This window comes from Bacteroides sp. 1001136B_160425_E2 (assembly GCF_015559655.1).
Taxonomy (GTDB): domain Bacteria; phylum Bacteroidota; class Bacteroidia; order Bacteroidales; family Bacteroidaceae; genus Bacteroides; species Bacteroides luhongzhouii.
In genome coordinates this window covers 1-230,686 of the sequence record NZ_JADMQH010000003.1, presented here as the reverse complement: position 1 = coordinate 230,686, position 230,686 = coordinate 1, and the positions used below count along the sequence as shown (strand labels likewise).

Below are 230,686 nucleotides of genomic sequence, written 5' to 3'. Positions count from 1 at the left end.
GAATACCGTCAACCACATTGAAAGAAGTCATCACACTACCCACACCAGCGTCAATAGCCGCTTTATAAGGAGGGAAATAATTGTTGAACATACTTAGGTGACTCATGTCTACTGTATTATAGTCACGACCGGCTTCGGGTGCGCCATATAGGGCAAAGTGTTTCACACAAGCCATGATGGTGTTCTTATCCGTCAAATCATTACCTTGATAGCCTTTTACCATGGCAACTGAAATCTCCGAACCTAAATAAGGATCTTCGCCTCCACCTTCAGCCATACGTCCCCAACGGGGATCACGACAGATATCAACCATAGGGCTGAAAGTCCAGCAAATGCCATCAGCACTGGATTCTTTTGCCGCTATACGGGCGGATTCTTTGATAGCCTCCATATTCCAACTACAAGAGAGTGCCAAAGGAATAGGAAAAACAGTCTCATATCCGTGAATGACATCCATACCAAACAACAAAGGAATTTTCAAACGGCTCTGCTCTACGGCAATCTTTTGGACTTCCCGAATATTCTCCACTCCTTTTACATTGAAAAGACCACCGACCTGACCTTTCCTTATCTTACCGGCCACATCACTACTCTTAGCTTGTCCGGTAACAATCTCACCCGACACAGGAAGGTTGAGTTGACCGATCTTCTCCTGCAGAGTCATCCTCCCCATCAGGTTGTCAATAAACTGATCCATTTTACCCTTATCGGCTTGCGGGGCAGCCATAACAGTGACAGCAAACGCCGTAATCACTGCAGTTAGCAAAAATCTACCTATTCTCATATTCTGTTTTTATATTTATATTATTCTTTCTTCTGTTTTTATTCGGCTGTTGTAGAAGTGAAGCCTAGCTTTTTCAGTCCGTCCTGAATTTCCGGACAACTCATGAATAACCGCCAAAGTAGTCCTGTACGGTAGTTCTCTATCATTGGCGCAATCGTACACTGGTCGATGGCAAGATAATGCGGAACAGTCCACTTCTCGTTCAGTGAGAACGCATCGTGAAATCCATATTTCCCCCAAATCCATGCTCCTTGTTTATAGAAACCTTTCAAGGCGGCCATCGACTCTTCCGGTGTATAAGGAAAAGAGGATAAAGCGGCAGTAGGAGTAATCACACCGAGATCATTGTCGGGCATGTGGGCTGAATAGCCATTTATGGAGTAACTTGCTGTAAGTCCCCAGCAATCAGATCCATATCCTTTGTAACCTTTCGGATTAGTGACACAATATTGATAATCACTCATCGCATGATTGCGTACCACATTCCAGTAGTTGGCATATTGATCGGTCAAGTTACGCGGATCAAGGCCGATGTAAGAGTAGTGTGCCCAGAATAAGGGACCGCCTTTCTCTTCGGCTCCATTATGCTTCAGTTCGAGCGGATAACCGTAAGGTTTGGAAGCACTTTTGATGCCACCGCTACGCGCCCACCCTTCATGGTAACAGGCTGCCGGAACGGAATGTGTAGGAGATGAGGCTGCAAGGATATAGGTAATCAGACATTCATTATAGCCTTCGAGCGGGAAGTTCATTTCCCAGCCATAGTTAGGAGACCAATGCCAGTATAATACATTCTGGTCACCGTTCCGGTACCAGTCAAATTCCATCCCGTGCCACAGTTCGTCTATTTTAGCTGCCAGTGCTTTTTCTTTCTCGTTACCATCTTTCACGTATTGTCGCGCACACAACAGGCTTTGCATAAGGAAACTACTTTCTACCAGGTCGCCGCCGTCATCTTTTGTTCCGAACGGTTTCACTTTGCCCGTAGGGCCATGAAGCCAATGCGGCCATACTCCATGAAAACGATCGGCTTTTGCCAGATAGTCTACAATCTTTGTCAACCGGTCTACACCTTCTTCCCGGCTGATAAAATTTCGTTCGATAGCCACCAACAAGCCGGCAACTCCAAATCCGCTACCTCCAATCGTAATTACATCCTGGTCCTGCTGTGGATAGACATTATCAAGATGTATACGTTCACAGGCCAGTCCGGAAGTCTTTTCCGCACCTTCCCACATATAGTTGAAGTGGGTCTTTTGAATATAATCGAGCAGTTCATCGTCGTTCGCAAATGCCTCGGGGCGATCAGGCTCCGCATTGGTCATTGTCTTGTTCTTTTGTGTACATGCGCATACCACTACGAGTAGAGTAATAAATATGCCGGTTCTTGTCCATTCCATCATCTTATAAAGTATTTCTTCTGATTAATAATTATTGTTTCACGACTTTCGACAACGCCGACCGTCCCGATTCATTCAAAGCTTCAATGGCAAAGTAGTAAGTCGTACCAAGGTCAAGTCCCCGGAAGTCATAATGATCCGCACCGTTCACTGTGATACAGTTATATAACTTTTCGGGAGCAATGCCATAATAAATATTATAGCCGTAGGCATCGGATGAAGGATTCCACGAAATCATTGCATTGCGCTTATCCTGTTTGTCACGCACTATCTTGAAATTTCGTACGGGCAGAGGTTTCTCTCCATCAGCATTACCAAACACCCGGAATTCCGAAAGACAAAAATTGCCGGATGGAACATGAATGTTTTCCAGTTTCAGATAACGGGCATCCAGCGTCTCACTCAATTCGATGTAGTCATGAGGTACATCTTTATCGTTATCACTTTTATCTACCGCCAGTGTCCAATCTGTCCCGTTATCACTGGAGTAGATGCGATATTGATAGTATAAATCGTTTGCACGATTATGCTGCACACTTTTATGGTCATAATAGTTGAGTTGGATCGCCTTTATGTGTTTCATGCCACCAAGGTCAATTTCTATCCACTCACCCGGTTCTCCGGTTTTAGCCGCCCAATACGTACGCATATTTTCATCGGTAAGATTGGAAGCGGAATAGATACTGTCGGTGCTGGATACTTTTACCGGTTTCTCATAAGAAAGAAGCATCCAGCCGGTAAACCGGTCAGTCGGATTTTTAATATCGTAGTCGGCATTCCAGCAAGGATAATCACCGAATGCTGTGGTAGAATACATCACCCCATCCGGATCGAATGCCGTAGGATATAATCCGATGCGTCTTTCAAACTTATATTTGAGGGATAACATGCAAGTACCCACATGCCAGTAGTTTCCTTTCAAATCTTGAAAAGTACCACTGTGTCCTACTCCCTGCACAAATCCGCCGGGCTTATAGCTCATCGGATTATGCTGCTGGTAAGTGAACGGCCCCAATGGCGAATCGCTGACATATACCCCGTCGGCATATACCTTGAACTCCGTTCCCGGAGCACCGTACTGAAAATAATATTTTCCGTTATGCTTCGTCATATAAGCCCCTTCGGTAAACGGACGCAACGTCACTTCATCATCATTGTTCATCCCAAACCGTTCCCAGCCATGTTCTTCCGGACGAAGCATCATTATATCATAAATCTTGCTGACAGGATGAAAATCATCACGACTGACTTGTACGCCTTTAAGAGGGTATTCATTACTCGAACCATAATAAAGATAGAGTTTACCGTCATCATCCAAAAATAAACAAGGGTCCCATGAAGGTAACGTATTACGTTCGATAGCACGCTTGAAACGCCCGGATTTGGGAGACGTGCTATACCACACGGGCAATCCTTCATAAGTAGAACCGGTATAGAACAGCGTATCTCCGCTTACAAATGCTGCCGGAGCACACATATCGTCATCCGTAGGACGACGCTGGAAAGAGGCCGGAGCAAATTCCCAGTCACTTAGATTCTTCGAATAATGGAAGCCTCCCTGGTTCGTGGAAAACAGGAAATACTCATCTTTATAGGTTAATCCCATCGGATCGGCAGAAGATCTGAACGATCCGCCAGACTGAACATTGTTATTATAAGGTTCATAGTTATAACTAATATTCATAGGATTACAATAGGTACGAGTGACAGGATGCGCTGGGTCATACCACCTTGTAGTTTGAGCAGGCTGACGCTGCACAGACCTATGCTTCTCCGGTTGCATAACGATTTTCACTTGCCGGTCGTCAACAGCACGTTTTACATCAGCAAAAGATTTTCCCGGATAATAAACATAAAGATGTACATCGTTATCAGTAGCCTTCAACGTATAACGGCCTTCCACGTCTGTGTTACAATGAACCGGACTCGAGAAAAACATAACGGTAGCCCCTTCAAGCGGGTTACCCTGTTCATCTACAACCGTTCCGGTTATTTCGTATTGATTTACTACCGGGATATAGTAGTCACTAACCTGCCCTTTCACTACTTTTATAGAATCGTCGGTTGGTAGGGCGTTCCCTGCCAAAGCAGAGAACGCTATCCCAGAACTTAGTAATATCTTTTTTACTATTCCTGTCATTTCCAAATTTTATTTAGACATAATTACTCGTCAATCGGTTCGTTCGTCAGACTTGGGATATTGGATACCTGATCGAAAGGAAGCGGATAATAGGTTTTATCTTCAGTCCATCCTTTGGAACCAAGTACAGAAGCAGCCTTACCGGTACGAATCAAGTCATTGTAACGTTCTCCCCACTCACAAACAAGTTCCATACGGCGTTCATCAAGGATTTGATCTACTGTCGCATTATCGATATCGGACATCTTGGCACGGTCACGTACCAGATTTAGCGATGTATCACCATCTTTACCTAAACGAACTTTGGCTTCTGCATTCATCAACAATACATCTGCGTAACGGAATATGCGGACATTATTATTTGAACCATATTTAGTACGGCCAGGTGTCAGCTGATCTGTCGGAGTATAAGCTTTCCCATTCCAACAATCTGTTTGAGTCGGGTCTTGTAATTTACGAATCACGTCACCGCTTGGTGTAGTCGTACCAGCCAACAGGAACGAAGTCGTAGCGCGGATAGTTTCACCACGAGCTGCCGCCCAATCACGGAAGTCTTTATATATACCAATGAATCCCCAGCCGGAAATATTCCCGTCATTTGCCGGTCCCTGGAATATAAACCAGTTATCGGCATCTACCATATCACCTGAACCAATACCAAAGTCAGTACACTGACATTCGAACAACGATTCATCACAAACCTTACCCGGAATCTTGAATAAATTATAGTAATCATCATAAAGCTTAAATTTCTTACTACCGATAATATCATCTGTCAGTGTTTCAACTTCCCCATAATTTCCCATATTCAGATGCATCTTTGCTGCAAGCATTTCTGCCGAGAAAGCAGTGACAGCACCATAATGAGCCATCTCGTTCGGACGTAATCTCGGAGTATGTTCCATCGTATATTGTAAATCTTCAAGAGCATATTTATAGACAGCATTGATCGTTGAACGGGTCATGTCGGTTTGAGTATTACTACGTAAAATAGTCACTGGACCAAAAGCCTGTACAAGCCGGTAATAAGCATAAGCACGAAGGAACTTCACCTCACCACAATAAGAGCGGTAATTGGTCATATCATCGTCCGACGTGATATTTTCGGCATAGGAATCCAGCGATTCAAGAGCAGCATTGGCCACTTTTATGATACCATAGTACTGATTCCACATCTCGTTGAGTCCCCAGAAAGAATTGTCATAAATATACGTTCCCATATCAACAAGGGTTACCTGGTCATCTATACGTCCGGACCAAACATCATCATCACGCACGACAGACAAGGGATATATCACCCAATGCATACCGCCTGTTCTAATTTTGGCATATACTCCGGAAACCGCTTGGTACATATTATCGATTTGAGTAAAGTCCACATTTTCCTCCGGAACCTTATTTTCGGGCTCTTTATCAAGATAATCACATGATGTATTGCATAACATTAATGCTGGCAACGCATATATTAAGATATTCTTTAGTATTTTCATTTTCTTGTTCTTTTGTTAGATTAAAATTAATTTTCCCATTCCGGCTTAGAAATCAATTTGAATTCCAAAGCTATAAGTAGATGTCAAAGGATAAACTTCTGTATCCCAGCCTTCTGCATCGCTCAATTCCGGAGTAAACGAGTGTGCTTTAAACGTTGTAAACGGACGATCTGCCGTCAGTGAGAAGCGGATACCCGGCAATGTATAGTTCACTAACTTGACATTACGCAAACTGTATCCGAGAGTTATGTTCTGAATACGGAAGAAATTAGCACTTTCTACAAAATAAGAGTTCACTTTCTGATCAGATACATTCCAGCCATTTATCAATGCTGCAGCAGACGGATGTGAATTAGTAGAACCCGGTCCGGTCCAACGATCCTCATACTGTGCTTTATCGAAATTGTAATCAGCCTGTGCAGAACGTAAAGCACGTTTACGGTTGTATATCTGTCCGCCTGTTTGTCCATACGTAGTCAACTCAAAATCCAGATTCTTCCAGTTCAAACCAAGATTAATACCATACGTAAAGTTGGGTATGTAAGCACCAAGCACCTGACGGTCATCACCATCAATCACGTTGTCCCCATTTACATCCTCATATTTGAAGTCACCCGGTACAAGATTGTTAGCTACCGCAACCGGGTCTTCTGCACATTCTTCCGGAGTCTGATAAACTCCTACTACCTTAAATCCGTAGTATGAATTCATTTCTTTACCCACCATATTGATAGTCTTTCCTCCTTTGATAGAGTTAGGCCCACCAAGATCCTTCACCTTATTCCTCAAATATGAAAGGTTTACTCCCAAATTATATTTGAAGTCTCTTCCGATATTATCATTCCAGTTTAGTGACAAATCAAAACCCTGATTCAGGATTTTACCATAATTTCCTGCAAGTACATCATTACTGAATGGCAAACGAGGAGATATAACAGCTCTTTTTGTCAAACGATAGAAATAATCCAAATCCACATTCAAGCGATTCTTAAACGTAGAGAAATTTAAACCTACATTAGCTTCATCTACCAATTCCCACTTCAGCCAACTATAAAAAGTTGTATTCTGATAGCCCGGGAAAGTTGAATTACCAAATACACCGGATGCAGAATTACCAGTGGTTATTGAAGCAAAACCATCACTTGGAGCTACGTGGTCATTACCCAAACGCCCCCAGCTGGCACGTAATTTCAGATAATCGAAGAACTTTTGATCTTTCATGAAATCTTCTTCACTGATAACCCACGCAGCACCAATAGAGGGGAAATATCCCCAATGCTCCTGATATTTGGAAGAACCATCCGCACGCATAGTGAATGTCAACAAATATTTTCCTGCATAGTCATAACTTAAACGGGTGAAATAAGACTGACCACGATAACAGTAGCCATCATCTCCAAGAGTCACACCTTCGGCATTTCCCTGGCTCAAATAAAGCCATTCATCCTTTCCTTCAGGCACATTATTAGCTTTTCCCCACATATACCGATATTGCTGTTGTCGCATAGAATAGCCCAACATGGCCCCAAAACTATGTTTTCCCCATTGATCATTATAGGTCAATATGTTATCCCAAATATAATTGTAATAGTTTGTATCTTTCTTTGTCAACTCCGAAGTAGTCTGTTGCTGCCAACTACTTACATAATAAGGGGCAATATATTCACGACCACGGATGGCTGAATAATCATAGCCATAGCTCGTTTTGAAATTTAATTTCTCTGGTAGTATCTGGAACTGAGCATAAAAGTTAGTCAAGACCTGATAGTTCTCATTTTGCGAGTTATAGTAGTTGGCTGTTGCTATAGGATTGTAGAAGTTAGCAGTGAAACCGACCGCATCAGGCGAAGCATATTTATCAGGGAACGTCTTGTCATTTGTTGTATCATAAACCGGATAAATGCCAGGAGAATTAAATGCCTGTTGCCAAGCCGTATTTTTGGGCAATACCTGAGTAGAATTACTAAATACACCATTAAAACCTACTTTCAACCAATTGGTTGCTTCATAATCAAGTGCCGCCCGGAAATTAAGACGCTTATAATTATTCTCCACATCCATTATACCGTCCTGATATAAATAACTCATACCTACAGAATAAGTACTTTTTTCTGTTCCGCCACTAATCCCCAAACTGTGGTTAGTGATAAGTGCACTCTGAAGTAACTCCTTGTACCAGTCTGTATCTGAATCAAATTTCCAGTTATGAAAATCAGGATCGGAATAATCACCACCAAATTTATCAATAGAAGCCTTCATTTTAGATACATATGCAGCATAATTACCTTCGAGAAGCATAGTAGCATATTCCTTAGAGTTCGCCATTTCCAACACATTCGTTGCTTTCTGAACACCTACATACCCATTATAGGTAATTTTAGCTTTTTGATTACGCTGTCCTTTTTTGGTAGTGATAATAACAACACCATTGGCAGCACGCACACCGTAGATAGCAGCAGCCGAAGCATCCTTCAACACGGACATATCCTGAATGTCATTACTGTTAAGGAAATTGATATCATCATAGAACATACCGTCTACAACATAAAGAGGCGAGCTGTTGGAAAATGATCCTTTACCACGAATGGCTACCTTCGGCCCTTCTCCCGGAGTACCGCTATTGATAACATTCACTCCGGCCACTTTTCCTTGCATGGCAGCCATCGGTGAAGTTGCAGGAGTAGAAAGTAACGCCTCTCCCTTGACCACAGTAATAGGAGAAGTCAAGTCTTTGGCTTTAGCTGAACCATAACCGATCACGACCACTTCTTCCAATTTCTGAACATCATCTTTTAATTGGACATTGATTACATTTTTCCCTTTTACAGCAATTTCTTGAGGTATCATTCCTATATAAGAGAAGGTAATAATCGCATCTTCGGGAACGTTTTCCAAAGTATAGTTACCATTAAGGTCGGAGATAGTACCAATGTAGGTACCTTTTACATGAGCAGACGCACCTATGATCGGTTCACTAAAGGAATCCACAATAGTACCTCTGATTGTTTTGTTTTGAGCAAATAGTGTCTGTAAACACAACACTACAACTACAAGAAAAGTAATCTTTCTCTTCATTTTTTTACGTATTAATTGATAATAAGGTTACTAAAAAATCGATGCGACAAAGGAATGGACTTTTTAAAATTCTTGCAAAATAATACATACTACGCTACTACTTTTATGCTGTACAACACTACGTTTTTAGTACGTTTATCGCTTCCAGACACTTATTTCAGCATGTTTTTTCGCTGAATTGGGATTTATTAATAATTTGGTATTATATTTGAAAATATTTTTATTATAAACACAGAGAGAAACAATCCAATGAAGTACACCGGTTTCATATATCTATTTATAATTCTCACAGAAGGATACTTATTTCCGGCAATAAGTCACGCATCTACCTTTATGCCCATTGTCACCAACTATACTGCCAAAGACTACCAAGCAGGATTGCAAAACTGGGCTTTAGCCCAAGGAGAAAATGGAGAAATGTATATTGGAAATAATACAGGGTTATTATGTTTTGACGGTTATACATGGAGTACATATCAAATGCCCGGCAATCAACTAGTCCGATCCATACTCATTGACGGTGATCGTATTTATGTGGGAACATACGAGGACTTCGGTTATTTCAGCCGTAACTCCCTTGGTATACTTGAATACACTTCTTTATGGAACCAGCTCGAAAATATCAAGACACACAACGATGAAATATGGAATATACTCAAAGTAGGGGAATGTATTTATTTCCAATCATTCAGTTCATGGTTTAAATATGACGGCAATAAAGTTACTGCACACTATGATTCCAAACACCTGCCACTGTATTTTCACAAAGCACATGAACGAATCTACGTACAGATGGTTAACGGTGATTTTTATCTCCTCGAAAATGATGAATATAAACTACTGATTGAACGTAAAGCATTGAAAGATGATTCCGTAGTTGCACTCATTCCTACGTCAGGAGGCAAAATGATTCTATGCACCGAGTGGAACGGACTCTTCGACTACGACGGGACAACCCTCTCCCCCCGTCCTACAGCCATCGACCAAGAATTAAAAAGCCAGCAGATGAATCGTGCCACAATGATCCCGTCAGATTCGACAATTGTACTTGGAACAATCCGTAACGGTATCTATGCCATTGATAAAGAAGGTAAAGAGAAGTGGCATTATGATATGGAAAATCGTTTATATAACAATTCCGTATTACGACTTTTCTGCGATCGGGATAATAATGTATGGGCTGCACTTGATATCGGTGTAGCATTAATTCATACCGGCTCGCCTTATTCCATTTTAATACCCGACCGCGACTCACAGTCATTCGGAATGGTATACGGAGTCAATGTCTTTAACAATAACTTATATATTGCTACTAACCAGTCTGCCTGGCTATATTCTTTCATAAACAAAACTGTTGTTCCTATTCAAGGCACAGAAGGACAAAACTGGCATATCAGCACATTTGATTCACAAATCTTGTTGGGAAACAACTTCGGTACCAAAATCATAACAGGAACTGCAGCGAGTAACATTCCGGAAACAGAAACCAGTAGCACGTGTCTGCGTAAATGCATCATTAACGGACAAGAAGTGCTCCTTGAATCTTCCTATTATAACCTCCGAGTCTATCGCAAGCATAATGGCAAATGGAGTTTCTCTAATTCGATTGACGGTTTCTGGAATCCAGTACGTCAGTTCGAAGTGGATTATAGCGGTAATATCTGGGCGGCACATATGAGCCTCGGCATCTACAAAATAGAACTCTCAAGAGATTTAAAAAAGGTGGAGAAGTATACTTATATCAAATCATTGTCAGACGAAGAGAATAATGCAAGCCTGATGCATGTTATGAAGATACGTGGAAGAGTGGTATTATCGGACAGCAAAAGAACGTATACTTATGATGATATTAACCAGCGTATCATACCTTTCGTACAACTTAACTCTATTCTCAAAAACGGGATTAATATGGCTATACCCGTAGATGATAACCTCTATTGGCTCACCGACTATCGAGGATACACCCTGATAAGATATGATAATGACAACTTCAGGATGGAACGCTTCATACCTTCCTCTTTTTTCGGACTTGAATGCAATGAAAACAATAATAATGTATATGTAAACAATAACATTACTTATTTCTGTCTCAACAATGGTATAGGGCGTTTGGATATGAATCTGAAAAAAGACACTTTGCTGCAAAGGAATTCTTTACTCATTAGAAAAGCTACTTCTTTGTCGCAGAATTATCAATTGCATCTAATGCCTGTATCTGCCGAAAAGAAAGACAACAAGAAAATATGGGGGGATATAACTTTCCATTTGTCTTATCCTAATTTTAACTACGAACCTCTCCGTTTTTGTTATCACCTCACGGGAAGTAGCTTGGATCTGATGTCAGAATCAGCCGATCCGGTAGTCACATTTGGTAGCTTAGGGTATGGAGATTATCATTTTACGGCTTCAGTGAAAAATGTCGATGGTCAGGTACTTAGTTCCGTAGAATATTATTTCAATAAACCACGCCCATTTTATCTGTCCATATATGCTTGGATAATATATGTGCTTCTTGCGAGTGTAATAGTATATTTATACTCTCGCTGGCATGCTGCCAAAATGCTAAGAAAACGTAATAGGGAGTTTGAGAAAGAGAAAATGAAACAGGACTTCAAGATGTTGGAGCAGGAACATATCATTGCGCAACAACGCGAACAATTACTTGAAGCTGAATTGCAGGTCAAAAGTAAGGAGTTAGCCAGCCTGGCTCTTGATGCCGTAGTCCAACGTAAAGCGGTTGAAAGCTTGAAAGAGGTTATGTCCGAACAAGAACATAAGGGAATTATCAATCAACATGATATAGACACCATACTGAAGCAGATTAATGGAAACCTGAATGAGAAAGAATTCTGGGATATTTACCACAAGAACTTTGATATGATCCATAAGAATTTCTTCCGTAACCTGCGTAAACAATATCCCAGCCTCACTGCCAGTGACTTGAGATTTTGTGCACTGTTACGGCTAAATCTATCGACTAAAGACATTGCACAATTCACCAATCTTACTATTCGCGGGGTAGAAACAGCACGTTACCGAATAAGAAAGAAGCTTGCCATTCCCGGGAATATTAATCTTGTTGATTTTCTGATTGACTTTACATAGGACATTTACTGAATATTCCTTTTAATTTCACGCCCCTATTTTGTTGGGATTTTCTAAAGAAACTTTATCTTTGTGATATCAACAATTAAAAGAATATGGTTCGTTTTAATCTCGTTATCACCATACTACTAACGATAAGTATGGCTGTCAAAGCCGAACTGACCAGCCGGATGTTCGATGTCAGACAGGTAGGCTATGCGGAAGGTCTTAGTAGCCAACGTGTTTTTTCGATTGTCGAGGACGGAGACGGTGCCATGTGGATTGCTACAAAAACCGGGATAGACAGATACAACGGTCATACAGTAAAGAACTATGATCTACCGGGAAATTTCTATTATGGCGATCTTGCCGGACGCAGGCTTTACTTATTGTACGACGCACGGCAAGGACTGTTTGCCTACGACCACACCGGACGAATCTACCGATACTCCACCATTCACGATCATTTTGAGCAAGTCCTACATCTGGGGCTATTGATTCAGGAAGAAGTCATCTTGAACAAACTTTGTTTGGATGATGACGGAATCTGGTGGATGGGATCGGATAAAGGACTATACAAGCAGGAAGCGGACAACCGTATAGTTGCCGTGCTCAAAGGACAATATGTCAACGACATCGCATTTGCCGGCGAATCGCTCTATGTGGGTACTTCTAACGGAGTCTGGCAACTTTCACACGCCCAGCCGGATAGAAAACACCAATTGCTGGAAGGGTGGAATGTACAGACATTGTTCTGCGACAAAACGAAAAAAGAACTCTGGATAGGCACATTTGGCAGCGGTTTGTCTGTGATGAACCTCAACACTTCCAAAATGCTTGCGCTGGAGGGACAAGGGAGTACGTTCCTTCATCCGATACGGGCAATTACAGACTACGATGTACACACCATACTCATAGGCGTAGACGGTGGCGGTGTGTATGCGATAGACAAAGACACCAAGAAAGCCCGTTTATTGATGAATACCAAAGATGACACAGATACTTACCTGCGAGGAAACGGCGTATATGCCGTAACCAGAGATGATCAGGGCAACATCTGGATAGGCAGTTATACGGGAGGCGTATCCGTAGCTATCCTACTGAAACATCCCATTTCGATATTAGCGCACGAAAAAGGAAACACCCATTCTCTTGTCAGCAACAACGTCAATGATATCGAAGAAAACTCGGATGGCAACCAATGGTTCGCTACTGATGATGGAATCAGCATCCGAAACACCCTGTCAGGCACTTGGAAACACGTGCTGAAAGAAATCGTAACCATTTCTCTTTGCACATCCGGAAATGGGAACGTATGGGTAGGAACGTACGGAGACGGGGTGTATCTGTTGAATAACGACGGACGCGTGTTGCGCCATCTCACCAAGCAACAAGGGCAACTTACTACCAATTATATCTTCTCCGTCAGGAAAGACATGGAGGGAGACTTATGGATAGGCGGTCTGGACGGATGCCTGATCATGTTTGAAAAAGAAAAAGGCAGCAGACGGTCGTTTGACGTGAATTGGGTACAGTCCATTGAACCCATCGACCGGAACCGGGTAGCAGTGGCTACCGTCAACGGTTTCTTTCTGGTGAACAAACACACAGGAAATATACAGCACTATGCCAATTCCCAGGAATTTCACAATCAGAATGTCAGTGCTTATATCATCTCTATGTTGTTCAACGACGACGGAACCGTGTGGCTGGGAACCGAAGGGGGAGGATTGAATCTGTATGACATGAAAAACCGGACGGTAAAGACTTTCACTGTTCAAGAGGGATTGCCGTCCAACGATATATATAGTTTGCAGCGAGATGACAAAAAACGCCTGTGGGTCAGCACCGGAAAAGGAATTGCCTTGATAGACAGCCTGCGCGTTTCGAACCTCAACTATGCAGGCAATATAGACAAGGAATATAACAAGTCTTCATTTGCCCGGTTGATGAACGGCGAATTTGTGTATGGCAGCACGGACGGTGCCGTCTTTATCATGCCACTCGATATTTCAACTGTAGACTACCGGACTCTCCTGCGTTTCACAGGACTAACAGTGGATTATCAAAACGCCAAGGAAGAAGAATCATTGAGACCCACCATTCACGATATGCTTGTCGACCATGCAGTACGGCTCGGCTATAAGTACAACTCGTTTACAGTTTCTTTTGAATCTATCAATTATCGTTTCCAGCGCGACATTGTCTATCAGCATATTTTAGAGGGGTATGACAATGACTGGAGCATACCGTCCGCCGAGGGGAAGGCATCCTACACTAAGGTATCACCGGGCACTTATCTTTTCAAAGTGCGCAGCCTACGGCGCAGCGACGGAAAGACCATCTCCGAGAGTGCCTTAAAAGTGGAAGTGAGCCAGCCATGGTGGAACTCGTGGTGGGCTTGGACTATTTACCTATTTATAATAGGCTTCGTTTTCTATTTCATTCTGCGATATAAGAGCAACCAACTCCAAAAGAAATACGACGAAGACAAAATACGTTTCTTCATCGACACGGCGCACGACATCCGCACGCCGGTGACGCTTATCATGGCGCCGCTGGAAGATTTGAGCCGGGAACAAGATCTCTCGGATAAAGCCCGTTATTACCTGAACCTGGCCCATGAAAGTACCCGGAAGCTCCATTCACTCATCACACAGTTGCTCGAATTTGAAAAAGTAGACGCCCACAAGCAATCCTCTTCATCGGTTCCGCTCTGTCTGAATGAAGTTTTACTGAAAGAAGTTTCCGTCTTCCGGTCTTTTTGCGAGAAGAAACAGTTGACACTGAATCTCACCCAACCCGATGAATCCGTTTTCGTTTCGGCAGACAAACATCTGATAGAGATGTTACTCGACAATCTTCTTTCCAATGCCTGCAAATACACAATGCCCCAGGGAGAAATCAGCCTGGATTTGAAGGCTACGAAACGCAAAGCCATCCTGTCGTTGAAAGATAACGGAATAGGTATACCGGAGAAAGCGAAAAAGCATATCTTCTCCGACATTTACAGAGCCGAGAATGCCCGGCAGTCACAGGAAGAAGGAACCGGATTCGGACTGTTGCAGGTGCAACGCATTGTAAAGACGCTGCATGGAAAAATCACTTTCTGTTCGGAAGAGGGAAAAGGAACTACTTTCACCGTAACATTGCCGCGAACTACCGCCGTAGCCGAATCGGTGTCGCACGAACCATCCCTCGAACACCTTGCCGGCACATCGGATAAGAATAGCCCCGAAACGGACAAGATGAAAGATCCGGATGACCGGAATACGTTGCTCATTGTAGAAGACCATGAAACTCTCCGCCACTACCTCCGCCAGACCTTTGAACACCTCTATCGGGTGATTGATGTCGCCAACGGACACGAAGCTCTCGCCTGCCTCGCCAATGAATATCCGGACATCATCCTCTCCGATGTCATGATGCCCGGCATACGGGGTGACGAGCTTTGCAAACTGATCAAGGAGAATCCTGCCACATCGGGTATTCCCGTTGTTCTACTGACGGCAAAGGCTAACCATGAAGCAATAGTGGAAGGATTGAAGAAAGGCGCCGATGATTACATTCCCAAGCCATTCAGTACCGAGATACTGAAATTGAAAGTGCAAGGATTGATTGATAACCGAAACAGACAACGGCAGTTTTTCATGCGGCAAGCTATCGCTCAAGTAGAGGCGGGTGGCAAACGTGACAACAACGAAAGCAATGAAAGCCACGAAAGCATCGACAACAAAAGCATTACGACAGCAAACGAAACAATGGCCGAGGGCGACCGTCGGTTCATCATGCAAGCCACACAGTTTGTTCTTGATCATTTGGATGAACCCGATTTCAACATCAACCTCTTATGTCATGAAATGGCAATGAGCCGGACACTATTCTACAGTCGTCTTAAATCACTGACAGGAAAAGGACCGCAAGAGTTTATCCGTATCATCCGGCTTCAGAAAGCTGCCGAGCTGCTGAAAGAAGGTAAAAGCGTAACCGATGTCGCCGCCGAAACCGGATTTGTCAACACGAAGTATTTCAGTTCATTGTTCAAGAAACAATTCGGGATGCAGCCGAGTAAATATAGTGGTAAATAGACAAGTATTAAAGGTATAGAAATGAGCTAAACGATCATTTGTTCTTATGTCTGAATTAAATTCCTAACTAAAAACCGCATGGTTTGGAATCAATTGCCACTAATGATTTTATTAGTTATTTTTAAGCAATCGTTTACCTATTGATAGTTATTTCATTGCCTAAGGAGTTTTCGTTTGACTATAGTCAAGCGATAGTTCAACATATGTCAAGCGTTCGTTCAACAACTGTCAAACGAAAACTCCTTAGGCAATTGAAAAAATAATATAAGCAAGAGAAAGAAATAAAAACTGCATATTGACGAGTTATTGTCAGCAATAGTATCTTGGGATCATTCCGTACAGCAACAATCTTCGAAAAAGAATGGGTAAGATAACGTCCGTTCGATAAAAATCAGCTGATTTGTCAGCAATCAAACCTAATATGTCAGCAATCTGACCATCGTTTCAGCCGGATATTAGCATCTTTGCACCAAGCTTTACAAGTATAAAGCACATATTACGTTTAACCTTTAAAATGCTAAAACGATGAAAAAAGTAGCACTATTCCTATTTTTATCCGTTTGCTTCGCGCAACAATCCTGTTCGTCGGATTCTGTTGGAACGGAACCGGAGGAAAATCCACAAGACATTCTTTTTAAAGACGATTTCAACTTTTTCGACGAAAAAGTATGGACGAAAGAAACTCATGAACCCGGTTGGACCAATCAAGAGCTACAGGCATACGATGCCGCTCATGTATCGGTTGGAAAGGACGGGGATAAATCGGTTCTGATTCTTACCGCTGAACGCAAAGGGAATAAAATCTACTCCGGCAGGATCAATTCAAAAGGGAAAAAGAGTTTCAAGTATCGCAAGATAGAAGCAAGTATCAAGCTTCCCAAGACTAACGGCGGACTGTGGCCTGCGTTCTGGATGATGGGAGATAACGACAAAGAATGGCCGGCATGCGGAGAAATCGACATTATGGAAATGGGAGAACAAAGCGGAATGGCTGCGGGCGATTCGGAAAAACAGGTGAACACCGCCATTCACTATGGCCCTAGCGCAGCGGCTCACGAACAGCAATACTACAAAGCCAATGTTGCCAACAGCCTGCAAGACGGCAATTATCACACCTACTCTCTGGATTGGGATGAAAACAGCCTGACAATATCCGTCGACAACGTCAAGTTTCATACGTTCGACATTAGCTCGAACACATACTTTCATGACAACTTCTACATTCTGTTCAACCTCGCCGTGGGAGGTGCGTTTACAGGGATTACCGACATTAATAAACTGACGGGACTGAGAGACGGCCAGAAAGTGAATATGTACATCGACTGGGTGAAAATATTATAGGAATCTTAAATATATATGCTATGAATATGAAAAAATGTAAGTATCTACTGTTTTGCGGAACACTCTCCCTTTGGATGGCGGGAAGTTTCCAGCAAGTGTATGCAGCAACGGAACCAAGTTCCCAGGCTGTTCAACAACAAAGCAACAAGGTAACCGGAAAAGTGAGCGATGCCACCGGTCCCATCATTGGGGCTTCCGTAGTGGAGAAAGGAACTGCCAACGGAACCATTACCGATCTGGATGGAAATTTCAGTTTGAATGTAAAAGCCGGAGCTACGCTCGTTGTCAGCTACGTGGGTTATAAATCCGAAGAGGTGAAAGCGGGAAGAGGCCCTTTGAACATCACCTTGAAAGAGGATGCCAAAGCATTGGATGAAGTGGTGGTTACCGCCCTTGGCATTAAAAGAGAGCGCAAAGCGTTGGGTTACGGCATTGATGAAGTGAAAGGCGAAGCTTTGACCAAAGCCAAAGAAACGAATCTCATCAACTCCATGGCAGGACGTGTGCCGGGCTTGGTAGTCAGCCAAACTGCCGGTGGTCCTTCCGGTTCTACACGTGTCATTCTGCGAGGCAGTACCGAAATGACCGGCAATAACCAGCCTCTTTATGTAGTGGACGGTGTACCTTTGGACAACACCAATTTCGGTAGTGCCGGTACAAACGGAGGCTTCGACTTGGGCGATGGTATTTCGAGCATCAATGCCGATGACGTAGAAAACATGTCGGTATTAAAAGGTCCTGCAGCGTCCGCGCTTTATGGCAGCCGTGCCAGCCATGGTGTTATCTTGATTACAACCAAGCGAGCCAACAAAGATAAAATCAGCGTGGAATATAACGGAACGCTGACTTTCGACACCCAACTCGCCAAATGGGACGAAGTGCAACAGATATACGGTATGGGAAGCAACGGTACTTATAGCTATGATGCCATATCCAACACGAACAAGAGTTGGGGCCCCAAAGCGGACGGTTCAAACATGCTGAAGTATTTCGACGGCGTGGAACGTCCTTTCCTGATTGTCCCCGACAATACGTCCAACTTCTTCCGTACAGGTATCACCGCTACCAACTCCGCCATCATAGGTGTGAACAGCGGAAAAACCGGCATTCGCTTCACCTATACGGACATGCGCAATAAAGATATTGTTCCCCAGACACACATGAGCCGTGACATTTTCAACCTGCGTGCCAATACGTCTGCGGGAAAGGTAGACTTGGATTTCAGCGTCAACTATACACGGGAGGACGTAAAGAACCGTCCGGCTCTGGGCGACAGCAAGTCCAATATCGGTAAAAACCTGATGACTCTCGCCAGCACCTACGATCAGGAATGGCTGCAAACCTATCAGACTGCCGACGGCGAATATTCCAACTGGAACGGTATGGATCCCTACAATGTGAATCCGTATTGGGATATCTATAAGAATTTCAATAAATCCAAGAAAGATTTGTTCCGCATGAATGGCAAGGCCGTATGGAACGTCGACCAACATCTGAAACTTCAAGCAACACTGGGTGCCGAACTCAACTGGTTCACATTCGATGATTACAAAGCGCCTACCACTCCCGGATTCGAAGCCGGAAGACTTCAAAACAGCGCTTTCCGCAACCGCATGTACAACTTTGAAGTGTTGGCTCTCTACAACAACCATTGGGGTGATTTCGATTTCAACGCTACGTTAGGCGGCAATATATATAAGGTAAACAACCAGACCACTGTTACCACCGCTCAAGACATGAAGATACGCGATGTCCCTTCATTGACGAGCTTCAACGAGATCAGTGTAGTGCCCGGCAGTTACCGCAAGCAGATTAATTCGGTCTACGGAGCAGTGAATGTGGGATGGAAACACATGCTTTACCTCGATGCTACGTTGCGTGGCGACCAATCATCTACTCTTCCTATTGGCAACAACATGTATATGTATCCTTCTTTCTCCGGTAGCTTTGTGTTCTCCGAACTGACAAAACTGGGTGACCTCCTGCCTTACGGAAAATTACGTATGTCATGGGCACAAGTGGGTAGCGATACCGACCCTTATCAATTGGGACTTGTCTATACAAAATCCAAATATGCTTATCCCGGATATACCATCGGATATATCGATAACGGAACCATCCCCAACAAAGACTTGAAACCAACCAAGACAAACTCCGTGGAAATGGGATTGGAATTGAAGTTCCTGAAGAACCGCATCGGGCTGGATTTCACCTACTATTCTCAAATCAGTAAAAACCAGATTATGGGAATGGCAAGTTCCTGGACAACCGGTTATAACTATCGCTTGATCAATGCCGGCAAGATAGAAAACAAAGGTATTGAGATTGCCCTCAGCACACGACCGATTCAAACACGCGATTTCTCTTGGGATATTAATCTGAACTTCTCCAAGAACAGCAACAAGGTAAAAGAACTGGATGGTGAATCGGATATGTTTGAACTGGAAAAGGCGACTTGGCTCGACGTTCAGATAGCCGCTAAGGTAGGTGAAAACTTTGGTTCTATTGTGGGTCCGGACTTCCAACGAAATGAAAAAGGAGATATTCTGATTGACCCGCAAACCGGCCTGCCGCAATATGACAAGAGCAACCACGTATTGGGTAATGCTTCCTGGGACTGGACAGGTGGATTGCTCACCAACTTTACTTACAAGAATCTCTCACTGGTGGCGGTATTCGACGTGAAAGTAGGCGCCGACCTCTATTCTATGTCTGCCCGTGCCGCCCACGAATCGGGTAAAAGTCCCGAGACACTAGCAGGACGCGACGCCTGGTATCGCTCGGAAGAAGAAAGATTAGCGGCCGGCATTGCAAAAGGATCCGATAACTGGAAGCCGACAGGTGGATTCGTTGCTCCGGGTGTCATCGACAACGGTGATGGAACTTATCGCCCCAACGACATCTACATCAATCCGGAAGACTACTGGATGAGCGTTTGCCGAAATGCACCTTCTATGTTTGTTTATGACAACTCATACGTGAAATGCCGTGAACTGACGTTGAGCTATAATGTACCCAAATCCTGGCTAAAGAATGTAGTAAGCGGACTGACTGTTTCGTTCGTTGCGCGTAATCCGTTCATCGTATGGAAGAATATCCCGAATATCGACCCGGATTCCAACTACAACAATACCACCGGTATGGGACTTGAATACGGTTCGTTGCCTTCACGCAGAAGCTATGGTTTTAACGTAAATGTGAAATTCTAAAAAGATATATCATGAGACAATCTAAATACATCACAATCCTCACGATGGCATGTGCCCTGTTTTTCGCTTCTTGCAGCGACGAATACATGGAAAACATGAATACCGACCCTTCCAAGGCCGCTACCATCGACCCGAATGCGCAGCTCACCACTGCCCAACTGCAAACGTACGGAGACCTTAGTATGATGGAAATCTACCGTAACTACCATTATGCGTTCACCCAACAACTGATGGGGTGCTGGAACACCACCAACTACGGCGGACGCCATACGTTGGACAATAATGAGATGAGCCGTATCTGGACATCGTTCTACACTCAATCCCTGAAGAATATCATTGATGCTCAATATCGCACAGCCGAAGATGCAGAGAAAGTGAACATCAACTCCGTGCTCCGCATCTATCGGGTTTACCTCATGTCTATCGTCACGGACACTTACGGAGACGCTCCTTTCAGTGAAGCCGGACTAGGATTCCTCGAAGGAAAATTCAATCCGAAGTATGATAAGCAGGAAGATATTTACAACACTTTCTTTCTGGAGCTGGAAGATGCTGTCAATAAAATCGATCCGACCAAAGATAAAGTGACAGGCGATCTCATCTATGCCGGCGACGTAACTAAATGGCAACAATTGGCAAACTCGCTTCGCCTTCGTTTTGCCATGCGAATCTCCAATGTCAATCCGACAAAGGCACAAACGGAATTTGAAAATGCTCTAACTGCCAATGGTGGTGTGATAACGGACGCCTCAAGCGATGCGCTCATCAAATACATGACAATAGCATTTAGTTTCGGACAAGAAGCTTACTCTGATTATCGCGGAAATTCATTGTCGCAGTTGTTGTTCGGTAACGACCCCGCTAATAATCCAAGTTACCTTTGTTCCACCTTCTTTAATCAGTTATACAATTCCGACGATCCCCGCACGTTCAAAATTTCCCGCTGCTATTACGACGGACTGATGAGTGCCACCAGTCCCGACAATCGTGTCGACATCACCCAAGAAATGATTGACAAAGGGATTGCTTTCAGTCCGCGCGACCCGGGTGCCTACTCGTGGGAACCATGGCCTACGGGTTACGATAGCGATATTTGTGCCGCGTTAGCCGTTAACAATCCTTCCGTTACAGCAACTATGGCTCGTGAAGTGGAACCTAAACTTGCCAATAATTTCCAAAGAAGCGACAATCCGGGCGTAGTGATGACTTCAGCAGAAGTGAAATTCCTGATGGCGGAAGCTACCGTGAAAAAATGGAACGTCGGCAGTGTTTCGGCAGAAGATCTTTACAAACAAGGAGTGCGTGCGGCAATGGATTTCCTGACAGACAACTATGATTGCACAGCTACTACCGATGCAGAGTTTGATGCATTCATCCAAGATAAAGGAGCGTTCGGACATACAGACAATCAGAAACTTGAAGCCATCAATACACAGGCATGGATTCTTCACTTCACCAATCCTGCCGAATGTTGGGCAAACGTACGTCGTTCCGGTTATCCGAAGTTGAAATCACCGGCGGAATACGGGTTCGGACAATACCTCACCGGTGGAACGGAAATTCCGGTACGTCTATGCTATCCTGTATTGGAATCTTCCTATAATAAGAAAAACTACAATGAAGCCATCGAGCGCATGGGAGGAACAGATAATTGGCACAGCCTTCTGTGGTGGGATACTGAAAACTAACTATTAAACAATCATCCATTATGAAAAAGATATATATTGCACTATTTGCCCTACTCGCTGTAGGCTCCATATTTACTGCATGCACTGACGAAGAACCGTTCGCTACGGTGACAGAGAATGATGATCCGCATATCCTTGACCCGGTATTTCCTGATAGAACGAACGGTCAATTGGCTACATTCGCCAACATCAGCCGGGATGCGAACTTATCCATCGCGCTGACCGTGACTCCGAAAGATTACACCACAGTAACCTGGTTCATTGATGGGCAGGAAGTAGAATCGGGTACCGACTCCGACAAGGAAATCAACCGCAGTCTGAAAGCCGGTACGTATAATTTGAAAATAGAAGTAGAAACCGTGAAAGGGAAGAAGACTTCCCGTGAAGGATTAGTGGTGGTCAAACCATTGGCTGATGACCCTCAATCTAAGGAAGTTGCCTTTGAGAGAATTGTATCTCCCGGCAAGACTGCCCGTTTATATGGCAATAATCTACAGAAGGTAACGGCCATCCTCCTGGGAGGAAATACGATTACCGATCCCACTTATGTTGAATCGGCAGATGAGAATTATCTGGAATACACCGTTCCGACAGGCGTAAGCGAAGGCGATTACCGCATCGTTCTGCAAGATGCCGACAGCAATGAATATGGGGCCGACATGGTGAAAGTAACCAATGCTTCCCTTATCATTTCGGGAGCTAACCGGGCTACTGCCAACGTGGACTGGACCATTTCCGGTATCAATCTTGAAAACATCGCTTCTCTAACTATCGGCGGACAGACAGTGTCTCAATTCAGCAACCAATCTTCTACGGAAGTTACGCTGACTTGTCCGGATTTGTCTGACGGAAGCTATACGATGACAGGTAAAACCCGTAGCGGAGAGGCTGTACAGTTCTTGAACGACAATGTTACAACTACCGAACAGACTGTTACCGTATCTACCGAAATAACGCTTTGGTCGGGACACCATTACGTTTCGTGGGATAAACCGGACGGTGACCCCAACAAGAGTTTCGGTCTGATTCCGAAGGATGTGTTTGCCGGTATCACAGCCGGATCAACACTGAAAGTAGTCTACTCCATAGAACCGACTGCCGAATATCATCAGATGCAACTTGCCACAGGTTGGTGGGGTGGCCTGGCAGATAAGATAGAATTTACGGAAAACGGTGAATACACACTGGTGCTGACACAGGATATACTGAATAAGATTCAAACTGAAGATGGATTCTTATGTACGGGACATGGCTATTATGTGGATTTGGTAACCGTGAAATAATTATCCTAAGTAAGTTTAAAAATCATTCATGCCATGAGTATCTGTCATTCTTCGGGTTAAAGCCCTCTGAATGGCAGATTACATAAACGATACTACTTAAAAAACAAATCATAATGAAACTAAGAAATATTATATTAATGACCGCATCTATCGCAATGACTGCCTGTTCCAAACAGGCAGTTCCCACTGCCATTCCTGAAGACGCAAAAATTGAACAACAAGTGGAAGAGCTTCTATCAAAGATGGATCTTGAGGCCAAGATAGGGCAAATGACCGAGCTTGCTATTGATGTATTAGGAGAGACGATAAATGGAGAATTCCAATTGGACGAGGCAAAACTCCACAAAGCGATTGCCGAATATAAGGTAGGTTCGTTTCTCAATGCTCCCGGCCCGGTAGCACAAAGCCCGGAAAAGTGGAACGAGATTATCAGTCGAATACAAGAACTGTCGATGACGGAGATTGGTATTCCATGTATCTACGGCCTGGATCAGAATCATGGTACTACCTATACATTGGGCGGCACGCTCTTTCCTCAGAACATCAATATGGGTGCTGCATTCAATCCCGAATTGACCTACGAAGCGGCACGTGTAACAGCTTATGAGACAAGAGCAAGCAATTGCCCCTGGACATACTCCCCCACTGTCGATATGGCGCGCGATCCCCGTTGGCCACGTGTGTGGGAAAACTATGGAGAAGACTGTTTAGTCAATGCCATTATGGGTAGCATTGCTGTCCGAGGCTTTCAGGGAGATGACCCTAACCATATTCCCGCCGACCGAATTGCTACATCCGTAAAACATTACATGGGATACAGCATGCCACGTACCGGTAAAGACCGCACGCCGGCTTATATATCGGTTTCCGAACTGCGTGAGAAATGTTTTGCACCGTTCAAGGCTTGTGTGGAAGCAGGTGCACTGACTATAATGGTCAACAGTGGTTCCATCAACGGAAAGCCTGTACATGCCGACCGCGAACTCCTCACACAATGGCTGAAAGAGGACTTGGGATGGGACGGAATGTTGATCACCGACTGGGCGGACATCAACAATCTTTATACCCGCGAACATGTGGCGGCGGACAAAAAAGAAGCCATCGAAATGGCAATCAATGCAGGTATAGACATGGCTATGGAACCATATGATCTCAATTATTGTACATTACTAAAAGAGTTAGTACAAGAGAAGAAAGTGCCCATGAGCCGCATCGACGATGCCGTCCGCCGGGTGCTTAGACTTAAATTGCGTCTGGGTCTGTTCGATCATCCGAATACCTTGCTGAAGGATTATCCTCTCTTCGGCAGCAAGGAGCATGCGCTTATCGCACTTCATGCAGCCGAAGAATCGGAAATATTGCTAAAAAATAAAGATAATATTCTTCCGCTTCCTCAAGGAAAAAAGATATTGGTAACCGGTCCGAACGCCAACTCCATGCGTTGCTTGAACGGCGGTTGGAGCTATTCGTGGCAAGGACATCTGACCGATAGATTTGCCGACAAATATAACACCATTTACGAAGCAATCTGCAACAAATTCGGAGCCGATCATGTCCGTTTGGAACAAGGCGTAACCTACAAACCCGAAGGGGCTTACATGGAAGAAAATGAACCGGAGATTGAGAAAGCTGTGACCGCCGCCCGCAACGTGGATATTATTATCGCCTGCATCGGTGAAAATTCATATTGCGAAACACCCGGTAATCTTTCAGAACTTGCCATCTCCGCCAACCAAAGCAAACTGGTAAAGGCACTTTCCGCTACGGGAAAACCGATCATCCTGATACTCAATGAGGGTCGTCCCCGCATTATCAACGACTTGGAGCCATTGGCTGATGCTATTATTGACATTCTATTACCCGGAAACTATGGTGGCGACGCATTGGCGAACATTCTGGCAGGAGACGTAAACCCTAGTGCCAAGATGCCTTACACATATCCGCGACACGAGGCAGCACTGACCACCTACGATTATCGGGTGAGCGAAGAGATGGACAAAATGGAAGGAGCTTACGACTATAATGCGGTAGTTTCCGTTCAATGGCCTTTCGGATACGGATTGAGCTACACCACTTTCGAATACAGCAACTTCCAAACAGACAAATCTTCATTTACCACGGGAGATGAATTGCGCTTTTCCGTAGACGTAACCAATACCGGTAAATATGCCGGAAAAGAAGTCGTCATGCTGTTCAGTAGTGATCTTGTGGCTTCGCTTACTCCCGAAAACCGTAGGTTACGGGCTTTCAAAAAGGTGGAACTGCAACCAGGCGAAACCCGAACTGTCACTCTATCCATCAAAGGCAGCGACTTGGCTTTTGTCAATTCCGATGGGCAATGGATACTGGAACAAGGGGATTTCCGTATGCAATGCGGAAATCAAACGCTGAATATTATATGCAAGTAAACAGAATACACCCATTAATGGATCAACCCGAAAAGCCGATTGTTTTTTGGGTTGTTTCTGTACAATATTGAATATACTTTTTAGGCACGGAAACCGTGTAATCCGTGCCTAAATTTATTATATAAACTAATTAGATGACATACCCATTATAAAGGATATTCCTCAAAAGCATACAAAATGGTAGATAAATAACGTTCACCTGTATCGGGTAATAATGCAACAATCATTTTCCCTGCATTTTCCGGTCGTTTCGCCAGTTCCGTAGCAGCATATACAGCTGCGCCTGAAGATATACCTACCAATAAACCTTCCTGTTTGGCTAATTCACGACTCGTACGAATGGCATCGTCATTCTGCACCTGAATAATTTCATCTACGACAGAAGCCTTGTATGTCTTAGGAATAAACCCTGCACCAATTCCCTGAATCTTATGCGACCCGGGCTTTCCTCCCGAGAGTACCGGAGAATCAGAGGGTTCTACCGCCACAATCTTTATACTCGGATCACGCATCTTCAGAGCCTCACCTACACCGCTAACTGTCCCACCAGTACCTACTCCGGCTACAAAGATATCGACTTTCCCCTCGGTATCTCTCCATATTTCCAGACCAGTAGTTCGTAAATGCATGGCGGGGTTAGCAGGATTCTCAAATTGTTGCAAGATGACAGCTCCTGGAGTGACAGCCTTCAGTTCTTCAGCCTTGGCAATAGCTCCTTTCATACCATCGGCACCAGGGGTCAACACTAATTCCGCACCCAAAGCTTTCAGAAGATTACGCCGTTCGATACTCATGGTATCAGGCATCGTCAGAATCAGTTTATAGCCTTTAGCTGCCGAAACAAAAGCCAATCCCACGCCGGTATTTCCACTGGTCGGTTCAATAATAGTTGCTCCGGGATGCAAAATTCCTTTCGTTTCTGCATCCTCAATCATAGCCAATGCTATGCGGTCCTTCACGCTTCCTGCCGGATTGAAAGATTCAATCTTTACAATCAGACGAGCTTTCAGGTCGTTACTTGTATTATAATTACTAAGTTCCAATAACGGAGTGTTACCTACCAAATCCGTCAATTTTCTTGCTATCTTTTCCATATATATCTGTTTTAAATTTCCCTTGTTTTAATATATGACAAAGATAGTGCGGATTCTGTTCAGGGTAAATACCACATATGTGGTAAATTCATACCACATATATCTGACTTCCTGCCAGATATTATATTAAGAAATCAGCTCTCATAGGGCTGAATGTATCAATCAATACACCTGCTTCCAGACAAACACATCCATGAGGCTGGTCAGGTTCCACATAATAACCATCACCTGTAGAGAGAATTTCTTTCCGATCGCCAATGGTCAACTCAAACTTACCGCTTGCGACATAAGTAGCTTGGCTATGATAATGTTGATGCATAGAACCGACGGCACCTTTCTCAAATTCCACTTTCACCATCATCAGTTGCCCGTCATACCCCATTATCTGGCGGCGGATTCCCGGAGCCGGTTTATCCCAATCCAATTCTTTCTCAAACTGAAAAGCATCACTGCGTGTTTTCATCTTCCAATCTATTATTATTTATAACTATATTATTTGAATTTCTTCACATAATCTGCAATCAGATAACATGCCGGGCCGAGTACTTGACCATGATCGAATCCTTGCATTTCATACAAAGTCACTTTCTTGTTACCTATACTTTTCAAGACAGCTTCCAGCAGCGCATTTTCTTCATACCTTGCCGCCATTTCCAGATGCTTGTCCCCCGTAATCAGCACAAGAGGAGCCGTTTCCTTACGAGCCTTATTTACCGGAGCATACTCATCAACCACCGGAATGCCGTCAGGCAAACCGCGTTCCTTACGAATAGTGAAATGTGTCACCGTCTGGCCACTAACCGGAAGATAAGCAGCCACACTATCGGCATCTGCCCCGTATGCTGCCATATACTTTTTATCCATTGCCAGAATCAACGAAAGATAACCTCCCGCAGAATGACCGGAAACAAAAATATGATCTTTACGACCACCATACTTTTCAATATTCTTGAAAACCCATGCCACAGCTTCAGCCGCATCTTCGATATAAGCCGGATTCTTTGCTTTCGGACTCAAACGGTAATTCACCGTCACTACTGCAAACCCTTGTTCTCTCAATTCTTTGGGGACAAATTTATTTCCACCTTCCATACCACCACCGTGAAACCAAACGATAGTTGAGAAGTCCTTCTTGTTTTCAGGATAATAAATATCCAGTTTACAACGTTCCAGACGATAGGTGTCCGTTTCGGAACCGGAGATATAAGATATATCTTTGTCGGTACGATAAACATTTTGTGCTTGAGCAATGCAAGTACAAAGCAAAAAGAGAAGAAGGCAAATCTTTTTCATGATCTTATTTATTTCAGTATTTCGTATTCTTTTCCAATATGCGTCATCCAACCTTTAGTGTCTAGGCCGACTCATAATCATCTCAGATAAAACATCGGCTGGCCACCATCTTAATATAGGGATATCCATATTTCTAATAAAATGCAATATTACGAAATTCTAATAAGAATAGAAAATGAAAATATTTATTACGTTGTTGATCTCCTCATAACAACTTTATCGTGTATTAGATTTCTGTTTAAAATAGCATTACAAATACGGACAATTGTCAGTCAACACTTTACAGACAATTACTATTAGAATATTCCTAGTAAATGCGATATTAAGATTTAATAAAAAATAGCGGGCTATATAATAATATTCAGGATAATATCAGACTTTCTTTATGATAGCCTCATAAGGAATAAGTCTGATATTATCCTGAATATATTTTCTAAAAACAATGTCCATCTACAGCCGAACATTCAGAACCGAACGTCCTTCCACTGGTATCTCTTTCGACACATACCCCTCTTTGGAGAAAATCAAGACATCATCAGATGCAACTTGTTTCAGCAGATATTCTCCTTTCTTGTTAGTCACGGTCAATTCCGTCTTATTTCCCATCGAATAGATACGGACTCCTTCTACCGGAGTAGCTTGTACATCTCTAACTACCCCACGCACTGTTATCTTTTTACCTGTTCCAATCTTAACCTGATTCTGTTTCATACTTGACACAGACACTGCAGCAACAGAAATATCTCCTACCCCTATTACTTGCTTCTGCAAAATACAATCTGAAGCATTTCCAACTTGAATCTCAAATTCCCCGGACTCAAGGAAAGGATTTCCCTCCTTATCGATCAAACATAATTCAGATACAGGAACTTTTAGTATTACTTCTTTTTGTTCCCCTGGTTTCAGTTCCGGTTTGGCAAATGCTTTCAACTGTTTCACTGGAGTCACAACAGAACTTACCAAATCACGAACATACAGTTGCACCACTTCTTTACCCGTTCTTTGTCCTGTATTACGAACCTGTACTTTTACCTTTATTGTATCTCCGGAAGCATATATATTCTTGTCACATTCCATTTCATCAAAAGAGAAAGTCGTATAACTCAACCCATGCCCAAAAACCCACAATGGTTCAGGAGATGAGAAGACATAGTCACGACCGGATTGTTCATAACTGCCGGGACGTTTATAAAATCCCTTATCAGAAGGCAAATGATTATAATACACCGGTAAATGCCCTGCACTTTGGGGGAAAGAATAAGTGAGGTGTCCCGATGGATTCACCTTTCCGAAAAGAACATCAGCAATAGCATATCCTTCCTGTTCGCCGCCATACCACTGCGCTACAATAGCAGGAATATGTTCTTTCTCCCAAGAAATAGCAAAAGGCTTGCCACTCACCAAGACCAATATCACCGGTTTGCCAGTAGCATAAACCGCCTGAATCAAATCACTTTGTGCGCCAGTCAGACTTAAATCGCTTAAATCAAATCCTTCTCCACAATTCGTACGCGTATAGTCACGAGCCAATGAAGCACTGGAACTCCCGCAGAAAATCACAGCAACATCACTTTTCAGTGCCGCCTCCACCGCTTCCTCGATACCTGTTGCATCACGAGACATCATACTACAACCAACAGCATGATTTATTTTAATTTTCTCTCCCACCAACGCCTTAATTCCTTGTAATGGAGTAATTCCATCTTTATTATCCCGACTCCATGTATAATCACCAAACTGTACCTGATCTGCATTGGGACCTAAAACTGCAATAGAAGTCAATTTATTCATATCCAGAGGTAACAGATTATTTTCATTCTTCAACAGTACGATAGATTCTTCCGCTATCTGGCGAGAAAGTTCTACACTTCGGATAGAATGCATTCCACCGGAAACGGCATGCTTATTCCCGTATGGATCTTCAAAAAGTCCATATTCAAATTTCGCAGTCAGTACCCGGCGAACAGCTGTATTTATATAAGACTCATCCAGTTTTCCTTCTTTTACTAACCGGAATAATTCGGGATAACACTCACTGGAAGCCTCTACATCCAGCCCTGCAGTTAGTGCTTGTATTGCAGCCTCCGCTTTATTAGCTGCCGTATGATGAAAAGTCTCCAGCATTTCTATAGCACCCCAATCCGAGTAAACATATCCTTTAAATCCCCAGCGGTCTCTTAATATATCAGTTAACAGATACCGGGAAGCCGAATTCGGTATCCGGTTCCAGGAGTTATAAGTAGACATGACTGCATAAACAGGTAAATGCCGTAACACCATCTCAAAAGGTTTCAGATAAACAGCATGCAAATCATATAAACCACAATCCACAGAAGCCAGGTTTAACCCTCCCAACGGATTCCCGTGTGGGCCATAATGTTTCAGCATGGGAGAAATTCCACTATCAAGATATCCTTTCACTTCTGACTGCGCAAAGATGCCACAGAGATACGGATCCTCTCCATAAGATTCTTCTACTCTCCCCCAACGCAAATCACGTACAACATCAATACACGGAGCTAATACCTGCCTCATTCCTTGCGCATGCAAATCATCGGCAGTCATACAAGCCCTCCGATAAGCAAGTTCTGGGTTAAACGTACTACCGAGAGCTATATTTTGTGGAAAAATGGTAGAACCTTCATGCGCAGAGCCATGCAAAGATTCGGCTACAGTAAAGGCCGGAATACCGAGCCTGGTACGGGTAAGCATATATTCCTGTATTTCCCGCATACTACTCCGACAATTCTCACCCGTCAACGGAAAACCTTCCACAAATCCATATCCTGTTTCTCCAACAACAGCGGTTAGTTTCTCTTTGTCCAGCGTTTGTTCATTGAAAATGTCCCACGAATGTAAATGACGTATCTGTGCGATTTTCTCTTCCAGCGTCATACGCATCATCAAATCATCCACTCGTTGTGAAACAGACAACCCGGCTTGTTGATAAGGAAACAGTTGCGCATTTACAACTGTTGCTAATAAAGTCAGGAAAACTCCTGACAAGAATCTCTTTTTATTCAATGAGATTGCTATGATTCTCTTTCTCATCGTGTATTTATCCATCATTCCTATTATTGTCTAAATTCTACAGATATTCCGTACATTTTATCAATGTACCTGCAACTGAACTATTGTATTGGCTTTAAGGTTATATAACAGGGACGAAATAGTTCAGTTGCAGAAATCTCTTCTCCCTGAATTCTGATATCAAATTCACCAGCAGGTAATGTCACTATACCTACCGTTTCCGTTATGCAATTACCATTACTGACTTTCTTTACCAGCTTTTTGCCCGCTAAGGTAATCGAATAAACTCCGGCAGCTCCGCTGCTTGCCTTGCGAATTTCCTTTCCGGCATCACCTTCCACTAATTCATCCGCATATTGGGGTGCGGGAGCTACATAGGTAATACTCACTTCAAAAATCGTTGGCTTATCCAAACGAACTGGCCAAACAACCGCATCCTCCCGTCTCTTCATATTCTGCACGCATGTAGACTCCACTTCCTCACCACCATAGCGGGCACCACCCTCCAAACGAGCATCAAATGTACGTAACTTATCCACTTGCTGTGTATACGAAATACGACGACGAGTATCTGCTTTCAACTCTCCTTCACATTCGAGAACGACCACTGCATCAACCGTATCAGGACAAAGGACCGGTACATCAATCATTATATCTTTTCCCATTCGTGCCACTTTCAATTTTCGTTGCGGATTACTCTGCAAATAAGCACTCTTTACCTCCGTCAACAAACCACCTACACAAAGCTTCCCATCACGAGGCCAATCGAAGACATGCAAAAACAACTTATTCTCCTTACAGGTAGATTCTCCCCAAGACTGTACCGCTAACGGAGTAGCCTTCGTTCCACGGATAGAAGCCTCTCCATTCACTTTCCACCAAGCTGCTATCTGTTTCAGAATATCCAGATCCGGAGCACTGAACTTTCCGGTTCCCATCGGACCAATATTCATCAGAATATTTCCTCCGCGTGCTACCGCCTTCGCCATCAAACGAACAAAGAAAGAAGCCGGTTTGTACTCCTGATCGTTTTCATTGTAGGCGTAAGAATTGTTCGTAGTCGGAATGCCTTCCCAGTAACTATCTCCATAATGACTGAACTCGTAAGGACAATCCGCAGTGTTGTAATAGTCATACCTGTCGAATCCGGAAATGGCACGACCATTAATAATGATATCAGGAGATGCCTCACGCGTCGCTTCTACTATACGAATACACTCTTCTTGTGGTAATTTATGAGGTGTATCAAACCACATAATATCAGGATCATACATTGCAATCAATTCACGAATTTGCGGAATAGCCTTCTCATCTACATATTTCCGGGCAACAGGCAGGTAATCTTTTCTCGTCTCCCACCAGTTGCGCCCACCCAGCAACTTGTCACCTCCGGGATTGTCATAATCCCAGTCATTACCTACACCCTCTTTCTCACCCCAATCGAATGCATGTGAATAATAGAAACCAAACTTAATTCCTGCCTTACGACAAGCATCCCGCAAGTCTTTCATCGGATCACGTCCGAAAGGCGTTGCCTTCACAATATTATAATCACTCACTTTCGAATCGTACATCGCAAAACCGTCATGATGCTTCGACGTAATGATAAAATATCCCATTCCTGTTTCTTTGGCAATACGCACCCATTCTTCGGCGTCAAATTCTTGGGGATTGAACGTACCCGCCACCTTTTCTTTATAAACCTCTACCGGGATGCGAGCCATCCGCTGAATATGCTCACCATACCCGCCATACTTCTTTCCATTCCACGAACAACCCAAAGATGAATAGACTCCCCAATGAATAAACATACCGAAACGAGCCTGTTCGAACCATTGCATACGGCTATCCAGTTCTTTCTTATCAGGAATCAGACTGCTCAACGCAGAAGCACGGCGTTTTTCCATCGTAGGTGAAAAACGTTGCGTCGCACATTTACCACATTCTTTCCCTGATGGTAAAGTAATGTCAATAGCAACATCGCCAATCTCTACTTTTACCTGTTTCAGACGGACATTCATAGTCGGATCTGTTACCGAAACGGAATATTCTTCCCCAATACGTTCAATAAGCAAAACACAAGGTACAGACGTTTTCACAGGTAAACCACTCCATTGAACAGTTTCACCGGCTCTATAAAACACCGCTTCCAACACTTTCTCGTCAGCCGACTGCACCGCCTGTACCAATGTATCATTCCGAAGAATATCAAATGGATTCTCCTGTGGAGGAAGCCCCTCACCTGCATATACGACATAACCATACACACCATTCTCAACATTTCGTCCATGATCAATCCAAACTCGCAGCAAATCTGCCTGTACAGGAAGATTCTTCTTCCCTTTATTCACTAAATTCCTCTTTACCCATTCATTGGGCCTGGACTCACAAAGGAAAAAGGCTTTGGGACTAAGTTCAGACAACGGGGCATAAGCAAATCCTCCTTCCTGTAATACCCAAAGCGGCTTTCCCTTTTCTATCAACGAATGGATGCCGGAAGAAGGTTGCCATCTCTTTTTCCCATCATAGAGCGTTACTTTCCCCTGATGAGCCGTCTGTTCGATAGAAGTACGTATATTCCCTTCCTGTTCCGGTTGCAAATTAGTAACACCCGCACCAAGAGCAATCAGATAGTCACCTAACATAAAATAAGACTTATAAGCCTTTACACCGAAGGCCACCGGATTCTCCATTTTCACTTCCTTTTCTTTAGAAGTAGCATCCATCTTCTCGAAAAGATAACCCGCTACCGCATTCCCACCTCCATCAGTAGCTGCACCTGCAAAGTTATACTTGCTGCAAAATCCTCTCCAATTGGTGATCGGTTTCAACCGCCGTTCTCCCTCACGGGCAGTTACTCCGGGCATAGCAGTCAGATCCATCGCTCCGATAATCTTCCGGTACTCATCACCTTTACGTTGAAAAAGAGTAAGTCCATCGTTGGTATAAATATTAAACTCATCCGCAAAACTACAGGCACTCTCCAAACCATCACACCGACTGGATGCCATATTAACCATCATATAATAACCGGGAGTACGTTTTACCAAATCGTCATTATTATAGAACCAGCGTGTACCGTTATAACGACCTGCCGGATACCCTTCCATGCGGATATTATTTTGTTCCGCTTCTTTAATAAGTTGCTTCAGTTCCCGGAGTTCACCATCCGTAAATGAAGCAGGCCATCGTTCAACAGACGCTTTCAACATTTCATAATAAGGAATATGAGCCGGTTTTCCTTCATAATACACCATAGAATAACGGTCCAGACAGGGAGGAATATACCCTTTATAATAATAGAAAGTACTGCCTCGATAGAAATTAAGCAATGCTTCCACATTCTCTCGTGTCAGATTTTGCCCCCAAGGGGTATCCCGGAGTGTCCATAGCAGCTCCTGTGCACTGGATGCCCCATGAATCGGATATCCCCAAACCAGACATTGCAAGCCATGTCCCCATCCGGCTCCGTCGGCAGTAAAACCTTCGTTCCAAAATGCCTCATTATAAGTAGTCTGTGACACATTACTTAAACTCCGCTTTGCCACTTCAGCTATAACATCGATCATTGGGATAGAATCCATTAAAACAGCAGTTTCCAGTAGCGGACGATAAGCTAATGCATTTCCACCGACCCACCATACATGATGACGAAAACGTTCTACTCTCACAATATCCCGATCCATTTCATTATTACGCAATGGTTGTGTCCACGATTGCATAGCCAATGCTTTCAGCATCCGGCAAGCCGATTTACGCAGTGATTTTGTATCATCCGGCAGCTCCATCTGCCCGACCAAAGAGAAATAAATACCACAAGCTGCTTTTGGAATGGCAAAACAAGAAGCATGAAAACGGTCATTCGGTTGACGACGAACTTCAACATCTCCATATCTCAAAATAGACTTCCAGAAACGTTCGGGAATATCATTCACATTCGTTTGCCGGTAATGATTAGCTATCACCCACAATCGCCTTAAAGCATCTGCCAAATAAACACCTATATCCTGTTGATCCTGAAAAGAAACGGATGACAGCCAGTTGTTGTCATGGATCTTTTTTTCATAAGCAGCCAAATCTACAAACTGCCCTTCTTCACTAAGCTGTTTCAGATAGATATCCCATTTCCCAATATCATGGTTTATATCATAGGTATTTATATTCTGTGCGTAATAATCGCGCAAATTACGTATAGCTTTTACTTTATCAGAGGACTGTGCACATACAGTCAGACAAATAAGCAATACCAAAAATACCAGACAATTTCTTTTTTTATCTTTCATATTGTATTAATTTAATTTCCAAACACTATTGTCTCTCCCGGTTTCATCACCTTCTCCGTAATCTCACTGGTAAAAGGATTATCAAGTCTCATCCGACCGCCTTTTTCCGAAGTAACAGCAATAGAAGCCACTTCTCCATCGACGTACGAAGCCGAAACCAGAAAAGCTCCCATCGCCCGCAGGTTCCGGAAAGAAACATCTTTCCAGGAAGTAGGCAGAGCAGGAAATACTTTGATGACTCCCGTATGACTTTGAAGTAACATCTCCTGTATCGCTGCAGCACAAGCAAAATTTCCCTCCAGCGTAAACGGACGATAGGTATATTGTGAATAGCCACTACGGGTCTGATCTCCATTCACATGGAAACTATTGGGCGAACAAAAAGCGTTCATAAAAATATGCAAATTTCTCAAAGCTCCATTGCCATCTGCTACACGGGCTTTCATATTCGCCAACCAAGCATATGTATAACCTGTCCAGTAATCCGGACCAAGATCTTCCACATTTTTGATAGAACGTAAAATAAGATTAGTCGCTTTAATTCCCTGGCTGACATCAATAAGCCCAAAGGGATGGAACGACAACAGATGTGAGAAATGACGGTGAGATTCATCCATCGGTTTTCCGGGAGCTATCAGCAATCCGCTCTCATCTACAGCTTCATCCGGCCATTCATCCAACTGCCGGGCATAATGAGCCGCTTCATCCATCAACCCCAAAGCTTCCGCCATTTCTTTGGCAACCGTGTAAGTAATCCGGATATTAGCCAAGTCATAATTAGTAGTATTCATAAACCAGGCATCTATCCGGTTATCATTGATTTCGGGAGAGGAAGATAACGGTAACTTACGCTTACCTTGTTTGTCGTATATCGAAACATTTTCAAAGAAACGTGCCACCTCTTTCACCCAAGGATAAGCCCGTTCTTTCAGGAACTGCGAGTCCATGCCATACTTCCATTGCTGGTAAAAATGATAAGATAGCCATCCGGCCGTAGTAGGTGAATGAGAATACGGATTCCACCCACCGATAGGTTGACCTGTCAGAGTGGCAATGCATGGCACATTCAGTCCTTCTACCTGAAAAAACTGACGGGTAAACTGTTCCGAATTTTCTTTAATTTTCCACAGCCAATCTGTAAATACGGCAGACTCTTCCAAGTGATTAGCTGTATATCCCGCCCAATAACTTAATTGTGTGTTCAGGTCACTGTGAAAATCTCCTCTCCATGGTGGAGTCTGTCCATTATCCGCTGTCCATATTGCTTGCAGACAGATAGGAGGTGCCTTCCTACGGGAAGCTGCACCAAACTTATACATTTCCAGGTACCATTGTCTCTCCAACAGTGTATCCGGCAGGCTGACAGATGATTGTTTCCAATATTGTTCCCACCAGTTTTGATGAGAAGCCAATGCTTCATCAAAACTAATATCCAAATGATCCACCGTACCAATATCTTCCGAATACCATGTACCTTTAGAGGTCACATAATATCCGCCTTCCAACACTCCGGTATGTGGTCGCTCCCATTGCACACCAATTTCATAAGAAACATCTCCCCATGCTTGTTGCCGATAAAGTAATCTTCCGGGAGCGGGAGAAATGATAGTACCCGATTGATACCCCAATGCCGACAAGTCATTTACACCGGGCTGATGATCAGACTCTGTAATATGTCCCTGATAAAGTGGAGCTAATAATTCAGGAGAAAGAGTATCCGGCAGATTTTCAAAACGGAAACGTCCCCCGTTTCCCTCCGCAGGAATAAAAAAACGAGCTTGCACATCATTCTCCCAAAGAATAGTACATACCGCAGTTGCTACATCCAGCGCCACTTTCTTTACTTTACCCAATTTATGAATATCAAATTCCAAAGCTCCGGCAGGAATTTTAGTAGGAGCAGGATCATTAGCTGTCCGGTCATCAATCAATGCGTATACAGGTCGCATATCTTTTTTACGAACCTGGTCACAAATAAACCGATAGGTATGGTCAGGCGATTTAAATGCCTCCACCGGACGTAAATCCCAAAGATCAGCACGGTCGATAGCCAACCGGAGTTTACCATCTTTCTGCCAGAGTAATCCTCCTGTCAGACCATTACCTAAAGGAATAGCCTCATCCCAACGTTGAGGCAGCTCTGTCAGATTCAGACCATGGCAAGATTGAGGCAGTTTGCTCTCCTCTTCACTGCTTGTGCAAGAAGTAAACAATCCCATCCATAGAGTCACTGTAAACAGTATATACTTTACATCCACCATCATTCTTCAATCAAACTATTTAAAAAGTATTAAGTAGATTTCTACCGTTACGAACCATTTGTGACGCATTTTGCCCATTCAACTTTTCGGGCATGAAACCGGCCACTGTCTGATTCAGTTTTTTCAGTTTAGCCGCCTCGCCACTCTCTGCAAACTCCTTACGGAGTATTCTGATTTTTTCAGCATCCTGAATACCTTCCACCAAACGTTCCATCCGGATACTACTGCTCCCGGGATATACCAGATAACAGTCTCCGGCTGCCCAAGAACGGAAACGGGAATCATGAAGCGGATCTTTCGTCCAACTGTTGTATGCCCATCTCAAATAACCATCATATCCTCCGGCAACAGCATGCCACATCAGCCAACTGGCTTCAGCCGGTTCGGAGAAAGTAAAAGTGTTGGGATAGGCTTCAATACAGCAAGTATATACAGTAGAGAGCTTTCCACTCCTCCTCCGCTCTTCCCTTACCGAGTCCGGTAACGTATGTCCGTATGCCAGACAAAGATCATACATTTTCGGTTCTATCTCCGGATAATAGTCTCCGGCACCGGAAACTTTATATCCGGCATCAGCACGAAATATCAAATCGAACGCTTTCTGCATCATACTTTTTTCCCGCTCATCCATAGCAATAGTCGTTTTCTCGAACCACCCCTTCTGGCGTAGATGCCCTGCAAAATCCTTTAAAAAACTAAACCAATAGTCTTCATAAGCAGCCTCACCGGGCTTGGCTTCTACAAAGCGAATACGATTGGTAGCCTGATCGTAATAATCAAACTTCAAGGCCCACGGAACCAATGTATAGCAATTAATCTGACGATCAATACCCAAACTCATCATAAACTCTACCCAACGGTCGAATACGGTATAGTCATACACCCAGCTCCCGTCTATTTTCTTCATACGGAATACCATACTGTCAAAAGGATCTTCTGTCTGTCCCGCCCATGGATGATGCATCACCGAAGCTGTGATAACTTTCTGCCCGGCATTTGCCAACTGCTGCATCAAGGGTTTCATAATATCGAAATGCTGCCGGCTCCACAAAGGAACATTATAATAGCGTGCCACAGCATACGGGTTCTGCCATAAGTCAAGATGAAAAACCCATTGAGCAGGGTCAGGCAATATTCTTTTTTGTACATTGATTCTCATCGGAAGGCACATATCGGCAAAGTTCTCTCCGGAGACAGTCAATGCTCCCTTATAAACTCCACTGGGAATATCTTGCGGCACCCATATATTTACCCATAGAGGTTGCGTACACTGCGCCTCAATATCCAGTGATTTACGGACTTCAAGCACATCCGCAACGAGAGAAGAATCCCAGTCAGCCTTATTGGGACGGTCACTGCAGCCGCTTTTGCGATCCTTATTCAATTCGTCCGTCCAAACATAACCGACAAAACTAGCAGTAGTTGCTGAAGCAGGAATTACATTTTTCCCGCATTTCAAGTCGCTAACAGTTATACGGACATTCTTTAAAGATTGCTTTGTCCACAATACGGCTTGTGCATTGACACGTTCACCTTTCCATGCATTGGTTTCCCATTGCTTGTTTCCTTGCCATACCGGAACTTCATTACGGGGATAACGCACATCGGTACTTCCCCACTGCAAAATCAAATCCTGTGTCTGCCGTTGTTGCGCCCCTATAGAAGAGACAACTAACATCAGTAGTGACAGACTCGCTAAGAAATTCTTATTCATAGTGTTTTATCTCTTGGTATTATATATCATCAATTTTACTCAAGGAACAACCAGTTCAGTCCAAACAATTCTTTCCGGGGAGCAACCGCAGGACGGACATGGATGGTATAAATTCCGGCATGTGGAAATTTAATCTTGCCCAAATGACGGGTATAGAATTCCTCAAACCCTTTAGGCCCTGCTAAAGTCTTTGCTTCAATCACTCCCGCACCTTCCACTTCAACCCGATAAGGCTGACCTGCCGAAAGCGAATCACAAGAATAACAGATAGTCAACTCTCTTTCACTTTTTTCGGGAATATACACTTTCCAAGAGGCACGACTATTCATAGAGTTCCATTTACGAATACTAGTCGGAGAAATATAGCCGACACCAGTGACATCCGTCCCTATAGCACGTTCCACTCCTCCTGTCAAAACGGCTTTCGCCTGTCCCATCTGAATACCTCCGAAATTAATTTCACCACAGAAGCCATTTTCAACCTGCACCCCTCCTTCAACTTCCAATTCAACAACCGAATCATAGCCAACCGGCTCACGTACAGGTCCCTGCACATGGAGTAATAATCCTTTCTGAACAAATGTGATTTTTTGATCTCCCAAAGAAGGAATACGTGCTTTCAGCACTTTGTTTTTCAGTCCATTGACCCGGATTATTCCATCCGAAGGCCACTCAAAAACATGTAAATAGACTTTCGTTTTGTCTCCTTCAGCACGTTGGGTTATAAGCCCCCAATCTTGTGAATCTTCTGCAAAAGGAGAAGGATAGGTACCATGAAACCCGACTTTATTCTTATGTATCATTTCTCCAATTTCACGTATTCGGGTTTTAATTTCCGGGGGAATAGAACCGTCGGCACGGGGACCAATATTCAACATAACATTTCCTCCTTTATATATCCCTTTCACAATCTCACGGACAAAGTAAGTAGTAGAACGCCAGTTCTGATCATCACGGTTATATCCCCAAGTGTGGTTAAAGGTAGCTGCTGTTTCCCAAGTATGCCCCAACGGTCGATCAGGGAACTGATTATCTCCCATCGTTTGGAAGTCTACTCCATCATCACCCACTTCATGAATTCCCAAACGAGTATTCACCAGCACTGTAGGGTCTAATTGGCGAATCATGGCAAGCATATCACGCATCTGTTTTTCCGTCATCTGTCCCTCGGCAACAGGATCCGCACGCCAACAGTCAAACCAGAATAGTTTTACGCCATAATCTTTGACTAACTCGGCTACTTGCGGCATTGCTTTCTCACGCCAGTATTTATCATAAGCTTCGTCAGTAGGTAGTTGCCGATAAGGTGCATCAACCTCTCCACGTCCGGCTGCAATCCTGTCAAAATCAGGTTTCTGTTCATCTGCATAATCCCAGTCATTATTACGTCCGTTCATATCTCCCCAATCCAGCCATTGAGAATAATAAGCACACAAAATAATGCCATGTTTTTCACACTTTTCCTTCAGGCACTTCAATACATCAAAATGAGTACCAGATAAGTTTCCATAAGTATAATCACTTACTTTGGAGTTCCAAAAAGCGACTCCATCATGATGTTTTGTCACAAAAGTTAGATACTTGAATCCTCCCTCTTTGGTAGCAATCACCCAGTCTTCTATCTCTTTTTCGGAGATAGGCATACGTTTCGCCATCTTGTCCCAGTCAGCCTTCTGCACTTTATTATGACAGCGGATCCATTCGGCATATTCCGAGTTCCTCACCTTCTCGCCATAAAAGCGACCGGATGCCGGAGTACACAATGACCAATGGATCATTATACCGAGCCGCGCTTCTTCAAACCACCTGACTCTCTCTTTTTGTGTACGGGGCAGAACTTCTTTTTCGGAAGTTTGCTTGCTGCAACTCAAAAGTAACAGACTTGCAACAAGTATAAACCAGATTCTATTCATAACTACTTTCTTTTATATTAGATTTCGTTACAAAAGTAGGTTATGAAAGAGTTTTCATGTGACCGAAAGCGTACAATACAGGGTAACTCTGCGTACAAAACAACGCATTTCTTCTCACCTTTTTCTTAAATGAACGCTAAACTATCCGGAAGACTTGACAAACGCTTTTTTCTGTTGTATATTTGTAGACATAACGTATAATTTAAAGCTTAACATGGAAGACATAAATCTATATAAAAATCTATACCCTACTTTTGAAAAGTATAATATTACAACAATTCGCTTAACTGATTCTTGTAAAAGCTAGAACATAAATAATTCTCTGAAGGCCTAAGGCTGCAAACTTTTATGGGGTTTGCAGCTTTTTTTGTTGCATAAAATTAAGTAGAAACTACTAAAACGGTAGATGAGAGTTTATAATAAACTCCAGACCCGTTTATAATAAACGATGAAGTTTTTTATTATAAACTAAAAAAGAGTCTGTGCATAAATGGTAAACTATTTTCAACAGACAAGAAAGACAAGAAAACAAATGAATGATTTCAGCTGGAATAAACAGTAAATATTGGATACAAATATATCATTCATAAATTTGGAATGTTAATAACACACCTTGTTATCTGCTTCAACAATCACTCTTCGTCTTTTTCGCCTTGCTCTTCGTCTTCTTTCGCCTTATTCCTATATCCTAAAGGACTTACTCCGTAAGCTTCCTTGAAACAACGGCCAAAATAACGTGGTGAGCTGAATCCGGTCTTATCGGAGATTTCCGAGATACTTAACGTCAGGTCACTTCTCAACAAAAAAGCGGCCCGTTTCAGGCGAACGGTAGAAAGGAACTCATTAGGTGTCTGTCCTGTGATACCTTTTATTTTCTGAAAAAAGTAGGTGCGGGACATACATAACTCACGAATCAGCTCACTCAAACTAAATTCAGAGTTATCCATGTTCCGTTCGATAATTTCCATCGTACGTTCCAGTAAATCTTCGTCCATAGGATTAGTAGCCAGTATCCGCGCAGGCGCTTGTGGTTGCTTGCTGAATTTCTCCTGTAAGATACGCCGGCTGTTTACCAGGTTATTACAACGGGAGATAAGCAGACTGGTATGGAAAGGTTTCGTTATATAATCATCCGCACCGGTACGCAGCCCCTCCAATGTATGCTCAATCGCAGTGCGGGCCGTAAGAAGTACCACAGGAATATGACAGGTGGCAAAATCTGATTTTATCTCCTTGCACAATTCGGTTCCCGTCATTCGGGGCATCACTACATCGCTAAGAATAATATCCGGCTGTTCCTCCCTGCCTTTCTGCAACCCTTCTTCTCCGTCAGCGGCAGTCAATACTTCGTAATAGGGTGAGAATAACCCTGCCAGCATTTCACGCAACGAATCATTATCTTCCACAATCAGCATTTTAGCTCCTCTGATACGTTCTTTTACCGGTTCTTCTTCCTGTTCCTCCTGCCCTGTGATAAGAAACGCATCTGTTTTTGCTGCCACCACTTCATTTTTTGTCATTTCGTCCAGCTGTTCATCAGTGAAATGCTCTTTACCCAATTTTAATGTAAGAGTAAATACAGTTTCCTCATCGGGAATACTGTTTGCAGTCAAGGTTCCATGATGAAGTTCCGCCAACCCTTTGCTCAAAGCCAGACCGATGCCAGTACCTTCAGATACAGTAGAGCTTTTCTCTACCTGATAAAAACGGGTGAAAATCTTCTCCAGTTCCTCCGACTCAATCCCCTTCCCACTGTTCCGCACTTCAACTACTGCTTCATCAACCTTTCTGTAGACATGAATCACAATTGCACCGGATTGAGGCGTATATTTAAAAGCATTAGAAAGTAAATTATTAATAATTTTCTGTATCTGCCGCGCATCGTACCATACTTCCAAATCTTCCTCTTCCTTCACGAAACGGAAATCAATCTGCCGGGTAGCCGCATATTCCGCATAAAGCAAATAATTTTCATATAAGAAATCAATCAAATTGTGCCTGCGGACTTTTATCTTCATGTGCCCTTGCTCTTGTTTGCGAAAATCGAGCAACTCTGAAATCAACTCCCGAAGCTGAATACCATTCTTATAGACATTCAGTAATTTATTATAAATGGAAGGAGCAAATGCCTGCATCTGCAACAATGTCTCCATCTGCCCTATAATGATTGTAAGCGGTGTACGGAATTCATGAGAAATATTCGTAAAGAAACGAAGTTTGGATTGGTTCATCTCCTCCACATCACGGATATGCTGCTGTTCATATTTCAATGATTCGCGAAGATGGAAACGCGTCTGATAAGTCCTGACTACATAATATAAAAGTCCGCCGGCAATTGCTATATAAATAAGATACGCCCATGTCGTTTTATAGAAAGGAGGCAACACACAAATATCCAGCCGGTAATCTGCCTGAAACGCTTTATTCTTACCAATTGATTTAATCAACAATGTATACTCTCCGGCAGGTAAATTAGTATAGGTAATTGTGTTCTGTCCTCGTGTGCTAGTCCAGTCCTTCGAAAAGCCATCTAACCGATAAACGATTTCATCTTTATTGGCCGGAAGATAATTGGATGCCGCAAACTCGAAACTGAATATCGAGTGATTACTTTTCAATACGATAGAAGAAGCATCGTAAAGAGAGACCGAAAGAATCCCCGAATTATCGCCTACATGAACTTCATTTCCATTCACCAACAACCGATCGGGAATAATCCGATAATGCTTGTAGACAATGTTCAGCTGTTTTTCATAGAAAGAAACCATACCATTCATTCCTCCCAGGAAAATTTCTCCATCCCTAGTCTGGCACAAAGAACCTTCATTCAAAGTAGTAAAAGGAAAGCCATTGGCATGATTATAGTTACTGAACATCCGGCTAACCGGATCAAAAATGCAAAACCCCTGATTGGTAGTCAATAAAAGACGTCCGTTTTGAGATTCACAAACAGAGTACACACAGTCACTCCCCAATCCATCCTGCCTGGATGTAAAGCGTTCAAAATCATTTGTTTCAGGACGATACAGATTCAGTCCTCCTCCCATCGTACTTAGCCAGATTCGCTGGTTCCTATCCTCTGCAATGCAGGTAACCATATTATCACTAATACTGTTTTTCTTATTCAGATCAAAAGAATAAAGTATAGACTCTTTAGTGTCCATATTGTAACAATACACACCTTTACCCTCCACCGCTATCCAGAGACTTCCTTTCGAATCAATCTTAAGATAATGCGCCAGCACATCAGTCAGCAAGGTAAAGGAAGCTGTTTCAGGATGGAAAAGATACACTCCGTCATAAGAGGCAATGACTAGTTTATCCTGATAACCTACGATACTCAATACCACATCCGATGCATGGTCCTCCTTATTCACATTATAGTGTAAGAAACGCCCGGTTCGCAAGTCCAATTTATTGAATCCTCCCTGATGGGTACCAACCCAGACAGAATTGCGTTGACGATCATAATACAGACACTTAACTTTGTTTTGTGAAAGACTGTTTATCCCTTCTATATGCCTGTACCACTTAAATTCTTTTGTCCGGCGATCATACAGATTCAATCCTCCTCCTTCCGTAGCAATCCAGAGTTGTCCTTCTTCTCCTTCAATAATAGTCCCTACAATGGGAGAGCTAAGCCCCTCGCATTCATTCTTAGACAATTTATAATGGGTATATATCTTATAATCGGGATTAAAATAGTTGACTCCTCCGAAATATGTACCTATCCAAAAGGTTCCCTGATGATCTTTGAGAATACTGAATATGGAAGAATCACTTAAGCTGCCGGGAGCATCCGTAGTAGTAAAATGAGTAAAGACTCCGGTTTTCTTATCCAGTTTATCCAGTCCTCGTTCAGTGCCTATCCAAAAATTCCCCTGTTCATCTTCACAAACATTGCGGACGGAATTGTCGGCAATACTGTTTATACTTCCCGCCTCCCTTTGATAATGGGTCATCTGCCCATTCTTGGAAATACGATATAAACCATTATCCCACATGCAAACCCATACATCTCCATTAGAATCCTGATAAAGATTATAGATATAAGTACCCGCAAAAAGATGTCGTTCCTCTTTACCCTCCGGATCCATGACATAGAGGCCATCGTTGTAAGAGCCAATCCAGAATCGTCCGGACTTATCCTTCAACAGACAATTAGGCAACACCTGTCCCGGAAAGTTACAATAGGATGTTTGTACTCCGGTCGTTTCCTCTCTTTCATATATCCTGCCATAGGTACCCATAAACAATTTGCCATCACAATAAGTAATAGCGGTCATCCACTCTTTCTGTTTATCGGAAATGTGAGTGAATGTTTCAGTCTTCATATCGAATTTACTGATTCCTTCTGTGGTAAGTACGTATATCAGCCCCTTTCCATTGCCGCAAATTCTTCTGACAGTACGTCCCAACAGAGTGGTCGGATTCCCTTTTTCCTCCTTATAGGTTTTAATGCGATTACCGTTATAAACATTCAGACCATCCCGGGTTCCAATCCAGATTTGTCCCCATTCGTCATTATAAAGTGCATATACGGTAAATTGCGAAAGTCCGTTATCGGTAGTCAAATAATTGAAAGACATATCCTGTGCATAAGCCGAAGGAAAAACGGCAAAGCTCAAAAGAAAAAATAGCCGGATTATTATCGTCTTGTTCCTCATATGGTGTATTCGTATCATTTAGTATTAGTTATAAAACACTATATCGTCCCGGTTCTGTATGCAAAATTAGTCTTCTTTCTGTATAATTCTCCGATTAAATTAGATATTTTAGGGCAAAATTGCAGATTTGTACGGAAAATGCCACTCGTTTGTACGGTAAGTAGAGACGGACGGACGATTAGTGACGAGATTTGCGTATCATTTTAATCGTAAATTTAATAATCATGAAAATGCATGTACCAGAAAGCAAACGAATCATGTCGTTATTGATCATGCTGCTAACTACATCTTTTATCTTCGCCCAAGTTACCGTCACAGGTAATGTTCGAGATGAAAGAGGGGATGAAGTCATTGGAGCCACCGTATTACTGGTCGGTAGCCAGCACGGAGTGATCACAGATGTTGACGGGAATTTCAAATTGAATATTCCCGATGCAAAAACAGCCGTTTTACAAATTTCGTATGTAGGCTATGAGACACAAAAAATTGCCCTTAAAGGCAAAACAAAAGTCAGTGTAACCTTGGCAGAAGTAGCCAATGCACTAAACGAAGTCATGGTAGTGGCATACGGTACGCAGAAGAAAGAGACACTAACAGGTGCTATCTCCTCCGTTAAAACCGACGGACTGCTCCGTTCTCCCAATGCAAGTATTGCAAGTTCACTAGCCGGACAGGTAACCGGATTATCTTCTGTCTCTACCAGCGGACAACCCGGAAAAGAAGATCCTTCTATTTATATCCGTGGAGTAGGATCGTTGACAGAAGGCGCTTCTTCTCCTCTTATATTAGTAGACGGGGTAGAACGTTCATTCTTCCAGATGGACCCGAATGAAATAGAAAGTGTTACAGTATTGAAGGACGCATCGGCGACAGCTGTATTCGGAGTACGTGGTGCCAATGGTGTTATCCTGGTAACCACCCGTCGTGGTCAGGAAGGTAAGGCAACAATCTCTATCACTTCTTCTGTCGGCGTCCAGCAACCTACCCGTATATTAAAGATGGCAGACAGTTACACCTACGCCACCTTATTTAATGAAATGAATGATAATGACGGGAAGAGCAAACATACCTTCGACGACTATGCGCTGGAACGCTTCCGTTTGGGTGACGACCCCATCATGTATCCCAATATAAACTGGAGAAAATATATCATGAAAAACTCGTCCATACAGACACAGCACAACCTGAACATAAGTGGAGGAACTGACCGCGTGCGTTACTTCATTTCCATGGGCTTTTTATGGCAGGACGGACTTTTCCGGCAATTTAAAGAATTGGATTACAATAATAATTATAGCTATACCCGATATAACTACCGGGGTAACCTCGACCTTGACATCACCAAGTCTACGTTACTGAAAGTCGGCTTAGGAGGTATCGTCGGTATCACTCACGAACCGAATGACCAGGATTATCCTTACGGATTATTCTCTCTTATCAATATGGCACAGCCATTCAACAGTCCGGGTGTTATAGATGGTAAACTTGTACTGACCGACCCGGGAAAATATGACGGCGTCCTGATGGACAACAATGCACTGGGACGTTACTACGGACAAGGATATGACCAGGCAACCAGCAATACCATGAATATGGACTTGCAATTAACCCAAAAGCTTGATTTCATCACGAAAGGATTATCCGTAGAAGCGAAAGGAGCCTATAACACTTATTATGTGTTTAAACAGAAACGTTATGGTTCGGTAGAAACCTATACTCCGTATTACCAATCGGCTTTGGAAAGTCCTGGACTTGATATGAATGATCCATCTTACAACAAAACGATTGTCTATCGTGTATCCGGTCAAAACAAACGCTTGAGTTACAGTGAAGATAATAACACAAGAGGACGTGACTGGTACTTTGAAGCAAGTCTGCGTTATAACCGTAAATTCGGCGAACACAATGTTGGCGGGCTCTTATTATATAACCAAAGCAAAAAATACTACCCCAAAACTTTCACGGAAGTACCGACTGCTTATGTAGGATTAGTGGGACGTCTGACTTATGATTATAAGTCCCGTTATGTGGGTGAATTCAATTTCGGATACAATGGTTCCGAGAACTTTGCACCGGAGAAACGTTTTGGTTTCTTCCCTTCCGGTTCTATCGGTTATGTGATTTCTGAAGAAGCATTCATGAAAAAACAGAAAGTAGTGGATTATTTGAAACTACGTGCTTCGATCGGCCTGGTAGGTAATGACAATATCAGTGACAACCGTTTCCTCTATCTATCCAATTCTTGGCTGGTAGACCAGTTACCCGGTGAAAAAGATTACTGGAACGCTTACAAGAATGGGTATAATTTCGGCTTTAATAATGGCAACATGATAAAAGGAGCGATTGAAAGCCGCATCGGTAATCCAAACGTAAGCTGGGAAACAGCCTTGAAGCAAAACTACGGTATTGATGTCAACTTCCTCAACAATCGTTTGAAGGTCAGTGCCGATATTTTCTTCGAAGACCGGAAAGATATCCTCATTAAAAGACAGACTATTCCTATCACCACCAATCTGACAAGTGACAACTTGCCGGTAGTCAATATGGGACGTGTCAAAAACCATGGATATGAAATAGACCTGAAATGGGAAGATCTCATTAAAGGCAAACTTCACTACTATATCAACGCCAATGTTTCCTATAATAGGAACAAGATTATCTTCCAGGATGAAGTGGAACCCAATGAACCCTACCAATGGAGAACCGGACAACCCGTCGGGACAATCTTCGGATACGTAGCAGACGGATTCTATAATGACAACGATTTCAAGGATGGCAAACTAAAAGAAGGACTCCCGAAACCAACCATGGATGTATCTCCGGGTGATGTGAAGTATACCGATTTGAACGGCGACGGTCTGATTACTGATGACGACCAACGTGCCATTGGTAATCCTACACGTCCTGCCTACACCTGGGGTTTGAACTATGGAGCGGACTATAAAGGCTTTTTCTTCTCCATGAACTGGACAGCCGCTACCGAGCGTTCACTGGTTCTTGACTATTTCTTCCGCAAACCATTCGGAAACAATGCCAACAATGCCCTGATGCAGTTCCATGCTGATAACCGCTGGACACCGGCAACAGCTGAAACAGCAACCGTGCCGCGTTTTGCCACCAAGTCAATGGACTACAACAGTTACACCTCTTCTTTATGGGTAAAAAACGGGAACTTCCTGAAATTGAAAACACTCACAATCGGATACAACTTCAAAGAACGGAAAGCACTCAAGAAACTGGGAATATCTCAATTAGGTATCAAATTTAGCGGATATAATTTGTTGACTTTCGACAGTTTCAAAATTATGGATCCGGAATGTACACCGGGGCTGACTGACTCTTATCCGATTATTAAAATCTATAATATAGGAATAAACTTAACTTTCTAAGCCATCTAAAATCATGAAAAGAAGAAACCTATTACATACAGGCATTGCAGCCGTACTACTATTGTCGACAGGTGCATGCGAGGACTTCAAATTCGGGAATGCTTTTCTTGACAAGCCGTTCACCACAGACATTACGATCGATACGGTATACGCACATAAAGTTTATGCCGAACAGGCACTAGCCGAAGTATACCGTTCGCTACCCGACTACCTACCCTCCGGTGGAAGATTGTGCTGGGGTATACTGGAAGGCATGACTGACTTGGGAGATGCGATCAAACCCAATGGAATACGCTCTTACTATACGGGAAATGTCAGTTCATCAACCGGCGATATGCCCTACATTCTTTATGAAGGAACTTCCGACCCTTCTTTTGGTATGTCTCCCATGACGGGAATCCGAAAAGCCTATATCTTCCTGGAAAATGTAGACCGGGTACCGGATATGACAGAACGTGAAAAGAGTATTCGAAAAGCGGAAGCAAAGATGATTATAGCTTTCCATTATTCCCAGATGTTACGCTACTTCGGAGGAATGCCCTGGATTGACCACTCCTATCTTCCCGAAGACGACATGACAACCACCCGTATGACTGTGGAGGAAACCGTGCAAAAGATAATAGGATTATTGGATGAAGCAGCAAGAATACTTCCATGGAAAGTAAATGCAGCCGACGAAGGCAGAATGACAGCCGCCGGAGCGTTAGCTTTGAAATCACGTGTCCTGTTATTCGCTGCCAGTCCTCTATTCAACAATGAAAAGCCATTTATGGCTGGAGAAGCTGCCGACAAGCATTATGTATGGTATGGAAACTACGCGGAATCCCGCTGGCAGGACGCATTGGATGCCGGACTGGAAATGCTTCGGGCAAATCAGGAGAACAACAATTTCTACCAACTGGTAAACACCGGAAAACCGAGAGAAGACTTTGTCTCTGCCTACTTTGACCGTTATAACGGCGAAGTGCTTATCTCCTCGCACCGTTGGACCAATTACACCATAGGCACCAATTCTTTCGGAGAATTGCTTTATGGTATGGGAGGAGCCAGTGCCAACTATGCCGATATGTTTGAAATGGCAGACGGAACCCCGTTTGACTGGAACAACCCAACACACAAAGCACATCCTTTCTTTGACGCACAGGGAAATCCCGTACGTGATATTCGTATGTACGAAACCCTCTATGTAAACGGCGATCAATTCCGGGGACGTGAGCTCCGCATAGCCAAAGGAGAAAGTGAAGGATGCGATGATATTTCACCTGTACTGTTCCGTCTAACCTATAACGGATATGGTATGCGCAAGTTCCAACGCGACAGAGCCGATGAAGTGAATGGAAAATTCTATTCCTGCCCATTGATCCGCCTGCCTGAAATCTATCTGAATATTGCCGAAGCAATGAATGAACTGGGAAAAGCAACCACGAAAGATGAATTTGGAAACGATGCTTATGATTATATTAACATGGTTCGTAACCGGGTCAATATGCCGGACCTGACCACAGCAAAAGCTACTCCCGGAGCAGAACTACGTGAAGCTATCCTGCACGAGCGCGCCATCGAATTCGGCTATGAAGAGGTACGCTATTTCGACCTGACCCGCTGGAAACGCGATGATTTGTTTAAAACTCCTATCGAGCGTCTTTTTATCACTAAAGACAGTCAAGGAGTTTTTGCCTACACCAAAGACAGAAAAGTGTACAACGAAAGGGGATGGATTAAAAACTGGAGCGACCGTTATTTCCTGATCCCTATACCTTTGAGTGAAATCAACAAGAAATACGGACTGGTACAGAATCCCGGATGGTAATAAACAATAAAAAGACAAATTTAAATCGAAAACGTATGAAACGTAAATATATAGTAATCAGTATGGCTTTACTATCTGCTGTGACTACCTGGGCACAGCAGATAACAGGGACAGTGACAGATGCCTTAGGCTCACCTGTTGCAGGTGCTAAGGTACATCTGGTCAACACTCCGAGCGTCTCTGCCATCACTGACCGGAATGGAGTATTTGTATTGAATGGAGAAGAAGGTGACTGGATGGTAGTTTCCTATGCCGATGCCATTGGCAAACGAATCAGGGCTACCGGAAAATCTATTCAGATAAAACTGGATCCGCAGGACAGAATGGTCAATATGGGAATGGCAAGCCGCACCGCAGACCGGCAAACACAAGCCGTATCCGTTGTCACTGCAGAAGAACTCGAAAAAAACGCAACTCCCAATTCTTTTAACGCTCTCTATGGATTGGTTCCCGGACTGGAAGTAATGCAACGTACCGGATGGACCCAGAACCCCACGACTTTGCTACGCGGCAGTAATAATCCCTTGATTGTGGTAGACGGTTTTCCACGTCCTATCGAATGTCTCAACACGGTAGAAATAGAATCGGTGACCGTACTCAAAGATGGACCGGCTACTGCTCTTTGGGGAGCCCGCGGAGCCAATGGGGTGATTCTCGTAACTACAAAACGAGGACAATATAACACCAAAATGCAGGTGAACGTCAACTATAAATACGGGATGGACTTCCCCATCAACCAACCGGAATTTGCCAATGGCTATGAATATGCAGCAGCCTTGAACGAAGCCTTGTACTATGACGGACTGGAAATGCAATATACCCGCAACGAACTGGACGCTTTCAAAAACGGCAGCAACCGGGATTTGTATGCAAACTCTGACTGGCTTGGCGAAGGATTGAGAAAACATACCGTCAACAACCAGCTCGACATCAATTTCCGCGGAGGAGGAAAAAACTTACGTTACTACACGATGTTAAGTTATAAGAATGATTACGGAATATTGAACGACAAATACGCCAAATACTCCGATCGTTATTCTGCACAGATGAGAAAATACGAACTTGATTTACGGATGAATATTGATATTGATGTCACTCCCTCTACCCTGGCACAACTAACCATGTTAGGTTCACTACGGGAACGGAAACGTCCGTCTACTTATGAAAGTGACATTTTCTACGGTCTGTTCAATACTCCCTCCGGTGCTTTCCCTGTGAAAACCTCTAACGGAATGTGGGGTAGCAACTCTGTGTTAAAAGACAATCCGATTGCCCGTATTGCAGACATCGGTTATTTCAAAGAAAACCCCAGAATGTTGCAGGCGGACATGAGAATCCGGCAGGATTTGTCATCGCTGACTCCGGGACTTAGTGCTGAAGTAGCTGTTGCCTACGATAATAATGCAGTATTTAAAGAACAAGGTAGCAAGAACTTCCAGTATGCAGTCAACACACCGATAGTCAATGTTGTCACCGGAGAAAAAGAAGCCATGTCTGAAGTTTATGGAGACAACAGTGCATTGACCGTCAGTTGTTGGGGAATGACCGAGCAATATATCAACACTAGTCTGGAAGCCCAGATAAAATACGATCGCATGTTCGGAAAACACGGAGTGAACGCCACCGCTCTATATCGTCAGGAGTCGGAAAGAGGACTGGGAGCCAATAATGCCTATAAACGTATGTATATCACGGGGATGGCAGGATACAATTACAACAATACTTATTTGCTGGATGTGGTATTCAATCAATACGGGACCAGCGTTTTGCCCGAAGGTGATAAGTTCCGCAGTTATCCGGCAGTATCGGCTGCCTGGGTGCTATCCAACGAATCATTCATGAAAAAAATGACTGCTGTAAATCTTTTGAAGATTCGTGCTTCTTACGGACGTGCCGGATGGGACCAGATTCCCTACGGACTTACTCAACAATACTATATCTGGGGTGGACAATACTACTTTGGCGATGCCAATAACGTGGCCAGCGGTAACAAAGAAGATAAACTGGCTATGAACAATCTGACTCTCGAAGTTTCCAACAAATACAATGTAGGAATAGATATGCGTCTCTTTAACAAATTAAGTGTCACATTAGACGCCTTCCTCGACAAAAGAAGCAATATGCTGATTGGAGCAGACAATCTGATTTCTTCTGCCATCGGTATCAGCGTACCCCAGCAAAATGCCGGCAAAGAAGAAAAGAAAGGACTGGAAATAAGTATGGAATGGAAAGATAATAGCCACAAAGACTTTCATTATTATGTAGGAGCCAATCTGACGTATATCAAAACCAAAGTCGTAGAAAACGGAGAAGGTTATAAGCCTTGGAGTTATCTGTCCGGCAAAGGATCAGCTATCGGACAAATATTTGGTCTGGAAGCAATCGGTTATTTCCGCGATGAGGCAGATATCGCAAATAGTCCGAAGCAACAATTCTCGGAAGTACGCCCGGGGGATGTGAAATACAAAGACATGAACAACGATGGTATTATCGACGATAATGACAAGCATGCCATCGGATATTCAAGCAGTATTCCCGAGATCTATTGCGGCATTCGCCTTGGATTTGAGTATAAAGGCTTCGGAGTAGACGCTTTGTTCCAAGGAGCGACACGTTTCAGCAAAATGCTGAATACAAGTAGTGTGTACTGGCCATTACGCAATAACACCAACATATCCAAATGGTATCTGCACGATAAAATCCGCTGGACGGAAGAAACAAAAGATATAGCCAATGTACCCCGTTTGTCAACACTGAACAATGCCAATAATTTCCAAAACAGTACGCAATGGCTGGTAAATGGTGAATACCTGAAGTTACGTAACCTGAATGTATATTACGACCTGCCGAAGAACTGGATATCGAAAATCAAGCTGGAACAATGCCGTATCTTCGCCAGTGCGAACAATGTTTTTTCGCTCGATCATGTTAAATACATGAACTGCGAAGATTTCAGCGTCAACTACCCGGATATGTTCTCTGTCTATTTCGGAGCCAGTATTAAATTCTAATATCGAAAGCATTATGAAACTAACTAAATATATCACAACAGCCTGCATAGCAGCTCTCTTCACCGGATGCGATTATCTGGATTTCGATGAAACCACCGGAATGACAAAAGAAGAAATGTACTCCTATTTCAGCAATGTAACAAGCTTATCGACTTTTGTTTACTCTCAATTACCACAAGACTTCGGTGCAATAGGAGATGCGCTAAGGGATGCCGCAACAGACAACGCTGTATATACTTGGAATCAAAGCAGCGTATATAATGTATATAATGGAACCTGGAGCCCGCTCAAAACAGTAGATGATGTATGGGGAAACTACTATACTGCTATCCGTGAAGCCAATTCATTCCTGGAAAACTATTCGCTCGAGGTACTGGAACGTTTCAAATGGAATGTGGATTACGAAATTGATGTGGAAAAAGCTAAAATGCGCGTACATGAAGTACGTGCCCTCCGTGCTTTCTTTTATTTGGAGCTAGCCAAACGTTATGGTGATATCCCCCTGTTGACACGCACTTATCAGATAGATGAGATTAATTCCGTAGAAAAGACTCCGTTTGACAAAGTGATTGATTTTATTGTCGATGAATGTGACAAGGCAGCACCGGAATTACCAGTCAGTTACAAAGATTTCTATAATGAGACCGGACGTGCTACACGAGGAATGGCTATGTCTGTCAAGGCACGCGCTTTACTGTATGCTGCCAGCAAACTTCACAATCCTTCTCACGCCACTGACAAATGGAAGAAAGCTGCCAAAGCATCTTATGACATTATTAAAACGGGATGGTACACTTTACCCAACATTGATGTTGATCCTTTGTATGACGTGAACGGAGGAAACGTAGTTCTCAACTCGTCCCAACTGATTTTTGAACGCCGTAACAATGACGACAACGCTTTCGAATCAAGAAACCTTCCAATCGGTTTCGAGAACGGAAACAGTGGCAATACTCCAACACAAAACCTGGTCGATGCTTACGAAATGGCGGACGGCACTCCGTTCAGCTGGGAGAATACCAAACATGCATCCAAACCATACTCCGGACGTGATCCGCGTTTCTACAAAGCTATCCTTTACAATGAAGCTTCCTTCATGGGTACCAAAATAGAAACATTCGAAGGTGGCAGAAATGCATCACCCATTACGGGAGCCACACTGACCGGATATTATCTACGCAAATATATGAATGAAACAGTCTCCCTGTCTCCAACCAATCCGATCAAAAAGCCTCATCACTTCATCCTGTTCAGATATGCAGAAACATTGCTGAACTATGCAGAAGCCATGAACGAACTTGGCGGACCGGACTATGCCTCCGATGCCGATGAACTGCCAATGTCAGCACGCACAGCTCTGAATATGGTTCGTAGCGCAGCCAATATGCCTAATATTACGGACAATGGAGATGACTTCACCACTCGTCTGCGCAACGAACGCCGCATAGAACTTGCTTTCGAGGATCATCGTTTTTGGGACATCCGCCGCTGGATGATCGGAGATGTAGTGAAAGATATCTATGGAGTAAAAGTCACTAAAAAAGGATCAAAATACAGTTATACTCCGGTGAAGATACAGACACGCGTCTGGGACGAAAAGATGAATCTTTATCCTATCGCTCAATCGGAGATTTATAAAAATGGCAACTTAACACAAAACGACGGCTGGGAGTAATGACTACTCCCGCTGTCTCCCCCTTATATTTTAATATTTAAAAGGAACAGCTATGAAACAAGTAATAAGCATTTTATTGTTATGGATTGGAGTATTATCCTGCCAGTCGGAAGACATCAATATCTATACACTACATGCCAAAGACGAATCAAAGGCAATAGACGGCTGGAAATTGATCTGGTCGGAAGAGTTTAATCAGGAAGGTCCCCAATTTGATGCAGACAAATGGATTTTTGAGCCGAAAGGTAATTCTCCATGGAACAAATATTTAACGGGAAGCACAGAACAGGCTTATGTACAAAACGGAAGACTCATTCTACGCGCAGAGAAAAAAGACGGTCAGTACATGACCGGAGGTATAAGCACACGTGGAAAAGCGGGATTCAAGTATGGAAAGCTGGAGATATGCGCCAAGTTCAACAGTTTACAGGGAGGTTGGCCGGCTATTTGGTTACTACCGGTACAACGGCAGTATCCAAATCCTCCGGGAGCAAATGAGTATGGAGGAGAAATCGATATTATGGAACAAGTCAGCCTTGAGAAAGTAGCTTGGCATACAGTACATAGTCACTATACGTTGGATTTAGGTCTGGACAAAAACCCACCACGTGCAGGAGGCGGGACTTATAAGGAAAATGAATTCAACCTATACACCCTCGAATGGACTCCGGAAGAACTGACATTCCTGATTAACGGTGAGGAAACATTCAGTTATCCGAATATGCATCTGGAAAATGAAGCGGAAATGAAGCAATGGCCGTTCGACGTTCCCTACTATCTGATTCTAAACTATGCCCTTGGCGGTGAAGGCACATGGCCGGGGGAAATTGATGACTCCGGATTACCGGGACAAATGGAAATCGAATATATCCGTTATTACCAACAGGAAGAAGAAAACAAACCGGATGACGGAGATGATGAGGAAGAAGAGGAACCGTCTGAAAATTTGGTTGAAAACGGAGACTTTGAACAGGATTTTGCAGCGGACAAGAAACCGGGTATATGGGCAGCCTGGCAAACACAAGGCAGCAACACGTTGAATTATCTGAATATGTGGTTTGCAAAAACCGGAGATGCTTTGGTAGTAGACGGTAGTACAGGAGCAAACGGCAGTAGTAGTTCCCTTAAATATGCTGCCAGTGTAGCAAACAGTTGGGACGTAGACTTGTCTTATCCTATGCAAGGAGTGGAAGCCGGTAAATATAAGTTTAGTTTCTACGTAAAAACGAATCAGGATGATACACCTTTCGTTACCAGCATCACCCTATGCGAAAATGATGAAGATATAGCCAAAGAAGCGAAATACCAGAAAGCAATCGTTCTTCAAAATGGCAAACAAGAGATAAAGACCGGAGTCAACGATATTTGGGGGACACAAATCAACCGGGCAGGAAAAGAATGGAAACAATACTCCATGATTGTGAATATCCCGGACAACAAACTGGTGAAATTCGTATTCAAGCCTTGTGCGGGAAATAATAACAGTTTGAGTGGTTACGACTGCAAGAAAGCGGACAATGTAGTTTACTGGTTCGACAAAGTAACCCTCGAGCCGACCGATGAAGCCGGACCGGGAGAAGGCGAAGAGCCTGCCACCGAATTGGTAAAAAACGGAAGTTTTGAGAAAGACTTCGCTGCAGATAAACAACCGGGAATATATGCAGCCTGGCAGACACAAGGTAATAATACCCTGAACTTTCTGGATATGTGGTTTGCAAAACCGGACGTCACCAATCCGTCACTTTCCATAGATACCAGCACAGGAGCTAATGGTAGCAATCGTTCTTTGAAATATACCGCCGAGAAAGTTGATAATACCTGGGGAGTAGACTTGTCATACCCACTACAAGGAGTAAAACCCGGTAAATACGAATTGAGCTTCTATGCTAAAACCAATCAGACGGAATCTCCGTTCATCACCAGTATCACTCTTTGCGAAAACAATGAAGATATTGCCAAAGAAGCTAAGTTCCAGAAGGCAATTGTATTGCAAAATGGAGCGCAAACTATCGAGTCCGGCGAAAATGATATTTGGGGAACAGTTATCAATCAGGCAGGTAAAGAATGGAAAAAGTATGCTGTAACTGTAGATATTCCTACCAATGTACTAGTCAAGTTTGTATTCAAACTATGTGCAGGTGCCAATAACCAACTGACCGGTTACAATGCTACGGCAACAGACAATGTTATTTATTGGTTCGATGATGTTTCTCTGAAACTGGTTACGGAATAAATAATCACATATCACATCTGTCTTGAACAAAAAAGGAACAGTTCCACCAATAGTGGTCTGTTCCTTTTCATACATTATAGTATGAAAGTATTGTACTTAAATCAAAGAAAGTATCTTCGGTAAACTACCCAAATAATAAAAAGCATCTTCTTCACGCTCCAGATTCAAATGAAGATAATTCTCAAAGTTCCGGGCAAATTCATTAACTAACGTCGTTTTTCCTACTTGACGCGCACCACGCAACACTAAGGGTTTACGCCCTGTACGTCCGGCTCACTCTTGCAACTGCTTATAAATATCTCTTTTAAACACAAAAATCACTGTTAATCAGCTACAAATATACCGTTTTATTCTAAGAACATAGGCAAGATAAAGAGAATACAAACGAAAAACATAGGCAAAGAAGCTTCCAACTGTACCAGCTTGAGTAACAAAAGAATTTAATGAGACGAACGTGATTATTACAAGCACTCCGGCTAAAATAATAAAGTGGGAAATCAATTGAGACCGCAGGTGCATTAAGTCAGACATATAGCTTCAACACACTAGGCATATATATCCGGCATTTCGGATATATATGCCCGATAAACGGGAAATACAAGGCTAAGAAATAGCGATTATACTTCCCATGAATTATTTATATAATTACTACTTAGAGATAATCATAATCTTTTCATTAACACCTTTATCAGGTACTCGTACACTGCAGACACCAGTTTCTTTATCCCAACTCCACGCCACAGTTTCCGTATCATTCTCTAAATTTTCTTCCAATCGTTCCGGTTTTACCTTCTTTATCTTCTTTCCTTTGACAGTTACCTCTTTCGGGGCTTTCGCAGAATAAATACGGAACAATAGATTTCTCGGACCGGGGACAGTGTATCCTTTTCCTTCACGGGCAGAGACTGTCAGTTCATATCCATTTGCCAGAGTGCTGCAAACAATCGGTGTTTTGACAAATTCATCACGCTGGTACCCTAAGTTTTCTCCTTCATCTTCGTAAAGAGTAAAGACTGCCTGTGCGCCTTCCTGTGCGGGGAAGATTTCAAAAGTAAGTGGATATACCGGTTTCTCATGGGTGTAGTTCATCACCGGCATGGTGGGGATGATAGAACCTTGCTTCACAAACATAGGAACAGAGGACAAGGGAGCATCAACCGTAGTCCACTGCTCTCCGGTGTAGACTGTCTGCTTGTTGTTGTAGTCTATCCATGTACCTTCGGGAAGATACACGTTCTTTGTGCGGGCACCTTTCTTCACCACAGGGGCTACCAACAATTCACGACCGAACATGAATTGAGCATCCGTAGAGAAAGTTTCCATATCCATTGGATATTCGAGAAACAGAGGCCGCATGATAGGCAATCCTGTATCATACGCTTCGCGGGCGTAAGTGTAGATATACGGCAACAAACGATATTTCAGTTCGATAGCTGCTTTCGCGTTCTTTTCCGCTTCCGGTCCGAAAAGCCATGGTTCCACCGGATTATCTCCCTCATGATGGATACGGCTCAAAGGATTGAAGGCACCAAATTGAATCCAACGGGTATAGAGTTCCGCCATAGCCGGATAATCCTCAATATCCCCACAGTAACCGGTAATATCACAGGAAGAAAATGGGATTAATCCCAATCCGGCGGAAAGCATTACAGGAATTTGATTGGCTAATTGTCCCCAACCTTGCAGTACGTCGTCTCCGTTTCCGCTATCACCCGTCCAGCCGAACGTATAACGTTGCAATCCGGCATAAGCAGCACGAGTCATTTGAAAAACACGACGGTCCGGGTTCCTCTTTTCAAATTGCTCCTTTACCACTTTGTCCCAAGTCAGGCCATAGACGTTATGGATTTCATCGTGCATACCGAGATGGTGCTTCATCACCAGGCGTTCCGTCTGCTCTTCGTTACTCCAGGCAGGTTCGCCCATATCTGTCCAGAAGCCGGAGATACCATCATCAATCGGTTTCTGCTGATAAGCCCCCCACCAGTCGGCTACGGCAGGCAGGGTGAAGTCCACCACTCCGCAGTTCCCACCCCACGGCCAGGGCATATCGTAGCTTTTGCCGTTCGTATTGTCCTTTACAAAATAGCCTAAGCGGTCTGCTTCTTCCCATTGTTTTTTATTGGCTTGTGCAATTACCGGGTCTTGAGATACGACTACCTTAAAACCCATCTCCTTCAAATCCGAAAGCATCTTTTTGGGGTTTTCATAGTTTCCTTTGCGCCATTCGAAATCCTGCAAGTATTCTGTCCAGCCGATATCCTGATAGATAATATCACAAGGGATTCCCCGTTTCCGGTAGCCTTCGGCAATTTCACGGCTTAACTTTTCACTTGTCAACAGACCGCGGCATTGGGCAAAACCCAACGCCCATTTCGGCGGCATGATAGGTTTTCCGGTCAGTCCGACATATTGGCTGATGATTTCTTTATAGTCTTTACCGAAGATAAAGTAATATACCATTTCCCCGTTCGGCGCTTCAAAACTGTAATAATCACGGCTTTCCGTTCCGAATTTGAATTCTGTCTTATAGGTGTTATCAAGAAAAATACCATACCGATAATTGCTCATAAAGAAAGGAATACTCTTGTAAAGAGGATCTTCTACCACACTATAACAAGGTTTGTCACTATTCCACATCTTATAAGACTCGCCACGACGATCCATCTTTCCCGCTTTCTCACCAAGTCCGAAGAAGTGCTCGTCACGACGAAGCACTTTATATTCCACCTTCTTCGTTCCTTCACTGACATGACCTTTATCGGCATAATCGCTAAACAAGAGTTTCTGATATTTATCGAATATCTGAAGACTCATCGGAGATTTATTCACCCGGATACGCAACTTCGGAGTAAATATTTCATAACAGGCCGCTTGTTCATCCACATGAATAGTTCCTACCTCTTCCAGTTCTTCATTAATCACTGCAAACGAAGCATTTCTTCGCTGCAATTGCCCGTCGGGTGAGAACCAGATTTTCACGACGGAAGAGCTACAAAGTTGCAATTGCAACGCGGCACTGTCCGTCAGGTGAAAAGTCACCTGACGTCCCTGCTGTGTAAAAGAGGAGCATGTACGTGTCGTATTTTCCGCCCACATCCATGTTGGAAACATCAGGCACAACATCCATACCCATAATCTATATCTAATCATCATACCTATCATTTTAAGTCATTCTGCTACAGCCGCGTTATTGGACTATACTCATTTTATTCAGCTGCAATTTCTTTTATTCAGCCACAATCATTGTCCAATATTTCAAGGAAGGCAATGTAAAAGAGACAATTCCGTTCTCCTGTGTAAAGGCCAATTCCTGCAAGGCTCCTCCGTGTGCATCCGGCGACGCTACCCATAACTTATTCACCTTTGCCGACAGATTCATTTGCAAAGCCGCTTTCGTAATCAAAGCCGGTTCCGGCATCGTACCGTCCACATCTCTCCAGCTAAGACTGTTCGCTTGCGAGAAATTAAGAAGATGTATGACTTGCTTGCCACCTACCTGCTTGGCATAAGTAGTAACTGATCCCTGTTGAGGAGGCCAACTATTCAATCTCATTTCGCCATTGGTACAATCTATGGAAACACGATTCTCCGTACCACCGTCACGAAGCAGATTCTGATAAGAAGTCAGAAAATCATAATAACGAACCATCGCTGTTTTCAATTCTTCGCTCATTGTCAGATTCTCATTCGGGAAGTACTCTTTGCACAACATGTGATCGCCTCCCAGTTCAAGGTGCGAACCACCCAAAGCAAACATGACAGCATCTGTCAATAAGATACCCGGCGTATTAAATTCTCCCCGGTTATCCGCTTTATTATAATTCATATAAGCTGCAAAAACCGTATTCAACTGATAATTGCCATATACTCCATTTTCATAAAGAATGGCTTTCAGATTGGTAAAATCAGCCTCATCCGCCCACACCTCATTATAGAAGAAATCAACTTTACCAGTCTCCCCAATCTGACGGGCACCGTAACGGCTGACCGCATTCATCACCAAACTTTTGTCCGGATGAGCCTGCTTCGTCGCTTCAATAAAAGAAGCATATCCTTCACGCAGATTGACCGGAATACCCTTGTAATTGTACAACGTGCTGCGTCGTCCCAACTGGTCTATCTGATAGCCGTCGAAGGCAAAGTTCGCATATACATCATCATTCCTTTCGTTCAAATATTTCTGCCATTCCTTATTAGAAGGATCTACCAGATAAATATTACTTTTCCATCCGCCCGGCAGATCGTGACTGTCTTTAGTAGTGTGAGAAGCATCCTTAAACAAATACCATTCCTCCTTCACCCCGTCCGTAGCTGCATCCTTCAACGCCCCGAAACAAAGATTGTAAAACATAGACTTCATGCCGAAACGATGCTGCGCTTCAATGTAATTCTTCACAGAACTTGTATAAACCTCCCGGTTAGCGATGTCCATATATACTTCGTCCAACTGCGTGCGTGTACCGCCCAACGGCCAGTGATGTTTATTATGCCAGTCCTGAAACTGTACCCAATTGATGTGATGACGATTCAGATACGCCATCTCTTCCTGTGTCTTCCCGGCCGTCTTCTCCCGACTGAAATCAGCGACAAAACCATAACGGGGGAAACGTGCCGGATCACTGGATACATCTACCGCAATCGTACCGACAATTACATCCGTACCATTCTCCTGGCGGTACAGTTCCGCCATATATCCTTTGAAATCAGTAGTAGGCGGTTGCCATGTCCAACTGGTACCATTTACCGACTCTTCTCCGACAATCTCCCCTAAAAGACGATAGCGAACTTTAGTTCCGGCAGGCAACGCATCTTCTGCTGTAAACACCACTTTCTCCCCCGGTTTATAGAAAGCCTTATCTGTAGACAGGTCCACACTTAAATCCGATGTTACCGGAGTCACTTCGGTGACACCGCCCGAAGCTCCTCCATTTTCTTGGTTCGCCCCATGATCGTCACTGCAAGCCATACACAGGAAAGCAGCCACCAAATATATTATTTTCTTCATCTTGAATTCTTGTTTTATTGTTTCACAATCGAAATCGTCTCTTTCAACTGGTCAATCGTAATCCGATAAGAACCGGCTTCCTGAATATTCCACTTATTATCCAAACTACCCAAATCTGCATCCGGATACATACTGCTCAACTCCGCATCCGACTTGGTAACGAACAATGCCGTCTCTACTTCACCCGTCGGAGCCTTATTGCTCTTATCCGCCATAAACCAGTCTCCATTCCAGTCTGACTGTTTATCGCAGGATATCTTCATCTCACCTGCCTTCAGCGTGCCGCTCCAGGTAAATATATAAGGATTGTCGGCACTCTTAGTCATCGGAGTAGCATTGTCCAGACTCCATCCGTTCGGAGTTGCCTCACCCACCAGATACAATCCTTCATAAGGAGTGAACAGACGCATCAACATCTTTTCTTTTCCCTTTCCTGTGTAGAACCATACTTTATAAGGCTTGCCACATTCGGCTTCCTTCATCTGCCATTTATTATCCTTACCTCCAAGCACTACTGATGTCGAAGTGTACGGAGCATTAGCCATGGTAGGATGGAAGAAAGCATCCGCCTGACCGAAATCCGTCACAGAAGCGAACTTAAAATCTCCGTCTGCTTTCCAGGGAATCACGGCTCCATAATGGAACAGATCCATCTGGACAGCATCTTTAGACAATGCCTCAAATCCCCAACCACCATTACCGGTAAACGAACCGACAATGAAAAATTCTTCAAATCTCCAGCCAATATCTTCTGTTTCGGTAAGTGTCAACGTTAGGTCTAACAGGTTTGCTTTTACGATATAAGTTGCCTCTTTATCAATTGTAAACGGTTCGTCCGGTTGGTCACCCGATGTACGATAAACTAGTTTGAGTTCTTCTCCGGCAGTAGCGTCACGGTTGTACGACGGCAGGAATTCTCCTAAAGTCGTTATAAACTTGAACGATCCGACGTTCAGTTTTCCTGTCCATGTAAACTGTCCATTATCCGTACGCTCCATTGCTACTGCGTCATCGGCATTCCATCCGTTCGGGGCAGCATCATCAATCAGGTAAAGCGTGGTAGTAACCGGCTGGTAAGTAGTCACTGTAAAGGCAGTTGTCGCGCTCTGCTTCTGATCTTCCATTCCGGCAACAACAGCTGTGATACGTGCTTCCAACTCCGCTTTCACGGCATAACCGATACCGAACTGCGTATGCAGAAATTGATTGAGTTCCTCCACTTTCTTAGTCCACTGGTACGTTCCCGTACCCAAGTCTACCGAATAAGCATTCGCGAAGTCTGTCCCTGCCTTAGCCAGTTCCAGCGTATAAGAGATGCGGTTACCGCTTCCATAATTCGTTCCGGTAGTCCATGAAAGCGCCAGCGCCTCCTGACTATGGTTCTTTTCGTTCAACACCAGCTCCTGTTGATTCACCGAAAGGGTGAGAGTATCATGTCCTTTATCTGTCTCCATATAATCCTCGGTACAGGCAACCATCGTTCCACCGATGAAAAGAGAGCATAACAACTGATATATATATTTCTTCATCATATTATTTGTCTAAATGAATGATTATAAAACGGATTAATAACCGGGATTTTGAGTCATCAGGTGATTGGAGTCCATCTCCGTCTGCGGAATAGGCAACAGGAGACGTTCTTTAGTCACATTATTCTTACCGATGGATTTCAGGAATGTCAATGCATAATTTCCATTATCAATCCGGATCATATCGAACCAGCGGTGTCCCTCAAAAGCAAGTTCCATCCGGCGTTCGTGAATAATCTTTTCTCTCATTTCGGTCTGCGTCAAAGTAGTCGGCAGCTCTGTCAGTCCGGCACGTTTACGAACGATATTCAGCGGTTCGGCAGCCTGATCCGGATGTCCCTGCTCATTCAAGGCTTCCGCTTTCTTCAGCAAGACATCCGCATAACGGTATACTACAAAATTGTTGGGGTTGGTATTATACTCCGGAGAGACGGTTTTCGACACAAGGAACTTACGTACGTTATAACCCGTATTCGACCAGGAACGTCTGTATTCCATGCCGTCAAAAGCAGGACAGCCCTGATACAACACAGTGATGTCTTTCCGCAAATCACCGTCTTCGTATTGCTTGAAGAACTCTTCCGTAGGCAGGTTCCATCCATAAGCACCGGCTACCATACCCGAATTACGAGGCCCCATGAAGGTAGACAGCCAGGATGACTGGTTATCACCGCCCCAGAAGTCATATTCCGTACTACCGGAGTATTGCACTTCGAAGAGAGATTCTGCACCATTATTGATCGTAGCATTAAAGTTATCGGCATAATTGCATTGAGTCAGATCATATCCCATTGCAGCAATGTTATTGCACAAGGTCACTACTTCATTATAATAGTCACGATGATTAGGAGCCAGTGTCAGGTAAATATCTGCCAGCATAGCCATTGCAGCCTCTTTACAGGCACGTCCCCTGTTGGCATCTCCATAACTGCTTTTCGGAGGAAGCATAGTCACCGCATTCTTACAGTCGGAAAGGATTTGAGCATATACCTCATCTACCGTATTACGGGCAATATCCGTAGATTCTCCCGGTTCAAACGGGGTTAAACGCAAAGGTACTCCACCATACAGGCGAACCAGTATATAATAATAATGTGCACGCAGGAAATAAGCCTCACCCATGCAACGAGTCTTTATCTCATCGGAGATAGATGCCGAAGGCAGATTGGAAAGCACAATGTTGCAACGTCCGATCCCTACCCACGGAGAACGCCATACATACAAGGCAAAGCCGTTATCGCTCTGAGCAATGAAATTGGAAGCCTGAACAGTCTCCAAACCGTCAGTACCTCCTCCGGCCCCTACTTCACTGTTGCCTGCAATGATGTCGAGGCTCCAGATACGCTGGTTATACATATTAGATGACTGAAGCGTCTTGTAGCAGGCAGTAGTCAGTGCCACAGCAATCTCGTTCGTCACTTCCGATTCGGGATCGACGCCATATTTAGGATATTTATCTAAGAAATCATTACATGATGTCAATGCCAATATGGCAAACATAAATACCAAAGTGGTTATCTTTTTCATATTCTTCCTCCTGATTTAAAAGTTAAAGTTCAAGCCCATGCTGAACGTACGTGAGATCGGGTAGCGGCTGCTATCGATACCATTGACGTCAACTTCCGGGTCGAAGCCGGAATATCCGGTGATAGTTGCCACATTCTCGCAAGAGAAAGAGATGCGGGCATTTTCCAGTTGAATCTTTTGCATCCACTTCTTGGGCAGTGTATACGAAAGCGTGATGTTCTTCAGACGGAGATAGGAACCGTTTTCCACAAACCTGTCGGATACACGGCAGTTTTGGTTCGGGTCTCCCCAAATGGCACGGGGCATAGAGTTACTGGTTCCTTCACCCGTCCAGCGGTTCAATACGGCTGTGGTCTGGTTGTAAGCGGCTGCCATTCCTTCGTTGTCAACATTGTTGGCGTTATAAATCTTGTTTCCCGATACGCCTTGCAGGAAAACGGAGAGTTCCCATCCTTTATAAGAGAAATTATTGCTTAAAGAGAAGAACCAGTTCGGATTCGGGTTGCCGATAACGGTACGGTCTTCATCGTTGATGACTCCATCGTTATTCAAATCCCGGAAACGAATGTCGCCCGGAGCGGCTCCCGGTTGGGTGGCGTGGCGGTTTACTTCGTCCCAGTTTTGGAAAAGTCCGTCGGTCATGTATCCGTAGAATACATTGATGGGATAACCGGCTCTAAGCATAGTCACGTATGAGTTACCTATCTGATTGATAAACATCGGGGTTTCGCTGTTCAGGTCCAGAATTTCATTCTTGTTATAGGTAGCCGTTAAAGCGGATTCCCAGGAGAAAAGACCTTTCAGGTTGATGGTGCGCAGAGTCATTTCCACTCCTTTGTTGCGCATCTTTCCGGCATTGGTAAAGGTTTCAGTAGTATCTTCAAAACCGGAGGTGATAGGGATGGAAGCTTTCACCAACATGTCAGTTGTCTTCTTGATATAGGCATCCAGCGAAAGGTTGACACGTGAGTTGAACAGGCTCATATCCACACCGAAGTTGGTTTGGCGTACTTCTTCCCAATGAATATTCGGATTGGAAAGGGTGGTAGATACCAAAGCGGTGGAATTGTTGTTGCCGAAAGGATAGACTCCCGTATTGTAGGAAGCAACAAAGCCGTAGTTACCGATTTCCTGATTACCGGTCACACCGTATCCGATACGCAGTTTGAGGTCATTCACCGGCGAGTTGTCTTTCGGGAACCATTCTTCCTGCGAAATACGCCATGCCAGAGAAACGGAAGGGAATGTTCCCCAACGGTTGTTCTTACCGAAGCGGGAGGAACCGTCACGGCGCACAGTGGCTGTAAGCAGGTATTTATCCTCGTAAGAATAGTTGAGACGTGCCATCAGAGAAAGCAGTGCCCAGTCGCTCTGGCTGCCGCCGATACTGTACATCTTCTCGCCGTTGTCCATCTCATGGATATTATCAAACATAAAGATATTCTTTTGAGCATTCAGGTAATCGTAGTTGTTCCATTGGGCGGAAGAACCAGCCATTACACCTACGCGATGTTTCCGGGCAAAAGTATGGTCGAATACAAAATAATTATCCCACAAATAGGTAAAGGCTTTATTGTCGCTCTTATAACGGGAAGATTCTTCTACCGGATTCGGTTTCCAGTCGTAAGCCGGAGTAAAGTTGTCGACAAACCAGAATTTGGCATCATAACCAAAGGTACTTTTCAACTTCAACCATTTGGTAAAGGCAATCTCTCCGGTGATGTTTGCCAGGAAGTTATATCCTTTTGTCTCGTTAGTCATCATGTACAGTGTGCCGATCGGGTTGCGGACACTTCCATACCATTGCGCTTCCTGTCCGGGACCGCTCCAGCTACCGTCTTCATTCTTCACCGGCTGGGTGGGAAGTGCTTTCATGGCATCTCCGATGCTATAGCTTCCTCCTTCTTTCACGTCAGTGCTGAACGTCAGGTTGGTAGTGAACTTCAACCATTTATTAACCTGGGCATCGCTATTTGCCTGAAAGTTGAAGCGGCGGTAATTAACGCTTTCTACGATACCGGACTGATCGAGGAAACCACCGGATACATAGTAATGTGCCTTTTCCGTACCACCGGAATAGCTAACCGAGTAGCTTTGCTTCACTCCCGTACGTAGCATCTCATCGAGCCAGTTCGTTCCTGTTCCCAATAAAGAAGGATCTGCCCAGTAAGGATTCGTATTATCGTTATTGTTAGACAGCATATCATTGCTCAAGGCGGCATATTGCGCGGCATTCAGCATATCGGGCACTTTAGTGGCATTCTGGATAGCCCAGTTTGCGTTTACCGTTACTTTTCCGGCACCTTCGGCACCACGTTTACTGGTAATCATCACCACACCGTTTGCACCACGCGAACCGTAGATAGCTGTTGCCGAAGCATCCTTCAATACGTCTACCCGTTCCACATCAGCCATATTCAAGGAAGACAATCCCAAGTCGGTAGGAATTCCGTCAATGACAATCAGCGGGTTACTGTTATTGATCGTCCCCAAGCCGCGGATCTTAATGGTGACATTATCACCCGGTTTACCGGCATCGATAATCTGCACGCCGGATACTTTTCCCTGCATTGCCTGACCGATATTGGCTACCGGAGAGTCTTTGATGTCCTTCACTCCGACAGAAGATACGGCACCGGTCAAATCGCTCTTTTTCATTGTTCCGTAACCCACCACTACTACTTCGTCCAATACTTCCGTATCTTCCTGCAAGGTTACTTTCAATGAGTTTTTCCCGTTCACGGGAACTGTCTGCGTCTTATAGCCGACAAAAGAAATAGTCAGCGTACTGTTGGCAGAAACGCTTAATGAGAAGTTACCGTCTATATCGGTAATCGTACCGTTCGTTGTACGTCCTTCTACCACACTGGCACCGATCACCGGCTCGCCCGTGGCATCTACTACATGTCCTTTTATGGAAATCTGTTGTGCGAATGCACTAAGAGATAGGAACAAGCCACACATTATCAGTAAGAGGCGGCGTTCAAAGCCTTTCGACTTCATACTCTGTTTCATGTACATTAATTTAAAGTTAATATTAGAGTTACTTTTGTTTTCGTTCTCTGTGTCATTCTTGAAATGACCGTGAAACAAAAGTATCCACATTTCATACTGCTTCTTAAAGCAGATAGCAAAAATATAGTGATTTACACAGCATCGCACAGCATAAACCACTAAATATAAGAACGTTATAAAATAGAAGTCAGACTAAAAAAGTAGTGGTTTTCTTATTCTTCCACCTTCCCGATTTGCATTACTTTAGTCTCAAATTCATCTCTTTCTCCCAAAGATTTGTTACGGACACGGGTCCGGTAATTATAAATGGTAGTCACGGAATAACGGAGGAATTGCGCTATCTTGGTACTGTCCGTAATCCCCAGCCGGATAAGGGCAAAGATGCGAAGTTCGGTGTTCAACAGTTCTCCCGGTTTGGGTTGCATGGGTTCTGTGAGCAGCGCATTAAATTCCTCCACAAAATTGGGGAAGAGTTGCAGGAAAGTCATGTCGAAGTTCGCATAAAACTCTTTCAGTTCTTCATCAATGAATTGAGAAGATTTAATGGCTTTATATAGTTCTTCCACTCTTCCGGCAGCAGCAATTTTATTTAGGGAACGACGGTATAAATCCATCTTGTCGAGATAAGTGGAGCATTGGTCCATATATCGGCCGATATATTCCTCCTTGATATAGTTGGCTTCCGAAAGCGTATGGTTCATCTCTTTCAGCTGCGAGTTGGAGTCGTGAAGTTCTTCGTTCAATTCTTGCAGCAGCGTATTGGTATCGACCACTTCGCGACGTGCGGCAGCAACCTTTTTCATCTGCTTGTAAACGAAGAAAATGGCAACCAACAAAAATACGGAAAGCAAACTGATACAAATCAATGATACTTTCATCTCCTGCTGTTGCCGTTTGGCTTTCAATTGATAAGCCTGGTCAATGATAGGAAAGACTTGCGAGATTTCTAACGTACGAAGGCGTGCATTACAAAGAGTAGCATCTTCTAAAGAGCATTTCAGGTAATTGTAGGCACGGTCAATATCCCCTTCATCGTAGACAAGGGAAGCGAGTTTGCGCAAAGATACATATTCCTTTACCGCCGATTTCAGGTCGGCAATAGCCGAAAGAGCCAGGTAATGCTTTTGCCCTTGTTTGTCGCCTTTCAACCGGTAACCCTCGGAAATGGTATAAGTAAGCATTGCTTTTGAATGGTCATCCAAAGAAGGTTTGTTGTAATATTCCATCAGCATACGGATGGCTTCATCGTATTGAGCATGTACGATACACTTATCCGCCATCACCAATACGTATCCCAAAGAGTCGGAAGCGTTGACCTGCAGAAGAGAGTCACGATACAGGTCCGTCATTCGATAATACTCCTTCTTGGCTTTCTCCGTAACGGCATAATCTCCCATCAATCCATAAATAGTGCGATACAAATGATAATAATAACCATAGAGATAATCGGGCAGCGTTTTCTTATCAATCTGCCCCAATAGTTCCAACGCTTCTTTATACATTCCGGTAGTTCCCATCACTTCCGCCATATTCATGGCAGCATCATCCAGGTAATCCAGTTTATCCATGCGATGCGCCAGTTCCTCTTTCCGTTGAGCATAGACAAAAGACGAATCCAGATTATAAGCCCTGTATTCATCGAAAAGACGTCCGCAAAAACTATATCGTTGTTCATCGGAAGTAGCCTCCAACAACAATTTCTTCAGGTCAGCGATACGCGCCTCCTTTTCCGCTCCATAGGTCTGACGGTTTTTAATGATACCATCAATCTCACGAAGTAACGCATCGGTACTCTTATTTTCTTTTGCATAAAGCAAACCAGAAAGGACGATTGTCACAAAAATCAGAATCACTTTTTTCATAGTGCCGTATGTATTATAGTTGCAAAGATAAAAGTCTTTCAGAAACTTCCGGCTTTCAGGAGAAAATTATTATAGTCGGAATGAACAATCTTTATTAAAAAGAAGAAGCAAAACAGATTTATTATAAACATAATTCGGCTAATGACATGAAAAAGCAAGAAGGTTTATATTCATCACTCTGGTACGTCAACACTCCAACTTTCTTTCCCTTTCTTCGTTCTTTCTGCGGGAATATGCTATTTTTGTATTATCTCATAAATATGAGAACTAAAGAAAGGAACAATTATGGAAGAAGTCATATAGAAACTCTGCTTGATATAATTATTCTGAATACACAAATTTTCATTTCTCATAGTGTCTTTCCAGTCAACCTATAACAAGAATAAAAAACAACTAGTCAACCATTATCAGGGAAGTACATATTCTTTTTGTCCCATATATTGTGGGAAAGTATTCCCTACTAACTGGGAAAAGATTCCCTCATTTTGTGGGAACAAATTCCCATAATATGAGAGAATACTTTCCCACAATATATGGGACGATCGGAACTAGTTTATCTTCAACTAGAAAAAGGAAGAAGACAATATCTTGACTATGAGAAATACCTTGAAATACTATGAGAACAAGGTGAATTTTAAGCTAAAATAGAGGGTATGTTATGAGAAATACCATGTTAGAAAGTATTTCTCATAAGCTACTTATTTGATTCTTTGTTGTTTATCAGTCATCAATGAGAATATGAGAAATAAAAATGAAAAATCGTTTGCAGAGCTTGCTGAATTTTTAATTGATGTACTCATGACTGCACCGTTCTTAGTTACATGGAAATTTAGGGGCGCTATGCCCCTAAATTTCCATGTAGGAGTTGGCATTTTCCTCATTTCCAGATCTTTGTAAACCAATTCAATTTTATTCTTTTGATTCTCATACACCACTTTTTTAACCGGCATTTATAACAGTTGAACTGTCCTAATTCAAGTTCTATCTCTAAATCCCGTACCCGTTCGTTTTGTTCCATCCACATTCCCCGTAATGCATCCCGCTGTGATTTGGCTTCCCTATATATCTCAAGCTCTTTGTCGCGTGCCCCTAAGAGGAAAGCATATATCAAGCACGTCTCGGATTTACCGACACAGAACTGTTCCAATGCTTTCACATATTCCGGATCAATGCCTTTCTCCCTGGTTTTCAGGAATCCACGGAGACTCTCATCGCTTACGACCGTTTTGTAATCCTTGAAATATGACATGATTACCTGCATATCCACCCAAAGTTGGATATATTCTTTTTTAAGATTGTATTTCTTAGCCGCTTCTTCTACGCTAATCCATTCTGACATAATGTTCGTTTTTTTATGTGTGATACAATGAAAGAGGGATACTCTTTTTATTATATTAGTGCAGCGGGCATCTACGCTTTCTGCAGTCCGGTGGGCGGGGATTGGTTAGGTTATATTGGGGTATTATGAATAAACCAACCGGATACAAGAAAGGCGCAGATGCTGTTGCACCATTATCCGCTCATAAGGCTTAGCAACACCCTTCGGAAGATAATGATAACAACAGACACCCACGCCAATCGTTTATATATAACACATTCCTGACGGATATGTTGATATACAGCCGTTCGCGTGGAGTATCTGCTGAATCATCTCTCTCCTTTAAAACTGCTAATTTTTATGAGCGAGAGATAATACGCTTTTACTCCAATAAGAGATAAAACCACTTTCCACCAGTTCCATCACGCTGATGGGCGGAAAGCGTGTGACAAAGATAAATGATTTATTTGGAATATATTGGAAATAAGGTAATAAATAATCAAAGGTACGTACCTTACAATAGAAACAGACAAAAGAAAAACAAGTCTGTTAATAAGCCCTCAACCCATAATCAAACCTCATCTTCTTGCTATCTTTCACTTCAATTCTCAACAAATTACTTCCTTTCCGCAAGTAACGGCTGTAATCGCTGATATTGTATTGATTATATTGCCTGGTCTGCTTTGCCTCCTGCGCAAAGACTTCCACTCCATTCAGCCAAACTTTGGCTTCTCCGGCAACATTCAGCCATAGAGACAAATGATTGAAATCATTCTCCACCTTAAAAGTAGCTTCTGATACTACCGTAGAACGAGGAGGACAGTCGAAAGGCAAAGAAGTCATTTTCAGCTCCTGACCGTTCATACCGACAAGGCGGGTGTTCTTGCTTCCGTTCTGACTGTCGGCAATCAAAGTAACTGCTTTCACAGGGGTGATTTCATACAAGCGGTTGTGCATCAGGTGTAACAAGCCTTCCGGTATTTTAGTTACTTTCCGGTCGTAAGTAATCAAGCCGTTCACTTCTCCTTCCACATCAGTGGTTTGTGTATAAACAGCCGCACTCAATCCCTGGGCAATCAGCGTTTCCAAATCATATACCAGACGGCCGTAGCTATCAATCAGAGCCATTGCTCCGTCTATATTCTTATATCCCCAATTCCTCATATTCGGATTCCAGATATGCTCTTTGATTGCCCATCCATAGCCGCCGAATTCTCCCAGTACGGAAATTCGGTTGCCGTTGTTCTCCGGCAGAATCATGGAAGTGACAGGATAATTATGTACGTCGTACATATCGCCTACACCTCTGTCCGTCCAACCGGTCACTCCGTTTATCAGACGTGTATCATCGTACTTTATCACTTTATTTACGATTTCCACCGTGTTGTGCTGTCCCCATCCTTCATTGAAAATCACCCAGGTAGTAATGCAGGGATAGAAACGGAGACGGTCGATCATCTCGAACATTTCTTTTTGCCATTGGCGGGTGTGTTCTTCGGGAGCATTCCAATCAGTAGTAGCCAACGGATTGACGTGTTCCTCTTTCTTCCTTGACGTAGCAAAACCGGAAACCATGTCTTGCCACATCATCAATCCCAGAGAATCAGCGTAATAATAATATTGCTCCGGTTCTACTTTGATATGTTTACGGATCATATTGAATCCCATCTTCTTCAATTGCACCATGTCCCACAGCATCGCTTCCTCGGAAGGAGGAGTCAACAGTCCGTCGGGCCACCAGCCTTGATCAAGCGGGCCGTATTGGAAGATGGGTTGGTTATTCAGGCAAATACGGTTATATCCGCACTCATCTTTACGGACATCCACTTTTCTCAAAGCAAAGTAACTCTTTACCCGGTCTAAAACACGTCCTCCATTGGATAAGATAATATTCAGATGATACAGTTTCGGAGATTCGGGAGACCATAGAACAGCATTCGGAACGTCTATCTCCATCGCATCACGCAACTTCTGTTCCACCGTCTTGATTACTTTGCCATCATTCAACACTTCTATTTTCACTTCTTCATTGCCTTTGGCTCCGGCTATATCGAAAGCCAGCTTCACGGATTTTCTTTCAATGTCAGTGGAAGGAAGTACCTGACGGATATAGGTTTTATTCACCGCTTCCAGCCACACAGTTTGCCAAATGCCCGATACAGGCGTGTACCAGATACCTTCCTGGTTAAGTTGCTGTTTCCCTCGGGAAATAGATTCCGTGTCCGTCGGGTCGGTGACAGCTACTTCAATGCTTTGAGGACCACTCTTCTTCAAGAAGTTAGTGATATCGAACGAGAACGGATTGTTGCCTCCTTTATGTGTACCGACCAACCGGTTATTCACCCATACTTGACATTCATAATCCACTGCTCCGAAATGCAGGACAGTGGACTTATTTTTCCAGGAAGGATCTAAGGTGAACTCACGTTGATACCATAGTTTATCCGTAGGAAGAAATGTTTTCTGCACTCCGGACAGAGATGATTCAATCGCAAACGGGACCAGGATTTCCCCTTCAAAGGAAACATTCTTCCGGGGCGTGTTCTGATCCGTTACGGCATATTTCCACAATCCGTTCAGATTGATCCATTCTGCCCGTTGCAACTGTGGTCTGGGATAACTTTGCCACACATTTTCCGGCGTCACCTGTTCAGCCCATACTGTTTTGATTTTATCTCCTTTAGGCTCCCATGCATGGGTAAACACCTGCGACATGGCTCCTAAAGCCAGAGTTAGTAAGATTCTCTTATCCATAAGCATTAGCGGGTTTTATATTCTTTAAAATCTTTCCGTCGATTCTTATTGTAGGTATTCCACATTTTCTGGAAATACAGGACATCACTCTTGTCCGCCCATTCGAAATAGGCCGTTTCCAATTCTTTTGCCATTTCAGGATATTTACCGATCAGGTTGTGCTGTTCGGTACGGTCTTCCTTGATGTTGTACAATTCCCATTCATCTCCTTTGAAGTTGGCGGAAACCAGCTTCCAGTCACCTTTACGCACCATTCGGTTGCCTTCATGCTCCGCATAGATGTATCTTTCGGGCATCTTCTTTCCTTTCACAATCGGAAGGATGGACTGACCTGCCGTAGGCAGAATCGCCCTTCCCTGATATTCTTTCGGATAAGTGGCTCCTGCCAGTTCCAAACAGGTAGACATGATATCGGAGAATTGTGCAGGCTGATGATTCAGTCCGCCTTTGTTCTTCACATGATTACCCCAGGAAATGATACACGGAGTGGAAATACCTCCTTCGTGCGCATAATGTTTATACAGCGTGAACGGCGTGCAGCAAACATTTGCCCAGCCTGTACCATAGTGATGATAGGTTCCGGGCAAACCCATTTGGTCGAGTTCTTCTCCGGTATGGGTATGGTATTCGACTCCGGTCTGTTTGTCGAAACCAAATTCGTGCCATTCGGCACAAGCTCCGTTATCGGACATAAACATGATAAACGTATTGTCCAACTCACCGTTCTTCTTCAATTCATCCACTACCCGGCCGATGTTCGCGTCCATCACATCTACCATAGCGGCAAAAATAGACATACGGCGTGCCAGATCGGTCTGCTGATCTTTCGTCAACGAGTCCCATGCCGGTAACGGATGCGTTTCATCTTCAAACAGACTTTCGGGAACCACGCCGCGCGGACTAAGTGCCGGTTTGCCTTGCATAAGTTTCAGGTCAACGATCCGTTTCCAGCGGGCGTCACGAATCTTGTCCCATCCTTGCATATAGAGAGACATATATTTATCGGTTACTTCTTTCGGCGCGTGCAAAGGAAAATGGGGAGCGTTATAAGCCAGATACAGGAACAAGGGTTTCTTTTCCTGATGTGCCTGGTCGATAAAATCAATCGCATAATCCGTTATCACATTGGTAGCGTAGAAAGTTCCTTCCTCATACTGTCTGGGGGTACGGTCTTTCGGCAAACGGGTATATACCGCCGGATTCCAGAAAGAGTTGAATCCGCCCAACAAACCGTAATACTCTTGAAACCCACGAAGAATAGGATTCGACTTATTCCCCAGATGCCACTTTCCCGACATGGCCGTGAAGTATCCGGCATCTTTCAAGACTTCCGCAATCGTGACGTTGTCCGAATTGGAACGGAAACCGGAATATCCTTTCGGCCAGGCAGGATGACTGCCATCCATGTGTCCTAATCCCGTCTGATGGGGATAAAGTCCCGTCAACAGGTTGGCACGCGACGGGCAACTGCGTGCACTGTTATACATCTGCGTCATACGGACACCATTCTTTGCCAGTTTATCCAGTACTGGCGTATGAATCTCACCACCGAAACAGCCGAGATCGGAGAAGCCCAAATCGTCAGCCAGTATGATAATAATATTCGGCTTGTCCTGCGCATACGTCATCGGGACCAGAGCCAGACTGCCTGCTATCAATAAAGAAGTTTTCATTTGGTATTATAATTAAAGTTGGGTTTGAATTTACCATTCTCATAGATCATCGGAATTAATCCGGGACGGCACGTCACTTTATATTCCGCTGCCTGTGCCCCACGCGGATTGAAGAACATGGTAGCCCACCAGTTTCCATCCTTATCCTGGAAAAGGTTGTTGTGTCCTCCTCCCGTGATGGCATTGTAGCGTTCGCTATATGGACCATACACATTATCGGCTGTCGAGATGATACAGTCATAACTATAACGTGTCTTCGGCGAGGTTACTCCCTTTTTCTCGATATAGGTATCTCCCTCTGACGTACGGTGCGACCATATAGCTTGTACGAGGTGATACTTGTTATCATGTTTAAAGATAAATGCTCCCTCAATATACGGTTCCGGATCGTATTTCTTCTCTTTCAATGTTTTCAGTTCCTCGGCAAATCCGCTCATGTCCGGTTTCATACGGGCGATATAATGATTATGACCGACAAAGTAGACAGTACCGTCCGTATCCTCAAACAAACTTCCGTCGATGTTCGGGAAGATAGCTTTGTCTTTGTTACCTTCGATATTCTCGTACGGTCCTTCCGGTTTTCCGGTCTTACTGCGCAAAATAAAAGAACCTCTCCCGCCTGCCGACTCATTCATGCAGGCTACGATAAACCAGTTCTTCGCACTTTTGATATAATGCATTTCCGGAGCCCACACTGCATGAAAACGGTTGTCCATCGGATCACCGTTGATGGATTTTTTCTGATATTTCTCTCCTGCTTTATATACTTTCGGCTTCTTTTGCCAGGTTCCGTCTTTTTCCATCGACCATATTTGTCCTCTGGATTCCCAAGACTTCATATCTTTGGAACGCCACAGATACAAACCGTCGTTCCAGTCCCAGCAATGCCTCTGTCCCGGAAAGTAACGGTCGGGAGTAGAGGTCGTCCCTGTGATATAATAATAACCGTCGGGGCCCAGCGTAGCCCAGGTATCCCTCATCCAATAATCAAATGCCGGCTTTACAGATTTCGGAACACGTAGTTCCGGAGCGTTTGTATCTGCCGTTCCATATAACTGCGCTGATGCTGTACAGATAGAAATAAATCCTGTAAGCAAGGTCAATCCTAATCGCAAAATCAATTTCATATATTCTTGTTTTATGTTTACGGATACAAAAGTAAGCCGTTGCGGGGCAGACTTCATGGAATCATGTTTTTAATATCCGTAGGTATGTACAATCTTCTTATTTTTTAGTGTTCTGACCGGAGATAATTAAATGGATTCTGTTTAAAATGATAGCGTCTTTGCGGGAGAGGCAACGGATCCTGCAAACGCAATTCCCATGCCAGTAACCGGGTCAGAAGTTCCGTTTGAATTTCGCTGTATTTCTTCTCGCCAAACAGATTATGAACTTCCGAAGGATCTTTCTTTAAGTTATAAAGTTCTCCGTTGCCATAATGATTCATGACCAGTTTCCAGTCATCCTTTCTTATCATGCGTGAAGTGCCGCTTTGCGTCCAGGTATTCAGTTCGTCGAAGTGGGCTATTTTGCCGGGAGTCAATGCTCCTTCCTGTTCAAAAGTAAGGGAAGCATCCAGTCCGACATCAGCTCCTCCGAAGCCTTGTTGTACGACCATACTGGAGAATTCTTCTTTAGGATAAGCCTTTCCGGTCAGCATCGGCCACAAGCTACGGCCCTGGACTCCTGCCGGTATTTCGGCACCGATGGCAGAGCAGAAGGTGGGGAAAAGGTCGGCTATCGATACGTGACCATCCATAGGGGCAGACTGGTTCTTGATGTGATATCCTGCCCATACCATCGGAATACGTGCGAGGCTTTCGGAAAGTCCGGCTCCTTTACGGATCAATCCGTATTCTCCCCAATAGTCACCGTGGTCGGAAAGTACGACAAAGATGGTGTTTTCATATTGTCCGCTGGCTTTCAATGATTCGATCAATCTCTTGATCTGATCGTCTATCAACCGGATCATTCCGATATAGTTGGCACGGATTCGAGGCAGGTCCTGTTCCAGGTTCGGGCAGGATGCGTCTTCCAGTTGAGCCAGAATACGGTATTTCTCTCCTTTCTTTGCCAAGTCCTTGCGGGAGGTCTTTAAGACGGGAAGCTTGTCGGGGGAGAACATGGAGTAATAAGGTTCACATACCTGATAAGGATTGTGAGGTTCCGGAAAAGAGACCCATACGAAGAAAGGATTTTCTTTCTGCTGCTCAATCCATGCCAGTGCTTCGTTCACGATTTTGGTGGGATGCTGCTCCTCCAGGGAAATGGGAGATGGTTCCAGCCATTGCCCCCTGGCTTGCTGATTCAGGAAACGGGCAGTCTCCTTCTCGGCAGGAGTCGTCTTTTTGTGTTTTCCCCAGTGCCCGTATTCAGACCAGAAATCAAGGTCGGCAGGTTTCAGGTAAGCGTGATTCTTACCGACCAATGCTGTCTTATATCCGTTTTCTTTCAATACGCCCACTAAGTCCTGTTTATAGGAAATGTCGGGAATATTGTGATTCGTGCGTACGTGAGTGGCGGAAGGGAAACGCCCTGTGAACATCGAACAACGTGCCGGAGAGCTGGCCGGCATCACAGTGTATGCCTTATTGAACCATACATTCTCCTGCGCCAACCGATCGACAAAGGGAGTCACTTCCAGCGGAAAACCTTCCCTGCCACACAAATCGGCACGTTGCTGGTCGGTCATAATAACCACAATATTCGGTTTGCCGGTTTGTGCCTGGGCTGACATAACCAAACCTTGTATGGCAAGTCCTGTGATACAAAAGATTGTATTTCTCATATTTGCTTATTTAAATATCTCATTTAAAACGATATACAACCATGGAAGCGGCCTCCAGTTCAAGCGGCTGGTTCAAGTCCAATCCGACTTCAGTCTCTACCGGTTGGACTTCATTCGGAGCAAACGGTGTGTTTTCTTTTCCCGGAACTAATACCAAGCTTGTCTTATGAGCTTTGACGGGGCGTTTGAAACCGGAAACTTCCGGTTGTAGAGTGACTTTTTTATCCTGCAGGTTTATCAGTTTCAGGATATATTGTTTGCCAGCCGTATCATATCCCATGGTAACAAAAATGTTCTGCAAACCTTCCATATCCTTGATCGCTGCATCCAAGCATACGTCAAACGTGTTATCCCTGAACATCTTCGCCAGATAGAAGAAGGAAGTCTTTACGCTACTGTCCACTCCATTAATCAACATCGGCAGGAAGATACGGTGTTCCAGAAAGTCCCAATGCCTCATCACCGGACGTTCAGCAAACAAAGGATTCAGATCGCCGTTGCGTTCTATTGACATACGGATGGCTCCGGTAGCCAGCAGGTTATAAGGATATTTTCCACTAATACCCAACTCGCCGATAAATAGATCGGCAACACCCCGTTTGTAGTTATCAAAACGATAATGCTGTTCGCAAGCCCATTCGATTGAGTTATAATAATGTTCGTCGAACACTTTTACATTCTTCGGGTTGATAAAATTGGGAATATCTTTCCGTTTGTCGTCATTCTCCCTTCCGACTACGCGGATGACACTATTGGCTATATAAACCAAGTCAGGATATTTGGCGGACAATGCCTGATAAATTTTTTCATAACGTTCCCAATACACAGGTCCGAAATCTTCATTTCCAATCTCGATATATTTTAGTGGGAAAGGAGCAGGATGACCGTTCTTTGCACGTTCGGCTCCCCATTTCGTAGTTGTATCACCAATGGCATACTCGATGGCATCCAACGCATCCTGGATATAAGCGTCCAAATCGACATCAATGTGTCTGAAATTCCACTGTGGACTTTGCTTCACCCAACCGCTGCAAATCATACCCGTAGGCATGACATACATCGCATCGGCTCCCACATATTCACACAATTCATAAAACTCATGATAACCAATTCCATCGGTACGGTAATAAGGCGCCCATTTGCTCCACTGTCCCGGACGATTTTCAATCGGTCCGAGCGTCTTTTTCCAGTGATACATCGTTTCTTCATTGACTCCGTGCACGATGCATCCACCCGGAAAACGAATAAAGCTTGGAGAAAACTCTTTCAGATTCTGAACAATGTCTTTACGGAATACGGATTTTCCGTCGTTCCAGGTATCGGACGGGAACAGGGAAACGACATCTATCTGAAATTGTCCTTTCGACATCGGTTGTATAGCAAGCATTCCACGCTGGACGTTCTTTTCCGGCTTCAATTCACCGGTATATTTTGTCCACTCCCGATTCCCTACATTTACTTCGACAACGTTGCTTACTTTACGCCCCAGTTCATCGACCAGAAAGATCCGTAACGGAGCGGAATAGTTCCTGTTTTTCAGGAACAGGGAAAGGCGGTAGGACACGTCGGTGTTCAGATTCATCCCATAATATCCACGGTTGAGAATCAGGGCATCCGGGTGGTTAGCAATGTCTTCCGTGACATTAACCAGCATCGAATACTTATTTTCTTCGCTCATTGGATTTTCATCCGTGCGACTGATAAATACAGGAGTATATGATAACGGATAAGACATCCATCCAATCAACGGATCGGCCTGAAACACTTTTTTCTCTTTAACACGGGGAGCCGGAACATTTTCATAAAGGCCGTTCTTCACAGATAATCCGGCAGGCGGTGTAGCTTCTTCAAACGAACGGTTACGTATCAGTTCGGCGTGCAGAGCACCCTCACCCATCATCCCTATTTCCTCATAATGGAAACCGTACTTTACGGGAGCCACTTTGTGGGTTTTCGATTTATTGATATACAACGTTCCATCAGAGGAAAACGGAGAGGAACTATTTCCATATACCAGAGGTAATGTGAAAAACAGACCGATACCAAACGTAAGGGATTTTAATGTCGGATGATTCATAGCATTTGTTTTTAGAGTTTCACATTGCAAATGTGGTCTTTTCTATCCAAGAAAAACAGAAAAATAATGCTTAATACCTGCAATCATGTATAAAAATCAGTTACCGGACAACAAACTGAACATAAGTGCTGTCCGTTTGAACAATTCTACGACTGTTCAATACAAAAAAAGACGTATCTTTAGGTCGTGAAAATCAATCAGAAAAGCCATGAGAACCACCTTACTTAAATTCATCCTCTTATTTAGTCTCGTGCTCTTAAATACAAGCTTGTCGACGGGACAGATTCAATATAATAACATACGCTTCAAACAGCTAAGTATAGCTGAAGGACTCCCGCATAATACGATCAATGCAATCACCCAAGACAATCACGGGTTCATCTGGTTCGGTACACGCAACGGATTGTGCCGGTTCGACGGTTATAATATCAACCTGTTCGCACATAATGAGACCGACAGCACTTCACTCTGCCACGACTTCATCACCCGCCTGTATAACGATTCGCTCCGCAATGTTCTATGGATCTCTACCGATCAGGGAATCTGCAGCTATGACTACGAGACAGAAGATTTCACCCGTTACCGGATTAAAGGAAACACTAAAGATGATGTTTGTTTCCTGAACACCAGCGATGGAATGCTTCTGGCAGCTTGTAGCAACGGACTCTACCGTTACAATGAGCAAGACAGTCTGTTCGTTCCTTTTCTGCTCGATGAAGAAAAACCTCATGTGAGATACTTTGCGGAAGACGGAGACAAAACCTTATGGATAGACACCAACAAAGGACTGATGCGATACAGTCTGGAGAAGAAACAGTTCGTTTCCCTCCCGACTCTCATCCAGCCTTTTACACAGCAATGTAACAATGCTGTCCTGATCTCGTCCAACCAGCTTTTATTTAATACTAACAACGACTTTTTCGTCTATCACATACAAAGCAACACCCTGTGTAACCTCTCGAAAGACCTTGAGGTGAAAGACTTCCGGTGTGCGGCAACCGACCATACAGGGAATATATGGATAGGCACGGAGTATGGCATCTTTGTCTTCAACAAACTCTATCAGCTGATTGCACATTACGAGCAATCGGAACGGGATTTAAGTGCACTGAACGATTCTCCCATTTACAGCCTTTATCAGGACAAGGCTCATAATATGTGGGTGGGAACCTATTTCGGAGGAGTCAACTATTATATATTCGGTTCCGACCAGTTTCAGATATATCCATACGGAGCCAGTTTTAATCATTTGAGCGGAAAGGCTGTCCGCCAGATTATCAATGCTCCGGACAATGGTCTGTACATCGCCACCGAGGATGGCGGACTGAACTACCTGAACAATAAGAAAGAAATCACCCGTGCCGAACGACTTCACAAGCAAATGCAAATCTACGCCAAGAACATACATTCTTTATGGCTCGACAAAGATAACAGCCTGTGGCTCGGACTGTTCCTGAAAGGAGCTCTTCACTATATACCGCATCTAAACCGCACGGTGGACTATAATCTACTGTCGGATGAGGTTTCTTCCGGCTTCTGTATCATCGAAGACAAAAACGATCATATCTGGTACGGAGGCCCTTCAGGCTTATTCCTGATCGACAAGAAAAAAGCGAACTCCCGCCCGGAAAAGATTTCACCTCTCCGTATTTTCAACCTGGTACAATTCAACGACAGCATCCTCTGGGCAGGAACACGGAAGGGCAGCATGTTCCAGATAAACACCCGTACACTGAAAGTAACTTCACTCCCTATCCTGCCGCATACCGATTTCTATGTAACCTATATTTACCCGGATTCACATCAACGGATATGGATAGGGACAGACAACAACGGGCTTTATGTATCGGACCGCAACGGCAACATCATCGCTTCTTACAACAAAGAACAACTGGGTTCCAGCGCCATCAAGGGTATCATAGAAGATGAAATGGCCAACATCTGGGTAGGTACCGGAAACGGACTCTGCTGCATCAATCCCCAAACGGAAAGTATAGACCGATATACCACGGCAGACGGATTGCCCATCAACCAGTTTAACTACTCCTCCGCCTGCAAGAAGCCTGACGGAGAACTGTATTTCGGAACCATCAACGGTATGATCTCTTTCTATCCGGAACAGGTACGCTCCGTCAACCCCCGTTTCAACATTGCACTGACTGCCATTTGGAGCAACAGCGAATATATGTCGCCCAACAATGAGAAAGCGTCCCTCCCTTCCTCCATCTCCGAACTGACAGAGATTACCCTGACGCACGAACAAGCCCAATCCCTGCGTCTCGAATACTCCGGACTGAATTATCAATATACCGACAACACTCAATATGCGATGAAAATGGAAGGTATCGACAAGGACTGGCAGTTCGTAGGCAACCAGCATCAGGTACGCTTCTCCAATCTGCCTTCAGGAAGATATATCTTAAAGATCAAAGCCAGCAAAGATGGTATCCACTGGGACGAAACGGGCCAAAAGGACCTTGCTATCAGAGTCCTTCCTCCCTGGTGGCTCTCGCCGGGAGCATATTTAGTTTATGCATTACTCTTCCTATTAATCATATACGCCGCATACAGATATACCAAAACGCGTATCATCCTGCTCATGCGACTGAAAACGGAGCATGAACAGCGCGTCAACATAGAGAATATGAATCAACAGAAGATCAATTTCTTCACTTACATCTCCCATGACCTGAAAACACCGCTGACTCTGATTCTATCGCCTCTGCAACGATTGATCCAGCAGCCACAAATCAGCAACAACGATAAAGAGAAACTGGAAGTCATCTACCGAAACGCCAACCGGATGAATTATCTGATTAACGAACTATTGACATTCAGTAAAATAGAAATGAAACAGATGCGTATCAGCGTCCGTAAAGGGGACATCATGCACTTTCTGGAAGAACTGTCGCACATCTTCGACATCGTAGCCGGAGAACGGGAAATTGACTTTATCGTCAATCTGGAAGACACCGAAGAGGAAGTCTGGTTCTCACCTTCCAAGCTGGAACGGATTCTTTATAACTTGCTCTCAAACGCATTTAAATATACCCAGCCCGGCGGATACGTCAAGTTGAGTGCCAAACTAATAAAAGAAGAGAAAGAAACATTTGTGCAAATCTCCGTCAAAGACAATGGCAGGGGGATTCCTAAAGAAGCTCAAGAACAAATATTTGAAAGTTATTACCAGGTTGAGAAGCGCGACCATCGCGAGGGATTCGGACTGGGATTATCGCTTACGCGTTCGCTCATACACATGCACAAAGGGGAAATCCGGGTAGAAAGCGAAATCAACAAAGGTTCGGACTTTATCGTTACCCTGAATGTATCCGAGGATGCCTATGGTCCTGATGAACGCTCGTCCGAGAACATCACGACCGAAGAAATACAAAAATATAACCAGCGAATCAAAGAAACCATCGAACTCATTCCTGAAAAGCTGACCAACAAAGAAAAAGATCCTGCCCGGGAATCTATTATGATTGTGGAGGACAACAAAGAAATGAATGATTATCTTGCCAGCATATTCAGTGAGAAATATGATATTATACGGGCGTATAACGGTGCGGAAGCCTGCAAGAAGATAGCCAAACAGCTGCCTAACCTCATTATATCGGATTTAATGATGCCGGTGATGGACGGATTGGAATTTACGGAACGTGTCAAACAGGACGTAACGACCAGCCATATCCCCGTTATCCTCCTGACTGCAAAAACAGATGAAAACGACCATACGGAAGGTTATCTGCGTGGAGCCGATGCGTATATCACCAAGCCTTTCAACGCCAAAAATCTGGAACTGCTGGTACAGAATATCCAAAAGAGCCGGAAACAGAGTATTGAACACTTCAAACAGGCGGAAGAACTGAACATCAAGCAAATAACCAATAACCCACGGGATGAAGTGTTCATGAAGGAACTAGTGGAACTGATTATGGCTAACCTCACCAAGGAAGACTTCGGAGTAACTGAAATCACAGCCCATCTCCGTATCAGCCGTAGCCTGTTGCACATGAAACTGAAATCACTCACCGGATGCTCCATCACTCAATTCATTCGGACCATCAAAATGAAAGAGGCTAAAACTCATTTACTAAATGGTATGAATGTCTCCGAAGCATCATTTGCCGTCGGTATATCAGATCCGAACTACTTTACAAAGTGTTTCAAGAAAGAATTTAATATCACTCCGACAGAGTTTCTCAAACAGTTGAAATAGAAGTTACTATGATAGAAAAGATATCGCCGGTAATTAACCTGCAACATTCGCTGATGCAGCTAATTACCGGCGACCAATAGACACCTATAATTGACTAATACCTATTCTACCACTCCTGGAAGCGTAAATCAGCTTCCGGATTTTGACGACGAACCAGTTCCTCGTCAACCTGATAAGTGACGCCACCTTTCGTGTACTTATAAGAAAGTGTAAACTTAGGCTGTTTCCCTACAAATTCCAATGATTCGGCTGCAGGATCTAATATGGCGGACGCATCTGTGATAGCGACACTTCCTCCAGCCTCAATATTGACACTTCCATCCGGATTGACTGTCAGATTCACTGATTCATTGTTTTCCAATGTGTTTCCAAAACCCGGTCTGCGTACTTTGTTTCTACCTAACGAAACAAAGTCACGGGTCATATTCTGACTCAAATCCTTGTTACTGTATTCAGTAACCTGCTGGGTGGACAAATTGGTAACTTTTCCTTTCACAAAGTAGGTACCATGATATTGGCTGACAAATTTGACAACTACAATACTGTAATCCCTCAAATTGCCATTCACATCAGTACTTACTTCATCCTGATTATGATCGACCAACCGGAAAGGAATTGCATAGTGCTTGTCTAAAGCAGCATTGTCGTTATAGAAAGCATCGGAGAAAGTCACTTTCACATCTGCTATTGCCAGATTCGGATTGCTAATTGTCATCTTGTTCGGATTAGCCAACTGATAATAGTTTTCCGGCATCAGTGTCAACCCCGTACCATCCAGTAAAGATGGATCGATCTCGAACGTAGCCCAATCATCGGTATGCACCTCTCTTTTACCGCCAATAGCCACTCCCACCTTTATCGACATATCTGTGTCGGCTACCAATGTCCGCAAAGGTTTTTGCGAAGCAAAGTACACAAAACTCTTATCGTAGTCCTTTTCATAATCGTCATAACAAGCAGTCATCAGAATGCTTATCAGCCCTATCCATAATATATTTAGTCTTTTCATTGTAAATAAGTATTTATATCAACAGCACATTATTCCCAACCCTGATTATTAATTAGGTTCTTATTCTTTTCCGACTCTGCATACGGTAACGGCATGAAATAGTTTTTCACTTCATATTTCCGTTGTTCCACTTTCTGTACTTTGAAGCTGAATGTACCATCTTCATTGCGGGTAACGGCAACACCCTCCACCTCTTCGTTCAACGGTAATATCCAGCGACGCATATCAAAATAACGATGATTCTCGAAAGTAAATTCCAAACGACGTTCGTTCTGAATCAGCTTTCTGAACGAGTCTTTACTTTGAGCCATTTCATCCAGATAAAGATCAAAGTTGATACCTCCGGCTTGCGAACGGATTGTTTTCAATATTTCGTATGCAGAATACAGGCATCCTTCGACTTTCACCGTCGGGTTGCCCCAAGCCTCATTGGCAGCTTCGGCAAAGTTAAGAAGAACTTCCGATTTCCGTAACAAAGGATTATAATGAACCGAGCTTAACGTCTGAATCGGATTCAGCATAGCCGATTTCTTGGAAACGAATTTAGCCAGATAATAACCCGTACGTGTAGCATTCTCACTAAACGAAGGAGAATCTTTTCCACCCTCGGACATATCCAGTGGCTGGCCGGAATCGCCAAATGTAGCACTATGATAGTAAACATTCAGTGCAAAGCGATTATCCAGTACGGCATAAAGCTGCGTCAGATCGAAATCAGGATCAGACAGATCGACACCGGAACGGACATCGGTTGCCGGATAACCATTCTTCGCATAAAAAGCCTTTACCAGATTATGAGAAGGAGTAGCACGGGCACTTCCGTAGTAGAACGGCGGGAAATGGAAACCTTCCAACAGGTTATTATTAAAATATCTGCGGAAAGCATAATCGGAACTTTCCGTCTGAACATCGGCAATGGAGGAAGCCGTAACAGGAATATAAGTTCCGAAACCTTCCATGCCCAGAATCTTATTGATCTCTTTGGCTACCGCTTCCCATTTTGCCTGGTAAACCGTAGGGTTCAGTATTTCGAATTGTCCCATGCCGGTGATCTTCGTCACGTCGTCATCCTGCATGGCAGGGCTTGCGCTATATAAAAGCACACGACTTTTCAGAACAGCTGCCGCCGCTTTCGTGGCACGGCCGATTTGTGTATTACCAAACTCCAGGTCATCTCCCTGATACACGTTCGGCAATAACTCGATGGCATTATTCAAATCGTTGACGATAAAATCGACTGTTGCCTGATAAGTGGGACGGAGAAATTCACCATTCTGCGCGGCCTCATCCTGCGAAATAAAATGATCTGCCAACGGAATACCCAATGCTTTTCCATTTTTCGCTTTTCCGCCGTACATCTTCAATAGCTCAAAATGCCACCATGCACGCAGGAAATACGATTCACCTTCCAGACGCAGTTTGATTTGCTTGTCCACTTCCGGGTCGGTGCGGTTGTACTGCACTTGGTCGGTCAGCCCGTTTTCGAGGAAGGAGTTTACATAGTTCAGCATGTTGTACGCATTGCTCCAGTTTCCTATCGGGTTGTTAAACGCTGTCATCCCACCCATATTTAATTTATAGACAGAAGAGCTGCGTAGATTAGTCACTGCATTATCAGTAGCACAATCCAGAAAGTTATCTTCAAAACAATCCGGACGGTTGGCTATGCCATTATAAGCTTTATATAGTACGCCTTGAGCAAGTTCCGGAACTCTCCAGGTATCAGAGTCTCCGATCTGCCATGTCACCTTTGTATCCAATGTGTCGTCACAAGCACAAAAGAGAAACAGCCCTGCTAAAACGCAACTTCCTAATATATGTTTCATATTGCCATCTATTAATTGTTCAAAATTAAAATACAAAAGAGACTCCGCCTGTAAAAGTACGTGTCACCGGGTAGTTTGTAACACCGGCATTCAGCAATTCAGGATCCAAATCTTTCACGGAAGAAAGTACAAACAAGTTTGCACCACGAGCGAAAACCTTAATCTTCTTCACTACCGAACTTGGGGAGAACTGATTGAACGTGTAGCTCAATTCAACATTCTTCATACGGAAGAAGCTTGTATTCTCCAACCAGAAAGAAGAATTGCGGAAATTGTTCTCACCGGCAGTTGTTGTCAGGCGCGGATAACTTCCGGTCGGATTGTTTACCGGATGATAACGGTCTAATGCCAGTTTGGAGTATTTACCTTCTCCATTGTTCCAGTAATAAGCATTCGTTGCCCAGGTGTGAACGCCCAGTTCGGAATATCCCTGAAGATACAATCCCCAGCCTTTGTAGCTTACATTGAAGTCGATGCCCAATGTGGTACGCGGGAATGAGTTTCCGAGTTCCTTTACGTCACGACCGTCAATGATCTTATCGCCGTTCAGGTCTTTGTAGGCGATGTCGCCTTCCTGATAATCGGCAAACGTCTGGGCTGCATGTCCGTTGATGGCTACATCTTTGCCAAATAATCCTTCGGCAACCAGTCCCATCATAGCATCGGTAGAACGCCCCACTGTATAGCGGTATTCTTCACCATGTTTCACCTGGTTCCATTTCAATACTTTATTCTTTGACCATACGAAATTGGCTCCTACCGAATAAGACCAATCGTTGATACGGTCGCTCCAAGTGAACATTCCTTCTATACCGTGATTCAAGACGGAGCCCATGTTATCTTGGTAAGTAAAGTTGCCTGTATAATCCCCGTAAGAGGCATCGACAGAACCGATGATGTCCGTATGTTTCTCACGGAAATAGTTCATTTCGGTATATAAGCGGTTGTTCAGGAACAGGCCTTCCACACCGATGTTCCATTCTGCTGCCTTTTCCCATTTCAGGTTCGGATTGCCCGCACGGACAAAAGTGGAATAGTAAGCCGTAGCACCGTTGTTCGTTGTTCCGAACCGGAAGCTGCCGTCTTGCGACCAAGCACGTTCATACAATAAATGTTCCGTGCTTCTGTCATATCCCAGGATACCGGCACTGGTTTTCAGTTTCAGGAAGTTCACGTATTCATTGTCTTTCAGGAAATCTTCATTGCTAAGAATCCAGGCAAGGCCACCTGCTGCCGAGAAGAAGTATTTGTTTCCCGGTTTGAAACGGTTGCTTCCCATCAATGCCATATCGGCTTCCACAGCATAGCGATGGTCATACATATAGTTCAGACGCAACGCGTAGTTTGCATTGATGATGTCCTGGGTCACTCCCTGATTCGTTGTTTTCGAGTACATGTAAGTCAGCCGTGCCGATACATCATGCTTTTGGTTGAATGTATTCTCATAAGCGGCAAAGGCATTCCAACCCAATGTCTGTTGTAAGGTAGTCGACTTCCGGCTCTGTGAAGTGGCTACATCTGTCTTCTTCATCTGGGTGTACATGATTTGTTCCTCACCGGCAAAATCACGGTATGTCTTGATGGCATACGTCGGATAAACTTTGCTCAAAGAGAGTTGCAGGTAATCATAGTTGTCGAAAGAAAGGAAAGCACCGGCTTTCAACCCTTTTGTCAGCATATCAAGATCGAAATTCAAACCGATATTAGTCTGGCTGCGTGTATAACGCTCATCTGTATATCCTCCGTACATAGTTTCCGCATAGGCATTCATTGGGCGCAGCAGACTTGCGCCGAACAAGGGAATTCCGTCAGAGCTGGCCAGTCCGGTTTCTTCTGCTGACATAGTCAGCGGGTATTCATTCGGACGATGCGTAGACAGGGTCGTAAATACCTGACCACAATCCAATTGCCCCCATTTACGCATTTCCATACGTCCGGCAACGTCTGCGGATATAGTCAGGAAATCCGTTACATTGAAATCGAGGTTTCCGCGAAGAGTCAGGCGATGCAATTGCGGAGTATAGGTAACGTCTTCAAATCCACTACCTCCTACATATCCGGCAATCAAGGCATAACGCACTCTGTCGGTACCTCCCGTCATATCGAATGATACTTTCCGATAATTGGCATTTTTGTTCAACAACTGATCGTACAGATCGACGTTCGGATACAATAGGTCATTGGCTCCTTTAGAGTTTTTATATCCTTCCAGTTGTTTCTGATTATAGTAAGGAGTCAGTCCGTCGTTTGCACGCGCTTCATTATACAGATTAGCATACTGATAAGAATTCAGGAAATCAGGAGTACGCGTCATCTGTACCACACCCACTTCGGCTGTTGCGTTATAAATGCGGCGGTTGGCCTTTCCTCTGCGGGTAGTCACCCAAAGTACCCCATTCGCAGCACGTGCTCCGTAAAGAATCTTGGCAGTGGCATCTTTCAGCAACTCGATGCGTTCGATTTCTTCGGGAATCAAATCCGCTGCCGGACGTTCCACACCATCGATGATAACGATGGCTGTATTCTCCGACATGCCATGCTGGCCACGGATATACAAATCAGGAGTATTGTTTCCCAATCCGCTGACCGTGGAGCGGACTTGCAAACCTAACATTTTACCTTGTAACATATTAGTCAGCGTCAAATCAGGGAAGGTTCCGAACTGTCCGTTCTCCAGTACGCTCGTTGCACCTACTTCATTCCCTTTATACGTCTTGCCACCATCGGCTCTGTTCACCAGTGATTCTTCGGTCAGGAACAGAGGCTCTTTCTTCAGGACAATCTTTTCAGGAACGATATTGCTGCCTGTCAGCTTATACACTTTATCTTCATATCCCAAAGCCTCCACCATGACGGTTGCGTCACTCTCGACCTTCGTTTGAAAACGTCCCTTTGCATCTGTATACAGAACGACTGCACCTTCTCCACAAATGATAGAAACATTCTTCAACGGGCTACCTTTCTCGTCGGTAACAATAGAAACTACTTCCACCAAAGGCTTCTTCGCCGACTTTCTCTTTGATTTATTTTGTGCGAAAGTCAGGCTAGAGCCAACGATAAGGACAAATATGAGCCCTATCAGTCTTATATATCTAATCTTGTTTCTCATATACTTTTCTTTATTTTAGGTATCACCATCCAGGGTTCTGTTGAAGATTATCCAAAGCCGCCACTTCATCCATCGGCAACGGATACCAATAATTACGCTTGTTAAACGTCCGCACGGCTGTCCTCACCGGAACATACTCGTAAGTAAAGTCGGTCAGCTTATAAGTGCAGGCTGTTTCCACTTTCAACTGGTCGGCCGTATAAGGATGATTGATCGGGGTTGCTTTGACACCCATGATCGGATATTCACCCTTAAACAGGTCTTCAGCGATCATCCAACGGCGGATATCATACCAGCGGTGTCCTTCGAACATCAATTCCACACCACGTTCCCGGCGATAAGCTTCTCTAAAGTCAACTCCATCCGGCAGTTCACCGATTCCGGCTCTTACACGGATTTTATTCAAAGCCTGACGGGCCGACATCGTACAGCCCGTAACGACTGCATCCGGATCACCTGTCGCTTCGTATGAAGCCTCTGCCATATCCAGATAAACTTGTGAAACGCGAATGTACACAGCCACCAGACGATACAACTGAAAACCGGCTTCGCCAAACAAAGGCACACTTGCTTCCGGCCAAATGAACTTCTTACACATATATCCAGTTTGTTGAGAACCTCTCGTAAACTGATTGGTAGAAATGAAGTTCTCGGAGTAACCGCCCGAATAAGTAGTCAGATAATAGGGAACACCCTGTAAATTCTTTCCCCATTGCTCACCGGGAACGAGGATATTATTAGTGAAACGAGGGTCTCTATCCGAGTAAGGATTGGTAGTCTTTACCGCATCATAACCGGAACGCGGATCAGTGATCGGATAGTATTTACCGTCGGCTCCCTTGCGTTCGTACATATCTACCGCATTTTGTGTCGGAGCATTATAAGGAGTACCTTCAGCACCGGTTTTATTATCGTATGGTTGTGTCAGCCATTGCGCTCTGACGAAAGCAGACCAGTTACCATGATGCCAACGCAGGAACCATAAATATTCCGGCTGTGCATACTGATTGGAATTAGGCATTAGCTGAATACTACGATATTCATCATGATTCATCAGTCGGTAATATTCGTGGCTTTCGATAGCGTTGATAGCCTTTTGCGCACTACGTGCAGCCTCGGCAGCCATATCTTTTCCATATCCTTTGTTCTCGATAGAATTCAAGTCGTTCTGCATCAAAGGGCTGGCAGCATAAAGCTGTGTCATCGCTTTTAATGCCATGGCGCCTACTCTGTCAGGCCGTCCATGTTCCTCGTCAGGCCAGCTTATAGGTAAATATTCAATGGCTTTATCCAAGTCTGTCTGCATCCAAGCATTGGACTCCTGATAAGTTTTACGTGGAAAGTCAAAGTCGTCCGATGCTCCCCAAAGCTGGTCAAAGATGGGCATTCCGCCATATCGTTTGATAATCTCAAAATAGAAATAGGCACGTAGGAAATGAGCCTGTCCCAACAGTTTTCTCCTTTGGTCGTCTGTGATTGATTTCACTTGATCGACACCGCTAATTACACGGTTCACAATGCGAAGTCCGGTATAGGCACGAGAAATAGCACTTTTAAAATTCGCTCCATCACTTTTACTTCCTATTTCGAAACGTGTACTGGCATTCTCCAGCCAGTTACCTGCATTGACAAACTTCGACGGATCATTATCACGGACGGACGCATATTCATCCGACAAATTGCCTACCGTTACATACGTATTCGAATAAGAGTTGATACCATGTGTGAAGATTAATATATCACCATTCTGAAAGATGCGGTCCATGAACCCCAGCAGACTGTTATAGTCTTTATAAACATCATCTTCGGAAAGTCCGTCATCAGGGGATCGGTCCAGGTAGTCCTCGCAACTTCCGAAAAACAACCCCAACAGAATAATCCATATCCAATTCAACTTATGTCTTCTCATATCAGTAAATTTAAAGTGTCTCATAATCCTAATCTAAAACCAATGTTATAACGTCTCACCATCGGATAAACATTTTGTCCCGAATGTTCGGGGTCACGACGGGAATCACCTTTCGAAAACGTCAGCAGATTGCTGCCGTTGACATATACTTGCAGTTTGGTCAAACGCATGGGCTGCAACCAACGCTTTGGAATCTCATAATTCACTTCCAGATTCTTTAGACGCAGATAAGCATGGTTGGTGTATGTGTATGTACTGGCCACCGAATTATAACTTCTCTGAACATGGATACTGGGGCGAACCGGACCGTTCTGAATCGGAGCATCGGCCGTCCATGTATTCAACGTGTTCGGTTGAGCTTTGATATTACCTTCCGGAAAATCCCATAAGTAAGATGGTATTGCTTCTTTATAAACATCCATAGCACTGTACCACAACATATTGAATCCGATTCCTTTGTAAGAACCTCCCAATGTAAATCCGAGAGTAGTGGTCGGATAGTTCAGATTTTTCATCGGAACCATATCCTTAGCATCAATCATACCGTCACCATTATAATCGATATAATACAAGTCTCCCGGAATCAGTGTGTTGTGTGCACCATTAGCAATGGTAGACTGTGCCGAGTTATAAATATCGTCCAACGACTGGAAGTTTCCTGTTGCCAAGTATTTTGTTACGTATCCGATTGATTTTCCGGCTTGTTTCAGATACTCGCTCTGATTCTTCGGATCGTCAATAAAGACAATACGATTCTCGCTGGTCGCAAAATTAAACTTCGCATAATAATTGAATTTCCCAATGCGGTCATTCCAGGTGACATCCAGTTCGAGACCGTGATTTTTAGTCTTACCCAGGTTCACCTGCGGGAAAGCAATACCACTATCGGCCCATGACGGGATCGTGTTACGCGTCATCAGAATGTTATTACGCTTTTCATCGAACAAGTCCACAGTAAAGTTCAGTTTACCCCACAAACCTATTTCGATACCGATATTCTGCTTGACAGATTCTTCCCAGGTAGCATCGGGGTCGGCCAGTTTTCCTTCTTTGTATAAAGGTCCCCAGTTGCTGGTCTGATATTTACCAAACTGTGCATTGTCGGAGAGTTGTTCAAACTTCTGGATATAATTGAAACGTGTAGCACCTTTATCATTACCAACTACCCCATACGAATAACGTACTTTCAAATTAGTCAGTACTCCTTTGGTCAGTTTCTTTACCCAAGGCTCTTCACTGATACGCCAACCGATAGAAGCGGACGGGAAGAAACCAAAACGACGTCCCGGAGCAAACTTCTCCGAACCGGTATAAGCACCGTTAAACTCGGCAAGATAGCGCTCTTTGAAGTTGTAAGTGACACGGCCTACCCAATCTTCTTCGTAAGCCGGGAAGTTCATCACATTCTGATTGGTCGATTCGTTCATCTTACGGTTAAACACAAACAAAGCACTTACATCGTGATCGCCAAACTGACGGCTGTAATTCAAAGCTAATTCATAATAAAGTTTACGTCCGTAAGCCTTGAAGCCGTCATAAACACCACCGACTGGTAAATCTCCGGGAGCATTTTCATCCGGATAACGTTTCTCGGTATAATTATAAGTAATTGTTCCATCAGCATTGTAAATAGGATTGGCGTAATCATACACACGATTCATACGAATATGTGTACGCTGGGCAACCAAATCATCTTTACCCAAAATCTTACCCGGCATCAACTGGGTGGTCCATGATGAAGAAGTAGTATAAGACAACGATGCTTTCAATGATAGCCCCTTTGTAATAAAGTCCAGCTTCTGATTCAGGATTACATCATAAAAGCCCTGATGCTGTTTAATATTACGACTACCTCCTTCGTTCATCAAACAAGCTATATTCTGATCGGAACTTAACCCGTCTCCCCATATTCCATTGCTATATTTAATCGGAAATTCATTACTTGGAGCCGTGAAAAACGTTTTAAAAAAGCGCTCGTCCGGAGAATCTACATTCTCATAATAAGACGGTTGGTTCTGATAACCCATCTTACCGGCTACATTGAACGACAATTTAGTAGTACTTGTGATATTGAAGTCGAAATTACTACGCCAGTTATAACGACGGTAGGAGAAGGAAGGATCGAAATCCTCTTGTTTGGTAGTATTAAAAATATCTCCGTCATGCAAATAACCCAAAGATACGAAATAGCTCATTTTCTTCGTACCACCGCGTACATTAAGATTATAAGCCTGTTCATAACCTACATTCTTTACCAGTTCTTTCCACCAGTCCACTTCAGGAAAGACATCGTTATACGGGCCGTAATTTCCGGTAGCATACGCATTTTCCCATGCGGCAATGGTAGATTCGGGAACCAATGCTCCCCAGTTACCATCATTAGCCTGCGCTCTATTATACTGTTTCATAGAGGTCACATAGTCAGACCATTCAGGAGCGGCAGACGGTTGTTTAAAACCAAAGTTAGCAGTGAATGAGATTTCCGGTTTCTGTTCAAGTCCGCGTTTGGTTGTCAGCAGAATCACACCATTCGCACCTTTCACACCGTAAACCGCAGTTGCCGAAGCATCTTTCAGTACAGAAATAGATTCGATTTCGTTCACATCGACATCATTAAAGTCACGTTCGATACCATCCACCAATACTAACGGATCCGCTTCTCCCCAAGTGGACTTACCACGGATCAATAAAGAAGCTTTATCGGCTCCCGGCTTTGAGGTGGAATTGATGGCAACCACACCCGGCATCTGACCTTGCAAAGCTTCGGAAACGGAGTTCACGCTACCTATCTTTAATAAATCATCTCCTTTTGCAGTAGCAATGGAACCGACACTGGATACTTTTTTCTGCACACCGTATCCAACCACTACTACTTCCTCCAGTGTCTCCGCATCTTCTCCCAAAGAGATTACTCCTAGAGTCGTTTTATTCTTTAAATCCAGTTCCAGAGTTTTATAACCCACATAAGAAATGACAAGTATGTCTCCTTTCGATGCTTTCACGGAAAAATTACCGTCAAAATCAGTAATCGTACCGCTACCTGTACCCTTCACGCGAACACTGACACCAATCATCGGTTCACCGGATACTGCATCCTTCACTTGTCCCTTCCAATAGTCTTGTTGTGCCTGCACGTCCAGCGCACAAAACAAAAAGCAACAAAGACACAAGAAAGAAAAATAAAGTCTGTCTCTTTTCATAAACATTATTTTTAACTGTTAACAAATTCTTTATCTCAAGACACAAATTAAGCGGGAAAATCTTCAAATGAAAAGGAAGATTATCCTCAAAACCCGTACAAATGTGCAAAATAGATTTCTCTACTACATTTCTGAACAAATCATTTCCACATTGGCTTTATGACGTGCTCTTTATCTACGGTGATGTTGTATATGCCATCGTTTCCTTTCTTCAGGATGAGCGGAACAATACGTGTTTTACGAGGGGACACGGTAGAATCCGAACGATGAACGTGGTAAACATAGTAATATTTTCCATCCAGTCCTTTAAATACATCTCCATGTCCTGATCCGTTTTCTCCTACGAGGCTGCGATGAATAATCGGACTGTTCGGATGCTTTTTCCACGGACCGAAAGGGGAAGAAGCAGTGGCATAGCCTACCGAGTAGTCGATATTCATAAAATGATTGGCAGAATAGAAAAGGTAATATACCCCGTCCCACTTCATAACAGTCGGTCCTTCCATCACCGGTGCGGACTTGTAGTTCGGAGTCTTTTCCCAAGGCTCCGTACAGTCCATACATTGTTTCAATGTTTCCGGTTTGATACTTCCCTTCTTTATGTCAAACTCGGCTACCCAAAGGTAATTGCCTTTATTAAAGCGAACATGATATAGGTAGTATTTCCCATCATCGTCCTTGAACAGGAATGAGTCTATATTTTTAGCGGAAGCGTCTATCGGCTTGACTTCCTTTTGACGAAAAGGTCCGAATACCGATTTTGAGGAAGCAATTACTGTTTGCTCATTAGCGGTATAAGTGAAATAATAAGTTCTTTTATCCTTAAAGTATTGAGGTGCCCAGAAGCCTTTTTCACCATACGTTCGATCTCCTTTCCGCAGAATCAGTTGTAGAGAAGTGCCATCAGGCACCGTCCAATGCTCCAGATCGGTCGATTCGAGGATAGCAAAGCCCTGCGGTTCCTGATTGCGTGTGCCGGTGAGGTAATACTTTCCGTTTTCCACAAAGATAGTGGGATCGGCATACATAATTTCTTTCCAATCATCAGCATACAATTGAAAGGCAGACATAAATGTCACTCCCAGAACAAGTGTTACTCGTGATAAGATTTTATTGAATGTATTCATCAGTCTGTATCTTAATTGTTATACCATTTTTATCAATTCAGTTCCCATGCCAGACGAGGTTGTTCACCGTTAAGATTCCATATAGAGATATCCCAGTCGAGAGTACGAATAGCTTCCATCAGGTTATCAATGGTAGTCAATCCGTTATAACGATCTACCGCAGTGATTGTACCTACGTTTACACTGGCCTGGTCAGGCAGTGCGGGATTACCAGAGAAAACACATTCCATAGCAGGATTAGCGTAACAGGAATAAGCCACATTCTCGCTGTACCGTCCACATACCTTACCCGATTTGGGTGCAGCTTGAGAGAATAAATAGGTGTTCCATGCTACGCAGTGATGAACGGTAATGCCGGACCCTGCTGTATTATTGGCGTTACCCATGATACCTCCCACCTGATTTTGTGCAGATACATCGCAGTCGCTCCAACAGTAGGATATAACAGAGGTAGTAGAAGCACCGGAGATAGGTTGTACCCATCCGGCAATACCACCGCCCGGATTAGGCGTAACCATAGGAACTGCCTTCATCACTCCGTGAGAATAACAATGAGAAATGGTGCTTCCAAGCAACCGGCTGGCAATACCGCCGACACACGATTGAGTAGTAATATCACCTATGTGATAACACTGTTCGATAGATGCTCCCTCACGCACTTCACCGCAAATACCACCTGCCGACCACAATGCAGTAATCTTCGTTTCCGAACCACATTGATAAATCTTGCTGTCTGCTCCGTGAAGTCGTCCGCAGATACCGCCTGCCTGGCCATCATCCCATGCAGCATTGCCCGAAGTCAGATTGATGGTCCCCGACACTCGAACATTCTCCACTATACCCGCACCGGAAACGTTACCCGCCTGTCCGGCTACAATACCCGTAAGCTTCTTATCAGCAGTAACTTGCGCGTTCGTAAACGTCACATTCGCAAACCGTCCCGTCAACATACCAAAGAAACCCTGATAACCGGATGAAGAAGATGTTATTTTCAAGTTGTTGATGACGTGTCCGCAACCGTCGAAATCCACAGGTTTAGCAGCAGTGGCTTCCACAGGAGTCCAGTCCATACCTTGCAGATCGATATCTGCCCCCAGACGCACATAGGTAATCTGTCCATCCTTGAGGTATTCACCGAGCTTGGCCAAATCCTTGGCCGCAGTGATGATATACGGATTACCGATACCGCCCTGCTTTTGTTGCAGATAGAAGGTCATAGTACTCTTCTCTTCGTTGACGGCAAGATTATCGGACTTCAGTTTCAGACCGAGCACATATTTCTTGGTGTTGTCCAGTGTAGTAAGATCGTGGAAACGCAAACCGACAGTGTGCAACACATCGTCGCCCTTGAAATCGAGACTATTGACATCAAGGTCGTAGTTAGCCGCAGGCAATAGTGTGTATTCCTCACCAAATGAGTGAGCATCGACTACTGCAAATTCCGCTTTCGCTTCCTTTTCGCAATGGCTCTTTTCTACCATAATGGTATATTCATATTCCGGCTCATCCAGATACAACTCATACTTACCAGTTTGATAAAGTGACAAGGTTATATCCGAATAGGTAACTTCAGCCTTTTCCGGTTGTGTCAGATCCATGACTTCTCCACATGAAATCAACGAAAACGCCATTAACGACAGGGCAATAGGAATATATCTTTTCATAATTCAATTCTTTTAATGATTAAAAAACAGGAACAACCACACCAACATTGTCAGCCGACAACCACACTTTATCATCATCTATACGAACCACTTCCATCTCCATTTCTTCTTTGAGGAAGGAAACTCCTTGGAATGAGAATTCAGTCTTTATCTTTTGACCGATAACCGCAGGTTTCCCGGCAAACTTCACATGAATATATTTGCTTTGATCCGAATTTTGCAAGCGATAAGTCAACCGTTTAGGATTAATTGCAGCCTGGATTTGTTCCTGCTCTGTAAAAGAGCAAACTCCGTCCAAACTATAAAACCCAACTTCGACATATCCTGTTACATTCTTTTTATCAACTCCGTTTTCGGCATATTCCGTCTTCGCACAAGAGACGAAAGCCAACAAACATACCAACATTACATATATTACTTTCATAAGCGAATAAATTTAAGATAATTACTTTCTAATAGTTGTCGACAACACTTCTACCGATCCATCCTTATAAGTCACTTCGGCGGTAAGTATTTGTCCGTTCAGGTTCTTATTCACTATATTGATTTCCTGTCCATCCAGCTTTACTTTATAAGATGAGACATCAGCCGGCAAATTTAATATTTGTACTAACATATATTCATCCACTTGTTGATATTTCAACAAAGGAAACTTTCCTGCCACAGCCTTGGTCTTAACATCGTCCTCCCATAACACAGCATCATCTGATTTCAGCAATGCTACATGATAGGTCGTTCCGGGAACAAGATTTTCAACCAATGTATAGTCATTCTCCGAATCAAGTGACCGACGTACCACTTCTGTTCCATTTTCATCTGTTACTGATAATATGCCTGTTTTATCGGCTCCATTACCCCAACTAATGAACAATTCCCGTTGCCCTCCGACAAGACTGGAAACTACCAATCCATCCCGGGCAGCTATGAAATCAGGATATAACAATGGATTGGGATTGTAAGATCCGTCTGTATCAAGTCCTAAATAACGGGAAAAATAAATTCCTCCAAGTTCCCACATTTCAGTATTCGCATCGTAAACAGCTCTCGCCCCACCGGGAACCACGCTGAAACGTCCGGTAATGGCATACGTATCGTATTTCTTGAACACCTCATAAAAAGTCTTATACCAGTTCTTCGGATACCAGGCATAACTCTCAAAAAGGCTCTTGAACTCGGTAGCACTAACCGGTGTACCGGCGTTAGCTTTTTCGGCTATCAGATTAAGATATTCGTAAATTTTCATCCCAGCCGTATAACCATGCTTGGTGCCCCATTCTCCCAGCGCATCGGCTACATGAGGATTTAAAGCACGCACCATAGAGAATTCCGTACAAATCAGTTTCTTTGTTACACCATATTTATTGCGGATAATGCGAAAATCGTCTTCCGCCTGATTTATATTCAATGCGTGAACGTGTAAGTCGAGTCCTACAACATTAGGATTGTTATTAACCACAGAGACTACCGCAGGTACCGTTTCGCTCTTCGGCAATTCGGACACACGGTTCAATGCTCCGGCATAAATATCAAATGTCCAGCCATTAGCCTGTTTCCAAGTAGTCAACCGATTGGCAAACTCATTCAGAAATGCCCGATAATCCTCACCATCCGCATGACAAAGATCGGTATCCAATGCATTCTCCCATTCCGGTTCGTTACCCATGACCAGGATGTCAATGTGTTGTGCCATTTGATAAGTTTGTAGCAACACTTCCGTTGCACGGAATATGTACTCCATTTCCTGAGTCCCCACTTTAGGAACCGTGTCGGTATATAACTCAAAAGGTATTTTCAGACTCAACATGAATTTCACACGATCGCCTAACGCTTTCTTGGCCTGAATAAACTTCAGTGTAGGGATATGTGTTCTGATGGCATTTTCTTTCACGCCTACAATCTTCCCGTTTTCATTTTGAAGAAACAGATTGGGGATATTGACAAACCCTCTCACCCAAGTTACTTTCGATTTCTTCAGCATCTCTATTTCCGTAATCGGGTAGTCGATATTTTCATTATAGTTCGCTCCCAATTCTTGTGCTTTTGTCCCTATCGAACATAAGAACAGCAATACAAACATCCAAAAAGCCTTCACTTTCATATACATATTTTCTTTCATAATATATCACTTTAAAAAGATAGTACTCTCTATTTTACACAAAACTGATAGATACAAAACTGATGACAAACCTCTTCCGGATTCAAGATCGTAGAGGAAAATGCCGGCTGATTGGAAAAATCTGCCAAAGGAGACCCTGAATGACAAGCAATCAATAATATAAAGAGGAAGAAAAAAACAGCATTTCCCATATCATCAATCTTCAAGGTTAATTATAGTTCGACATCGAACATAGCAAAGATAGGAAAATAAGTTCCTATAGAATAGAACGATTGTTCTATCACCGGGATTTATGTTCAGAATGGACATTTGACCTTACTTTAATGGTTCTTCTTCTACTTCACTGCGGTAGTATCCTTTTACTTCAGCAAAGAAATTCAGCTTCAGGGAGTCCAGAAGTTCGGGATGCTGTGCCGCCACATTCTGACGTTGAGTCCGGTCAGCTTTCACATTGAATAAACCGTATTCACCCAGATTACCTAATTCATTTCCGGTCAGGTTTCGTTCGGAACCTTTATAAGGAGGCATCATAATCCAGTCGCCCGAACGATAAGCCATACGTCCCTGTGCTTCCAGCACTACATCTTTGCGGGCAGTCTGTTCTTTTCCGAAGAAAGCATTCAGGTAGTTCCGACTATCCAGATCTTCCGGCAAATCAGCATGTACCATCGAACCTAGAGAAGCAAGAATATCTACCTGGCAAACCAGTGCATCGGATACGACCGGTTGAATTTTTCCTTTCCAATAAACAAACAGAGGAATATGCGTACCACCGTCGAACAAACTATATTTACCTCCGCGCAGCCCTCCTGCAGGAAAATGATCGCCTGCCAGTTCGAGAGCACCGTCTTTATATCCATCATTCAGAACCGGTCCGTTATCACTGGAGAAGATAATCAGTGTTTTTTCCAACAGTCCTTCTTTCTTCAAGTGGGCAAGCAGTTCGCCGACACACCAGTCTGCCTCAACGATGGCGTCACCACGAGGCCCCATCGTTGTTTTGCCCACAAAGCGCTGGTGGGGAGCACGAGGTACGTGAGGTTCGTGTAAACCATAATACAAGAAGAAAGGAGCATCTTTGTGTTCAGTTACAAAGTGCTTCACCTTATCTACAAAATAGTCGGCCATATCTTCGTCTTTCCAACGGGCTTTCTGCCCGCCTTTCATATATCCGATACGGGGAATTCCGTTTACTATAGAGTTATTGTGTCCGTGTGCCCACTGCATTTTCAGCATCTCCGGATGAGAGATGGCAGTCGGTTCGCCCTCAAAATTATGCTCATAGCTCACTTCGATAGGGTCGGCCGGATCAAGCCCTACTACATCACCGTTTTCCACATAAACCGTCGGGACACGGTCGTTGGTCGCTGCAATCAGGCAAGAGTAATCGAAACCGATCTCTTTGGCACCCGGTTTGACGGTTTCGTTCCAGTTGACATTGCCGTCTCCCATCCCCAAATGCCACTTTCCGATAGCTCCGGTCACATAACCGCATTGCTGCATCATCTTCGGCAAGGTAAACTGATTTTCATTAATGATAAGAGGAGCATCTCCCGGCAGGATTTTTGCATCCTTATTTTTCCACGGATACATTCCGGTCATCAAAGCATAACGGCTGGGAGTGGAAGTTGCCGAAGTGGCATATCCGTTCGTGAAACAAACTCCGCCATGAGCCAGACTGTCAATATTCGGAGTATGAATCGTAGTAGAGCCATAAGCGCTGACATCGCCAAATCCCAGATCATCGGCAAGAATCACAATCACATTCGGCTTTTCTTCTACGTGCTGTGAGGTACAACCTACTAAAGACAACGTAGGAACAAGATAGATTATCTTTTTCATAATATTATGTAGTTAATAACGATGCAAATTTAGCCACCACTTATTTATTTATGTAGAACAAATGTTTAATAATGGGGAGAAATGTCCATCCTGCAACTATTCCAGAGAAACAAGGTATGAAAATGCATGGGCATTTTCCTGCTTTTCTTTACCAAACTGCAATTGATGCCCTCCTCCGATGATTAAATATTCTTTTTTTAAGAATCATCGTTTTTTTAAGGAAGGCTATATAGTTTGGAATAGAGGTTGTGCTTAACAATAAAAACTGTAATAGTATACAGGGACAGCCAAATAAGATATTACCGGATTCTGATAAGATTAGGTAATGTTTTATTTTTATAATGAGGAAAATAGTTACCTTTGTATATATCTTATCTTTACACCCAATTTTTTCGTTTATGAAAATAGTAAAGGCTACCTGCATTGTTATATTCATTACCGGACTATTAGCCGGAGTGTTCTTCTCATCCTCTATTTCCGCCCAAGATATTTCGGGAACCTGGCACGGAAAACTTTCCATTCCCACCGGTTCATTGACTATTGTATTCCACATCAGTCAAACGGAACAAGGCGCTTATGTGACCACATTGGACAGTCCCGACCAGGGAGCCAACCGCATCAAGACACAGACCACTTCTTTCAATGATTCCACTTTAATTATCCAGATACCTGTGATTCATGCTTCGTACAAAGGAAAGCTGAACAGTGATAATACAATCAACGGAACATTTACGCAAGGGATGCCCCTTCCGTTGAATTTGAAAAAGGGAGAAGCTAGCCGCCCCAAGCGTCCACAGGAGCCTCAACCGCCTTTCCCTTACAGAAGTGAAGAAGTCACCGTGAGGAATGAACGGGATGGAATTAACCTTGCCGGAACATTGACTCTTCCCGAAAAAGGAACTAAATTTCCGGCAGTAGTAATGGTGACGGGAAGCGGTGCGCAGAACCGGGATGAGGAAATCATGGGACACAAACCTTTCTTTGTCATCGCCGATTATCTGACCCGAAACGGAATTGCCGTACTTAGATGTGATGACAGGGGTACTGCCGCTTCACAAGGTACTCACGCAACAGCTACCAATGAAGATTTTGCCACAGATACGGAAGCAATGGTGAATTATCTACGCAGCAGAAAAGAAATAAATGCAAAGAAAATTGGAATTATCGGACATAGCGCAGGCGGAATCATTGCATTCATCGTTGCCCAAAAGGACCCATCCATTGCATTTGTCGTTTCATTGGCAGGGGCGGGCGTGAGAGGCGACAGTCTGATGCTGAAGCAAGTAGAGTTAATCTCTAAATCCCAGGGAATGCCGGATGCTGTCTGGCAAGGGATGAAGCCTTCAATACGGAACAGATATGCCATACTGCAACAAACAGACAAAACTCCCGAAGAGTTGCAGAAAGAACTGTATGCAGACGTTACAAAAACAATGTCTCCCGAACAATTGAAAGACCTAAATACCATCCAGCAACTATCCGCACAAATCAATTCGATGACTTCTCCGTGGTATCTTCATTTTATGAGATATGACCCGGCCCAGGATTTGAAGAAACTAAAATGTCCGGTTCTGGCTCTGAACGGAGAAAAGGATATTCAAGTGGATGCCGCCATGAACCTGACTGCCATCCAGGAAAGAGTCACCGGAAATGGAAACAAAAATGTAACAGTCAAAGCCTATCCGAACTTAAATCATCTGTTTCAGACTTGCGAAAAAGGAACATTGGCTGAATACGGGCAGTTGGAAGAAACAATAAATCCGGAAGTCCTGCAAGATATCATTGAATGGATAAGGAAACAATAAATCTATTTATCATATACTTAGCAAATACACATTTCTCAATATTACATTCTTTTCTTGCTAATTCTTGCAAATTCTTCAAATATTTGCAAGAATTAGCAAGAAAGTAAATGACTACAATTTACATATACTACATAAATCTCCCGTCATCAGTTTACACCGACATTGTCTAAATTGATTTAAATCAAAATCCATCTCATCGAACTCACCCTGAAAGATTTTGTTTTACCTTTGCAGCCGAAATGAATAAGCGGCAAATAATAGTAAGGTAAAAAGGTAACAGGTATTAAGGTTAAGTTTGGTATGAAGAAGAGTCTTATTGCATTGGCGTTCGGCACACTGGGATTAGGTATTGCCGAATTTGTAATGATGGGAATTTTGCCCGATGTAGCAAAAGATTTAGGTATTAGTATTCCTACCGCAGGGCATTTCATTTCTGCTTATGCATTAGGCGTCTGTGTTGGCGCACCTGTATTGACATTGGCTCGCAAATATCCACTAAAACATATTCTGTTAGTATTAGTTACCTTAATTATGATAGGTAATATCTGTGCGGCTATGGCTCCCAATTATTGGGTATTGCTCGCTGCCCGCTTCATCTCCGGTTTGCCTCATGGTGCATACTTCGGAGTAGGCTCTATTGTTGCCGAGAAACTAGCCGACAAGGGTAAAGGTTCGGAAGCCGTCTCCATCATGATTGCAGGAATGACCATTGCCAACCTGTTTGGTGTACCTTTGGGAACTTCCTTAAGTACCATGCTTTCCTGGCGTGCCACTTTCCTGTTGGTCGGTATCTGGGGAATTGTTATCATGTATTATATCTGGCGATGGGTTCCTCATGTAGAAGGTTTGCAAGATACCGGCTTTAAAGGGCAATTCCGCTTTCTTAAAACTCCGGCTCCATGGCTGATTTTGGGCGCTACGGCACTAGGCAATGGCGGTGTATTCTGCTGGTATAGCTACATCAATCCGATGCTTACCAATGTGTCCGGCTTCTCCGCAGAAAACATTACGCCTTTAATGATCCTTGCCGGCTTCGGTATGGTAGTGGGAAACCTGATTAGCGGACGTCTCTCCGACCGCTATACCCCCGGAAAAGTAGGAACTGCCGCTCAAGCACTTATCTGCATGATGCTATTGCTTATTTTCTTCCTTTCTCCATATAAATGGGCAGCCGCCCTATTGATGTGCCTTTGTACGGCAGGACTATTCGCTGTATCCAGTCCAGAGCAGATATTAATTATCCGCGTATCAAAGGGAGGAGAAATGCTGGGAGCAGCCTGTGTGCAGGTTGCGTTCAATCTCGGAAATGCTATCGGTGCTTACGTAGGCGGACTGGCTGTTAGTGGTGGATACCGCTATCCGGCTCTGGCAGGTGTACCATTTGCTCTGATCGGATTTACTTTATTCCTGATTTTTTATAAGAAATACCAGGCAAAATACTAAAACTTTGCCAAAATGCCTATCTTTGCAGTCAGATTATCGATAACTAAATAAAAACGAAATAGATAAATGGCATTGCAATGTGGTATTGTCGGACTACCGAACGTGGGTAAGTCGACACTTTTCAACTGTTTGTCGAACGCAAAAGCACAGGCGGCAAACTTCCCTTTCTGTACAATTGAACCCAATGTAGGTGTAATCACTGTTCCCGACGAACGTCTGAATGCACTCGCTGAATTGGTACATCCCCAACGAATTGTTCCTACAACTGTAGAAATAGTAGATATCGCCGGACTGGTGAAAGGCGCAAGCAAAGGAGAAGGACTGGGAAACAAGTTCCTTGCCAATATCCGTGAGACAGACGCGATTATCCACGTACTCCGTTGCTTCGACGATGACAACGTGACACACGTAGACGGAAGCGTAAATCCCGTCCGCGACAAAGAAATCATCGACTACGAGCTTCAACTAAAAGACCTGGAAACGATCGAAAGCCGTATCCAGAAAGTACAAAAACAAGCACAGACGGGTGGAGACAAAGCTGCAAAGTTGGCTTACGATGTACTCGTTCAATATAAAGATGCACTGGAACAGGGAAAATCTGCACGTACAGTGACTTTTGAAACAAAAGACGAACAAAAGATTGCTCACGAACTGTTCTTATTGACCAGCAAACCGGTAATGTATGTCTGCAATGTTGATGAAGCAAGCGCAGTAAACGGAAATAAATACGTAGATATGGTACGCGAAGCCGTAAAAGACGAGGATGCTCAAATTCTGATTGTCGCGGCTAAAACAGAAGCGGACATCGCCGAACTGGAAACGTATGAAGACCGTCAGATGTTCCTTGCCGAAGTAGGGCTGGAAGAGTCGGGCGTAGCACGTCTTATCAAATCTGCTTACAGACTCCTGAATCTTGAAACTTACTTCACAGCCGGCGTACAGGAAGTACGTGCCTGGACTTACGAAAAAGGATGGAAAGCTCCTCAATGTGCCGGAGTAATCCACACCGATTTTGAAAAAGGCTTTATCCGTGCCGAAGTTATCAAATACGAAGATTATATCCAATACGGCTCGGAAGCAGCTGTGAAAGAAGCCGGAAAACTGGGCGTGGAAGGAAAAGAGTATGTCGTACAGGATGGCGACATCATGCATTTCCGTTTCAACGTGTGATTATCAGTAACCACCGACGACTTATTAATTACTAATTCGCTAACAATATGAAATATCTCATTGCAGGAACGGGAGGTGTAGGCGGCAGTATCGCAGGATTCTTGTCGCTGGCAGGCAAAGACGTAACTTGTATTGCCCGTGGAGCTCATTTGCAGTCGATTCAAACGAACGGTTTGAAACTGAAGTCGGATTTGAAGGGCGAACATACGCTCCGGATTCCGGCAACTACCGCTGAAGAATTCAATGGAAAAGCAGATGTGGTATTCGTATGCGTGAAAGGTTACTCGGTCGATTCTATCATAGAACTGATTAAAAGGGCAGCACACAAAGACACGGTCGTCATCCCTATACTGAATGTGTACGGCACAGGACCGCGCATACAAAAGCTGGTTCCGGAAGTTACAGTTCTCGACGGATGCATCTATATCGTAGGTTTCGTATCCGGCACAGGAGAAATCACCCAAATGGGAAAGATATTCCGTCTAGTATATGGTGCCCATCACGGTACAATTGTAAAGCCCGGATTGCTGGAAGCCATCCAACAAGACTTGCAGGAAGCAGGCATAAAGGTAGACCTGTCATCGGACATCAACCGGGATACGTTTATCAAATGGTCGTTTATCTCTGCAATGGCTGTGACGGGCGCTTACTACGATGTTCCGATGGGAGAAGTACAGAAACCGGGAAAGATACGGGATACATTTATCGGACTTTCTACGGAAAGCGCCGCCTTAGGAAAGAAACTGGGCATTGAATTCCCGGAGGACCCCATCAGCTACAATCTGAGAGTCATCGACAAACTTGATCCCGAAAGCACTGCTTCCATGCAGAAAGATCTGGCACGCGGACATGACTCTGAAATACAGGGATTGCTCTTCGATATGATTGCAGCCGCCGAAGAACAAGGGATTGATATACCAACATACCGAATGGTTGCGGAAAAATTCAAAGAACAGTCACTATAAATAAATAACTACCAAGCCTATGTATTCACTTCTCAACATCACCTGGAACCCGAATCCCGAACTATTCAACCTGTTCGGCATTTCCATCCGTTATTACGGATTATTGTGGGCAGTAGGAATATTCTTTGCTTATGTTGTTGTTCACTACCAGTACCGGGACAAAAAGATAGAAGAAAAGAAGTTTGACCCGCTTTTCTTTTACTGTTTCTTTGGTATTCTGATCGGTGCCCGCCTGGGACACTGTTTGTTCTATGATCCGGGATATTATCTGTCTCATTTCTGGGAAATGATCCTTCCCATCAAGTTTATGCCGGACGGAAACTGGAAGTTTACCGGATACGAAGGATTGGCCAGTCATGGCGGTACATTGGGATTGATAGTAGCACTTTGGCTGTATTGCCGTAAGACAAAACTCCATTATATGGATGTGTTGGACATGATTGCCGTAGCTACTCCAATCACAGCCTGCTTCATCCGTCTTGCCAACCTGATGAACTCTGAAATCATCGGCAAGCCGACTGATGTACCCTGGGCATTCATTTTTGAACGTGTGGATATGCAACCCCGCCATCCGGGACAGCTTTACGAAGCCATCGCCTATCTTATCCTGTTCTTCATCATGATTTATCTGTACAAGAATTATAGCAAAAAACTGCACCGTGGCTTCTTCTTCGGGCTTTGCCTGACTTATATCTTCACCTTCCGCTTTTTCATCGAATTCCTGAAAGAAAACCAGGAAGATTTTGAAAACAACATGATGCTCAATATGGGACAATGGTTAAGCGTTCCGTTTATAATAATAGGTGTCTATTTTATGTTCTTCTATGACAAGAAGAAAAAGAAAATAGCCTAGCCTAAATCAGAAAAAGAGGGATTAGCGGTTCAAACATCACTAATCCCTCTTTTTTTATCAATAAAATAAATACCATTTCCCTCTAATGCCAGGAAAACGATCGAAAACATACCCTAAGACATTATATACATTTTCGCTTTATTTCCCCCTGACTATCTTCTTTATATCATTCAGCTTATTCAGCGCTTCAATAGGAGTAAGATTATTCACATCAAGATTTAATATCTCATCGCGAATCTGACAAAGAATTGGATCATCCAACTGAAAGAAGCTTAACTGCATACCTCCACGATTCTCGCTCACTTCTGCCAACGGCTTACCTGTTATTCCCTGTTGACGATTATCGGATTCTAGTTGCTTCAATATTTCATTGGCACGCTTCACAATGCTCTTCGGCATACCTGCCATCTTTGCTACATGAATACCGAAAGAGTGCTCACTACCGCCACGTTCCAGTTTACGAAGGAAGATTACCTTGTTATCCACCTCTTTCACTGATACATTATAATTCTTGATACGCTTGAAAGATTTCTCCATCTCATTCAATTCATGATAATGCGTAGCAAATAAGGTACGTGCTTTTGCTTTCGGATGTTCATGAATATACTCTACAATAGCCCAAGCAATGGAAATACCGTCGTACGTAGAGGTACCACGACCCAACTCGTCAAATAATACCAGGCTCCGGGAAGAAACATTGTTCAGGATATCAGCCGCTTCATTCATCTCTACCATGAATGTAGATTCACCGACTGATATATTATCGCTCGCTCCTACGCGGGTAAATATCTTATCAACTAAACCGATATGAGCACTTTCCGCAGGAACAAACGAGCCGATTTGAGCCAATAGCGTAATCAATGCTGTCTGACGCAGAAGCGCAGACTTACCGGCCATGTTCGGACCTGTAATAATAATAATCTGCTGTGTATTGCTATCCAGCATTACATCATTGGCAATATACTTCTCCCCTATCGGAAGTTGTTTTTCTATTACCGGGTGACGCCCCTGACGAATATCCAATACGTCATTATCCTCAATAATCGGACGGATATAACGATTCTCACGGGCCACATTGGCAAATGACAACAGACAGTCCAGACGTGCAATCTGATTCGCATTAATCTGTATCTGTGGAATAAATTCCATCAATGACTGTACTAAGTCCGTATATAGCTGCGTTTCCAGAATCAGAATCTTATCTTCCGCTCCCAAAATCTTTTCTTCATATTCCTTTAGTTCCTGCGTGATATAACGTTCTGCGTTGACTAACGTCTGTTTACGAATCCACTCTTTAGGAACTTTATCTTTGTGGACATTACGGACTTCGATGTAATAACCGAATACGTTATTATAAGCCACTTTCAAACTCGGAATACCCGTTTCCTCGCTCTCTCGTTGCTGTATCTTTAGCAGATAATCTTTTCCTGAATAGGAAATTTGCCGCAATTCGTCCAAGTCTGCGTTCACACCATCTTGAATCACTCCACCTTTATTTATCAGTAAAGGAGGATCATTCTTAATCTCTTTGGCAATCCGGTCACGAATAGAAATACAAAGATTCAGCTGTTCGCCAATACGATTCAAACTTGCATTATCAGCTTCCATACATGCCTGTTTTATCGGCTCAATCGCTTGTAAGGCAACTTTCAACTGAACGACTTCACGGGGCGACACACGCCCTACAGCCACTTTGGAAATAATACGTTCCAAATCTCCTATTAAATGCAACTGTTCTTCAATCAGTTCCTTAAAATCAGGCTGACGGAAGAAATATTCCACTACGTTCAAGCGTTCATTGATTGGTCTCTCATCCTTCAACGGAAAAACGATCCAACGTTTCAACAAACGCGCTCCCATCGGGCTGATTGTTCTGTCGATCACATTGAGCAGGCTACTTCCGCCATCGTTCATATTGCCAATCAGCTCGAGACTACGCACCGTAAACTTATCCAGACGGACGTATTTATCTTCTTCAATACGTGCTAATGAAGTGATGTGGCCAATCTGCGTATGCTGCGTCATTGTCAGATACTGCAGAATAGCGCCGGAAGCAATGATGCCATTCTTCAAGTGCTCCACTCCGAAACCCTTCAGATTCTTCGTTTCAAAGTGTTTCAGCAGTTTCTCACGGGCAGTCGTTTCTGTAAATACCCAGTCGTCCAACTCGAATGTGAAGAACTTATTACCGAAATTACCTTCAAACATCAGGCGTTTGCCACGTTCAAAAAGAATTTCCTTAGGGGCAAAGTTATTCAACAGCTTGTCTATATAATCAAAAGGACCTTCTGCCGTAAGGAATTCACCGGTAGAAATATCGAGAAAGGCAACTCCACAGGAAGCCTTTCCGAAATGAACGGCAGCCAGGAAGTTATTCTCTTTATAGTTCAGTACATTATCATTGATAGAAACACCGGGAGTAACCAATTCGGTAATGCCACGCTTCACCAGCTTCTTCGTCATTTTCGGGTCTTCCAGCTGGTCACAGATAGCAACACGTTTTCCGGCGCGAACCAGTTTCGGAAGATAGGTATCAAGGGCATGATGAGGAAAACCTGCCATCTCGATAGTTTTTCCTTTCCCATTGGCACGTTTTGTCAGTGTGATCCCTAAAATTTCGGCGGCAACGATGGCATCCGTAGAATATGTTTCATAAAAGTCACCACAACGAAACAGCATCACTGCATCCGGATGTTTTGCCTTCAAATCCAGAAACTGTTTCATCATCGGGGTGAGGACGATCTCTTCTTCGTTCACGGGTGTCTCCTTTTCTTCTTTATTGAGTACATAATGTGATTATCCTTGCAAAGATAACGGTTTTTCAGCAGAGAATCAACGGTATGCTCCGATTCAATTTTCAAAATTAATGTTACATACCTTGAAATAAGGAGGAGTAATTTCTTAACAAGTAGGAGAAAACTATTAAAACGTGTTATAAAACATGCTATTTTTCTTGGATAATTTACTAATTTCCCAAGAGTCCGTATCTTTGCAATGTGTTTTTCATAGTATTAGATTTAAGGTTAACAAAGGTTGGAGCAAGGCGTTGCTCCTTTTTTTATGTCCGGACGTTTCCTATCAGAACAGCTATCTTTAAAACGACTCGTTTTTGCACCGTAATGAACTGTTTCAGCCTATTCTAACAAAGGTATATTCTCACTGCAATGAGAAAAAATTCTCATTACTATGAGTATTTCTTCTCATTGCTATGAGTATTTTTTCTCATAGGGATAAGTATAGTTGAGAATGTTTGCGGAATTTTTTTTTGAATTATAATTGTATGAGTTTACCTCATTTCCGTACCGTTATGAGTGAAATTATAAATAAAGAATTAGGCAAAGTCTGCCAATTACACTTCACTTATAAACTGCTCAAAACTATATTTAAAATCCTCATTCAATATTAGCTTATACTCCTTGGTGAATTGATCAAATGCAGTATATGCCATTCCCATACGTTTCAAATCGACCAAAGCTCGGCATTTAACACGAACAGACTCTTCATCTAGCGAATCAAATCGCAAAATACAATTTGAGATTTGTATTCTCAAGTTATCATTTCCAACAAATTGCCTGCTATCTCTTAACCGACTCAGAAGATCAATCATTGAATCGGAATAATCCGCTTTAAAACTATCTACCCAATCAAATTGCATGTTAGGAAGTAATTGACCAAACGAAGCCAGGCTCAGCAATTTTTCCAGATCTTCCTTATGGACTACATCTAAAGACGCCATCTTTTGTATTAACTGATTAGCTATGGTATAATCATTATATACATGTCCCTTATTAAGAAAGTACCAATAACCATTTGCTGATGATATCTCCGTGTCTCCCACCTCTTCCAACAAAAGACGTATCTTACGTATATTTACGCTACGGTTGTTAGAGAAACTCTCCTCTGATTTATCATACCACAACAATTCCTTTAACTTGATATTGGAAATCCCCTTATTATTCTGATTGGAATAAAGAATAATAACAGACAATAATTGCCGCATAATGGGCGTGAATTTTCCGGTAATATCTTTTAAATCCCGATTAATTACCTGAAATCCGTTCAGCATATAAATTCCCGGTGTGGTATTCAGCACAGGAGCTTCAAACGAGGAATACAGGTGGTCATTTTCTTGAATTTCTTTCTTATCATGCTTTTCAATCTCCACCCGATTCCCCCTAAACCTGCTACACCAATACATATAAACAGCAATTTCCACCAAGTCCCCCTGTTGTCCTGTACCGTCATATTTTGAATAGGCAACACAGGAGATGCAATAGAATAAATATTAGCTTCATAATTATTCCCTTCTACCTGATGAACTGTTACAGCGTAATAACATTTTTCTAAAGCAAGATAAATTAAATCTGCATGAGAATTAACATCTAAGAAAGTATAGGGTATTGTATCACCTAAAACAAATGGATTTACCGGGCTACGGCATCCTTTCTATTGACAAAGAAAACAACCAGATGCAATTAGAATATTATGCCGCATTTGGAGAAAAGCCATACGATACAGTCAACATATCCGAATTACTTACTTCTAATTAAAAACATATTAGCCATGAATGTAAAATTTAAAATTCACTTATTTATTCTTTCCTTATTCTTTTGTTATAATCTATCAGCACAAGAAATCGTCAAAGGAGATTTTAAGAACGAAAATCCACAAAGTTCGTATGTTCCTTCATTTGAAATGGATGCTACCGACAAACCTGTCAAGAATGTTATTTTAATGATAGGCGACGGCATGGGACTGGCACATATCTGTTCAGGAATGTATGCTAATCAAGGACAGCTTACTATCGCTAATTTAAAAACATGCGGTTTCGTCAGAACACAATCCGCCAACAAGTTTACAACAGATTCAGCAGCTTCCGGTACAGCTTACTCAACCGGAAAGAAAACTAAAAACGGAGCACTCGGAATGGATGAAAATAACCAGGTTATTCCAAACCTACCCGAAAAGTTATCCGGTTATGGCTACATTTCAGGAATCGTTACTACTGACAATCTTGACGGAGCCACCCCTGCAGCTTTCTTTGCTCACCAACCGGAACGTGGAATGTCTAAAGAAATTTGGGCGGATCTTTCTAACAGTAAGCTGACATTTTTTTCTGCCGGTAGTTATGAACTATTTGAAAAACAAGCACCAAACGTTCAAAAGGAAATCAAAAAAGAGTTCACCATCATAGAGGAACCGAATGATAAAGCTATCAAGAAATCTAAAAAACTGGGATATTTACCCACAAAGAGCAAAACGGCTTCTGTAAACGAAAATCGAGGAGATTTCCTTCCGTCTACCACCCAAATGGCTATTAACTATCTTTCGAACAGGAGTACTAACGGTTTCTTCTTAATGGTAGAAGGTGCCCGAATAGATAAAAGTGCGCACAGTAATGACTATTCGGCAGTTGTCCGTGAAGTATTGGACTTTGATAAAGCAGTAGAAGCCGCCATCAGATTTGCAGAAAAAGATGGAAATACATTAGTGATTATTTCAGCTGATCATGAAACCGGAGCATTAGCTTTACGTGACGGAAACATAAAAGAAGGCAAAATGAAAGCAATGTTTGTATCTAAAGGACATACACCAATCATGGTTCCACTGTTTGCATACGGTCCACAATCCAAGCTTTTTGGCGGTGTTCAGGAAAATAGCGACGTAAGCAATAAAATTTTCCAATTACTCGCTAAATAAGATATAAAACAGATCTGTCATTCAAACTGAAATAAGAAAGAGTTTCTTCTATATGAAAATAAGAAATTCTTTCTTATTTCTTTTCTGCCTGATAGACTCCAAATATAATGCAACCAGCCCCCAACAATGTAATCCACGTTATTTGTTCGTGAAGAATGAGTACCGAAGCCACCATTGTGACAAGCGGATTCAAATAAATATAGTTGGAAGCCCTGACGGTTCCCAACTGTTTTAAGACCACATTCCAAAGGACATAACATATCAAGGAAGCCAGAACAGCTAGAAATAAGAGATTGGATAATACAATCGGTTTTAAAAGTACATCAAAGTCCGGTTGCAGCGGATGAAGAAGAAAGGCGGGAAGTATGGTCAATACCCCATAAAAGAATATCTTACGGGTAATAAACAGGGTAGGATAACGCCCTGTCATTTTCTTTATTACCAAACTATAAAATGCCCACGACAGAGCGGCAAGTAAAGTAAGCAAATCCCCTACCGGAGATAATTTAAGTACAAAACTACCGTTGAAGACCACCAGTCCCACCCCGATTAAAGCTAATATGGAACCATAAATCAAACCTTTGGTGGCTTTTTCACTCTTATAAAAGAGAAGGGAAAGAATGGTAGTAAGCAAAGGAGCTGTGCAAATGATGAAAGCGACATTGGATGCTTGCGTGATGCCCAAAGCTGTATTCTCTGTAAAGAAATAGAGCGAACCACCGAAGAAACCTCCTGCCATCAACCAAAGTTCGTCTTTCCAGTTACTCGTAAACAGACGTTTGGGAGAAATCACCCAAATGCCCAGATAAGCAATGAGAAAACGATAAAAGAATATCTCCTGAGGGGTCAATCCGTGATTAATCAATACTTTGGTTGATATAAAAGTCAATCCCCAGATGGCAACTACAAGTATCGCAATCAGATGGTAATATCCATGCTTCAATTCCATAATGATGGTGATGTTTGTTTAATAGAGTGCAAAGATAGCGAGAAGTTATGGAATGTTTGTTTGGAGAAGTAACAAAAAGCCCGTACCTTTGTTTATGTTCAAAGAAAGCTCCTAAAATAAGGTATAAGTTATGGAAAAATATATAGCACCGGACAGGAAACGTATCCCATACGGCATGATGAACTTTGCAGTAATCCGCCGCGACGACTGTTATTATGTGGACAAAACCCGGTTTATACCCATGATAGAAGAGGCGGACAAGTTTTTCTTCTTTATTCGCCCGCGCCGTTTCGGCAAAAGTCTCACAGTAAATATGTTGCAGCACTATTATGATATACTTGCCAAGGATAAGTTCGAAGCGCTGTTTGGCGACCTTTACATCGGAAAGCACCCTACACCTGACCGGAACAGCTATCTGGTGCTGTATCTCAACTTCTCCGGAATAGTCGGTGAACTGCACAACTACCGCAAGGGACTGGACGCGCATTGCCAAACAATGTTCGACTACTTCTGTGACATTTACGCTGACTATCTCCCTCAAGGCATCAGGGAAGAACTCGACAAAAAAGAAGGAGCTGTCGAACAATTTGAATACCTGTTCACAGAATGTAATAAGACCAACCAACGTATTTACCTCTTTATTGACGAATACGACCATTTCACCAATGCCATCCTCTCGGATATAGAAAGCCTGCACCGCTATACGGACGAAACACATGGCGAAGGTTATCTGCGTGCCTTCTTCAATAAAATAAAAGCCGGAACCTATTCCAGCATCGAGCGTTGTTTCATCACCGGCGTAAGCCCCGTGACAATGGACGACCTCACAAGCGGTTTCAACATCGGAACCAACTACTCGCTCACACCGGAATTTAACGAGATGATAGGTTTCACAGAAGAAGAAGTGCGCCAAATGCTCACTTACTATTCCACCACCAGTCCATTCAACCACAGTGTGGACGAACTGATAGAAATAATAAAACCCTGGTATGACAACTACTGTTTTGCAGAAGAATGTTATGGTGAAACTACTATGTACAACTCCAACATGGTGCTCTACTTCGTCAAGAATTATATTCAACGAGGCAAAGCCCCCCGGGATATGGTAGAAGACAATATCCGTATCGACTACGAAAAATTACGTATGCTCATCCGGAAGGACAAAGAGTTTGCCCATGATGCCTCCATCATACAAACATTGGTGAGCGAAGGTTACGTCACCGGAGAACTGAAAAAAGGTTTTCCAGCCGTCAATATCACCAATCCCGACAACTTTGTAAGCCTACTCTACTATTTCGGTATGCTCACCATTAGCGGCACGTATGAAGGAAAAACTAAACTCACTATCCCCAACCAGGTAGTCCGCGAACAAATCTACACCTATCTGCTGAGTACCTACAACGAAGCCGAACTCAATTTCAGCAGTTACGAAAAGAACGAACTTGCCAGCGCTCTTGCCTACCGAGGTGACTGGAAAGCCTATTTCGATTATATTGCCGACTGCCTGAAACGCTACACCTCCCAGCGCGACAAGCAGAAAGGAGAATTTTTCGTTCATGGCTTCACGCTTGCCATGACGGCACAAAACCGTTTCTACCGTCCCATTTCCGAACAGGACACACAGGCAGGCTATGTCGACATTTTCCTTTGTCCGCTACTGGATATCTATTCCGACATGAAGCACAGCTACATTGTGGAGCTGAAATATGCCAAGTATAAAGACCCCGAAAACCGCGTAGAAGAACTGCGACTGGAAGCTATTGCCCAAGCCAATCGCTATGCTGACACTGATACGGTGAAGAGAGCAGTCGGCACTACACAACTTCATAAGATTGTGGTTGTGTACAAAGGAATGGATATGCCGATATGCGAAGAGGTTTAAAACAAAAAGTAACTCGCATGACAAGCGCATTATGCAAAAAACAAATAAGCTAACAATATGAATGTTTGCCAAAACAAGAGAAAAGAAGGTATGTTAAAACCTTTATAAATAAAGAATTACCCTCATCACAGCTATCTGTAATGAGGGTAATCATGTTAAAAAGAGAGTTTCGACACATCTCCTTAATATCAATTTCTACATGAAAAACTATCTCAACTATATACTTTATTTGGTCACCTTGTAAGTTCCACTTCCATAGTTCTTTGACTTCATCTCTCCGGGAAGGGTTACGGTAGCGGTAACACCCTTAGGAATAGTGAATTCCCAAATCCAGGTGTCGCCCTCGTATTTCCAGGCGCTCTTGATGAGTCCGGCGGCGGAACGATATTCGGCAGTCACGTGTCCCAGTCGCTTATCTGGAATAGGCTTCATGATGATATGTTTGAAGCCGGGAGTGGCGGGATCGGCTGCGATGCCGGCAACGGTTTCCCAAATCCATTCACATACGCATCCGTAGGCATAATGATTGAAGCTGTTCATGCCGCGCGGTCCCATTCCCTTGTCTATCATATAGCTGTTCCACCGTTCCCAGATGGTGGTGGCTCCATTGTCCACAGAGTACAACCAGCTTGGGTTCTTACGTTGGAAGAGTAGTTCATAGGCAATGTCTTCCATGCCATTCTCCGTGAGGGTGGCCATGAGGATGGATGTGCCCAAGAATCCGGTCTGCAAGCAAAGGTCGTGTTGTATGAAGTTTTCGCGCAGACGGTCTATCATCTTCGCTTTGGCTTCGCCTTCCACAAGCTGGTTCTTCAGGGCGAACAAGGCAGGAGTTTGCATAGTGTTGAGGATGGCGGTTTTGAAGGTGCCGTCTTCGTTGAGGAAGTTCTCTTTGATGTATGCCTTTGCCGAATCAGCCATTTGCTGGTACTTGGCGGCATTGCGACCGGTGGCGGTAGCCATGTCTCGCATCATGAAAGCATCTATCACCCAGTAGGAAGCGCTTAAATAGTTCCAATAGCTGACGGCATCAGGGAGCGGACCTTGGGGAGAGAAAGCCAGTCCGCTACAACTTTCCAGCGGTTCGTAGCTCAACCAGTCAGCCCATTGGTAGTTGCCGTTCTCGCTGCAGAGGGTCTCGTGGTTATACTTGGTGTCGTTGATGTGGTTCATAAACAGGTCCATGGCGTTCCAGTTCTCCTCGATGATTTTCGTGTCATCGAATTGCTTCCATACCGTCCAGGGCACGATGATTCCGGCATCAGCCCAACCCAAACGCATTTTCTCATCACCGTATTGTGCCAAGGGAGCCACTCCGGGAAATCCGCCCAAACTGTTCTGGGTGTCACGCATGTCACGCATCCACTTGTGAAAGAACTTCATGGTGTTCGCAAAAAAAGTACCGGTTTCTGCGAACACTTGTGTGTCTGCTGTCCAACCCAGACGCTCGTCGCGCTGCGGACAGTCGGTGGGTATGGACAGGTAGTTGGATAACTGCCCCCAATAAGTGTTGGAGATGAGCTTGTTCACAAGGTCGTTGCCTGTGGTGATAGTGCCGGTCTCCAGTTCCTTTGTGATGGAAGTGACGGGGATGGACTTCAACGACCTGATGGCGACATTTCCGGTGGCAGTAATGGAGACGTAGCGGTAACCGAAGAAGGTGCAACAGGGATAATAGGCCACATAGTTATCTCCGCCAGCAAAGGTGTAATCCAGACGGATACCGGTGTGGGGGATGCGCAGGTTTTCGCGATGGCAGCTTCCTTCCGGACCGTCCATTCCACGAATCTTGGCACCATTGCCATCATTGAGCAGCTCTGCGGGAAGACAGGTCAACACTGTTCCCTCGGCGGCTTTGAATACGAAAGAGGGTACGCCGGCACAGTTTTGTCCGAAGTCCACCACTAACGTCTCTCCCGGGCTTACGGTCATCTCCGTACCCGATGCGAACTCACGGGCGATAATCACCTTACCGAACTCATTCTCCTTTGTTCCTTCTACATTCTTCCAAACGTATGCTTTGATAGGAGCGAGGGCGAGATCTGTACGCAGATAGACTTCCGCTCCGTCCGAAGGCAGGATGTCGCCGGAGAATTCGGTATTCTCTTCGGGTGTGGAGAGTTTGTCCACACATTCGTAGCCCATCGGTTCGCGTGCATCGTATTCTTCTCCATCAAAGATACCGGCATGTTTCACCGGACCGGCAATTCCGGCTTTCCAGTTTTTAAGATCAGTACCGTAGCGTTTCTTGCTTCCGTCAGAAAAAGTCAGTTCCAATACACCACGGAAGGCACATTTCTTGCCTATCATGCCGTCATATCCTCCGGGGGTTATAATTTTGTCACCCCACCATCCCGGCGTCACCTGTACGGAGAGCATGTTCTCGGCGTTTGGCTTAGTACGGATGATATCTGTAATATCATAGGTGAAAGAACGTTTGGTCTTCGCATAATGTGTAAAGCCCGGTTTCAGAAATTCCCCGCCTACGGGTTTCCCATTCACATACAACTCGTAAACTCCCAGTCCAGCGGTCATCCACTTGGCGGAGACAATTTTCTGTTCGTTTTTCACGGTGGACACGAACCAACTTGCGCCATCGGCTGCGCGACCGTTGTTATGTCCTTTCACTACAGGGGCATCTACTGCGGAAATCCATTTGGATTCGTTCCAGGCTGATGCTTCCAATGCGTCAGTACGTTTTCCGACTTCGGTTGCGTTTATCAGTCCGCTATGCGAGAAAAGCACGAGAATCATTATCGGGATAAGATTCGCAAAACAATGGAGATTCATTTTCATACTTATATGTATTTTTTAGTATTAAAAGATTAACTTTGAAATGCTGTTTAGTTTTATGGGACTTGCACAACAAAATTACAGAATTATATGATATGACAGACGATTTCTGCATTTTTTTTGACTCAACGATGGTTTCTGTTCAATCTGGAGCTGACTCATAAGTCCGATCCGATTGAACAGACAGCAGGAGCTTTCTACGTTAAATGATCGATTATCAAGCAAAACAATGAAATATTGTAAAATAATATAATTAACACATCCATTTAGTATATTGTAGGAATTATTTATCAAAGAAGAAAAGAAGATGCCGGTTATTCATTGCAATCATTCTTTCTTCTTTACACAAAAACCTCGCAATCGAATAAACTCTATTCAAGTTTTTAATAAATAATGAAAAGGTTTATTATAAACGGTATCCTAATTTATTATAGACTCTTTTTTAACACTTTCAATACCTGAAATAGAATTATTGCAACAAAAATGGGCAAGAACCTTCACAGTTTCTTGCCCATTCGTTATCCTCGTTATGCAATTCGCATATTAACCTATTGAACTTTATGTAATAAAATTTATATATTTCATTGTTATTTCTTTATTATTATTGACCTCAAATATACAAAATAAAAACAAGAAAGTCAATAGGGAAAGCGTGGTTATCTGAAAATAAACACGTAAATTTGTGCCTCGAATTAGAAATAACAGTATAAATCACTATAAATAAAAACTTTATCACTATGGAGTACAATTTCAGAGAAATTGAAAAGAAGTGGCAGAAAAGGTGGGTAGAAGAGAAAACCTACCAAGTTACGGAAGATGATTCGAAGCAAAAATTTTATGTACTAAACATGTTTCCTTATCCATCAGGAGCCGGCCTACACGTAGGTCATCCGCTGGGATACATTGCTTCGGATATTTACGCCCGTTACAAACGACTGCAAGGCTTCAATGTACTCAATCCGATGGGATATGACGCTTATGGTCTGCCGGCAGAACAGTATGCCATCCAGACCGGACAGCATCCTGCCATCACTACCGTCAACAATATCAACCGCTACCGCGAGCAGTTGGATAAAATAGGTTTCTCTTTCGACTGGAATCGTGAAATCCGTACTTGCGACCCGGAATACTATCATTGGACGCAATGGGCCTTCCAAAAAATGTTCAACAGCTATTATTGCAACGATGAACAGGAAGCCCGTCCTATCGAAGAACTGGAAAAAGCCTTCGCCATCTACGGAAACGAAGGACTCAATGCCGCTTGCAGCGAAGATATCAGTTTCACAGCCGAAGAATGGAACGCCAAAAACGAAAAAGAAAAGCAAGAAATCCTGATGAACTATCGTATCGCTTATCTGGGCGAAACAATGGTAAACTGGTGTGCCGAATTAGGAACAGTATTGGCTAACGATGAGGTAGTTGACGGAGTCAGCGAACGTGGTGGTTATCCTGTTATTCAGAAGAAAATGCGCCAATGGTGTTTGCGTGTATCTGCGTATGCACAACGTTTGCTTGACGGATTAAACACGATCGAATGGACAGATTCTCTGAAAGAAACCCAAAGAAACTGGATCGGACGTTCGGAAGGTGCTGAAGTGCAATTCAAAGTAAAAGACAGTGATCTCGAATTCACTATTTTCACCACTCGTGCAGATACCATGTTCGGTGTTACCTTTATGGTATTGGCTCCGGAAAGTGAATTGGTGGCACAATTAACGACTCCTGAACAAAAAGCAGAAGTAGACGCCTACCTCGACCGTACCAAAAAACGTACGGAACGTGAACGCATCGCCGATCGTAGTGTTACCGGTGTGTTCAGTGGTTCATATGCTATCAACCCGTTCACAGGTGAAGCAGTGCCCATATGGATCAGCGATTACGTACTGGCCGGATACGGAACAGGAGCCATTATGGCTGTACCTGCTCATGATAGCCGCGACTATGCATTTGCCAAACATTTCGGATTGGAAATCCGTCCGTTGGTGGAAGGTTGTGATGTAAGCGAAGAAAGTTTTGATGCAAAAGAAGGTATTGTTTGCAATTCTCCGCGTCCGGATGTCACTCCTTACTGTGATCTTTCATTGAACGGACTGACCATCAAAGAAGCGATAGAAACGACCAAGAAATATGTAAAAGAGCATAATCTGGGCCGTGTGAAAGTGAACTACCGTCTGCGCGACGCCATCTTCTCACGCCAACGTTACTGGGGTGAGCCGTTCCCTGTTTACTACAAAGATGGAATGCCTTATATGATTGACGAAGCCAGCCTACCGCTAGAACTTCCGGAAGTCGCTAAATTCCTGCCTACCGAAACAGGTGAGCCTCCATTGGGACACGCAACTAAATGGGCTTGGGATACAGTAAACAAATGTGTCGTAGAAAATGAGAAGATTGACCATGTAACCGTCTTCCCGTTGGAGTTGAACACAATGCCGGGATTCGCCGGTTCTTCGGCTTATTATCTCCGCTACATGGACCCGCATAATCATCAGGCATTAGTTGATCCGAAAATTGACCAGTACTGGAAAAATGTAGACCTATATGTAGGTGGTACCGAACATGCAACAGGCCACTTGATTTATTCTCGTTTCTGGAATAAATTTTTGTATGATATGGGTGTGTCTGTAATGGAAGAACCATTTCAAAAGTTGGTAAACCAAGGAATGATTCAAGGCCGCAGCAACTTTGTATATCGTATCAAAGATACCAATACTTTCGTTTCGCTGAACCTGAAAGATCAGTACGAAGTTACTCCTATCCATGTGGATGTAAATATCGTATCTAATGATATTTTGGATCTGGAAGCATTCAAAGCATGGCGTCCTGAATATAAAACAGCCGAATTTATCCTCGAAGACGGGAAATATGTTTGCGGATGGGCAGTTGAAAAGATGAGTAAATCCATGTTCAACGTGGTTAATCCGGATATGATTGTTGAGAAATACGGTGCAGACACACTTCGTATGTACGAAATGTTCCTTGGTCCGGTAGAACAGTCCAAGCCATGGGATACAAACGGAATCGACGGTGTACACCGTTTTATCCGTAAATTCTGGTCATTGTTCTACAGCCGTACAGACGAATATTTGGTAACAGACGAACCTGCAACGAAAGAAGAATTGAAGAGCCTTCATAAATTAATCAAGAAGGTGACAGGTGATATTGAACAGTTCTCTTACAATACATCTATCAGCGCATTCATGATTTGCGTAAACGAACTCTTCAACCTGAAATGTAGCAAAAAAGAGATTCTGGAACAGCTCGTTATCACTCTCGCTCCCTTCGCTCCGCATGTCTGCGAAGAGTTGTGGGATGTATTGGGACACGAAACTTCCGTATGCGATGCCCAATGGCCTGCATACAACGAAGAATATCTGAAAGAAGATACTATCAACTATACCATCTCTTTCAACGGAAAGGCACGTTTCAATATGGAATTTGCAGCAGATGAAGCTTCGGACGCTATCCAGGCAGCAGTATTGGCCGACGAACGTTCGCAGAAGTGGATTGATGGCAAGACTCCGAAAAAGATCATTGTCGTTCCGAAAAAGATTGTAAACGTTGTAGTATAAAACAAATTAGGCACGGATTACGCGGATAACACGGTTTAGAGTTAATCAGAACCACGAAATCCGTGTAATCCGTGCCTAACATAATCACAAATCCTATGCATAAATTAACAAAAGCGGAAGTAATGAGAGAAGTGAAAGATTACATCTATATCACTCTCGGATTGATAAGCTATTCTTTGGGATGGGCTGCATTCCTGTTACCTTATCAGATAACTACCGGAGGAACTACCGGTATCGGAGCTATTATCTATTATGCAACAGGATTCCCAATCCAATGGTCATACTTCATTATCAATGCAGTTCTGATGACCTTTGCCATCCGGATATTGGGTCCGAAATTCAGTATAAAAACTACTTATGCTATTTTTACGCTGACTTTTCTGCTTTGGTTATTCCAGTTGGTGGTGAACAATTATGTGGAAGCACCGGATATGACGCCGGACGGTAAACCGCTGTTGCTCGGTACAGGACAGGACTTCATGGCTTGTATTATCGGTGCAGCCATGTGTGGTGTAGGCCTTGGTATCACTTTCAACTACAATGGAAGTACGGGTGGAACAGATATTATCGCAGCCATCGTCAATAAATACAAAGACGTATCGCTCGGACGAATGATTATGATTTGTGATGTATTCATTATCAGTTCCTGTTACTTTGTATTCCATGATTGGCGCCGGGTTATTTTCGGTTTTGTCACCTTGTTTATTATTGGTGTTGTGCTCGACTGGATTATCAACAGTGCCCGTCAATCAGTTCAATTCTTCATCTTTTCTAAGAAATATGATGAAATAGCCGACCGTATTATCAAAGACGCTGACCGGGGAGTAACGGTACTCGACGGTACGGGATGGTACAGTAAAAACAATGTGAAAGTGTTGGTAGTACTTGCCAAGAAACGTCAGTCACTCGAAATTTTCCGTTTGGTAAAACGCATTGACCCGAATGCTTTTATCTCTCAAAGTTCCGTTATCGGTGTGTACGGCGAAGGATTCGATAAGCTAAAAGTGAAATAGTAACCGGTTGATAAGTATTGAACAACCTTGTTAAAACAAAAAATAAGATGATGAAACGCAAACTTGTATTTGCTACCAATAATGCTCATAAACTGGAAGAAGTAGCCGCTATCCTGGGAAATCAAGTAGAATTACTAAGTCTCAATGATATCGGTTGCCAAACGGATATTCCCGAAACAGCTGAAACACTGGAAGGAAATGCGCTATTAAAATCTTCCTATATCTATAAAAACTATCATCTGGATTGTTTTGCCGATGATACGGGATTGGAAGTGGAAGCCTTGAACGGAGCTCCCGGAGTCTATTCTGCTCGCTATGCAGGAGGTGAAGGACACGACGCCCAAGCTAATATGTTCAAACTTCTTCACGAACTGGAAGGAAAGGAAAACCGTAAAGCTCAATTCCGCACCGCTATTTCGTTGATACTGGACGGAAAGGAATACCTCTTTGAAGGAGTGATAAAAGGCGAAATAATCAAAGAAAAACGCGGTGATTCCGGATTTGGCTACGATCCTGTATTCAAGCCTGAAGGTTACGACCGTACTTTTGCCGAATTGGGAAATGATATAAAAAACCAAATCAGCCATCGTGCACTGGCTGTACAGAAACTTTGTGAGTTTCTGCAAAGCTGATTATACATACCCACTTAAAATACAAAACACAATGAAGAAAATTACTTTATTTACTTTAGTTACGCTCCTATTGTGTACTTCGTGTGTAACAAAAAAGAAGTTCCTGCTTGCAGAGATGGCAGCTACCGCAAGCAAAGATAGTCTGCAAGAGTTGTTGAATAACTCTCGCGAAGTTGGTAACCAGCTATCGGCACAAGTCAAAAACCTCTTGCGTGATACGACCCAAATGGGGAACAGTATCCGCCAGTATCAGAGTATGTTGAATGTCAACATGACTGAACAGGAAAAACTGAATGCGCTGTTGAGCCAAAAGAAAAATGAGCTGAACGAAAGAGAACGCACGATCAATGAATTGCAGGACATGATTAAGGCGCAGAATGATAAGGTACAGAATCTCTTGAGTAATGTAAAAGACGCATTACTTGGTTTTAGCACCGACGAGCTGACCGTTCGCGAGAAAGACGGAAAAGTATATGTAGCGATGTCCGACAAATTATTATTCCAGTCAGGAAGTGCCCGCTTGGACAAACGTGGAGAGGAAGCTCTCGGTAAACTGGCCGAAGTATTGAACAAACAGACGGACATCGACGTATTTATCGAAGGACATACGGACAACAAACCGATCAATACTGTACAATTCAAGGATAACTGGGATTTGAGTGTGATCCGTGCCACTTCCGTAGTTCGTATCCTCATCAAAAATTACAATGTAAATCCTTTGCAGATTCAGCCTAGCGGCCGCGGTGAATATATGCCTGTTGATGATAACGAAACAATAGAAGGAAGAAGCAAGAATCGCCGTACGGAGATTATCATGGCTCCGAAACTGGATAAGTTGTTCCAAATGTTACAAAGCTCGGAAGAATCCAAATAAAAACATTTATCTATACTACGATAAAAGGCTGCTTTACAGGCAGCCTTTTATTTTAATACAGACCTTAGTTAATTTATTTACCCCAATCAGACGGCTTCTTGCCCATTTTAAATATTATTGTTCCGCCATTCGTTATATCCTGATGAGTAATGAAAAAGTCCTTGTATTTCTTCCCGTTCAAAGTCACCGACTGAATATAAATATCTTCAGGTGATTTACGTATCGTCTGAATACGGAACTCTTTATTACCGGCAAGTTTCAACGTACATTCATCAAAAATAGGAGTACCGATAATATATCGGCCGTCAGCAGGATTCACCGGGTAAAATCCCATGGCACTGAACACATACCATGCCGACATCTCTCCGCAATCATCATTACCCGCATACCCGGAAGAAGTGTTGTTATAGAGATTATTTACGATATGACTAACATATTTTTGGGTCTTCCATGGTTGTCCCGCATAATTATAGAGATAAGCAACATGATGACTAGGTTCGTTACCATGCGCATACTGGCCTACAAATCCGGAAGCATTGTCATTCAATTCGCCACTCTGATGATGAGTGGTAAAGAATGTATCCAGCTTTTGTTCAAAAGCTTTAGCTCCACCTGTCAGTTCAATCAATCCTGTGACATTGTGCGGCACATACCAAAAATATTGCCATGCGTTTCCTTCCGTAAACGGATAGCCTCCATTTGCGCCATATTTATAAGGATCGAAAGGTTCTATCCATTCTCCTTTATCATTCTTCGACTGGAAAAAGTGGGTTACCGGATTGAAAAGGTTCCGATAATATTCAGAACGCTTGTAGAAACGTTGATAATCGGCATCCTTATTCAGTTTTGCAGCCAGTTGAGCCACACACCAGTCGTCAAATGCCTGTTCCAAGGTAATGGAAACCGATTGAGTCTGAATATTTTCGGGCATATAACCATACTTTTCCCATACTTCAAAAGGAGAGTTGGGATGCGAAGTAACCGAACTGTTATATACCGCTTCATAGGCTTTTTCCACATCAATTCCGGGGATACCTTTCATGATTGCGTCTACAATCACAGGAATCGAATGGTTACCAATCATACAATAGTTATCTTGCCCCCATAGTTGCCAGATGGGCAGATAGCCGTAATATTCATATTGGCGGATCATACTCTTTACAAAATCAGTCACCCGTTCAGGCTCCAACAAAGTATAAAGCGGATGTGCCCCGCGGAAAGTATCCCAAAGTGAGAATGTAGTATAATGCGTCTCTTTACTGCCAACTTTCCGGGTTGTATAGTCCGCAGCCATGTACTCACCATTCACGTCAGACATTGTATTAGGCTGAATCATTGTATGGTAAAGAGCGGTATAGAATATCTCTTTCTGCAAATCGGTTCCTTTCACTTCAATCTTTCCCAACTGCTGCTCCCAATCAGCATCTGCTGCTGACACATATCGTTCAAAGTCCCAGTGTGGAGCTTCTTGCTCCATATTCTGACGGGCATTCTCCATCGACACAGATGAAAGAGCGACTTTACAAGTAAGCGGCTTGCCTTTCAATTTACCAAAACGGAAATTTCCATGAAGATTCGTACCATTAATCACTACCGTATGATCATGCATGCGCCCGCCGTCCCTCAACGTAGTAGAAAGAATCGGACTGGAAAACTCCATATAGAAGTAGATCTTCCGTAATTTCGCCCATCCGGTGATGATACGGTAACCCTCTACTGCATGATCGTTAAGAATACGAATTTGAGAGTTAATAATCCTGCGTCCCCAACTACCTTTATTAGCCGAATGATCCAAATCCAAAATAATCTCCGCATCTTTGTCAGCCGGATATTGATAACGGTGAATACCGGTTCTTTGGGTTGTAGTGAGTTCCGCATTGATATTTTCATCTTTCAGCATCACCTGATAATAGCCGGGAGCCACTTTTTCTTCTTCATGAGTAAATGCGGAAGAAGTACGCCCGCAGCTTGTCGGCATAATAAGAATATCAATCAGGTCGGAAGCTCCTGTACCGCTCAAGCGGGTGTGGCTGAAACCATAAATGGTACGTTTATTATAATCATAACCGGAAGCATCTCCCCAATCAGGTGCTTCATTTGTATCCGGTGAGAGCTGTATCATACCGAACGGTGAAGTCGCTCCCGGATAATTATTGCCGGAAAGTCCTCCGTTAATGGCTCCTGTGCCAATGAAAGGGTTCACATATTTAGTAGTCTCCCCTGCTTGCAAAGTGACAAAAGCCAATGAAAATGCACAGATTCCTGTTATAAACCTATTCATGGCAGTTGATTTATTCAGCAATGATTTCTACAATCCGGCTGTTCAGTTGTTGGGTAGTAAACACTTCTAGTCCCACATTCATTAAATACTCTCCTGAATATAGTTGATTGTTACCTTGAAGCGAAGAATTGCTACCCGGCATCAAATTGATTTCCTTCACACGATACATTCTGTCAGCATCCAATCCCTGCAAACGTACCGGTAATAATTTTTCTGCATAACGCGGATGAATATCAAATGCATACAATACAGCTTTATTCTTACCTTTATTTACATACATAGAAGAGGTATGGTTACTGCCATAAGGAGAAACCAAACGATACAGATCGCCATCAAGGATAACAGGTTTCAAACGATTATAATTTTCTACCGCCTGATTACAATAGATATGGTCATTCTCGTTCATATCATCCAGTTTGATGTCAAAGCCCAGTTTACACATCATAGCTACATCAGTACGGAACTTAATGCTAGTTCCCCGATTCCAGGTCGTAACATGTGCACACATCGTCTTACTAGGAAATATTTGTGAGAATCCCCATTGAATAAATAAACGTTCGATAGGGTCGGTATTGTCACTAGGCCAGAATTCCGTAAAATATTTCAATGCTTCAAAGTCAGAGCGTCCGCCACCACCGGCACAGAGCATCATCGGTAAATCCGGATATTTATTTTTCACACGCTCCAACACTTTATACAGCCCGCGCACATATTCGATATACAGATGCGACTGCTTATCCTTCAGATAAGAAGAATAGATATTGGTGATAGGACTGTTACAATCCCACTTAAAGAAAGCAATGCCCGGATAGTTTGTCATCAATTTGTCTACCACACCGAATACATGATCCTGCACTGCCGGGTTACTCAAGTCAAGTACCAACTGATTTCTGAAATAATATTCATCCCGATTAGGCAGATGAATCACCCAGTCTTTATGCTTTTCATACAGTTCACTTTTCGGATTCACCATTTCAGGCTCTATCCATATTCCAAATTTAATGCCTTTCTTTTGCGCCTCCTCTACCAAACGTCCTACACCATTCGGCAGTTTATCCGCTGTTTCTTTCCAATCACCCAACCCTTGATGATCGCTGCTACGCGGATATTTATTACCAAACCATCCATCATCGAGTAGAAACATATCCACTCCCAGTTTAACAGCCTCGTCCATCAATCCAATCAACTTATTCTCATCAAAATCAAAATAAGTAGCTTCCCAGTTATTGAGCAGTGTCATACGGGTCTGGTCACCCTTCTTAATCTGATACTTGCGCGCCCAATCATGAAAGTTGCGGCTGGCCTCTCCCTTACCGTTCAAGCTATAAGTGAAATAAAAGTCCGGGGTGCGAAAGGTTTCTTTAGCAGGAAGGTTGTATTCCGAAGCGTACGGATTAATACCAGAAATGACACGAAGTTCATTCTTGTTATCCACTTCAAAGGTAAAACGGAAGTTACCTGTCCACCCCAAAGTACCGACTAATACCTCTCCTGAATTTTCTTCCGACGGAGCATCCAGAGACAATTGGAAAAATGGAGAAACAAACATATTGGCACGTGCACCCAACTTGGTATCAATCGTTTTTTTACCAAATGCCAGTTCACGCTCGGCTATATTGACCTCATGTGCCCAATCGCCGGAAAACTCCGTGAGAAAATATTTATCACGGTTAAAGTGGAGCATAGAAGAAGCATATTTGCTCAATACAATAGGTTTCTTTTCCTGATGATTGATTTCAGTGAATGTTTTGATGATATTTTCCGCAGCATACGTTATATAGTACAATTTCACAGTCACAGGATATTTGTCATCCTTTAAGGTAATCACCGTTTCTACACTTCCGTCATTCTGTCGGCTACTACTATGTTCTACGTACTTCAACAATAAAGATGGATTTCCATCATTATGAAGCACTTGAATAGCCGGTTCAAAATAATCCTCTGCCCCATGTGTAATATAAACCTCGGTTCCCTGCGGCAAATAAACAAAGTCCGATTCATGATTTAGTTTTTTACCCAGATAACGCTGGTATAGACGGCCGTTGTCTCCCACCTGGAAAATCAGGCTTGTGCAATCTGTTTCAATCTTAATAATAGGTTTGTCAGCTGCCTTCAACATACAGGAGATGCCCAAAAGACAGAATAAAAAAATAACTTTTACTTTCACGGTATATTTATTTAATGTTATTATAATCATTTCTTATTTATCAGTACGGAACGGAGCAACCGGAAGTCCGGCAGTTCCATAAAGATTACACTCCGGATTATCCGCCCATCCGTAACGTGCCGCAATGGGTATTTCCACTTCCGGCGATTCAAGGATAATCTCTTTTCCCTGGATAGTAGCAGTTGCCTGATAGAACACTTGATCTGGTCCGGCAATAATGAATCCTTTGGGTTCACCTGTCGTAGTCTTCACTTCACAATCAAAGCTAAGTATCAGTTTATTTCCCGAAATACGGTATTCCTGAAAAGCCGGTACATCATACGTGCCCCTCTGATAAGTATTTGCCAACGACAGGAGAGCCAGCCGTCTTCCCACTTCCTGTTTGTTTTTTGGGTGAATATCATGCGCTACACCAAGATCAATAGCCGATACCATACCCGTGCCTTCCATAGAAAGTGCATCAGACTGTGCTTCACGCAATGCAGCCCATTTTGAATCGGGTTGTATCTCCTGACTACGCAAGTAATTTGCCAACTGCACAAAATAGAAAGGCAACTCCTGTTTCCATTGTTTCCGCCAGTCGGCTATCAGCGACTGAAAAAGAAGGGAATACTGACGGGCACGGCCTACGTTAGCTTCGCCCTGATACCATATAACACCCTTAACTGGAAAAATCGTAAAAGGATGTACCATTCCGTTATACAATACAGACAGATAACTGGAACCCTCCGGTGACATGGGCGCAGATGGTAATTCATCCAAAGTTAATCCAACGTGATAGTTCCAGATTCCGGCCAATGATATTTTCTGTCCACCCATTTCCGCATACAAAGTTTCCGGTTTTCCATGAATACCACCTTCTCCCCCGAAATCAGATACACGAACTGTGATAATTCCTTTGCCGGGTTTAATTTCCCCAGCCGGAACCGTATACTTCCGGAGGGTGGCAAACCCCGATCCTCTGGCTATTTCCTTACCATTATAATAAGTAATATCTTCATCATCTATCATTCCCAGACTAAGAGTTACCTCCTTTCCTGCCCATTCGGCAGGAATATCTATCTCCTTTTGAAACCAGACAATACCGTCAAGCCCATCCAGTCCTTTTTCTTCCCAATAACCGGGTAACTCCATAGGCTTCCACTCTTTCCCAGTCTGTAAAGCCGAAATCCATTGCGGAGTTCCTTGAGTAAAACCAGCATCCCGGATAATAAATTGTTCACGCCAGTCCTTCATCTCCTGTTGATAAACAGCAGAAAGAGCTTCTTTATTAAAATCCAGTCTCTTCATTTTAGCTGTTTCTTCCTGGAAACCCATCACCTGTTGCAAGGTACCGAAGCTTGTCCACGCTTCGGCCGGAGTGCCACCCCAGGTACAATCTATCACACCAACAGGTACATTTAATTCTTTCCACAATTGGCGGGCATAGAAATAAGCGACAGATGAAAACTCCGGAACAGAGGAAGGGCTACATTCCTGCCAACCTCCTCCGTTCATTTCTACGTTATCCTGCGGAGTTAAAGATACAGTCTTTTTTACCTGTAATAGACGAATAAACGGATAATTGGCTTCTGCCACCTCCCGCTCATAATTCATAACCTTGCCCCATCCGGCAACTGGCATTTCCATATTGGATTGTCCGGAACAAAACCAGACTTCTCCCACCATTATATTCCGCAAAGTCAGCATTTCGCCGTCTGAAAGCTCAATCTGGTAAGGACCTCCGGCAGCAGGAGTAGGTAACCGCAAAGTAAAACTTCCATCCACTCCCGCTTTAACTGTATATTTTCGGTTATCCCAACTCGTTTTTACTGTGACTTGTTTGCCGGCTTTTGCCTTTCCGGGCAATATCAACGTACTCTTTTGTTGTATCACCATATTATCGGTGAAAAACGATGGTAAAGTAACCTTAGCCTGTGTACAAATAGCTACGCACAGGGCCATAAGAGTAATTCTATATTTGTTCATTTTTTCAGTTAGTTTATTGATTTCGGCTATTAGTTGAATTCCAGCACTTTCACATCCTTGGCAGGTATAGTAACCTCTATCTTATTTTTGGCAGTAGTCCGGCTGCCACTCCATAATTCTTTCACCTGATAACTGCGTGTTTGCTCCAGCCCTATTCTATCCAACGAAAGTGTCACAGTCTGTTCCTGTTCTGAATAATTGAAAAGTACGCAATGAAATGTTCCATCTTTCTCCTTTCTTACAAAAATCTGTTCCGATTGAGCTCCATTCCCTTCTACCGGACGGAATACTTCACCTGTAGCAAGAGCATTGATGTCAGGATTCGTCAGATATTTCAACGCTTTGTCTTTTCCATCTTTTCCTCCGGCAGCACTGAAATCATCTCCACCAATATAGATACCTGTAATAACTCCGGAAGTGATACGCGCCCGATTTTCACCATCTGTAGCATCTCTCAACACAATATGGTCTGCATCATTGAATTGATAGATATACTTCTGCCACCATCCATAAGACAATGCATTCAGTGTGTATTCAGTATCCTTGATTTTATTCCATGCATCGCAGGCAATTCTACGCGACTGTGCATATTGTGCCGGAAATACCGGAGAAATAGAAAGATTGATATACATATCCCCAAAGTATTTATCCAGCAACTGCATCCCATAATTATATCCCTGGATACCTGTTGTCACTTCAGGAAGATACCATTTATCAGCTTCCATCGCTCCATGGGTCATAAAATCCATTTTCACATACTCGAATCCTGTTCGGTGAAACAAGCTAGACGTCTTTTTCATCATTGCCTCTACAGCAGGATGGGTAGGATCAATGGCATAAGCACCGTCCAGTTCCTGTGGTTTTCCGTTAGCATAAAGGTAGATATCCTTGTATTTATATTCAGGAGCAGCATCCACCGTTCTTTCGGGATCACGCGCCCAGTCGGTAAACGGAGTCCAGTAAATTCCTCCAATCTGGCCGTTCGATTTACATTTTGCAATGAATGACTTCAATTGTTCTTCATTCATACAGTCCCAACCGGAATCCAATCCGACATAAACCGTATGATCCGGATTGACAAAATGATTATTTTGAAGATTTTGTTTGATAAAGTCCGAAACCTCCATCGCTTTTTCATAAGTCAGATTAAATTGCAAAGCTCCCCAACTGTTCCAACCGAATGGAACCGCTTTTCCCCACTCTTTCGGAGGTGATATGATTGCATTAACTTTTGCATAAGTTTCCAGTCCGTCGCACCAGTTGTCAAAGAATCCCAGTAATATTTTGGGCGACTTGATCTTCTTGCCTTTCAATGCTCCGTGAGGTTTCACATCCCGCGTCAGTTCATCAGCTACTCCACCGTAACAAGTCAAAGAGCCGATGTTTCTATTGTCTCCTTTACCTAACATTACAGCCGTTTTCCAATTGTCATGCTCCACAGAACCTACAACAAGTCCGCTACGCCCTTCATTATTAAAAACAGCCGTTACCTCATAACTGGTCAATGTGTCGAAATTAAGTGCATGAGACTGGTATCTGATCCATTTATCATTATCAAAAGGCATAAATAAAGCACGATTGTCACCTGCCGGAAGTAATTCAGCCATACGGTTTACATTCACAGGTGCCATCCGATTGGAAGCGACATTATTCTTTCCTTCCAGACTAAACTCCGTCAATACATACTCTTTATCCGGATAAAGATAAAAGTACTGTGTCAACTTAGGCAAAGATTTATCTGTATGTTCAATCTTATAAAGAGTCCCTTTACCGAAAGCATCTGATATTTTTCGAATACTAACCTTGTGGCGTGCATAGTCACGCGTAGTAACCGTCTGCTCTCCCCATAGGTAAGAAGCATATAGTCCTTCACAAATATTTTTTGACTTTTTAAAAAGTGAAACTCCCCCTTTCTGATCATCGAAACGGATTTGCCAGCCGCCCGTCGTCAGACCTTTATATCCGGCAGCATATCCGGATAAAGTGAATAACAGGAACATAGTTCCGAAAATGATTTTAAACTGTCGAAGTCTGTTTTTCATATGGCACAATGAATATGGTTTTAAATAGAATAAAAGTGTTCCTCAAAGATAGGCATTGCCGGAAGTATGGCTTGGCGTAAACAAGTCAAAAAATGAAAGATTTACGGCAATATGCTTCACAATCTCTCTGAATCCGCAAATTTTCTATTTATCCGCATCATTTATAGTATCCGTATTTCTTATATCCTGTGGAATGATTGTTTGTTTTCCACTTTGATACTGTTTCTCGAAATCTTTCGGAGTCATACCGAATTGTTTCAAGAATAACTTGCTGAAATAAGACGGAGAATTAATGCCCACCATATAGCAAATATCTCCAATCCGGTATTTGCCTTCCTGAATATATTCCGCCGCTTTCTTCAGGCGAATCAGGCGAATGAAATCGAGTGGGGAAAGATTAAATATCGTTTTAATTTTTCTCAACAAACTAGAGCGGCTCATACAAAGAATATCCGCCATTCGTTCTACACCGAAATTATCATCTGTAATATTCTCCTCTATAATCCTTATCACTTTATTCATAAATTCCTCGTCTGCTTTGTTCATCTGCATATTGTCCACCGAGAAGAACGGACGTTTCGAGAATGCCTCTCTCTCCCGTCGACGGTTATTGAGCAGTGACAATACTTGCTCTTTCAAGTAACTAAACGAGAATGGTTTTTCTACATAGGCTTCCGCCCCATACTTCAACCCGTTAATTTTACTGTCAATATCATTTTTAGCCGTCAGGAAGATGATAGGAATATGGGATAGCTCAATATTCGACTTGATTTCTTTACATAACTGATACCCATTCATCACGGGCATCATGATATCGCTGATTATCAAATCGACGTGTACATTTCTCAGCACTTCGATTGCTTCCGCACCATTCTTTGCCGTCTCCACAGTGAAACACTCACATAACCTTTCGGAGATAAAGGCCAGCATACTTTCATTATCTTCTACCAAAAGAAGAGTATATCCGTGCATATCTGTTTCAACAGAAGTTTCCTCATCCAACTCAACTATATCTTTTTGTACCGCTTTGCTATTCTCCAGACTAATACCTTCCTTATTTAAAGGAATGGTCAGAATAAAGACATTGTCCTTTTCTCTTGTAGTATCCAAGGTAAGTGTCCCTTTGTGAAGAGATGCCAGCGAACGTGCTAATGAAAGCCCGATACCTACTCCGTTCTTAGGGGCTTCTTTCTTTTCCATTTGATAAAAAGGTTCAAAGATATATTGGCTCGCTTCTTCCGGAATCTTATTTCCGTCACTAATAACCCGAATCGTGAAATAAAGATCGTCTTTCTCCAGTTCCACTTGTATATGCTGCCAGGCATACTTCAAAGCATTATTAAGCAAATTGCTCACAATCTTAGTTATCGCCTCTTTATCTACTGCCGCCCATATTTCCTCTTCAGTCAATTTCAGAACCAGTTCTTTGTTATTCAAATTGAAAGTTACTTCAAAACGAGCTACGATTCCTTTCAGAAGTGCCGTAATGTCAACACTTTCAAATTTCATGGAAAGCTTGTTGGCACCTATCTTCTGGAAATCGAGAAGTTGTCCTGTCAGTTCCAACAGCCGCTTCGTATTCTGTACTATTACATTAATATACTTCTTTTTTTTAGATTCCGGAAGATTCTCCTCTTGAATAGCCTCAAGCGGACCATTAATCAACGTCAGCGGAGTACGTACTTCGTGAGCTATCTCCGTAAAGAAATCAACCTTCGATTCATACAATTCCTTTTCTTTCTCTATTTCAAAAAGTTTCTGACGTTCTTCCATCTGCCGCTCCTTACGATGCTTGTACCATAAAAACCAACAGAATACAAACAAGATAATAGCCAGTGCATAAACAATATAAGCCCATACGGACTGCCACCAAGGCGGCAAAATAACAATCGTCAACGAACGGGTTGAAGGATCGGATTTGCTCGCATGATGAGTTGCCTTTATTTGAAAAGTATATTTGCCCGGAGGCAATTTAGCATACGATATATTCTTGTTGCTGGCAGCACGTATCCACTCTTTATCAAGCGGTACCATACGATAATAATATTGATTGGTCTCCGCAGTAGAATAACTAAGCATAGCTATATCAAAACTGATATTTGACTGATTATAAGGAAGTTCTATTTCATTAGTATGTACAATACACTGTTTCAAAGGCGAATTCGGGGTATGCACAGTGATTTCCTTATTATAAATGCTGAATTTAGAAATATAAACCGGAGGCAGCGATCCGCTTTCATCCTGAGTATTGGGATCAAAAGCAATCAGTCCGTCCACCCCTCCGAAATAAAACTTACCATCGCGTGCTTTAAGCGCCGAATTATAATTGAACTGGTTCCCTAATAATCCGTCTTTATTGGTGAATACACTTACATCTCCACTTTCCGGATTAAAACGTACCAGTCCTTTATTAGTCCCAAACCATAAATTAGAATGTTCATCCTCCAGAATATCATAGCAGACATCGTCCGGCAATCCTTCATTAATTCCAAAAGAGGTAAAATTATCCTGTACTTCATTATAGCGACAGATTCCGCCGCGATCAGTAGAGAACCATATATTACCCTTACTGTCCTGCATAATGCAACTGACGGAATTGGAACTAAGCGTATTTTTCTTACCTGCCTCGTAGGCGTAGTTCTGATAGATCCCTGATTCGGGTCTGCATTTCCAGACTCCGTTTCCCATAGATGCCACCCAAATTGTACCATCTTTCGCCTCCATGATATTAAAGGCCCAGTTGTAACCGATAGCATCTACCCTGTGATACTCCTTTTCATTCGGTCCGGACATATAAAGTCCCCATCCGGTTCCTATCCATTTACGCCCTTTACTATCTATCATAAAGTCGTACACACTGCCTTCATCAATGCCTAACTCCCCTTCTGACAAACACCGGATCCGTTCATCAGGCAGACGGATTTCATTCATCCCCTGCTTGAATAATCCACAATAAATATGATTATTATAATGTCTTACACATAAAGTGATAAGATGCCCCGGTACATTATCATACACTTGATGTACTTCTCCGGTCTGAGGATCCAACACATTAATTCCGTTATCTTCAGTTCCAATCCAAATACATCCGTTATCATCTTCCGCTAATCCACGGATGCGTTTGGTATTCAAAGAATGTCCGTCGCTTCCGGGGACATATTTATCAAATACAAGGCGGTGTTTAGGCAGATAATTAACCCCTCCGAACATTGTTCCAATCCAGATACCTCCTTTGGTATCTTTATAAATTGAATAGACAATGTTATCCGACAAGCTGAACGAACGCATCAAATCTTCTTTAAGATGCAATGTGCTGTTTTTCTTCTCATTAATAATAAAAAGCCCATGATGAGAACCTACCCAAAGTTCATCTCCGAAACAGACCACATCACGTAAAAAAGTTTTCCGTTCTCCGGGGAAAGGAATAGTACCAAGCTCACGGGACTGTGTATTATATTTCAATAATTCTCCTTCATGAATGGCAAGAATAACGGTATCATCGTCCCGGAAGCACATACTCATAATATTCTTATTAGCCAACGAATATCCGTTACGGTCTTCCAAATACTGTTCAAACGCGTCTTTCTGCGGATTATATTTAAATAATCCTACTCCGGAAGTTCCTACCCATACTCCACCTTTTTTATCAATGGCAATACATTCGGGACTTTCATTTTTAAAGTTACTTTTACCCGTGATAGGATAATGGCTGACTTTCTTCGTCCCTTCAAAGCGAAATAGTCCCTGGTCAGGAATAAGCACCCATACATTACCGACAGAATCAGCAAGTATTTCCGCCACCCAATTATCAGGTGTGATTTTATCCGATGATTTTGGATTCAGGCGGGTAAAAATATCCATTGTGGGATCATACACATAAATTCCCCGGTCGGTTCCCACCCAAAGTTTACGTTCCTTATCTTCGTAAAGAGCACTGATATTATGATTTCCGATCCCTGCTTTCAGGTCGTCACAGTTAAGTTGAAGAATAGACGTACCATCATAGCGGTTCAATCCGTTCTTAGTACCAAACCACATGAATCCATAGCTATCCTGCAAGATTGCCTTGACATTACTTGCCGACAAGCCATTTTCACCATTAATATGAGTAAAGTAAAATTGAGAATATGCCTGTGCCCTGACAAATGTTGCGGAAAGTATCAAACTACACACTACCGACAATATGAGTATAGATCTTTTCATAGTATGGATAATATTATTTGTTACATTCGCAAAGATACACGAATTTTCTTATATCGAACGAACGTCATAATATTATATATAAAATGAAATATATCAATCAGCAATCCCCCATTTCTTATTCGGAACATTTCCCAACCATAATTCAAGTACCCCACCCTGGACAAAAACAAGGTGCGGAATTTGATAAGAATCATATTCTTTACCATTCAAACAGGCACGCTGTATATAGCAATTCTCCGTTGAATTATTATGAACTTTTATCCTGAACTCTTTACCTTTATAATAAGTTGAATCCAATTTTATAATAACCTCATCAAATACCGGACTTGTTATATCGTAAGCCGGATCGCGTCTTGAACCACCATCCAAACTGAAAAGTCCGATTGCCATCAAAGTGCTTACACCTCCCATCTGCCCTTGATCTTCATCGTGCCCGCCATATCCTTTATCCGGTGTTATTGCTCCATAGGCTTGTTCCTTCACACGACGTACCCAATATTGAGTCAACCAAGGCTTACCCGCATGAGTGAAAACATGTGCATTGGAACATCCCGGCTGGTTGGCATAACTCACATATCCACTACCGTAACCATAAACAAAATCAGTTGATCTGGATTGCTCAAAAGCATTATTCAACATATAGCATAAACTATCGCTACCACCCATAAGTTCCGCCAATTTAGGTATATCATGAGATAACCCGAATGTAGCCTGCCAGGCATTAGCTTCCACATATCCCGCACCATTCAATGGATCGGTATGCAGCCAGCTTCCATCTCTTCTTCTAGGCAGGATAAGATTTACTTGTTTATTAAAGGATTCCGTCCAGCCTGTCGACCTTTTACGAAAATAGGCATAATCTTTCCGTTTTCCCATTTTAGCAGCCATTTCTGCTAAAGCCCAGTCTTCAAAGGCCCACTGAATCGTCAATCCCGCATTATCAGGACAATATCCGTTTTGAATATAAAAATCAAGTTCGTTATCCATATCCAATGCCAGCATACCTCCCTTGGCATGGTTTCTTTTCATCGCTTCATAACCTGCTGTCAGCGACCACTTTTTTGTTATGCCTCTTTGGTATGCGCTGGTGATAAGTGATGTGGCAGGGCAACCAGTCATAATATATGAATATCCTCCGGCACAAGGACCACGGGGCAATAAACCGCCGTTGACATCGTATTGTATCAAAGATGCTGCAAAATCATCTAATACGAAAGGATATGCAAGTCCCCACAAAGTATTCAGATTCCATTGGGTCAACCAAAATGCGTCTGAATTATACATGTGATGAATCGGCTTACCGCGACTGTCTTTCTTCAATTTCCCAACCGCCAGTTTTGCATTTACCGTATGTGATCCTTGCCGTATTCCGCCTTTTGTATAATCCGGATATTCGCCATTATAATCATCCAGTTTATGACGTCCCAGTAAAGTGTGCCACAAGTCTGTATACAATTTGATTCTTTGAGCATTCGTCCCTCCTTTTACTTCGATTCTGCCCAACCATTGATTCCATTCGTCTTGTGATTCCCGGCGAACTTGATTAAAATCCCAATGGGCACAATCTTCTTTCAGATTTTCTTTCGCATTAGCAATACTTACATATGAAATCGCCATTTTAATATTAATCTGATCTCCCGCCCGGACTTTATATTTTGCACTGACTCCTGATGTGGGAGCATCATGATAACTCCACCCCGAACTTATTCGCGGCGTACTTTCTGTGGTCCCTTGAAGCTCTTCAATATCAGAAAAATAGTCTTTATCAGCCCAACCGTCGAGAGAGTCGAAAGGTTTGTCAAAATGAGCCACAAAAAATATTCTCACAATATCCGGTCCGCCCCATAAACGCCCCTTTGTATCAAAATATCCGGTAATCTCATTATTGCCAGTTTTATATACTCTGGAGTTAACCATAGTGGAAGTGCCAACATACCCTCCCAGATTAAACAATATATTTGCTGATGCATGTTCGGTATATGTCAGCCTGTAAAAACTAACCCGGTCTGTTGCGGTTTGCTCCACCCACATATTATAATTCTCCAGATACAACCGGTGATACCCCGGTTGTACAATCTCTCCATCGTGTGTAAAATGAGATTTCCAATGTTGTTCACCTAATGTCGGATTCACATTTCCAGTAGTAGGCATGAGTGATAAACCGGACAACATCCAACAATGTATCTGGGGAAAACCGAGTATATCGGTAGAGTTATAATTATATCCCCCGCCATATTGATTCTTATTCCGGGTTAAAGGAGCAGCACCTATCATCCCGAATGGCTGACTCCCCGTGACAAAAAAGAAATATCTCCCTCTTGCCGACTCGATATAGGGATCTACCCACGACACATAATCAGAATAATCTTCAGGAGCCGGAAAAACCTCAATTTCTGATAAGCCGAGATTCACCCCATCTCCGTCTGTTACCTCAAAACGAATCCATTTTGTCTTTCTTGCAGGAAATTCAACTACTTTCGGGCTACCATTATTAGGAATCTGGCACACATTTATGCAACTTCCATCACTAAAATGCAATATACCGCCTGCGATATGTGTTTTTTCATCGGGACGGTCATACAAAACAACCTTGTTGACGCATACCGGATTATCCCAGTCTAATTGTATCCAGGGATAATCTATTTGCCCCCAAAACGTCATAGTGCTTTTAGAAGCCCATTCTCCTTTGTCCGGCACACGGATTATCCGGTCAGTAACATTAGATGCTTCATACGATTCATTCAATGCAGACGATGCCGATACACGACTATCAGGCGCAATATTATATGGAGAGGCGGATACTAGACCAAAAGACAATAAAGCAATTAAACTTGTTAGCAGGCGGTATGGTTTCATCTGGTTTCTATTAATTATTACATTAACAAAATGTAGTATTCCCCAATGAGAAACGCTTTATCTCTCATTGAGGAATAAAAGTTTACCAACCCGTAGGTTGACTTATATTAGGATTAGAAGTATCTTCCTTCTGCGGAATCGGCCATGAATCAAACTTCGGGAATGTACAGCGACGTTCTTCAAGTTTAATAAACGATTGGGTATCAGGATTCCATGCTCCATAAATAGGACCGTTCATTACATCATTTCCAATTCCCCAACGACGTATATCATCATAACGTTTGCCTTCGAAACAAAGTTCCACACGTCGTTCACGACGATATAATTCACGTACCTTTTCCTCTGAATTATAAACCGTTTGATCCATTTTTGGCATTCCACTACGAACACGAATAGCATCAATATATTCCTTTACTTTCGGATCATCCCAATCGCCGGTTTCAACCAAACATTCAACATAATCCAATAATACTTCCGCATAACGGTAAATAACGAAATCAAGACTACCTTGTCCATTGTTGCCACGATCATCCTCAGTCATAAATTTCTTCACCATATAACCGCTGCGGATACCATCATTCCTGCCAATATAATCACCACAATCCGGATTGAAAGGACTAAATGTATAATTGGAGAGTCCTGTATTATCACCTGGTACAAAAACGCTGACATTCAGACGAGGGTCTCTTGCTCCATGATACGGATCTTTTTCATAAGCCTCTCTTTCAGAAGTGGATAAAGACTGAATTGTTTGTCCATCTATCGTTTCATAAGTATCTATAAACGATTTCAATACATTCATTACTCCTTGTCCGCCAAAACTTCCCGACATACAACGGGAGAATATACCGCTTGAACCGCCTCCCTTATATAAAATGCGTTCTTTATTCTGTTTACCCACATATGTAAATAAGTCGCGGTAGTTCTTACCCGGATTATTGTCGGTAGCAGTAGAATAATATAACTCAAATTCTCCACTCTTTATCAATTCCCATGCAGCCGCTTTAGCTATATCATATCGTTTGAATTGGAGATTTACATCCATTTTCAAAGTCAGGGCAATAGAGCGGGACATACGGTCACGTCTTCCTTCATCCCAAATAAACGGGAGAGCTTCCGAATTGATTACTTCGTCCAGTTCCGCATTAATTCTATCCAGACATTCATTAACCGGAGTGCGTGCCATATAAATCTCCGAAGGCAACAAAGCCTTGTCTACATACGGAATACCATCATTTCTACCATACCAGTTTAATAAACGAATATGATACCATGCCCGCCATACTTTCGCTTCCGCTTTCATACGGTCACGTTCAGACTCATTCGTAAAATAGGCATTATCAATATTATCAAGCAATCGACAGCAATTGCGGATTTTACGGTAGCATTGGTTCCAGGTGTAAAACTGATATTCCCATGGACCGGGATTATTATTGTCGGCCGGAGGCACTAAAGAGCCATTTCCCAACTGCTGGATACGCACGTCAAAGTTTCCTGTAAAATAAACGTTGTCTGACGCTCCGTCCTGAAAAACCATACCTATTTCATCTCCACCCCAATCGCCTCTTAACCACAACTTGCAAGTACCAAGTGCCGATTCACATTCCTGTTGCGTTTTCCAGAAATCATCATCTGTCGAGGCATTCGGTTTATCTCTCGTCAGGAAGTCTTCACAACTACTGAATAAGCCAATGAGTCCGGCCAGAAACAAACCTTTAAAAATTATTTTATTATATCGTTTCATAATATGTCTATATTTTAATGATTAGAAGTTCAAACTAAGACCTACAGAATAAGTTTTCACCAATGGATAAGAACCCATCTGACCGCGGTTTTCAGGATCAATCATGCTTTCTTTGGCAAAAGTAAACGGATTCTGGGCATTCAAATATACGCGGATGCTGGAAATACCTACTTTCTTCAGTGACATCTGGTCGAATGTGTATCCCACCTGAATGTATTTCACACGGCAATAGCTTGCGTCGAAATGCCAGTAATCGGATGCATGATGATTATTACCGTAATCGGGAGACGGCGTCAGTCTCGGATAACGTGCACCCGGATTCTCCGGTGTCCAATAATCTAATTGTGCTTTCATAGGCGTCAAACCGTCTCCTGTCAAGTTCAGCCCGTTAGAAAAAGGTGCACTATAATAGGCATCCACACCTGTCACTCCTTGAAATAAAACTTCAAAACTCCATTTCTTGTAATTAAAAGAAAGATTTGCAAAATAGTTCAGGTCAGGCTGGTCATTTCCACGTATTACGCGGTCGTCAGTAGTTATCTTATTATCGGGAGTTCCGTCAGGACCGGAAACATCCAAATACTTGATATCACCCGGTTGCTGTCCATCAAAAATAACTACGCCTTCTTTGGGTATCCATTTGCCTGAAGCATCTTTCGTAAAATCACTTTCCTGCAACAAACCATCAGTGGGATAAACATAATAACTATTTAATGCATAACCTATTTCGTTGATTGTAGATCCGTTATCATAGGGCGCTCCAAACAAATCTATGATTTTATTTTTATTTTGAGACAGACCGCCATGAATACTGAAGCCAAAGTCCTTAAACTGTTTGTCGTAATTTGCACTAAACTCCCAACCTCTGTTACGTACTTTTCCAGAGTTAATAGCAGTCGCCCAAGTACCACCGATAGAAGAAATAGGCGGAGTAATAAGCATGCCTGAAGTCGTTTTTTCATACCAGTCGAAAGTCAGGCTCAAATCTTTGAACAGGCGGATATCTGCACCAATATTCAGCATTTTCACCTTTTCCCAAGTAATTTCAGGGTTACCATATTCTTTTTCCTCACCATTCCCCATATCAATAAAAGTCTGATACTTATATAATCCGATATTTTCGTTTCCAAGTAAACCATAAGAAGCTCTCAACTTAAATTCATTGATTTCGTTCTTTAATGATTTCATAAATTTTTCTTCGTGCACATTCCAACCTGCAGCAATAGAAGGAAATACTCCGAACTTTTCACCATCTCCAAAGCGTGAAGAACCGTCACGGCGCACAGTACCTTCAATAAGATAGCGGCGATCATACGTATAATTAGCTTTAGCAAACATGGAAATCATTGAATAACTGTCCCAACTATTCTGATGAGTCAGCTCCTGGTTGTAACCTCCTATGACAAACAGGCGATGATCGCCTTTATCATACGTATATTCAGCAGTACCACCCAGATAATAATAGGTATCATGATCTCTATAATCTGAAAAATCTGCTCCCCAAGTATTCAGTAAAGCATCTGTATCATAATCAAAGAAATTATATGCTTCCCGTTTGCTCTTACCCCCGCGACTACTGATACGATAAGAATACTGACCTTTCAGTACCAGATTCGGCAATACTTCCCAACGGGGAGAAATATTCACACTGATATTATCCTCATAATCTTCACGTATTCCCGCACGATCGATATAGGCTGCCGGATTAGTCATATTAGGCCTGTTGCCATAATAAGTAAAATCACTACCTTCCTTTTTCGGATAACGAGTTACGGTATTAGGCGGTGTCTTATACATCCATTCAAACAATGACTTATCAGCAGCATCTGTTTTTGGTTGTTTCCGGTTGGTACGGTAAGCATTGAAGTCCATGTTAACAGACAGGTTATCCCGCAAACTGACAGTTGTGTTGGCACGGATATTCAAACGGTCAGAACTTGTATGTTCTGTCAATCCCTCATTCTGCATATAGTTTACACTTAAAGCAAAACGTGCCAGGCTACCACCACCCGAAACAGCAACCGAATGGTTTTGTACATATCCTGTACCAAATAAGAAATCTGCCCAGTCTGTATCCGGATATTTATAAGGATCAGTACCGGCAATTGTATTTTTGATTAACTCGTCATCATACAATTTATCACCGCCAATATTCTTTTGGGCAATATTAGCCATAGTCATATATTCGGCTGCATTCACAAAATCAGGAAGATAAGTGGCTTTTTGAATGCCAAAGTAACCGTCATAAGAAACATTAATCTTTCCTACCGTACCACGTTTCGTTTTTACCACAATTACGCCATTGGCTGCACGTGCACCATAAATAGCGGCTGCGGCAGCATCCTTCAGAATAGTAACGCTTTCGATTGTATTCGGATCCAGTTGGTTCATATCCATTGGAATACCGTCAACCAGAACTAACGGGTCATTATTAGTGTGTAGTGAAGAGATACCGCGAATCTTTATAGAAGCTCCATCTCCACCGGGCATACCGGAGCTTTGGGTAACAGTCAGACCGGTAACGCCTCCCTGCAAAGATTGCGAAATAGAAGTGATAGGCTTGGAATTCAGATTCTTTGCAATATCTAATGTAGATACGGAAGAAATCGAATTCAGCTTCTTTTCTTCCGAAAAACCGGTAACTACCACTTCATCCAATGCTTCAGAATCTTCAGATAAGGAAACACTCAAATTACTGATAGCACGGGATACTACATATTCATAAGGTCGGAACCCAAGATAAGTGAACACAATAATATCTCCTTTTTGAGCTTTAATGGAGAAATATCCATTCGTGTCACTTATAGTACCAATCGTAGTACCTTTAATAAGAACATTAACACCGGCAATAGGAAGCGGCTGTACCGAGTTTTCAAGTATTTGTCCCTGGATAGTCCAGTTTCGCTCCTTCGTGTCATTAGCAACAGCAGATGTTGGTTCCAAAGCTAAAGACTTTGTTGGAGTTCCCAACAATAAACAGGCAAATAATAGAGAGATTACCGCCTTCGAGCTTCTTTTCATGTAGTTTGAATTTATAGGTAAAACAAAATTGTATTTAATGAATCTCATGTTTTTTATTAGATCTAATATTTATCTTTAAAAGCAATGCAAATATACCCGATATGTAGCAAGTAATTGAGTTATAAACACTGCAAAAAATAGAATATTTGATTCAAACATCGCCGAGACTTCTTGTAGGACGCATTCTTTCTATTTTATGAATCATTTGTATAGAGCGGTAAAATCACGATGGACTAATTTTGTCCTATAATAAAAAAACAGCCATCTATTCGTATATTAATCACTTAATTATAAATTTGAGCCATGAAAATTAAAACTATTAGTTTTTCTCTAGCCATCATGACGGCATCCCTTTCCGGATGTATGGAGCAAATGGAGGCAAAGGATAAAGTTGAACTATGGTACGAACAACCCGCAAAAGAATGGATGAGTTCTGTACCAGTAGGTAACGGACGTATCGGAGCAATGGTGTTCGGAGGTATCGAGGAAGAAACCATTGCATTGAATGAATCCAGCATGTGGTCAGGGCAATATGACGAGAATCAGGAAACACCTTTCGGAAAAGAAAGAATGAATGAATTGAGAAAACTCTTTTTCGAAGGAAAAATACAGGAAGGAAATCAGATTGCAGGAGAGTTTCTACACGGCAACGGACATTCTTTCGGCACGCACCTTCCTATCGGCGACTTGAAACTCACTTTCAGTTATCCGGAAAATACAGTCAGTAACTACCGTCGTTCTCTCGACTTAGGTACAGCTATCAGTACAACCAATTATACAATAGGTGACGTTAATTACGTGCGCGAATGTTTCGCAACCAATCCGGACGACGTACTTGTATTACGGATGTCCGCCAGTAAAAAGAAAGCTATTAATGCAAAACTATCATTAAGCATGCTGCGGGAATCTGAAATTTCAACCGATGGTAATCAATTGATTTTTGAAGGAACAGTTAATTTTCCCAAGCAAGGTCCCGGTGGTGTCAGCTTTCAAGGCCGTATTGCAATATCCGCACCTAATGGAACACTACAAGCTGAAGATTCTTCCATATCAGTGAATGATGCTGATATGATGACTATTGTAATAGATGTACGCACGAATTATAAGAACGACGCTTATAAATCTCTTTGTAAAGAAACTGTTGTAAAAGCAGAAAAGAAGACTTATGAAAAACTAAAGAAAACTCATCTCAACGATTATACTCCTCTGTTCGACCGTGTTTCCCTACAACTAGGAACAGGAGAATATGCCGATCTGCCAACTGACAAAAGATGGGAACAAGTAAAAAAAGGCGGATATGATCCCGGCCTTGATGTATTGCTTTTCCAATACGGACGCTACTTATTACTAGCTTCCTCGCGAGAAAATTCACCTCTTCCAGCCGCCCTGCAAGGTTTCTTTAATGATAATCTAGCATGTAACATGGGGTGGACAAATGATTACCACCTGGACATCAATACACAACAGAACTACTGGATTGCAAACGTAGGTAACCTGGCAGAGTGCCATCTTCCCCTTTTCAAATATATCGAAGATTTATCTGTTCATGGAGCGAAAACTGCTCAAAAGATATATGGATGCAAAGGATGGACAGCTCACACCACAGCTAATATATGGGGATACACAGCTCCTTCAGGAAGCATCCTCTGGGGATTATTTCCCACAGCAAGCAGTTGGATTGCCTCGCATCTCTGGACTCAATATGAATATACACGTGACAAAGATTATCTGGCAAAAACCGCTTACCCGCTATTAAAAGGAAATGCAGAATTCCTTCTCAATTATATGATCGAAGATCCCAATACAGGATATATGGTAACAGGACCAAGCATTTCACCGGAAAATTCTTTCCTTTACCAAGGTAACAACTTGTGTGCATCAATGATGCCTACCTGTGACCGTGTATTAGCTTATGAAATATTCAATGCTTGTATTCAATCAGCTCAAATCCTGAATATTGATAAGGAGTTCAGTGATAGTTTACAACAAACCATCAAAAAATTCCCTCCCATCCGTCTGCGTGCTAACGGAGGTATACGAGAATGGTTGGAAGACTATGACGAAGCACACCCTAATCATCGCCATACTTCACATTTACTGGCTCTTTATCCTTACGAACAGATTACCCTTGAAAAAACTCCGGAACTCGCCGCAGGTGCACGCAAAACAATCGAAGACCGTCTGTCTGCGGAAGGTTGGGAAGACACGGAATGGAGTCGCGCCAACATGATTTGTTTCTATGCCCGACTGAAAGATACCAAACAAGCTTATCAAAGTGTCCTTACTCTTGAGAGTATATTCACACGTGAGAACCTGTTGAGTATTTCTCCTGCCGGTATTGCAGGAGCACCCTATGATATTTTTATTCTTGACGGAAATACAGCCGGAGCGGCCGGAATAGCAGAAATGCTGGTACAAGGACACGAAGGATATATTGAATTCCTGCCCTGTCTGCCCGAACAATGGAGCGTAGGAAATTATAAAGGCCTGTGTGTGAAAGGAGGAGCGGAAGTTTCAGCAGCCTGGAATCAGTCGTTGATTAACGAAGCAACTTTAAAAGCTACTGCTGACAATACATTTACAGTAAAAGTTCCACAAGGGAAAAATTACACTATCACGCTGAATAATAAACGAATCAACCCAGTGATAAACAACGGACTGATTACCGTATCCATGAAAGCTAAAGATATATTAAAATTCAAATAAGTAAACTTATGTATAGAATCATTATTTTCTTCCTTTTTCAAGTAAGTGTATTCAGCATATTATCGGCACAAGAAACTATTTATGTGAAAGCGCAACCTGGTGATGCAACTCCACGCCTACAAAATGCCATAGAACAAGCACGTCATTTGAAAGGGAAGAAAGTAGTGATTCAACTTGAACAAGGAGACTATGATCTATACCACAACAGTAGTTCCAAGCAAGTTTATTTTATATCCAACACTGCCTCTAAAGAAGAAAATCCCGACCCTACCAAACACATTGGTCTTTGGATAAAGGATATGAAAAACTTAATTATTGATGGTGGTGGCGCACATCTGATTACACATGGAGAGATGACTTCTTTTGTTATAGACAAAAGCGAAAATATAACACTCCGCAATTTAACTTTGAAAGCTGCCGATCCTTCGGTTACGGAAATGAAAGTTATTAATACAACAGCTTATACAGCAACTTTCAGAATTCACCCCAAAGACCGGTATGAAATTGCAGATAAACAGATAAAATGGATAGGAACAGAATGGAGTTTTACCGGTGGCATTGCCCAAACTTTTAATCTACATACCAATATAACAAACCGCTGTAATCTGCCTACCGACCATGTCGTTTCTCTTACCGACATTGGAAATCATCAGATACACGCAACATACGACAAGAAAATAGCTTTATATCCAGGAGAAATATTTCAGATGCGGGATGCCATTCGAAATGAAGTATGTGGATTTATTCATTTGAGCAAAAACATTACACTTGAACATTTGAACCTGCATTTTTTAGGAAACTTTGGAATTGTCGGTCAATATTCCGACAATCTTACTTACAAATATTTAAACTGTGAACCGGAGTATGGCAGTGGTCGTACCTGTGCCGGTTTTGCTGACTTTGTGCAAATGTCCGGATGCAAAGGAAAAATCCGTATCATCAACTCTCGTTTTGAAGGAGCACAAGATGATCCGATCAATATACACGGAACTCACCTGAAAGTTATTGCTTACGAACCGGGAAACAAAATAGTAGTTCGTTTCATGCATCCTCAATCTTACGGATTTGAAGCTTTCTTTCCTGGAGATGAAGTTGAATTTACAGAAATACATTCGTTACAATGTCTGCATAAAACATCAGTACTCAAAGTGGAGAGAATAAACGACTACGATTGTAAACTTACACTGAATAGTTCCGTTCCTTCTATCCTACCACAACAGGAAGTAGTAATAGAAAATATCACTTGGACACCGGAAGTAGAAATCCGCAATAACTATTTTGCCCGGACACCGACAAGAGGAATACTTGTTACGACACGCCGGAAAGTTATAATCGAAAACAACGTATTTTATCGTACACCAATGAGTGCTATTGCTGTCTCAAATGATGCTCGCAGTTGGTATGAGTCAGGCCCCGTACATGACCTTACCATCCGAAACAACCATTTCATAGAATGTGGAAGTCCGGTTATCAATATTGCTCCCGAAAATAACCGTCCGAACGGAACTGTTCATAAATGGATCCGTATCGAAAATAATCGTTTTACATTGAAAGATAAACAGGCAATCTATGCCCGTTGGACAGATAATATCCGAATTTCAGGAAATTATTTTGAGGGAATTTACCCTATCTCCACAAAAGAATCTGTTTTATTGGAACATTGTACAAATGTGGAAAATGAGTAAAATTACCATAGGATTCCAACCAGTAAAATAGTTCTGTGCTGTATTACCTTATTAATTGGATTGTCCGGATGATAGATTTCCTTTCAGTTGTTTATTAGGATATTTCCCCATTACAAATTCCAATACTCCTCCTTGAGTTATTTCCTGATGAGTAATCCATAAACGGTTTATTTTCTTGCCATTCAAAGTTATAGATTGTATATATACATTTTCTTCCGAATTATTCCGGGCTATGACGGTAAAACGTTTTCCTTTATAATAACGATTGTCTAATTCAATAGTAGCTTTATTAACAAGCGGTGATGTGAGTTCATATTTATTATTTCCGGGACAAATAGGATGCATCCCCATCGCCGCCAATATGTACCAAGCAGACATTTGTCCCACATCTTCATTTCCACAAAGTCCGTTAACTGTGTTATTATAAGCATTGCGGCATATCTTCCGTGTCCAATATTGAGTAAGCCAAGGTTGTGAAGTATAGTTCAACAAGAAAGGTACATGATGATTAGGTTCATTAGGATGATTGTAATAGTCTCCCCATTTAAAATCATCATCCGCTCCATTGAAGAATTCGATTAATTCCTTTTCAAAATATTCCTTTCCCATTAACTGTATCATACCTTCAATATCCTGCGGAACGAACCATCCTTGCTGATAGTTATTACTTTCTATACAACCCTGCCAATGCACTTTTTTCCCTTTCCAAGGCAACCATTCTTCTTTTGACAGACGTGCTCTGAACCACTTTACACTGTCACACCATACATTACGGTAAGCCTTTGATTTTTTCAAATAAATATCTGCTTCCTGAACACGATTTTGAGAACGAAGCAAAGTACTGACACACCAGTCGGAATAAGCATACTCTAACGTTTTAGATAAATCTCCGGGATCATATCCGTCTTCATTATTGCCAAATGTCCGTACAGTGTTGATAGCATACTGAATAGATTTATCTACCGGATAATTTTGTATTCCTTTCTGATAAGCATCAGTCAAAACAGATACAGCCGGATTGCCTACCATACAGCCGGAGTAAGCATTCAGAAACTCCCACCGGGGATAATACCCCTTTCCACTTTTCTCCGCTATCTGCACCAATGAATTAATTTCATCATTCACTAAATCCGGATTAATTATCGTTTGCAAAGGAAACTGGCTGCGAAACACATCCCAACCACTAAAAATAGTTCGGTATGTAAACGTAGAAGTCTGATAAACTTTATTGTCAGCTCCTATATACTTTCCGTCTATATCCGAAAAACAACGCGGATCAATCATCGTGTGATACAACGCAGTGTAAAAAGTAGTCTTATCTGATTCGTTTCCCTCTATTTTTATCTTAGATAATGCATCATTCCACATCTTCCGCGTGCACACAGAAACTTTGTCGAAATCCCAATCCGGTATATCATGTTCCAGATTCTTTTGTGCGCCTTCCATACTGACAAAAGATATACCGCATTTCATCAGAACCTGTTCATCTTTCCTGGTTGGAAATTGAGTATAAAATCCCAAATGTTTACCTTCCATCACTTTTGCCTGTGGATGAATAGCAGCATTTCTGACATACTGATAATAATTCTCATCATCATTCGATTCATTCTTACGAGAAGTACCTTCGGGAATGTCTGCACTCCAAATACCAAAATCCACTAAAGGACGACTGAACAAACAATAGAAATAAATAGTATAATTTGCTTGGCCTGCACCATTTCCCCAGCCACCGTTTTCGGGTGTGCATTTCATCCATCCCCGAATTATATGATTATCAACAATTTCCACAAATTGTTCGGTAGAAGTCCCTCCTATACGACGTGCCAAGTCAATCTGGATACGCGATTCTTCATGTTCGGGATAAGTGAAGCGTATCATTCCCGAACGCGGTGCAGCAGTCAATTCTACCTTGATATCGTAGTCATCAAGTTTCACTTCATATTTATCAATATGTGCCGACTCCGTTTCATGAGAAAATCTGGAACGATAGCCTTCATCCGGATTTTCCTCTGTTCCTTTAAAAGTATGAAGTTTACCGGTAGTCGGCATGACCAGAAAATTGCCCAAATCGCCATACCAACCAATGCCACTCATGTGAGTAAAGCTAAATCCCTCAATAGTTGTATGATGATAAGAATATCCCGAACCATTATCTCCACCAGTTTTTGTATCCGGACTTAACTGTACCAAACCGAAAGGGGTACATACACCCGGAAAAGTTTTGCCTAACCCAAGATCTGTATTTCCTATGTTATCCAAAGTCGTTGCGCCAATCATTGGACTCACATAATCAACTAATTCATGAGCATTAGATAAAAAAATACGGATCGAGAATAATAGTACTAATACAAATCGGTTTATTGTTTTCATCATTCTATATTTAAAAGGTTGTTATAGTTATTTCATCATCTACATTCATTGAAATATGAATATAATCATCTTGTCTGATTATTTATATTTTCCATATTACAATTATAATAGCACAAAGATAGAGAAGAAGTGATGTCTACTAAAACACAAATACGCCTATTACTGATACAAATGCGTCATCATTATCTCTTTTGCATATAATTAAGGCTGTTCCAAGCATCTTTGGAACAGCCTTAATTATAGATTATATATTCTCAATAGTTTATAATCCCAGTTCAGCCGAAATCTCCAGCATCCGCTGAATCGGCTTCACTGCCTTCTTAGCCACCTCCGGATCTACCGTTATTTCCGGTGCTTCATTCTTCAGACACTCATAGAGCTTCTCTAACGTATTCAACCGCATGAAACTACACTCGTTACATCCGCACGTACTATCGTTCGGAGGAGCAGGGATAAACGTTGTCTGCGGACACTTCTTTTGCATCTCATGCAAGATTCCCGATTCGGTAGCCACAATATACGTATTTTCCGGATGGTTCACGGCATACTTCAACAAAGCAGCTGTAGATCCTACCACATCAGCCAGTTTCAAAACTGTGCTCTTACACTCGGGATGTGCCAACACCAACGCTTCCGGGTGCTGCGCTTTCAATTCCACCACCTTTTCAACCGAGAACTGTTCATGTACATGACAAGCTCCATCCCAAAGAAGCATATTCCTGTTCGTAACTGAGTTGATATAATTACCCAAATTCCTATCCGGACCAAAGATTATTTTCTCATCTTTGGGGAAGCTTTCCACAATTTGCTTCGCATTGGTGGAAGTCACCACCACATCTGTCACTGCTTTCACGGCAGCTGTCGTGTTGACGTACGAAATAACGGTGTATCCCGGGTGCTCTTTGACAAACTGTGCAAACTGATCCGCCGGACAACTGTCTGCCAACGAACAACCTGCTTCCATGTCGGGCACCAGTACTTTCTTGTCCGGACAAAGCACCTTTGCCGTTTCCCCCATAAAGTGAACGCCACACATCACAATAATATCCGCTTCCGTCTTGGCAGCCCATTGAGCCAATGCCAAACTGTCGCCAACGTAATCGGCGATGTCTTGTATCTCACCCTTCTGGTAGTAGTGGCCCAGAATGATTGCATTCTTTTCTTTCTTTAGCTCGTTAATAGCCTTTATGAGTTCATTCATAATAATATTCTTATTTCTTTCCTTTTAAAAAAAATCCTTTGTTAGTAATGATAGCCTGTTAATAATGTTAGCAAATAAATACGATTTTTCTTGTCGGATAAGTTATTAGTCCATACTTCTGCTTTATGAGTCGGTTATGAACTGATGTAAAGGACAAGATATTCTATCCTACTTGCTTCATTATCAATGAAAGCATCGTTAAATGTCATCAAATGGAAGTTTGCTATTAACTCCCTGTTGATAAAGTGCAAAGTTAAAAACTTTATGGATATAAACAGGCAGATAAGTGCTGAAAAATATGTTTATGTCTGTGTAGAAAGTTTTGGGTTAGTTTTTTGGAATGTTCATAATGAAGTCCTCTTATACCTTCTTTTGAATAATGCAAGAATTATTTTTCAAAATCTTTGCCGATAGTTTTGACAGGTTTTAAACCGTTATCAACACCTTGTTAACTGAAAAGAATTACCTTTGTGGACAAGAACATAATAAAAGAAAAGACGTATGCGTAAACTGAAAATAACAGAGCTGAACCGTATCAGTGCCGAAGAGTTTAAACAGGTTGAAAAACTGCCTCTGGTAGTAGTGTTGGATGATATTCGTAGTTTGCACAATATAGGTTCTGTGTTCCGTACTTCGGATGCTTTCCGTATTGAATGTATCTATCTGTGTGGTATAACAGCTACTCCGCCACACCCTGAAATGCATAAGACTGCGCTGGGTGCAGAGTTCACTGTCGACTGGAAGTATGTTAATAACGCTGTTGATGCTGTTGATAACCTCAAAAACGAAGGGTATATCGTTTATTCTGTAGAACAGGTGGAAGGAAGTATTATGCTTGATGAACTCCAGCTGGATAAAACCAAGAAGTACGCTATCGTTATGGGAAACGAAGTGAAAGGGGTACAGCAGGAGGTTATTAACCATTCGGATGGTTGTATAGAGATTCCTCAATACGGTACAAAACATTCGTTGAATGTTTCCGTAACTACCGGTATTGTAATCTGGGATTTATTCAAAAAGCTACGCTAGCAGCTTATCCCCCATTGGTTAATAAATGGTTGATAACTGGTGGATAATGTAGTTAATTTGCTTATAATCAATATATATATAATTGTTCATAAGTATAGAATCCAAGTGATGTAATAGTGCTCTTTGCAGGAGATATAGATACTACTTGCATATTGCTTATGTACGTCCTGTAAAAGCGGAATAAATATTGGTCAATCGAGAATAAGAAAGGTTATCCCCCGACTTTATTAACCGAAGTTAGTAAAGTCGGGGGATAAGTCACTATCAACACTAACACTACACGTTCCATTAGTTTATCTTTACCTGCCAATCATATAAAGCCGTTTCATTTTGCTGGTTCTATTTTTAGAAAAAGTACCCCATGTGAAGGTACGTCAGATTGGTATTTATTTATATAAATTCCTTTATCCTTTTGCTCCCAAAGATTACGCACTTTCTGTTTACCTTGAATATTCAGTTGCTCCCAGGAAATAGATATGCCCTGTTTATTATCGGATAGATTGAATAATCCGACTGCTATGGAACCATCTTTTAATGGTTTACTCCATACTTCAATTTCTTTATTATTATCAGCATATACTCTGCTACCTTGTATACCGGCAATATCTTGGTTGATGGCTATTACTTCTCTATTACTTAATAGATTCATTGTAAAATCATCCATTTGTTCCAGATCGCATCCTATCAGTAAAGGTGCTGCTAGAATACTCCATAAAGTGATATGGGTATATTGTTCATTAGGAGATAAATGTGTGGAATGTATATTTTTTCCCCAGCCAACTTTTCCTACAATGAGCATATCCGGATCATTCCAACTGCCTGGTTTAGCAAATGATTGCCACTTATCCTGAAGGAAACCGATGGTAGTCATACTACACCAGGAATCATAAATATCCCCTGTTGTACGCCAAACATTCGTGAGGTTGCTCCAGTCTTCTGCCAATTCAAATGGGGCAGCATTGGAGATACTGTATATGAAATCTCTTCCCGATTGACGTAAAAGATATGACAGTTCTGCTGTATGAGCTATATCATTGGTTACCCAGTCGTACTTAATATAATCGAATCCCCATTCCGCCCATTGCTTTACATCATTTTTGGCAAATGAAAATTCCCCGTGTCTGCGGCTTGAATTGACAACTATCCCATCACGTGTATCGGCGCTGCTACCAATGTACCCGGCAAAAGTTTGTACCCATGGAGAAGAATATATTCCTATTTTGAGACCTTTACTATGCACATAATCAACGAGACTTTTCATATCAGGAAATTTATCGTTTGGCATTATTGCATTGTATTTTCCTCCGCGTACGCCTTGCCATCCATCATCGATATTTATATAAGCATATCCATAATTGACGAGTCCCAGTTCTACCATGCGATCGGCCATCCTTCTTATTTTCTTGTCATCAATGTCTGCTCCGAAAATGTTCCAGCTATTCCAACCCATAGGAGGAGTTAGACTTATCTTTTCGCCGATTTCAAGAGTTAAGTCTTTAGTAGTTTCTCCATATTGATTTTTAGCCGAGATACGAACAGTATAAGTTCCCGGATTTATTGCTTTTCCCGTAATAATACCGGTATTGCTGTCGATAGATAATCCTTCGGGTAAATTGGTTGCAGTTATATTTAGTGGTCTTTCTCCTGAAATAGGTACTGTAAACAGAAATGGATTTCCCGGACGGGCGCCATATATATAAGGAGCATTAATCATGGGCTGCTTTGTAATAGCAGGTGTTAGGATGTATTCTTGTTCACGTTCTTTTTTTATCGAAACAGGATCGACACCTTTCACTTCAAATCTGGCATTTACCCAATTGGTGCGATCTCCGGCTATTCCATCTCCTGCATGATCGACACGCAGAATGAGAGATTTTATACCTTTAGTAGAAATATCTATTTGTTTTGCTTTTTCTCCTGCATGCATAATTCCACTTCGCCAGATGATTTTACCATCTCCTAAAATTATAAATTCGGCACTGGCTTGTTTTAACTCGTGTTCGGGTGCGGAATCATCTATTCCTGCAGATGCCTTGAAAGAGATTGTTTTGCCGTCGAGTTTTATGCGGAATACGCTTGCGGCATGTGTACCTACACCCCGGTCAAATTTTTCTCCGGCAATAGAAAGTGGTGTTTTCCACATTGATTGATTGGCCATTGCTTTACCAGCAGATTGGTCGACGTTTGAGAGATCTAATTCATCTAACCACACTATGCGGGGAGCAGTCGTAAAACTCGAAAGTAATATAACTAATAATATAGATAAGTATTTTTTCATTGTATTTGAAGATTAGTACAAAATAAATTCTTTCTGCAAATGTATAGGATATGGTTGGTGAAGTTGAATAAAAAAGAGAATAAAATGAGAACAAAAACTAGACAAAACACAAATAAACCGCTTTATGCTTGACAATTACTAGATTTTATTTGTATTTTCACAGCGGATTTTTATTTCTAAGTAATTAGTTCGTGTTTAATTTTGATATAAATGATGGACGAATATAAAGACAAAAGGTACATAAAGGAAATAATAAAAGAATATAATATTTTATTAGAGTCGTGGGGTTCTTCCGAATCCTGGGACTTAAATCAATTTAAAACACTGGAAAATATGATCTTCGAAACAACGAAGATCAATGTAAATGCTAACACACTTAAACGATTTTTTCAACAGAAGACAGGCAATCCACAGTTGGCGACAAAAGATGCTTTGTGTCGTTTTTTAGGTTATGCGGGCTATACTGACTTTGTGATGAAGAAAACAAAGAAAGAAGAGACTATCAGTATTCAGACAGAAGATGTTGTTGAAGAAACAGAGGAACATACAGATGATACAGACAAGGTAGATAGCCCCCAATTGGAGAAAGCGCCGAATAGAATGCCGAAAGATCAGGAAGAAGTATCGAATCGCGTCTATAAGAAAAATAAATGGTATGTAAATTTTGCTGTTATACTATTATTGATAATAGGCGGATATATGTTGTATACATATAAGTTGAAGGATATGTATGTGGAATATCTGATCTCAAAAATAGAATTTACCACTTCACAAGTAAAAGGAATATGTCCGCTTACAGTCACATTCTCCTATCATATACCCGCTTCATTATTTGAAGATATTACTGTTGTATATGAAGAAGCTAATGGAGATGTATCCGAAAGAAAACTAAATGAAAATATAGATAAAATAAATGCTACTTATATATATGAAGGTGAAGCATTCTGTCATCTGAAGTATAAAGATAGAATTATAAAGACCATTCCGGTAGAGTGTCGCAAGACGGGATGGTCGGTTTTTGCCCGTGAGGAAAGAAAGAAAATATTTCGGGTTTTTCCGATGGAGCAGGCTTACAATGATTCGGGATATGTAAGTTTGCCTATAGAAAATGTCCCACAAGAGGCGCATACTAACCACATGTTTGTCAGCTATGTGTTCTATAAAGAAAAGTTGGTGGACGGAGATAATTTCATATACGAGGCACGCGTTCGTAATTCTAAGCAGGAGCATGCTGTTCCTTGTTCGGATATTATCATGTATATACATTCGGATACAGCTATGCATGGTTTTGCTATGAATGAAAACGGCTATGCATATATCAAATTCATCAGTGGAGAAAATACCATTAAAGGTGATGAATATAATTTGAGCCGGTTTAATTTCAACTCTTCCGAATGGCATGTCATGACTATCAAAGTAGTGAATAAGAAAACTACCTTCTACGTAGATGGAGAAGAAGTGTTAGGAATGGATTATAAAGAACCTTTGGGATATGCCAATGAACTTACGTTAAGATTTAAGGGATGCGGTGCTGTAGATTATGTGAAAGTCTGCAATCTTGATGGTAAGGTTGTATATGAAGAAAACTTCGATTCGAATAAAAGAGAATAACACTTTCTTTTCCTACAACCATCTTATACATAGATGGTTGTCTTGTTTTGTTCATATTTTGTTCATGTTTTGTTTTACCTTTTTCTCTCTTTTCTTAGCCTTTTGTTTGCAGGGTTGCGGATGATTTGGGATAGATTTGCAATTGTTATCATTGTCCTAATTGGGACGCGTTAGCTAAATCTATATAATCTGAAATGATCCGATGAAAAAGAAGAAATGGATATGCTTGTTATTATCTGCATTGTTGGGGGTAGGTACTGCTCTTCCTCAACAAAGCAAAGAATCACCTGTAGAAAAAGTAAAGAAGATTGGTGATAAATTAATTAGAGAAACTCCCTTTGCCTACAAGTTGGGACTTGCTTCGTGTAGTACTTCTTTCAACACGTTAAACTTTGTGGATTTTGGACGTACCTTTGGTTTGGGACAAGAAGCTGTGGCCTATGCCTATACACAGCTGTCGTTTCCACGTGATACCACCATGCGTGTAGAAACGGAGCATAACGATGCCTGTAAAATCTGGTGTAACGGACAACTGGTTTATGAAAATAAAGGGAAACGGGATATTAAAATAAATCGGGGGGAACGAAGTATGAAGATGACTTCTTCATTTTTGCTCCCGTTGAAAAGTGGTAATAACGATGTGTTGATAAAGTCGGCCACCTTCGGTAAAGAATGGTGTGTGTTTTTACAACCACCAAGTGATAATGATGCTGTTTTATCCACTGCCAGAAATTATCCTCAAATAGGATTAACCAATTTGAGTCATGTTGATAAACAAGTATCCGATCTTACCAACTGGCTCATTATCGGACCTTTTCAAGGTGGCATTGACGTAGTGCATGAACCGGAACAGGAATTTAGGTTTGGATATATGTATAAAGGACTTCATGGTCCGGTGACCTGGACAATTCCTAAAATAGAAGTACTCGGAGAAATGATAGACCCCGAAGTTTGGGGAACTACTTATCAATGGAATTACCATAATGGAGGTGTTGCCTGGGCTATGCAGCAACTTGGTGAATTGACCGGAGCACATAAATATACTAAATGGGCAACTGACTTCTGCGACTATCAGATGGAAGGTATGCCATTTGTGGACTATCAAGTCAATCATTTGCGGGCATATAATTCAGCCAATGCAATGGTGATTAACTCCACATTGCTTGATTTTACATTAGCTCCTTCACTTCCCATTCTATACCGTTTGCGTATGGATAAGGATTTTAAGAATAGGGATATTTATCAGACATACATAGATAAAATGATAAATTATGCACGTTTCGGACAAATCAGAAGTGAAGGAATGAGCAACTATACCCGTGATACGCCGGAAAAATATACTGTATGGGTAGATGATATGTTTATGGGTATTCCTTTCTTGATACAAGCTGGATTATACAGCGATTCACCGGAGTTGCGAAAAATATTTTTCGATGATGCAGCCAATCAGATCATAGACTTTACGAAACACGTATGGAATAAAGACACTCATCTTTATATGCATGCCAATTATACATCACGTCCCGATGTTAAACTCCCTCATTGGGCACGTGCCAACGGGTGGGCTATCTGGGCTATGTCTGACGTATTGATGGCATTGCCTAAGAATCATCCCAAATACAAAGCAATACTCAAGCAATATCAGACTTTTGTCTATTCTCTGATAAAATATCAGAGTCCTGACGGATTCTGGCATAATGTAATCGATCGTAGCGATTCTCCCAAGGAAGTTTCGGGTACGGCTATATTTACAATGGGTATAATACGCGGTATCAGGTATGGCTGGCTGGATAAGAAAAAGTTCATGCCGATTGCATTGAAAGGATGGGATGCAGTGGCATCCGAAATCGAAGACGATGGAACGGTACATAAAATCTGTATAGGAACCATGTGTACCGAAGATGTGAACTATTATATGAACCGTCCATTTTTCGACGATGATACGCATGGGTCATTTGCTGTCATATTCGCAGGTATAGAAGCGCAGCGGATGATGGATGAAGACACCAAATAACTGATGTAAAAAACAAATATAATATTATGAAAAAGATACTTGTACTAATAGCTTTGTCTTTCATGACTGTCTCGACATTAACAGCACAAATGAAAGACCCCCAAAATTGGGTAGGCTACGAAGAAATAATGGGTGTAAAAAATGGACTAAGATTTTACGATTTCGATGTAAATCTGATAGAATCGTCTGCTCCTGCTAATGTTTTTTGGCCGGGAGATGATATCCGCCTCAAGTTTCAGTTGATTAACAACACATCACAATCAATAGATATAGATGCGAAAGTACACGTCTTTCGCTATGGAACGAAAGGAATCCCCAATGATATTTGGCTGCCTCAGATGATTAAGCTTGATTATGAGAAGGTGATTCCTGTTCACTTATCAATTTTGCCGAATGGCTATGTCAATACGTCTGTATCGGTAGACGATATAAAGGATTTTGGAGGATATGCCGTTGTGTTTGATCTTGGAAAGTACGGGCGTCGATTGGGTACAAGTTTTGCCTATAGCATGAAACCGTCATTAGTGAAAATGCAATATCCCAAACAATCTTTGGATTACTTGGGAGTGGATTTTTTGAATAGAGTGGGTGTTCAGTCCATTCGCTACGGTATTCCTTTCATATCACCTGATAATCCCGATTATCAAGGATTCAGACAAGAATTAAAGAAATTGATGAAGGATTTCATGGATAATAATATCACTGTTATGCTCATGTTTGGTGAGGGACGTATGGCACAGTCCATGCCTTTGGGTACTACCAGGCCGCATTTGGATGAGAATGGGAAATTTCTTCATACGAAACAGGATTTAGTATGGCTTCCCGAGTTGGATGAAGACTTTAAGAAATTCGTAAAAGAATTATGTCTTGATTTCGGCTGGCCCAAAGGACCGGTAACAGCTGTCTGTTTGTGGAATGAACCGTGGGAAGGAACTTCCATATCCGGTTGGCAGGCTGATATGATAAGATATAAAGAGATATATACGAAAATGGCTGAAGCGGTGATTGAAGCCCGGGAGAAAGACATAGATGTTCTTGTGGGAGGAGGTGACTCTAATTCGAATGCGTTGGATAAGTTTTTTGCTGATGGCACAATGGATATTTTACCTATCTTTGATTTCCTTTCCATTCACTATCAAGGTATGGAGGCACCGGTATTATATCCCGAGTGGAATAAGCGAAAGGATAACAAGGGACGTGTGAAAATATGGGATACTGAAAGTTGGGTAGGGAATACCGACGATCGTGTAGGACTTGTTATTGCGGCTAATCGTTCTGCCGGATACGACAGGTCGATGGGGATATTTGGCGGATATATGTATTCAGGAGACCCGAACCGGTCAGTGCGTAATATGGAAGTCCGTACTGAAAAAGGAAAAGAAACAATGCCTAAACTCCACAATACATGGTCTGCGGCAGCTGCTGTGGGAGCAGCACAAAGTATGATCGGAGAACGGGAGTTTAACAGGCTTCTTTTTAAAAATGGTTTGCCTTGGGTAATGATCTTTGACGGATACGAAAATAAGAAAGACGATGGGACGATTGTGATTGCCGGAGATTTGGGTGAAGCATTCGGTGCAGAGAATATCCTTTTCAGAAATGTGCGTAGCTTAAGCGAAGCGAGAAAAAAAGTCGATTTGCATCATCAATTAAAAACATTACCAGCGAATAGTGCTGAACGTAAAAAGATAGAAAACGAACTCAATACATACTATCCCATCACAGACGGGAAAATGATACTGAAAGCCAATCCCTCTTTCCAGCTTTATGATTTTTATGGAAATGCCATTGCTCCTAAAAATGGAATCTATGAAATTCCTCTTAATTATCAGGGATATTATATGCGTGTAAATGGTGAGAAGGGAGCTTTTGACAAACTTGTTTCGGCCATTAGTAAGGCGGACATTGTGGGGTATGAACCTGTCGAAATAATTGCGAAAGACTTTACAGCTCCCATTGCCAGCAAACCGGAAATGGAACTTCAACTGACCAATATCCTCAATCGTCCGGTGAAAGGTGTGTTATCTGTTTCTATCGGTAATCTGGATATATCTTATCCGCAGAATGTATCGTTTAAGCCCAATGAGACAAAAACTATCAGAGCGAAAGTGACAAACGGAACTGCCAGTGTAGACAATAACTATCCGCTTGAAGTTCATTTCGATGCAGGAAAAGATGGATTCGCCGTGCATTGGGAGAATATGCATGTCAATTACATTGCAAAGAAAACGATAAAGATAGATGGTAATCTGAATGACTGGCAAAACATGATTTCACAAACGATAGAAGGTTCTTCCAAGGCCAGCATTTCTCTGACGGAAGCTGCGTGGTATCCATATCAGAAGTTTGATAGTAATGCGGAAGGATTGGCGCATACCTACCTGGCTTACGATGACGATTATTTCTACTTTGCAGCAAAAGTTGCGGATAAAACTCCCAATAAAGGAACATTGAGATTTGAGACTCGCAATGATGATGATTATTTCTATCCTGACACAGCTTATATGCAGACCATATATGCCATGCATTCTACCATAGTAACGCAGCCTGCGGCAGAATCAGACCAAAAAGCACTGCAATTGCCTTCGGCAAAAGGCCGTATGATGAATTATATGGAAAATACATCTACTACTCTGTCGATGGGTATGGATATTCATTTGCCGAAAGATAAATATACCCGCACTTCTTTTTATTTCCCAAGTATAAATCAGAATGGCCTGTCTGTTACTGTTTATGACAAAGACAGTGGCAAAGAATTACTTTCTACCAAGATAGACAAACTATGGAATGGTACTTATCTGACATTGGATTTATGTGGTAATGTGCGCATACGTTGTTCATCTTATGGTTGGTGGTACACAACAAAATTATCAGGTATCTTTTTTGACTCATCGGACAATGTTGTTAATTCGGGTAATGCCGGCGCTTCAGCGAAACTTGTAAACCGTGATTTTGATACTGTCGGAAACTGGATGGGTAAATATGGGCAATTAGGATATTATCTTATCGGTTCAGATTCTTCTTTGCCTCAAGATGTTACTTGCCATGTTGTTTCTCAAGATGATTTGGTTCCTTTGGTATGGCCGGAGCAGGTACGTCGTTTCACTTACCGTAAAAGACCTACATTACCGGATGGCACCAATGGGATAGCAACAGATAATATACTGATTGCTTTCAATGTAATTCCAATCGGCGAAGATGGTATGGAAGCTGAAACGAAAGGTACTATGCCGCGTTACATCGGTTATAAATGTACAGATTATGAATACGCTTTGAATACTGTTGCTCCCGAATATGGCGGTGGCTTTGAAATATGGAGAATGCTTGTTCCGGGTATGCCGCGAAAACACTTCTATCCTCGCCAGCCCAAATCTTCCTTTGACGGAGCCGTAAAAGATGGAAAGCTGATTACTACACGTGAAGGTAATACATTGTATTATGAATGTGCTATTCCATGGTCCGAAATGCCGGATGTGAAAAAAGCCATTGATAAAGGCGATAAAATTAAATTCTCTGCCCGTATCAACGATGATGGCGCCGGGGCTGCTTGTATGGAAATAGCACGCGGCCGAAGCGTTTCGAAGAAAAACTCCAGAGCATTCCATCCGGACTGGAAGGAACATTGGGCGAATGAGGTTGAGTTTGGCGTAGAGAAATAAAGCGTGCTAGAATACTAATTATTGAAAATGGTAGAATGAAAATGAAGAAACAACTGATTATAATATTTCTATTATGTCTGTCTGTCAAGGGGATTTCACAAATACCTTTTGATGGTAGTGATAGTTATGCTACGCCACCCATAGGATTCGGGCAAAGTGAATTTGAAAACCCTTTAATTAACAGTATTAACAGGGAACCATACGGTGCAACATCTATTTCATTTCCTACTGAAACAGAAGCGTTGCAAGTGAAACGCTCTTCCTCCTCCCGGTATCAGTCATTGAATGGAACATGGAAGTTTAAGTTCATTACAGATTGGGACAATCTTCCGTCTGATTTTATGAAAGCGGAAACAAATGATGATTCCTGGGATAATATACCTGTTCCGTCTACCTGGGAAATGAAAGGGTATGGCGATCAGGTTTATTGCGGGCAAGGCTATGAATTTCGTCCTGTCAATCCTCCGTTTGTGCCGCGTAAAGACAATCATATAGCATTGTACCGGAAGACATTTGAAGTGCCTGCATCATGGGAGGGACAGAATGTATTGATTCATTTTGCCGGAGTCAGAGGGGCTTTCTATTTATATGTAAACGGGAAAAAAGTAGGTTATAATGAAGATGGAGGTACTCTGCCTGCAGTATTCGATATGACTCCTTTTCTGAAAAAAGGAAAGAACCAATTGGCTGTCCAGGTGTTGAGATGGAGTGATGGCTCGTATCTTGAAGATCAGGACCATTGGCGCTTTCATGGCATCACCCGGGATGTTTATATTGAATCACGCCCTGATGTTTTCATACAGGACTTTGCTGTAATTACAGATTTGGACAAGGATTATAAAGACGCAAAACTGCGTATACGGCCTGTCATATCCAGCAAGAAAACGGTAGATGTTTCCGACTGGATGCTTGAAGCCAGATTATACACCAAAGAGGGTACTCTAGCTCTTGGAGTGAATATGTCAATGCCGGTCAAGACGATTACGACCGAAAAGTATCAACAGAATTTTTCATTGGCAAAATATCTGGAAACGAATGTAAAGGCACCTTTGTTATGGTCATCCGAAACGCCTAACTTGTATATCATAGTCCTGACATTAAAGGATCATAAAGGCAACGTAGTGGAATCAAGAAGTTCCCGTATCGGTTTTCGCAAAGTTGAATTCAAGAATAAACATGAACTGTGCGTGAATGGAAAACGCGAGTACATCTATGGAGTAAACAGGCACGACCATGACGCATGGGAAGGAAAAACCGTTCCTTACGAAAGAATGGTACAGGATGTGACTTTAATGAAGCGATTCGGTTTTAATTCCGTAAGGACCTCTCATTATCCTGCAGATCCGGCATTTTATGATTTGTGCGACGAATATGGCATCTATGTCATGGACGAAGCGAATGTGGAAACCTGTGGGGCCGATGCTGAACTTTCAAATAATGAGTGTTGGCTTTTTGCTCAAATGGAACGTGTTGCCGGAATGGTAAAAAGAGATAAGAACCACCCGTCTATTATTTTCTGGTCATTGGGAAACGAATCGGGTGTCGGAGCAAACAATGCTGCACGGGCCTCATGGGTTAAAGATTACGATCCTACCCGCCTTGTACATTTCGAGGCCTATATGCACAATGGAGGTTCAAGACAATATGGTTATGGCATCGATTTTATGAAGACCAACCGTCCGGCAGTGAATCCTCCCGAACCTCCGGCTGTAGACGTTGTCAGTACCATGTATCCGTCTGTAGAAGGAATTATAAAGCTTGCTACTCAAGAAGGTGAAACACGTCCGGTATTGATGTGCGAATATGCTCACGCTAAGGGTAATGCATTGGGTAATCATCAGGAATACTGGAATGCAGTGAAAAAATACCCACGTCTGATAGGCGGTTATATCTGGGATTGGGTAGATCAGAGCGTGATTAGAAAAGACAGTGTTACAGGCAAAGAATATTTCTCTTCCCTCAACGGCACTAATGGACTTGTTTTTGCAGACCGGAAAATAAAGCCGGCTATCAATGAATGTAAGAAGATCTATCAGCATATCCGTTTTGATTATTCTAACGGAGAACTGACCATCAGAAACGAGTATAATTATCTGCCGCTTTCCGCATTTCGTTTTTCATGGAAATTGATGGCAGGCGGTGAACTGATAAAGAAAGGTGAATTAACCGATATTGAGGCTTTTCCGGGCACTTCTGCCCGAGTAAAAATAGATACCGGATATCCTGATTCCGGACAGAGAGGAGAAGTCATACTCGAAATTAATGCTTGCTTAAAGAAGGATGTAATATGGGCACCTAAAGGATTTGAAATCGCATGGGAGCAATTTACCTTGCAAGAAGGAAAAGTGAATCCTCCGGTGGAAGAAAACACAGGAAATGGCGGAAAGCTGACTGTACAGAAGAAAGCGAATGAAATAGGCATTTATAATGATCGTATAAATATTGTGTTCAACAAGAAGACGGGGCTCATTCAAAGCTGGATCGTGGGTGGAAAGGAATTCCTTGAGAAAGGTCCTCAAATCAATCTGTGGCGGGCTCCGACTCATAATGATGGTGGTTATCGTCCCAAAACGGAGAATGAAATCTCTCGTCAATGGGTAGAAGCCGGTCTGGATAGTTTGCAACATAAGTTGAAATCGTTTAAATTGACCGAAGAAAAGAATGGTACAGTCAGTGTAGCAACAACATTCGTTGCACAAAAACCGGGAAATAAGTCGTACGTGGAATATACCACCAAATATATTGTTGATCCTTCCGGAAAAGTACAGATAGATACTGATCTGAAGCCATTTGGCAATATAATCAGCTTCCCCCGTATAGGTTATACAATGACCGTAAAATCCGGCAACGATACTTTTTCATGGTATGGCTACGGACCGTATGATACATATAACGACAGACATTCAGGAGCTCGTTTGGGCCGATTCTCCGGAACTGTAGATGAACAGTTTACGCATCATGCATATCCTCAAGAGAATGGAAACAAATATCGTTGTTCATGGGTGTCATTGACCGACAATGAGGGAATTGGACTTGTCGCCGAAGGTATGCCATTTATTGAATCCAGTGCAATGCATTACTCCCTTGAAAACCTGTCTGAAGCAATAGATGAAAGCCAATTAAAACGTACGGACAACGTCACATGGAATATCGATTATAAAACATATCCGATTGGTAATAGGAGCTGCGGGCCTCCCCCACTCGAACAATATGTGCTTTTTGCGGAACCTGTGTCTTTTAGTTTTTCTATTTATCCGGTTCTTAATAAGAAGGTTTTCCAATAGGTTTTTAAGTTTATAAAAGATCGTCCGAAGCGCCTTGATCTTATGAATCACCTTTGCTACAATGTATCGTAGTAAAGGTGATTTCTTTCTTTAGGAACCCTTCAATCTTTTCATTAGAATGGGGTGTGGTATAGGTCATTTAGTATTGTGCTATTATAGTAATTGTGTCTTTGTCCCATATATTGTGGGAAAGTATTCCCTACTAATTGGGAAAATATTCCCTCATTTTCTAGGAATAAATTCCCATAATATAAGAGAATACTTTCCCACAATATATGGAACAATTGGAACTTGTTTATCTTTAACCAGAAGAAGGAAGAAGATAGTATCTTGACTATGAGAAATACCTTGAAATACTATGAGAACAAGGTGAATTTTAAGCTAAAATAGAGGGTATATTATGAGAAATACTTTTTAATATAGTATTTCTCATAAGCTATTTATTTGATTATTTGTTGTTTATCAGTCATCAATGAGAATATGAGAAATGAAAATGAAAAATCGTTGGCAGAGCGCTGAATTTTTAATTGATGTACTCATGACTGCACCGTTCTTGGCTTTTTAGGCACCGTATTGAATCACTTCTGAAATATTTCAGGGTATTTCCTGATAAAATAAACAGGTGTACAACTCCAAGCGTGGCAATAGCTGTTGATAGGATAAAAATCGTATGGAGAAATAAAGTCGTTTGTAGGATCGTATGCCTCCCAAAAAGTATCAGCTCCTTTGGCGATCATCCCTCCCCAATAATTGACTAAAGCCTCTTTTGCTTCGAGGTTCATCCCGCAATCTATCAGTGACTGAATATAATAATGATACATATAAGGAGTGCCGGGATAACAAACATCTTGCGTTGTAGTCAATGCTGATAAAGCCTTTTTGCCTTCGGCTTTACCGGCAACTCCGCTTAAGATCATCCATATTTGTGAAGCATAGGAAATCTGCTTGTCACCTGTTCCGACGAAAAGGCCGGTTTTCCGGTTGTATAAGTTTTTTCGGGCAGCCTTTATCATTTTGTTAGTTAATGCAGGCAAGTCGGCAACTTCTTTTTCTTTTCCGAGCAGTTGAGCCAATTTGTAGGATTCCTTTAGCGCAAATATAGATACTCCTTGTAAAGGAACCTCTTTATACAAATCCTCTTTCCAATCGAAAAACACCCACCAGTCTTTCTTTACTTTCTCAAAATCCATCAATCCATCCGCCTTGACATTGGTACGGACAATATCCAGCTGCTTTTTAGCCACAGGCCACAAGTCTTTGACAGTTTCCATATCGCCCGTTGCTTCCAGGTAGTCTTTTAATGTTACATTATACAGTAGCGCATATTCATAAAGAAACTGTTTGTCCTGAGCTCTCGGTACAGGATTTTCAATTACTGTAGCCAACAGATATCCGTTCAGATCGCTCAATCCGGCTAATAAATACAAACACCGCTTTGTAAGGTCGTGTTGCTTGTAAGAATAATTGTTGCCAAGGGCTTCCAGGTATAAATCGCCGATCCAAAGACGCTGATCTCTTTTCGGACCATCTTCGTAAACGGTTTGCATACATTCTTTCAGTGTATTGAGCCCGACACGATCTATTTTCCTTATCATGGGATCAACTGTCTGCGGAAGCTCTTCAGGTATATTTTTGGCAGAAGTTTGAGCCATACATTTCATATCATGTATGTTGAAATCATAATAAGGAGAACTGCCCAACAGCTCGATTTTTACGTAGCGGAAAGCCAGCCTGCGTGAAAGAGTGACTGTTTGCGGCACATACATTACAGAAACAACTTCGTCCTGAAGCCATGCCCTGCTTAAGCCTTCTTTATAAGAATCAAAAGGAACAGCCACTTCCGAAGGAACTTCCCCGAAAGTCAATTTAAACCTTAACGGACCGTCGGCTGCAAGCCCGGTGCTTCTGACGGAGAAACTAAAATATCCGGTCAGATGCTCTCCGAAATCAATCGTAATTTCTTTTTTCAGTCTGAAAGGCATAGAGTATAAAGAGTCGATAGGACTGACATCTACTGCTTTGTATTTCTGAAACGATTGTGCGTCGGGTACAATATCCACTACTTTCAGCGGCTTTTTCTCTGTGATGATAAGTTTCGGTTTATATTGTTCTGCTTTTTGTAGCCACTGCTTACGGTTGTTCCCATAATAGTCTTGTGCAAAACAAGCCAATGCGGTGAATGCCAGTGTCAGGCTGAATAAGATCGGTTTCATCATATTATTAATTCTCTTTGCTATCTATTACGTTCCAATTCCTGAAGTCATACACGCGTGATTCTTTTCCATGCGAAACATTCAGGAAACGTCCGTTCACAGCTTGTTCCATCCATGGGTTTGAATACAAAGGCCAATTTTCATAATCTACCTTTTCTCCGTTGACAAAACGTCCGTAATTATAGATAATTTTCAGTGTATCACCGCTAAGTGAGTGATAAATGGTCTGTCGATATTCCGGATTGGTAACGATGTATTCTAGTTTCGTTGTTTTCAGTATATCTTCTGCAAACAGGTCTAAAGCTGTTTTCGTTCCTGTGGGTTGATATTTATCCGGCAAACAGGTCTCTATGACTGCGGCAGTACCACGTTGGTCGCAGCGTAACATCTTATGTTTTACTCCACGAAATACCCGGTCTTCGTCCCAGGTGTATGGATGACAGAATTTTACGGCAAACAGAACACTTCCCCCGTCAAAGAATATCCAACCGGATTCGTCCTCTTTCATTTGTTTTATCGCGTCGATAGGCACTACTCCTGTCACATACGGATGAGGTTCTTCCGATTCTATTTTATACATGGCCAGCAACGTACCGTTATGCTGGAGCACTTGTTCGCGGCAAGTAGCTCCGAAAAGGCTTTCGGCTGATCTACCATAATGGCTGATGTGAGTCAGGAAGAAAGTACTTGCCGGCGCATCCGATTCCCACACCAGTTTCCACCGGCGCATCTGCGCGCTCCATCCCAAGCTGATTCCATCCCATTGACTAGCCAATCCATACGTTTTGTTGATATACGTATATTTCTTGAATCCCCATGGATAGTTGAGTTGTGCAAATGGAGTCATATCATGCGATTCTTTATGCACGTATGCCTTCTTTCTATCCGACGCTATATGCTGTATAATCTCTGGTACACGATAGGAAGAAACGGCTGCCAGTACAGAATAAAAACCTTCATTGTTCACAATCAATTCTCCGTTTTCATACTTTTGCTCTAATACCGGATTGGGACCACCACCAAAAAACAACCAGCCCAAAAGTGGATAAGGACTCATCATGTGGGGAGAACAAGCAAAATAATATTCCCGTAAAGAGGAAGAGATGAAATAACCATTCAACCATTCGGGTGCCATGTTAAGTAAATGCCATTCAAGCGTCATTTGCACCTGTTTCTTAAATTCAGCATCCTTGCTGTGGTCGTATAAAGAAAGAAGGCAAGTGATATAGAATGTGCCGTATGTAGGAGAATCAAACTCTTTGATACCATAACGTACTGTCTTATCCATTACATCCATCAGTACTGAACGGCAATGTGTCATTACCGTATCGGCTTTCCCCCAGTCGGGGAAAGCCAGTGCGGTAAGATATCCAGCTGTTTTAAACATTAGTCTATGATTTTCAGTACTTCCATCTGCCAGGTAATCCTCGCTCGTCATGCGTTTCCGTACCTTTTCTTTCAGTTCTTTCGGGTACACAGACTGAAAGCGTAGGTACGCATCGATATTCTGATGACAATCGAACATATCGAAGGGTGCATCTTCCTGCATCCGGTTCAGCATATCCAGGGCATACTTGACGTCTTTCTTTGTTTCCAGACGAGCCAGAACGAATCCCATTGCTGTCTTGATATCATTATCTCCCCAATATTGGTCATTCGGCCGAGCTTTGGAGTAATAATCAAGGAGATACTTTTTCCGCTCGTCAAAAGAAGACGCAGAGGTGAGAGAGAGAAACAGAAAAGCAAATGCCAGTAAAATCAACAGCTTTTTCATACTTAATATCCTTTACTTTGTTTCATTAATGGATTCGTTCTTAATTCACTTTCAGGGATCGGAAGATAATAGTCTTGTGGATCGTAATGTACAGTTCCTGCCTTTGTTGAAGGATATTTGGCCAATTCCTGTTCCAGTATTCCCCAACGGCAGATATCATACCAACGGGTATTCTCAAAGAATAATTCTTTGTAGCGTTCTTCCTGAAGGATTTCCATGGTGACAGTTGAAAAATCTTCTCCTTTTGTACCGGGTACGTCATAGTTGCTTTCGCCCCATGCGCGGCGGCGGACTTTGTTCACATACTCGGTAGCCACATCTACAGAGTTCAACTTGAGCATTACTTCGGCATACATCAGATAAATATCTGCCAAGCGGATGATATCTACATTCTTGGTCGAGAATACAGGTGAAGACACGTTATAGAAGTCGGTATACTTGCGTGCGTAATATCTGTAATCGGGCACATTCGTATCTGCCTTTATAAATGTAATGCCGGTAGTGGTTGTACTCCAAGCCTGCCATGTATAATCGTATAATGTAGCTTCATACAGACGCGGATCGTCGCCGAATCGTGCAGCAGTACGTTGATCGACAAAGAAGTTGTTCCACGCACCTGGAGCTCCTCCGAAGATACGAACCAGGTGATGTTGAGGGGCATCATCATAGGCACTTCCTGATGAGAGATAATATTGCAGGGAGAAGATACATTCAGGATTATTGTCCGTATGCTGGATGTAATCTGTAAAGTTGACCGGTTTGTCCAATTTAAAGCGGCTATCACCTATAACTTTCTCAAACTCTGTTTTGGCATTGGCAAAGTCACTCATGTATAGATACACTTTTCCAAGTAATGCGTGTACGGCGGGTTTTTGAGCCCATCCTTGGTCTTTTGTATAATCAGTGTCTGTATAGCCGGGTCCGGGTACTGCCATATTGACCGGAATCTGGTTGTCTCCAATGCAGGTTTCGGCTCTTTTCAGATCTTTGATTATTAATTGATAACATTCTTCAATAGTTGATCTGGCTGTAATAGCATTGCTAGCATCTGCAATACCTTCCATCAGAATAATTCCTTTCGCATCCTTATTGTTTGGATAAGTTCCCCCGAAAGAAGGTCCCTGTTCTCCGAATAGGCGTAATAGATCGAAATGTATAAATGCTCTTAAGAATAGACTTTCACCCTGAAAGTTCATTACCATTGTCTTTTTCTCTTCATCCAGCGCTTCCAGGTCTACGTGGTCTATCAAGTCCAGCATGAGATTGGTAGAAGCCAAAGCTTTGTAATATTTAATGTAGGCCTCTTCTACATTCTTGTTGCTGGAAGTAAGCCCATTGATAGCCCATTGATTCCGTTGTTCTTCACCCAGCCAATCGATATCCATTTCATGCGACATGGTTGCCATATATTCGGTTTGTCTTCCATAAAGATGGATAGAACCGAGTGACCTGTAAGCACTTCCTAAAAACTCGCCTAACTTGGCAGGGTTTTTTTGTATAATTTCTCCAATATTATCGTCCGATACAGACGTTGTTAGAGGGTGATCCAGAAAATCGCTGCATGCTGATGTCAGAAGCAGACATCCTGCTATGAACATATATTTAATTTTCATATTTATATTTTTATCTGATTAAAAACCAACATTAAGACCAAATGAAATAGAACGGGATTGCGGATATTGTGTTAAATTATACACTCCCTGTTCGGCATTGTTATTGCCTATAAATTCAGGATCAAATCCTTTGAATTTAGTAAATGTCAGTGCATTTTCTACTCCTACATAAATTTTCAGTTTTGATAATTTCATTTTAGATACTACTGATTTATTGAAATTATATCCTAGCTGAATGTTTTTTAATCTCAAGTATGAACCATCTTCAACCATGTATGAGTTGGGCAATTGATAGTTGTGGGTAGCATTTCCCAGACGAGGTTGGCTGGTATGAGGATTGTTGGGTGTCCATGCATTCCACACATCTGGAGTTGAGTTCCAGTCAGCGTTCATATTTTCAAGGCATTGTTTGGTATTATTGTATATATCTCTGTCTGCTACTCCCTGCCAGTTCATGTTGAATTCAAAACCTTTATATTCCAGGTTCACATTGAATCCGTATACGTATGTTGGCCAAGGGTTACCTATTGAAGTCATATCTTCATCATTGATACGTCCATCTCCGTTCAAATCTTTAAATTTAATATCTCCCGGGCCTATATTTCCTGCATCGTATGCTACGCCCCATTTTTCCATTGATATCGCATTCAAAGCATCTATTTCCGCCTGTGTTTGATACAGTCCGTCTGCTACGTATCCCCAAAATGCTGCTACTGGTCCGTCTACGAATGTACGGTTGAAACTTCCTCCGGACAAATAGCTGGCATTGCCCGTGTTTAGCACCTTATTCTTGTTGTATGAAATATTTCCACTTACGAGGTAGTTGAAATGATTGATTGAACCTCTGTATGACAAAGCCAATTCAATACCTTTGTTGCTGATTTCTCCTTTGTTTAATTTGTAAGTACTACTACCAACACCAATATGTGAAGGCATTTTTTGTTCAATCAATGCATCGCGTGTTTCCTTATTGTATAAGTCGATAGTAGCAGTGAAAGCATTATTCCATGCACCAAGGTCTATTCCTATATTAGTTATTCTTGTTTTTTCCCACGTTACGTCTTTATTTGGAGTTTTTTGGGCCAGCCAAGTACCGTTGGTTTGCAATTTATATTCTTGTCTCCACCAGTTTTTGTCGATACTGTTGTTTCCTATTTCTCCGATACCAAACCTTAGTTTCAGGTCATTAATCTTTTCCATTTTAAAGAATTTTTCATTGGCTATGTTCCAACCGATAGAGACGGATGGGAAGAAGGCACTTCTTTTGCCTGGAGCAAAGATGTCACTGGCATCATTTCTGAAGTTTGCTGTCAGCAAATAGCGATTGTCATAAGCATAAGTAACACGTCCGAATATGGAGTAACTACTTCCTGTTGCCCAAGCGTTGGTGCCGTCTCTATATTTGGGATCGGCAAGAGCGGTACTTCTTAAATCTTGAGCCGGTATGCCCCATTCTGCATATCCTGATGCGTCATCATTGCGTGATTCTCTTACTTCGAAACCGACCATTGCTCCAAGGTCGTGTTTACCAATCAATTTATTATAGTTTACGTATGTATTCAACAAATAGGAAGTACTTTGATTATGAGAGTAGTCCAATTGGTGTCCCTGGATATTTTTTCCTTCCACAAAGTCGATAGAGTTGGTTGAGATACCTCCAAATGTACTATATAAGAATTTAGAAGTTGCATGATTATTGAGTGTTCCTGTCAGGTTGGTAGTCCATACCAACCCTTTTATCGGGGTGATGACTACTTGTAAATTTCCCCATGCAACATTCCACTTTTCCCAATGATCTTTCAGGTCTGCGCTTTCCAGCGGATTTCCTCCTTGCCAGTCGATTGTTCCTGCAAATTCATCAGTGAAGTATCCGTATCCTGTACCCATTGGGTTGGTGTCATCATATACATTCATGGCTGGATTAGCGCGTAGAATGTATTCCCAGTTTAATGCATTGTGTTTTCTTTTCGAGTGACTGAAATTTACCGTCTGACTGAACTTCAACCATTTTAATGGAGTTTGTTCGAACCGGGCTTTAATGGCCCACTTCTTGTAGTTTGTATCTACATAAGTACCTTCGTCATTCTCGTACATCGCAGAAAGGAAATAAGATGATCTATCGGAAGCTCCGGAAATGTCAATGCTGTGAGAATGTTCTATTCCGGTACCAAACATCACGTCTATCCAGTCAGTATTAGGTAACTGGGATACTTCGTTTGGAGTCAGGAAATAGAACGATTTAATGTCATTAGTTGTAGGTTCGCCTTTATCCGGATTGTTAGACATCCATCTGGCCTTGTACATGTCGATGTAACCTTGGGTTCCCAGCATTTCAGGAAGTCCGAGGGCGTGGTTCACTTTTACGTAACCATTGTAGTTCACCGCTATTTTTCCTTTAGCACCTTTCTTGGTTGTCACCAACACGACTCCATTGGCTGCCTCAATTCCATAGATGGCTGCAGATGCGGCATCTTTCAATAACTGGATGGATTCCACTTCGTTAAAGTTGTCCAGCGGCATTCCGGGAACTCCATCGATAATCCAGAGCGGAGCGGCATTGTTCAGTGTTCCCACACCGCGCATATATACGGAGGAACCTTCACCGGGTAATCCGCTTTTCCTTGATACATAAACGGGAGCTTTCCCTTGTAGAGCTTGAGAGGCGTCATTGGTGGCCATTGTATGTAAGTCGCGCGTGCCCAATGATGTAATAGAACCGGATACATTCGCTTTCTTCTGTACACCATAACCCACAACAATGACTTCTTCCAGTTGCTTAGAGTCTTCAATTAATACGACTTTCAGATTCTTGCTTTGGTTATTTACCGCGATTGTCTGTGTAGTGTATCCTACATAGCTGAAAGTCAGGTTCCCGGTCGCATTTCTCAGCGTAATTGAGAATTTACCATTTATATCGGTTATTACCCCATTTGTAGTTCCCGCCTCGGTTACTGTAACACCTATCAGAGGCTCATTCTGATCTGAAATAACAGTTCCGTTGACGACTGTTGTACCTTGTGCGTTCATATATTGTATTCCCGTCAGGAATATCAATATCAGAAGCTTAATTTTTAAGTACTTTTTCATTGTTTTAAATTTTAAAGTTATACAAAAAATGAATTTTGCTGTAAAATTATTGCTTTTAGGTCAATGTAGCCGAATGAAAAAAGCAATAAAGTGAAAACAAAACATGAACAAAATACAAACAAAAGCGCTTTCATCGGGAGTTTGGCTGATGGTCGCTGTTTTGTTTATCTCTCGATTAGGATAAATGTTTTGTGTCCTGGGGTAATTGTATCAGGAGTTTGTTTTTTCTTTGTAGTTGTTATGAATTAAATAGGAATGAACTTAGGGTTAATTTTCTGTATATGTGGTTGTTATATTGTTTTGTTCATGTTTTGTTTGTGTTTTGATTTTCCTTTTTCTCTTTTTTCTTAGCTTTTTGTGGGTGTATGTATGAGGAATTCCGGGTAAATTTGCTTCGTAAATATTTGAGAAAGATGAAAAAAATAATATGGACCATCATGGCGTTATGTACCCTATCCGGGTGCAAGTACGAAAATAGCACAATTAGTGCGGATAGTTTGTTAGACTTTGTCGATCCGCTGATAGGAACGGGCGGACATGGACATACATTTCCGGGAGCAGCATACCCTTTCGGAATGGTGCAATTAAGTCCCGACACAGGACTTGAAGGATGGGACTGGTGTGCCGGTTATCATTATTCCGATAGTTCAATCATTGGTTTTTCTCATACGCACCTTTCAGGTACAGGCCGTTCCGACCTGATGGACGTAATGTTGATGCCTACAACGGGAAATTTGAAATTAAGTCCGGGATCGAAAAGTAAACCGGATGAAGGGTATCGCTCCCGTTTTTCACATGACGAGGAGTCTGCATCTCCGGGATATTATAAGGTAAGGTTGAAAGATTATGATATTATGGCTGAATTGACAGTATCTCCTCGTTGCGGTTTTCATCGTTATACATTTCCTGATAGTAAATCTTCTCATATTATATTGGATTTATCGCATCATTTTGCAACTGACTCTGTCCTTTTTACCTCTATAAATAAGATAGACAGTTGTACGATAATAGGTGAGAGAACAACAAAAGGTTGGGGTGAGCCCGGGGAAAAATACTGGAGTGAACAACAACTGTTTTTTGCTTTAAAAGTATCCAAGACATTTGACCTGTCCATTGCTGCAGATGAGCAATTTATCAAGGAAAAGCAAGCTTCCGGTAAAAATATAAAAGCTATTCTTAATTTTGAAACCTCGCCCAATGAGATGGTGTTAGTAAAAGTAGGAATTTCTGCTGTGAGTGCGGAAAATGCACTCCAAAATCTTTCGGAAGAAATACCGCATTGGGATTTTAACAAAACGCTTAGTGAGACACAGGCAGTTTGGGAAAAGGAATTATCAAAGATTAAAGTAGGAGCCCCTGATAAGAATAAAACAATTTTTTACACAGCTTTGTACCATTCTTTATTGGCTCCTTATTTATATAATGATGTGAATAAAGAGTACTTGGGATTTGATAAACAAACACACATGGCCGAAGGGTTTAATAATTATACGGTGTTGTCGCTGTGGGATACATTTCGTGCTGAAAATCCATTATTAACACTGATTGCCCCGGATAAGGTGAATGATCTGATACAATCCATGCTTGCGCAATATGAACAGTATGGGCTACTGCCAGTGTGGCCATTGTGGTCAAGTGAGACAAATTGTATGATTGGTTATCATGCTGTCCCCGTCATTGTAGACGCTTACTTCAAAGGAATAAGAAATTATGATGTGGAAAAGGCATATCAAGCTATGAAGATGTCAGCCATGCAGGACAACTTTGGCGTGAAAGAGTTGAAACAATACGGTTATATTCCTTACGATATTTACAATAAATCTGTTTCTACCGCTTTGGAATATTGTTATGACGATTGGTGCATAGCTCAAATGGCGAAAGACTTAGGTAAGATAGACGATTATAACTATTTTATGAGACGGTCTTCCGGTTATAAAACATACTTTGACAAAGAATATAAGCTAATGAACGGTTTTTCCAGCAAAGGTAGCTTTCGTCGTCCGTTTGATCCTTTCTTCTCATCTTATGGAGAATGTGATTGGGTAGAAGGGAATTCATGGCAATATTCTTTCTTTGTTCCTCATGATGTACAAGGATTGATAAATCTGTATGGAGGCAGCGGAGAATTTGCCAATGCTCTTGATACTTTGTTTTCCATGCCTATGGGTGTGTCAGGTCATGATGTTCCGATAGATATAACCGGACTTATCGGTCAGTATGCGCATGGTAATGAACCTAGCCATCATGTAGCTTATCTTTATAATTATGCGGGGCAACCTCATAAGGCTCAACAGCGATTGCATGAAATCATGTCTACTTTATATACCGATCAGCCGGATGGATTGTGTGGTAATGAAGATTGCGGACAGATGTCGGCTTGGTATGTTTTCAGCGCGATGGGATTTTATCCTGTGAATCCGGCAGAAGGAATATATATATTGGGAAAACCGATGGTAGAAAAGGCTGAAATTTCTATTGGAGACAAGCTTTTTAAAGTAAAAACAGTAGGCTGGAGCGATGAGAACATATATGTGCAATCAGTGAAACTGAATGGTAGAGCTTATAATAAACTTTTTATTACGCATGCCGATATACTGAATGGAGGAACCTTGGAGTTTACGATGAGTTCGGTTCCGGGTAACTTTAAACATGCTATATTACCCCCGTCTATATCCGAAACTTTGAACGAATGATGAGAACCCCGAAGATTCTATTATATCTCTTTATATCTTGCTTGTGTTTTGGTTGCAAATCTTCTTTGCAAAGAGAAAGCCGGATAGAAAAACAAGATGACGTGTATGTTTTGTCTTTCGCTAATCTTTCTTTCAGTGTATCGGCAGGAAAGGGTGGTAGGATTGTTTCTTTTAAATGTGAAGATAAGGAGTTGTTGGCTTCTGATTCTGTACATAGCAAGTATTACGGAGCAACGTTTTGGCTGTCTCCCCAGTCGGAATATTGGCCTCAATATCAGTGTGTTGATGAGTTGCCTTATCAAGCAGAGGAGGATAAAAGAACTCTTCGGTTGGTAAGTTCGCCGGATTCGATAAGCGGTGTGTCTGTCACCAAGGAGTTTTCTATATCAGAAAGAGATTCATCCATCTTGATTAATTATTCTGTTCGGAATGTATCTCGTCAGCTAAAGAGACTGGCTCCTTGGGATGTGACGAGAGTGTATGGAGGTTTGAGTTTTTTTCCTGTAGGAGAAACGAATCAGATGAATAAATCTGATGTAACAGGAGGCTATGAAGATAAAGGTATGGTGTGGGTTCCGTGTCCGGATGGTACTAATGAACGCGGTCAGAAGTTATTCTCGACTGCTAAGGGAGGTTGGATGGCACATTATTATAGGGGACTTTTGTTTATTAAATGTTTCCCGGACATTAGGCCGGATGAAGCTCCTCCCGGGCAAGGCGAAGTAGAAATTTTTGTAGCACCGAAGGGGCGCTATCTGGAACTCGAGAATCATGGAAAATATGTAGAGTTGCAACCTGGAGAGTCCTTAATATATCGACAAAAATGGTTCTTGAAAGATGTATCCGATAAAAAACAAGCTGATTGGATTGACAATCTGAAAAGACAGATGAATGAGCAAAAGGTGCATTGGTAAAATTTGTCCTTTCCTGTATTTACAAGGGGGGGGAGTCAGATCTGTCCGTTCTCCACCATCAACACCACACGTTCTGTTAGTTTATCCTCACCTTGCGGATCATATTCTTTTTTTAAACTGGCTCCGAACAATGCAGCAAAAGTCTGATAGAACCCTGCTTTGAAAGGTCCCATAAATGCTTTCACCAGTTCATAACTAGTCTGGTTGCTCTGGCGGTCCACTAACTTTATCAATAACTTTCCTTGTGTAAAAGAGAGCTTTTTCATTCGGGCGGTATATTGATCTTTCAAGCCTTTTTCAACCCGTTTGATATGTTTTTGGCGGGCTTTTTCATTGGGTAATGTCTGAAGATATTCGTAGGTTTCGATGATAGCCTGGTTAATTTCCCTGGAGATAGGATATACCTTTTTCACGTTGCGAACCAGTCGATAATATTCCTGGCGTTCCTTTTCATTTTTGAATTTAAGAGGTTTGAAGATGTACACAGTCGGTAACTGGATAGATGGGATTGTATCTCCGTTGTAGATGCACATCGGAACCAAATATCCATTGATGCTTTGTTTATCTTGAGCTTGCAGGCGCAACGAACAACAAACAATAGCAAACAGCGTCATTACTACTATGTTAAGCCTTCTTTTCACGATACAAAAATAGAATTAAAATTTTATTATTCAGACATTTCTCTTCGATGTTAACCTATTTAAAGTATCTTTGCGGCCTTATCTGTTAAAAAGCAGGAAGAATAAACCATTTTATTGATGAAAACTATTCAACTTTTACGGTTGATAAGTATTATAAACAGCCTGTTAATAATTCCTGCTTGTAGTGCTCAAAACCCTTCTGAAAGTCTTTTAGAAGATATTCTTGAAGATTTATCTGTTAATAACGAAACTGATAACTCTGTTAATACTCCTAATTGGGAAAATGAATTGGAAGAACTTTCCAATCGTTTGCAAGAACCGGTTAATTTGAATGTTGCTACCCGTGAACAACTCGAACAGTTTCCTTTCCTTAGTGATATTCAGATTGAACATCTGCTGGCTTACATCTATATACACGGACAGATGAAAACCATCTATGAACTTCAACTGGTAGAAGAGATGGATAAGCAAACAATCCAGTATTTACTACCTTTCGTCTGTATAAAAGCTATTAACAATGAACCTGTTTTTCGGTGGAAAACTATGTTGAAAAGCGCAGCGAAGTATGGAAAAAATGAACTGCTAACTCGCTTTGATATACCATTTTATAAGCGAAAAGGTTATGAACATACCTATTTAGGACCTTCTGTTTATAACTCTGTGAAATACAGTTTCCGGTATAGTGACCGACTCTATGCAGGAGTCGTTGCTGAAAAAGATGCCGGAGAACCTTTTGGAGCTTTACACAATCGCTACGGCTACGACTATCATTCCTTTTATCTGTTATTAAAAGATTGTGGGCGGTTAGAAGCATTAGCTGTTGGTAACTATCGGCTTAGTTTCGGGCAAGGATTAGTGATTAATACTGATTATCTAATGGGAAAAACAATCTATGCCTCTTCTTTCAACAATCGTAATAGCGGGATAAAGAAACACTCTTCCAGCGACGAATACAATTATTTTCGGGGAGTGGCCGCCACTGTTGCCTTATCTAAAGATTGGGATATTTCTGGTTTCTATTCACACCGTTCATTAGATGGAGTAATTGCTGATGGGGCAATCACCTCTATCTATAAGACCGGACTGCACAGGAGTCAAAAAGAAGCAGATAAAAAGAATCTGTTCACCATGCAATTAACAGGTGGGCATGTGAATTATCAACACAACCGTATCCGACTGGGTATCACCGGTATTTACTACCTTTTCAACCGACTATACGAACCGGAATTAACAGGCTATTCCAAATACAATCTTCATGGAAACAACTTCTATAATCTGGGAATAGATTATGCTTACCGCTGGCGTCGTTTTTCTTTTCAGGGAGAAACAGCAATCGGAAAACAAGGTTGGGCATCTTTGAACCGTTTGCAATATTCACCGGTTCAAAACACTCAAATCATGTTGATACACCGGTTTTATTCTTATAACTATTGGGGCATGTTTGCCCATTCTTTCGGTGAAGGAAGTACGACACAAAATGAACAGGGATATTATATCGGCATGGAAATTTCTCCTTTTGCCTATTGGAAGTTTTTCGCTTCATTCGATTTATTTTCCTTCCCTTGGAAAAAATACAGAGTGAATAAACCCTCTCGTGGAACAGACGGACTGCTTCAAGCCACTTTCACTCCACGCAGCCATCTATCCATGTATCTGAAGTACCGCTATAAACGCAAAGAACGGGATTGGACAGGTAGTAAAGGAACACTAACACTTCCTATTTTTCACCACCAACTCCGCTATCGTTTGAACTATTCTGTAGGAGATGTGTTAAGCAGTCGTACAACTTTAGATTATAATCATTTTCATTCTCAGGACAGAGCTGCTAATAAAGGATATCAGGTTACACAAATGATATCCTCCCAACTGCCTTGGGCCAGGCTGTTTGCTGACGTTCAGGGCAGTTACTTTTTTACAGACGATTATGATTCGCGCGTATATGTCTCGGAAAGCGGATTGCTCTATACGTTTTACACTCCGTCTTTCCAAGGTCGTGGATTTCGCTGTTCTGTTCGTTTCAGATATGAACTGAATAAACATTTTCTGTTGATAACTAAGTTTGGCGAAACAGTCTATTTAGACCGGAATGAGATCGGTTCGGGCAATGATTTGATCTGTGGAAATAAAAAAGCAGATGTACAAATGCAACTGCGTATTAAGTTTTAATGTATATTTGTCTGCCAAAAATAACAGAAGAATACGATATTAAATGGATGACAGGGCTACTTTTGACAAAATGTTTAATGAATGGTATGCACAGTTTGTATATTTTGCATATTATTTTATAAATGACGCTGAGGTATGCAGAGATATCGTAAGTGATGCTTTTGAGTATTTGTGGCGTAATTATGAAAAGATAGAAGAAGCGACGGCTAAAACTTATCTTTATACAATCGTTCGCACACGTTGCATTGACTATCTTCGCAAGCAAAATATCCATGAAGAATATGTAGAGTTTACTTCGCAATTAACTGATAAAATGATAGAAACCGATTCACAACATTCTGATTCTCGTATTTTGCGTATTCGTAAAGCTATGGAAAAGTTGACTCCTTATAATTATCATATATTGGAAGCATGCTATATTCATAATAAAAAATATAAAGAAGTGGCCGAAGAATTGAATGTAAGTGTTGCGGCTATTCATAAGAATATAGTAAAGGCTTTGCGTATTCTTCGCGAAGAATTGGGTCAAGAGGGTAACCGGAATAGACTTTAAAACGTAAATATATATATATTGAATACATTATTTATGGATGAAAAGAATATAAATATAAGTAAGTCGGAAGAAGAACTTCTGAAAATTATGGAGAATCGTTCTCATATAACTGCTGGTCAATTGCATAATTTGAAAGAAGATGAGGAATGTTTGCAAACGTATGCTAATTTGACAGAGGTTGTGATAGAGATGCAGAAAGAGCAAAATGTGCTGGCAATTGATGTCCGGAAAGAACTGGCAGATTTTCGTAATAAACATTCTAAGAATGATCGAAGAAAATATAGACACATACTGTGGGCTAGTGTCACAGGTGTGGCGGCAACTGTTATTATAATTTTGGTTTTGCGTGCAATGATGATTTCGTCACAACCGGAAATCATTAAAGTGTTTCAAGCCAATCATGTTGCCCAAGAAGTTACTTTACAAGTGAATGGTGAGAAGGAAATAAAACCACTAAAAGAAGTAGTAGAATCTTATTCGTCTTCCTCTACTGCACAGTTGTCTTCTAAAGAAATAGATTATAGTCGTGCTCTTCTTCAGACAGAAACCAAGGAAGTAGGAAAGCAGAAAGTACAGATACATAGATTAAGTATTCCCAGGGGAGAGACATTTAAAGTTGTTTTATCCGAAGGGACTGAAGTCTTCTTGAATTCGGACAGTCGTCTGACTTATCCTACGGTTTTCAAAGGAAAAGAAAGAGTTGTCTCTTTGGAAGGGGAAGCCTATTTTAAAGTTGCTAAAGATGCAGAGCATCCTTTTATAGTGAAAAGTGAAAATCTACAGGTTCGTGTATTGGGAACGGAATTTAATGTGCGTAGCTACTCTCCTACTGATGTCCGTGTTACGCTCATTACAGGAAAAGTGGCTGTTAGCGATACTTGTGGAGTTCATACTGTTGAAATGATGCCGGGACAAAGTGCGCAACTTTTTTCTGACGGAACATTTGCTGTGAAAGAGGTGGATATTGAATCATTTTTATATTGGAAGGAAGGATTTTTCTATTTTGACGATGTTGCTCTGGTTGACATGATGAAAGAAATAGGACGTTGGTATAATATAGATATTGAGTTCCGTAATAGCAAAATCATGGATCTTCGTATGCATTTCTTTGCAAATCGTCATCAAGACATCTTTCACTTAATTGAATTATTGAATCGAATGGAGAGAATACATGCTTATTTTGAAACAGGAAAACTAATTATCGAATAAAAAGCAAGCAAAAAGATATAAATCTGAATAGAAATATATATTTCTGAAAAAAAAACTCTTTTAAGGGTAACCATTCTTTTTTAAACTTCGTATACAATTAAAAGAATGAAATATTATTTAACTATTCGGGCTTATGAAAAAGAATCAAGCACAAAAGTTCATTGTCTTGTTCTTGTTTTTCCTTTTTGCTTATTCATGGCGTGTTGAAGCACAGACAGGTAAGGAAAAGCAAATAACAATGGAGTTTAAAAATGAAGGGTTACCCTCTATTTTTAAACGTTTTGAAAAGGTATCGGGATATAAAGTTCTTTTTATCTACGATGAAATCAGTTCTTATACTTCTACCGGAAAAGTAGAAAAAGCTACAGTTGATGAAGCATTGAAAGTGATTATTGGAAAAAATCCGTTGAAATACCACATTGACGGACAGTTTATCAATATCACAAAAAAGGATTCTAAAAAGTTTTTTTCACGAGTAAAAGGAAAAGTTTTTTCCGAGGAAGACGGACTTCCGGTCATCGGTGCCACTATTATAGTGGAAGATCCTAATAATATCCGTACTATCACAGATAATAATGGTAATTTTCAGCTTTCTGATGTTCCGAAAGATAGTCGGGTCAGAATATCGTATGTAGGTTTGGAAACCCAGTTCTTGAATCCTTCATCTTATATGTCGGTAGTGATGAAGTCTGATACAAAAGCACTGGATGAAGTGGTGGTGACAGGTATGTTTAATAGAAAGAAAGAGGGATTCACCGGTTCTGCTGTTACTATCAAGGGTGAAGACCTAAAAAAGTATAGTACAAATAATGTAGCTAAAGCGATAGCTGCTGTCGCTCCCGGGCTTCGCATCATGGATAATATCAATATGGGGTCTAATCCGAATAATCTGCCTGATATGCGTATGCGCGGCGGTGCAAATATGGATATGGCTGCGCAGTCTGCGGTAGATTTTAATTCTACCAGTAACGATGTACTAGCAGTTCAGGGCGAATATGAGACTTATGCTAACCAGCCGTTGCTTATCATGGACGGCTTTGAAATCAGTATACAGACACTTGCCGATATGGATCCCGACCGTGTTGCTTCTATTGTTGTGTTGAAAGATGCGGCAGCAACAGCTATTTATGGCTCGCGTGCGGCAAATGGAGTAATTGTTATCGAGAGCAAGACTCCCAAACCGGGACGGATTTGGGTGACTTATGGTGGGGAGCTTCGTATTGAAGCTCCGGATATGACTGGATATAATTTGATGAATGCAAGAGAGAAGATAGACGCAGAGTTACAAAGCGGACTTTATACATACGGCGGCGAGACTGTTGAAAAATGGAAGCTCTATCAATCTAAGTTGCGTGAAGTATTGGCGGGAGTAAATACGTATTGGTTGGACAAACCTTTGCAGACGGCTTTCCAACAGCGGCATACAGTTACGCTGGAAGGTGGTGACGAAGCCTTGCGTTATCGGATGTATGTCGGATATAATAGTTCTCCGGGTGTGATGAAAGACAGTAAACGTGATGTATTGACCGGTTCACTTGATTTTCAGTATCGTCTGAAAAAGGTGTTGTTAAAGAATAGCATTACGTTGGATAATTCGGTGGCTAATGAGTCTCCGTGGGGAAGTTTTAGTGAATATACCCGCTTGAATCCTTATCTGCGTCCGTATGGAGAGAACGGAGAAATACAAAAACGGCTTGATAATTTTGAAGGAGTGGGTGGTGAGTCGAGCTATCTGAATCCGATGTATAATACGACATTCAACAGCAAAGATCAGAGCAAAAACTTTACGGTGCGTGAACTTTTCAAGGTGGAATATAATCCTACTAGTGAATTACGGTTTGAAGGAGCTTTTAATTTGTCCAAGAGCGTAGGGCATCGTGATATTTTTCGTCCTGCACAACATACGCTTTTTGATAATGTGACTGATCCTACCTTAAGAGGTGATTATCGCAGAAGCCAGAGTGAAGCTGTCAATTGGGGAATAGATTTGACAGGAAGCTGGAATAAGCAATTGGAAGACCACTACCTGACTGCTAATGTACGTATGAGTGTATTGGAGAATAATTCGGAGACTTATGGAAACTATGTGACTGGTTTCCCGAATGATAATATGGATAACTTGTTGTTTGGTAAGAAATATAATGAAAAAGTGACAGGAGATGAGAGGACAACACGTTCCATTGGTTGGGTGGCTGCCGGAGGCTATTCTTATAAATATAAGTATTCGTTCGACTTTAATATACGATTGGACGGTTCTTCTCAATTTGGAAAAAATAACCGTTGGGCTCCTTTCTGGTCAACCGGATTACGTTGGGATTTGAAAAAAGAGAACTTTATGAAAGATGTATCTTTTATTTCTGACTTCATTTTGAGGGGGACATACGGAACGACCGGTTCGCAAGGTTTTGATCCTTATCAGGCACATGGCTATTATACATATTCTAATTTATTGCTTCCTTATTACTCGTCGGATGCAACAGGTTCGGAAATCCTGGCCATGCATAATGAAAATTTAAAATGGCAGACTACAAAAAGTACTAACCTTGCTTTGGAACTCGGTTTCTTTGACCAGCGTCTTACCGCCCGTGTGGAGTATTACCGGAAAATAACAGATAATATGGTTACTTCGATAAGTCTTGCTCCTTCTCTTGGTTTCAGCAGTTATCCGGAAAACTTGGGAAAGATAGAGAATAAGGGTTGGGAAATTTCTCTCTCGGCTATTCCTTATAAGAATACTGCCAAACAAGCTTATTGGACCATTACAGTAAACGGTTCTCATAATACTGACAAACTATTGAAAATATCGGAAGCGATGAAATACAGGAATGATATGAATGCATCAAATCTGAAAGATACGCCGTTGCCACGTTATGAAGAAGGTGAATCTTTGTCACGCATTTGGGTAGTACGTTCATTAGGTATTGATCCGGCTTCCGGAGATGAAATATTATTAAAGCGTAACGGAGAAATGACAAGCGCCGTTAACTGGAGTGCAAATGATGTAGTGCCTATTGGTAATACAGAACCTAAATGGCAAGGATATATTAATTCTTCCTTTACATATAAAGGTTGGGGAGCAGATGTCAGTTTCAGGTATCAGTTTGGCGGTCAGGTATACAACCAGACTTTGCTTGACAAAGTGGAAAATGCTAATTTGAAATATAATGTAGACCGACGGGTGACTCAGTTGCGTTGGGCGAAACCGGGTGATAAGGCACAGTTCCGTGTTCTTAATCCTAACGGTTTAGATACAAAAGCCACTTCCCGGTTCATCATGGATGAGAATATATTCCAGGGAAGTTCGTTGTCTGTTTACTATCGGATGGATCGCACTAATACTAAATTTATAAGTCATTGGGGATTGAGTTCTGCTAAAGTAACGTTTAATATGGAAGATTTTTTCTATTGGTCTACAGTGAAACGCGAAAGAGGTTTGTACTATCCGTATTCTCGTCAGTTTACATTTGCTTTGAATGTTGCTTTCTAATTAAAAAACTATTTGTATGAAACAGATAATATATATACTATTGACAACAACAATGCTGGGACTAATGTCTTGCAGCGACTGGTTGGATGTATCTCCGAAGACTTCTATTCCTACTGACAAGCAATTTGAGTCGGAGTCCGGATTTAAAGATGCCCTTACAGGTATTTATTTGAAGTTGGGAACCAAGACATTGTATGCCGGAGATTTGACTTATGCATATTTGGATGAATTGGCAGGATTATATTCCGATTATCCGGAGTATAATACAAATGCTGTTTTTGACCAAAGTATCGTATTTGATTATGAGAATATGTTTTTGAGTAAGAAGAATGGCATTTATTCAACGATGTATAATATCATAGCCAATATTAATAACTTCTTGGAGTACATAGACAAAAATAAAGATGTTTTAGTTACCGAACACTATTATGAAACTATGAAGGGAGAGGCACTTGGGCTTCGTGCTTTTCTTCATTTTGATTTGTTGCGTATGTTCGGTCCTATTTATAAGGAACATCCTGCATCTAAAGCTATATCCTACCGTACTGCTTTTGATAAAGATGCCACGCCTGTTTTACCGGCCAATGAAGTGGTTGATGCTATTCTCAAAGATTTGAATGATGCTGAAAAATTATTGAAAGATAGTGATCCTCTTGATTTCTTTACCGATCAGACGGATGAAGATTTTATAGAGAAAAATCATTTTCTTGTTAATCGTGAATTTCGCATGAATCTATATGCGGTTAAAGCGATGTTAGCTCGTGTATATTGCTACAAGGGTGATGCTGAAAGCAAAGGATTGGCTACGGAATATGCTAAACAAGTAATTGCTGCCTCTAAGTATTTTACATTGTACAAGTCGCAGACTGCTTCCAATTACAATTCCATACGCTACGCAGAGCAAATATTTGGAATAACAGTCAATGAATTCTCCAATTTGCTTATTGGAAACTATATGGATATGGAGAATACCAATACTCAGCAACATTTCTATCTGGATGGAGATAAATTCAAATTTTTCTATGAAACAGCTGACGCAGGAAATACCGACTGGAGAAAAAATACGGAAATGTTTGAAGTTGTTAATGAAGCAAGCCGCACAAATGTTTTTTGCAGGAAATATAATCAGAAGCCCCTGAATGGCGGGTTTACTTATTCTGGTGCCGATGCTGTTCCTTTGATACGTTTGCCTGAAATGTATTACATTATAGCAGAATGTTCATCTTCTGTATCAGAAAGTGTTGATGCATTAAATACTGTGCGTTTTGCACGAGGTATCTCTTATAGTGATGAAATTCTGACTACCGGATATGATGATCTTGATAATACTTCGGAAGAAGACAAAAATCAGACAAGACGTATCAATGAGATAATGAAAGAATATAGAAAAGAATATTTCGCGGAAGGACAACTTTTTTATTTTCTGAAAGCACATAATTATAGCACTTATTACGGTTGTGGGATAGAAACAATGACTGAAGCTCATTATCAGATGACATTGCCGGATGATGAATATATTTTTGGAAACAACTCTAAATGATGAATCGGTATGAAACGTATTATATATTTTGTTTTAGCTATTCTTGTTTGCGGCATTTATGTGGGATGCAGCGAAAATGAGATAGACTTATATGACCAGACACCTCGTATCAATTTCTACGGTAGCCTACATATCCGTACTTTGGTCGATACGGATTATGTGAAGAAAGAACCTTATGCTGTAGACAGTTTTACGGTAAGAATACAAGGGGATCTATTGAAAGAGAATCGTGATTTCTGTGTAAAAGTTACCCCGAATAGTGATTATCAGAATTCAGTGGATGTTATACTGGAAAATAAGTATATATACACTGAACTTGATACAGTTTGCCAGATATTCTATTATAAAATAAACCGTCCGAAAGTAGAGGCAGGTAGAAACGTATATGGTTGTTTTTTGGAATTTGATTTGAATAACCCTCTTCATCAGTTTGATAAAGGTCTTGTAGAAAAGAATCAAATCGTTTTAAATGTCAGATGGGAGTTGAAACCGAGCGAATGGAGTGATTATGTGGGATTTGGCAGTTATAGCGATGCTAAATATATGTTTATTATGGATGTATGTCAACGTGTATGGGATGATTTGGAAGATGAAGATATTGATGTAATCAAGCAAGCTTATAAAGAATATAAGGAGGCGGGGAATCCACCGATTTTAGGTGAAGAAGGTGATGAAATAGAATATGAATAAGATTAAAAGAAACGTTATGAGGAAATATATCATCTGTATAGTAAGTTTTATCGGAGTGGCTTTGTTGCAAACAGGCTGTTACGATGACAAGGGAGATTACGATTATCATGATGTAAATACGATGGATATCGTAATACCTGAAACGAAGGTACGTATGCCTAAAGAGGAAGCAGTGGAAGTTTCAATTATACCAGAGATTTCTCAGACTTTGGAGCAAAATGAGGAAAACCTTGTGTTTCAATGGAAGAGAACGATCGAAGGAAAGAAAGCGGGATCGGACAGACTTAGTGATTATAAAGATTATTCTGTAGGCAAAGAATGTAAAGTAACAGTCGAGCCTTATGAATCGGAAAATATAGGTTTGATGTTGGTCATTACGGATAAAATGAATGGAACAACCTGGTATCAGATAGGTGAAGTTGCAATTATTCGTCCTTTAAATCCTTGCTGGTTTGTATTGCAGGAGAAAGAAGGAAAGGGAGTATTAGGAGCGATAGAGGGTACTTCGGAAGGATATTATGTTTATCCGGATGTCTTTAAATCGGAACTGAATCAGTCATTTCCGTTAGAAGGAAAACCTTTGGCGGTCAGTGCAAGAAAAAACTATGGGAATTCGTCTTTGAGTAATATGCTGAGTTTTTTTGGTTTTAAAGTAAGTCCGGCTTTAATGGTGGTAACCGATCAGAACTTGGCCTTGTTGACTCCAAGTACTTTAATAACGAGATATCCGTCGAATAAAATACTTTTTGAACCGACGGGAAAAGGGGAGCCGTTGAATATCGAGTTCTATAAGATGAGTACTCATGGTGAATTGTTTGTAAATAGTGGAAAAGCATATTGTGCTCCTATGGATGGATTTTGTGTACCATTTTCGGTAAAAAAGGAAAGTGAGTTTCCCACTATTTCCGCTTATGGTTCGTATGGAGGAGGCTTTTTGTTTTTTGATTCTGAAAATCATCGTTTTCTTAGTGCATCTATTCCGGGTTATTATGATTATATGATGAATCGGGCTACTCAAGAAATACGTAATTATGGTACTAAATGGAGTGACCAGAAGCCTATATCTACATATTCAATGTCAGATGAATCTAATTTGTTCGATCCGGAAGTAATTGATCCGTCTTTAGAAGTACATGATATTGTTACGGGTGGAAATTGGGGAAATTTTGCTTATGCGATTGCTTCTTCCCGGAACGGAAAAGAGCTGACTGTGTTTAAATTCAGTGCACAAGATGAAGATCCGATTTGTGCTGCCCAGTATACGATTGCTTTACCGTCCGAAGTAAATGTAGAAACTGCAAAATTTGCAGCTTCTTACGCGTATACGGCAAACCTTATATTTATGACATCGGGTAATAAGTTATATCGCATTGATCTTGATCGCGGAAGGGCAGTTGAACTTTATGCTTATGAAACTGATCCGTCAGCACAGATAGTTAGTTTAAAATTTAAAGATCCTGAGAGTGTGAGAGAGGAAGATGACGATGAGGAAACAGGCGAATATAAGGAGAAACTAGGTATGTCCCTCGGGTTGGGTATCAATACTGCTGATAAAGGTGTAGTTGTAGAATTGCAACTGACAGTAGCGGGTGATGTATCCCGTGAAGAAAACAGCATTTGTGTTTACGAAGATCCCGATCAACCTATTGGGAAGATTGTTGATATTAGCTATAATTACGAATAGTATAAATCAGTCTTTATGCTGAAAGGAATTATCAGTGCAATGTTTCTTGCTGTTGTCTGTACTTGTTTGTACGGGCAACAGCCAAGTATTGCTACTTTTCTAAAAGAAGGAGCACCTGTGGAAGTTATTCCCGGTATGTTTACTACCTATCGAAGTGATAAACATATCTATTGGGAAATCCCGGATTCATTGATTGGACGTGAGTTTGCCGTAACGACAACTATCCTGGCGGCTCCTGCCCGTCCGGATCGGGATATGGAAAAGAAATTCGGATATTCGGGTGACATGGTAGGTCCGGTCTTTTTTAGTTTCCGCAAACAGGGTGATGAGTTGTGGATGATGGACCCACAACATGAAAGAGTGATAGAGGACCCTGAAGGAATGTATGCGAAGATCGCCGCCCAATGTGGGAATGAAAGGCTTTATAAAATATTGCCGGTCAAAGCAAGGAATCAGAAAAGTAGCCTGATAGAGATTGGTGAAGTTTTAAAGGATTTCCCTCTGTTTACTCTTGATATTGTGTCTTTTGATTTATCGGTAGGTACACGCCTGAGGGAAAAGGACTGTATCAAGGAAATCAAGGGATATGACAACCGTTTGCTGATACATACATCACGAACGTATCAAAGCTCATCAATGGGAATGCCGGGTAAGCCTGTCTCACCTTCTTATATGGGAGACTGGGATACGGGTGTTTGTATAAGATTATTGTCCAAGAGACCGTTGGAAACAGTTACTGCGAATACCGGAGCTTATTTTTCGATCGGCAAAGATTGTTTTCAAGGAGACCAGCCTGCTATCTGGAAATCCGTAATCAAACGATGGCGGCTGGAAATAAGGCCGGAAGATGTAGAAAAATACATGAAGGGAGAATTGGTGGAACCCATACAACCTATTATTTTTTATATAGATCGCAACACACCTGAAAAGTACATCGGCTGTATTATTGAAGCAGTACGCGACTGGCGTCCGGCTTTTGAGAAAGCCGGGTTTAAGAATGCCATTGATGCGCGGTTGGCCCCTACTGCTGAAGAAGATCCTGATTTTAGTATTTATGATAGTAGTTATCCGTTTATTTCGTGGAAAATATCAGGGCAAAATAACGCCTATGGTCCCACTCCTTGTGAACCCCGGTCCGGTGAGATTATTGCTTGCCATGTCGGTATTTTCAGCAGTGTCCTGAATCTGGAGCAGAAATGGTATTTCGCCCAATGTGGAGCGAATGATCCGCAGGCATGGAATATAGAGTTGCCGGACTCTTTGCTATTCGAACAGATAAAACAAGTGCTGACACATGAAATCGGCCATACATTAGGGTTGGAACATAACTTTCTGGGTAGTTCTCATTACTCCATCGACCAATTACGCGATAATGACTTTTTAAGTCGATATAGTATAGGTAGCTCCATTATGGATTATGTCCGCTTTAATTATGCCTTGCGCCCTCAAGATAAAGTTGATTTGAAAAACAGACGGATACGTGTTGGCGAATATGATAAATGGGCTATTGAATGGGGCTACCGTATATTTCCGGGTAGAGATGCTTCTGAAAGAGAAAAGAACAGGAGTCTTTGGAATCAGGAAAAACAGAAAGATCCTTCATTGCATTTCTTGAGCAGAATAGATGTACGGGCCCAGGCGGAAGATTTGGGAAATGACCATGTTGCGGTTAATACACAGGGAATAGAGAATCTGAAATATTTGTGTGAGCATCCTGATGTATGGAATGTGACAGATAAAACCTCTTTGCATGTATTGCAGGGGCGTCATGAAGCGATATTGAGCCATTATAAGCAGTGGGTACAGCATGTACTGTCTCATTTGGGTGGAAAACGCCTTGCTGAAACGGATGATGAGAGTATTTACATACTTGAAAAAGCTGATTACAATAAGAAGGTTATGGGCTTTATACAGGCTTATATATTACAGCCGCCCATGTGGATGTTTGATAAAAAGTTGACCGCTAAATTAGAAATAGACAGTGGCCGGGAGTTCGACCGCTTTTATGAAGAGTTGATGTCGGAAATGATCCGTTCCTTGCGGGAAGTGGAGGAAACGGAGGATGCCGGTGAAGGCATGTTATCTGTAAATGAGTTTCTGGAAAACATACATAAAGGATTATTTGCAGAATGGGCTGACGATGCTCCTGTGAGTGATGCCAAGTATAAAGTGCAGCAGTTTTATGTGAGTAAACTTGCTAAATTGCTGGATAGGTCAGAAAAGATAACTTCGTCGAGATTATTGGTTTCCGTTAGGCAGGCTTTGAATAGAATAAAAGAAGAAAGTGTTGCTTATAGCCATAGGGTTACGGATCCGGTTGCTGGCAAACGGGCGATGTTCCTTGCGGATAATATTTTATTTTAATGATGAAAAGTAAATAAAAAGATTCATGAAAAGAAGAAAATATGTGATTGGTATATTGTTGTGTGTCACAGCTTTGCTTCAGGCACAGAATTCCGTCAAGCCATTTGATGAATTCTTTGTTGCCGGGATGAATAAAATCGACGGAGTGTTTCCTGTGTATGTGGCGGAAAAAGAAATCTATCTGGAAATACCTGAAAAATATATCGGGCGGGAAATTGAAGTCAGTGGGCAGATAGACCGGGGTTTTGATTTATTGAATCGTCCGGTTGACGGACTGGGAGTTGTGCGTATCGTATCTCCGGATAAAGGGGCAATTTGCTTTCAAAAGCCGTTTTATACAGAGCGTATCCTGGATGAAAAAAGCGCGTATCGGCAATCTTTCTCATTGTCGAACATACAACCTGCCGGTAAAAGTTATCCAGTGGTGGCCTATTCAAAAGAGCAGGGAGCCATTATCCGGATCACGGACTATCTGATGACTGCTGATGACTGGTTCAGCTATAATTATAGTTTCATCCGTTCTTTGGTTCCGGAGATGTCGGCAATCATGAAAGTACATCCTTTTGAGGAAGGTGTATCGTTTACAGTCAGGCGCTATCATGGAGCTGAGGCGGAAAGATATATGTTGTCCAGTTCTATCGTTGTGTTACCTGAAGGTAGTATGCCTTTGGAAGTCACTTGTGCAGTACGCTTACTTCCCTTGAAAAGAGATCAGATCCGTCTGGCGGATCGCAGACTGCCTTACCGGACATTGAGTTTCAAAGATTACTCTCAAGATCCTTATTGTATGGTGGAAGATTCGTTGATTCTTCGTTGGGATATGTCAAAGCCGCTTACTTTCTATGTGGACACTCTTTTCCCGAAGGAATATTTTCAGGCAGTAAGGAAAGGAGTGGAAGCTTGGAATATGGCATTCCGTAAAGCCGGTATTCATGATGCCTTGCGGGTGAAGTATGCAGACCGGAAGATAATCCCGGCAGAACAGCGTGCTTTTATATCTTATGATTTGAGAATGCCGGGGGTCAAGAGCGATTTTATCTGCCATCCTCGAACCGGAGAGATACTTTCGTGCCGTCTGAATATCGGACATGGGTTCTTAAAGGACAGGTTAGACGACTATCTGCTAAGTTGCGGTGCCTCGGACCCGCGTATTCTGGCCGACCGCTACTCTAAAGAAGTGGAAAAAGAATTGCTGCAAAATGAAATAACGGAAGAAATTGGGTCTCTTTTAGGTTTGCGCAGGGGGGAATCGAAGAGTTCGTGTGGAAAGACCTTAAAAGTGGGAGACGATGATTGTCAGGCCATTTATTTTGGGTATCATCCTTTCAAGGGGGACCAGAATTGCTATGTTGAACGGGAGAAGCTCCGCCAATGGATAGAGCATCATTTACCGGACCGCATTCGTTTGTTCCGATCGTCAGAGGGAGGGAATCCTGATACTGGATTCGGATTCTCAGAAGATTATGCAATAAAAATATCGGATTTACAGACGGTAGTAAGCCGGTTGGATAAGATTGTGTACAAGGGGAAGATATATGATAAAGGGAGCTCGCTTGTTGATATATACAGAAAAGCAATTCGTCTGTACGGGAGTTATCTGATGGAAATAGCAAAGGTGGTGGGTAGTTCTCAGCCGACGGATGCACAGCGCCAAGCTATGCTCGATTTGGACAACTCTTTATTTCATCCTGCTAAAAAGATGGAATGTGTCTATGTGAAAGAGAATTTGTTGGGAACGAGAAACAGTCTCTTGTATCCGGAACTGACGAAGTTGTTTAAGCAATTGTTGAGTGTAAAGACAATTTCAGCTCTTCGATTGCAAGCGTTGCAAAGTGATCAGAAGGGATATGACGATATTGATTTTTTCCGGGATCTTTATAAGGGGTTGTTCAATGATTTTAATCCGCAGTCTACTGTTAGTTATGAACAGATGGATATTCAGTTGATATGTTTGGAAGCGTGGCTGGATGTTATACAGGAAGATGCTGAACATAATAGTGTAACGAAACGTTTAAAGGACGAATTGTATAGTCTGCACGATAGATTGGAGAAACTTAGCCTGGTACATCCACAAAAGGAAGTGCGTGATCTGTATCATCTGCTTTTGGGAAGAATGAATCAATATTTCCGGGTCGTTCCTTGAGTGGCATCGAACAACAGCAATTTGTTTGGGATGATAAAAAATGGTCGTACAGATAGGATAACCTGTTAGTTTTGGGTTATCTTTGCAAAGATTTATGAAGTAAATGATAATAAAAAGATGACTATTATTTTTCCTTCACCCATCTTCGGCCCTATTCATTCCCGCCGTTTGGGTGTTTCATTGGGAATCAATTTATTGCCGGATGACGGTAAGGTTTGTTCATTCGACTGCATTTATTGTGAGTGTGGTTTCAATGCCGAACATCGTACGAAGAAACGTCTTCCTACCCGTGAAGAAGTCCGCACGGCTCTCGAAGAGAAATTAAAAGATATGCAGGCAAACGGTCCCGCTCCCGATGTATTGACATTTGCCGGAAACGGTGAACCGACTGCGCATCCCCGCTTCCCGGAAATCATAGAAGATACTCTTGCACTTCGCGACAAGTATTTCCCCAAAGCGAAAGTAAGCGTGTTGAGTAACTCTACATTTATCGATCGTCCTGCCGTATTCGAAGCATTGAACAAGATAGATAATAATATCCTGAAACTGGATACGGTGGATGAAGAATATATTCATCTGTTGGACCGTCCTAATGGAAAATATTCTGTTAAGAAAATCATCGAGAAAATGAAGGAGTTCAAAGGAAACTGCATTGTACAGACGATGTTCCTGAAAGGAGGTTATCAGGGAAAAGATATGGATAATACATCCGACAAGTATGTGCTCCCTTGGATAGAAGCAGTGAAAGAAATCGCTCCCCGTCAAGTGATGATTTATACGATCGACCGGGAGACTCCCGACCACGATTTGCAGAAAGCTACGCATGAAGAGTTAGACCGTATTGTGGCTTTATTGGAGCAAGAGGGTATTTCGGCAACAGCTTCTTATTAAACCAATAGGGATAATATAATTATAAGGAAGATGTGTATCTGTAAAATCCCTCTATTGGGCAATAGAAAATGTGGAATATGGAACAGGAAACAGAATTCCTCTTTGGCTGTTCGGTTTCTTATGTGAAAGACTAGCTTCCTTTCTTCACATAATCTCTTTCTTCACATAATCTTTCGGCAATATCCCAAACTGCTTCTGAAAGCAACGGGGAAAGTACGAAGGATTATCAAATCCTATAATGAAACAAACCTCATTGATCCGGTATTCTCTTTCACGTAGCAGTTGTCCGCTCCCGCAATCTCGAATCCTTCCAGTTCAGAGAAAGTAGGGAACAACCCCGCAGGTGCGTTATCGAATGTCACTATAGCTTTTTTGTCCGCATAGTCCACTTTGGTCATCATCGGAGCATAGAATTGATAGTTGGATATGTTCGATTCTCCCTGATACCAGAGGAAGCCCTTTGCCGTGAAGTTCTTGACAGGCCATAACATCGAGTTGTACAGACATTCCAGACGCTGGTGCACTCCTCTTTTAGGATTTTTGGCAGCTTCAATGTTCATACCTTCCACGGTTTTCAATGTCGGTGCATGGCAATACGACCTATCTGGAAGTGCTTACCTCCCGGCAGTCGTTGCTTAGTGCGCAACTCTCGCAGACGGCCAATCATTTTACTGAAATACAAAGTTTAATTAACCTATACCGTGCTTTAGGGGGAGGTCAGGAATAAACTGTATCATACTCTCTGTTTTTTAATTTAATGAAAAAAGGGCTGCCGGAGAAGGGATTCTGTGGCAGCCCGCTTTGTAATCCATCAATATACGGTGAATTGGCTTGCAGCCGATAAGCTTTTAAAAATCACCAGAAGTGCTTTCTTACGGGGCTGGAAAGATGCCTTTAATGAAGAACCGGGTCTGGTTTACATTCAGTATATCCAACTATCAAAAAAAAGTCCGACGGATGATGTCCGGTCTGGAGATAAATACTACCTTTGTCTCCTGTAAAAAAACAAGTATGTATCTGACAAGTATGAGCCGGGAGGAACTATATGCCGAAGCACATAAGGACCTCATTGCAATATCGACCAAAGCGAACATGTTTATAGATAAGGTTCGTAAGAAAGCAACGATGATGAGTCCATTTCCTGTGGCACCCCAACGTATGACTATCACCACCACCCGAAGAAATGTATGGACGATAGAGGGGAGATACAATTCGTATATGCATGCTTTGGGATTTCAAGCTTATGCTCCCGTTATCGGTGCTTCAAGCAATGGTTATATCCAAATAACAGGTTTCAAGTCTTCCAATATAGTAATGCATTACACGGCACACTTCATGCAACGATACAAGGAGCGCTACATTGACCATTATCAAATAGACCTCAAAGGGGAAAGTCTGTTCGATTACTTTGTGTATAATAATCCGGATGTCTTGTATACTCGCAGGGACAACGGCGGTTATTTCATTGTTTCCGCCCATGGCATCGCTGTAGCCGAGTTCAGTGACGAACGACGACTCATGACCCATGTCACTTTTCTGGGAGATGACGAACTGACGCTGAGGAAACAGCTCATCTATGATGAAGAAATCAAAATCTACAAGGGAGTACTTGAATTGAAACGGTTAAAATTAAGAAAAGAACAAGATGACATCATCACCATCTGGAATATCGCAAAGAAGCACCATGCGGGTTTTGAAATGGTGAAGCGTTGGTACAAATGGAATGGAGTGGAAATGCCCGAAGATTATCTTCACCAATGCATTGAGGTTATTGAGAAGTATCATGTGCAGTCGCTTGAAAAGTTTGCGGAACTTATGTCACAGATTTAATAGGAGTAGGAAAAACTGATTTTCCTATTTCCTGTTCCGGTAACTAGCCGGTGATGTTTCCATTTTTGATATACATGTATCTACAATAGAAGCTTTGAAAATAAAAGAGACGGACAATCTCTTTTATTTAAACTCCAAATCTTATCTATCACTTTTTGCAGTACTCGTTATGAATTCCTGCTGGAAGAGTATCAGGTATACTTGACTTGCTCAAGTCTCTTACATCATTTCATTGTATGTAGTACTTGTTCCGGTCAAGTCTACTACTAAATAATAAAAGTAAAAAAACGCCTTCAGCTTTCAGCTCTTCCCCAAAAAGCCCTTTTCATCGGAGTTTTTGCCTGAAAGCAGACCTGAATGCAAAAGCGTATAATTTTAGTTCCTTTTTTGATACTATATCTACTTGAAACAAAGGCTCTGTTTTAGCGAAACGAAGCCCGCATTTCGTTAGAACTGAGCCTCTGTTTTACCAAAATAGAGGCTCAATTTTGTTCAATCCACGCGTCGATGATTTCCATCCCACACTCTACCGACTCTTGCCCACGTGATGAATCTATATACCCCGCTTGTTGGGCATATATATTCAGCGTGGTGAGTATATATACCTACTACGCTGAATATATAGATCCAACAAGCAGGTCATATATGCCGTACACATTGGATCTATATGTCCAATAAGCACGGTATAGATGGTTTGCAAGTAGCTGATAAACAGCGTTATTTTACCAAGCTTTTCGCTCTTTCCAATGCTACGTTGATATTCGGGCAGATATTCTCTTTTCCCAGCAGTTCGTAGAATCCGGCTTTTTCCAGTACATTATGCACGTTCTCGTTGACTCCCGAAAGAATAATGGTAGTCTTTTCCTTCTGCGACATTTCGCAGAGAGCAGTCAGGTTATGAATACCTGTGGAGTCGATGAACGGAACCTTTCGCATACGGATGATACGTACTTTCGGGCGTTCACCCAGTTGTGTCATTGTCTCTTCAAACTTGGTAGCGATGCCGAAGAAATAAGGACCGTTGATTTCGTATACTTCTATGCCTTTGGGAATCATCAGGTTTTCTTCGTGTACGGCAATATCCGATTCTTTGTTGGGGTCGATCTCATCGGTAATCACCGAGATCTTGGTAGTTTCCATGACACGTTTCATAAAGAGAACGCAAGCAATCACCAATCCCACCTCGATAGCGACAGTCAGGTCGAAAATAACGGTCAGGAAGAACGTGATAAGCAGTACGGTAACGTCCGATTTCGGATTCTTCAGTAAAGCCTTGAATACACGCCATCCGCTCATGTTGTAAGATACGATGACCAGTACTCCGGCAAGGCATGCCATCGGGATATATTGTGCGAGTGGCATCAGGAAGAGCAGAATCAACAGCAACACTACTGCATGGATGATTCCGGCTATCGGTGTCTTGCCCCCGTTGTTGATATTCGTCATGGTACGGGCGATGGCTCCGGTGGCGGGAATACCTCCGAACAGCGGAGCTATGATATTGGCTGCTCCCTGTGCAATCAGTTCTGTATTGGAATCGTGGCGGTCGCCTATCACACCGTCAGCTACAGTGGCCGACAGCAAAGATTCGATAGCTCCCAATACGGCAATGGTGATAGCCACCGGAAACAATTCCCTGATAGCTTCCCAATCCAACGCAGGCACAACAGCATCGGGCAACTCCGATTTAATGGTGAAGCGGTCGCCGATTGTCTGGATGCAATCGATCCCTCCGAAAGTTTTCATCAGGTAAACGGCTACCGTAACTACGATGATGGCAATCAGCGAGCCGGGAATTTTCTTTGAGAACTTCGGAGTGATAGCGATAATAATAATGCTGACCATACTAACGATAGTATTCCACCAGTTGATCGTATCGAAGTGACGGAAATAAATCATCCACTTCCCGACGAAGTCTCCCGGCACTTTCTCATCTCCGAAAGATAAACCGAAAATATCGGCAATCTGGGTCGTGAAAATAGTGACGGCGATACCGCTGGTAAATCCGACGATGATAGGATAAGGAATGAATTTGATGACCGCTCCCAACTTGAACACTCCTAATAATACAAGGAGTACGCCGGCCATCAGGGTGGCTACAATCAGTCCGGCCTCTCCGTATTGTTGTATGATGCCATAGATAATGACAATAAATGCTCCCGTAGGGCCGCCGATCTGGACTTTGCTGCCCCCCAGCAGGGAAATGATGAATCCCGCAATGATAGCGGTGATAATACCTTTTTCGGGCGAAACTCCCGAAGCGATACCAAAGGCGATAGCCAGTGGAAGCGCCACGATACCTACGATGATGCCGGCCATCAGGTCCGCCATAAACGTTTCTTTCGAATAATTCTTTAGACAAGAAACCAGTTTGGGTTTAAATTCAAATAGCTTCATTTTTAGATGTTGTTATACGTGTAGTCTGTACTTTTTTGCAAAGTAGAGGTTGCAAAATTATATAAAATAATCGAAATAAGTATGTTTTTGAACATACTATTTGTCTGTCGATAGATTTCATCAATGAGGTGATAGTTTTTATTCATTAAGAAAAGGAGGTTTATTCTGAACAAATCGCTTATATTTGTGTTGTAAATAGTACGACAAGTTACGTTTGGTAATCAACCAATTTAAAATATAAAAAGAATTATGGCTAAGAGTATTAAAGGAACTCAAACAGAGAAAAATCTGTTGACTTCATTCGCAGGAGAATCACAGGCTAGAATGCGTTACACTTATTTCGCAAGTGTAGCTAAAAAAGAAGGCTACGAACAAATTGCAGCTATTTTCACTGAAACTGCCGATCAGGAAAAAGAACATGCAAAACGTATGTTTAAGTTCCTTGAAGGCGGTATGGTAGAAATCACAGCCAGCTATCCGGCCGGTGTAATTGGTAATACACTTGAAAATCTTCGCGCTGCCGCAGCGGGTGAACATGAAGAATGGTCACTGGATTATCCTCACTTTGCCGACGTGGCAGAACAGGAAGGTTTCCCGATGATTGCTGCTATGTACCGCAATATCTCCATCGCAGAAAAAGGCCACGAAGAAAGATATCTGGCTTTCGTGAATAACATCGAGAATATGACTGTATTCGCTAAAGAAGGCGAAGTGGTATGGCAATGCCGTAACTGCGGTTACATTGAAATCGGTAAGGAAGCTCCTGAAGTTTGCCCGGCATGTCTGCATCCGCAGGCTTACTTCGAGGTGAAGAAGGAAAACTATTAATCAATCTATCGTCAGTTCGATATAACTTCATTCGTATGGTTTGTATCGAACTGACTTTGTCACTTCCAAAACTCTAACCGCTTGTGAGCTTGTGAAGGCTATGTAATTCTTCTACTCATATTTGTAAATTCTTCTTTTTTGCGTATTTTTGCCAAATCTACTGGAAGAAAATGATAGAAATTTTATATAGCACACAGATAGTATGTTTGGAACAAAGAAGAACAAAGAAGCTGATTTTATTACAACAGCTGAACCTTTAAAACTAACTACCATAGCTACAGGAACAGTTTTGAAGGGCATAATTGAAGTAGAAGGAAGCTTGCGAGTAGATGGAGTCATTGAAGGAGATGTGACTTGCCATAAGATGGTGGTGATTGGTCCGCAAGGAACAGTGACGGGAAATATAACCTCTGTTTCAGCCGTACTGCAAGGGACATTGAAGGGGGATATACACGTGACGGATCTGCTGACACTGAAGGCAGGCTGTCTGATGAATGGTGATATTTATACTTGCAAATTGGAAATAGAGCCACAAGCACGTTTCAATGGAACCTGCAATACTATAGAGGAGCAACAGCTACAGACCAAAGCTGCAGAATAACGTTCCAACAGGATTTGTGTATGGTCATCTCGGATCTGCCTCATTAGGGATATTCATAAAATAAAAAATAGATGGCAACTCTTTCATTGCGAACTAGTTGCCTTTTTTGTATTATCTATTGATTCCGGTAATCCTTGGGAGATACACCGTATTGCTTTAAAAATTCCCGATAGAAATAAGATTTATTAGAGAATCCACATTTGAACATGATCTCGGATACGGTCAATTTGGTTGTCCTTAACAATTTGGCCGCATATTCCAGTCTAATGCCTCGTACAAATTCACTCGGAGTCTTATCTATTATTTCTTTGAACTTCCGATACAAGGTAGCTTTGCTCACTCCTACATATTCGGCAATAGAAGAAGGGCTTAATAACTCATCATCTATATTATTCTTTATGAAGTCTGTTACATTCTGTATTAACTCTTCGTCTTCCGGATGAAGAACAATCCCGTCTTTTATTTTCACAGAAGACATGCTGGAATTGAAGTAGTCCTTTAAAAGCATTTGTCTCGACAGCAGATTTTCTATGGTGGATATAACCTGCCTCGGGTGAAATGGCTTGACAATATAAGCATCCGCCCCATAGTTAAAGGCATTAATCTGGTCTTCTACAGAAGCCTTTGCCGATATTCCTATGATTGGAATATAACTTGTTTTCAAATCGGATTTCAATTTATTAATCAAGCTCAAGCCGTCCATATTAGGCATGACAATATCACTTATAATAATATCAGGATGATTATGTTCTATTTTTTTCAAAGCCTCTATCCCGTCTTTTGCTTCATGTATCACATAATCAAAGAGAACATCTTTCAGCAGGTCTCTGATATTCTTTTCATCTTCCACTATCAGTATGACAGTATCTTTGCGAGGGGATAAGTGATCCTGCCCGTTCTTTTCTTTCTGCAACGAATCTTTTTCATCCGTTATAACAAGTGAATGATCGGATGGTAGAGAAGGAATCACGACTGAAAATTCAACACTTTTTCCCAGTTCACTGCTTACGCTTATCTGCCCGCCTAATAATTCAACCAGACTCTTTGTTAGATTTAGACCTATACCATTGCTTACAGAGTTATCCAATTTAGGAGTATCAAATATCTTATACTTATCAAATATCTCTGCCATCTGTTGCTCGGTTAACCCCTTGCCGGAATTTCTTACGAGCAAGTATAAAGTTTTATCAGGTTCATTTTGTGATATCTCAACATGAATATATCCATAACGAGGCGTATATTTGAAAGCATTCGACAACAAATTGAATATAATTTTTTCCAAAGCATTGCGGTCGGAATATAGCTCTGACGTATCATGTGTCTCTACCTTGAAGTCTATTTTATTCTCTTTCAGGATATCCACATAATTATTGGAAGCATACTCCATCAATGATTTTACGTTCACATTTTCAGGATGCAAATCCATATTGCTCGATTTAGTTTTACGAAACTCCATCAACTCACTAATCAGCTTCTGCATCCTTTCGGCATTATTCTTTATTATTTGGAGATATTTCTTTGTACTGCCATCTAACCCATCCTGTTCTAACAAGTGCTGTGCAGGTGTATAAATCAAAGTTAGAGGGGTAAAGAATTCATGTGCCACATTGGTGAAGAAATTGAGCCGGGATTCATAAATCTTCTGTTCATGCCGTTTCTCTACCTGGGCTATAAGAACCTGGCGGCTTAACCGTATGCGATTTTTGATAACTGACTTTGTGATGTAGAAGATAATAATGCACAATATGGCATAGATAATCAATGCAGGGACACTAAGCCACCACGGATAACCTACTTTTATAGTTAAGCGATAAATGTTATCTCCCCATACTTTGTCACCATTCGTGCTCTTCACTTCAAGCTGGTACTCACCCGGAGGAAGTTGGGTAAAGATAATATTCGGATTGTTACCCATCTCCACCCAATCATCCGAGTGGTTTTTCAAGCGATAAGCATATTCACAGTTTTCATTATTAATGAAGTCTTTGGCTATGAAGTTGAAAGTCATGAATTTTTCTTCATAGCTAAGTTTTAACACTTCTTTTCTGATTCGTTCATTAATGTCCTGTACCGTATTATATATCTTCAAACTACTTAATATAAGTGGAGGATTAAACTCGCGCAAATGTATATTTCGAGGATTGAAATAACTAAACCCGCTTACTCCTCCAAAGTACAAGAAATTACGTTTATCCTTGAAGAAAGCTCCATCAGAGAATTCATCATTCTGCAATCCATCATTCAAAGTATAATTATCTATTTTATTGTTTTTTACATTCAAGCTAGACAACCCCTGATTGGTACTGATCCATATCTTTCCTTCGTGGTCTTTTAATATTCCATGAATCGTTTTATTCTTCAATTTCTCGTCGGCATATTGTATCAGGTGAAAATCATTCTCCTCCTTTTTCAGCTCGTTCAATCCATAACTTGTTCCTATCCATATATCGGTATCATCACGCAGTAAGCACAATACATCATTATTGGTCAGTAAAATCCGACTGTCCATATCTTCCAATGATTTTATGCTGTTATTTTTTATATTAATACAGTTTAAGCCTCCACCACGTGTGCCAAACCATAACATATTGTCTTCCGGATCGGATGTAATGGCATAAACAACATCATTATTCAATGAGATATTCTTATCTGACGAATTATATTGCCTGAATCCTTTAACGTGATAACGACCTTGCTCTCTGGAAATATTTATTTTGATTAAGCCATACCCTGATGTCCCCACCCATAAAAGAGAATCATTGTTCGTAAAATAAATGTTGTACACAGCCTTGAAAGGCGGGTATTTATCGGGTATCTCAAGCTTTTCCAATCGTCCCGTAGCAGCATTCAGTATATTGATTCCGGTTCCTTCCGTTCCGATAAAAATGTCACTCGCTTTATTTCTTTTCAAGGCATAGACAGAATTGGAAATCAACCCTTTACTTTCATTCAGATAATCTGTCAATTCTTTCGTTGCAGGGTTCAACAGTTTTATTCCGCTTCCTTTTGTTCCTATCAGAATATTACCATCTTCATCTTCACAAAAACATCTCACAGGGTGACTGGTGTGAACGGTTTCAAATAAAGAGTCGTAATGATAAAGTTGAATTAATCCTTGTCCGTCCGTTCCTATCCACAATATGTTCTGACTACCGGAATAAAGAGTGAAGATTGATAACTGACTGGATAGTTCGTTCAGGTAGGTAAAAGTATTCTTTTTTAAATCATAATGAATACATCCCCCTTCTATAAAGCTGACGTACATCTTGTTCTCTGCTAAAATAACCTGCGATACAGGTTTGTTACTATCCAGCTCAATGCATTGGGAAACTGTGAAGTCGGGATTTAAAAGGAAAAGCTTGTTGTCTTTGCTTAAGATAAATCTGCCTTTCGACAGAAATATCTTATCTACAGGAGTCTGTATGCCGACTGTACGTAAATCACTCTGCTTCCCTCCGTTAACGAGTAGATTGTAAGTCAAATGCACGGTATTTCCATTATTTAAAAGGAAAAGCACATGATCGGAATCATTCACAGAATAATCCTTTATATGACTTGCAAAGTCTGTGTTAATCGGATTAAACTCATCTTCAGAATCATTATAAACAAAGAAACCCAGCCCCTTTATGAGGCAGATGATATTTCCAGCCGCACTCTTTCCTAAAATAAAAGACTTTTCCTGATTGGGTACTTTATTATCTGTTCTTAAATAATACCTTGTTATTTGACGGGTTCGTTTATCTAACCGATTGATTCCATTATCTGTTGCTATCCATAAACTACCCCTACATTCAATAATCTGGCGGATAACGTTATTACTTATAGAATTAGGATTGTTTTTGCTATATCTGAATGTCGTAATTTCTCTTCCATTATATGCATTCAGTCCATCCCATGTCCCAATCCAGATTGTATGTTCCGCATCTTCCAAAATACAGTTTACTGAATTATTTGTCAGTCCGTTAACGTTTGATATGTGTTTTGCCACATTAAAAGCATAAGACTTTGTGGAAGTAGCAAATGCGATAATCAGAATAAAAAATATTTGTGCGTATAAGATGTTTCTCATGTAAATGAATGTTATTTATACGGTTAGGATAATAGCAAATATAAGGAATTTATTTCATTCCGCGCATATTTTCATCGGTAACGGAGGATTTATACAATTGTGGAATAGTCAATCCGAATTATAAACGATAATCTACGATTTCACCGTCAACAATCAATTTACCATGCTTCTTTGTTTTTTTAGCGGAAGAAGGAATACAAACAATAGTTACGGCATTGTCCGGGGGCAGGATGATGCTTGTTCCGCCGGTGCAATTCTTCTTTATATATTTTTTGGATATCAGGTCGTACAAGTCCGTAGGTTCCGTAAAGTGTTGATTCAAGGTTACCTCTTTGGCTTCAAAATAAGGATTGAATAAAAGATAAGTAGGATATTTTCTTGTGGAATAAAAATCTGTGGCATTACAATCCAATTGAAGAATACATTCCACATTGGTAGTATCTACAATAGAGGCTAGCATACCCACCCAGGCCGAGCCATACAAGCAAATATCTGTAGCTGAAGACATGGTTTTTACCTGATCCCCAATAGCATAGGGGCCCTCATCGGACAATAATCCCTGGAACGGTTCAAAGTGATTGCCATGATACAAGTCCTTCCTCAATCCTTCATAGCAAATGACGTGTTGAGGGCCACCTTCCCAGATAGAACTCGACTGACGGTTGCGGGGGTGCTCGTCTGCATAGAATAAGCGACAGGCGTTTGCCAGGTTCAGCATCCACTTGCCTATTGTGGAAGCATAAGCCGGGTTGTATTTTACAATTGGAACAAGTGCGGCAGCTTGTGAAAAGGTGTTCATGGCAAAAGCATATTGTTCATCCTTTTTTTGTCCTACCAATCCGTGTACGTCATATTTGTTCCAACGCTCACACATCACTCCCCATCCGTCACGGTCTGAATTATCACCGTCGAAGCACCAGTTCAGCATTTTCAGCTCATCATAAGCAGTTCCAAGTTCCGCATTCATGCGTACTGCCAGATAAGCCCCATAGGGCATCATTATCTCATAGAAAGTACCTTCTTTTTGGGGACGGTTTTGTAAGAATGCCATGCATTGACGTGTAGCATTCAGATACTTTTTATCTCCGTATTTAATCCAGGAGATGTATTGTAACCAAGCAAGTCCTGCGGCCGCATCCGGCTCGCGCCATACTTTATTATGATACCCTTTACGGTTTTTAAAGTTGAAGGCGGTGAAGTTGAAGTCCGGATATTCTCTACCCTCACTCAAGTCCTGGATAGCAGCGTACCAATTGTCGACAGTGATCTTCATCGGCTCCTGCATCTCTGTTTTTTGGGGATATAAATCTACCAGCATCGAATAAGCCATTGCCGGCCATATCTCATACCAGAAACTTTCTCCGGCTTTCCTGTCGAGTCCGTTCAATATAAGATTGGTTCCATTCTTCTTGTTGAAGAATTGTCGTATCATCGATACATAATCTTTTCCGTCATCATTGCTTTTGTCTACTCCTATCAGACTTGCACTAATGAGTGAGCCCATAGTGGGAAGAGATTCATAAGAATTTCCCCCTAACCGTCTTTTATCTACGTAGCTTGGAAGTCCGAAAGTGCGGAATGGAAAGTTTACTTGAGAATCGTCCCACCAGATAAGAGGCAGGTTCTGTCCTTTGGCGTTGAAATCGTAAAATAGTCTATCTTGTTTCGTTGCTATATCTTTCCAGTTTTTCATTTTATAGGGAAAAGGTATATTGGGCATATACTGTACTAAACGGATCTCTTTTTGCTCTATCGGCTTTTGTGCCGGCAGGTTGTTGAGAAAGAAAAAACCTGCTACGAGAAATAATAATGTCTTTTTCATGGTCAGTCGGTTGTTAAAAAAGGGCGGATTATAAAATCCGCCCCATCATTTTGTTCATATTAAAAACCCGGATTTTGGGAAAGAATATTGTTGCTCTTATCCCTTTCACCTTGTGGTATCGGGAACAGATAATCTCTGTCGTCCCTGAAATTGGCACCTTTTGAGGTATTATATTTGGTTGCATAAGCACGCATAACGGTTCCGAAACGTTTTTGTCTCATCAGGTCATCCCGTCTCCATCCTTCCATTGCTAATTCACAACGACGTTCCTTCCAGATGATTTCTTTCAGACGCTCTTGGTCGGTTTCTGTTATGTCGGGCAGTGTATTAGTTGTTGTAGCAGGAATATACGCCTGTTGATCTCTTCTCGGGTCGACCGGATTCGTTTTGCGGGCTCTTTCTCTTACATCATTCAGGTAAGTAAGTGCCAGCCCTGGTTTTCCATTTTCGTTTAATACTTCGGCATACATTAAGAGAACATCGGAATAACGGATCAAACGAATGTTGTAACTAATCATCCAGACGTCGAAACCTGTTTTTTCTACTGCTGGTACAGTCATCTTGTAATCATGATAACCGCTTGGAGATTCAGCATTGTCCTGCGCTTCAGAGTCGCCTTTATATCTGTCACCAGTTTGTGTGAATACATAAGTAATACGCGGGTCATCTGCGTCAAAGGCATCATGGAGATCTTGGGTCGGTACGTGAAATCCATATCCCTGATAACCGGAGATGCGTCTGCTTGTGAAGAAGTGGGGAACATTGGTACCTGTGGCTATGTCTTTGTCATATACTTTGTTGGCAATCTCAAATACTGATTCCGAGCTATTTTCATATTCAGTGCGCCAGTTCATGCCGTAATCACTCAACAATGCATAGTCTTTGTCCACTTCAATAATATCATGAAGTACAGTTTCGGCAGAGGTAAAATCACCTTTGAACATGTATGTTTTAGCAAGCATTGTTTTTGCAAAGCCGCGTGTTACACGATAAGCATCATCTTCAGAGTAATCTCCTTTTGCGGGGAGTGCGGAAGCATCGGTTAAATCACTCACAATACATTCATATACCTTCTCCAATGGGGAGCGGGGTATTTGCAGAATTTCAGCGGGTTGCATCGGCGTAGTGATTAGAGGCACCTCTCCGAATGTAGTGACCAGGCAATAATACCCGAATGCTCTCAATGCTTTTGCCTCGTTTGCATAACGTTTCAATACTTCTTCGTTTCCTATTGCATCAGGAGCATAATGAATCACATCATTACAGCGATTGATTAATCTGTACAGAATCTCCCAACGACGCCCTACTTCACCATTGGTTGTGTAGATCGTAAAGTCGGACAAGTCGCGTACTTCGGCACGGTCACCGTCATTTCCTCCTCCTTTTAGAGCATCATCCGTGCTGCAATCACCTACAAAATAATGATTTAATGCATATTCATTCCAAGTTGTACGTAACTGAAGATAAGCTCCTGTCAAAGCTTGTTCAATATCGCTTTCCTTCTGATAATAATTATCTCTTGTGGTTTTACCATAACTTGGTTCGTCGAGAGAGCAGCTATACAACCCCACTCCGGCAAGAGCCCAGCATATTATAAATAATATTTTTCTCATAATGTAATGTCTTTTTAGCTAGATTTAAAATTGCAAATTAACTCCAAAAGTGAATGTACGTGAAGACGGATAACGTGTAGTATCCACTCCCATATCCAATGGGTTATTGATACCCAGTTCCGGATCAAGTCCGGAATAACCGGTTAAAGTAAATATATTCTGACCGCTCACATAGAATCTACAACTTGAAAACAGTTTGCTCTTCTGGCAAATGTGACTAGGCAGTGTATAACCTATTTGCATATTCTGCAAACGCAGGTAAGAACCATTCTCCACATAGAAAGAAGAACTTCTCATGTTATTGTTAGAATCAGAATTGGTTATGCGTGGATATACGGCATTCAAATCTCCGTCTTTTGTCCAGGCTTTTGTGTAAGCATCAGCCAACGCATTCTGGCGTCCTGCCGAAGCAAGGCTTCCTTTAGCAACATTCCAGATGTCATTTCCAATAGTTCCCTGGAATGCCATACTTACATCAAAGTTCTTATAACTAAATCCTAAGTTGAAACCATAAATGAGGTCCGGATTAGGATCACCGATAAAAGTACGGTCATCATCATCGTTCAATTCGCCTGATTCTCCTAATTTGGCAAACTTGAAATCACCCGGTTGTGCATTAGGTTGAATCTTGGTACCATTCTTATCCACATAATTGTCTATCTCTTCCTGATTCTGGAATATTCCTATTTGCTTGTACCCCCAGAAACGTCCGATAGGACCTCCTACATAAGTACGGCTGGTATTTCCACTCAAATATTCCGATGTAAGCTTGGTTACCTCTGTCTTATAAGTAGACATGTTCAGCCCTACATTGTAATTAAAGTCTTTTCCTATCTGGTTACGGTAGTTGACTACTATTTCAAAACCGGTATTCTTCAAGTCTCCCGCATTAAAGAAGGGGCTGTTAGGGAAGGCGCCAAAAGAAGGAATAGGCATATTCAGCAACATGTCACTTGTTTTCTTTACATAAAAGTCCATATTTACATCAAGGCTGTTTTTAAAGAAAGACATATCTAAACCGACATTGGTTTGCTGGCTGGTTTCCCATTTGATATCTGCATTTCCAACATAAGTCGGAACGTAACCTTGTGAGTATCCGTTTCCAAAGTACCACTGATTCTCATTATTGGTGCCAATCAACGTAAGAGGCGCGTCTCTATCAATTCGTTGGTTACCATTCTGTCCCCAGCCTATACGCAGTTTTAAATTGGAAATTGTATTTTCAATGTTCAGGTTCTTGAAGAATTCTTCATTGCTCACTCTCCAACCTAATGAGACTGATGGGAAATAACCCCAACGGTTACGTTTTGCAAATCTTGAAGAACCGTCGGCACGGAAATTGACTGTAGCAAGGTATCTATCATCATATACATAGTTGATACGTCCCAGGTATGACAACATAGAAGATGTTTCTTTACCTCCTGAGGTGTTGTCTCCAGCTGTTTGTGCGTCAAGTATCTGATAGATTTCATCGTTACCTAAAGCCTTTCTCTTAAATGCATTAATACCTTCGCTGCTGTTCTTCTCATAAGTCATGGCAACCATTGCATCCAGTTTATGCCTGCCTATTGCCGTGTTGTAGTTAAGGCGTTGTTCCACCAGATAATTAGAAGTAACAGCACTATTATTATTCAATTGAGTTTCTTTATTATATTTACTTTCCTGATTCGCTAAGTTATCTTCCGAAAAAGTAGACGAATAGACAGGACGGAAGTCTTTGAAAGTATCATGGTATCTTTCGAAGCTATACTGTACCCGATAGCTCAATCCTTTATACAATTTAATGTGGGCAAACACATTACCAAATACATTGAATATGTCATTGTATCTATTAGGAAGTTCGAGCATGGCTACCGGATTAGGGTCGTAAGACCACTCGGTAGGAGCATATTTGTTATATTCGTAATTTTCAGAAGAAGGATCTACCAACGGGCTGATAACAGGGGTAAAAGGATCCGCTTTTTGAATGAAATCGAATGAAGGAATTGCTCCTGCGTCACGCTTTCTTATCTTTGCCAGATTGACATTGGCACCAACAGTGATAAATTTGTTGATATCATATTCAAGATTCGCCTTAAGTGAAAGTCTCTTGAATTCAGTAGTGATGATCGCACCCTGATCGTCTACATATCCTAAACTTAAAGAAGATCTCGAATTATCTGTCCCCTTACGGATGCTTAGATTATAGTTCTGGTTGAAAGCTGTACGGGTTACTTCATTCCACCAGTTGGTATTATAACCTTTCTGATACTGATTGGTAAACTTATCCTTCATTGAGTTTTGAAAGCTTGCATCGTTTTCATACGCTTTCATGATGAAGTTGTAGTATTGGTCGCTGTTCATCATGTTCAATGCTTTATAACTGTTTTTTACACCTACATAAGCATCCAATGTTACAGTCGTTTCACCTTTCACTCCTCCCTTGGTAGTAATGAGGATTACTCCATTAGAACCTCTTGAACCGTAAATAGCGCAGGCTGAAGCATCTTTTAATACTTCCATACGTTCAATATCAGAGGGATTCAGGCTACTGATGTTATCCATGAACTGACCATCAACTACATACAATGGGTTGTTGTCATTGACGGTCCCTAAACCTCTCACGCGGATCACTGCATCCGATCCCGGCTGGCCGGAACTGGCGGCAACAAATACGCCGGCTGCCTTACCTGTAAGTAGTTCGGATGCATTGGACACTGCATAGTTCTTAATATCCTTACTACTTATAGAAGCCAAAGCACCGGTAAGGTCACTCTTTCTTTGAGTACCGTAGCCAATAACTACAACCTCATCCAATTCATTATCGGACAATAGATTTACATTGTATGTTCCGCTATTTGTTACGTTTACAATTTCAGTTTTAAAACCGACATACGAGAATGAAACTTTATTTGACGATACTTTTAATGTATATCTACCGTCAAAATCAGTGATAGTACCATTGGTTGTTCCCACTTCAAGAACAGAAACTCCAATTAAAGCCTCTCCGGTATTACTGTCGTATACCACACCCGAAATACTCTTGGTTTGCTGTGCAAAGACATTTGTGCAAACAGCAAGAATAAGAATTAATAATAATAAATGCTTACTCATAGTTTATACACTTAGATTTAATTATATGAAATGATATTTTGTTTATTCGCAATAATCTTACCGTCTTTCAGTTCTAATTCTGTTCCGGCGGGAAGTTCCACAATTACTCTTGCATCATTGGCCGGGATCTCAACAGAGCCATTTGTCTTTATATTTTTTGCTATATATTCTTTGGCAACAATATCAAACAAATCGCATGGCTGGGTAGCTTGATAAGTAATGGTTTTGGTCTCTTTATGGGGGTTATAATAGAGATAGACCGGATAAGGTTTCTCTGTATAGAAGTCTGTGACATTACAATCCAGCCGGAGAATGCCTTCCACATTCGTTTGACAAACAATGGCCCCCAAAAGACCAACAGGAGAAGAACTGTAAACGCTGAACATGCTCTCCGTCGGATTACCTTTTATCCATTTGGGACCATCGCCGATTGCAACCGGACTAACCCCTTTTAATGATGCTTTTCCATAGTCATCCGTTTTTCGCAAACCTTCATAAGAAACATTATCATAAGTAATGTCCTTCAATTCCGGGGCCCATTGATGTGTTTCATCTATTTCCCCCGGATAGAACAAACGACATGCACTTGCATTGTTCAACATCCACTTGCCGATAGCCTTTGCATATTGAGGCTGATATTTCACCATCGGAATGAAAGGCCAGGCGGGTTTGATACTGTTCATGAGAAATGCATAGCCTCCGCCGTCTGTGATGCTCCCTTGCAGACCACTTACATCATAGTCACCCCATTTTCCTACAATAATTCCCCAACCGGTTCTTCCTGCAGGGCTTTTACATCCGTCAAATACCCAATCAAGAAGTTTGGCTACATCATAGTTGGCCCCCTCTACTGCATTCAAATAGGCTGCCGTATAAACTCCGAGTGGTAAAAGAGCCTCGTAAAAACGACTTTCTTTTTGGGCAAGCAGGGCTTCGATGGCACTTTTACTATGTTGCAGATAACGTGGATCGCCAAACTTATGATAAGCGCACAGTAATACATAAGCATGACCACCGGCGGCGTCTTGTTGCAATGGAATATTATTAACCATTCCTTTCATTTGCGCATAGTCAAAATAAGAATAGTCGTAATTTCCATTCAATACGGAATCGGCTTTAACAAACTGCTCCGCAATGCTTTTTTGTATCTTCTCTGCCCCGTCTACATCGGGGAAAACATCGCAGATAGCATAATATAAGGCATTGGGTAATACATCATACCACCAGTCACGGCCATAGCCTCCTCCTAAGAGGGCTACTGACGGAGTCGTATTGTTCATGATTATATTCCAGCCATTGTCAGAATTGAAATAATTCTGCACCATTTTTACATAGTTATATCCGTCTTGATTCGTCTTGTCAATCCCTACAAGACCGGCACCAAGAATAGCTGCCAATGAATTCAAGCTTTCATGGAACTCTCCGTTATTGGCATTCTTTCCCTGACGAATATCTTTAATGGCAGTATATAAGCCAAATGTAGTCTGGTCCATATTTCTGCGGGCGTCATCTAACCAGATTAATGGTCCGACTTCACTTTTATTATCCCAGTCAAAGATAAACTGGTCATACTTTTGGGCTTTTTGCTTCCAGTCCAGCATTTTATAAGTTTCGGGCATATCAGGCATAGAGTCTACCCTATGGATGGAAACCTGTTTTACCTTTTCTCCAAAGTTATTTCCGTTGCTTGAGCAAGATGTCAGAAAACAAACGGCGATAAGTAGAAAAAGACCTTTACTTCTCATTCTCATGTTCAATAATATCTGTTTGATTAGTAATATTCTTAGCTAAAGGATATGCCGCTAATTGTAATCCGGCAACAATCACCAGCGCATATTTCAATGCAAAATCCTGCGATACACAATAAGCAAGGAAGATAAACAGTAGTAAGCCGAAAGCTCTTCCAAGGAAAAGGCCGGACTCATGACTCAGGATATATGCATATTCGTTTCTATTCTCAATCTTTGCAACTGCATCAATTGTTTTCATCATAATGGGGAAGTAAGCCAAGTCGAACAAAGGCTGGAATATCACTTTGCAAAGGACGAAAAGGACCACTCCTGTGGCAGAGAAGAGAATACCGTTGAATAGTGTACCGACAAAGAATACGATTAATCCTCCTACAAATATTTTCAAACGGTCTTGCGGGCGGGCCATACGTCCTAATACATACACCAGGACAGCGGTCAATGCCCCGCTAACTCCCTGAATCAATCCTAACGCTCCTTCATCTCCTACCAACTTCAAGACCAATATAGCCGGTGCCGTTACTAAAAAACCTTGGACCATTCCTTTCAATGCGGCTAGCCAAAGCATCTTTTTCCAAAGTATGTTGAAGCGGAAATAGAGGAAGTTCGTTTCTTTGGGGTTTTCGAATTTACCTTTCCACAGTGTTATGCAGGCGATAACAGTGATGACTACTGCTGCCATCGTAACCACACTGTAAGAAGTATTGATATTGAAGAGGAACCCAAAAACTTCTTTTCCATCTATCTGGCTGATAAATGCGCCTATAATTAAAGGAACACCGATGGAGGTAATAGAAAAGAAGAAAGACTCTAGTCCGAAGAAATAGTTACGGCTATTATCGTTGGTATTATAGAGAGCCAGTAAGTATCGGTTGGTCCAGAAGAAACCTGAAGCTGCTCCCATTAAAAAACCGGCCAGACCAAGTTCAATGAAACCAAGTGAATTAATAGCCATCATACCAAACATGGAAATGCCACTTACTAAGATTCCTACAGAATAAAGCGTCTTCACACTGTATTTTTTTAGTAGATAACCGTTAACAAAAGAGGTCGTAATGATACCTGTATACATTGCCAGCTGATAAAAAGCAACCATTACCGGATCGCTCGTGTTCCTCATGATATAGGCTCCCACAAAGATTTCTACTATCGGTAGTACCAATGCATAAAGCATATTGGTAACCAACAGTGTTCTCATGTTAGGTTCCTGTTGCTTAAAGAACAGATATTCTTTTTTCAGTTTATTCATTACTTCTCTTGTGTCTGTTTTAATACATTTAATATCTCTGAAATGGAAAGTTCTGCTTTGCAAATCACTTCATCGCTTGCTCCATAATACATGGTTATCGTATCGCCGTCCACGAAATGACCATTAGTGAAAACAACATTTCCGAAGAACCCCGTTTGCTCATAAGCTGCGATAGGTTCCATGATAGGTTCTTCACTTCTTGCAATCACTTGCGACGGATCATTTAAGTCGAGTAATAAAGCTCCCAAGCAATAACGGTGATTAAAATCGGCTCCATGATAAATCTCCAGCCAGCCTTCTTCTGTCTTTATTGGAGCTGCTCCTGCCCCTACACGTGCGCAATCCCACATCCCGTCACGAGTCGTTGCCACACATTTGTGGTTTCCCCAATGCAGGCGGTCGGGCGATTCTGCCAACCATATATAATTGCCGCCAAGTTCGGGACTGCTTGGGCGATGAAGAGCGAAATACTTGTCACCTATCTTCTGTTCGAATAATGCACAATCTTTATTATGCGGTGGGAATATCATCCCATGCCGTGTATAGTTTTTCCAATCATTGGTGTGAATCAGTCCAACCCCTACAGCTACCGACGATACTTCTGTGAAAGTAAGGTAAAAACCATCTTCAGTTGTTGCAACACGGCAATCCTCAATGCCGAATGCTTCCAGCTCTCCTTTTCCGAAAATAGGTGGAAATTCCGGTTCATCTTTGAAGTGAATACCGTCGGTACTTGAAACCAGTCGTAAGTAAGACATCGTGGTCAGATAATTCTTTCCTTTGTAACCGATAACACGTGGGTCTGAAGCATCCAAATCGGGATCATTCTTTAAAAACGAAACCACTTCTATTTTCCCTTTTTCATTATATATAGGAAAACTGATAATTCCTTCTTTCTGAATAGGTCTTTCTGCGACGCGCAAAAGTAACCAAATTTTGCCTTGATATTTGAAAACTCCGGGATTTAACAAACATGTAATTTCCATTCCGTTGATTCCCGCTTTTAAATCTTTTGGAGCCAGTAGGGGGTTCTGCTCACATCTTTTAGCTATATCCATAATATTTCGATTAGTGATTATTTCTGTGAACAAAAGTATGAGATGAGAGACAGGAAAGTGTTTACTATATTCTCAAAGAGGTGTACACATGCTCAAGAACATGTTTTTAAGAGGATGATATTGGGGAATGATTTTAGAAGAGACAGAGATATTCGTATTTATATACTATTGTTGTTAAAGAGTTGGTTTATAGATGAATATGCGGTATGTTGAAGTGTATTATATTCTCATAAGTGTATAGTATAGTTTCTTTGAGGAGTGAAAAAGAAACACATAAAGATAAAAAAATAAGAGGCCAAACTCAAAAATATAATTTGAGAAAGCCTCTTGTTAAGAATAATACTGTAAATCCTATTTCTTCACGTGCGGATAATCTATCGTATAATGTAATCCGCGGCTTTCCTTACGCTCCATTGCCTGACGCATAATCAGATAACCTACATTTACCATATTACGCAATTCGCAGATTTCTCTGGACGCTACGCTACGTTTGAACAGGCTTTCGGTCTCTTCATAAATAATATCGAGTCGGTCCCAGGCACGTTTCAGCCGGAGGTCGCTGCGGACAATGCCTACATACGTACTCATAATCTGGTTCACTTCTTTCATGCTTTGCGTAATGAGCACCATTTCTTCCGGAGAGCGGGTTCCTTCGTCATTCCATTCGGGAATATCTTCATTATAAGAATATTGATCGATTGCTTGCAGACTGTGTTTGGCGGCAGCGTCGGCATATACGACTGCTTCTATCAGTGAGTTGGAAGCCAGACGGTTGCCTCCATGCAATCCTGTGCAGGAACATTCTCCCACGGCATACAGACGTTCGATGGAAGATTGTCCGTCCAGGTCGACAAGGATACCTCCGCAGAGATAATGGGCGGCCGGGGCTACTGGGATATAATCTTTCGTGATGTCGATGCCCAGGCTAAGACATTTCTCGTAGATATTGGGGAAATGTTTCTTTGTTTCTTCGGGATCTTTGTGGGTGACGTCCAGATATACATGGTCGTCTCCACGGTTCTTCATCTCGTTGTCGATGGCGCGTGCCACGATGTCACGGGGAGCGAGCGAAAGACGGGGATCGTATTTCTGCATGAACTCTTTGCCGTCCATTGTGCGCAGTACGCCTCCGTAACCACGCATTGCTTCCGTTATCAGGAAGGAAGGGCGGTCTCCCGGATGATACAGGGCAGTAGGGTGGAATTGTACAAACTCCATATCCTTCACCGTACCTTTGGCACGGTAAACCATGGCGATACCGTCTCCGGTAGCGACTAGCGGGTTAGTGGTTGTTTTATAAACGGCTCCTACTCCACCGGTGGCCATCAGCGTCACTTTGGCAAGATAGGTATCTACTTTTCCCGTTTTCGGATCGAGGATATAAGCACCATAACATTTGATGTCCGGTGTCTGGCGGGTTACAGTCACTCCCAAGTGATGCTGTGTCAGGATTTCAATGGCAAACTGGTTTTCGATGACCGTGATATTCGGATGGCGTTGTACAGCTTTAATCAGGCTGTCTTGAATTTCTGCTCCTGTATTATCTTTATGGTGAAGAATACGGAACTCCGAGTGTCCGCCTTCGCGGTGCAAGTCAAATTCGCCCTTCTCGTTCTTGTCAAAGTCCACTCCCCACTTAATCAGTTCTTCAATTTGTGCGGGAGCTTCGCGCACTACCTTTTCTACTGCGGCACGGTTGCTGATCCAGTCGCCGGCAATCATTGTGTCTTCAATGTGCTTGTCGAAATTATCCACCAGAAGGTTGGTGACGGAGGCTACACCTCCCTGGGCGAAGTACGTGTTGGCTTCTTCCAGCCCACTTTTACAGATAAGAGCAACTTTACCTTTGTGCGCCACTTTCAGCGCAAAACTCATACCGGCAATTCCGGAACCGATAACGAGGAAATCGAATTTTCTTACCATAATCTTGTTATTTCTCACCGCAAAGCTACAAAATAAGTTACTTCGTTGTACTTTTCGTTGTCACTAATTCATAAAATTGCTACCTTGCAGGCAAAAATCTGACAAAATGAATCGAATTTTTCATGCCCGCATCGCCTGGTACCAATATTTCCTGTTGGTGGTGCTTACTGTGAATGCCGTCGGCGCATTGTGGTGTAAATATATCTTAGTGGCGGTACTGTTTATGTTGATGCTGATTGTAGTGATCGAACAAATTATACACACTACTTATACGTTGACAACAAACGGTGATCTGGAAGTTTCACGCGGCCGTTTTATTCGTAAGAAGATCATTCCGCTTTCCGAAATTACCGCGGTCAGGAAATACCATTCCATGAAATTCGGCCGTTTCTCGGTGACGGATTATATCTTGATAGAATACGGAAAAGGAAAGTTTGTTTCGGTGATGCCTGTCAAGGAACAGGAATTTGCGGAACTACTCGAAAAGAGAATGTTCGCAAAGAAAATAAAGGGCACGGAGGCAATAGACCCTGTAGACTCTCAAGCGGATGAATCGTAGCATGTTTTGATAATAATGAATAATGAAAAGATTAACTGATTATATACTATGAAATATCAAGTAATTATCATCGGTGGCGGTCCTGCGGGATATACGGCTGCCGAAACTGCCGGTAAAGGCGGTTTGAGCGTATTGCTTATCGAAAAGAATAGTCTGGGTGGCGTCTGTCTGAATGAAGGCTGTATTCCTACGAAAACATTGCTGTATTCGGCAAAGACTTATGACAGTGCAAAACATGCATCAAAGTATGCAGTCAATATCCCGGAAGTCTCTTTCGATTTGCCTAAGATAATAGCTCGTAAGAATAAGGTAGTGCGTAAACTGGTGCTGGGAGTGAAAGCGAAGCTGACTGCCAACAATGTTGCGATCGTATCAGGAGAAGCGCAGATCATTGATAAAAATACGGTTCGCTGCGGGGAGGAAATTTATGAAGGAGAGAATCTGATATTATGTACGGGTTCGGAAACCTTTATCCCTCCTATTCCGGGAGTGGACGCGGTGAGCTACTGGACGCACAGGGATGCTTTAGACAGTAAAGAATTGCCGGCTTCTCTGGCTATTGTTGGTGGCGGAGTGATCGGAATGGAGTTTGCGTCGTTCTTCAATAGTTTGGGAGTACAGGTGACAGTGGTTGAGATGATGGATGAAATCTTGGGAGGAATGGATAAAGAGCTTTCGGCTTTACTGCGTGCGGAGTATGCGAAGCGGGGCATTAGATTCCTGCTTAGTACGAAAGTGGTCGGCTTGTCGCAGACGGAAGAAGGAGCTGTTGTTTCTTATGAGAACGCGGAGGGAAACGGCAGTGTCATTGCAGAGAAGCTGTTGATGAGTGTCGGCCGTCGCCCGGTGACGAAAGGTTTCGGGTTCGAAAACTTGAATCTGGAGAAGACAGAGCGTGGCGCTATCAGAGTTAATGAAAAGATGCAGACTTCTGTGCCGGGCGTGTATGTTTGTGGTGACTTGACAGGATTCTCTTTGCTCGCCCATACGGCTGTTCGTGAAGCGGAAGTTGCCGTACATTCCATCTTGGGAAAGGAAGATGCCATGAGTTATCGGGCTATTCCGGGCGTAGTTTATACCAATCCGGAGATTGCCGGAGTGGGCGAAACAGAGGAATCAGCGTCGGCAAAAGGTATCACTTATCAGGTAATCAAACTTCCGATGGCTTATTCCGGCCGTTTTGTGGCAGAGAATGAAGGCGTGAACGGAGTCTGTAAAGTATTGCTGGATGAACAGGAACGGGTGATTGGAGCCCATGTATTGGGCAATCCGGCTTCGGAGATCATCACTCTTGCGGGCACTGCCATTGAACTCGGGTTGACGGCAGCGCAATGGAAAAAGATTGTTTTCCCGCATCCTACGGTAGGAGAGATTTTCCGGGAAGCGTTATAAACGGATTCCGATATCTGCGATCGTTCATTGATGCGGGTATCTTACTGATAAAATCAAATATATGATGAGAAAATATATAATCACTCCGGCCTTATTGGCAATAGTTTGTATGGTGATGTGTCATTGTACATTTAATCGTAAAGCGTCAGTTGCCACCAATGAATATTTGATTCAGGGCGAATTGGCCAATCTTCCCGACAGCATTGTGATCGGCCTGTATGAGGAGGACGGAAATATTCTCAACTGTGTCTTGAGAGATACGCTTATGAATGGACAGTTCTCTTTTCGCGACACGGTTTCTACCACACGGAAAATGCTGATAATGTCTGACAACAGGGGCTTCCCGGGTACATGGCTGGAAGTGTGGATCGCACCGGGAGAATACATTGAAATCAAGGGGCAGGACAAACTAGTGAAAACATGGGAAGTAGTAAGCGATGTGCCGGAACAGCAGGAAGAAAACCGCTTTACGGCTTGCGCGATGGCTCAACAGAAAGAACTGATGCAATACATGGCAGCGGAATATGACTGGCAACGGATGATGTTCATAGACCATCCGGGCGACCGGGAGTTTGAAAGTCAGGCCTGGGCCAAAATAGATTCTATCCGGAAACTGTCAATGCCGTTGCAGCAGGAAATCTGGAAAAAGGAAATGGAATACATGGAAGAAGCGCCCGTCTCCCCAGTGTGGATGGACAGATTATTGTTTTTTGCTTCCATGATGAAATATAAAACCATCATGCCTTATAAAGAAGAGGTGAAAAACCTCTATGCCCGAATGTCCGAAGCCGATAAACAAACAGATGACGGACAGGAGATTACAGCCTATGTTTATCCTCCCACTACCGTAGGAGTTGGAGATATGATGGTTGATGGAGACCTATATGATGTGAATGATTCTCTCCATCATATTTCCGAATTCAAAGGAAAATTCATCTTACTTGATTTCTGGAGTAGCGGTTGTGCCCCTTGCGTGGAGTCGATACCCGAAATGGAGAAGGTGATGGATCTGTATAAGGATAAAATGACTGTGATTAGTATTAGTGAGGATCCGAAAGCACGTTGGAAAGAGTATATCAAGATGAAAGGAATGGGTGGTAATCAGTGGAACGAACTTCGTAAAGGACGCACCGGTCTTGCCCTAAACTATCAGGTACGGGGAATCCCTCATTATGTATTGATTGCCCCTGATGGAAAAATCCAGGATGTATGGTCCGGCTATGGCTCCGGTTCGCTTCTTGGACAGGTAGAGAAAAACTTGAAATAGATAGAGGTAAGATACTGTCATTTGTTGATGTCATAAACTGTATTGTATGAAAAAAAGTCTTTTGTTGGTCGCCTTTTCAGTTTGTTTGTTGCCACTTTGGGGGCAACAGAATTTCTCCCGGATAGATTCGCTTATCAAGAAGATGCTCCCCGAAGCATCCGAGGTCGGCATATCCGTCTACGATCTGACGGCTAAGAAATCACTTTATAGCTATCGTGCGGAGAAACTTTCCCGTCCTGCCTCTACCATGAAGCTGTTGACGGCTATTACCGCACTTTCCCGCCCCGAAGCCAACGAGCCTTTCCGCACGGGAGTATGGCACGATGGCGTGATAGAGCATGATACCTTGCAAGGCAACCTGTATGTGGTAGGCGGATTCGATCCGGAATTTGACAGCCAGTCGATGGATTCATTGATAGAAGAGGTAATCACTTTCCCTTTTTCGGTTATTAACGGGCAGGTCTATGGGGACGTTTCAATGAAAGACTCCCTTTATTGGGGCAGCGGATGGGCATGGGACGATACTCCTGCGGGCTATCAGCCTTATTTGTCTCCATTGATGTTTTGCAAGGGGACTGTGCAGGTTTCTGTCGTTCCTTCTACGGTGCAGGGAGATACGGCAAGTGTTTCCTGCCAACCTGTATCTTCCTATTATACAGTAACGAATCAGACGAAAACACGCACCCCTTCTGCCGGGAAATTCTCTTTCACGAGAGACTGGCTGACGAATGGAAACAATCTCCTTGTTTCGGGTAATGTCACTTCGATTCGAAAAGATGATGTCAACATCTACGATTCTCCCCGTTTCTTTATGCACACTTTCCTGGAACGCCTTCGTGTGAAAGGAATCACGACTCCCCAGTCGTATGGCTTTGCCGAATTACCTCGCGACAGTGTGAGAGTAGAGCGTATGGCTTGCTGGAACACTTCCGTGCAGAAAGTGCTGAACCAACTGATGAAAGAGAGTGATAACCTCAATGCGGAAGCATTTCTCTGTCGCCTGGGAGCGCAGGCTACGGGAAAGAAGCAAGTAGCTGCCGAAGATGGCATTGTCGAAATAATGAAGTTAATCCGCCGCCTGGGGCATGATCCGAAAGACTATAAGATTGCCGACGGTTGCGGACTGTCTAATTATAATTACCTCTCTCCTGCCCTGCTGGTCGATTTTCTGAAATATGCGTACTCGCAAACAGAGGTGTTTCAGATGTTGTATAAATCTCTTCCCGTTGGCGGAGTGGACGGAACATTGAAATTCCGGATGAAAGGTACTTCTGCCTTCCGGAATGTTCATGCCAAAACAGGTTCGTTTACGGCAATAAATGCGCTTGCGGGCTATCTGAAGATGAAGAACGGGCATGAAGTGGCATTTGCCATTATGAACCAGAATGTGCTTTCGGCCGCTAAGGCAAGGTTGTTTCAGGATAAGGTGTGTGAGGTGATTATCGGGAAATAGATGGTGTCATAATACCCAGATTGAAAGACTTACCCCTGCTACAGCTATGTGTGGCAGAAGTACTTTCCTAAAGAAAAGTGTTTTGCCCCCCCAAAAAAACAACCAAAGTGGAATCTCGTTGTTGAATCCGATTTCTATGTTGTCGAAGGCTAAGTGTCTGCTCTTTATGGAGGGTTTATTGATTCTTCTATAACTAATTGATTTTTCTACAAAGATATAATTGTATTCTCTGGTAAACAAAATCCAATGATTTTTGTTTACCAGAGAATACAATTATACTTGTTTAGAATCGAATATTGTAAATCCTATATTCTATTTACTTGGCGTATTCAGCCCAATTTGTATTCTTCATATCGCCACTTTTAGCCAACTCTGCGTGCATACCAAGTGCAGCCTGAATAGCGTGTGGAGTTTGTGCCCGGTTGCCGGCCAGTTTGAGGTAATCCCAAAGAAGCTCTTTGTAGTCAGGATGAGCACAGTTTTCGATGATGGCTTGTGCACGTTCTTTCGGACTCTTGCCACGAAGATCGGCAACACCTTGCTCGGTGATAACGATGTTGACATCGTGCTCCGTGTGGTCGTGGTGGGATACCATCGGTACGATGGCACTGATCTTCCCTTCTTTAGCCACAGACGGACAAGTGAAGATAGAGATGTAAGCGTTGCGGGTAAAGTCTCCCGAACCGCCGATACCGTTCATCATTTTTGTTCCGCCGATATGGGTAGAGTTTACATTGCCGTACAGGTCGACTTCGATGGCTGTATTGATAGAAATGACCCCGAGACGGCGTACTATTTCCGGGCTGTTGGAAATTTCCGACGGGCGGAGAACCAGCTTGTCGCGGAAGAAATCCATATCGTTGTAGATACCTTCCAGACAGTCGTTTGTTACAGTCAGTGAGCAGGCACTACCGAATTTGATACGTCCTTCGCGAATCAATCCGATCACAGAGTTCTGGATTACCTCTGTGTACATTTCGAATGGAGGAATCGTTTTATCACGTCCCAATGCACCAAGCACGGCGTTGGCGATGTTTCCTACACCCGATTGCAAAGGCAAGAAACTAGACGGGATGATACCACGTTTCATGTCGGCAGCAAGGAAGTCGGCAACATTCTGTCCGATTTTGTCGGTCAACGGATCGGCAGCAGCGAAAGAACGCGCTTCATCCGGCCAGTTGGTTTCCACTACGCCTATAATCTTTTTCGGGTCTACCTGAACGTAAGGCAGTCCGATGCGGTCACTCGGTTTATAGATAGGAATCTCGCGGCGGTAAGGCGGGTCGAGCGGTTCGTATACGTCGTGCATACCCATGCCGGATTTGCTGTGTGCGCTGTTCAACTCCACGATAATCTGGTCGGCCAGACGGCAGATCGTCGGGGAAATACCACCGGCGGCAGTCAGATAAATCTTTCCGTCGGGAGTCACTTCGCAGGCTTCGATGATGGCCACGTTCACTTTGCCCATGAATCCGTAGCGCACTTCCTGTGCCATTTGTGAGAGGTGTATGTCGTTGTAGGCAATCTCTCCGTTGTTCACGGCTTTGCGGAAATCAGCGTTGGTAGTATAAGGGGCGCGGTAGCGGATCGCTTTGGCACGTGACAGTACACCGTCGCAGGACTCTCCTGTCGATGCTCCTGTGAAAATTCCTACTTGAAACGGGTTTCCTTTCGCATGTTCTGCTTCAGCAATTTTTGCGAGTTCGGCTGTTACAGCCTTGGCCGTTCCGGCGGGAGTAAATCCGCTTAGGCCGATGTTGTAGCCATGTTTGATCAGGCTTGCAGCTTCTGCTGCCGAAATACGATTGAGTGACATAAATAGTAAATTTCGTGTTAAAATACAGTTGATATTTAATAAGTTAATAATTCTATTCGCTTTTCGGATAAGATTTCAGGCGCGGATTACACGGATTTCACGGTTCCGGAAAAGTTGGATTGCATAAAACGACAGCGTAATCTGTGTCTGATATGTCTTTATAGTTTTCCTCAGTATTTCCGTTGAAGTATTTCTCCCCAGATAATGGCCCGGCGTGCTTCTTCTGCCGAATGAATCGTAAAATCTTCTTTATTGTCGGGTGAATCGTGAGGAGTGTTGTAGTGAGCACCTTGCCGGCTGTTTCGCTCATCCTGTGCGACACTGTTGGCAAGGGATGCAGCTACGGATACTTCTTCTTTTTTCTTTTTCTGCTTCGAAGTTTGCTGTTTGGAAGACTGTTTAGGGACCGGTTGTTCGCGGGGAATCGGCCGGAGCAGTTCGTCCAGGGATTTGGGCCTGCCCCAAGCTTCGGGTATGGGAACGGCATCAGGGCTTACTTCAACCGGAGATGGCATTGGGGGAACGGGGTGTTTGGCTTTAGCCTTTTTCGCCTTACTGTTTTTATTCACCTCTTTGAATATTCCCACAAGAATGACGCCTGCTATCAAGAGAAATTTCAAAAAATCTTCCATTGTGCTTCACATCTAAATAGTTATCCGCCAAAGGTAGGCATTTTATCTGGTTTGAACTAACATTTGGACATGAAAAAAGGGCAGCTTCACAGCTCCCCTTAATTTTTTTAACCTAAACCTTAACTATGAAAAAATCTAATGTTTCTTTCATTGCACAAATGTGAAAAATAAATTTAAATTTGCCAAGTATATGGGTGGAAAATGTTTATCCTCTTAACATAAATTACAAATTTGCTTGCCAAATCATCAATTTTTGCGTTATTTCTGTGTCAATTAACTACTTATTGAAAGTGAAGCCGTATCTTTGCATCCGAATTTTTAAACTAAGATTTGAGTATGAACGAATTAACGGGAGCGGACTTTAAATCCGCAACTGAAATGACTGATGACAACAAAAAGTTGTTTATCGAGACATACGGCTGCCAGATGAACGTGGCCGACAGTGAGGTGATTGCATCGGTGATGCAAATGGCGGGGTATTCCGTAGCTGAAACGCTGGAAGAGGCTGACGCTGTGTTTATGAACACTTGTTCTATCCGCGACAATGCGGAGCAGAAGATCCTGAACCGCCTGGAGTTTTTCCACTCGCTGAAGAAAAAGAAAAAGCGCCTGATTGTGGGTGTACTGGGTTGTATGGCCGAACGGGTAAAGGATGATCTGATAACGAATCATCATGTCGACCTGGTAGTCGGTCCGGATGCTTACCTGACGTTGCCCGACCTGATTGCTGCCGTTGAAACCGGCGAGAAAGCAATCAATGTGGAGCTTTCTACTACCGAGACTTATCGGGATGTGATTCCGTCGCGTATCTGTGGCAATCATATTTCCGGTTTTGTGTCCATCATGCGTGGTTGTAACAATTTCTGCACTTACTGCATCGTTCCCTATACTCGCGGACGTGAGCGTAGCCGTGACGTGGAAAGCATCCTCAATGAAGTGGCGGATCTGGTGGCAAAAGGTTATAAAGAAGTTACCCTGTTGGGACAAAATGTCAACTCATACCGTTTTGAGAGACCGACAGGAGAAGTGGTTACCTTCCCGATGTTGCTCCGAACAGTGGCCGAAGCCGCTCCGGGGGTACGTATTCGTTTCACGACTTCCCATCCGAAGGATATGAGTGACGAAACGTTGGAGGTGATTGCGCAAGTGCCGAATGTATGTAAACATATTCACTTGCCTGTGCAGAGCGGTAGTTCTCGCATCCTGAAACTGATGAACCGTAAGTATACCCGTGAATGGTATCTGGACCGGGTGGCAGCTATCAAACGTATCATCCCCGATTGCGGACTGACTACCGATATTTTCTCCGGTTTTCATTCTGAAACGGAAGAAGATCATGCTATGTCGCTTTCGCTGATGGAGGCGTGCGGGTACGATGCTGCTTTCATGTTTAAATATTCCGAGCGTCCGGGAACGTATGCTTCCAAACATCTCGAAGATAATGTGCCTGAAGAGGTGAAAATCCGCCGCTTGAATGAGATTATCGCTTTACAGAACCGTCTGTCTGCCGAATCCAACCAGCGTTGCATCGGAAAGACGTATGAAGTGCTTGTGGAAGGTGTTTCCAAGCGTTCGCGCGATCAGCTGTTCGGCCGGACGGAACAAAACCGTGTGGTGGTGTTCGACAGGGGTACGCATCGTGTCGGTGATTTTGTCAATGTGCGTATCACGGAGGCCAGTTCGGCTACGCTGAAAGGGGAAGAAATCTGATTTCACCACAGAGGACGCAGAGGACACAGAGGTCTTATTCTCATAGTCGTGGCTGTCTTGTAGTTGTGACTGCCTGTACGGTATGTGGCAACTGCGCTTATACAACACATCCTGTGGAGGCTTTGAGGATTAATATAAAAAATCAGTGTTCTTCTGTGTCCTCCGTGTCCTCTGTGGTGAAACTTACATCATCATGTGTCTTCTGATGGAGAACTTCACAATCGCCATTGCGTTGATGGACGCGAATGGAATATCCATC

At 42.3% G+C, this 230,686-nt stretch carries 119 protein-coding genes and 5 pseudogenes (1 of these 124 cut by a window edge); 53 read left to right on the top strand and 71 right to left on the bottom strand.

Features of this window, described 5'->3' with window-relative positions; all coding sequences use genetic code 11:
- The 5 genes in view from bglX to I2I04_RS04145 are tightly spaced (at most 45 nt apart) and all read right to left on the bottom strand, a layout consistent with a single transcriptional unit that may run on beyond the window.
- Positions 1-784 carry the start of a beta-glucosidase BglX gene (gene bglX / locus I2I04_RS04165; RefSeq protein WP_195654391.1) on the bottom strand. It extends 1,502 nt beyond the left edge of the window, so the window shows 784 of its 2,286 coding nt (coding positions 1-784); its start codon is at positions 782-784; the stop codon falls past the left edge of the window.
- Between the two features lie 38 nt (positions 785-822).
- Complete coding sequence (locus I2I04_RS04160; protein ID WP_195654390.1) at positions 823-2,187, bottom strand: glucoamylase family protein; 1,365 nt, start codon at positions 2,185-2,187, stop codon at positions 823-825.
- A 28-nt stretch (positions 2,188-2,215) separates the two neighbouring features.
- The gene (locus tag I2I04_RS04155) at positions 2,216-4,324 is read right to left on the bottom strand and encodes a family 43 glycosylhydrolase (RefSeq protein WP_195470381.1); all 2,109 of its coding nucleotides are present in this window, start codon (positions 4,322-4,324) and stop codon (positions 2,216-2,218) included.
- A gap of 23 nt (positions 4,325-4,347) precedes the next feature.
- Positions 4,348-5,814 (bottom strand): RagB/SusD family nutrient uptake outer membrane protein, encoded by a 1,467-nt coding sequence (locus I2I04_RS04150; RefSeq protein ID WP_195654389.1) that lies wholly within the window; start codon positions 5,812-5,814, stop codon positions 4,348-4,350.
- Positions 5,815-5,859: 45 nt separating this feature from the next.
- Positions 5,860-8,889, bottom strand: coding sequence for a SusC/RagA family TonB-linked outer membrane protein (locus I2I04_RS04145; protein ID WP_195654388.1), 3,030 nt, complete (start codon positions 8,887-8,889; stop codon positions 5,860-5,862).
- A 249-nt stretch (positions 8,890-9,138) separates the two neighbouring features.
- On the opposite strand from I2I04_RS04145, the gene I2I04_RS04140 reads away from it, so the two are divergent.
- The 7 genes from I2I04_RS04140 to I2I04_RS04110 all read left to right on the top strand — a co-directional run bounded on the left by I2I04_RS04140 (position 9,139) and on the right by I2I04_RS04110 (position 25,990).
- On the top strand, positions 9,139-11,994 hold the full coding sequence (locus I2I04_RS04140; protein WP_195654387.1) for a hypothetical protein: 2,856 nt from the start codon (positions 9,139-9,141) through the stop codon (positions 11,992-11,994).
- Between the two features lie 95 nt (positions 11,995-12,089).
- A complete protein-coding gene (locus I2I04_RS04135) occupies positions 12,090-16,061 on the top strand; it encodes a hybrid sensor histidine kinase/response regulator transcription factor (RefSeq protein ID WP_195654386.1) in 3,972 nt (1,323 codons plus the stop codon).
- A gap of 525 nt (positions 16,062-16,586) precedes the next feature.
- A complete protein-coding gene (locus tag I2I04_RS04130) occupies positions 16,587-17,402 on the top strand; it encodes a family 16 glycosylhydrolase (RefSeq protein WP_195470384.1) in 816 nt (271 codons plus the stop codon).
- A gap of 20 nt (positions 17,403-17,422) precedes the next feature.
- The gene (locus tag I2I04_RS04125; RefSeq protein WP_195654385.1) at positions 17,423-20,611 is read left to right on the top strand and encodes a SusC/RagA family TonB-linked outer membrane protein; all 3,189 of its coding nucleotides are present in this window, start codon (positions 17,423-17,425) and stop codon (positions 20,609-20,611) included.
- Positions 20,612-20,622: 11 nt separating this feature from the next.
- Positions 20,623-22,299: a SusD/RagB family nutrient-binding outer membrane lipoprotein gene (locus I2I04_RS04120; protein ID WP_195654384.1), complete on the top strand. Its 1,677-nt coding sequence runs from the start codon at positions 20,623-20,625 to the stop codon at positions 22,297-22,299.
- Between the two features lie 20 nt (positions 22,300-22,319).
- Entirely contained in the window at positions 22,320-23,582 is a 1,263-nt protein-coding gene (locus tag I2I04_RS04115; RefSeq protein ID WP_143258870.1) for a hypothetical protein, read from the top strand.
- 113 nt (positions 23,583-23,695) lie between these two features.
- A complete protein-coding gene (locus I2I04_RS04110; RefSeq protein WP_195654383.1) occupies positions 23,696-25,990 on the top strand; it encodes a glycoside hydrolase family 3 N-terminal domain-containing protein in 2,295 nt (764 codons plus the stop codon).
- A 146-nt stretch (positions 25,991-26,136) separates the two neighbouring features.
- Here I2I04_RS04110 and cysK read toward each other — a convergent pair whose 3' ends face one another.
- From cysK to I2I04_RS04065, 9 genes are all read right to left on the bottom strand, one after another.
- A complete protein-coding gene (gene cysK, locus I2I04_RS04105; RefSeq protein WP_195654382.1) occupies positions 26,137-27,084 on the bottom strand; it encodes a cysteine synthase A in 948 nt (315 codons plus the stop codon).
- A 121-nt stretch (positions 27,085-27,205) separates the two neighbouring features.
- Positions 27,206-27,547 carry a cupin domain-containing protein gene (locus I2I04_RS04100; RefSeq protein ID WP_143258868.1) on the bottom strand — a complete coding sequence of 114 codons (342 nt, stop codon included), beginning with the start codon at positions 27,545-27,547 and terminating at the stop codon, positions 27,206-27,208.
- Positions 27,548-27,576: 29 nt separating this feature from the next.
- Complete coding sequence (locus I2I04_RS04095) at positions 27,577-28,377, bottom strand: alpha/beta hydrolase (RefSeq protein WP_195654381.1); 801 nt, start codon at positions 28,375-28,377, stop codon at positions 27,577-27,579.
- Between the two features lie 450 nt (positions 28,378-28,827).
- On the bottom strand, positions 28,828-31,428 hold the full coding sequence (locus I2I04_RS04090; protein WP_195654464.1) for a glycoside hydrolase family 3 N-terminal domain-containing protein: 2,601 nt from the start codon (positions 31,426-31,428) through the stop codon (positions 28,828-28,830).
- Positions 31,429-31,508: 80 nt separating this feature from the next.
- Complete coding sequence (locus I2I04_RS04085; protein ID WP_195654380.1) at positions 31,509-35,690, bottom strand: alpha-L-fucosidase; 4,182 nt, start codon at positions 35,688-35,690, stop codon at positions 31,509-31,511.
- Between the two features lie 11 nt (positions 35,691-35,701).
- Entirely contained in the window at positions 35,702-37,954 is a 2,253-nt protein-coding gene (locus I2I04_RS04080) for a glycosyl hydrolase family 95 catalytic domain-containing protein (protein ID WP_195654379.1), read from the bottom strand.
- A gap of 16 nt (positions 37,955-37,970) precedes the next feature.
- A complete protein-coding gene (locus tag I2I04_RS04075) occupies positions 37,971-39,629 on the bottom strand; it encodes a DUF4091 domain-containing protein (RefSeq protein WP_317192939.1) in 1,659 nt (552 codons plus the stop codon).
- A 71-nt stretch (positions 39,630-39,700) separates the two neighbouring features.
- Positions 39,701-41,578 (bottom strand): alpha-L-fucosidase, encoded by a 1,878-nt coding sequence (locus I2I04_RS04070; RefSeq protein WP_195654377.1) that lies wholly within the window; start codon positions 41,576-41,578, stop codon positions 39,701-39,703.
- Positions 41,579-42,210: 632 nt separating this feature from the next.
- Positions 42,211-46,245, bottom strand: coding sequence for a two-component regulator propeller domain-containing protein (locus I2I04_RS04065; RefSeq protein WP_195654376.1), 4,035 nt, complete (start codon positions 46,243-46,245; stop codon positions 42,211-42,213).
- Positions 46,246-46,517: 272 nt separating this feature from the next.
- Here I2I04_RS04065 and I2I04_RS04060 point away from each other — a divergent pair, with 272 nt between their 5' ends.
- Genes I2I04_RS04060 through I2I04_RS04040 form a run of 5 tightly spaced genes read left to right on the top strand, consistent with a single transcriptional unit; the run spans position 46,518 to position 58,363 of the window.
- Positions 46,518-49,634: a SusC/RagA family TonB-linked outer membrane protein gene (locus tag I2I04_RS04060; RefSeq protein ID WP_185911629.1), complete on the top strand. Its 3,117-nt coding sequence runs from the start codon at positions 46,518-46,520 to the stop codon at positions 49,632-49,634.
- A 13-nt stretch (positions 49,635-49,647) separates the two neighbouring features.
- Complete coding sequence (locus I2I04_RS04055; protein ID WP_143258853.1) at positions 49,648-51,444, top strand: RagB/SusD family nutrient uptake outer membrane protein; 1,797 nt, start codon at positions 49,648-49,650, stop codon at positions 51,442-51,444.
- A 35-nt stretch (positions 51,445-51,479) separates the two neighbouring features.
- Positions 51,480-54,455, top strand: a complete 2,976-nt coding sequence (locus I2I04_RS04050) for a SusC/RagA family TonB-linked outer membrane protein (RefSeq protein WP_229126918.1) — start codon at positions 51,480-51,482, stop codon at positions 54,453-54,455.
- A gap of 13 nt (positions 54,456-54,468) precedes the next feature.
- Positions 54,469-56,130: a RagB/SusD family nutrient uptake outer membrane protein gene (locus I2I04_RS04045; RefSeq protein WP_195654375.1), complete on the top strand. Its 1,662-nt coding sequence runs from the start codon at positions 54,469-54,471 to the stop codon at positions 56,128-56,130.
- Positions 56,131-56,182: 52 nt separating this feature from the next.
- Positions 56,183-58,363, top strand: coding sequence for a glycoside hydrolase family 16 protein (locus tag I2I04_RS04040; RefSeq protein ID WP_195470398.1), 2,181 nt, complete (start codon positions 56,183-56,185; stop codon positions 58,361-58,363).
- Positions 58,364-58,504: 141 nt separating this feature from the next.
- Here the strand turns inward: I2I04_RS04040 and I2I04_RS23475 are convergent.
- From I2I04_RS23475 to I2I04_RS03975, 13 genes and pseudogenes are all read right to left on the bottom strand, one after another.
- A pseudogene (locus I2I04_RS23475) lies at positions 58,505-58,675 on the bottom strand (AAA family ATPase); the annotation flags it as partial.
- Positions 58,676-59,011: 336 nt separating this feature from the next.
- Positions 59,012-61,516, bottom strand: coding sequence for a glycoside hydrolase family 31 protein (locus I2I04_RS04030; RefSeq protein WP_195654462.1), 2,505 nt, complete (start codon positions 61,514-61,516; stop codon positions 59,012-59,014).
- A gap of 76 nt (positions 61,517-61,592) precedes the next feature.
- A complete protein-coding gene (locus I2I04_RS04025) occupies positions 61,593-63,371 on the bottom strand; it encodes a glycoside hydrolase family 66 protein (protein WP_195654374.1) in 1,779 nt (592 codons plus the stop codon).
- A gap of 14 nt (positions 63,372-63,385) precedes the next feature.
- Positions 63,386-64,900: a SusF/SusE family outer membrane protein gene (locus tag I2I04_RS04020; RefSeq protein ID WP_195654461.1), complete on the bottom strand. Its 1,515-nt coding sequence runs from the start codon at positions 64,898-64,900 to the stop codon at positions 63,386-63,388.
- A 36-nt stretch (positions 64,901-64,936) separates the two neighbouring features.
- A complete protein-coding gene (locus I2I04_RS04015; protein WP_370511915.1) occupies positions 64,937-66,400 on the bottom strand; it encodes a RagB/SusD family nutrient uptake outer membrane protein in 1,464 nt (487 codons plus the stop codon).
- 42 nt (positions 66,401-66,442) lie between these two features.
- Positions 66,443-69,442 carry a SusC/RagA family TonB-linked outer membrane protein gene (locus I2I04_RS04010; protein WP_143258847.1) on the bottom strand — a complete coding sequence of 1,000 codons (3,000 nt, stop codon included), beginning with the start codon at positions 69,440-69,442 and terminating at the stop codon, positions 66,443-66,445.
- Positions 69,443-69,654: 212 nt separating this feature from the next.
- The gene (locus tag I2I04_RS04005) at positions 69,655-71,304 is read right to left on the bottom strand and encodes a DUF6377 domain-containing protein (RefSeq protein ID WP_143258846.1); all 1,650 of its coding nucleotides are present in this window, start codon (positions 71,302-71,304) and stop codon (positions 69,655-69,657) included.
- Positions 71,305-72,181: 877 nt separating this feature from the next.
- Positions 72,182-72,643, bottom strand: coding sequence for a hypothetical protein (locus tag I2I04_RS04000; protein ID WP_195654373.1), 462 nt, complete (start codon positions 72,641-72,643; stop codon positions 72,182-72,184).
- A gap of 528 nt (positions 72,644-73,171) precedes the next feature.
- Positions 73,172-75,376, bottom strand: coding sequence for a glycoside hydrolase family 2 protein (locus I2I04_RS03995; RefSeq protein WP_195654372.1), 2,205 nt, complete (start codon positions 75,374-75,376; stop codon positions 73,172-73,174).
- Positions 75,377-75,381: 5 nt separating this feature from the next.
- Positions 75,382-77,049, bottom strand: coding sequence for an arylsulfatase (locus I2I04_RS03990; protein WP_195470403.1), 1,668 nt, complete (start codon positions 77,047-77,049; stop codon positions 75,382-75,384).
- Complete coding sequence (locus I2I04_RS03985; RefSeq protein WP_195654371.1) at positions 77,046-78,233, bottom strand: family 43 glycosylhydrolase; 1,188 nt, start codon at positions 78,231-78,233, stop codon at positions 77,046-77,048. Before I2I04_RS03985 ends, I2I04_RS03990 begins: the two co-directional genes overlap by 4 nt.
- A gap of 47 nt (positions 78,234-78,280) precedes the next feature.
- Positions 78,281-79,837: a sulfatase gene (locus I2I04_RS03980; protein ID WP_195470405.1), complete on the bottom strand. Its 1,557-nt coding sequence runs from the start codon at positions 79,835-79,837 to the stop codon at positions 78,281-78,283.
- 19 nt (positions 79,838-79,856) lie between these two features.
- Positions 79,857-81,914, bottom strand: a complete 2,058-nt coding sequence (locus I2I04_RS03975; protein WP_195654370.1) for an alpha-L-arabinofuranosidase C-terminal domain-containing protein — start codon at positions 81,912-81,914, stop codon at positions 79,857-79,859.
- Positions 81,915-82,122: 208 nt separating this feature from the next.
- Between I2I04_RS03975 and I2I04_RS03970 the strand changes: the two genes are divergently transcribed.
- Positions 82,123-86,133: a two-component regulator propeller domain-containing protein gene (locus tag I2I04_RS03970; protein WP_195654369.1), complete on the top strand. Its 4,011-nt coding sequence runs from the start codon at positions 82,123-82,125 to the stop codon at positions 86,131-86,133.
- A 106-nt stretch (positions 86,134-86,239) separates the two neighbouring features.
- On the opposite strand, the gene I2I04_RS03965 is transcribed toward I2I04_RS03970, so the two are convergent.
- The 10 genes from I2I04_RS03965 to I2I04_RS03920 all read right to left on the bottom strand — a co-directional run bounded on the left by I2I04_RS03965 (position 86,240) and on the right by I2I04_RS03920 (position 103,935).
- Positions 86,240-87,142: a BT_3987 domain-containing protein gene (locus tag I2I04_RS03965; protein ID WP_195654368.1), complete on the bottom strand. Its 903-nt coding sequence runs from the start codon at positions 87,140-87,142 to the stop codon at positions 86,240-86,242.
- 29 nt (positions 87,143-87,171) lie between these two features.
- Positions 87,172-88,968: a RagB/SusD family nutrient uptake outer membrane protein gene (locus I2I04_RS03960; protein WP_195654367.1), complete on the bottom strand. Its 1,797-nt coding sequence runs from the start codon at positions 88,966-88,968 to the stop codon at positions 87,172-87,174.
- A gap of 25 nt (positions 88,969-88,993) precedes the next feature.
- Complete coding sequence (locus I2I04_RS03955; RefSeq protein WP_195654366.1) at positions 88,994-92,077, bottom strand: SusC/RagA family TonB-linked outer membrane protein; 3,084 nt, start codon at positions 92,075-92,077, stop codon at positions 88,994-88,996.
- A 22-nt stretch (positions 92,078-92,099) separates the two neighbouring features.
- The gene (locus I2I04_RS03950; RefSeq protein WP_195654365.1) at positions 92,100-93,986 is read right to left on the bottom strand and encodes a RagB/SusD family nutrient uptake outer membrane protein; all 1,887 of its coding nucleotides are present in this window, start codon (positions 93,984-93,986) and stop codon (positions 92,100-92,102) included.
- Positions 93,987-94,006: 20 nt separating this feature from the next.
- Positions 94,007-97,186: a SusC/RagA family TonB-linked outer membrane protein gene (locus tag I2I04_RS03945; RefSeq protein ID WP_195470412.1), complete on the bottom strand. Its 3,180-nt coding sequence runs from the start codon at positions 97,184-97,186 to the stop codon at positions 94,007-94,009.
- Between the two features lie 140 nt (positions 97,187-97,326).
- Complete coding sequence (locus I2I04_RS03940) at positions 97,327-98,313, bottom strand: glycoside hydrolase family 43 protein (RefSeq protein WP_195470413.1); 987 nt, start codon at positions 98,311-98,313, stop codon at positions 97,327-97,329.
- A 32-nt stretch (positions 98,314-98,345) separates the two neighbouring features.
- Complete coding sequence (locus tag I2I04_RS03935; protein ID WP_195654364.1) at positions 98,346-99,977, bottom strand: DUF1735 domain-containing protein; 1,632 nt, start codon at positions 99,975-99,977, stop codon at positions 98,346-98,348.
- Positions 99,978-99,996: 19 nt separating this feature from the next.
- Positions 99,997-100,401, bottom strand: a complete 405-nt coding sequence (locus I2I04_RS03930) for a hypothetical protein (RefSeq protein WP_195654363.1) — start codon at positions 100,399-100,401, stop codon at positions 99,997-99,999.
- A gap of 21 nt (positions 100,402-100,422) precedes the next feature.
- The gene (locus I2I04_RS03925) at positions 100,423-102,081 is read right to left on the bottom strand and encodes a hypothetical protein (RefSeq protein WP_195654460.1); all 1,659 of its coding nucleotides are present in this window, start codon (positions 102,079-102,081) and stop codon (positions 100,423-100,425) included.
- Positions 102,082-102,408: 327 nt separating this feature from the next.
- Entirely contained in the window at positions 102,409-103,935 is a 1,527-nt protein-coding gene (locus I2I04_RS03920) for a sulfatase-like hydrolase/transferase (protein ID WP_195654362.1), read from the bottom strand.
- 398 nt (positions 103,936-104,333) lie between these two features.
- Here I2I04_RS03920 and I2I04_RS03915 point away from each other — a divergent pair, with 398 nt between their 5' ends.
- From I2I04_RS03915 to lgt, 5 genes are all read left to right on the top strand, one after another.
- Entirely contained in the window at positions 104,334-105,740 is a 1,407-nt protein-coding gene (locus tag I2I04_RS03915; protein ID WP_195654361.1) for an alpha/beta hydrolase family protein, read from the top strand.
- Positions 105,741-106,040: 300 nt separating this feature from the next.
- Positions 106,041-107,183 (top strand): MFS transporter AraJ, encoded by a 1,143-nt coding sequence (gene araJ, locus I2I04_RS03910; RefSeq protein WP_195654360.1) that lies wholly within the window; start codon positions 106,041-106,043, stop codon positions 107,181-107,183.
- Between the two features lie 66 nt (positions 107,184-107,249).
- Positions 107,250-108,353 carry a redox-regulated ATPase YchF gene (gene ychF, locus I2I04_RS03905; protein ID WP_195654359.1) on the top strand — a complete coding sequence of 368 codons (1,104 nt, stop codon included), beginning with the start codon at positions 107,250-107,252 and terminating at the stop codon, positions 108,351-108,353.
- Positions 108,354-108,400: 47 nt separating this feature from the next.
- A complete protein-coding gene (locus I2I04_RS03900) occupies positions 108,401-109,318 on the top strand; it encodes a ketopantoate reductase family protein (RefSeq protein ID WP_195654358.1) in 918 nt (305 codons plus the stop codon).
- Positions 109,319-109,337: 19 nt separating this feature from the next.
- Entirely contained in the window at positions 109,338-110,171 is an 834-nt protein-coding gene (gene lgt / locus I2I04_RS03895; protein WP_143258830.1) for a prolipoprotein diacylglyceryl transferase, read from the top strand.
- Between the two features lie 138 nt (positions 110,172-110,309).
- Here the strand turns inward: lgt and mutS are convergent, their stop codons facing one another.
- Together mutS and I2I04_RS03885 are read right to left on the bottom strand one after the other, a co-directional pair.
- On the bottom strand, positions 110,310-112,898 hold the full coding sequence (mutS, locus tag I2I04_RS03890; protein WP_143258958.1) for a DNA mismatch repair protein MutS: 2,589 nt from the start codon (positions 112,896-112,898) through the stop codon (positions 110,310-110,312).
- Between the two features lie 622 nt (positions 112,899-113,520).
- Positions 113,521-114,369, bottom strand: a complete 849-nt coding sequence (locus tag I2I04_RS03885; protein WP_229126916.1) for a hypothetical protein — start codon at positions 114,367-114,369, stop codon at positions 113,521-113,523.
- 220 nt (positions 114,370-114,589) lie between these two features.
- Between I2I04_RS03885 and I2I04_RS23390 the strand changes: the two genes are divergently transcribed.
- Both I2I04_RS23390 and I2I04_RS03875 read left to right on the top strand, forming a co-directional pair.
- Positions 114,590-114,721, top strand: a complete 132-nt coding sequence (locus I2I04_RS23390; RefSeq protein WP_255553041.1) for a hypothetical protein — start codon at positions 114,590-114,592, stop codon at positions 114,719-114,721.
- A 13-nt stretch (positions 114,722-114,734) separates the two neighbouring features.
- Entirely contained in the window at positions 114,735-115,871 is a 1,137-nt protein-coding gene (locus tag I2I04_RS03875) for an alkaline phosphatase (RefSeq protein ID WP_195654357.1), read from the top strand.
- A 73-nt stretch (positions 115,872-115,944) separates the two neighbouring features.
- Here I2I04_RS03875 and I2I04_RS03870 read toward each other — a convergent pair whose 3' ends face one another.
- Complete coding sequence (locus I2I04_RS03870; RefSeq protein ID WP_195470424.1) at positions 115,945-116,820, bottom strand: DMT family transporter; 876 nt, start codon at positions 116,818-116,820, stop codon at positions 115,945-115,947.
- A 130-nt stretch (positions 116,821-116,950) separates the two neighbouring features.
- Here I2I04_RS03870 and I2I04_RS03865 point away from each other — a divergent pair, with 130 nt between their 5' ends.
- Positions 116,951-118,702, top strand: coding sequence for an AAA family ATPase (locus I2I04_RS03865; RefSeq protein ID WP_195654356.1), 1,752 nt, complete (start codon positions 116,951-116,953; stop codon positions 118,700-118,702).
- Positions 118,703-118,927: 225 nt separating this feature from the next.
- On the opposite strand, the gene I2I04_RS03860 is transcribed toward I2I04_RS03865, so the two are convergent.
- Entirely contained in the window at positions 118,928-121,498 is a 2,571-nt protein-coding gene (locus I2I04_RS03860; RefSeq protein ID WP_195654355.1) for a family 78 glycoside hydrolase catalytic domain, read from the bottom strand.
- Positions 121,499-122,232: 734 nt separating this feature from the next.
- Between I2I04_RS03860 and leuS the strand changes: the two genes are divergently transcribed.
- The 4 genes from leuS (at position 122,233) to I2I04_RS03840 (ending at position 127,586) form a co-directional block, all read left to right on the top strand.
- Positions 122,233-125,067 (top strand): leucine--tRNA ligase, encoded by a 2,835-nt coding sequence (leuS, locus tag I2I04_RS03855; protein WP_195654354.1) that lies wholly within the window; start codon positions 122,233-122,235, stop codon positions 125,065-125,067.
- 95 nt (positions 125,068-125,162) lie between these two features.
- A complete protein-coding gene (locus tag I2I04_RS03850; protein WP_143258817.1) occupies positions 125,163-126,080 on the top strand; it encodes a YitT family protein in 918 nt (305 codons plus the stop codon).
- 50 nt (positions 126,081-126,130) lie between these two features.
- Positions 126,131-126,712: a non-canonical purine NTP diphosphatase gene (locus I2I04_RS03845; RefSeq protein WP_143258957.1), complete on the top strand. Its 582-nt coding sequence runs from the start codon at positions 126,131-126,133 to the stop codon at positions 126,710-126,712.
- Between the two features lie 31 nt (positions 126,713-126,743).
- A complete protein-coding gene (locus I2I04_RS03840; protein WP_195654353.1) occupies positions 126,744-127,586 on the top strand; it encodes a flagellar motor protein MotB in 843 nt (280 codons plus the stop codon).
- A 73-nt stretch (positions 127,587-127,659) separates the two neighbouring features.
- On the opposite strand, the gene I2I04_RS03835 is transcribed toward I2I04_RS03840, so the two are convergent.
- From I2I04_RS03835 to I2I04_RS03800, 8 genes are all read right to left on the bottom strand, one after another.
- Positions 127,660-129,867 carry a GH92 family glycosyl hydrolase gene (locus tag I2I04_RS03835; protein ID WP_195654352.1) on the bottom strand — a complete coding sequence of 736 codons (2,208 nt, stop codon included), beginning with the start codon at positions 129,865-129,867 and terminating at the stop codon, positions 127,660-127,662.
- A 10-nt stretch (positions 129,868-129,877) separates the two neighbouring features.
- The gene (locus I2I04_RS03830) at positions 129,878-132,064 is read right to left on the bottom strand and encodes an alpha-galactosidase (RefSeq protein ID WP_410489758.1); all 2,187 of its coding nucleotides are present in this window, start codon (positions 132,062-132,064) and stop codon (positions 129,878-129,880) included.
- Positions 132,065-132,067: 3 nt separating this feature from the next.
- A complete protein-coding gene (locus tag I2I04_RS03825; protein ID WP_195654350.1) occupies positions 132,068-134,002 on the bottom strand; it encodes a sialate O-acetylesterase in 1,935 nt (644 codons plus the stop codon).
- Positions 134,003-134,031: 29 nt separating this feature from the next.
- Entirely contained in the window at positions 134,032-136,044 is a 2,013-nt protein-coding gene (locus I2I04_RS03820; protein ID WP_195654349.1) for an alpha-galactosidase, read from the bottom strand.
- Between the two features lie 144 nt (positions 136,045-136,188).
- The gene (locus tag I2I04_RS03815; protein ID WP_195654348.1) at positions 136,189-140,247 is read right to left on the bottom strand and encodes a hybrid sensor histidine kinase/response regulator transcription factor; all 4,059 of its coding nucleotides are present in this window, start codon (positions 140,245-140,247) and stop codon (positions 136,189-136,191) included.
- 93 nt (positions 140,248-140,340) lie between these two features.
- Positions 140,341-143,103: a GH92 family glycosyl hydrolase gene (locus I2I04_RS03810; RefSeq protein ID WP_195654347.1), complete on the bottom strand. Its 2,763-nt coding sequence runs from the start codon at positions 143,101-143,103 to the stop codon at positions 140,341-140,343.
- A gap of 82 nt (positions 143,104-143,185) precedes the next feature.
- Entirely contained in the window at positions 143,186-144,847 is a 1,662-nt protein-coding gene (locus I2I04_RS03805; RefSeq protein WP_004302810.1) for a RagB/SusD family nutrient uptake outer membrane protein, read from the bottom strand.
- A gap of 21 nt (positions 144,848-144,868) precedes the next feature.
- The gene (locus I2I04_RS03800) at positions 144,869-147,868 is read right to left on the bottom strand and encodes a SusC/RagA family TonB-linked outer membrane protein (RefSeq protein ID WP_195654346.1); all 3,000 of its coding nucleotides are present in this window, start codon (positions 147,866-147,868) and stop codon (positions 144,869-144,871) included.
- 303 nt (positions 147,869-148,171) lie between these two features.
- Here I2I04_RS03800 and I2I04_RS03795 point away from each other — a divergent pair, with 303 nt between their 5' ends.
- Entirely contained in the window at positions 148,172-150,574 is a 2,403-nt protein-coding gene (locus tag I2I04_RS03795) for a glycosyl hydrolase family 95 catalytic domain-containing protein (protein WP_195654345.1), read from the top strand.
- 8 nt (positions 150,575-150,582) lie between these two features.
- Entirely contained in the window at positions 150,583-152,259 is a 1,677-nt protein-coding gene (locus I2I04_RS03790; protein ID WP_195654344.1) for a right-handed parallel beta-helix repeat-containing protein, read from the top strand.
- Positions 152,260-152,310: 51 nt separating this feature from the next.
- Here the strand turns inward: I2I04_RS03790 and I2I04_RS03785 are convergent, their stop codons facing one another.
- The gene (locus I2I04_RS03785; RefSeq protein ID WP_195654343.1) at positions 152,311-154,632 is read right to left on the bottom strand and encodes a GH92 family glycosyl hydrolase; all 2,322 of its coding nucleotides are present in this window, start codon (positions 154,630-154,632) and stop codon (positions 152,311-152,313) included.
- Positions 154,633-154,891: 259 nt separating this feature from the next.
- Complete coding sequence (gene nadA, locus I2I04_RS03780) at positions 154,892-155,830, bottom strand: quinolinate synthase NadA (protein WP_195654342.1); 939 nt, start codon at positions 155,828-155,830, stop codon at positions 154,892-154,894.
- 501 nt (positions 155,831-156,331) lie between these two features.
- Between nadA and I2I04_RS03775 the strand changes: the two genes are divergently transcribed.
- On the top strand, positions 156,332-156,859 hold the full coding sequence (locus I2I04_RS03775; protein WP_032845842.1) for an RNA methyltransferase: 528 nt from the start codon (positions 156,332-156,334) through the stop codon (positions 156,857-156,859).
- A gap of 325 nt (positions 156,860-157,184) precedes the next feature.
- Here I2I04_RS03775 and I2I04_RS03770 read toward each other — a convergent pair whose 3' ends face one another.
- Entirely contained in the window at positions 157,185-159,137 is a 1,953-nt protein-coding gene (locus tag I2I04_RS03770; RefSeq protein ID WP_195654341.1) for an NPCBM/NEW2 domain-containing protein, read from the bottom strand.
- A 210-nt stretch (positions 159,138-159,347) separates the two neighbouring features.
- On the opposite strand from I2I04_RS03770, the gene I2I04_RS03765 reads away from it, so the two are divergent.
- The 4 genes from I2I04_RS03765 (at position 159,348) to I2I04_RS03750 (ending at position 169,705) form a co-directional block, all read left to right on the top strand.
- Entirely contained in the window at positions 159,348-160,748 is a 1,401-nt protein-coding gene (locus I2I04_RS03765) for a hypothetical protein (RefSeq protein WP_195654340.1), read from the top strand.
- Positions 160,749-160,950: 202 nt separating this feature from the next.
- Positions 160,951-162,762, top strand: coding sequence for a glycoside hydrolase family 105 protein (locus I2I04_RS03760; protein ID WP_195654339.1), 1,812 nt, complete (start codon positions 160,951-160,953; stop codon positions 162,760-162,762).
- A gap of 26 nt (positions 162,763-162,788) precedes the next feature.
- On the top strand, positions 162,789-166,421 hold the full coding sequence (locus tag I2I04_RS03755; protein ID WP_195654338.1) for a hypothetical protein: 3,633 nt from the start codon (positions 162,789-162,791) through the stop codon (positions 166,419-166,421).
- 35 nt (positions 166,422-166,456) lie between these two features.
- Positions 166,457-169,705 carry a glycoside hydrolase family 2 TIM barrel-domain containing protein gene (locus I2I04_RS03750; protein WP_195654337.1) on the top strand — a complete coding sequence of 1,083 codons (3,249 nt, stop codon included), beginning with the start codon at positions 166,457-166,459 and terminating at the stop codon, positions 169,703-169,705.
- A 578-nt stretch (positions 169,706-170,283) separates the two neighbouring features.
- Here the strand turns inward: I2I04_RS03750 and I2I04_RS03745 are convergent.
- From I2I04_RS03745 to I2I04_RS03730, 4 genes are read right to left on the bottom strand one after another with little or no spacing between them, the layout of a single operon-like run.
- Positions 170,284-171,918, bottom strand: a complete 1,635-nt coding sequence (locus I2I04_RS03745; RefSeq protein ID WP_195654459.1) for a glycoside hydrolase — start codon at positions 171,916-171,918, stop codon at positions 170,284-170,286.
- A gap of 7 nt (positions 171,919-171,925) precedes the next feature.
- Complete coding sequence (locus I2I04_RS03740) at positions 171,926-173,692, bottom strand: hypothetical protein (RefSeq protein ID WP_195654336.1); 1,767 nt, start codon at positions 173,690-173,692, stop codon at positions 171,926-171,928.
- Between the two features lie 2 nt (positions 173,693-173,694).
- Positions 173,695-175,305: a RagB/SusD family nutrient uptake outer membrane protein gene (locus I2I04_RS03735; RefSeq protein ID WP_195654335.1), complete on the bottom strand. Its 1,611-nt coding sequence runs from the start codon at positions 175,303-175,305 to the stop codon at positions 173,695-173,697.
- An 18-nt stretch (positions 175,306-175,323) separates the two neighbouring features.
- Entirely contained in the window at positions 175,324-178,392 is a 3,069-nt protein-coding gene (locus I2I04_RS03730; protein WP_195654334.1) for a SusC/RagA family TonB-linked outer membrane protein, read from the bottom strand.
- A 413-nt stretch (positions 178,393-178,805) separates the two neighbouring features.
- Here I2I04_RS03730 and I2I04_RS03725 point away from each other — a divergent pair, with 413 nt between their 5' ends.
- Together I2I04_RS03725 and I2I04_RS03720 are read left to right on the top strand one after the other, a co-directional pair.
- Positions 178,806-181,085, top strand: a complete 2,280-nt coding sequence (locus I2I04_RS03725) for a GH92 family glycosyl hydrolase (protein ID WP_143258805.1) — start codon at positions 178,806-178,808, stop codon at positions 181,083-181,085.
- Positions 181,082-181,999: a DUF4380 domain-containing protein gene (locus I2I04_RS03720; RefSeq protein ID WP_195654333.1), complete on the top strand. Its 918-nt coding sequence runs from the start codon at positions 181,082-181,084 to the stop codon at positions 181,997-181,999. The genes I2I04_RS03725 and I2I04_RS03720 overlap by 4 nt, the downstream gene beginning before the upstream one ends.
- A 35-nt stretch (positions 182,000-182,034) precedes the next feature.
- On the opposite strand, the gene I2I04_RS03715 is transcribed toward I2I04_RS03720, so the two are convergent.
- A complete protein-coding gene (locus I2I04_RS03715) occupies positions 182,035-182,613 on the bottom strand; it encodes a DUF4294 domain-containing protein (protein WP_195472899.1) in 579 nt (192 codons plus the stop codon).
- Positions 182,614-182,757: 144 nt separating this feature from the next.
- Here I2I04_RS03715 and I2I04_RS03710 point away from each other — a divergent pair, with 144 nt between their 5' ends.
- The 10 genes from I2I04_RS03710 (at position 182,758) to I2I04_RS03665 (ending at position 199,367) form a co-directional block, all read left to right on the top strand.
- Positions 182,758-184,806 (top strand): helix-hairpin-helix domain-containing protein, encoded by a 2,049-nt coding sequence (locus tag I2I04_RS03710; RefSeq protein ID WP_195654332.1) that lies wholly within the window; start codon positions 182,758-182,760, stop codon positions 184,804-184,806.
- A 43-nt stretch (positions 184,807-184,849) separates the two neighbouring features.
- On the top strand, positions 184,850-185,359 hold the full coding sequence (locus I2I04_RS03705) for a sigma-70 family RNA polymerase sigma factor (RefSeq protein WP_143258801.1): 510 nt from the start codon (positions 184,850-184,852) through the stop codon (positions 185,357-185,359).
- Between the two features lie 33 nt (positions 185,360-185,392).
- Positions 185,393-186,568: a FecR family protein gene (locus I2I04_RS03700; protein ID WP_195654331.1), complete on the top strand. Its 1,176-nt coding sequence runs from the start codon at positions 185,393-185,395 to the stop codon at positions 186,566-186,568.
- Between the two features lie 133 nt (positions 186,569-186,701).
- Positions 186,702-190,055 (top strand): SusC/RagA family TonB-linked outer membrane protein, encoded by a 3,354-nt coding sequence (locus I2I04_RS03695; RefSeq protein ID WP_195654330.1) that lies wholly within the window; start codon positions 186,702-186,704, stop codon positions 190,053-190,055.
- Positions 190,056-190,071: 16 nt separating this feature from the next.
- The gene (locus I2I04_RS03690; RefSeq protein WP_195654329.1) at positions 190,072-191,595 is read left to right on the top strand and encodes a RagB/SusD family nutrient uptake outer membrane protein; all 1,524 of its coding nucleotides are present in this window, start codon (positions 190,072-190,074) and stop codon (positions 191,593-191,595) included.
- A gap of 9 nt (positions 191,596-191,604) precedes the next feature.
- Positions 191,605-192,285 carry a DUF4843 domain-containing protein gene (locus tag I2I04_RS03685; protein WP_195654328.1) on the top strand — a complete coding sequence of 227 codons (681 nt, stop codon included), beginning with the start codon at positions 191,605-191,607 and terminating at the stop codon, positions 192,283-192,285.
- Between the two features lie 16 nt (positions 192,286-192,301).
- Positions 192,302-193,969: a PKD-like family lipoprotein gene (locus I2I04_RS03680; protein WP_195654327.1), complete on the top strand. Its 1,668-nt coding sequence runs from the start codon at positions 192,302-192,304 to the stop codon at positions 193,967-193,969.
- A 15-nt stretch (positions 193,970-193,984) separates the two neighbouring features.
- Positions 193,985-196,333: a zinc-dependent metalloprotease gene (locus I2I04_RS03675; RefSeq protein WP_195654326.1), complete on the top strand. Its 2,349-nt coding sequence runs from the start codon at positions 193,985-193,987 to the stop codon at positions 196,331-196,333.
- A 25-nt stretch (positions 196,334-196,358) separates the two neighbouring features.
- The gene (locus tag I2I04_RS03670) at positions 196,359-198,476 is read left to right on the top strand and encodes a DUF5117 domain-containing protein (RefSeq protein ID WP_195654325.1); all 2,118 of its coding nucleotides are present in this window, start codon (positions 196,359-196,361) and stop codon (positions 198,474-198,476) included.
- Between the two features lie 117 nt (positions 198,477-198,593).
- Positions 198,594-199,367: a radical SAM protein gene (locus tag I2I04_RS03665; RefSeq protein ID WP_143258793.1), complete on the top strand. Its 774-nt coding sequence runs from the start codon at positions 198,594-198,596 to the stop codon at positions 199,365-199,367.
- A 144-nt stretch (positions 199,368-199,511) separates the two neighbouring features.
- On the opposite strand, the pseudogene I2I04_RS23620 reads toward I2I04_RS03665, so the two are convergent.
- A pseudogene (locus tag I2I04_RS23620) lies at positions 199,512-199,658 on the bottom strand (helix-turn-helix domain-containing protein); the annotation flags it as partial.
- Positions 199,601-199,951, bottom strand: a pseudogene (locus I2I04_RS23150) (hypothetical protein); the annotation flags it as partial. The pseudogenes I2I04_RS23150 and I2I04_RS23620, both read right to left, overlap by 58 nt.
- Positions 199,952-199,953: 2 nt before the next feature.
- Here I2I04_RS23150 and I2I04_RS03650 point away from each other — a divergent pair.
- Positions 199,954-200,094 (top strand): annotated as a pseudogene (locus I2I04_RS03650) (TolC family protein); the annotation flags it as partial.
- Positions 200,095-200,264: 170 nt separating this feature from the next.
- On the top strand, positions 200,265-201,197 hold the full coding sequence (locus I2I04_RS03645) for a hypothetical protein (RefSeq protein ID WP_223225865.1): 933 nt from the start codon (positions 200,265-200,267) through the stop codon (positions 201,195-201,197).
- 717 nt (positions 201,198-201,914) lie between these two features.
- Here the strand turns inward: I2I04_RS03645 and I2I04_RS03640 are convergent.
- Entirely contained in the window at positions 201,915-203,594 is a 1,680-nt protein-coding gene (locus I2I04_RS03640) for a SulP family inorganic anion transporter (RefSeq protein ID WP_143258792.1), read from the bottom strand.
- Positions 203,595-203,843: 249 nt separating this feature from the next.
- Between I2I04_RS03640 and rbr the strand changes: the two genes are divergently transcribed.
- Together rbr and I2I04_RS03630 are read left to right on the top strand one after the other, a co-directional pair.
- Entirely contained in the window at positions 203,844-204,422 is a 579-nt protein-coding gene (gene rbr / locus I2I04_RS03635) for a rubrerythrin (protein WP_087318028.1), read from the top strand.
- A 202-nt stretch (positions 204,423-204,624) separates the two neighbouring features.
- On the top strand, positions 204,625-205,023 hold the full coding sequence (locus tag I2I04_RS03630; protein ID WP_065539912.1) for a polymer-forming cytoskeletal protein: 399 nt from the start codon (positions 204,625-204,627) through the stop codon (positions 205,021-205,023).
- Positions 205,024-205,138: 115 nt separating this feature from the next.
- Here the strand turns inward: I2I04_RS03630 and I2I04_RS03625 are convergent, their stop codons facing one another.
- The 8 genes from I2I04_RS03625 to nadB form a co-directional block, all read right to left on the bottom strand.
- Entirely contained in the window at positions 205,139-209,092 is a 3,954-nt protein-coding gene (locus I2I04_RS03625; RefSeq protein WP_195654324.1) for a hybrid sensor histidine kinase/response regulator transcription factor, read from the bottom strand.
- A gap of 118 nt (positions 209,093-209,210) precedes the next feature.
- A complete protein-coding gene (locus I2I04_RS03620) occupies positions 209,211-210,914 on the bottom strand; it encodes a hypothetical protein (RefSeq protein WP_195654323.1) in 1,704 nt (567 codons plus the stop codon).
- Between the two features lie 59 nt (positions 210,915-210,973).
- Positions 210,974-212,527, bottom strand: a complete 1,554-nt coding sequence (locus I2I04_RS03615; RefSeq protein ID WP_195654322.1) for a RagB/SusD family nutrient uptake outer membrane protein — start codon at positions 212,525-212,527, stop codon at positions 210,974-210,976.
- 24 nt (positions 212,528-212,551) lie between these two features.
- Positions 212,552-215,620: a SusC/RagA family TonB-linked outer membrane protein gene (locus tag I2I04_RS03610; protein WP_195654321.1), complete on the bottom strand. Its 3,069-nt coding sequence runs from the start codon at positions 215,618-215,620 to the stop codon at positions 212,552-212,554.
- Between the two features lie 17 nt (positions 215,621-215,637).
- A complete protein-coding gene (locus I2I04_RS03605) occupies positions 215,638-217,371 on the bottom strand; it encodes a hypothetical protein (RefSeq protein ID WP_195654320.1) in 1,734 nt (577 codons plus the stop codon).
- The gene (locus tag I2I04_RS03600; protein WP_195472879.1) at positions 217,355-218,617 is read right to left on the bottom strand and encodes an MFS transporter; all 1,263 of its coding nucleotides are present in this window, start codon (positions 218,615-218,617) and stop codon (positions 217,355-217,357) included. Before I2I04_RS03600 ends, I2I04_RS03605 begins: the two co-directional genes overlap by 17 nt.
- Positions 218,617-219,675: a glycoside hydrolase family 130 protein gene (locus tag I2I04_RS03595; RefSeq protein ID WP_195654319.1), complete on the bottom strand. Its 1,059-nt coding sequence runs from the start codon at positions 219,673-219,675 to the stop codon at positions 218,617-218,619. Before I2I04_RS03595 ends, I2I04_RS03600 begins: the two co-directional genes overlap by 1 nt.
- 351 nt (positions 219,676-220,026) lie before the next feature.
- Positions 220,027-221,598 carry an L-aspartate oxidase gene (gene nadB, locus I2I04_RS03590; RefSeq protein ID WP_143258788.1) on the bottom strand — a complete coding sequence of 524 codons (1,572 nt, stop codon included), beginning with the start codon at positions 221,596-221,598 and terminating at the stop codon, positions 220,027-220,029.
- 106 nt (positions 221,599-221,704) lie between these two features.
- Here nadB and I2I04_RS03585 point away from each other — a divergent pair, with 106 nt between their 5' ends.
- From I2I04_RS03585 to dacB, 4 genes are all read left to right on the top strand, one after another.
- Entirely contained in the window at positions 221,705-222,157 is a 453-nt protein-coding gene (locus tag I2I04_RS03585; protein ID WP_008023691.1) for a PH domain-containing protein, read from the top strand.
- A 48-nt stretch (positions 222,158-222,205) separates the two neighbouring features.
- Complete coding sequence (gene lpdA, locus I2I04_RS03580) at positions 222,206-223,549, top strand: dihydrolipoyl dehydrogenase (RefSeq protein WP_195654318.1); 1,344 nt, start codon at positions 222,206-222,208, stop codon at positions 223,547-223,549.
- Positions 223,550-223,613: 64 nt separating this feature from the next.
- Positions 223,614-224,816: a TlpA family protein disulfide reductase gene (locus tag I2I04_RS03575; protein ID WP_195654457.1), complete on the top strand. Its 1,203-nt coding sequence runs from the start codon at positions 223,614-223,616 to the stop codon at positions 224,814-224,816.
- Between the two features lie 46 nt (positions 224,817-224,862).
- Positions 224,863-226,269: a D-alanyl-D-alanine carboxypeptidase/D-alanyl-D-alanine-endopeptidase gene (dacB, locus tag I2I04_RS03570; protein WP_195654317.1), complete on the top strand. Its 1,407-nt coding sequence runs from the start codon at positions 224,863-224,865 to the stop codon at positions 226,267-226,269.
- A 316-nt stretch (positions 226,270-226,585) separates the two neighbouring features.
- Here the strand turns inward: dacB and I2I04_RS03565 are convergent, their stop codons facing one another.
- Both I2I04_RS03565 and I2I04_RS03560 read right to left on the bottom strand, forming a co-directional pair.
- Positions 226,586-228,085 carry an acetyl-CoA hydrolase/transferase family protein gene (locus tag I2I04_RS03565; protein ID WP_195472876.1) on the bottom strand — a complete coding sequence of 500 codons (1,500 nt, stop codon included), beginning with the start codon at positions 228,083-228,085 and terminating at the stop codon, positions 226,586-226,588.
- A gap of 170 nt (positions 228,086-228,255) precedes the next feature.
- Positions 228,256-228,717 (bottom strand): ferrichrome ABC transporter substrate-binding protein, encoded by a 462-nt coding sequence (locus I2I04_RS03560; protein ID WP_195472875.1) that lies wholly within the window; start codon positions 228,715-228,717, stop codon positions 228,256-228,258.
- Between the two features lie 336 nt (positions 228,718-229,053).
- Here I2I04_RS03560 and miaB point away from each other — a divergent pair, with 336 nt between their 5' ends.
- On the top strand, positions 229,054-230,427 hold the full coding sequence (miaB, locus tag I2I04_RS03555) for a tRNA (N6-isopentenyl adenosine(37)-C2)-methylthiotransferase MiaB (protein ID WP_195654316.1): 1,374 nt from the start codon (positions 229,054-229,056) through the stop codon (positions 230,425-230,427).
- A gap of 183 nt (positions 230,428-230,610) precedes the next feature.
- On the opposite strand, the pseudogene I2I04_RS03550 reads toward miaB, so the two are convergent.
- Positions 230,611-230,686, bottom strand: a pseudogene (locus I2I04_RS03550) (transcriptional regulator); the annotation flags it as partial.

What these genes read in the sequence shown, in the direction of transcription:
- I2I04_RS04160 (WP_195654390.1), bottom strand. Translation starts at nt 2,187, where the DNA reads ATGATGGAATGGACAAGAACCGGCATATTTATTACTCTACTCGTAGTG.
- I2I04_RS04155 (WP_195470381.1), bottom strand. Translation starts at nt 4,324, where the DNA reads ATGACAGGAATAGTAAAAAAGATATTACTAAGTTCTGGGATAGCGTTC.
- I2I04_RS04150 (WP_195654389.1), bottom strand. Translation starts at nt 5,814, where the DNA reads ATGAAAATACTAAAGAATATCTTAATATATGCGTTGCCAGCATTAATG.
- I2I04_RS04145 (WP_195654388.1), bottom strand. Translation starts at nt 8,889, where the DNA reads ATGAAGAGAAAGATTACTTTTCTTGTAGTTGTAGTGTTGTGTTTACAG.
- I2I04_RS04140 (WP_195654387.1), top strand. Translation starts at nt 9,139, where the DNA reads ATGAAGTACACCGGTTTCATATATCTATTTATAATTCTCACAGAAGGA.
- I2I04_RS04135 (WP_195654386.1), top strand. Translation starts at nt 12,090, where the DNA reads ATGGTTCGTTTTAATCTCGTTATCACCATACTACTAACGATAAGTATG.
- I2I04_RS04130 (WP_195470384.1), top strand. Translation starts at nt 16,587, where the DNA reads ATGAAAAAAGTAGCACTATTCCTATTTTTATCCGTTTGCTTCGCGCAA.
- I2I04_RS04125 (WP_195654385.1), top strand. Translation starts at nt 17,423, where the DNA reads ATGAATATGAAAAAATGTAAGTATCTACTGTTTTGCGGAACACTCTCC.
- I2I04_RS04120 (WP_195654384.1), top strand. Translation starts at nt 20,623, where the DNA reads ATGAGACAATCTAAATACATCACAATCCTCACGATGGCATGTGCCCTG.
- I2I04_RS04115 (WP_143258870.1), top strand. Translation starts at nt 22,320, where the DNA reads ATGAAAAAGATATATATTGCACTATTTGCCCTACTCGCTGTAGGCTCC.
- I2I04_RS04110 (WP_195654383.1), top strand. Translation starts at nt 23,696, where the DNA reads ATGAAACTAAGAAATATTATATTAATGACCGCATCTATCGCAATGACT.
- cysK (WP_195654382.1), bottom strand. Translation starts at nt 27,084, where the DNA reads ATGGAAAAGATAGCAAGAAAATTGACGGATTTGGTAGGTAACACTCCG.
- I2I04_RS04100 (WP_143258868.1), bottom strand. Translation starts at nt 27,547, where the DNA reads ATGAAAACACGCAGTGATGCTTTTCAGTTTGAGAAAGAATTGGATTGG.
- I2I04_RS04095 (WP_195654381.1), bottom strand. Translation starts at nt 28,377, where the DNA reads ATGAAAAAGATTTGCCTTCTTCTCTTTTTGCTTTGTACTTGCATTGCT.
- I2I04_RS04090 (WP_195654464.1), bottom strand. Translation starts at nt 31,428, where the DNA reads ATGAGAAAGAGAATCATAGCAATCTCATTGAATAAAAAGAGATTCTTG.
- I2I04_RS04085 (WP_195654380.1), bottom strand. Translation starts at nt 35,690, where the DNA reads ATGAAAGATAAAAAAAGAAATTGTCTGGTATTTTTGGTATTGCTTATT.
- I2I04_RS04080 (WP_195654379.1), bottom strand. Translation starts at nt 37,954, where the DNA reads ATGATGGTGGATGTAAAGTATATACTGTTTACAGTGACTCTATGGATG.
- I2I04_RS04075 (WP_317192939.1), bottom strand. Translation starts at nt 39,629, where the DNA reads ATGTTAGTTGTCTCTTCTATAGGGGCGCAACAACGGCAGACACAGGAT.
- I2I04_RS04070 (WP_195654377.1), bottom strand. Translation starts at nt 41,578, where the DNA reads ATGAATAGAATCTGGTTTATACTTGTTGCAAGTCTGTTACTTTTGAGT.
- I2I04_RS04065 (WP_195654376.1), bottom strand. Translation starts at nt 46,245, where the DNA reads ATGAGGAACAAGACGATAATAATCCGGCTATTTTTTCTTTTGAGCTTT.
- I2I04_RS04060 (WP_185911629.1), top strand. Translation starts at nt 46,518, where the DNA reads ATGCTGCTAACTACATCTTTTATCTTCGCCCAAGTTACCGTCACAGGT.
- I2I04_RS04055 (WP_143258853.1), top strand. Translation starts at nt 49,648, where the DNA reads ATGAAAAGAAGAAACCTATTACATACAGGCATTGCAGCCGTACTACTA.
- I2I04_RS04050 (WP_229126918.1), top strand. Translation starts at nt 51,480, where the DNA reads ATGAAACGTAAATATATAGTAATCAGTATGGCTTTACTATCTGCTGTG.
- I2I04_RS04045 (WP_195654375.1), top strand. Translation starts at nt 54,469, where the DNA reads ATGAAACTAACTAAATATATCACAACAGCCTGCATAGCAGCTCTCTTC.
- I2I04_RS04040 (WP_195470398.1), top strand. Translation starts at nt 56,183, where the DNA reads ATGAAACAAGTAATAAGCATTTTATTGTTATGGATTGGAGTATTATCC.
- I2I04_RS04030 (WP_195654462.1), bottom strand. Translation starts at nt 61,516, where the DNA reads ATGATTAGATATAGATTATGGGTATGGATGTTGTGCCTGATGTTTCCA.
- I2I04_RS04025 (WP_195654374.1), bottom strand. Translation starts at nt 63,371, where the DNA reads ATGAAGAAAATAATATATTTGGTGGCTGCTTTCCTGTGTATGGCTTGC.
- I2I04_RS04020 (WP_195654461.1), bottom strand. Translation starts at nt 64,900, where the DNA reads ATGAAGAAATATATATATCAGTTGTTATGCTCTCTTTTCATCGGTGGA.
- I2I04_RS04015 (WP_370511915.1), bottom strand. Translation starts at nt 66,400, where the DNA reads ATGTTTGCCATATTGGCATTGACATCATGTAATGATTTCTTAGATAAA.
- I2I04_RS04010 (WP_143258847.1), bottom strand. Translation starts at nt 69,442, where the DNA reads ATGAAACAGAGTATGAAGTCGAAAGGCTTTGAACGCCGCCTCTTACTG.
- I2I04_RS04005 (WP_143258846.1), bottom strand. Translation starts at nt 71,304, where the DNA reads ATGAAAAAAGTGATTCTGATTTTTGTGACAATCGTCCTTTCTGGTTTG.
- I2I04_RS04000 (WP_195654373.1), bottom strand. Translation starts at nt 72,643, where the DNA reads ATGTCAGAATGGATTAGCGTAGAAGAAGCGGCTAAGAAATACAATCTT.
- I2I04_RS03995 (WP_195654372.1), bottom strand. Translation starts at nt 75,376, where the DNA reads ATGGATAAGAGAATCTTACTAACTCTGGCTTTAGGAGCCATGTCGCAG.
- I2I04_RS03990 (WP_195470403.1), bottom strand. Translation starts at nt 77,049, where the DNA reads ATGAAAACTTCTTTATTGATAGCAGGCAGTCTGGCTCTGGTCCCGATG.
- I2I04_RS03985 (WP_195654371.1), bottom strand. Translation starts at nt 78,233, where the DNA reads ATGAAGTCTGCCCCGCAACGGCTTACTTTTGTATCCGTAAACATAAAA.
- I2I04_RS03980 (WP_195470405.1), bottom strand. Translation starts at nt 79,837, where the DNA reads ATGAGAAATACAATCTTTTGTATCACAGGACTTGCCATACAAGGTTTG.
- I2I04_RS03975 (WP_195654370.1), bottom strand. Translation starts at nt 81,914, where the DNA reads ATGAATCATCCGACATTAAAATCCCTTACGTTTGGTATCGGTCTGTTT.
- I2I04_RS03970 (WP_195654369.1), top strand. Translation starts at nt 82,123, where the DNA reads ATGAGAACCACCTTACTTAAATTCATCCTCTTATTTAGTCTCGTGCTC.
- I2I04_RS03965 (WP_195654368.1), bottom strand. Translation starts at nt 87,142, where the DNA reads ATGAAAAGACTAAATATATTATGGATAGGGCTGATAAGCATTCTGATG.
- I2I04_RS03960 (WP_195654367.1), bottom strand. Translation starts at nt 88,968, where the DNA reads ATGAAACATATATTAGGAAGTTGCGTTTTAGCAGGGCTGTTTCTCTTT.
- I2I04_RS03955 (WP_195654366.1), bottom strand. Translation starts at nt 92,077, where the DNA reads ATGAGAAACAAGATTAGATATATAAGACTGATAGGGCTCATATTTGTC.
- I2I04_RS03950 (WP_195654365.1), bottom strand. Translation starts at nt 93,986, where the DNA reads ATGAGAAGACATAAGTTGAATTGGATATGGATTATTCTGTTGGGGTTG.
- I2I04_RS03945 (WP_195470412.1), bottom strand. Translation starts at nt 97,186, where the DNA reads ATGAAAAGAGACAGACTTTATTTTTCTTTCTTGTGTCTTTGTTGCTTT.
- I2I04_RS03940 (WP_195470413.1), bottom strand. Translation starts at nt 98,313, where the DNA reads ATGAATACATTCAATAAAATCTTATCACGAGTAACACTTGTTCTGGGA.
- I2I04_RS03935 (WP_195654364.1), bottom strand. Translation starts at nt 99,977, where the DNA reads ATGAAAAGATATATTCCTATTGCCCTGTCGTTAATGGCGTTTTCGTTG.
- I2I04_RS03930 (WP_195654363.1), bottom strand. Translation starts at nt 100,401, where the DNA reads ATGAAAGTAATATATGTAATGTTGGTATGTTTGTTGGCTTTCGTCTCT.
- I2I04_RS03925 (WP_195654460.1), bottom strand. Translation starts at nt 102,081, where the DNA reads ATGTATATGAAAGTGAAGGCTTTTTGGATGTTTGTATTGCTGTTCTTA.
- I2I04_RS03920 (WP_195654362.1), bottom strand. Translation starts at nt 103,935, where the DNA reads ATGAAAAAGATAATCTATCTTGTTCCTACGTTGTCTTTAGTAGGTTGT.
- I2I04_RS03915 (WP_195654361.1), top strand. Translation starts at nt 104,334, where the DNA reads ATGAAAATAGTAAAGGCTACCTGCATTGTTATATTCATTACCGGACTA.
- araJ (WP_195654360.1), top strand. Translation starts at nt 106,041, where the DNA reads ATGAAGAAGAGTCTTATTGCATTGGCGTTCGGCACACTGGGATTAGGT.
- ychF (WP_195654359.1), top strand. Translation starts at nt 107,250, where the DNA reads ATGGCATTGCAATGTGGTATTGTCGGACTACCGAACGTGGGTAAGTCG.
- I2I04_RS03900 (WP_195654358.1), top strand. Translation starts at nt 108,401, where the DNA reads ATGAAATATCTCATTGCAGGAACGGGAGGTGTAGGCGGCAGTATCGCA.
- lgt (WP_143258830.1), top strand. Translation starts at nt 109,338, where the DNA reads ATGTATTCACTTCTCAACATCACCTGGAACCCGAATCCCGAACTATTC.
- mutS (WP_143258958.1), bottom strand. Translation starts at nt 112,898, where the DNA reads ATGATGAAACAGTTTCTGGATTTGAAGGCAAAACATCCGGATGCAGTG.
- I2I04_RS03885 (WP_229126916.1), bottom strand. Translation starts at nt 114,369, where the DNA reads ATGTATTGGTGTAGCAGGTTTAGGGGGAATCGGGTGGAGATTGAAAAG.
- I2I04_RS23390 (WP_255553041.1), top strand. Translation starts at nt 114,590, where the DNA reads ATGGATTTACCGGGCTACGGCATCCTTTCTATTGACAAAGAAAACAAC.
- I2I04_RS03875 (WP_195654357.1), top strand. Translation starts at nt 114,735, where the DNA reads ATGAATGTAAAATTTAAAATTCACTTATTTATTCTTTCCTTATTCTTT.
- I2I04_RS03870 (WP_195470424.1), bottom strand. Translation starts at nt 116,820, where the DNA reads ATGGAATTGAAGCATGGATATTACCATCTGATTGCGATACTTGTAGTT.
- I2I04_RS03865 (WP_195654356.1), top strand. Translation starts at nt 116,951, where the DNA reads ATGGAAAAATATATAGCACCGGACAGGAAACGTATCCCATACGGCATG.
- I2I04_RS03860 (WP_195654355.1), bottom strand. Translation starts at nt 121,498, where the DNA reads ATGAAAATGAATCTCCATTGTTTTGCGAATCTTATCCCGATAATGATT.
- leuS (WP_195654354.1), top strand. Translation starts at nt 122,233, where the DNA reads ATGGAGTACAATTTCAGAGAAATTGAAAAGAAGTGGCAGAAAAGGTGG.
- I2I04_RS03850 (WP_143258817.1), top strand. Translation starts at nt 125,163, where the DNA reads ATGCATAAATTAACAAAAGCGGAAGTAATGAGAGAAGTGAAAGATTAC.
- I2I04_RS03845 (WP_143258957.1), top strand. Translation starts at nt 126,131, where the DNA reads ATGAAACGCAAACTTGTATTTGCTACCAATAATGCTCATAAACTGGAA.
- I2I04_RS03840 (WP_195654353.1), top strand. Translation starts at nt 126,744, where the DNA reads ATGAAGAAAATTACTTTATTTACTTTAGTTACGCTCCTATTGTGTACT.
- I2I04_RS03835 (WP_195654352.1), bottom strand. Translation starts at nt 129,867, where the DNA reads ATGAATAGGTTTATAACAGGAATCTGTGCATTTTCATTGGCTTTTGTC.
- I2I04_RS03830 (WP_410489758.1), bottom strand. Translation starts at nt 132,064, where the DNA reads ATGATTATAATAACATTAAATAAATATACCGTGAAAGTAAAAGTTATT.
- I2I04_RS03825 (WP_195654350.1), bottom strand. Translation starts at nt 134,002, where the DNA reads ATGAACAAATATAGAATTACTCTTATGGCCCTGTGCGTAGCTATTTGT.
- I2I04_RS03820 (WP_195654349.1), bottom strand. Translation starts at nt 136,044, where the DNA reads ATGAAAAACAGACTTCGACAGTTTAAAATCATTTTCGGAACTATGTTC.
- I2I04_RS03815 (WP_195654348.1), bottom strand. Translation starts at nt 140,247, where the DNA reads ATGAAAAGATCTATACTCATATTGTCGGTAGTGTGTAGTTTGATACTT.
- I2I04_RS03810 (WP_195654347.1), bottom strand. Translation starts at nt 143,103, where the DNA reads ATGAAACCATACCGCCTGCTAACAAGTTTAATTGCTTTATTGTCTTTT.
- I2I04_RS03805 (WP_004302810.1), bottom strand. Translation starts at nt 144,847, where the DNA reads ATGAAACGATATAATAAAATAATTTTTAAAGGTTTGTTTCTGGCCGGA.
- I2I04_RS03800 (WP_195654346.1), bottom strand. Translation starts at nt 147,868, where the DNA reads ATGAAAAGAAGCTCGAAGGCGGTAATCTCTCTATTATTTGCCTGTTTA.
- I2I04_RS03795 (WP_195654345.1), top strand. Translation starts at nt 148,172, where the DNA reads ATGAAAATTAAAACTATTAGTTTTTCTCTAGCCATCATGACGGCATCC.
- I2I04_RS03790 (WP_195654344.1), top strand. Translation starts at nt 150,583, where the DNA reads ATGTATAGAATCATTATTTTCTTCCTTTTTCAAGTAAGTGTATTCAGC.
- I2I04_RS03785 (WP_195654343.1), bottom strand. Translation starts at nt 154,632, where the DNA reads ATGATGAAAACAATAAACCGATTTGTATTAGTACTATTATTCTCGATC.
- nadA (WP_195654342.1), bottom strand. Translation starts at nt 155,830, where the DNA reads ATGAATGAACTCATAAAGGCTATTAACGAGCTAAAGAAAGAAAAGAAT.
- I2I04_RS03775 (WP_032845842.1), top strand. Translation starts at nt 156,332, where the DNA reads ATGCGTAAACTGAAAATAACAGAGCTGAACCGTATCAGTGCCGAAGAG.
- I2I04_RS03770 (WP_195654341.1), bottom strand. Translation starts at nt 159,137, where the DNA reads ATGAAAAAATACTTATCTATATTATTAGTTATATTACTTTCGAGTTTT.
- I2I04_RS03765 (WP_195654340.1), top strand. Translation starts at nt 159,348, where the DNA reads ATGATGGACGAATATAAAGACAAAAGGTACATAAAGGAAATAATAAAA.
- I2I04_RS03760 (WP_195654339.1), top strand. Translation starts at nt 160,951, where the DNA reads ATGAAAAAGAAGAAATGGATATGCTTGTTATTATCTGCATTGTTGGGG.
- I2I04_RS03755 (WP_195654338.1), top strand. Translation starts at nt 162,789, where the DNA reads ATGAAAAAGATACTTGTACTAATAGCTTTGTCTTTCATGACTGTCTCG.
- I2I04_RS03750 (WP_195654337.1), top strand. Translation starts at nt 166,457, where the DNA reads ATGAAAATGAAGAAACAACTGATTATAATATTTCTATTATGTCTGTCT.
- I2I04_RS03745 (WP_195654459.1), bottom strand. Translation starts at nt 171,918, where the DNA reads ATGAAACCGATCTTATTCAGCCTGACACTGGCATTCACCGCATTGGCT.
- I2I04_RS03740 (WP_195654336.1), bottom strand. Translation starts at nt 173,692, where the DNA reads ATGAAAAAGCTGTTGATTTTACTGGCATTTGCTTTTCTGTTTCTCTCT.
- I2I04_RS03735 (WP_195654335.1), bottom strand. Translation starts at nt 175,305, where the DNA reads ATGAAAATTAAATATATGTTCATAGCAGGATGTCTGCTTCTGACATCA.
- I2I04_RS03730 (WP_195654334.1), bottom strand. Translation starts at nt 178,392, where the DNA reads ATGAAAAAGTACTTAAAAATTAAGCTTCTGATATTGATATTCCTGACG.
- I2I04_RS03725 (WP_143258805.1), top strand. Translation starts at nt 178,806, where the DNA reads ATGAAAAAAATAATATGGACCATCATGGCGTTATGTACCCTATCCGGG.
- I2I04_RS03720 (WP_195654333.1), top strand. Translation starts at nt 181,082, where the DNA reads ATGATGAGAACCCCGAAGATTCTATTATATCTCTTTATATCTTGCTTG.
- I2I04_RS03715 (WP_195472899.1), bottom strand. Translation starts at nt 182,613, where the DNA reads ATGACGCTGTTTGCTATTGTTTGTTGTTCGTTGCGCCTGCAAGCTCAA.
- I2I04_RS03710 (WP_195654332.1), top strand. Translation starts at nt 182,758, where the DNA reads ATGAAAACTATTCAACTTTTACGGTTGATAAGTATTATAAACAGCCTG.
- I2I04_RS03705 (WP_143258801.1), top strand. Translation starts at nt 184,850, where the DNA reads ATGGATGACAGGGCTACTTTTGACAAAATGTTTAATGAATGGTATGCA.
- I2I04_RS03700 (WP_195654331.1), top strand. Translation starts at nt 185,393, where the DNA reads ATGGATGAAAAGAATATAAATATAAGTAAGTCGGAAGAAGAACTTCTG.
- I2I04_RS03695 (WP_195654330.1), top strand. Translation starts at nt 186,702, where the DNA reads ATGAAAAAGAATCAAGCACAAAAGTTCATTGTCTTGTTCTTGTTTTTC.
- I2I04_RS03690 (WP_195654329.1), top strand. Translation starts at nt 190,072, where the DNA reads ATGAAACAGATAATATATATACTATTGACAACAACAATGCTGGGACTA.
- I2I04_RS03685 (WP_195654328.1), top strand. Translation starts at nt 191,605, where the DNA reads ATGAAACGTATTATATATTTTGTTTTAGCTATTCTTGTTTGCGGCATT.
- I2I04_RS03680 (WP_195654327.1), top strand. Translation starts at nt 192,302, where the DNA reads ATGAGGAAATATATCATCTGTATAGTAAGTTTTATCGGAGTGGCTTTG.
- I2I04_RS03675 (WP_195654326.1), top strand. Translation starts at nt 193,985, where the DNA reads ATGCTGAAAGGAATTATCAGTGCAATGTTTCTTGCTGTTGTCTGTACT.
- I2I04_RS03670 (WP_195654325.1), top strand. Translation starts at nt 196,359, where the DNA reads ATGAAAAGAAGAAAATATGTGATTGGTATATTGTTGTGTGTCACAGCT.
- I2I04_RS03665 (WP_143258793.1), top strand. Translation starts at nt 198,594, where the DNA reads ATGACTATTATTTTTCCTTCACCCATCTTCGGCCCTATTCATTCCCGC.
- I2I04_RS03645 (WP_223225865.1), top strand. Translation starts at nt 200,265, where the DNA reads ATGAAGAACCGGGTCTGGTTTACATTCAGTATATCCAACTATCAAAAA.
- I2I04_RS03640 (WP_143258792.1), bottom strand. Translation starts at nt 203,594, where the DNA reads ATGAAGCTATTTGAATTTAAACCCAAACTGGTTTCTTGTCTAAAGAAT.
- rbr (WP_087318028.1), top strand. Translation starts at nt 203,844, where the DNA reads ATGGCTAAGAGTATTAAAGGAACTCAAACAGAGAAAAATCTGTTGACT.
- I2I04_RS03630 (WP_065539912.1), top strand. Translation starts at nt 204,625, where the DNA reads ATGTTTGGAACAAAGAAGAACAAAGAAGCTGATTTTATTACAACAGCT.
- I2I04_RS03625 (WP_195654324.1), bottom strand. Translation starts at nt 209,092, where the DNA reads ATGAGAAACATCTTATACGCACAAATATTTTTTATTCTGATTATCGCA.
- I2I04_RS03620 (WP_195654323.1), bottom strand. Translation starts at nt 210,914, where the DNA reads ATGAAAAAGACATTATTATTTCTCGTAGCAGGTTTTTTCTTTCTCAAC.
- I2I04_RS03615 (WP_195654322.1), bottom strand. Translation starts at nt 212,527, where the DNA reads ATGAGAAAAATATTATTTATAATATGCTGGGCTCTTGCCGGAGTGGGG.
- I2I04_RS03610 (WP_195654321.1), bottom strand. Translation starts at nt 215,620, where the DNA reads ATGAGTAAGCATTTATTATTATTAATTCTTATTCTTGCTGTTTGCACA.
- I2I04_RS03605 (WP_195654320.1), bottom strand. Translation starts at nt 217,371, where the DNA reads ATGAGAATGAGAAGTAAAGGTCTTTTTCTACTTATCGCCGTTTGTTTT.
- I2I04_RS03600 (WP_195472879.1), bottom strand. Translation starts at nt 218,617, where the DNA reads ATGAATAAACTGAAAAAAGAATATCTGTTCTTTAAGCAACAGGAACCT.
- I2I04_RS03595 (WP_195654319.1), bottom strand. Translation starts at nt 219,675, where the DNA reads ATGGATATAGCTAAAAGATGTGAGCAGAACCCCCTACTGGCTCCAAAA.
- nadB (WP_143258788.1), bottom strand. Translation starts at nt 221,598, where the DNA reads ATGGTAAGAAAATTCGATTTCCTCGTTATCGGTTCCGGAATTGCCGGT.
- I2I04_RS03585 (WP_008023691.1), top strand. Translation starts at nt 221,705, where the DNA reads ATGAATCGAATTTTTCATGCCCGCATCGCCTGGTACCAATATTTCCTG.
- lpdA (WP_195654318.1), top strand. Translation starts at nt 222,206, where the DNA reads ATGAAATATCAAGTAATTATCATCGGTGGCGGTCCTGCGGGATATACG.
- I2I04_RS03575 (WP_195654457.1), top strand. Translation starts at nt 223,614, where the DNA reads ATGAGAAAATATATAATCACTCCGGCCTTATTGGCAATAGTTTGTATG.
- dacB (WP_195654317.1), top strand. Translation starts at nt 224,863, where the DNA reads ATGAAAAAAAGTCTTTTGTTGGTCGCCTTTTCAGTTTGTTTGTTGCCA.
- I2I04_RS03565 (WP_195472876.1), bottom strand. Translation starts at nt 228,085, where the DNA reads ATGTCACTCAATCGTATTTCGGCAGCAGAAGCTGCAAGCCTGATCAAA.
- I2I04_RS03560 (WP_195472875.1), bottom strand. Translation starts at nt 228,717, where the DNA reads ATGGAAGATTTTTTGAAATTTCTCTTGATAGCAGGCGTCATTCTTGTG.
- miaB (WP_195654316.1), top strand. Translation starts at nt 229,054, where the DNA reads ATGAACGAATTAACGGGAGCGGACTTTAAATCCGCAACTGAAATGACT.